This window comes from Paucibacter sp. PLA-PC-4 (assembly GCF_026241155.1).
In the GTDB taxonomy this organism is placed as follows: Bacteria; Pseudomonadota; Gammaproteobacteria; order Burkholderiales; family Burkholderiaceae_C; genus Roseateles_E.
In genome coordinates this window covers 1-223915 of record NZ_JAPFGP010000004.1, presented here as the reverse complement: position 1 = coordinate 223915, position 223915 = coordinate 1, and the positions used below count along the sequence as shown (strand labels likewise).

216 protein-coding genes, 6 tRNA genes, 1 pseudogene and 4 riboswitches (1 of these 227 cut by a window edge) are annotated in these 223915 nt (G+C 65.3%); of the genes and pseudogenes, 99 read left to right on the top strand and 124 right to left on the bottom strand.

Features of this window, described 5'->3' with window-relative positions; translation table 11 throughout:
* Positions 1–535: the 5' portion of a helix-turn-helix domain-containing protein gene (locus OOZ63_RS08145; RefSeq protein WP_266004937.1), read on the bottom strand. It extends 47 nt beyond the left edge of the window; the window shows 535 of its 582 coding nt (coding positions 1–535); it begins with the start codon at positions 533–535; its stop codon lies beyond the left edge, outside the window.
* Between the two features lie 95 nt (positions 536–630).
* On the opposite strand from OOZ63_RS08145, the gene kbl reads away from it, so the two are divergent.
* Both kbl and OOZ63_RS08135 read left to right on the top strand, forming a co-directional pair.
* Positions 631–1836, top strand: coding sequence for a glycine C-acetyltransferase (gene kbl / locus OOZ63_RS08140; protein ID WP_266004936.1), 1206 nt, complete (start codon positions 631–633; stop codon positions 1834–1836).
* 12 nt (positions 1837–1848) lie between these two features.
* A complete protein-coding gene (locus tag OOZ63_RS08135) occupies positions 1849–2796 on the top strand; it encodes an NAD-dependent epimerase/dehydratase family protein (RefSeq protein ID WP_266004935.1) in 948 nt (315 codons plus the stop codon).
* Here the strand turns inward: OOZ63_RS08135 and OOZ63_RS08130 are convergent, their stop codons facing one another.
* Genes OOZ63_RS08130 through OOZ63_RS08120 form a run of 3 tightly spaced genes read right to left on the bottom strand, consistent with a single transcriptional unit; the run spans position 2797 to position 5292 of the window.
* Positions 2797–3117 carry an Mpo1-like protein gene (locus OOZ63_RS08130; RefSeq protein ID WP_266004934.1) on the bottom strand — a complete coding sequence of 107 codons (321 nt, stop codon included), beginning with the start codon at positions 3115–3117 and terminating at the stop codon, positions 2797–2799.
* A gap of 13 nt (positions 3118–3130) precedes the next feature.
* Positions 3131–3931 carry an alpha/beta fold hydrolase gene (locus OOZ63_RS08125; RefSeq protein ID WP_266004933.1) on the bottom strand — a complete coding sequence of 267 codons (801 nt, stop codon included), beginning with the start codon at positions 3929–3931 and terminating at the stop codon, positions 3131–3133.
* On the bottom strand, positions 3928–5292 hold the full coding sequence (locus tag OOZ63_RS08120) for an O-acetylhomoserine aminocarboxypropyltransferase (RefSeq protein ID WP_266004932.1): 1365 nt from the start codon (positions 5290–5292) through the stop codon (positions 3928–3930). The genes OOZ63_RS08125 and OOZ63_RS08120 overlap by 4 nt, the downstream gene beginning before the upstream one ends.
* A 95-nt stretch (positions 5293–5387) precedes the next feature.
* On the opposite strand from OOZ63_RS08120, the gene OOZ63_RS08115 reads away from it, so the two are divergent.
* Positions 5388–5858, top strand: coding sequence for a CBS domain-containing protein (locus OOZ63_RS08115; RefSeq protein ID WP_266004931.1), 471 nt, complete (start codon positions 5388–5390; stop codon positions 5856–5858).
* Positions 5859–5907: 49 nt separating this feature from the next.
* Here the strand turns inward: OOZ63_RS08115 and selD are convergent, their stop codons facing one another.
* The 6 genes from selD to OOZ63_RS08085 form a co-directional block, all read right to left on the bottom strand.
* The gene (gene selD, locus OOZ63_RS08110) at positions 5908–6966 is read right to left on the bottom strand and encodes a selenide, water dikinase SelD (protein WP_266004930.1); all 1059 of its coding nucleotides are present in this window, start codon (positions 6964–6966) and stop codon (positions 5908–5910) included.
* 40 nt (positions 6967–7006) lie between these two features.
* Positions 7007–8161 (bottom strand): sigma-54-dependent Fis family transcriptional regulator, encoded by a 1155-nt coding sequence (locus tag OOZ63_RS08105; RefSeq protein WP_266004929.1) that lies wholly within the window; start codon positions 8159–8161, stop codon positions 7007–7009.
* A gap of 95 nt (positions 8162–8256) precedes the next feature.
* The gene (locus tag OOZ63_RS08100) at positions 8257–10110 is read right to left on the bottom strand and encodes a GspE/PulE family protein (protein ID WP_266005108.1); all 1854 of its coding nucleotides are present in this window, start codon (positions 10108–10110) and stop codon (positions 8257–8259) included.
* A 786-nt stretch (positions 10111–10896) separates the two neighbouring features.
* Positions 10897–12201: a TRAP transporter large permease gene (locus tag OOZ63_RS08095; RefSeq protein ID WP_266004928.1), complete on the bottom strand. Its 1305-nt coding sequence runs from the start codon at positions 12199–12201 to the stop codon at positions 10897–10899.
* A gap of 4 nt (positions 12202–12205) precedes the next feature.
* The gene (locus OOZ63_RS08090) at positions 12206–12718 is read right to left on the bottom strand and encodes a TRAP transporter small permease (protein WP_266004927.1); all 513 of its coding nucleotides are present in this window, start codon (positions 12716–12718) and stop codon (positions 12206–12208) included.
* 30 nt (positions 12719–12748) lie between these two features.
* Entirely contained in the window at positions 12749–13723 is a 975-nt protein-coding gene (locus OOZ63_RS08085) for a TRAP transporter substrate-binding protein (RefSeq protein ID WP_416234704.1), read from the bottom strand.
* Positions 13724–13845: 122 nt separating this feature from the next.
* Between OOZ63_RS08085 and pcp the strand changes: the two genes are divergently transcribed.
* On the top strand, positions 13846–14484 hold the full coding sequence (gene pcp, locus OOZ63_RS08080; protein ID WP_266004926.1) for a pyroglutamyl-peptidase I: 639 nt from the start codon (positions 13846–13848) through the stop codon (positions 14482–14484).
* 9 nt (positions 14485–14493) lie between these two features.
* Here pcp and OOZ63_RS08075 read toward each other — a convergent pair whose 3' ends face one another.
* Positions 14494–14688 carry a zf-HC2 domain-containing protein gene (locus OOZ63_RS08075; RefSeq protein ID WP_266004925.1) on the bottom strand — a complete coding sequence of 65 codons (195 nt, stop codon included), beginning with the start codon at positions 14686–14688 and terminating at the stop codon, positions 14494–14496.
* A gap of 5 nt (positions 14689–14693) precedes the next feature.
* The gene (locus OOZ63_RS08070) at positions 14694–15257 is read right to left on the bottom strand and encodes a sigma-70 family RNA polymerase sigma factor (RefSeq protein WP_266004924.1); all 564 of its coding nucleotides are present in this window, start codon (positions 15255–15257) and stop codon (positions 14694–14696) included.
* 122 nt (positions 15258–15379) lie between these two features.
* On the opposite strand from OOZ63_RS08070, the gene OOZ63_RS08065 reads away from it, so the two are divergent.
* The 4 genes from OOZ63_RS08065 to OOZ63_RS08050 are packed head-to-tail and all read left to right on the top strand — an operon-like array spanning position 15380 to position 17808.
* On the top strand, positions 15380–15658 hold the full coding sequence (locus tag OOZ63_RS08065) for a DUF2282 domain-containing protein (RefSeq protein WP_137943499.1): 279 nt from the start codon (positions 15380–15382) through the stop codon (positions 15656–15658).
* Positions 15659–15677: 19 nt separating this feature from the next.
* Positions 15678–16550, top strand: a complete 873-nt coding sequence (locus tag OOZ63_RS08060) for a DUF692 domain-containing protein (protein ID WP_266004923.1) — start codon at positions 15678–15680, stop codon at positions 16548–16550.
* Positions 16547–17311: a DNA-binding domain-containing protein gene (locus OOZ63_RS08055; RefSeq protein ID WP_266004922.1), complete on the top strand. Its 765-nt coding sequence runs from the start codon at positions 16547–16549 to the stop codon at positions 17309–17311. Before OOZ63_RS08060 ends, OOZ63_RS08055 begins: the two co-directional genes overlap by 4 nt.
* Complete coding sequence (locus tag OOZ63_RS08050; RefSeq protein ID WP_323055732.1) at positions 17308–17808, top strand: DoxX family protein; 501 nt, start codon at positions 17308–17310, stop codon at positions 17806–17808. The genes OOZ63_RS08055 and OOZ63_RS08050 overlap by 4 nt, the downstream gene beginning before the upstream one ends.
* Here OOZ63_RS08050 and tolA read toward each other — a convergent pair.
* The 13 genes from tolA to OOZ63_RS07985 form a co-directional block, all read right to left on the bottom strand.
* Positions 17786–18691: a cell envelope integrity protein TolA gene (tolA, locus tag OOZ63_RS08045; protein ID WP_266004921.1), complete on the bottom strand. Its 906-nt coding sequence runs from the start codon at positions 18689–18691 to the stop codon at positions 17786–17788. The two genes, OOZ63_RS08050 and tolA, sit on opposite strands and share 23 nt — an antisense overlap.
* Before the next feature lie 13 nt (positions 18692–18704).
* A complete protein-coding gene (gene tolR / locus OOZ63_RS08040; protein ID WP_266004920.1) occupies positions 18705–19139 on the bottom strand; it encodes a protein TolR in 435 nt (144 codons plus the stop codon).
* Position 19140: 1 nt separating this feature from the next.
* Entirely contained in the window at positions 19141–19836 is a 696-nt protein-coding gene (tolQ, locus tag OOZ63_RS08035; protein ID WP_266004919.1) for a protein TolQ, read from the bottom strand.
* On the bottom strand, positions 19833–20243 hold the full coding sequence (gene ybgC, locus OOZ63_RS08030; RefSeq protein ID WP_266004918.1) for a tol-pal system-associated acyl-CoA thioesterase: 411 nt from the start codon (positions 20241–20243) through the stop codon (positions 19833–19835). The genes tolQ and ybgC overlap by 4 nt, the downstream gene beginning before the upstream one ends.
* Positions 20240–21427, bottom strand: a complete 1188-nt coding sequence (locus OOZ63_RS08025) for a pyridoxal phosphate-dependent aminotransferase (RefSeq protein ID WP_266004917.1) — start codon at positions 21425–21427, stop codon at positions 20240–20242. Before OOZ63_RS08025 ends, ybgC begins: the two co-directional genes overlap by 4 nt.
* A gap of 18 nt (positions 21428–21445) precedes the next feature.
* Complete coding sequence (gene nusB, locus OOZ63_RS08020; protein ID WP_266004916.1) at positions 21446–21943, bottom strand: transcription antitermination factor NusB; 498 nt, start codon at positions 21941–21943, stop codon at positions 21446–21448.
* Entirely contained in the window at positions 21943–22407 is a 465-nt protein-coding gene (ribH, locus tag OOZ63_RS08015; protein WP_266004915.1) for a 6,7-dimethyl-8-ribityllumazine synthase, read from the bottom strand. The genes nusB and ribH overlap by 1 nt, the downstream gene beginning before the upstream one ends.
* Positions 22408–22428: 21 nt before the next feature.
* Positions 22429–23520: a bifunctional 3,4-dihydroxy-2-butanone-4-phosphate synthase/GTP cyclohydrolase II gene (gene ribBA / locus OOZ63_RS08010; RefSeq protein ID WP_266004914.1), complete on the bottom strand. Its 1092-nt coding sequence runs from the start codon at positions 23518–23520 to the stop codon at positions 22429–22431.
* Positions 23521–23568: 48 nt separating this feature from the next.
* Entirely contained in the window at positions 23569–24684 is a 1116-nt protein-coding gene (ribD, locus tag OOZ63_RS08005; RefSeq protein ID WP_266004913.1) for a bifunctional diaminohydroxyphosphoribosylaminopyrimidine deaminase/5-amino-6-(5-phosphoribosylamino)uracil reductase RibD, read from the bottom strand.
* An 866-nt stretch (positions 24685–25550) separates the two neighbouring features.
* Complete coding sequence (locus OOZ63_RS08000) at positions 25551–25673, bottom strand: hypothetical protein (protein WP_266004912.1); 123 nt, start codon at positions 25671–25673, stop codon at positions 25551–25553.
* A 106-nt stretch (positions 25674–25779) separates the two neighbouring features.
* Complete coding sequence (gene nrdR / locus OOZ63_RS07995) at positions 25780–26223, bottom strand: transcriptional regulator NrdR (RefSeq protein WP_137943482.1); 444 nt, start codon at positions 26221–26223, stop codon at positions 25780–25782.
* Positions 26224–26237: 14 nt separating this feature from the next.
* A complete protein-coding gene (glyA, locus tag OOZ63_RS07990) occupies positions 26238–27488 on the bottom strand; it encodes a serine hydroxymethyltransferase (RefSeq protein WP_266004911.1) in 1251 nt (416 codons plus the stop codon).
* A 63-nt stretch (positions 27489–27551) separates the two neighbouring features.
* A riboswitch (ZMP/ZTP riboswitch) is annotated at positions 27552–27674 on the bottom strand.
* A gap of 45 nt (positions 27675–27719) precedes the next feature.
* Complete coding sequence (locus OOZ63_RS07985) at positions 27720–28577, bottom strand: lytic transglycosylase domain-containing protein (RefSeq protein ID WP_266004910.1); 858 nt, start codon at positions 28575–28577, stop codon at positions 27720–27722.
* Between the two features lie 274 nt (positions 28578–28851).
* On the opposite strand from OOZ63_RS07985, the gene OOZ63_RS07980 reads away from it, so the two are divergent.
* Positions 28852–30405: a UbiD family decarboxylase gene (locus tag OOZ63_RS07980; RefSeq protein ID WP_266004909.1), complete on the top strand. Its 1554-nt coding sequence runs from the start codon at positions 28852–28854 to the stop codon at positions 30403–30405.
* A gap of 224 nt (positions 30406–30629) precedes the next feature.
* On the opposite strand, the gene OOZ63_RS07975 is transcribed toward OOZ63_RS07980, so the two are convergent.
* Positions 30630–31430: a YdcF family protein gene (locus OOZ63_RS07975; RefSeq protein WP_266004908.1), complete on the bottom strand. Its 801-nt coding sequence runs from the start codon at positions 31428–31430 to the stop codon at positions 30630–30632.
* 63 nt (positions 31431–31493) lie between these two features.
* On the opposite strand from OOZ63_RS07975, the gene OOZ63_RS07970 reads away from it, so the two are divergent.
* The 6 genes from OOZ63_RS07970 to OOZ63_RS07945 are packed head-to-tail and all read left to right on the top strand — an operon-like array spanning position 31494 to position 38424.
* Entirely contained in the window at positions 31494–35129 is a 3636-nt protein-coding gene (locus OOZ63_RS07970; RefSeq protein ID WP_266004907.1) for a DUF748 domain-containing protein, read from the top strand.
* 53 nt (positions 35130–35182) lie between these two features.
* Positions 35183–35734, top strand: a complete 552-nt coding sequence (gene msrA, locus OOZ63_RS07965; RefSeq protein ID WP_266004906.1) for a peptide-methionine (S)-S-oxide reductase MsrA — start codon at positions 35183–35185, stop codon at positions 35732–35734.
* Positions 35735–35744: 10 nt separating this feature from the next.
* On the top strand, positions 35745–36413 hold the full coding sequence (locus OOZ63_RS07960) for an ABC transporter ATP-binding protein (protein ID WP_266004905.1): 669 nt from the start codon (positions 35745–35747) through the stop codon (positions 36411–36413).
* Complete coding sequence (locus tag OOZ63_RS07955; protein ID WP_266004904.1) at positions 36410–37618, top strand: ABC transporter permease; 1209 nt, start codon at positions 36410–36412, stop codon at positions 37616–37618. Before OOZ63_RS07960 ends, OOZ63_RS07955 begins: the two co-directional genes overlap by 4 nt.
* 22 nt (positions 37619–37640) lie before the next feature.
* Positions 37641–37916, top strand: coding sequence for a hypothetical protein (locus OOZ63_RS07950; protein ID WP_266004903.1), 276 nt, complete (start codon positions 37641–37643; stop codon positions 37914–37916).
* Positions 37906–38424 carry a DUF3299 domain-containing protein gene (locus OOZ63_RS07945; RefSeq protein WP_266004902.1) on the top strand — a complete coding sequence of 173 codons (519 nt, stop codon included), beginning with the start codon at positions 37906–37908 and terminating at the stop codon, positions 38422–38424. Before OOZ63_RS07950 ends, OOZ63_RS07945 begins: the two co-directional genes overlap by 11 nt.
* 19 nt (positions 38425–38443) lie before the next feature.
* Here the strand turns inward: OOZ63_RS07945 and pdxH are convergent, their stop codons facing one another.
* Positions 38444–39082, bottom strand: a complete 639-nt coding sequence (gene pdxH / locus OOZ63_RS07940) for a pyridoxamine 5'-phosphate oxidase (RefSeq protein ID WP_266005105.1) — start codon at positions 39080–39082, stop codon at positions 38444–38446.
* A gap of 152 nt (positions 39083–39234) precedes the next feature.
* Here pdxH and OOZ63_RS07935 point away from each other — a divergent pair, with 152 nt between their 5' ends.
* A complete protein-coding gene (locus OOZ63_RS07935; protein ID WP_323055731.1) occupies positions 39235–39855 on the top strand; it encodes a nucleotidyltransferase family protein in 621 nt (206 codons plus the stop codon).
* Here OOZ63_RS07935 and OOZ63_RS07930 read toward each other — a convergent pair.
* On the bottom strand, positions 39832–40482 hold the full coding sequence (locus OOZ63_RS07930) for a gamma-glutamylcyclotransferase (protein WP_266004901.1): 651 nt from the start codon (positions 40480–40482) through the stop codon (positions 39832–39834). The genes OOZ63_RS07935 and OOZ63_RS07930 overlap by 24 nt on opposite strands.
* Positions 40483–40534: 52 nt before the next feature.
* Here OOZ63_RS07930 and OOZ63_RS07925 point away from each other — a divergent pair, with 52 nt between their 5' ends.
* Complete coding sequence (locus tag OOZ63_RS07925) at positions 40535–41455, top strand: acyltransferase (RefSeq protein WP_266004900.1); 921 nt, start codon at positions 40535–40537, stop codon at positions 41453–41455.
* Positions 41456–41461: 6 nt separating this feature from the next.
* Here OOZ63_RS07925 and OOZ63_RS07920 read toward each other — a convergent pair whose 3' ends face one another.
* Complete coding sequence (locus OOZ63_RS07920; RefSeq protein WP_266004899.1) at positions 41462–41917, bottom strand: methyl-accepting chemotaxis protein; 456 nt, start codon at positions 41915–41917, stop codon at positions 41462–41464.
* A 325-nt stretch (positions 41918–42242) separates the two neighbouring features.
* The gene (locus OOZ63_RS07915) at positions 42243–42992 is read right to left on the bottom strand and encodes an MCP four helix bundle domain-containing protein (RefSeq protein ID WP_266004898.1); all 750 of its coding nucleotides are present in this window, start codon (positions 42990–42992) and stop codon (positions 42243–42245) included.
* Positions 42993–43203: 211 nt separating this feature from the next.
* On the opposite strand from OOZ63_RS07915, the gene edd reads away from it, so the two are divergent.
* Positions 43204–45024 (top strand): phosphogluconate dehydratase, encoded by a 1821-nt coding sequence (gene edd / locus OOZ63_RS07910; RefSeq protein ID WP_266004897.1) that lies wholly within the window; start codon positions 43204–43206, stop codon positions 45022–45024.
* Positions 45025–45035: 11 nt separating this feature from the next.
* A complete protein-coding gene (eda, locus tag OOZ63_RS07905; protein WP_416234711.1) occupies positions 45036–45662 on the top strand; it encodes a bifunctional 4-hydroxy-2-oxoglutarate aldolase/2-dehydro-3-deoxy-phosphogluconate aldolase in 627 nt (208 codons plus the stop codon).
* Here eda and OOZ63_RS07900 read toward each other — a convergent pair.
* Both OOZ63_RS07900 and OOZ63_RS07895 read right to left on the bottom strand, forming a co-directional pair.
* Positions 45651–46193 (bottom strand): PaaI family thioesterase, encoded by a 543-nt coding sequence (locus OOZ63_RS07900; protein ID WP_266004895.1) that lies wholly within the window; start codon positions 46191–46193, stop codon positions 45651–45653. The two genes, eda and OOZ63_RS07900, sit on opposite strands and share 12 nt — an antisense overlap.
* Positions 46194–46265: 72 nt before the next feature.
* Positions 46266–47888 carry a PAS domain-containing methyl-accepting chemotaxis protein gene (locus OOZ63_RS07895; RefSeq protein ID WP_266004894.1) on the bottom strand — a complete coding sequence of 541 codons (1623 nt, stop codon included), beginning with the start codon at positions 47886–47888 and terminating at the stop codon, positions 46266–46268.
* A 137-nt stretch (positions 47889–48025) separates the two neighbouring features.
* On the opposite strand from OOZ63_RS07895, the gene OOZ63_RS07890 reads away from it, so the two are divergent.
* Positions 48026–48655, top strand: a complete 630-nt coding sequence (locus OOZ63_RS07890; RefSeq protein WP_266004893.1) for a CatA-like O-acetyltransferase — start codon at positions 48026–48028, stop codon at positions 48653–48655.
* A gap of 3 nt (positions 48656–48658) precedes the next feature.
* Here the strand turns inward: OOZ63_RS07890 and xth are convergent, their stop codons facing one another.
* Positions 48659–49426: an exodeoxyribonuclease III gene (xth, locus tag OOZ63_RS07885; RefSeq protein ID WP_266004892.1), complete on the bottom strand. Its 768-nt coding sequence runs from the start codon at positions 49424–49426 to the stop codon at positions 48659–48661.
* 761 nt (positions 49427–50187) lie between these two features.
* Here xth and OOZ63_RS07880 point away from each other — a divergent pair.
* Positions 50188–50562 (top strand): DUF427 domain-containing protein, encoded by a 375-nt coding sequence (locus OOZ63_RS07880; protein ID WP_266004891.1) that lies wholly within the window; start codon positions 50188–50190, stop codon positions 50560–50562.
* A gap of 139 nt (positions 50563–50701) precedes the next feature.
* Here the strand turns inward: OOZ63_RS07880 and OOZ63_RS07875 are convergent, their stop codons facing one another.
* On the bottom strand, positions 50702–51784 hold the full coding sequence (locus tag OOZ63_RS07875) for a catalase family peroxidase (protein WP_266004890.1): 1083 nt from the start codon (positions 51782–51784) through the stop codon (positions 50702–50704).
* A gap of 795 nt (positions 51785–52579) precedes the next feature.
* On the opposite strand from OOZ63_RS07875, the gene arsA reads away from it, so the two are divergent.
* Both arsA and OOZ63_RS07865 read left to right on the top strand, forming a co-directional pair.
* Positions 52580–54598 carry an arsenical pump-driving ATPase gene (gene arsA / locus OOZ63_RS07870; RefSeq protein ID WP_266004889.1) on the top strand — a complete coding sequence of 673 codons (2019 nt, stop codon included), beginning with the start codon at positions 52580–52582 and terminating at the stop codon, positions 54596–54598.
* Between the two features lie 45 nt (positions 54599–54643).
* Positions 54644–54811, top strand: coding sequence for a DUF302 domain-containing protein (locus OOZ63_RS07865; RefSeq protein ID WP_323055730.1), 168 nt, complete (start codon positions 54644–54646; stop codon positions 54809–54811).
* A 323-nt stretch (positions 54812–55134) separates the two neighbouring features.
* Here OOZ63_RS07865 and OOZ63_RS07860 read toward each other — a convergent pair whose 3' ends face one another.
* Positions 55135–55926, bottom strand: coding sequence for an IclR family transcriptional regulator (locus OOZ63_RS07860; protein ID WP_266004888.1), 792 nt, complete (start codon positions 55924–55926; stop codon positions 55135–55137).
* Positions 55927–56076: 150 nt separating this feature from the next.
* On the opposite strand from OOZ63_RS07860, the gene OOZ63_RS07855 reads away from it, so the two are divergent.
* The 9 genes from OOZ63_RS07855 (at position 56077) to OOZ63_RS07815 (ending at position 67705) form a co-directional block, all read left to right on the top strand.
* Entirely contained in the window at positions 56077–57054 is a 978-nt protein-coding gene (locus OOZ63_RS07855; RefSeq protein ID WP_416234703.1) for a tripartite tricarboxylate transporter substrate binding protein, read from the top strand.
* Between the two features lie 34 nt (positions 57055–57088).
* Complete coding sequence (locus OOZ63_RS07850; RefSeq protein ID WP_266004887.1) at positions 57089–57880, top strand: enoyl-CoA hydratase/isomerase family protein; 792 nt, start codon at positions 57089–57091, stop codon at positions 57878–57880.
* A gap of 4 nt (positions 57881–57884) precedes the next feature.
* Positions 57885–59981 (top strand): acetate--CoA ligase family protein, encoded by a 2097-nt coding sequence (locus OOZ63_RS07845; RefSeq protein WP_266004885.1) that lies wholly within the window; start codon positions 57885–57887, stop codon positions 59979–59981.
* Complete coding sequence (locus OOZ63_RS07840) at positions 59978–60838, top strand: alpha/beta fold hydrolase (RefSeq protein WP_266004884.1); 861 nt, start codon at positions 59978–59980, stop codon at positions 60836–60838. The genes OOZ63_RS07845 and OOZ63_RS07840 overlap by 4 nt, the downstream gene beginning before the upstream one ends.
* A 10-nt stretch (positions 60839–60848) precedes the next feature.
* The gene (locus OOZ63_RS07835; RefSeq protein ID WP_323055729.1) at positions 60849–62915 is read left to right on the top strand and encodes a 3-hydroxyacyl-CoA dehydrogenase NAD-binding domain-containing protein; all 2067 of its coding nucleotides are present in this window, start codon (positions 60849–60851) and stop codon (positions 62913–62915) included.
* A 5-nt stretch (positions 62916–62920) separates the two neighbouring features.
* Complete coding sequence (locus OOZ63_RS07830) at positions 62921–64246, top strand: MmgE/PrpD family protein (RefSeq protein WP_266004883.1); 1326 nt, start codon at positions 62921–62923, stop codon at positions 64244–64246.
* Positions 64243–65448 carry a 3-oxoadipyl-CoA thiolase gene (pcaF, locus tag OOZ63_RS07825; RefSeq protein ID WP_266004882.1) on the top strand — a complete coding sequence of 402 codons (1206 nt, stop codon included), beginning with the start codon at positions 64243–64245 and terminating at the stop codon, positions 65446–65448. Before OOZ63_RS07830 ends, pcaF begins: the two co-directional genes overlap by 4 nt.
* Positions 65449–65548: 100 nt before the next feature.
* Positions 65549–66541: a Bug family tripartite tricarboxylate transporter substrate binding protein gene (locus OOZ63_RS07820; RefSeq protein WP_266004881.1), complete on the top strand. Its 993-nt coding sequence runs from the start codon at positions 65549–65551 to the stop codon at positions 66539–66541.
* Positions 66542–66631: 90 nt separating this feature from the next.
* The gene (locus tag OOZ63_RS07815; RefSeq protein WP_266004880.1) at positions 66632–67705 is read left to right on the top strand and encodes a porin; all 1074 of its coding nucleotides are present in this window, start codon (positions 66632–66634) and stop codon (positions 67703–67705) included.
* Between the two features lie 266 nt (positions 67706–67971).
* On the opposite strand, the gene OOZ63_RS07810 is transcribed toward OOZ63_RS07815, so the two are convergent.
* Positions 67972–70896: a two-component regulator propeller domain-containing protein gene (locus tag OOZ63_RS07810; protein ID WP_266004879.1), complete on the bottom strand. Its 2925-nt coding sequence runs from the start codon at positions 70894–70896 to the stop codon at positions 67972–67974.
* 199 nt (positions 70897–71095) lie between these two features.
* Between OOZ63_RS07810 and OOZ63_RS07805 the strand changes: the two genes are divergently transcribed.
* Entirely contained in the window at positions 71096–71584 is a 489-nt protein-coding gene (locus OOZ63_RS07805; RefSeq protein ID WP_266004878.1) for a LapA family protein, read from the top strand.
* Positions 71585–71588: 4 nt separating this feature from the next.
* Here the strand turns inward: OOZ63_RS07805 and OOZ63_RS07800 are convergent, their stop codons facing one another.
* From OOZ63_RS07800 to OOZ63_RS07780, 5 genes are all read right to left on the bottom strand, one after another.
* The gene (locus OOZ63_RS07800) at positions 71589–72128 is read right to left on the bottom strand and encodes an OmpA family protein (protein ID WP_266004877.1); all 540 of its coding nucleotides are present in this window, start codon (positions 72126–72128) and stop codon (positions 71589–71591) included.
* Between the two features lie 5 nt (positions 72129–72133).
* Positions 72134–73372: a sensor domain-containing diguanylate cyclase gene (locus OOZ63_RS07795; protein WP_266004876.1), complete on the bottom strand. Its 1239-nt coding sequence runs from the start codon at positions 73370–73372 to the stop codon at positions 72134–72136.
* A complete protein-coding gene (locus OOZ63_RS07790) occupies positions 73369–73941 on the bottom strand; it encodes a YfiR family protein (RefSeq protein ID WP_266004875.1) in 573 nt (190 codons plus the stop codon). Before OOZ63_RS07790 ends, OOZ63_RS07795 begins: the two co-directional genes overlap by 4 nt.
* A gap of 153 nt (positions 73942–74094) precedes the next feature.
* Positions 74095–74523: a hypothetical protein gene (locus OOZ63_RS07785; protein ID WP_266004874.1), complete on the bottom strand. Its 429-nt coding sequence runs from the start codon at positions 74521–74523 to the stop codon at positions 74095–74097.
* Between the two features lie 14 nt (positions 74524–74537).
* Positions 74538–75602, bottom strand: coding sequence for a glycine zipper 2TM domain-containing protein (locus OOZ63_RS07780; RefSeq protein WP_266004873.1), 1065 nt, complete (start codon positions 75600–75602; stop codon positions 74538–74540).
* Between the two features lie 219 nt (positions 75603–75821).
* Between OOZ63_RS07780 and OOZ63_RS07775 the strand changes: the two genes are divergently transcribed.
* Positions 75822–76538 carry a GDSL-type esterase/lipase family protein gene (locus tag OOZ63_RS07775; protein WP_266004872.1) on the top strand — a complete coding sequence of 239 codons (717 nt, stop codon included), beginning with the start codon at positions 75822–75824 and terminating at the stop codon, positions 76536–76538.
* Here the strand turns inward: OOZ63_RS07775 and OOZ63_RS07770 are convergent.
* The 10 genes from OOZ63_RS07770 to gcvT all read right to left on the bottom strand — a co-directional run bounded on the left by OOZ63_RS07770 (position 76535) and on the right by gcvT (position 88740).
* Positions 76535–78826, bottom strand: a complete 2292-nt coding sequence (locus OOZ63_RS07770; protein WP_266004871.1) for an ATP-dependent DNA helicase — start codon at positions 78824–78826, stop codon at positions 76535–76537. The two genes, OOZ63_RS07775 and OOZ63_RS07770, sit on opposite strands and share 4 nt — an antisense overlap.
* A complete protein-coding gene (locus OOZ63_RS07765; RefSeq protein ID WP_266004870.1) occupies positions 78823–79617 on the bottom strand; it encodes a hypothetical protein in 795 nt (264 codons plus the stop codon). The genes OOZ63_RS07770 and OOZ63_RS07765 overlap by 4 nt, the downstream gene beginning before the upstream one ends.
* A gap of 61 nt (positions 79618–79678) precedes the next feature.
* Positions 79679–80464, bottom strand: coding sequence for a metallophosphoesterase family protein (locus tag OOZ63_RS07760; protein ID WP_266004869.1), 786 nt, complete (start codon positions 80462–80464; stop codon positions 79679–79681).
* Complete coding sequence (locus OOZ63_RS07755; protein WP_266004867.1) at positions 80461–81432, bottom strand: diacylglycerol/lipid kinase family protein; 972 nt, start codon at positions 81430–81432, stop codon at positions 80461–80463. Before OOZ63_RS07755 ends, OOZ63_RS07760 begins: the two co-directional genes overlap by 4 nt.
* 19 nt (positions 81433–81451) lie before the next feature.
* The gene (locus OOZ63_RS07750) at positions 81452–82009 is read right to left on the bottom strand and encodes a dihydrofolate reductase (protein ID WP_266004865.1); all 558 of its coding nucleotides are present in this window, start codon (positions 82007–82009) and stop codon (positions 81452–81454) included.
* Positions 82006–82815, bottom strand: coding sequence for a thymidylate synthase (locus OOZ63_RS07745; protein ID WP_266004864.1), 810 nt, complete (start codon positions 82813–82815; stop codon positions 82006–82008). Before OOZ63_RS07745 ends, OOZ63_RS07750 begins: the two co-directional genes overlap by 4 nt.
* A 25-nt stretch (positions 82816–82840) precedes the next feature.
* Positions 82841–84229 (bottom strand): L-serine ammonia-lyase, encoded by a 1389-nt coding sequence (locus OOZ63_RS07740; protein WP_266004863.1) that lies wholly within the window; start codon positions 84227–84229, stop codon positions 82841–82843.
* Between the two features lie 15 nt (positions 84230–84244).
* Positions 84245–87139: an aminomethyl-transferring glycine dehydrogenase gene (gcvP, locus tag OOZ63_RS07735; protein ID WP_266004862.1), complete on the bottom strand. Its 2895-nt coding sequence runs from the start codon at positions 87137–87139 to the stop codon at positions 84245–84247.
* 71 nt (positions 87140–87210) lie between these two features.
* The gene (gcvH, locus tag OOZ63_RS07730; RefSeq protein ID WP_266004861.1) at positions 87211–87588 is read right to left on the bottom strand and encodes a glycine cleavage system protein GcvH; all 378 of its coding nucleotides are present in this window, start codon (positions 87586–87588) and stop codon (positions 87211–87213) included.
* A 33-nt stretch (positions 87589–87621) separates the two neighbouring features.
* Entirely contained in the window at positions 87622–88740 is a 1119-nt protein-coding gene (gene gcvT, locus OOZ63_RS07725) for a glycine cleavage system aminomethyltransferase GcvT (RefSeq protein ID WP_266004860.1), read from the bottom strand.
* 53 nt (positions 88741–88793) lie between these two features.
* Positions 88794–88902: riboswitch (glycine riboswitch) on the bottom strand.
* A 9-nt stretch (positions 88903–88911) separates the two neighbouring features.
* A riboswitch (glycine riboswitch) is annotated at positions 88912–89015 on the bottom strand.
* Between the two features lie 138 nt (positions 89016–89153).
* Here gcvT and OOZ63_RS07720 point away from each other — a divergent pair.
* From OOZ63_RS07720 to OOZ63_RS07690, 7 genes are all read left to right on the top strand, one after another.
* Positions 89154–89993 (top strand): MipA/OmpV family protein, encoded by an 840-nt coding sequence (locus OOZ63_RS07720; RefSeq protein ID WP_266004859.1) that lies wholly within the window; start codon positions 89154–89156, stop codon positions 89991–89993.
* Between the two features lie 61 nt (positions 89994–90054).
* A complete protein-coding gene (locus OOZ63_RS07715) occupies positions 90055–90714 on the top strand; it encodes a response regulator (RefSeq protein ID WP_266004858.1) in 660 nt (219 codons plus the stop codon).
* Positions 90711–92024, top strand: a complete 1314-nt coding sequence (locus OOZ63_RS07710) for an ATP-binding protein (RefSeq protein ID WP_266004857.1) — start codon at positions 90711–90713, stop codon at positions 92022–92024. Before OOZ63_RS07715 ends, OOZ63_RS07710 begins: the two co-directional genes overlap by 4 nt.
* 72 nt (positions 92025–92096) lie before the next feature.
* On the top strand, positions 92097–93623 hold the full coding sequence (locus tag OOZ63_RS07705) for a DegQ family serine endoprotease (RefSeq protein ID WP_266004856.1): 1527 nt from the start codon (positions 92097–92099) through the stop codon (positions 93621–93623).
* A 182-nt stretch (positions 93624–93805) separates the two neighbouring features.
* Positions 93806–94648 (top strand): flagellin, encoded by an 843-nt coding sequence (locus OOZ63_RS07700; protein ID WP_266004855.1) that lies wholly within the window; start codon positions 93806–93808, stop codon positions 94646–94648.
* 261 nt (positions 94649–94909) lie between these two features.
* Positions 94910–95749, top strand: a complete 840-nt coding sequence (locus OOZ63_RS07695; RefSeq protein WP_266004854.1) for a flagellin — start codon at positions 94910–94912, stop codon at positions 95747–95749.
* A gap of 104 nt (positions 95750–95853) precedes the next feature.
* Complete coding sequence (locus OOZ63_RS07690; RefSeq protein ID WP_266004853.1) at positions 95854–96846, top strand: hypothetical protein; 993 nt, start codon at positions 95854–95856, stop codon at positions 96844–96846.
* Between the two features lie 23 nt (positions 96847–96869).
* Here OOZ63_RS07690 and fliB read toward each other — a convergent pair whose 3' ends face one another.
* Genes fliB through OOZ63_RS07650 form a run of 8 tightly spaced genes read right to left on the bottom strand, consistent with a single transcriptional unit; the run spans position 96870 to position 104398 of the window.
* Positions 96870–98114, bottom strand: coding sequence for a flagellin lysine-N-methylase (gene fliB, locus OOZ63_RS07685; protein ID WP_266004852.1), 1245 nt, complete (start codon positions 98112–98114; stop codon positions 96870–96872).
* Between the two features lie 53 nt (positions 98115–98167).
* On the bottom strand, positions 98168–100255 hold the full coding sequence (locus OOZ63_RS07680; RefSeq protein WP_266004851.1) for a flagellar biosynthesis protein FlhA: 2088 nt from the start codon (positions 100253–100255) through the stop codon (positions 98168–98170).
* Positions 100252–101385, bottom strand: a complete 1134-nt coding sequence (gene flhB / locus OOZ63_RS07675) for a flagellar type III secretion system protein FlhB (RefSeq protein WP_266004850.1) — start codon at positions 101383–101385, stop codon at positions 100252–100254. The genes OOZ63_RS07680 and flhB overlap by 4 nt, the downstream gene beginning before the upstream one ends.
* Positions 101378–102166 (bottom strand): flagellar biosynthetic protein FliR, encoded by a 789-nt coding sequence (gene fliR / locus OOZ63_RS07670; RefSeq protein ID WP_266004849.1) that lies wholly within the window; start codon positions 102164–102166, stop codon positions 101378–101380. Before fliR ends, flhB begins: the two co-directional genes overlap by 8 nt.
* Positions 102167–102175: 9 nt before the next feature.
* Complete coding sequence (fliQ, locus tag OOZ63_RS07665) at positions 102176–102445, bottom strand: flagellar biosynthesis protein FliQ (RefSeq protein ID WP_266004848.1); 270 nt, start codon at positions 102443–102445, stop codon at positions 102176–102178.
* Entirely contained in the window at positions 102442–103197 is a 756-nt protein-coding gene (gene fliP, locus OOZ63_RS07660; RefSeq protein ID WP_266004847.1) for a flagellar type III secretion system pore protein FliP, read from the bottom strand. The genes fliQ and fliP overlap by 4 nt, the downstream gene beginning before the upstream one ends.
* Positions 103194–103556 (bottom strand): flagellar motor switch protein FliN, encoded by a 363-nt coding sequence (fliN, locus tag OOZ63_RS07655; RefSeq protein WP_266004846.1) that lies wholly within the window; start codon positions 103554–103556, stop codon positions 103194–103196. The genes fliP and fliN overlap by 4 nt, the downstream gene beginning before the upstream one ends.
* Positions 103553–104398: a FliM/FliN family flagellar motor C-terminal domain-containing protein gene (locus tag OOZ63_RS07650; RefSeq protein WP_266004845.1), complete on the bottom strand. Its 846-nt coding sequence runs from the start codon at positions 104396–104398 to the stop codon at positions 103553–103555. Before OOZ63_RS07650 ends, fliN begins: the two co-directional genes overlap by 4 nt.
* Positions 104399–104834: 436 nt before the next feature.
* Positions 104835–104935: riboswitch (cyclic di-GMP riboswitch) on the top strand.
* A gap of 600 nt (positions 104936–105535) precedes the next feature.
* Here OOZ63_RS07650 and OOZ63_RS07645 point away from each other — a divergent pair.
* From OOZ63_RS07645 to flgJ, 17 genes are all read left to right on the top strand, one after another.
* The gene (locus OOZ63_RS07645; RefSeq protein ID WP_266004844.1) at positions 105536–105865 is read left to right on the top strand and encodes a flagellar hook-basal body complex protein FliE; all 330 of its coding nucleotides are present in this window, start codon (positions 105536–105538) and stop codon (positions 105863–105865) included.
* Between the two features lie 49 nt (positions 105866–105914).
* Positions 105915–107609 (top strand): flagellar basal-body MS-ring/collar protein FliF, encoded by a 1695-nt coding sequence (gene fliF, locus OOZ63_RS07640; protein ID WP_266004843.1) that lies wholly within the window; start codon positions 105915–105917, stop codon positions 107607–107609.
* Positions 107602–108621 carry a FliG C-terminal domain-containing protein gene (locus tag OOZ63_RS07635; protein WP_266004842.1) on the top strand — a complete coding sequence of 340 codons (1020 nt, stop codon included), beginning with the start codon at positions 107602–107604 and terminating at the stop codon, positions 108619–108621. The genes fliF and OOZ63_RS07635 overlap by 8 nt, the downstream gene beginning before the upstream one ends.
* A complete protein-coding gene (gene fliH / locus OOZ63_RS07630) occupies positions 108618–109304 on the top strand; it encodes a flagellar assembly protein FliH (RefSeq protein WP_266004841.1) in 687 nt (228 codons plus the stop codon). The genes OOZ63_RS07635 and fliH overlap by 4 nt, the downstream gene beginning before the upstream one ends.
* Positions 109301–110611, top strand: coding sequence for a flagellar protein export ATPase FliI (gene fliI, locus OOZ63_RS07625; protein WP_266004840.1), 1311 nt, complete (start codon positions 109301–109303; stop codon positions 110609–110611). Before fliH ends, fliI begins: the two co-directional genes overlap by 4 nt.
* A complete protein-coding gene (locus tag OOZ63_RS07620; RefSeq protein WP_266004839.1) occupies positions 110608–111042 on the top strand; it encodes a flagellar FliJ family protein in 435 nt (144 codons plus the stop codon). Before fliI ends, OOZ63_RS07620 begins: the two co-directional genes overlap by 4 nt.
* A gap of 84 nt (positions 111043–111126) precedes the next feature.
* Positions 111127–112506 (top strand): flagellar filament capping protein FliD, encoded by a 1380-nt coding sequence (fliD, locus tag OOZ63_RS07615; protein WP_266004838.1) that lies wholly within the window; start codon positions 111127–111129, stop codon positions 112504–112506.
* 3 nt (positions 112507–112509) lie between these two features.
* Positions 112510–112899 carry a flagellar export chaperone FliS gene (gene fliS, locus OOZ63_RS07610; protein WP_266004837.1) on the top strand — a complete coding sequence of 130 codons (390 nt, stop codon included), beginning with the start codon at positions 112510–112512 and terminating at the stop codon, positions 112897–112899.
* 4 nt (positions 112900–112903) lie between these two features.
* Positions 112904–113224 (top strand): hypothetical protein, encoded by a 321-nt coding sequence (locus OOZ63_RS07605; protein WP_266004836.1) that lies wholly within the window; start codon positions 112904–112906, stop codon positions 113222–113224.
* Entirely contained in the window at positions 113221–114402 is a 1182-nt protein-coding gene (locus tag OOZ63_RS07600) for a flagellar hook-length control protein FliK (RefSeq protein WP_266004835.1), read from the top strand. The genes OOZ63_RS07605 and OOZ63_RS07600 overlap by 4 nt, the downstream gene beginning before the upstream one ends.
* Before the next feature lie 16 nt (positions 114403–114418).
* Positions 114419–114892, top strand: coding sequence for a flagellar basal body-associated FliL family protein (locus tag OOZ63_RS07595; protein WP_266004834.1), 474 nt, complete (start codon positions 114419–114421; stop codon positions 114890–114892).
* A gap of 17 nt (positions 114893–114909) precedes the next feature.
* The gene (locus OOZ63_RS07590) at positions 114910–115635 is read left to right on the top strand and encodes a FliA/WhiG family RNA polymerase sigma factor (RefSeq protein ID WP_266004833.1); all 726 of its coding nucleotides are present in this window, start codon (positions 114910–114912) and stop codon (positions 115633–115635) included.
* Positions 115636–115656: 21 nt separating this feature from the next.
* A complete protein-coding gene (gene motA / locus OOZ63_RS07585; protein WP_266004832.1) occupies positions 115657–116586 on the top strand; it encodes a flagellar motor stator protein MotA in 930 nt (309 codons plus the stop codon).
* On the top strand, positions 116576–117544 hold the full coding sequence (locus OOZ63_RS07580; protein ID WP_266004831.1) for a flagellar motor protein MotB: 969 nt from the start codon (positions 116576–116578) through the stop codon (positions 117542–117544). Before motA ends, OOZ63_RS07580 begins: the two co-directional genes overlap by 11 nt.
* A 36-nt stretch (positions 117545–117580) precedes the next feature.
* Entirely contained in the window at positions 117581–117868 is a 288-nt protein-coding gene (gene flgM / locus OOZ63_RS07575) for a flagellar biosynthesis anti-sigma factor FlgM (protein ID WP_266004830.1), read from the top strand.
* On the top strand, positions 117865–118293 hold the full coding sequence (flgN, locus tag OOZ63_RS07570) for a flagellar export chaperone FlgN (RefSeq protein WP_266004829.1): 429 nt from the start codon (positions 117865–117867) through the stop codon (positions 118291–118293). Before flgM ends, flgN begins: the two co-directional genes overlap by 4 nt.
* A complete protein-coding gene (gene flgJ / locus OOZ63_RS07565; RefSeq protein ID WP_266004828.1) occupies positions 118280–118996 on the top strand; it encodes a flagellar assembly peptidoglycan hydrolase FlgJ in 717 nt (238 codons plus the stop codon). The genes flgN and flgJ overlap by 14 nt, the downstream gene beginning before the upstream one ends.
* 8 nt (positions 118997–119004) lie before the next feature.
* On the opposite strand, the gene flgA is transcribed toward flgJ, so the two are convergent.
* Positions 119005–119715, bottom strand: a complete 711-nt coding sequence (gene flgA / locus OOZ63_RS07560) for a flagellar basal body P-ring formation chaperone FlgA (RefSeq protein ID WP_266004827.1) — start codon at positions 119713–119715, stop codon at positions 119005–119007.
* Here flgA and flgB point away from each other — a divergent pair.
* The 12 genes from flgB to OOZ63_RS07500 are packed head-to-tail and all read left to right on the top strand — an operon-like array spanning position 119714 to position 129458.
* The gene (gene flgB / locus OOZ63_RS07555; RefSeq protein WP_266004826.1) at positions 119714–120079 is read left to right on the top strand and encodes a flagellar basal body rod protein FlgB; all 366 of its coding nucleotides are present in this window, start codon (positions 119714–119716) and stop codon (positions 120077–120079) included. The genes flgA and flgB overlap by 2 nt on opposite strands.
* 9 nt (positions 120080–120088) lie before the next feature.
* The gene (gene flgC, locus OOZ63_RS07550) at positions 120089–120517 is read left to right on the top strand and encodes a flagellar basal body rod protein FlgC (RefSeq protein WP_266004825.1); all 429 of its coding nucleotides are present in this window, start codon (positions 120089–120091) and stop codon (positions 120515–120517) included.
* Entirely contained in the window at positions 120514–121170 is a 657-nt protein-coding gene (locus tag OOZ63_RS07545) for a flagellar hook capping FlgD N-terminal domain-containing protein (RefSeq protein WP_266004824.1), read from the top strand. Before flgC ends, OOZ63_RS07545 begins: the two co-directional genes overlap by 4 nt.
* A gap of 20 nt (positions 121171–121190) precedes the next feature.
* Positions 121191–122414 carry a flagellar hook protein FlgE gene (locus OOZ63_RS07540; RefSeq protein WP_266004822.1) on the top strand — a complete coding sequence of 408 codons (1224 nt, stop codon included), beginning with the start codon at positions 121191–121193 and terminating at the stop codon, positions 122412–122414.
* A gap of 2 nt (positions 122415–122416) precedes the next feature.
* A complete protein-coding gene (locus OOZ63_RS07535; RefSeq protein WP_266004821.1) occupies positions 122417–123142 on the top strand; it encodes a flagellar basal body rod protein FlgF in 726 nt (241 codons plus the stop codon).
* An 18-nt stretch (positions 123143–123160) separates the two neighbouring features.
* Positions 123161–123946 (top strand): flagellar basal-body rod protein FlgG, encoded by a 786-nt coding sequence (gene flgG, locus OOZ63_RS07530; protein WP_266004820.1) that lies wholly within the window; start codon positions 123161–123163, stop codon positions 123944–123946.
* On the top strand, positions 123946–124596 hold the full coding sequence (gene flgH, locus OOZ63_RS07525; protein WP_266004819.1) for a flagellar basal body L-ring protein FlgH: 651 nt from the start codon (positions 123946–123948) through the stop codon (positions 124594–124596). Before flgG ends, flgH begins: the two co-directional genes overlap by 1 nt.
* A gap of 13 nt (positions 124597–124609) precedes the next feature.
* Positions 124610–125713 (top strand): flagellar basal body P-ring protein FlgI, encoded by a 1104-nt coding sequence (locus OOZ63_RS07520; RefSeq protein ID WP_266004818.1) that lies wholly within the window; start codon positions 124610–124612, stop codon positions 125711–125713.
* Positions 125714–125715: 2 nt separating this feature from the next.
* On the top strand, positions 125716–126090 hold the full coding sequence (locus tag OOZ63_RS07515; protein ID WP_266004817.1) for a rod-binding protein: 375 nt from the start codon (positions 125716–125718) through the stop codon (positions 126088–126090).
* Positions 126087–127436 carry a flagellar hook-associated protein FlgK gene (gene flgK, locus OOZ63_RS07510; RefSeq protein WP_266004816.1) on the top strand — a complete coding sequence of 450 codons (1350 nt, stop codon included), beginning with the start codon at positions 126087–126089 and terminating at the stop codon, positions 127434–127436. Before OOZ63_RS07515 ends, flgK begins: the two co-directional genes overlap by 4 nt.
* A gap of 20 nt (positions 127437–127456) precedes the next feature.
* Complete coding sequence (gene flgL / locus OOZ63_RS07505; RefSeq protein ID WP_266004815.1) at positions 127457–128359, top strand: flagellar hook-associated protein FlgL; 903 nt, start codon at positions 127457–127459, stop codon at positions 128357–128359.
* 13 nt (positions 128360–128372) lie between these two features.
* Entirely contained in the window at positions 128373–129458 is a 1086-nt protein-coding gene (locus OOZ63_RS07500; protein ID WP_266004814.1) for a hypothetical protein, read from the top strand.
* A 55-nt stretch (positions 129459–129513) separates the two neighbouring features.
* On the opposite strand, the gene OOZ63_RS07495 is transcribed toward OOZ63_RS07500, so the two are convergent.
* From OOZ63_RS07495 to ligA, 3 genes are all read right to left on the bottom strand, one after another.
* A complete protein-coding gene (locus OOZ63_RS07495) occupies positions 129514–129873 on the bottom strand; it encodes a hypothetical protein (RefSeq protein WP_266004813.1) in 360 nt (119 codons plus the stop codon).
* A gap of 133 nt (positions 129874–130006) precedes the next feature.
* A complete protein-coding gene (locus tag OOZ63_RS07490) occupies positions 130007–130522 on the bottom strand; it encodes a hypothetical protein (RefSeq protein WP_266004812.1) in 516 nt (171 codons plus the stop codon).
* Between the two features lie 62 nt (positions 130523–130584).
* Positions 130585–132633, bottom strand: coding sequence for an NAD-dependent DNA ligase LigA (ligA, locus tag OOZ63_RS07485; protein ID WP_266004811.1), 2049 nt, complete (start codon positions 132631–132633; stop codon positions 130585–130587).
* Between the two features lie 94 nt (positions 132634–132727).
* Here ligA and OOZ63_RS07480 point away from each other — a divergent pair, with 94 nt between their 5' ends.
* On the top strand, positions 132728–133933 hold the full coding sequence (locus tag OOZ63_RS07480; RefSeq protein ID WP_266004810.1) for a multidrug effflux MFS transporter: 1206 nt from the start codon (positions 132728–132730) through the stop codon (positions 133931–133933).
* Here OOZ63_RS07480 and OOZ63_RS07475 read toward each other — a convergent pair whose 3' ends face one another.
* Positions 133934–134845, bottom strand: a complete 912-nt coding sequence (locus OOZ63_RS07475; RefSeq protein WP_266004809.1) for a LysR family transcriptional regulator — start codon at positions 134843–134845, stop codon at positions 133934–133936.
* A gap of 104 nt (positions 134846–134949) precedes the next feature.
* Between OOZ63_RS07475 and OOZ63_RS07470 the strand changes: the two genes are divergently transcribed.
* Positions 134950–135720, top strand: a complete 771-nt coding sequence (locus tag OOZ63_RS07470; protein WP_266004808.1) for an SDR family NAD(P)-dependent oxidoreductase — start codon at positions 134950–134952, stop codon at positions 135718–135720.
* A gap of 7 nt (positions 135721–135727) precedes the next feature.
* Here the strand turns inward: OOZ63_RS07470 and OOZ63_RS07465 are convergent, their stop codons facing one another.
* The 3 genes from OOZ63_RS07465 to smc are packed head-to-tail and all read right to left on the bottom strand — an operon-like array spanning position 135728 to position 141664.
* Complete coding sequence (locus OOZ63_RS07465; protein ID WP_266004807.1) at positions 135728–137035, bottom strand: hemolysin family protein; 1308 nt, start codon at positions 137033–137035, stop codon at positions 135728–135730.
* A 28-nt stretch (positions 137036–137063) separates the two neighbouring features.
* On the bottom strand, positions 137064–138152 hold the full coding sequence (locus tag OOZ63_RS07460; protein ID WP_266004806.1) for a cell division protein ZipA C-terminal FtsZ-binding domain-containing protein: 1089 nt from the start codon (positions 138150–138152) through the stop codon (positions 137064–137066).
* Positions 138149–141664, bottom strand: a complete 3516-nt coding sequence (smc, locus tag OOZ63_RS07455) for a chromosome segregation protein SMC (RefSeq protein WP_266004805.1) — start codon at positions 141662–141664, stop codon at positions 138149–138151. Before smc ends, OOZ63_RS07460 begins: the two co-directional genes overlap by 4 nt.
* Before the next feature lie 221 nt (positions 141665–141885).
* Between smc and queF the strand changes: the two genes are divergently transcribed.
* The 8 genes from queF to OOZ63_RS07415 are packed head-to-tail and all read left to right on the top strand — an operon-like array spanning position 141886 to position 149976.
* A complete protein-coding gene (gene queF / locus OOZ63_RS07450) occupies positions 141886–142317 on the top strand; it encodes a preQ(1) synthase (protein WP_266005100.1) in 432 nt (143 codons plus the stop codon).
* A 10-nt stretch (positions 142318–142327) separates the two neighbouring features.
* The gene (locus tag OOZ63_RS07445) at positions 142328–142753 is read left to right on the top strand and encodes an SET domain-containing protein (protein ID WP_266004804.1); all 426 of its coding nucleotides are present in this window, start codon (positions 142328–142330) and stop codon (positions 142751–142753) included.
* An 11-nt stretch (positions 142754–142764) separates the two neighbouring features.
* Entirely contained in the window at positions 142765–143970 is a 1206-nt protein-coding gene (dapC, locus tag OOZ63_RS07440; RefSeq protein WP_266004803.1) for a succinyldiaminopimelate transaminase, read from the top strand.
* A gap of 5 nt (positions 143971–143975) precedes the next feature.
* Entirely contained in the window at positions 143976–144794 is an 819-nt protein-coding gene (gene dapD / locus OOZ63_RS07435; protein WP_266004802.1) for a 2,3,4,5-tetrahydropyridine-2,6-dicarboxylate N-succinyltransferase, read from the top strand.
* Between the two features lie 25 nt (positions 144795–144819).
* Positions 144820–145977 carry a PilT/PilU family type 4a pilus ATPase gene (locus OOZ63_RS07430; protein ID WP_266004801.1) on the top strand — a complete coding sequence of 386 codons (1158 nt, stop codon included), beginning with the start codon at positions 144820–144822 and terminating at the stop codon, positions 145975–145977.
* The gene (gene dapE, locus OOZ63_RS07425; RefSeq protein ID WP_266004800.1) at positions 145974–147122 is read left to right on the top strand and encodes a succinyl-diaminopimelate desuccinylase; all 1149 of its coding nucleotides are present in this window, start codon (positions 145974–145976) and stop codon (positions 147120–147122) included. Before OOZ63_RS07430 ends, dapE begins: the two co-directional genes overlap by 4 nt.
* Positions 147119–147997, top strand: a complete 879-nt coding sequence (gene prmB, locus OOZ63_RS07420) for a 50S ribosomal protein L3 N(5)-glutamine methyltransferase (protein ID WP_266004799.1) — start codon at positions 147119–147121, stop codon at positions 147995–147997. Before dapE ends, prmB begins: the two co-directional genes overlap by 4 nt.
* Complete coding sequence (locus tag OOZ63_RS07415; protein ID WP_266004798.1) at positions 147994–149976, top strand: ABC-F family ATP-binding cassette domain-containing protein; 1983 nt, start codon at positions 147994–147996, stop codon at positions 149974–149976. Before prmB ends, OOZ63_RS07415 begins: the two co-directional genes overlap by 4 nt.
* A gap of 13 nt (positions 149977–149989) precedes the next feature.
* Here the strand turns inward: OOZ63_RS07415 and OOZ63_RS07410 are convergent, their stop codons facing one another.
* Positions 149990–150343 carry a DUF1304 domain-containing protein gene (locus tag OOZ63_RS07410; RefSeq protein ID WP_266004797.1) on the bottom strand — a complete coding sequence of 118 codons (354 nt, stop codon included), beginning with the start codon at positions 150341–150343 and terminating at the stop codon, positions 149990–149992.
* A 67-nt stretch (positions 150344–150410) separates the two neighbouring features.
* Between OOZ63_RS07410 and OOZ63_RS07405 the strand changes: the two genes are divergently transcribed.
* Together OOZ63_RS07405 and OOZ63_RS07400 are read left to right on the top strand one after the other, a co-directional pair.
* On the top strand, positions 150411–150908 hold the full coding sequence (locus OOZ63_RS07405) for a MarR family winged helix-turn-helix transcriptional regulator (RefSeq protein WP_266004796.1): 498 nt from the start codon (positions 150411–150413) through the stop codon (positions 150906–150908).
* 11 nt (positions 150909–150919) lie between these two features.
* Positions 150920–151345 (top strand): organic hydroperoxide resistance protein, encoded by a 426-nt coding sequence (locus OOZ63_RS07400; RefSeq protein ID WP_137940555.1) that lies wholly within the window; start codon positions 150920–150922, stop codon positions 151343–151345.
* Between the two features lie 46 nt (positions 151346–151391).
* Here OOZ63_RS07400 and OOZ63_RS07395 read toward each other — a convergent pair whose 3' ends face one another.
* Positions 151392–152330 (bottom strand): asparaginase, encoded by a 939-nt coding sequence (locus OOZ63_RS07395; protein WP_266004795.1) that lies wholly within the window; start codon positions 152328–152330, stop codon positions 151392–151394.
* 76 nt (positions 152331–152406) lie between these two features.
* Here OOZ63_RS07395 and lexA point away from each other — a divergent pair, with 76 nt between their 5' ends.
* A complete protein-coding gene (gene lexA, locus OOZ63_RS07390) occupies positions 152407–153117 on the top strand; it encodes a transcriptional repressor LexA (protein WP_266004794.1) in 711 nt (236 codons plus the stop codon).
* Positions 153118–153226: 109 nt separating this feature from the next.
* Here lexA and OOZ63_RS07385 read toward each other — a convergent pair.
* The 23 genes from OOZ63_RS07385 to OOZ63_RS07275 form a co-directional block, all read right to left on the bottom strand.
* Positions 153227–153303, bottom strand: a tRNA-Asp gene (locus OOZ63_RS07385).
* A gap of 79 nt (positions 153304–153382) precedes the next feature.
* A tRNA-Glu gene (locus OOZ63_RS07380) sits at positions 153383–153458 on the bottom strand.
* A gap of 67 nt (positions 153459–153525) precedes the next feature.
* Positions 153526–153601, bottom strand: a tRNA-Ala gene (locus tag OOZ63_RS07375).
* Between the two features lie 94 nt (positions 153602–153695).
* Positions 153696–153772: transfer RNA gene (locus OOZ63_RS07370), tRNA-Asp, on the bottom strand.
* Positions 153773–153842: 70 nt separating this feature from the next.
* Positions 153843–153918: transfer RNA gene (locus OOZ63_RS07365), tRNA-Glu, on the bottom strand.
* 70 nt (positions 153919–153988) lie between these two features.
* A tRNA-Ala gene (locus OOZ63_RS07360) sits at positions 153989–154064 on the bottom strand.
* Positions 154065–154157: 93 nt separating this feature from the next.
* Positions 154158–155549 carry a glutamate--tRNA ligase gene (gene gltX / locus OOZ63_RS07355; protein ID WP_266005099.1) on the bottom strand — a complete coding sequence of 464 codons (1392 nt, stop codon included), beginning with the start codon at positions 155547–155549 and terminating at the stop codon, positions 154158–154160.
* Positions 155550–155600: 51 nt separating this feature from the next.
* Positions 155601–157115, bottom strand: coding sequence for an amidophosphoribosyltransferase (gene purF, locus OOZ63_RS07350; RefSeq protein ID WP_266004793.1), 1515 nt, complete (start codon positions 157113–157115; stop codon positions 155601–155603).
* A 39-nt stretch (positions 157116–157154) separates the two neighbouring features.
* Positions 157155–157643 carry a CvpA family protein gene (locus tag OOZ63_RS07345; protein ID WP_266004792.1) on the bottom strand — a complete coding sequence of 163 codons (489 nt, stop codon included), beginning with the start codon at positions 157641–157643 and terminating at the stop codon, positions 157155–157157.
* Between the two features lie 6 nt (positions 157644–157649).
* Positions 157650–158381, bottom strand: a complete 732-nt coding sequence (locus tag OOZ63_RS07340) for an SPOR domain-containing protein (protein ID WP_266004791.1) — start codon at positions 158379–158381, stop codon at positions 157650–157652.
* 38 nt (positions 158382–158419) lie between these two features.
* Positions 158420–159736 (bottom strand): bifunctional tetrahydrofolate synthase/dihydrofolate synthase, encoded by a 1317-nt coding sequence (gene folC, locus OOZ63_RS07335; protein ID WP_266004788.1) that lies wholly within the window; start codon positions 159734–159736, stop codon positions 158420–158422.
* Positions 159737–159803: 67 nt separating this feature from the next.
* Positions 159804–160676 carry an acetyl-CoA carboxylase, carboxyltransferase subunit beta gene (accD, locus tag OOZ63_RS07330; protein ID WP_266004787.1) on the bottom strand — a complete coding sequence of 291 codons (873 nt, stop codon included), beginning with the start codon at positions 160674–160676 and terminating at the stop codon, positions 159804–159806.
* 21 nt (positions 160677–160697) lie between these two features.
* Entirely contained in the window at positions 160698–161501 is an 804-nt protein-coding gene (trpA, locus tag OOZ63_RS07325; RefSeq protein WP_266004786.1) for a tryptophan synthase subunit alpha, read from the bottom strand.
* On the bottom strand, positions 161498–162745 hold the full coding sequence (gene trpB, locus OOZ63_RS07320) for a tryptophan synthase subunit beta (protein WP_266004785.1): 1248 nt from the start codon (positions 162743–162745) through the stop codon (positions 161498–161500). Before trpB ends, trpA begins: the two co-directional genes overlap by 4 nt.
* 13 nt (positions 162746–162758) lie before the next feature.
* Entirely contained in the window at positions 162759–163403 is a 645-nt protein-coding gene (locus tag OOZ63_RS07315; protein ID WP_266004784.1) for a phosphoribosylanthranilate isomerase, read from the bottom strand.
* A 15-nt stretch (positions 163404–163418) separates the two neighbouring features.
* Positions 163419–164207, bottom strand: a complete 789-nt coding sequence (gene truA / locus OOZ63_RS07310; RefSeq protein ID WP_266004783.1) for a tRNA pseudouridine(38-40) synthase TruA — start codon at positions 164205–164207, stop codon at positions 163419–163421.
* 63 nt (positions 164208–164270) lie between these two features.
* Complete coding sequence (locus OOZ63_RS07305; protein ID WP_266004782.1) at positions 164271–166937, bottom strand: FimV/HubP family polar landmark protein; 2667 nt, start codon at positions 166935–166937, stop codon at positions 164271–164273.
* 250 nt (positions 166938–167187) lie between these two features.
* Positions 167188–168318, bottom strand: coding sequence for an aspartate-semialdehyde dehydrogenase (gene asd / locus OOZ63_RS07300; RefSeq protein ID WP_266004781.1), 1131 nt, complete (start codon positions 168316–168318; stop codon positions 167188–167190).
* Positions 168319–168413: 95 nt separating this feature from the next.
* Positions 168414–169508 (bottom strand): 3-isopropylmalate dehydrogenase, encoded by a 1095-nt coding sequence (leuB, locus tag OOZ63_RS07295; protein WP_266004780.1) that lies wholly within the window; start codon positions 169506–169508, stop codon positions 168414–168416.
* A gap of 2 nt (positions 169509–169510) precedes the next feature.
* Entirely contained in the window at positions 169511–170161 is a 651-nt protein-coding gene (gene leuD / locus OOZ63_RS07290) for a 3-isopropylmalate dehydratase small subunit (RefSeq protein WP_266004779.1), read from the bottom strand.
* Complete coding sequence (leuC, locus tag OOZ63_RS07285; protein WP_266004778.1) at positions 170161–171579, bottom strand: 3-isopropylmalate dehydratase large subunit; 1419 nt, start codon at positions 171577–171579, stop codon at positions 170161–170163. Before leuC ends, leuD begins: the two co-directional genes overlap by 1 nt.
* On the bottom strand, positions 171576–172487 hold the full coding sequence (locus OOZ63_RS07280) for a LysR family transcriptional regulator (RefSeq protein WP_266004777.1): 912 nt from the start codon (positions 172485–172487) through the stop codon (positions 171576–171578). The genes leuC and OOZ63_RS07280 overlap by 4 nt, the downstream gene beginning before the upstream one ends.
* Before the next feature lie 18 nt (positions 172488–172505).
* The gene (locus OOZ63_RS07275) at positions 172506–173516 is read right to left on the bottom strand and encodes a Bug family tripartite tricarboxylate transporter substrate binding protein (RefSeq protein ID WP_266004776.1); all 1011 of its coding nucleotides are present in this window, start codon (positions 173514–173516) and stop codon (positions 172506–172508) included.
* A gap of 280 nt (positions 173517–173796) precedes the next feature.
* Between OOZ63_RS07275 and OOZ63_RS07270 the strand changes: the two genes are divergently transcribed.
* The 5 genes from OOZ63_RS07270 (at position 173797) to OOZ63_RS07250 (ending at position 178970) form a co-directional block, all read left to right on the top strand.
* Complete coding sequence (locus OOZ63_RS07270; RefSeq protein WP_323055728.1) at positions 173797–174327, top strand: molybdopterin-dependent oxidoreductase; 531 nt, start codon at positions 173797–173799, stop codon at positions 174325–174327.
* A 14-nt stretch (positions 174328–174341) separates the two neighbouring features.
* Entirely contained in the window at positions 174342–176930 is a 2589-nt protein-coding gene (locus OOZ63_RS07265) for a response regulator (RefSeq protein ID WP_266004775.1), read from the top strand.
* The gene (locus OOZ63_RS07260) at positions 176930–178054 is read left to right on the top strand and encodes an HD-GYP domain-containing protein (protein ID WP_266004774.1); all 1125 of its coding nucleotides are present in this window, start codon (positions 176930–176932) and stop codon (positions 178052–178054) included. The genes OOZ63_RS07265 and OOZ63_RS07260 overlap by 1 nt, the downstream gene beginning before the upstream one ends.
* 153 nt (positions 178055–178207) lie before the next feature.
* The gene (locus OOZ63_RS07255; protein WP_266004773.1) at positions 178208–178492 is read left to right on the top strand and encodes a hypothetical protein; all 285 of its coding nucleotides are present in this window, start codon (positions 178208–178210) and stop codon (positions 178490–178492) included.
* 19 nt (positions 178493–178511) lie between these two features.
* Complete coding sequence (locus OOZ63_RS07250) at positions 178512–178970, top strand: response regulator (protein WP_266004772.1); 459 nt, start codon at positions 178512–178514, stop codon at positions 178968–178970.
* Here OOZ63_RS07250 and OOZ63_RS07245 read toward each other — a convergent pair.
* The 6 genes from OOZ63_RS07245 to scpA are packed head-to-tail and all read right to left on the bottom strand — an operon-like array spanning position 178962 to position 186627.
* Positions 178962–179426: a VOC family protein gene (locus OOZ63_RS07245; RefSeq protein WP_266004771.1), complete on the bottom strand. Its 465-nt coding sequence runs from the start codon at positions 179424–179426 to the stop codon at positions 178962–178964. The two genes, OOZ63_RS07250 and OOZ63_RS07245, sit on opposite strands and share 9 nt — an antisense overlap.
* Positions 179426–181471, bottom strand: coding sequence for an acetyl-CoA carboxylase biotin carboxylase subunit (gene accC, locus OOZ63_RS07240; RefSeq protein ID WP_266004770.1), 2046 nt, complete (start codon positions 181469–181471; stop codon positions 179426–179428). The genes OOZ63_RS07245 and accC overlap by 1 nt, the downstream gene beginning before the upstream one ends.
* 21 nt (positions 181472–181492) lie before the next feature.
* The gene (locus OOZ63_RS07235; protein WP_266004769.1) at positions 181493–183025 is read right to left on the bottom strand and encodes an acyl-CoA carboxylase subunit beta; all 1533 of its coding nucleotides are present in this window, start codon (positions 183023–183025) and stop codon (positions 181493–181495) included.
* Positions 183018–184031, bottom strand: a complete 1014-nt coding sequence (meaB, locus tag OOZ63_RS07230) for a methylmalonyl Co-A mutase-associated GTPase MeaB (RefSeq protein WP_266004768.1) — start codon at positions 184029–184031, stop codon at positions 183018–183020. The genes OOZ63_RS07235 and meaB overlap by 8 nt, the downstream gene beginning before the upstream one ends.
* Positions 184028–184459, bottom strand: a complete 432-nt coding sequence (locus OOZ63_RS07225; protein ID WP_266004767.1) for a GNAT family N-acetyltransferase — start codon at positions 184457–184459, stop codon at positions 184028–184030. The genes meaB and OOZ63_RS07225 overlap by 4 nt, the downstream gene beginning before the upstream one ends.
* Positions 184459–186627 carry a methylmalonyl-CoA mutase gene (gene scpA / locus OOZ63_RS07220; protein WP_266004766.1) on the bottom strand — a complete coding sequence of 723 codons (2169 nt, stop codon included), beginning with the start codon at positions 186625–186627 and terminating at the stop codon, positions 184459–184461. Before scpA ends, OOZ63_RS07225 begins: the two co-directional genes overlap by 1 nt.
* Positions 186628–186710: 83 nt before the next feature.
* Here scpA and OOZ63_RS07215 point away from each other — a divergent pair, with 83 nt between their 5' ends.
* The gene (locus OOZ63_RS07215) at positions 186711–187358 is read left to right on the top strand and encodes a GntR family transcriptional regulator (RefSeq protein WP_266004765.1); all 648 of its coding nucleotides are present in this window, start codon (positions 186711–186713) and stop codon (positions 187356–187358) included.
* 5 nt (positions 187359–187363) lie between these two features.
* Here the strand turns inward: OOZ63_RS07215 and OOZ63_RS07210 are convergent, their stop codons facing one another.
* The 7 genes from OOZ63_RS07210 to OOZ63_RS07180 form a co-directional block, all read right to left on the bottom strand.
* Complete coding sequence (locus OOZ63_RS07210) at positions 187364–188122, bottom strand: substrate-binding periplasmic protein (protein ID WP_266004763.1); 759 nt, start codon at positions 188120–188122, stop codon at positions 187364–187366.
* 21 nt (positions 188123–188143) lie between these two features.
* Complete coding sequence (locus OOZ63_RS07205; protein WP_266004762.1) at positions 188144–188824, bottom strand: RES family NAD+ phosphorylase; 681 nt, start codon at positions 188822–188824, stop codon at positions 188144–188146.
* Positions 188825–188832: 8 nt separating this feature from the next.
* Positions 188833–189255 (bottom strand): MbcA/ParS/Xre antitoxin family protein, encoded by a 423-nt coding sequence (locus OOZ63_RS07200; RefSeq protein ID WP_266004761.1) that lies wholly within the window; start codon positions 189253–189255, stop codon positions 188833–188835.
* Between the two features lie 81 nt (positions 189256–189336).
* The gene (locus OOZ63_RS07195; RefSeq protein ID WP_266004760.1) at positions 189337–190353 is read right to left on the bottom strand and encodes a TRAP transporter substrate-binding protein; all 1017 of its coding nucleotides are present in this window, start codon (positions 190351–190353) and stop codon (positions 189337–189339) included.
* A 36-nt stretch (positions 190354–190389) separates the two neighbouring features.
* The gene (locus OOZ63_RS07190; RefSeq protein WP_266004759.1) at positions 190390–191682 is read right to left on the bottom strand and encodes a TRAP transporter large permease; all 1293 of its coding nucleotides are present in this window, start codon (positions 191680–191682) and stop codon (positions 190390–190392) included.
* Between the two features lie 5 nt (positions 191683–191687).
* Positions 191688–192203 (bottom strand): TRAP transporter small permease subunit, encoded by a 516-nt coding sequence (locus OOZ63_RS07185; protein ID WP_266004758.1) that lies wholly within the window; start codon positions 192201–192203, stop codon positions 191688–191690.
* Positions 192200–192700 carry a gluconokinase gene (locus OOZ63_RS07180; RefSeq protein ID WP_266004757.1) on the bottom strand — a complete coding sequence of 167 codons (501 nt, stop codon included), beginning with the start codon at positions 192698–192700 and terminating at the stop codon, positions 192200–192202. The genes OOZ63_RS07185 and OOZ63_RS07180 overlap by 4 nt, the downstream gene beginning before the upstream one ends.
* Before the next feature lie 170 nt (positions 192701–192870).
* Between OOZ63_RS07180 and OOZ63_RS07175 the strand changes: the two genes are divergently transcribed.
* On the top strand, positions 192871–193911 hold the full coding sequence (locus tag OOZ63_RS07175) for a LacI family DNA-binding transcriptional regulator (RefSeq protein WP_266004756.1): 1041 nt from the start codon (positions 192871–192873) through the stop codon (positions 193909–193911).
* Positions 193912–193918: 7 nt separating this feature from the next.
* Here the strand turns inward: OOZ63_RS07175 and OOZ63_RS07170 are convergent, their stop codons facing one another.
* From OOZ63_RS07170 to OOZ63_RS07135, 8 genes are all read right to left on the bottom strand, one after another.
* Complete coding sequence (locus OOZ63_RS07170) at positions 193919–197119, bottom strand: efflux RND transporter permease subunit (RefSeq protein WP_266004755.1); 3201 nt, start codon at positions 197117–197119, stop codon at positions 193919–193921.
* A 26-nt stretch (positions 197120–197145) separates the two neighbouring features.
* Positions 197146–198303, bottom strand: a complete 1158-nt coding sequence (locus OOZ63_RS07165; protein ID WP_266004754.1) for an efflux RND transporter periplasmic adaptor subunit — start codon at positions 198301–198303, stop codon at positions 197146–197148.
* A gap of 92 nt (positions 198304–198395) precedes the next feature.
* The gene (locus OOZ63_RS07160) at positions 198396–199604 is read right to left on the bottom strand and encodes an MFS transporter (protein ID WP_266004753.1); all 1209 of its coding nucleotides are present in this window, start codon (positions 199602–199604) and stop codon (positions 198396–198398) included.
* Between the two features lie 2 nt (positions 199605–199606).
* Positions 199607–200704 (bottom strand): chorismate synthase, encoded by a 1098-nt coding sequence (gene aroC / locus OOZ63_RS07155; protein WP_266004752.1) that lies wholly within the window; start codon positions 200702–200704, stop codon positions 199607–199609.
* Positions 200705–200760: 56 nt separating this feature from the next.
* Positions 200761–201261 carry a cupin domain-containing protein gene (locus OOZ63_RS07150; protein ID WP_266004751.1) on the bottom strand — a complete coding sequence of 167 codons (501 nt, stop codon included), beginning with the start codon at positions 201259–201261 and terminating at the stop codon, positions 200761–200763.
* A complete protein-coding gene (locus OOZ63_RS07145) occupies positions 201248–202042 on the bottom strand; it encodes an alpha/beta fold hydrolase (RefSeq protein ID WP_266004750.1) in 795 nt (264 codons plus the stop codon). The genes OOZ63_RS07150 and OOZ63_RS07145 overlap by 14 nt, the downstream gene beginning before the upstream one ends.
* Before the next feature lie 14 nt (positions 202043–202056).
* Positions 202057–203358: a 3-deoxy-D-manno-octulosonic acid transferase gene (locus tag OOZ63_RS07140; protein WP_266004749.1), complete on the bottom strand. Its 1302-nt coding sequence runs from the start codon at positions 203356–203358 to the stop codon at positions 202057–202059.
* Entirely contained in the window at positions 203355–204752 is a 1398-nt protein-coding gene (locus OOZ63_RS07135; protein WP_266004748.1) for a phosphomannomutase/phosphoglucomutase, read from the bottom strand. The genes OOZ63_RS07140 and OOZ63_RS07135 overlap by 4 nt, the downstream gene beginning before the upstream one ends.
* A 192-nt stretch (positions 204753–204944) precedes the next feature.
* On the opposite strand from OOZ63_RS07135, the gene OOZ63_RS07130 reads away from it, so the two are divergent.
* The 3 genes from OOZ63_RS07130 to OOZ63_RS07120 are packed head-to-tail and all read left to right on the top strand — an operon-like array spanning position 204945 to position 207202.
* The gene (locus OOZ63_RS07130; RefSeq protein WP_266004747.1) at positions 204945–206081 is read left to right on the top strand and encodes a sensor histidine kinase; all 1137 of its coding nucleotides are present in this window, start codon (positions 204945–204947) and stop codon (positions 206079–206081) included.
* A complete protein-coding gene (locus tag OOZ63_RS07125) occupies positions 206078–206842 on the top strand; it encodes a LytR/AlgR family response regulator transcription factor (RefSeq protein WP_266004746.1) in 765 nt (254 codons plus the stop codon). Before OOZ63_RS07130 ends, OOZ63_RS07125 begins: the two co-directional genes overlap by 4 nt.
* 42 nt (positions 206843–206884) lie before the next feature.
* On the top strand, positions 206885–207202 hold the full coding sequence (locus OOZ63_RS07120; protein ID WP_266005097.1) for a DMT family transporter: 318 nt from the start codon (positions 206885–206887) through the stop codon (positions 207200–207202).
* Positions 207203–207220: 18 nt separating this feature from the next.
* Here the strand turns inward: OOZ63_RS07120 and OOZ63_RS07115 are convergent, their stop codons facing one another.
* The gene (locus tag OOZ63_RS07115) at positions 207221–208051 is read right to left on the bottom strand and encodes a PEP-CTERM sorting domain-containing protein (RefSeq protein WP_266004745.1); all 831 of its coding nucleotides are present in this window, start codon (positions 208049–208051) and stop codon (positions 207221–207223) included.
* A gap of 171 nt (positions 208052–208222) precedes the next feature.
* Between OOZ63_RS07115 and OOZ63_RS07110 the strand changes: the two genes are divergently transcribed.
* From OOZ63_RS07110 to OOZ63_RS07100, 3 genes are read left to right on the top strand one after another with little or no spacing between them, the layout of a single operon-like run.
* Positions 208223–209758: a DNA-3-methyladenine glycosylase 2 family protein gene (locus tag OOZ63_RS07110; RefSeq protein ID WP_266004744.1), complete on the top strand. Its 1536-nt coding sequence runs from the start codon at positions 208223–208225 to the stop codon at positions 209756–209758.
* On the top strand, positions 209755–210267 hold the full coding sequence (locus OOZ63_RS07105; protein ID WP_266004743.1) for a methylated-DNA--[protein]-cysteine S-methyltransferase: 513 nt from the start codon (positions 209755–209757) through the stop codon (positions 210265–210267). Before OOZ63_RS07110 ends, OOZ63_RS07105 begins: the two co-directional genes overlap by 4 nt.
* A 7-nt stretch (positions 210268–210274) precedes the next feature.
* Entirely contained in the window at positions 210275–211150 is an 876-nt protein-coding gene (locus tag OOZ63_RS07100; RefSeq protein WP_266004742.1) for a DMT family transporter, read from the top strand.
* Positions 211151–211155: 5 nt separating this feature from the next.
* Here the strand turns inward: OOZ63_RS07100 and OOZ63_RS07095 are convergent, their stop codons facing one another.
* The 7 genes from OOZ63_RS07095 to mltG all read right to left on the bottom strand — a co-directional run bounded on the left by OOZ63_RS07095 (position 211156) and on the right by mltG (position 215981).
* Positions 211156–211377, bottom strand: a complete 222-nt coding sequence (locus tag OOZ63_RS07095; protein WP_266004741.1) for a hypothetical protein — start codon at positions 211375–211377, stop codon at positions 211156–211158.
* A gap of 108 nt (positions 211378–211485) precedes the next feature.
* Entirely contained in the window at positions 211486–212139 is a 654-nt protein-coding gene (locus OOZ63_RS07090) for an ankyrin repeat domain-containing protein (RefSeq protein ID WP_266004740.1), read from the bottom strand.
* On the bottom strand, positions 212136–212927 hold the full coding sequence (locus OOZ63_RS07085) for a TatD family hydrolase (RefSeq protein WP_266004739.1): 792 nt from the start codon (positions 212925–212927) through the stop codon (positions 212136–212138). The genes OOZ63_RS07090 and OOZ63_RS07085 overlap by 4 nt, the downstream gene beginning before the upstream one ends.
* Positions 212928–213317, bottom strand: a complete 390-nt coding sequence (locus OOZ63_RS07080; protein ID WP_266004738.1) for a PilZ domain-containing protein — start codon at positions 213315–213317, stop codon at positions 212928–212930.
* Positions 213318–213344: 27 nt separating this feature from the next.
* The gene (locus OOZ63_RS07075; protein ID WP_266004737.1) at positions 213345–214361 is read right to left on the bottom strand and encodes a DNA polymerase III subunit delta'; all 1017 of its coding nucleotides are present in this window, start codon (positions 214359–214361) and stop codon (positions 213345–213347) included.
* Positions 214355–214984: a dTMP kinase gene (gene tmk, locus OOZ63_RS07070; RefSeq protein WP_266004736.1), complete on the bottom strand. Its 630-nt coding sequence runs from the start codon at positions 214982–214984 to the stop codon at positions 214355–214357. Before tmk ends, OOZ63_RS07075 begins: the two co-directional genes overlap by 7 nt.
* 4 nt (positions 214985–214988) lie before the next feature.
* Positions 214989–215981 carry an endolytic transglycosylase MltG gene (gene mltG / locus OOZ63_RS07065; protein WP_266004735.1) on the bottom strand — a complete coding sequence of 331 codons (993 nt, stop codon included), beginning with the start codon at positions 215979–215981 and terminating at the stop codon, positions 214989–214991.
* Positions 215982–216077: 96 nt separating this feature from the next.
* Between mltG and OOZ63_RS07060 the strand changes: the two genes are divergently transcribed.
* The gene (locus tag OOZ63_RS07060) at positions 216078–217031 is read left to right on the top strand and encodes a YgfZ/GcvT domain-containing protein (protein ID WP_266004734.1); all 954 of its coding nucleotides are present in this window, start codon (positions 216078–216080) and stop codon (positions 217029–217031) included.
* Complete coding sequence (locus OOZ63_RS07055; RefSeq protein ID WP_266004733.1) at positions 217028–217315, top strand: DUF4936 family protein; 288 nt, start codon at positions 217028–217030, stop codon at positions 217313–217315. The genes OOZ63_RS07060 and OOZ63_RS07055 overlap by 4 nt, the downstream gene beginning before the upstream one ends.
* On the opposite strand, the gene OOZ63_RS07050 is transcribed toward OOZ63_RS07055, so the two are convergent.
* From OOZ63_RS07050 to OOZ63_RS07040, 3 genes are read right to left on the bottom strand one after another with little or no spacing between them, the layout of a single operon-like run.
* The gene (locus tag OOZ63_RS07050) at positions 217296–218645 is read right to left on the bottom strand and encodes a bifunctional glycosyltransferase/class I SAM-dependent methyltransferase (protein WP_266004732.1); all 1350 of its coding nucleotides are present in this window, start codon (positions 218643–218645) and stop codon (positions 217296–217298) included. The two genes, OOZ63_RS07055 and OOZ63_RS07050, sit on opposite strands and share 20 nt — an antisense overlap.
* Position 218646: 1 nt before the next feature.
* Positions 218647–219321, bottom strand: a complete 675-nt coding sequence (locus tag OOZ63_RS07045; protein WP_266004731.1) for an acyltransferase — start codon at positions 219319–219321, stop codon at positions 218647–218649.
* On the bottom strand, positions 219311–220267 hold the full coding sequence (locus tag OOZ63_RS07040) for a glycosyltransferase family 2 protein (protein WP_266004730.1): 957 nt from the start codon (positions 220265–220267) through the stop codon (positions 219311–219313). Before OOZ63_RS07040 ends, OOZ63_RS07045 begins: the two co-directional genes overlap by 11 nt.
* 455 nt (positions 220268–220722) lie before the next feature.
* On the opposite strand from OOZ63_RS07040, the pseudogene OOZ63_RS07035 reads away from it, so the two are divergent.
* A pseudogene (locus tag OOZ63_RS07035) lies at positions 220723–223915 on the top strand (hypothetical protein); the annotation flags it as partial.

Here is a 223915-nt window from a genome sequence, read left to right as displayed (position 1 = left end):
GATTGCGTATCGCGTGCGGGCCGTCGACGGCGTAGCGCGCCGTCTCGCCGACCTTCAGTGCCTGACTGATCGCGCCGGCACTGACCTCCATCTCGCCGCCCAGCACCGACAGATGCTCACGCGAGCCCGGCTCGTGGGCCGCCGATTCGAGCGCGCCGCCGGGCTGCACCGTCAGCTCGTACCACTCAAACTGGCCGGCCAGATCAATAGGCCCGAGGATGCGCAGCACGCACAGGCCGTCCGGGCTGGCCAGGCTGGGCGTTGCATGCGAGGCCACGGTCTCGATCGCCGGCGCGGCCGGCTTTGTCGCACCACTGAGAAGTTCGGATAGTTCAACCCGCAAGGCGTTAGCCAGGCGCCACACCACGGCCACGGTCGGATTCGCCTGGTTGCGTTCGATCTGCGACAGCATCGACTTCGAGACACCGGCGCGGCGCGACAACTCGTCCAGCGAAAGGCCCTGCGCCTGGCGCAGAGACTGCAGGGTGGCGCCGACGCGGGGCGGCTCCAAAGACTCGGACAGGTTGGCGGACATGGCTTGACCTTGAAAAGCTAATCTCAGATACTGCACAGCAATTCGATATATCGAACTCTGTTCTGTTTAGTGGATTGTGCATCAGGAGAGCTTTGATGAGCACACGCGACGATTTCTACGCCCATCTTCGGGCCGAGCTGGCCGGCATCCGCGAGGCCGGGCTGTACAAGAGCGAGCGCATCATCACGACGCCACAGGGGGCGGTGGTGCAGACGGCCGATGGCCGCGAGGTGATCAATCTCTGCGCCAACAACTATCTAGGCCTGTCCTCGCATCCCGCCGTCATCGAGGCCGCGCATGAGGCCTTGCGAACCCACGGTTACGGGCTGTCATCGGTGCGTTTCATCTGCGGCACGCAGGACATCCACAAGACCCTCGAAGCCCGGCTGGCCAAGTTCCTCGGCACCGAGGACACTATCCTCTACGCGGCCGCGTTCGACGCCAATGGCGGTCTGTTCGAGCCGCTGCTGGGCGAGCAGGACGCCATCATTAGCGACGAGCTCAACCACGCCTCCATCATCGACGGCATCCGGCTGTGCAAGGCCAAGCGTTATCGCTACAAGCACAACGATATGGCCGATCTGGAGGCCAAGCTAGAAGAGGCCAAGGCGGCCGGCGCGCGCTTCACCCTGGTGTTCACCGACGGTGTGTTCTCGATGGACGGGACCATCGCCCAGCTCGACAAGATCTGCACGATCACAGAGCGCTTCGGCGCGTTGCTGGGCATCGACGAATGCCATGCCAGCGGCTTTCTCGGCAAGACCGGTCGCGGCACGCATGAGTATCGCGATGTCTTCGGCCGGGTCGACATCATCACCGGCACGCTGGGCAAGGCCTTGGGCGGCGCCTCGGGCGGCTTCACGACCGGCCGCAAGGAGGTGATCGAGCTCCTGCGCCAGCGCTCGCGGCCCTATCTGTTCTCCAACACCGTAGCGCCGTCCATCGTTGGCGCCTCCCTGGCGGTGCTGGACCTGCTGGAGGGCTCGACCGCGCTGCGTGACAAGCTGGAGGCCAATACCACCTACTTCCGCGAGGCGATCCAGGCGGCCGGCTTCGAAATCAAGCCCGGCAGCCATCCCATCGTGCCCATCATGGTCCACGACGCGGTGGTCGCGCAAAAGCTCAGTGCCCGCATCCTGGAGCTGGGCATCTACGCGGTGGGCTTCTTCTTTCCGGTCGTTCCCAAGGGCCAGGCCCGCATCCGTGTGCAGATCTCGGCCGTGCACGAGCGCGAGCATCTGGAAAAGGCGGTGGCAGCCTTCACCCAGGCCGGCAAAGAGCTCGGCCTGATCAAGTCCTGACCTCCTTACAGCATGACTACTAAGATTCTGATCATCGGCGCCAACGGCCAGATCGGCACCGAGTTGGCCCAGGCGCTGGCGCTTCGCCATGGCAATGCAGCCGTCATCACCAGCGACTTGGCACCCGAGGGCCGGGTGCCGGCGCTGACCCATGAGATGCTGGACGTCACCGACGCTGCCGCGCTGGCGGCCGTGGTCAAGCGCCATGGCGTGAGCCAGATCTACCACCTGGCCGCCGCCCTGTCGGCCACCGGCGAGCAGCATCCGATGTGGGCCTGGGACCTGAATATGAAGGGTCTGCTCAATGTGCTGGAGCTGGCGCGGGTGCAGAAACTCGACAAGATCTTCTGGCCCAGCTCGATTGCCGCCTTCGGCCCGAACACGCCGGCCCTGGACACGCCGCAGACCACGGTAATGGACCCGACCACCATCTACGGCATCTCGAAGCTGGCCGGCGAGCGTTGGTGCGCCTGGTACCACGCCAAGCATGGCGTCGATGTGCGCAGCTTGCGTTACCCTGGCCTGATCAGCTGGAAGACCCCGCCCGGCGGTGGTACCACCGACTATGCGATCGACATCTTTCACGCCGCGCTAAAGACCGGCCGCTACAGCTGCTTCCTCGAAGAGGCTCAGGCCTTGCCGATGATGTATATGCCCGATGCGCTTCGCGCCACTATCGAGCTGATGGAGGCGCCGGGCGAGCAGATCAAGCAGCGCGGCAGCTACAACCTAGCCGGCGTCAGCTTCACGCCACGCGAGATCGCCGCCGAGATCCGCAAGCACATCCCCGGCTTCGAGATCAGCTATGCGCCCGACTTCCGTCAGGCGATTGCAGCCAGCTGGCCCCAGCGCATCGACGACAGCGCGGCGCGGGCCGACTGGGGCTGGCAGCTCGACTACGAGCTGAGCCAGATGGCGCATGACATGCTGAACAATCTCCGACCGCTGCTGGCCGCCTGATCAGAGCTTGATGCGCCCAGTCCAGATGTCTTTGTACATCACCCAGTCGCCCATGAAGCTGTAGAGCGGGCGCTTGAACGAAGCCGGGCGGTTCTTCTCGAAGCAGAAGTGGCCGACCCAGGCGAAGCCATAGCCGCACAGCAGCGCGAACAACACAAAGCGCAACTGGCCGGTGTACAGCGCGGCGGCCAGGCAAAGTAAGCTCAGGGTTGAGCCGACGAAGTGCAGGCGCCGGCAGGTTCGGTTGCCGTGTTCGCTCAGATAGAAGGGGTAGAACTCCGCGAAGCTCTGAAAATTCTTGACCGAATTGGTGCTGCTCATGGCCTGGGTCCTTTCACGTCAGCAGTTGCCGCAAGGCGTCCAAGACCTGATCGGGAACCTCCGCCATCAGTGAGTGCCCGGCCGGCACGCTCAGCACACGCGCCTTCAGGGCTTGAGCCAGGCCCTGGGTCTGCTTTGGAGATGTCATCTGGTCGCGCTCGCCCAGCAGCAGGCCGGCCGGGCAGCTGACCTTGGCAGCAGCCTCCAGTCCGCCCGCATAGCGGTCGCATACGCCGAAGTCATGCGCGAACAGATTGACCGCCGTCTGCCGGCCTTGCAGCCGCCGCTTCAGCGCGATCTCGCCGCCTTGCAGCCAGGCTCCGGGGCCGGGGTAAGACGGTTTGGCCGCCAGGCCGGCAAAGGAGTAGCTGTTGACCATCTGGATGGCTTTCAGCGGGGCTTCGCCGGCCATCCTCAGCAGGAGCTCGGAGACCTTCATCGGATAGGCAGTCGCCACCATCACCAGATGGCTGGTGCGCTCGGGCTGGCGCGCGGCCGCATCCAGCGCAATCAGCGAGCCCATGCTGTGGCCTACCAGCGCGGCCCGCTGCACGCCGGCGGCATTGAGCAGATCCCAGATCCAGTCGGCCATCGCCTCCACATCGGGTAGTGCCGGCCCGCCGCTGCGCCCATGGCCGGGCAGGTCTACTGCCAGCACGCTGTGGCCATGGTGCGCGAACCACCGCGCCAGCAGGGTCCAGACGCTGTGGTCGTTCAGAGCTCCGTGGATGAATACGATGCAGGGCAGGGCGGGGTCGAAGGGCTTGCCGCCTGTATAGGCATAGGCCTCGTGGGAGTTGACGCTGAGCTTCATGCTTTGCTGGCGGCCTTGAGCGCGCGCTTGAGATCGTCGATCAGGTCGTCGGCATCTTCCAGGCCGATGGACAGTCGTATCGTGCCGGGCGTGATGCCGGCTTGGGCCAGCGCCGCATCGTTCATGCGGAAATGGGTGGTTGAGGCCGGGTGGATGACCAGCGAGCGGCAGTCGCCGACATTGGCGAGATGGGAGAAGATTTTCAGCGCCTCGATGAAGCGCTTGCCCTGTTCGCGGCTGCCCTTCAGGTCAAAACTGAACACCGAGCCGCAACCGCGCGGCAAAAGCTTCTGCGCCAGTCCATGGTCGGGGTGGCTGCTCAGGCCCGGATAGCCGACCCGCGCCACCAACTCATGGCCGGCCAGGAACTCGGCCACCCCCTGTGCATTCTGCACATGGCGCTGCATGCGCAGCGACAAGGTCTCGATGCCTTGCAGTATCAGCCAGGCGGTGTGCGGACTCATGCAAGCGCCGAAGTCGCGCAGGCCCTCGCGACGCGCGCGCAGCAAGAAGGCACCGACCGTGCTTTCCTCGGCGAACACCATGCCGTGGAAGCCGTCATAGGGCTCGCACAACTCGGCGAAGCGGGCGGCGGGAGGTTTGACGCCGCTTGCGGCGTCAAACCCATCCGCGCGCAGTGTGTTGGCGCTGCGCTCGTGCGCGGCCTGCCAGTCGAAATTGCCGCTGTCGACCAACACGCCACCGACCACCGTGCCGTGGCCCGACAGGAATTTCGTGGCCGAGTGGTAGACCAGATCGGCGCCATGCTCGAAAGGCTTGAGCAAATAGGGCGTGGTCAAGGTCGAGTCGAGCAACAACGGCAGGCCGGCCTCGTGGGCGATCGCCGCGATCGTCGGGATATCCAGCACGTCCATGCCGGGGTTGCCCAGGGTCTCGCCGAATAGCAGCTTGGTGTTCGGCCGGATCGCTGCGCGCCAGCCGTCGATGTCTCCGGGCTTGACGAAGCTGGTTTCAATGCCGAAGCGCGCCAGCGTGTAGTGCAGCAGATTGTGCGAGCCGCCATAGAGCGCGGCGGAGGCGACGATGTGAGAGCCGGCGCCGGCCAGTGTCGCGATGGCCAGGTGCAGAGCTGCCTGGCCGCTGGCGGTGGCAATCGCGCCGACGCCGCCTTCGAGTGCGGCGACCCTCTCCTCGAACACGGCCGTAGTCGGATTCGAGATGCGCGAGTAGACATGGCCTGCGCGCTCCATATTGAATAGCGCTGCAGCGTGCTCGGAGTTTTCGAACACGAAAGAGGTGCTCAGATGCAGCGGCGTCACGCGCGCGCCGGTGCTCGGGTCGGGCGCGGCGCCAGCATGTAGCGCCAGGGTGTCAAAGCCGGGGTCTGAGTAGCCGGACATGGTGTCTCCGAGATGTGTGATGCGCGGATTGTGTGCTATGTTGGGTACCAGTTTTAGCAGCTGCCGGGCAAGGCCCGGCATAAGAGGAGGCAGCCATGAAAGTCGTCGACATACTCCGCGTCAAGGGCGGCACCCTGTTCACCATCACGCCCGATCAGCCGATGGCCCAGGCCGTCACGACGATGGCGGAGATGGATGTCGGCTCGTTGGTCGTGATGGAACATGGCGACCTGGTCGGCATGCTGACCTTTCGCGAAGTGATTTCTGCTGTTGTCAAGAACGGCGGCAGCGTCGGCAGCTCGCTGGTGCGCAGCGTGATGGACGACCATCCGCTGACCTGCACGCCCGAGACCGAGATCGACGAGGTACGCCGCATGATGCTGGGCCGTCATGCCCGCTACATGCCGGTGCTCAACGGCCGCACTCTGATGGGCGTGATTTCGTTCTACGACGTGGCCAAGGCCGTGGTGGACGGCCAGGACTTCGAGAACCGCATGTTGAAGGCCTATATACGCGACTGGCCGGTCGAGGAAAATCCGGAAAGCGCCGGCGAATCCAAGTTCTGAGAGTCTGCACGGTGACAGCGACAAGGCGGCCTGCGGGCCGCCTTGTCATTCAGGCCCGGACGCTGACCTTCGGCGTGCCGGCCTCGACCCGGCCGACCACCGCTGCATGGCCGAAGCCATGGGCGGCAAAACGCTCCAGCACGGCGTCCAGCGCCTGCGGCGCGCAGGACACCAGTAGCCCGCCGCTGGTCTGCGGATCGCTCAACAGGGCCTTATCCTCGGCCGCAAAGCCCGAGGGCAGCTCGATCTGCGCGCCATAGCTATCCCAGTTGCGGCCCGAGGCGCCGGTGACAAAGCCCTGGGTGGCCAGCGCACGCGCGCCTTCGATCAAGGGCACCGCTGACCAGTCGATCACGACCCGGGCCTGGGCACCGCGCGCCAGTTCCAGGCTATGGCCGGCAAGGCCGAAGCCGGTCACGTCTGTCATTGCATGCACGCCGTCAAGCGCTGCCAGATCGGGGCCGGGTGTGTTCAGTTGGGTCGTGAACGCGATCATCTGCGCATAGCCGGCGGCATCGAGCTGCTCCTTCTTCAGTGCCGCCGACAACACGCCGACGCCCACCGGCTTGCCCAGCACCAGCAGATCGCCGACGCGGGCATCGGCATTGCGCTTGATGCGTTTCGGGTGGACCAGGCCAAGCGCGACCAGGCCGTAGATCGGCTCGACCGAATCGATGGTGTGGCCACCGGCAATCGGGATACCGGCCGAAGCGCAGACCGCCTGACCGCCGGCAAGTATGCGGCCTATCGTCTCGCTGGACAGGACCTTGATCGGCATGCCCACCAGGGCCAACGCCAAGATCGGCTGTCCGCCCATCGCATAGACATCGCTGATCGCATTGGTGGCGGCGATACGGCCGAAGTCAAACGGGTCGTCGACGATGGGCATGAAGAAATCGGTGGTCGCGACTAGCGCCTGTTCGTCATTGAGTTGGTAGACGGCGGCGTCATCAGCAGTCTCGATTCCCACCAGCAACTGCGGCGGCACGATGGCATTGGCGCCGCTGTGCTTCAGGATTTCCGACAGCAGGCCTGGCGCGATCTTGCAGCCGCAGCCGCCCCCGTGCGAGAGACTGCTGAGGCGGGGCTGGTTGGGGGTGTCGTTCATAGGTGCCGATGCGGGTGGGGTCGGCCGCCATGATACGAGCTCAGTTCATCTCCCGGAGTTTGCGGTACAGCGTGCTGCGACCTATGCCCAGCTGACGAGCGGCCTCCGAGAGATTGCCGCCGGCGGCCTGCACGGCCGCAGAGATGGCCTGCATCTCGGTCTGACGGAGATTGTGGCCGGCGCGCACGGGCAGCGGCACCGGGGCCGCAGACAGCGGCAGAGGTGTGGCGTCCAGCAGCCCGAGCTCCTCCCTGGTTTCTCGGCGCTGCTGGCCCAGCTCAGCCTGGGCCAGACTCAGCTTGGCGTAAAGCGCTTCTCCGCCGCGCTGCAGGGGCAGTCGCAGCTCTGCCTGTTGCCTGGCCTGCTGAGACAGCTGACCCAGGCTGCAGCCGAACAGGCTGACGAGGTTCTCGCGCCGCAGCGTCATCGCTCCCAGACCCAGCAGCTCCATTGCGCGCCGGTTCGCACCCAGCACCCGGCCGTCTTCGTCCAGCGCCAACTGGCCCTCGTGCAAAGTGCCCAGGCCCATTGCACTGGCGTGAAAGTGCAATCGAGTGGTGTGGCGGAAACGATCGGCAAACCACTGCCCCTCGATCAGCCGGGCCGACATGCTGGCCAGTGCCAGCGTGTGCGGATGGTAGGAACGGCGCTCGCCCGAGACATCGATGACGCCTAGCAGCGCGCCCTTGTGGTCGAAGATTGGTGCGGCCGAGCAGGTCAGAAACTGCATTGCGCGCAGAAAATGTTCCTGGCCGTGAACCAGGGTTGCGCCCTCGGTCATCAGCGCTGTGCCGACTGCATTGGTGCCCTTGTCGGCCTCGGCCCAGAGCGCGCCCGGCGCCAGCGCCACCTGGTTGGCTCGCTCCAGAAAGCCCGGGTCGCCCAGTGCGTGCAGCACGCAGCCGCTGGCATCTGTCAGCAGCACCATGCTTTGCGCATGCATCAGCTGCTCATAAAGCATGTCCATCACTGGCAGGGCTTGGGCACAAAGCCGCGCATTGCGCTGCTGCAACTCCTGCAAGCCTGCAGGCGGCATACGCCGCAAGTCGGGGGCGCTTTCTTGGCTCAGCCCGAACGCCAGGCAGCGCTCGTGCGAGCTCGATATGGCCTGCGAATGGCGGGCATCGACCAGCATGCGCGGGTGGCTGGCGAATGCGGGGCTCGCAAGGCTGGGGCTGAGCGGCTGCTGGGCCATAAAGGGACTCCGGACCTGAGGTGGTCCAATATGAATCACTTTGCCTGCCGCTGACAAGCGGGCTTGTCTGGAGTCGACGTCGGAGCCGTTGAGGGTCAGGTATTGCTGGTGGCCCTTACCTCGGCCAGGGTCGTGACGCCGGCCAACACCTTGACGATGCCGTCCTGGCGCAGGGTGCGCATGCCCTCAGCCAGCGCGCAATGCTGGATCTCCTCGGCCCTGGCCCCGGTCTGGATCAGGCGGCGCACGGTCTTGGTCACCGTCAGCAGCTCATGCAGGCCGGCACGGCCCTTGAAACCGGTGTTCTCGCACTTGGCGCAGCCAGGACTGGTGTATCGCAGTAGCCGGCCGTTTTCGCCGTAGCTGGTCTGCCATTCGCCCAGCAGGGCCAGGCGGTCGGGCTGCTGGCCGGCCGGGAAGCTGTGCAGGTAGTCGTCCAACCATTCCTGCAGCTCGGCCTCGGGCAGGGGCTCGCTCTTGCGGCAATGCGGGCACAGTCGCTTAACCAGTCGCTGGGCCAGCACGGCGAGCAGCGAGTCGGCGAAGTTGAAGGGGTCCATGCCCATGTCCAGCAGCCGAGTCACAGTCTCGGGCGCGCTGTTGGTGTGCAGGGTGGACAGCACCAAGTGGCCGGTCAGCGAGGCCTCCACCGCAATCTGGGCGGTCTCCTCGTCGCGGATCTCGCCCACCATGATCACGTCTGGATCGGCGCGCAAAAAAGCGCGCAAGGCCTTGGCAAACGTCCAGTCAATTTTAGGGTTGACCTGGACCTGGCGCAGACCGTTCTGAGTGATTTCGATCGGGTCTTCCGCGGTCCAGATCTTGCGCTCGGGCTGGTTGATGTGGCTGAGCGCCGAGTGCAGCGTGGTGGTCTTTCCCGAACCGGTCGGACCGACGCACAGCACCATGCCGTAGGGGCGGCTGACCGCCGCCTTCAGCTCACTGAGGTTGTGGGCTGACAGGCCCAGCTTCTCCAACGGGATGGGCTTGGCGGAAGATAGGATGCGCATCACCACATCCTCCAGGCCGTTATTGGTCGGTATGGTGGCGACGCGCAGCTCCAGCCTGTGCTGCGGCGAGAAGCGCGAGAAGTTGATCTTGCCGTCCTGCGGCTTGCGGCGCTCAGAGATGTCCAGATCGCACATGATCTTGATGCGCGCGATCATTGCGTTGCGGTAGGTGTAGGGCAGTTCCAGGTAGGGATGCAGCGAGCCGTCGCGGCGGAAGCGGATCTTCAGCTTCTCGCGCCCGGGGTAGGTCTCGATATGAATGTCGGAGACGCCCTGGCTGTGGGCCTCGATGATCATGCTGTTGATCAGACGCACCAGCGAGTTGTCCGACTGCTCGATCGGCGTGTCGTCCTCGCGGATGGACTTTTCCTGGCTGTCGCGCTCCAGGGTTTCGATCAGCTTGCCGGCGGTGTCAGGCTCGAAATCGAGGGTTAGCGCCGGCATGCGTAGATCGCTGGCCGAGGCCCCGCTATCCTTGCCGAAACGCTCGTACACGTTGGGCAGCGCGAATACCAGCGTGCCGACCTTGGTCAGGGTCGGCACCACCTTGAGCTGCGAGATGAACTCGACCTCGTCGATCGCGTCGCGCCGGGTGGGGTCTTCCATCGCGACGATCAACTTGCCGTCGCGCAGCACCAGCGGCAGCACCTCCAGACGCTTGGCCACCGAGTGCGGCAGCTTGCGCACCGCATCGGCCTCGATAGGGAAGTTCTCGACATCGACAAGCGGATAGCCCATTTTGCGAGCCAGCGCTGACTGCAACTGCTGGCGCGTCACGACACCCCTGCGAACGAGCAACTGGCCCAGTGGTACCGAGCGGTCGGAGCGCTGCTGCTCCAGTGCCTGATCGAGCTGCTCCTGCGTGACCAGGTCTAGGGCCAGCAAGGCCTCCCCGATGCGCACCATTGGCATCTTGGCCTGCTGCTCTATGGCCTGCATGAGTTGTTCGGCCGAGACCACCTGCTTGGCCACGAGGATATCGCCGACGCGGCGCGAACGCAGATCGTTCTGCTCCTGGACCACCGCTTCGACCTGCTCAGGGCTGACGCTCTGGTCGCGAAGCAACAAGGCGCCGATTCGCTCGCCGATTTCGAAGCCGGCCAGCACTTCGCGCGGCACGAAGACTCGCAGTACCGAATCGTCACTCGTCGAAACCGGTGGGAACAGATAGAGGCCCAGATCGTCCTGGTAGTGGCCGATGGTCGTGCCCTTGAGCTCGCCGCCGCCATGAAAAGCCAGCTTGAACTCGCTGCGCGGGCGCTGGTCCATCGCTAGCGGGTCGTCGATCGCGATCGCCTCGCGCGGCGCTGCAGGGATCGGGCGCAAGAGCTTGAGCGCACGGAACTGTGCGAACTTCAGCGGCATCGCGCTGCGCGCCGGCGGCACCGTGACCTGTGCGACCCGCTCTGTCGCGGCAATCAAGATCACATGGCCGGTGGTACGGCTGTTGTTGAGACCCAGTATCTCGCAGGGCTCGGGCGCGCTTTGCGGTTGCGGTTGCGGGTAGGCCGCATACGGCGGCGTCGGCCACTGGAAGTGCTGTTCATCGGCGGACTCACGCGCGACGGTCATGTCCTGGGCCTTGGCATAAGGCCAGTCGAGCGGCGCGGACGGATCGGGCATCGGGGTCTCCGGGTTGGGTATCTGAGGGCTGGTGCCCGGGGAGCATATGCGATTGTGAGCGCGCCTGCCGGCGGAACAGGGCGCACAGCGCCGGCCAGTTCCTCAGCCGCCACGCATGCGCCGTGGCAGGTAGGTGACGATGTCCGGCACAAGGTAGACCAGCGCCAGCGCGGCCAGCATCAGCAAGAAGAAGGGCATCGTGACACGGGCGATATAGCCGATCTCGCGTCGTGTCATGCCCTGCAGTACGAAGAGGTTGAAACCCACCGGCGGGGTAATCTGGGCCATCTCCACCACCAGCACGACAAAGATGCCAAACCACAGCGGGTCGATGCCGGCCTTCAGTACGGTGGGCAGGATCACGCCCATGGTCAGCACCACCATCGAGATTCCGTCCAGGAAACAGCCGAGCAGCACATAGAAAACGACCAGCGCCATCAGCAGCCCCCAGGCAGGCAAGCCCAGGCCGGCGATCCACTCGGCCAGATGGCGCGGCAGGCCCAAATAGCCCATCGCCAGGGTCAGGAAGGAGGCGCCGGCGAGTATCAAGGCGATCATGCAGTACAGCCGCGTGCCGCCCAGCAGCGCGTCCCTGAAACTCGTCCAGTTCAGCGAACCCTGGGCCGCCGAGAGTATCAGCGCGCCCAGCACGCCCACAGCGGCCGCCTCCGTGGCCGTGGCGACGCCCGCATAGATCGAGCCCAGCACCGCGCCGATCAGCAGCAGCACCGGGATCAGGCTACCCGAGGCCCTGAGCTTGGCGAACAGGCTCATGGGCGCATCGGCTGGCGGAACCAAGGCCGGGTGTCGCCAAGCCCAGAACATCAGATAACCGGAGAACAGTAGGGCCAGCATCACCCCCGGCAACACACCGGCGATGAAGAGCTCGGCAATGGATACATCGGCGCTAACGCCGTAGACGATCATGATGATGGACGGCGGGATCAACAGGCCCAGGGTGCCGGCTCCAGCCAGAGAACCGATCGCGATATCGTCCGGGTAGCCGCGGCGCCGCAGCTCGGGCAGGGTCATCTTGCCGATGGTGGCGCAGGTGGCGGCGCTGGAGCCAGAGACGGCCGCAAATATTGCGCAGCCGACCACATTGGTGTGCAGCAGCCGGCCGGGCAAGGCTTGCACCCAGGGAGACAGGCCTTTGAACATATCGCTGGACAGGCGGGTGCGGAACAGGATCTCACCCATCCAGATAAACAGCGGCAGCGCGGTCAGTGTCCAGCTTGAGGCCGAGCCCCATATCGTCACGGCCATCGCGTCGCCGGCCGGCCGGCTGCTGAAGAGCTGCATCGCCAGCCAAGCCGCGCCAGACAGCGCCAGCCCGATCCAGACCCCGCTGCCCAGGATGGCGAACAGGGCCAGTATCAGCAATGCGGTGATGCCCAGATCGTTCATCGGCTCACTCGTTGTACAAGGCATCGCCGGCGTCGATAGAGCCGCTGCGTTGGCCGCGCCATTCGAGCTGCAGCTCGTCGAGCAGGGCGATGGCCAGCACCGCGTTGCCGATTGCCATCGACAGCTGCGGCAGCCACAGCGGGGTGGCATCGTTGAGCGTGGAGATATCCTGGAAGCTCCAGGACTGCCAGACCAGGCGGGCGCTGTAGAAGGCCGCGATCAGCGCCAGCAGGCTGGCCACCATCAGCGCGGTCAGTTCTAGCGCGCGCCGATGGCGCCCCCGAAGTGCGTTGATCAGCAGGGTCACGCGGATGTGCTCGCCGCGTTTGAGCGTGTGGGCCAGGGCCAAGAAGCCGCAGGCCGCCATCAGATAGCCGGCATAGGCATCGCTGCCGGGCAGATAAAAACCCAGCTGCCGCCCGGCGACGCCACCCAGCACGATCAGCAGCAGGCCCACCATGCACAGTGCTGCCAGCGCGGCCGCAGCGTCGTAGAGCGCTTTGAGCAGGCGTCGCAAGGGGCTGCTGCCGGATGGAGGGGAGAGGGGTCAGGGCTTGCGGAAGGCGGCCAGCAAGGCCTGACCCTCGGTGCCGGCTTTCTTCTCCCAGTCTGCCAGCATGCTGGCTCCGACCTGGCTCATGTCCTGCATCAGCTTGGGCGAGGGCGGCATGATCTTCATGCCTTTCTCGGTCAAGGCCTTCTTGTACCAGTCGTTCTTCTCCTGGCTGATCTTCCATCCGCGCACTTCGGCCTCTGCGGCGGCCTTCAGCACTGCCTCCTGGCTGGACTTGTCCAGCGCATCGAAGGCCTTCTTATTGACGATCAGCGCATTCTTTGGCAACCAGGCCTGGGTGTCATAGAAGTACTTGATGCTCTCGTAGGTCTTGCTGTCGTAGCCGGTGGCGCCGGAGGACATATAGGACTCGACCACGCCGGTGGCCAGGGCCTGGCTCAGCTCGGCGGCTTGTATTGTGACCGGCTGGGCGCCGATCAGCTCTGCGATCTTGGCGGTGGCCGGGCTGTAGGCGCGCCACTTGATGCCGCGCATATCGGCCACCGAACCGATCTCCTTCTTGACGTAGATGCCCTGCGGTGGCCAGGCGACCGTATAGAGCAGCTGCATGCCCTGGGCCGCTAGGACTTTGTTCAGGTGCGGTTTCTGGGCCTGGGCCAGCTTGCGCGACTGGGCATAGCCGGTAGCTAGCATCGGCACGCCATCGGCGCCGAATATCGGGTTTTCGTTCTCGAAGATGCCCAACAAGATCTCGCCCATCTGGGCCTGGCCGCCTTGCACTGCTCGCTTGATCTCGTTGGCCTTGAACAGCGATGCATTGGCGTGCACGGTGATCTTGAGCTTGCCGGCAGTGGCCTTGTCGACATCGGCAGCAAACTGAATCAGATTCTCGGTGTGGAAGTTGCTTGCCGGGTAGGCTGAGGGCAAATCCCATTTGGTCTGGGCCGTAGCCGCAGTCGCCAGGGTCAGCAGGCCGGCGGCCAGCATCGATCGAGTCGTCATCAACATGCGAACACTCCTTCAGCGGGGCAACAGTGCGAGCATGGGGCGTGCCGGCACGCTTGCCGATTGGTAGTCACCCCGAGTTGGCGGGTTAGCATCCGGTTGACTAGACATACCGACATGAGTCCATGAACATTCTGCTGACTGGTTTTGAGCCCTTCGGGGGCGAGATCATCAACCCCGCCTGGGAAGTTGCCCGCGCGCTGGACGGCGAGATGCTAGGCCAGGCACGCATCGTGGCTCGCCAGCTGCCCTGCGTGTTCGGGCAGTCGCTGCGTGTGCTGGATGAGGCACTGGCCGAGCTGCGGCCGGGCCTGGTACTGGCCCTTGGCCAGGCGGGCGGGCGCAGCGATCTGTCGCTGGAGCGTGTCGCGATCAATGTCGACGACGCCCGCATCGCCGACAACGCCGGCGTCCAGCCCATCGATGAGCCGGTGTTGCACAGCGGGCCGGCGGCCTACTTCTCGACCCTGCCAATCAAGGCCATCGTCCACGGCTTGCGCGCGGCCGGTCTGCCGGCCTCGGTGTCGCAGAGTGCCGGCACCTTCGTCTGCAACCATCTGTTCTATGGCCTGCAGCACCGGTTGGCGGGCAGCGGCGTGCGCAGCGGATTCCTGCACATCCCCTATTTACCCGAGCAGGCCGCCCGCAGCATCGGCCAGCCCAGCATGGCGCTGGTCAGCATGATTGAGGGTGTGCGTCAGACTTTGGTGCTGACCCTTCAAACCGAGGGCGATCTGCGGCAGACCGGCGGCGCGATCGCCTAGGCGGCTGAGCTAGTCCTGCGACTCGGAGTACTGCCTCCAGCGCTTGCTGGCGCTGCGCATTAAGGCCAGCTGGTCGGCGAAGCGCGGGCACGCCTTGCACATCAGCATGTGCAGGCGCACGGCCAGACGGTCGCGCAGCGGCAGCGCGCGGTCCTCGGCCTGCAACACAAGATGGGTGACCTGTCGGCAGGAACGGCTCAGCATCATGATCATCGTGCGGACGCTGATGGGCCCGCGAACCAGTTGAGTTGAAGGCAATCACGCAGCCGCAACCGGGCGCGGTGCAGCATGACCCATAGATTGGTCGGCGTGATGGCCAAAGCCTTACAGATTTCGTCGCTGTCCAGTTCCAGCCATTCCCTCATCATGAACAGGCGGCCCTGCTGGCCGGGCAGCAGCTCGACGCAGGCCTCCAGCACCTTCATGAACTCCAGCTGGCGCAACGCCTGCTCAGGGTCGCCCCAGTCCTGCGGGTTCTCGCGCCAATGCCCGTCGGGATGGAAGAGCTCATCGTCGAGATCGACACCGTCTTCGGCGGTGGTCGACATCTCGCGGCAGTTGCGGCGGATCTGGTCAATCAGCTTGTGCTTGAGGATGCCGACCAACCAGGTCTTGAGCTGCGACTGACCGCCGAAGGCCTGCGGCTTCTCCAGCGCAGCGAGGATGGTCTCAGACACCGCGTCCTCGGCCCAGGCCGCATTGCGCAGTTGCAGCCGAGCGTACTTCAGCAACTGCGGACGCAGCGCTTCGATGGCCTTGGCGTAGTCGCTCATCAAGAGGGCTCAGAATTTTCGATGGGCGCAGTGTAAGGACTTCGCCGGCACTTGCGACACACAAGTGTCCAACGCATGATGCGTCGGCCTCGACCTCAACATTCACATCTCAAGGAGCTCCCATGAAAACATCTCAACTCGTTTCGTCCGCACTCGCCGCCGCTCTCTCGATGGGCGCGGTAGGCCAAGCCATGGCCCAGGACAAGGCCGCCAAGGAAAAATGCTACGGCGTTGCCAAGGCCGGGCAGAACGACTGCGCCAATCTCAGTGGTACCCATTCCTGCGCCGGCCAGTCCAAGGCCGACAACGCACCCGACGAATGGAAGTACGTGGCCAAAGGCGAATGCAAGGCCATGAAGGGCATGACCGCCGAGGAAGCCAAGGCCAAGGCGAAGAAGTAAACAACAGGGCACGGCCACCATGCATGAAGTTCGCGCCTCCTCTAGCGTCGGTATCGGCTGGCGCCAGCCGCATTACCAGGCGCTGATGCAGCAGCGGCCCGATCTGGGCTTTCTGCAGGTGCACTCGGAGAACTTCTTCGCGCCCGGAGGCGCTGCGCGCCAGGTCTTGCTGCGCGCACGCGAGCACTACGAGATCAGCCTGCATGGCGTCGGGCTTTCGCTGGGCTCGGCGGCCGGACTCGATCCCTGGCATCTGGATCAGTTGGCCCGCCTGGTCGAGGAACTGCAGCCGCTGCGCGTCTCCGACCATGCGAGCTTTGCCCGCGTGCCCGGCATCGGAAAAGGCCCGGCGTTGCATGTCAACGACTTGCTGCCGATCTCCTTCAATGCGAGCAGCCTGGACATCATGGTAGCCAACGTGCAGGCGGTTCAGGAGCGGCTGCGCCGCCCGTTGCTGGTCGAGAACCTCAGTGCATACCTGGCCTGGGAGGATGACCAGATCGCCGAGCCCGAGTTCTTTAATGCACTGGTGCGGCGAAGCGGCTGCGCTCTGCTGCTGGATGTCAACAATCTGGTGGTCAATGCGCTGAATCGGGGTGTCGATGATGCGGCGGCGGTGAGCGCTGCCTGCTCCTGGATCGACGCACTAAGCCCGGGTGTGGTCGGTGAGATCCATCTGGCCGGCTTTGCGCGGACGCACGGCATCGTCATTGACGATCACGGCAGCCGGGTTCATGCGCCGGTGTGGCTGGTCTACCGCCACGCGCTGCAGCGCATGGGCGTCGTGCCCAGCCTGATCGAGTGGGACACCGATGTGCCCGAGCTCGCCGTGCTGCTGGACGAGGCGGCGCTGATGCAGGACTGCCTGCGCGCAGCGGTGGCGCCACGATGAGTCGCGCGGCCGAGTTGCGCCGCCAGCATGCCCTCGTGCAGGCGCTGCTGCAAACACTTCCTCCCGCAGCGCCACCGCTCGGGCTGCAGGCCCTGGGTGGCGTGACGCCCACGCGCGGCCTTCAGGCCTATCGAGGCCATGCCAAGGCGCTGTCCGCCCAGACTCTGGCCTCGGTGTTCCATCGACTGCAGCAGGCACTCGGCGAGACCGACTTCGCCGCGATGGCATGGGCCTTCTGGCGTGCCTGCCCACCGCAGCGGGGCGATCTGGGCTGCTGGGGCCAGGCCTTGCCCGAGTTCCTGCGTGATCAGCCCGACATGCCGGCCTGGCTGCCCGATCTTGCTCGACTGGAATGGGCCGCCCATCAGGCCGAGCGGGCCCTGGACGCCGAGCTCGATGCCGCCTCGCTTCAATGGCTCGCCGAGCAGGACCCGACCCTGCTGAGCCTGCGGCTACGACCCGGGCTGCATGTGCTGTCGCTGGTTGGGGCGGCGGTGGCGCGGTGGCCGCTGGCCGTTTTCGGCAGCGACGACGAAGACCTCATCGTGCTGGTGTGGCGGTTGGGCTGGCGGGCTGAAGCCCGTCTTCTCGCTGCCGATCAGGCAATGTTCATGCAGGCGCTGCTCTTAGGCCACAGCCTGCAGCAGAGCATCGATCAAACCTTGGCCGTCCATCCCGGCTTCGACTTCGCCGCCTGGCTGCAGGCTGCCTTGTCCGAGGCCTGGCTTCAGGCGGTCATCCCGTTCAAGGAGCCCTCATGATGAATATTCCCGGTTTGCTGCTGCGCGCGGCCAGCGATCCTGGCCTGGAGCGGCCACTGGCCATGGCCGCGCCGCTTGCCGCGCTAACTCTCCAGTTGCGCTCGCTGGTGCTGCTGGCGGCGCGACTTTATGTGGCCCAGGTCTTCTTCTTATCCGGCCTGACCAAGATCCGCGACTGGTCGACGACGCTGTTGCTGTTTGAGGATGAGTACCGCGTGCCCCTGCTATCTCCCGAATTGGCAGCTTGGCTGGGCACCGGGGGTGAGCTAGTGCTGCCGGTGCTGCTGGCGCTGGGCCTGGGCGGGCGCCTGGCGGCGTTGGGGTTGAGTGTGGTCAATATCGTCGCCGTGCTAAGTCTCGCCGAGATTGCACCGGCGGCCCTGCTCGGCCATCAACTGTGGGGCACCTTGCTCTTGATGGTGGTCCTGTGGGGAGCGGGGCGCTGGTCGCTGGATGCGTTGGTGAATCGCAGCTTCAATCCTTCGGCTGGAAGGTGATCACCAGCACCGAGGGCACGCGGCCGTCGACATCGCGCGGCAGCATTTCGGTCTTGTCGATCGCGCGAAGCACCGCCTTGTCCCATTCGGCATCGCCACTGGACTTCAGCAGTTTGCTGCCGATGATCTGGCCACTGGCGGCGGCACGTACCTCAACCTCGGCGACCGGATTGCCGGCCCCGGAATCGCTGTAGATGATATTGGGCCGAATGCGCGCCTTGATGCGGCCGCCATAGCTCGGTGACGGGCCGCCGCTTTGCAAGGCTGTGCCGGTAGCCTGCGGGCCGCCGCTGGCGCCGGCCATGCCCTGGATGCGGCGCAGGTTTTCCTGACGCTGTGCCTCGGAACGCTTGTTGGCGGCATCGGCTGCCTTCTTGCTATCGAGTTTGGCCTTGTCGTCCTTGAGTTTTTGTTCCTTGGCCTTCTGCTCCTTCAGCGACTTGGCCTCGGCCAGCTCTCGCTCGCGTTCGCGCTGCTCCTGCTTTTTCTTGCGTTCTGCCTCTAGCTCGGCCAAACGCTTGGCCTGCAGTTGCTCCTCGCGCTTCTTCTCGCGCGCCTTGGCAATCGCGATCTCGGCATCGCGCTGAGCCTGCAGATCGGGCGGCGGTGGTTCTGGTTTGGGCGGCTCCGGCTTGACGACCGGCTCGGGCTCGGCCTCGGGCGTCGGGGCCTCTTCGCGCGGCGCCGCAGCCACCGGCACCGCGGCCCAAAGCTCGGCCTCGAAGGCCGGCTCGGTCTTTGAGCGCCATTGCACGCCGGCGGTCAACGCGATGACCAGCAAGCCATGGGCCAGCAAGGCCAATGCAAAGCCGCGGCCCAGGCCAGCCGAGGGCGGGGGGCGGCTCGCGTCGAAGCTGGCGGGCGCGAAGGTGCTGCTACTCATACCAGGCGATGTATCAGTTGCTAGCAGCGCCGCTCTTGACGGCCAAGCCGACTTTCTGGATGCCGGCGCTTTGCAGCACGTCCATGACCTTGACGACGGCTTCGTACTTGACGGCCTTGTCGGCCGAGATCACGACCGGACTGTTCTCTTTACCTGCCTGAGCCTGCTTGACGCGCTCGGCCAGGCGGTTCAGGGCGATGTCCTGCGGCTCGTCCTTGTCGATCTTGAGTTTGAGCTTCTCGTCGGCGCTGACGATCACATGGATAACCTGATCGGGCTGCTGACGGCTCTTGCCGACGCTGGGCAGATCGACGAGGCCGGTCGTGATCAGCGGCGCACTGACCATGAAGATGATCAGCAGCACCAGCATCACATCGATGAAGGGCACCATATTGATCTCGTTGATGGTGCGGCGGCGCGATCCGCTGCGCTGACCAATGGCTGCCATCTCAATCGGCTCCGTGGTGACCGGCGGGGGTGCCGGCATTGCGCTGCAGGATATTGGAGAACTCCTCGATGAAGGTCTCCAAGGTGATCGCGCTGCGGTCGATCTGGCGTGCGAATCGGTTGTAGGCCAGCACCGCAGGGATGGCAGCGAACAAGCCGATCGCGGTGGCCACCAGGGCCTCGGCAATACCCGGCGCCACGGTCGCCAGCGTCACCTGCTGCAGATTTGACAGACCCACGAAGGCATGCATGATGCCCCAGATGGTGCCGAACAAGCCAATATAGGGCGAGACCGAGCCGACCGAGGCGAGAAAGGACAGATGGCTTTCCATCGCGTCGAGTTCGCGCTGGTAGCTCGCGCGCATCGCGCGACGCGCGCCATCGAGCAGTGCGGTTGGTTCGGCGACACGGCGTTCGCGCAGCTTCAGGAACTCGCGCATGCCGGCCGCGAAGATGCGCTCAAGCGGTGCGCCGCCCTGGCGGCCGTTGACGCTGTTGTAGAGCTCGTTGAGGTTCTTGCCCGACCAGAATTCGGACTCGAAGCCCTCGTTGCCGGCCTTGATGCGTGAGAGCGCGAAGAACTTGTTGAAAATCACGCTCCAGCTGGCCAGCGACATCGCAAGCAGGCCGACGATCACCAGCTGCACGGGCAGGCTGGCGTGCATGATCAGGGCAACAATGGACAGGTCTTGGTTCATGGTGGGTTCAGAGAATCCAGCGCTTGTTGGATGACGGCCGGGATGCGGCTCGGTTTGAAATCTCGGGCGCCGACGCAGCCGATGCGGATCTCGCCTTCGGCCAGCAGCACGTCACCGCGCCGGGCCTGCTGATATAGCGTCATGCTGACACGGCCACGTTCGCGCAAGGCCACCGAGACATGTAAAAAATCGTCTAGCCGGGCCGGGCTCAGGTAGCGCAGCGAGGTGGCGCTGACGATGAACATCACGCCTTCTTCGTGGCGCATGCACTCCTGCTCGAAGCCCAGCGCCCGCAGCCACTCGGTGCGAGCGCGCTCGAAAAATTTCAGATAGTTGGCGTAGAACACTACGCCGCCAGCATCGGTGTCTTCCCAGTAGACCCTCAGCCCGTGCTCGAAATCGCTCATCTTGCTTTCACGACTCGGGTCAGCCGGGCGACGGCCTGCTGCAGATCGTCGAGGCTGCTAGCAAAGGACAGACGCACCCAGCGCTCGGCGCCAAGCTTGCCGAAGTCGCGGCCCGGGGTCAGCGCCACATGGGCTTGGGACATCACTTCGAAGCAGAAGTCCCAACTGCTGTCGGTGAAAGCCGAGCAGTCCATCCACACATAGAAAGCGCCATCGGGCAGCACTGGTACTTTGAAGCCGAGCTGCTGCAGCGCCGGCACGATGTAGTCGCGACGGGCTCGGAACTCGGCACGGCGACGCTCGAACTCGTCAATCACGGCCGGCTCGAAGCAAGCCAGCGCAGCATGCTGGGCCACACTGGACGCGCAGATGAAGAGGTTCTGCGCCAGCTTCTCGATCGGCGCCACCAGGGTCGGCGGCAGTACCAGCCAACCCAGACGCCAGCCGGTCATGCCGAAGTACTTTGAGAAGCTGTTGACCGAGATGAGGTCGTCGCCATAGGCCAGCACACTGTGGCCAAAGCGCTCGTCATAGCTGAGGCCCAGATAGATCTCGTCGACGATGCTGACGCCGCCGCGCGCGCGCACCGCCTGCACGATGGCCCGCATCTCTTCGGGCTCGATCGAGGTGCCGGTCGGGTTGCTGGGCGAGGCCAGCAGCACGCCGCGCGTGTGGGCGGTCCAGGCCCGCTCAATCTGCGCGGCGCTGAGCTGGAAGCGCTGCTCGGGACCGGCGGTCAACAGCACGGCCTCGGCATCCGCGGCCGCAACGAAATGTCGGTTGCACGGGTAGCAGGGGTCGGGCATCAGCACCTGATCGCCGTGCTCGAACAGGGCCAGGCAGGCCAACTGCAGCGCAGCCGAGGCGCCGGCGGTGATGACAATGCGCTCGGGCGCGATGTCCAGCGCGAAGCGCTTGCGATACCAGCGGCTCAGCGCCTCACGCAGTGCAGGCAGGCCGGTGGCCGGGGTGTACTGGGTGCGGCCGCTCTCCACACACGCACTCGCAGCCGCCTGCACGGCCGGCGGCGCGGTGAAGTCGGGCTCGCCAATATTCAGGTAGATCATCGGCCGGCCGCCCAGGGCCGGGTCGCAGGCCGGGCTGCGCGCGATCTCCGCGGCGGCCTTGGCGCATTCCATCACGTAAAACGGCTCGATATGGTCGAGCCGACCGGCCAGCTTCATACGCGCGTCGAGCCGGGTTCAGCGGCCGCCGCGACCGGCCTGCACCTCGGTGGGCCGCAGATCGCCGGCGGCGCGGTCGAGCACGCCGTTCACGTACTTGTGGCCATCGGTGCCGCCAAAGGACTTGGCGAGCTCGACCGCCTCATTGATCGCCACCTTGTAGGGAATGTCGACGCAGTGCTTGAGCTCATAGGCACCGATCATTAGCACACCATGCTCGATCGGCGACAGCTCGGTGGTCTTGCGGTCCACATGCCTGGCAAGCACGGCGTCCAGATCAGCCGCCTCCTGGATGCAGCCATGCAGCAGGGCCTCGAAATGCGGCTTGTCGAGCTTGCCGAAACCGTCCTGCTCACGCAGATGGGCCTCGATCACCGCGCCATCCTCGCCGGACACCAGCCACTGGTAGAGGCCTTGCAAAGCGGCCTCGCGCGAGCGACGGCGGGCCGACTTGGCGGGCGCCTTCTTCTTCACCGCAGGAGTGGTGACCGTCGGGGTCTTCTTGTCGTCGGACATCAGCGCAGTGCTTCCATCAAATTGGCCATCTCGACCGCGACGCGGGCGGCATCGCTGCCTTTTTCCTCGGCGCGGACCCAGGCCTGGGCCTCGTTCTCGACCGTCAAAATGGCATTCGCCACCGGTACTTGGTAGTCCAGCGAAACTCGGGTTACGCCAGCACCGCTCTCGTTGGCGACCAGTTCAAAGTGGTAGGTCTCACCTCGGATGATGCAGCCGATTGCGATCAGCGCGTCAAAGTCCTCGCTCTCGGCCATCGCATGCAGGGCCACCGGCACTTCCAGCGCACCGGGCACTGTCACGTGGCGAATGTGGTCCTCGGCCACGCCCAGGGCGAGCAACTCCGCCACACAAGTTTGAGCGAGCTTGGTGGTGATGGCATCGTTGAAACGGGCCTGCACCAGGCCGATACGCAGGTCGTGGCCGTCGAGCGAGGCCGCTTGGCCTTTGTCGGATGCTTGCATCTGTTTTTCTTTCTCTTGTTGTTATGTATTGGGTCCGACGAAGCTCGTCACTTCCAGCCCGTAGCCGGTCATGCTCGGCATGCGGCGCGGGCTGCCGAGCAGCTTCATCTTATGGATGCCGAGTTCGCGCAGAATTTGGGCCCCGACTCCATAGGTGCGCAGGTCCATCATGCGACGCGGTGGCGAGCTAGGGGCGTCCTGCAGGCGTTGCAGGAGACCGTCGCTGTCTTCGCCGCAGTTCAGCAGCACGGCCACGCCCTGGCCGCTGCGCTGGATCTCGGCCAGCGCGGCGGGCAGGGGCCAGGAGTGACTGCAAGGGCCGACCTCCAGCAGGTCCAGCACCGACAGCGGTTCGTGTACGCGCACCAGCACCTCGTCGTCGGGGGTCCAGCCGCCATGGGCCAGGGCCATGTGCACGGCGCCGGTGCGGTCGCTGAAAACATGGCAGGCGAACTCGCCCTGCGCAGTCTGCAGCCGGCGCTCGGTGACGCGCTTTACCAGCGACTCATTGCGGCTGCGGTACTCAATCAGGTCGGCGATGGTGCCGATCTTCAGACCGTGCTCTTGGGCGAAGAGCTCCAGGTCTGGCAGGCGCGCCATCGTGCCGTCGTCCTTCATGATCTCGCAGATCACCGCGCTTGGGCTCAGGCCGGCCATCTGCGATAGATCGCAGCCGGCCTCGGTATGTCCGGCGCGCATGAGTACGCCGCCGTCCTGGGCCTGCAGCGGAAAGATATGACCGGGCTGGACAAGGTCCTCGGCCTTGGCTTGACGGGCCACGGCGGCCTGCACCGTGCGGGCCCGGTCGGCGGCCGAAATGCCTGTGGTGACTCCGGTTGCAGCCTCGATCGAGACGGTGAAGGCCGTGCCGTGCTTGGTGCCGTTGCGGGTGGCCATCGGGGGCAACTGCAGGCGTTCGCAGCGCTCCTTGGTCAGGGTCAGGCAGATCAGGCCACGGCCGAACTTGGCCATGAAGTTGATCGCCTCGGGGCTAACATGGTCGGCCGCTAATACGAGGTCGCCCTCGTTTTCGCGGTCTTCTTCGTCGACCAGAATGACCATACGGCCGGCCGCCAGCTCGGCGACCAGCTCGGGAACAGGAGATATCGGCATGGCCGACATTGTAGGCGGGCGGGGCAGGGTTTTGCCCGGGTCGGGGCTCTACAGGATTTTGGGGCGCGCCAGTAGGCGCAGGTCGGGACCGATCTGGGAAACCCCGCGCCATTCCAGCTGTAGCGCCAGCTCCAGGCTGGCCAACGGTCCAAAGGCGGCGATCTCACGACCCTGGCCGAGCAGCTTGGGCGCCAGATAGATCAGTAACTCGTCGACCAGGCCGGCTCGCAGCAATGAGCCGTTGAGCTTGTGGCCGGCCTCAATATGGAGCTCGTTGATGCCGCGCTTGCCCAGATCGACCAGCAGTGCCTCCAGATCGACCTTGCCCTGGGCATCGGGCAGAAAGACGATCTCGGCACCGGCCGCCCGCAAGGCCGCCTCGCGCTTGTCATGAGCCTGGGCCGCGTAGATCAGCACCGGGCCGGGTGGTGGAAGCAGACGCGCAGCCGGCGAGATCTCCAGGCGGGAGTCAACGACCACGCGCAGCGGCTGCAGTGCGGTCTCGACAAGGCGCACATCGAGCCTCGGGTCGTCGTCGCGCACCGTGCCAATGCCGGTTAGCAGTGCGTTGGCACGGCGCCGCCAGGCGTGGCCGTCGCGGCGCGCCGCCTCGCCGGTGATCCATTGGCTCTGACCGTCGGGCAGGGCGGTGCGACCGTCTAGCGAGGCGGCGGCCTTCATTCGTACAAAGGGCCGGCCTCGCTGCATGCGCGAGAAGAAGCCGATATTCAGCTCGCGCGACGCCTCAGCCAGCAGGCCGATTTCCGTGGCAATGCCGGCGGCCTGCAGTCGGGCCATGCCCTGACCCGCCACCAGCGGGTTCGGGTCGCCGATGGCTACCACGACCCGCTTCAACCCTGCGGCGATCAAGGCATCGCAGCACGGAGGCGTGCGGCCATGGTGCGAGCAGGGCTCCAGCGTTACATAGGCGGTGCCGCCACGCAGATCGGCACCGCGCGCCTGGGCATCGCGCAGCGCCATCACTTCGGCATGGGCCTGACCGGCGGCCTGGGTATGTCCGCTGCCGAGCACCCGACCCTCGGTATCTGTGATGACGCAGCCAACGCGCGGATTGGGGTCGCTCAGGCCAATGGCATGCTCGGCCAGGACCAGGGCATGGCGCATGGCCGATTCGTCGCTGCGGTGAGGGGTGGTACTGTGCATGGCGGCAGTCTAGCCGGCATGGTCCCTGGGCTCAGAGCTTCTGGTGCATGACAGTCTTGCTGGCGTAGACCATTGCATCGGCTGGGTCGGGTGAGCGAGCCAGCGGGGACGGCTGGCTGCCGGCTGCGGGCTACGGGTTTTGCCGGGCTAGCGAGCTGTTGACGTCGACATAGACCAGCGCTTGTTCGACATTGCTGATCGTCTTGTCGCCGTTGTGGGCTCGCGGTCGCGGCAGATGCGCAAGCCGGCATTGCCGAGCTCGATGCCGCAAAGAATCAGCCGGTCTGTCCAGGCAATGCCGTCAAGATTGCGGTGGACCGCACAATGAAAAACTACACAGTCGGGCCGCTTGGCGGGCCAGCCGGCGGGGCATTGCTGAAGCATTCATGCAGCGATGGAGCGCGCGGCATGATCGTGCCGGCACACGATGGTGTGCAGGCCTCAGAAGGGGCAGGCGGACTGCTAGCTCCGAGTTGGCGGTGACGCCGCTCGAAAAGTGCGTTGCGCCACTGAGCTCATAGGTGTTCGAGACCGTGCTGACGAGTGGTCAGACAATTGGCGCCGCATATTGACGTGCAGCCCGACCAGTCCCGGCATACCGAAGGGCATGAGCAGCAGGGCCACTCTGACTTCGATCAGGGTCACGCTACTTTGTCGGGTACCGACGGGTCGGCCGGTGGGGCATTGGCTGCGCTTCATTTTGCGCTATCCGTTGAGCTGCCCGGCGGGTGGACAGCGCCGCTGCGCTGGTTGCGCAGCGCGTTGATCAGGTCCGCGTGACAGAAGATCTCGGCGGTGCGCTGGCGACCAGGTCGCCGAGGAAGGTGCCGATCAGCACGGCCAGCTATCCCCCGGACGCTGCTGTTTCAGGCGGTACCGGCGCGGGCATAGGTCAGCCCGGCCAGGATCGGGATCTGGAAGGCGATGTAAGCGGTGATCAGGCACAGGCCTCGGCCATGATGGGGGCAGGGGGCAGGGGTCCGGGGCATGGTTGGCTTCGGACTAAATTCATTGGGCATGAACCCAATCTAGGGGCCAGCCAGCGCATTAAGTCCCGCCAAGCGGGGTCTTGGCACCCCCCATTGGAGGGGCGGCTCAGATATCGCGAATGAGCTGCCGGAATTCGTCCACGTCCTCGAAGCTGCGGTAGACCGAGGCAAAGCGCACATAGGCGACCTTGTCGATGCGCTTGAGTTCGCGCATCACCAGCTCGCCCATCTTCGTCGATGGGAGTTCTCGGGCGCCGCTGGTGAGCAGCTTTTCCTCGATTCGGGCCAGCGCGGCATCGACCTGCTCAATGCTGACCGGTCGCTTGCGCAGCGCCAACTGCATCGAGGCGCGCAGTTTGGCCGGGTCGAAGTCCGCCCGGGTGCCGTCCTTCTTGACCACCACGGGCATTGCAATCTCGGCCCGTTCGTAGGTGGTGAAGCGCTTATCACAGCCCAGGCAGCGCCGCCGGCGCCGCACCACATCGCCTTCATCCGACTCCCGGGTTTCGACCACCTGGGTTTCGGCATGGGAGCAAAAGGGGCAGCGCATCGACGGGCGGCGACTTAGCGGTAGACCGGGAAGTCGCGCGTCAGTGCCGCGACCTTCTCGCGCACGGCGGCCAGATTCGCCTCGTCGTGCGGCTTGTCCAGCACATCGGCGATCAGTTGGGCGGTGATTCGCACCTGTTCTTCCTTGAAGCCGCGCGTGGTCATCGCCGGTGTGCCTAGGCGGATACCGCTGGTCACCATCGGCTTTTGCGGATCGTTCGGGATGCCGTTCTTGTTGCAGGTCATGTGGGCGGCGCCCAGAATGGCCTCGGCCTCCTTACCGGTCAGGCCCTTGGGGCGCAGATCCACCAGCATCACATGGCTCTCAGTGCCGCCCGAGACGATGCGAAGGCCGCGTTCGATCAACGTGTCGGCCAGCACCTTGGCGTTCTTGACTACCTGTTCTTGGTAGGTCTTGAATTCGGGTGTCAGCGCCTCTTTGAAGGCCACGGCCTTGCCGGCAATCACATGCATCAGCGGCCCGCCCTGAATGCCGGGGAATATCGCCGAGTTAATCTTCTTGGCGATCGTCTCGTCGTTCATCAGGATGATGCCGCCGCGCGGGCCGCGAAGGCTCTTGTGCGTAGTCGAGGTGACCACATCGGCATATGGCACCGGGTTCGGGTAGACGCCGGCGGCAATCAGGCCCGCATAGTGGGCCATGTCCACCATGAAGTAAGCGCCGATTTCCTTGGCGATCTTACCGAAGCGCTCGAAGTCGATGCGCAGGCTGTAGGCGGAGGCGCCGGCGATGATCAGCTTGGGCTTCTTCTCGCGCGCCAGCGCTTCCATCGCCTCGTAATCGATCTCTTCCTTGGCGTTCAGGCCATAGGAGATGACGTTGAACCACTTGCCGCTCATATTCAGCGGCATGCCGTGGGTCAGGTGGCCGCCTTCAGACAGGCTCATGCCCATGATGGTGTCGCCGGGCTGCAGTAGCGCGAAGAACACGCCCTGATTGGCCTGCGAACCGGAGTTGGGCTGGACGTTGGCAAAGTTAGCGCCAAACAGCTGTTTCAGCCGGTCGATGGCGAGTTGCTCGACCACGTCCACATACTCGCAACCGCCGTAGTAGCGCTTGCCGGGATAGCCTTCGGCGTATTTGTTGGTCAGCTGGCTGCCTTGCGCCTGCATCACGGCCGGCGAGGTGTAGTTCTCGGAAGCGATCAGCTCGATGTGATCTTCCTGGCGCTGGTTCTCTTGCTGGACGGCGGCCCACAGATCGGGGTCCACTTGGGCGAGGGTCGAGGTGTTGCGATCAAACATATTGGATGGTGGCAGTCTAGGGTTGGAGTCACGGCGCACGCCGACGCTAGAGCGACGGCACGGCGTGGCTGCCCAGGCGAACGGCTTATAGCGGCCGGGTTGTTCACCCTTGACCGTTCGCGCTCCCCGGTGGTCCACCACCTCGGGTCACGGCTGTGACCTTGATCGCCAGTCGCGCGAAGCCTGCAGTGTAGCGGAGGCTGCGCGCCCGGCGCCGAGCAAAGGGCTGTTTCAGTTCAGCAGCGCGATCTGGTCGGCTGCAGCGGGCGCCGCAGGTGTCGTCTCGGGCGTGCCATTGACCTCGCGGATCGGCTTGGGTGCCGGCACGTAGGGACGGCCAGCGATCACCGACTTCATTTGCTCATGCTCGGCCAGCACCTTGTGGGCATAGCCAGCGTCGTCGGGCAAATTGGCGGCGCCGACGTAGTAGCGCAGCCCTTCCTCGATGCCGCCGGCACGCTGGATGCACTCCTTGAGCACCTGAACGCCGACACGCAGATTGGTGATTGGGTCGAAGGCGGCCAGATTGCCGCCAAAGGCTTCGTACTTGTCGTCATGCACGCGGGTCAGGACCTGCATCAGACCCTGTGCCCCGACGGAACTCTGGGCAAAAGGGTTGAACCCCGACTCAATGGCCATGATGGCCAGGATCAGGGTCGGCTCCACGCGGGCGCGCTGCCCCACGGTCCAGGCCTCCTGTACCAGCCGGCTGATCGGCTCTGGAGCGACGCGGTAGCGGCGCGACAGCCACATCGCGACCGCCGCCTGCTGGCGCGACAGGTCCTTGGGGTCGGCGGCCGTGGCGCGGCTCAGCGCATCGGGTTCGCTGAAGCCGGTCAGGGTGTCTCCAGAGGCCTCGGCGCGGGCTTCCTGGCGGGCATTGAGCCAGCCAAACACCTCGGTCTCGAGCTTGTGGCGCAGGTCCGCCTGGCTGCTGAACATCAGCAAAACAGCCACCACAGCCAGGCCCACCAGGGCCAGAGTGTTGTGGCTGACAACCAGCAGGCCGTGGCCAATGTCCTTGATGAACAAGGATGTGGCTGCAGCGGTGCTGCGGGCGAGGGATAACAATTCACGACGCGCTGTCATGCGACTCCTTTTCTTCTCCGCCACATCTGGCCGACCGGTCCGCTAAGGGCAGGTCAGCCGCGCATGGCAGTGATAATGGGCCGGCATCCCTTGAATCCCTGCCGATCGCGTCTTGCGTGGCAGAACTCCGGGGCCGGGTCCATCGGCAGCGGGGTGTCTTCTCCGTCCCAAGGCGAAGACACGGGTTAACCCCGAGGTCATCAGGGCAGGCGGATTCTAAGGATCAAAAATAACCCGTCAAGCTTATGGGCCTCTTGCTAAATTACTATTGGTTATGAAGTACCGAGATCTCCGCGACTTTCTGCACGGTTTAGAGGGAATGGGGGAGCTGCGCCGCATCAGCGAGCCGGTATCCCCCCTACTTGAGGTGACGGCCCTCAGTGACAAAGTTTTACGCGCCGAAGGGCCGGCCCTGCTGTTCGAAAAGCCGGCCGGCTACCAGACCCCGGCACTGACCAATCTGTTCGGTACGACCCGCCGTGTGGCTCTGGGGATGGGCGCGCAAAGCCTTCAGGAGCTGCGTGACGTTGGTCATGTCTTGGCCAGTCTGAAGGAACCGGAGCCGCCCAAAGGGCTGAAGGACGCCGGCCGTATGCTGCAGATGCTGAAGTCCTTGTGGGACATGAAACCCAGCACAGTGCGACGCGCAGCGTGCCAGGAGCAAGAGTTTTTAGGTGGGGACGTCAATCTGAAGTCGCTGCCGATCCAGACCTGCTGGCCCGGCGACATTGGGCCGCTGATCACCTGGGGCTTGGTCGTGACCCGGGGGCCGCAGTCCATCGCCAACCCGCGCCTGCGCCAGAACCTGGGCATCTATCGCCAGCAGTTGATCGGCAGGCGCCAGCTGATCATGCGCTGGCTGGCCCATCGCGGCGGGGCGTTGGACTTCCGCGACTTTGCGCTGGCCAACCCGGGCCAGCCCTTCCCGATCGCGGTGGCTTTGGGGGCCGACCCGGCCACCATTCTCGGCGCTGTGACGCCGGTGCCGGATTCGCTGTCCGAGTACCAGTTCGCCGGTCTGCTGCGCGGCTCACGCACCGAGGTGGTGGACAGCGGTGTCGGAGAGGCGGGTCGCATGCTGCAGGTACCGGCCAGTGCCGAAATCGTGCTGGAGGGCCATATCCCAGTGGCGGCCGCCGGCTACACCGGCTTCAGCGAGGACGGTATCCCGCTGAAGGAAAAGGGCGGCTATTTGCATGCGCTGGAGGGCCCGTTCGGCGACCACACCGGCTACTACAACGAGCAGGACTGGTTCCCGGTCTTCGAAGTGCAGCGACTGACCCAGCGGCCCGAGCCGATCTACCACTCGACCTATACGGGCAAGCCGCCCGACGAACCGGCCATCCTCGGCGTTGCGCTCAACGAAGTCTTCGTGCCTATTCTGCAGAAGCAGTTCAGCGAGATCGTCGACTTCTATCTGCCGCCCGAGGGCTGCAGCTACCGCATGGCCGTGATCTCGATCAAGAAGGCTTATCCGGGCCATGCCAAGCGACTGATGTTCGGCCTGTGGAGCTTCTTGCGCCAATTCATGTATACGAAGTTCATCGTCGTGGTCGATGACGATGTCGATATCCGCGACTGGAAGGAAGTGATCTGGGCCATCACCACCCGGATGGATCCGGTGCGCGACACCACCTTGGTCGAGCAGACGCCGATCGACTATCTGGACTTCGCCTCGCCGGTCAGTGGCCTGGGCGGCAAGATGGGGCTGGACGCCACCAACAAATGGCCCGGAGAGACGAATCGCGAATGGGGCCGCAACATCACGATGACACCCGAAGTGGATCGCCGCATGAGCGAGCTCTACCAACGCTTGTTTACAGCCTAGGGTTCGTCCCAGGCTTGAAGCCCGGCCGTTGCTCGCCTACTGTTGTGAGGCCTGTCAAACAGGTACACCCTCTGGCGCAGTCTCTGCGCGCCAGGAGCCCTGCGGCAGATAGCTGCAGAGCCCCAAAGATGGCGTCAGCCATCCACCCCTCCCGGCCTCGTGCTTGGGGGGGGTCCGCTTTTACAAGGCCGCAAAATGCCTGCGACCTCCGATTCGCGGGTCTGTTATTTGCCGGCCAGCAGGCCTAGCCATTCGTAGACAACATAGCGCAGCCGCCTGAAGCCTTCGCTAGACGGGACCCATTCGCTGGGCAGGTAGGCGGTATCAGCGCGCACATCCACCGGTGCGAGCAGCAGCTCGATGCGTCCGCCCGCCGCCTCGCGGAAAGCCCGAGCGGCACGCGGCATGTGGTGGCCGTGTGTGACCAGCACCACGCGGGTGATGCCGGCCTGCTGCAACAGCGGCAGGCTGAACGCGGCGTTCTCGCGGGTGTCACGCGCGCGCCCTTCGGCCCAGCGCAGCGAGATCCCGAACTCGTCCCTGGCAACGGCTTGCACGACCGGCGCCTCGCCGACATCGCCCGCCCGGCCGCCCCAGCCCACGCCGCCGCTGAAGGCCAGCGGCAGGCCGCTGCGCCGCGCCAGCCAGGCACCGTAGCGCAAGCGCTCCAGGGTCAGTGGTTTGAGGGTCGGCCCGTCGTACTCGGGTGCGATCTGCAGCACACCGGCACCCAGCACCAGAATGGCGCTGTGCTGTGGTGCGCTTTGGCGCAGGCCATCGACTTGGGCCGCTGTCAACGCCGCCGGCACGCCCAACAGCCATTGCTGCAGTTGATCGGCCGCGACCTCGGTGAACGAGAACCACAGCCCCAGCAGCCCCAGCGCGAATACGCCGCGCCCCAGACGCCGGTGTCGACGCAACAGCGCCGCACCCAGAACTAGCACCAGCATCAGCGGCACCGGTGGCAGCAGCAGGACCTGGACTATGGGCTTGAGATCCTGCAGCGTTTGGAGCAAGGCATTCATGGTCGCGCATGATGCCGCAAACCGGCTGATGTCCTGCCGCGCCTGAGCCGATAATCTGGACACATGTCAACCCTCATTGCTCGCCCCTGGCAGCGGCGTCTGGCCTGCTCTGTCCTCGTCGTCACTCTCCTGCTGGGCCTTGCCTGGTGGGCCGTGCCCTGGTGGGTCGAGGGTGCGGGAATGCGGCTGGCCAGCCAGGCGCTCGGCCGCGAAGTCAGCGTGCAGAAGGTGCGTTTCCAGCCCTGGCGCCTGGGTCTCATACTCGACGGGGTTGAGGTGGCGGGTACTTCGCCCGGAGATGCGGCCTTGCTGGAGATTGCAAGCACCGAGGCGACGCTGTCGCTGCGCTCGCTCTGGCACCGCAGCCCGGTGCTCGACTCGCTGCACATCGAGCGCCCGCTGCTGCGCCTGAGCCGCGTGGCCGACGGCCGCTACGACGTGGACGACTTGCTGAAACGTTGGAGCCAGCCTGCGCAGAAGGCTGAGTCTGAAAGCGGGGCTAGCCTGGCGCTCTACAACCTCAGCCTCGCCGGGGGCCAGGTGATGCTGGACGACAAGCCGATGGGGCGCCGCCATGAGCTCAGCGATCTGCACATCGATCTGCCTTTTGTGTCCCTGCTCGATGCCCATGTCGAGGTCCATGTTGAGCCGCGGCTGTCGGGCCGGCTCAATGGCGTGGTCTTTGATTCCAGGGCCGAGGCTTTGCCGTTTGCGAAGACACGGCAGGCGCAGTTGGACTTCAGCCTGAAGGACTTCGATCTGGAGCCGTATTTGGCTTACTGGCCTCGGCAGCTCCCGCTGCGGCCCGAGCGCGGCCGGCTCAACGCCGAGCTGCAGCTGTTGTTTTCGCAGACAACGGGCGAGGCGCCCGAACTCAAGCTCGGTGGCCGGATCGATGCCGATGAGGTGAGTGTGGCCTTGGGCGGACACAAGTCCTGGCTAGTCTGGGATAGGCTCCAGCTGGCGCTGGGCGATGTGCAGCCGCTAAAAAAGCAGGTGATGCTCGACACGCTTGTCTGGACCGGGCCGAAGCTGGCCTTGCAGCGCGATGCCACCGGCCGGCTGCTGCTGCCGCAGTTCGCCGCAGCGCCGCCGGTCAAGCCTGTACCCGAAACAAGGCCCGACGTGACATCCCCATGGCGCTTCGCACTGCGGCAGTTCGAGCTGCGCCAGGCAGGCTTGACTTGGCGCGATGAATCCTTGCGGCCGGCAGCCGAGCTCGGCCTCAGCGAGCTGGGGCTGAAGCTCAACGCGCTGAGCTGGCCGCTGCGCGACAAGACTGGCGTGAGCTTCGAGGCCAAGCTAGACAGGCTCAAGGACGGCAAGCCGGCCATCGTGTCCGGCAGCGGCGAGCTGACCGCCGAGGCGCTGAGCCTCACGGGTCAATGGCAAGACCTGGCCCTCGAATGGTTCTCGCCCTATCTTCAGGCCGAATTGCCGCTGGCCGCGCAGGGCCGCTTGGCCGGCCAACTGCGGCTTGATCTTGCGCAGCCCCTGGTGACCGATGCCGGTCAGCGCGCCAAACTGGCGTTCAAGGACCTGCGGCTTGACGCGCTGCAGGTTCAGCAGCTGTCGGCCGCCGGGCGCCGGCAGGAGCTGCTCAGCTTGGCGGGGTTGAGTCTGGATGAACTGTTGGTAGAGCCGGCAGAGCGCCGCTTGTCCCTGGGCCGGTTGGGCCTGCGCGAACCTCGCCTGGCCCTGCAGCGTTCGGCCGATGGCGTCCTGAGCGTGCTGGCCCTGATGCCGGCAAAGTCCGCACAGCCGAGTGTGCCCTGGTCGGCCGAACTGGCGGAGTTGGCGATCGATGGCGGCGCGCTGCGATTCAGCGACGCGGCCGTGCAACCGCTGGCCGGCGTGCCCGGCCAGCCTCATCTGCTGGTGCTCGAACAGCTGCGGCTGCGGGCACAGCAGCTGGGTCGGGCGCGTTCGCCGCTGCAGCTCTCGGCGCAGCTGGGGCGGCCTGCCGGCGGCCAGCGCCGCAGGGGGGGAGCGACGACGGCCATGCTGGGCAAGCTGCAATGGCAGGGCGAGCTGGCGATGTCGCCGCAGCCCTCGGTGCGCGGCAGCCTGCGCGCCGAGCGATTGCCGCTACAACTGCTCGATCCTTATCTGGATCCGGCGCTGGGCCTGCATCTGCGCCGTGCTGAGGCGGGTTTTCGCGGTACGCTGGCGCTGGCGCAGGGCCCTCAGGGTCTGGTGGCGCAGGCGCAGGGCGATCTATTGCTGGCCGATCTGCGGCTGCTGCATACACGCACCGAGGGCGATGGCGCCCGTCGCATCGACGAAGAGCTGCTGAACTGGCAGGCCTTGAATCTGGCCGGCATTAAGCTGGACCTGCGGCCCGCCGGCCCGCTGAAGCTCGATATCGGCGAGGCCAGCCTCAGCGACTTCTACGCCCGGTTGATCATCGATGAGCAAGGGCGATTCAATCTGGGCGAACGCGCACCAAAGCCTACGGCCGACGCCACTGCCTCAACTGCTGCTGGGCCGGGGCTGCAGTTGCAGATCGGACAGACCCGGCTGGCTGGCGGCAGCGTGGATTTCAGCGACCGCTTCGTCAAGCCCAATTACAGCGCCAAGCTCAGCGAGCTGCGTGGCAGCCTCGGGGACTTCGCCAGTGACCAGGCGCAGATGGCGCCGCTGAACCTGAGCGGCAAGGTCGCAGGCACCGGACTGCTGGAGATAAAGGGTGAGCTGAACCCGGCCGGCACACCGCTGCTGATGGACATCCAGGCCAGCGCCACCGACATCGAGCTGGCGCCGCTCTCGCCCTATGCAGGCAAATACGCCGGCTATGCGATCGATCGCGGCAAGCTCTCTACCCGCGTGCACTACCGCATCGCGCCGGGCGGCGCCTTGCAGGCCGACAACCAGCTGGTGCTGAACCAGCTGACCTTCGGCGAACGCATCGACAGCCCAGAGGCCACCAAGCTGCCCGTGCTGCTTGCCGTGGCCTTGCTGAAGGACAGCAATGGCGTAATCGATCTGAACCTGCCGGTCAGTGGCTCGCTGGATGACCCAGAATTCAGCATCGGCGGCCTGATCTTCAGGCTGATCGTCAATCTGCTGGGCAAGGCCTTGACCTCGCCGTTTTCGCTGCTGGCCGGTGGCGGCTCGGCCGACCTGAGCCAGGCCGAGTTCCGGCCCGGCAGTAGCGGCCTGGCTGACAGTGCGCCGGCCAATCTGGACAAGCTGGCCAAGGCGCTTGCCGACCGGCCCAGCCTCAACCTCACACTGACCGGCTGGGCCGACCCGGCGGCCGAGCGCGCGGCGGTGCAGGCGGCGAAGGTGGAGCAATCGCTGCAGGCCGAACGCCGCCGCGAGCTGCGCCGCCAGCAGAACGCCAGCGGCCAGGCGGCCGCCGAGGCAGGCGCATTCCAACTCAGCGAGGCCGACCGCCTGCGCCTACTGCGCGTGGTCTACCAGGCCAGTAGCCTGCCGAACCGGCCGCGCAATCTGGTCGGCATGCTCAAGGATGTGCCGCCGTCCGAGATGCAGGCGATGCTGGCGGCCAGCCACGAGGTCAGCGAGGAAGCGCTGCGCCAACTGGCGCTGGAGCGCGCCGTCGTCGTACGCGACGCGCTGATCGCCAAGGGCGTGCCGAACGCCCGGCTGTTCCTGGCCTCGCCCAAGTTGCATGCGGCCGAGGCGGGCAAGACCTGGACCCCGCATGTGGAGCTGGCGCTGGCGACGCAGTGAGCAACTCTGGGCTATGCTGGCGACCCCAGACCAGCCCCCCATTCGATGACACCATGAGTGAACCCGATACCCGCGCCATCATCGACACAATCACCCTGGGCGGCGGCTGCTTCTGGTGCCTGGAAGCCGTTTACGAGCGCGTGCGCGGCGTCACGGCGGTGGAGTCCGGCTATTGCAACGGCCATCTCGACCGACCCAGCTACGAGCAGGTCTGCTCGGGCCGGACCGGCCATGCCGAAGTGGTGCGGGTTACCTTCGATGCGCAGCTGATTTCACTGCGCGAGATTCTCGAGATCTTCTTCACCATCCACGACCCGACGACCTTGAACGCGCAGGGTGCCGATGTCGGCACCCAGTACCGCTCGGGTGTTTACTACCGCAGCCCCGAGCAGCTGGCCGTGGCGCGCGAGGTGCTGGATGAGATCCAGGCGTTTCACCAAGGCAGGGTCGTCACCGAGCTGCTGCCCGAGCGCAACTACAGCACCGCCGAGGCCTATCACCAGCATTACTACGCCCGCAACCCCGAGCAGGGCTATTGCGCCTTCGTCGTCGCAGGCAAGGTGGACAAATTTCTGGCGAGCTTTGCGCGCCATGTGCGTGGGTGATTGAGCGACCATGATCGAGCTGCAGGGCCTGCGCTACCGCTATGCGCAGGGACCGGAGATTGCCTTTGCCGACCTCAGTCTGCCGCGCGGCCAGGGTTTGCTGCTGCGCGGCGCCTCGGGCAGCGGCAAATCAACCCTGCTGGCCCTGATGGCCGGCCTGCTCAGCGCCAGCGCCGGCCGACTGGTAATGGCCGGCTCCGAGCTGGGGCGTTTGGGCCCGCGCGAGCGCGACGCCTGGCGCGGCGCCTGCCTCGGTTTCGTGCCGCAGCGTCTACACCTGAGCGCGGCGCTGACGGTTCGCGACAACGTGGCCTTGCCTTATCTGAGTGCAGGCTTGCCCCTGGATCAAGCCCGCATCGACGAGCTGCTCCAGCGCCTGGATCTGCAGACCCTGGCGCAGCGCCGGCCGCATCAACTGAGCCTGGGCCAGGCCCAGCGTGTGGCACTGGCGCGCGCGCTGCTGCGTCGCCCCAAGCTGCTGCTGGCCGATGAACCCACCGCCAATCTCGACGACGAGAGCGCCGCCACCGCTTTGGACTTGCTGAGTCAGGCCGCACGGGAACAGGGCGCAACCCTGGTGCTGGCCACCCACGACAGCCGGGTGGCTCAGGCGCTCGGCGGCGAGCTGTACGACATGTGGCTGCCCAAGCTTGTGAGCACGAGCGAGGCCGCGCAATGAGAAGTCTGGCAAGTCTGGCCTGGCGCTATCTATGGGCGCGGCCGCTGGTGTCGGCGCTGAATCTGCTGCTCTTGAGCCTGGGCTTGGCGGCGATCACGTTTGTATTGTTGGTCAGCGAGCAGATCGAGGGCGGTGTGCGGCGTGATTTGGCCGGCATCGACCTGGTGGTCGGAGCCAAGGGCAGCCCAATGCAGATCATGCTGGCCGGTGTGTTCCATCTCGATGTGCCGACCGGCAATATCCCGCTGGCCATGCTCGACGAGCTGCGCGCCCAGCCACTGGTGGCACGTGCAGTGCCGATCTCGCTAGGCGACAGCCTGCGAGGCTTTCGCATCGTCGGTACTACCCCCGACTATCTCGATCTCTACCAGGCTCGGCTGGCGGCAGGTCGGCTCTGGCAGCAACCGCTACAGGCGGTGCTCGGTGCCGAGGTGGCCCGGAGCACTGGGCTGAAGTTGGGCGACCGCTTTGCCGGCAGCCATGGCCTGGGCGAGCAGGGCCACGAGCACGGCGAGCATCGCTACACCGTCGTCGGGCTGCTGGCAGAGACCGGCGGGGTCCTGGACCGGTTGGTACTGACCGATCTGGCCTCGGTCTGGCAGGTGCACGAGGACATGCATGCGGTCGATGCCGAGGACCGGGCGGCACTGGAGGCCGAGCGCGAGATTACGATGGCTCTGATCAGCTACCGCAGTCCGCTGGCCGCGATCGCGCTGCCCCGCTGGGTCAATGCCCAGGACGGCCTGCAGGCGGCCGCGCCGGCGCTGGAGACCGCGCGGCTGCTGCGCATGGTAGGCGCCGGCACCGAGGTGTTGCGCGGCTTTGGCGCTGTGCTGCTGCTGGCAGCGGCGCTGTCGGTCTTTGTGGCCCTGCTGCACGCGGTACGCGAGCGCCAGGGCGATATGGCGATGTTGCGCATGTTGGGCGCGCCGGCGTGGCGGGTCGCAGCACTGGTCAGCCTGGAGGGCCTGTGGCTTGCTCTGCTGGCCAGCTTGGTGGGTCTGGCCCTAGGGCATGGCTTGACAGCTTTGCTAGGCTGGGTGCTGGCTGCGCAACAGTCGCTGCGCATCAGTGGCAATTGGTGGTCGGTCTGGGAGGCCCTGGTGCCGGCGATGGCCCTCCTGCTGGCCTTGGCCAGCGCGGCCTGGCCGGCCTGGCGGGCTTACAAGCTGGATGTCACCGAGCTGCTGCAAGCCCCTTATTGAATCGAGCAACGAAAGGAACGCGATGAACAACAAGCACCTCGTCCTGGCTGCCTTCTGGCTGGCGGCCGGATTCAGCAACGCGGTCCAGGCACAATCGAAACCGGCGCCGGCCAAGCCCGCGCTCAGCGAGCACGCGAAGAAGGACATCGAACGCCACCGCGCGATGTCCAAGGCCCACGAGGATGCGGCGCGCTGCCTGGAATCGGGCGAGACCGAGGAGCGCTGCCAGAAGACGCTGCTGGCCGCATGCCGCGGTCTGGCCATCGGCAAGTACTGTGGGTTGAAACATGAACACTGAACGACTGCTCCGTGCCTCCTTGCCGCTGCTGGCGGCCTGCCTGAGCCTGAGCGCGCAAGCCCAGCAGGCTTCGAGCAATGCCGCCACGGCCCTGGGCCAGGGCCCCGGTTATCACGACCCCCGCAGCCCCATCAAGCCCTTGCAAGAGCGCGAGGGCGTGGTGTCTTGGCCGCTGCTGTCATCGGTCACTGTCAAGGCTGACAAGAAGCGGTTGGTGCCCAGCTTCCCGGCCGGTGTGCAGGCGCTGGACAAGCAGAAGGTCAAGGTGCAGGGCTTCATGATGCCGCTGGAGCCGGGCGACAAACAGCGCCATTTCTTGCTGTCTTCTGTGCCTACCAGCTGCTCCTTCTGCGTGCCGGCTGGTCCCGAAGGCCTGATCGAGGTGCGCAGCAAGACCCCCGTGCGCTACACCCTGGAGCCGGTCACGGTCGAAGGCCAGATGGCGGTGCTCAGCAACGACCCCTACGGCCTGTTCTACCGCGTGTTGGACGCGCAGCCGGCCGAGTAAGTCTGGGTCAGAGCCGCGCTCAGGGTGCCAGCCGCTCGCGCAGCCACTGACCGGTGTCGCCGAGCCTGTAGCTGATGCGGTCATGCAGGCGTGATTTGCGGCCCTGCCAGAACTCCCAGCGCTCGGGCACCAGGCGATAGCCTCCCCAGTGTGGCGGGCGTTCCGGGTTCAGGCCATGCTGAACCGCGGCCTTGGCCGCATTGGCCACCAGCACCGCCCGCGAGCTGATCACCTGGCTTTGCGGCGAGGCCCAGGCGCCCAGGCGCGAATCGAGCGGGCGGGAGCGGTAGTACGTATCGGACTGAGCCGCGTCGACCCGCTCGACCCGACCCTCGATGCGCACCACCCGCTCCAGCTCTACCCAGTGGAACTGCAGCGCGGCGAAAGGGTGGGCGGCCAGTTCGCGGCCCTTGCGGCTGTCGTAGTTCGTGTACCAGACGATGCCGTGCTCGTCACAGTCCTTGATCAGCACGATTCGGGTCGACGGCCGACCGTCGGCGCCGACCGTGGCCAGCGTCATCGCGTTCGGCTCAGGCAACTCGGCCGCCAGCGCCTGCTCCAGCCACAGCTTGAACTGGGCCAGCGGGCGGTCCGCCACTTGGGTCTCGTCGAGCTCTCCGAGCTCGTAGCTTTTTCGTAGGTCCGATAGTTTGCTCATGCGGGCAGTATGCCCCGAGAGCGTAGAAAGCCTTAGGTAAACGCCCCACTGGTAGGGCTCCAGGGCGGTGGGCATGCTGTCGTCAGTAGTCAGTGGCGAGTCGGCAAAAGACCGGTCAGCGCCTTGGGAGAATTTGTGAAGGATCAGGGCGAATGATGAAACGACGGCCAGTAGTCGTCGTGCTGGCGGCAGGACGGGGCATGCGCTTTCGTGGCCAAGGGCACAAGCTCGAGCAGGCGCTGGGGCCGGAGACCTTGTTGTCTCAAACCCTGAAAAATGCCGTTCAGACCGGCTTGCGGGTGGTGGTGGTGACCAGTGAAAACCTGGCTGGGGCGGTGCGCGACACGGTGGCCGTGCGCGACATCATCGTGATGCCCGAGCTCGACGAGAAGGGCCGCCCCAGCCCGGTCGGCATGGGGCACTCGATTGCGGCCGGCGTGGCCGCGACCGGCGACGCCGAAGGCTGGCTGATCGTGCCGGCCGATATGCCTATGCTGCGCGCCAGCAGCATCCTGAGAGTGGCCGAGGGGCTGGAGCAGTACCCGATCAGTTTTGCTCAGTACAAGGGCCGGCGCGGCCATCCGGTGGGCTTTAATGCCGAGCTGTTCTCCGAGTTGGTCGGGCTGCAGGGCGACGAGGGCGCGCGCCGGCTGATTGCGCGCTACCCCTCGCAAGGTCTGGAGGTAGACGATCCCGGCGTGCTGCTGGACATCGACACGACCGAGGACCTGGCGCGGCTGCGCGCGTCCTCATCTCCCGCATCGACCGACTGAGTCGCGCAGCGGCTCGCACAGCCCATGGCTGGCAGCCAGATGGTATTGGCGCTCCAGCTCGCGGTCGCGGATGCCGTGGCCGCGCAGGCTCAGCACGGTGCGCTGCAGATAGTCCAGCGTGCTGCCGTAGCGACCCTGGGCATGGCGGAACACCTGCAAGAGCTGGCCCTCGTCGAGCCTGCCGGTCAGATGGCTGCTGCGGCGCGACAGGGTGAAGGCCAGCGCGCGTTGCTCGCCGAGCGCGCTATGGCAGCGCAGCCAGCGCGGCTCATACACCCCGGTCACCATCTCGCGCGCCCACAACTGGCGCAGCGCGGCCTCGGCCTGCGAAGCCGCCACCCGATACAGCAGGCCGCGGCAGCTGCCGCCTGACAGCAGGGCCAGCACCAGACCGGGCTGCTCGGGTGTGCCGCGATATAGCCGTGACTGCATGCGCAGCGCTCGGTGATAGCCGCGCACCTGCGCCAGTTGCTGCTCGGCCACCTCGATCTCGGGCCGCCAGATCAACGAACCATAGGCGAACAACCACAGGTCCTGGGGCCGGCCCCCGGCGCCCAGCCGGGCCAGGTGCTGTGCCAGCAACTGGGGACGTTGCAGGATTTCATCATCTGGACATGAATCAGACATCGCGACATGATGCCAAAGAAGATAGTCCCAGGCTTGCGCTACATTGCGGGCCATGCTGAAGCTGATACCCGCTCCCTTGCTTGGCGCCTTGACCGGCCTGCTGCTCGCCCTGAACACGGTCACCGGCGTGGCCCTGATGATGCCGCCGGCCCTGCTCAAGCTCTTGCTGCCGCTGCCGGCCGTGCGCCGGCTGTGCAACGAGCTGCTCAACGGCATCGCAGCCGGCTGGGTGGCGGTCAACAACGGCTGGATCGCCCTGGTCAACCCGCAAGGCTGGGATGTGCAGGGGCTGGATGGCCTGAACCGGCGCGGTTGGTACCTGGTGTCGCCGAACCACCAAACTTGGGTGGACATCCTGGTGCTGCAGCGTATCTTCCACGGCCGCATCCCCTTTTTGAAGTTCTTTCTGAAGCGCGAGCTGATGTGGGTGCCGGTGATCGGCCTGGCCTGGTGGGCGCTGGACTTCCCCTTCATGAAGCGCGGCCGCAACGCTGCCTCCCAGGCTGCCGACCTCGCGACCACGCGCAAGGCCTGCGAGAAGTTCAAGACCATGCCGACGACGGTGATCAACTTCGTAGAGGGCACGCGCTTCACGGCCGCCAAGCATGCAGAGCAGAACGGCCCCTATCGCCACCTGCTCAAGCCCCGCGTCGGCGCGCTGGCAATGGCGCTAGCGACCATGGGCGAGCAGTTCGAGGCTATGCTCGATGTCACTCTGATCTACCCAGAGGGCGCGCCCAGCTTCTGGCAACTGCTCAGTGGCCGCTGCGGCCAGGTGATCGTGCGGGTGCAGCAGCGAGCAATACCGGCCGAGCTGGTGGGCGGCAATCCGATGGAGGACAAGCGCCAGCTGGTGCGGATCTCCAACTGGATCAAGGGCCAATGGAGCGACAAGGATGCGTTGATCGATGCCGTGCTGCCGGCCAAGGCCGGCGCTGCGGCCGCAACGACGGCGGCGGCGCCGGCCGACTGAGCGCGCTCAGACGCTGAAGACCTGCACCGCCTGAGCGAGCCTGACTGCTTGGTCCTTCAGCTGCTCGCTTGACGCCGCCATCTCCTCGACCAGGGCCGCGTTCTGCTGAGCTACCCGATCGAGTTCCTGTACCTGCAGTTGCAACTCGCTGATGTCCTGGCTGTCCTGGCCGGAGCTCTGGTCCAGGCGCAGCATCAGGCCGCTGAGTTGCTGGATCTCGGAGGCCATCTGCTGCAGGGTCTGTCCGGTCTCGCGCACCTGACGAGAGCCTGAGTCGGTACGCGTGATGGTGTCGCTGATCAGGGTTTTGATCTCGCGCGCGGCCTCGCCTGCGCGCAGCGCCAGGGCCCGCACCTCGGACGCCACCACCGCAAAACCGCGCCCCGCCTCGCCTGCGCACGCGGCCTCCACCGCCGCATTCAGCGCCAGTATGTTGGTCTGGAAGGCGATGCCGTCGATCACGCAGTGATGTCGTCGATGCGATCGCCTGGCCCATCTGGCCGCCGGCGCGCTGCGCCACAGCCCGGGTACCGTCTGCCAGCGCGCGGGCCTCGCCGGCGCTGGCGAAGCGTATGCGCAGGCGCTGCATCACTTCGTCGAGCCGGGCGCTGGCGCGCTGGGTGGTGGCGGCCGCCTCCTCGGTGCGGCCGGACAGGTCGACGTTGCCCTGCGCAATCTGGCCTGAGTCGGCGTGCAGCTCGTCGACATTGGCGCGCACCTTGCGCACCATGCCGGCTAGCCCGCGCTGCATGGCTTGCATATGTGCCATCAAGCTGCTGCGGTCGTCCTACGCCACGAGCAGCGGTTGGTTCAGCGCGCCATGGGCGATGCCCTGAGCCACCTGACGCACATCGCTGGGCTCGGCGCCCAGCGAGCGCATGATGCGGCTGCTGATCAATCCGGCGGTGACCGCACCCATCAGGCAGGCCCAGCCAGGCTGCCCATCGCGCCTGAGCATAACGCTCGCGCCCCAGCTCGTACTCGTGCCTGGCGACGTCCAGCTGCACCGCCACCAGCGCGTTGAGCTGATTGCTGAGCGGGCCGACCAACTGGTAGAGCTGCTGGCCGGCCAGGCGGGCGAGGGCGCTGTCGTCGCCCGCCGCCAGCGCGGCCAGAAGCGCGCGGCCAGAAGCGCGCGGCGCAAGCGTTCGGCCTCGACCATCAGCGGCGTGACGCGGGCTACAAGGGCCTTCTCCTCGGGTACCAAGTATGTTTGACTGTAAGCACTCCACTGCCGGCGTATCAGCTCGCCGGCCACCTCGATCTGGCGGGGCGCAGCGGCCGCATCGAGCTGTCCCAATCGCACCTTGTGCGTGCTGTCGACCATGGTGACGGCATAGGCATCGGCTACCGCCTTGATCTGCTGCTGCGGCACGACCCGATCGTCGTACACCGTACGCAACGATTCGTGGGAACGGGCCGTCAGTGTCATGCCTGCCAGTGCGAGTCCCGACATCAGCAGACACAGCACGGCGGTCAGCAGGGTCAGGCGGGCGCGCACGCTGGGGATGCGCGCAAACAAGGCGTCGAGAAGCATGGTCTTCACTCCCTGAGTGGGCGTCCGAAGCCCGGGCCTGCATCTGAGGCAGGCTTCGTTCCGGCGGGCGCTTGCTGACTAAATCGATCGTTGGTGACGGCCGCTAGCGCCCGCCGGCCGCGTCTTGTTACCCTGATGTAACCTGTAGTCGGTCGGTATCTTGTAATATGGTTACCAACATTCAACCTGCCGAGTTACATCGGCCGACGGCATGAACAACACCCTCAAAGTAGTCACGGCACGCATCCGCGAACGCAGTGCCGCCACGCGCGGCCGCTATCTCGATGGCCTGGACAAACTGGCGGGCCGCAAGCGGGGTATCGAGCGCATGGGTTGCGCCAATGTCGCCCACGCGGTGGCCGCGATGCCGGCCAATGACAAGTTGCGCATCGTCGCCGAGAAGGCGCCGCACCTGGGCGTGGTGACCGCCTACAACGACATGTTGTCGGCCCACCAGCCCTACGAGGTGTATCCGGCCCTGATACGCGAAGCCGCCCATACCTTGGGTGCCACGGTGCAGGTGGCCGGCGGTGTGCCGGCCATGTGTGACGGCGTCACCCAGGGCCTGCCCGGCATGGAGCTGAGCCTGTTCTCGCGCGACAGTATCGCGATGTCGACCGCGATAGCGCTGTCCCATGATGTCTTTGATGCGGCCCTGCTGCTGGGCATCTGCGACAAGATCGTGCCGGGTCTGCTGATCGGGGCGTTGCACTTCGGCCATCTGCCCTGCGTCTTTGTGCCGGCCGGGCCGATGAGCTCGGGCCTGTCAAACAACGACAAGGCGAAGGTGCGCGAGCAGTTCGCCCAGGGCAAGGTCGGCCGCGACGAGCTCTTGAAGGCTGAGTCGGCCGCCTATCACGGCGCAGGCACTTGCACCTTCTACGGTACGGCCAACAGCAACCAGATGCTGCTGGAGGCCATGGGCCTGCATGTGCCCGGCGCGGCCTTTGTCCATCCGCACGATGAGCTGCGCGAGGCGCTGACCCGTGAGGCGGTGCGCAGCGCGCTGAGCATTACCGCCAAGCAGCGTTACACGCCGATTGGCAAATTGGTCGACGAGCGCTGCATCGTCAATGCGATGGCGGCCCTGCTGGCCACCGGCGGCTCGACCAATCACTTGATCCACTGGGTGGCTGTGGCCCGTTCGGCCGGCATCCTGATCGACTGGAGCGACTTCTCCGAGTTGTCGGGCGTGGTGCCGCTGCTGTCGAGGGTCTATCCGAACGGAGCGGCCGATGTGAACCAGTTCCAGGCGGCTGGCGGTCCTGGCTTCGTGATCCGCGAGCTGCTCGATGCCGGGCTGATGCATGAGGACGTGCTGAGCGTGGCCGGCACGTCGTTGCGCCCCTATGCCGCAGTGCCGACCTTGGCCGCCGAGGGTGCCAAGGTGGTCTGGCATGCGCTGCCACCGGACAGCGGCGACGAGTCGGTGGTTCGCCGCGCCGCCGCGCCCTTCAGCGCCACCGGCGGTCTGAAGCTGCTGCAGGGTAATCTGGGCAGATCAGTGATCAAGGTGTCGGCGGTGCCCGAGGATCGTCACATCGTCGAGGCACCGGCGCGCATCTTCAGCGACCAGGATTCGATGCTGGCCGCCTTCAAGGCAGGCGAGCTCGAGCGCGATGTCGTCGTGGTCGTGCGCTTCCAGGGGCCGCAGGCCAATGGCATGCCTGAGCTGCACAAGCTGACCCCACCGCTGGCCGTCCTGCAGGGCAAGGGCTTCAAGGTGGCCCTGGTCACCGACGGCCGCATGAGCGGTGCCTCCGGCAAGATCCCGGCCGCCATCCATGTCTCGCCCGAGGCCCTGGCCGGCGGGCCCTTGGGCAAGCTGCGCGATGGCGACCTGGTCCGCCTGGACGCCGTCAGCGGCGAGCTGCAGGCCCTGGTACCCGTTGCCGAATGGGCGGCCCGCGAGCAGGCCGCGATCACGCGCGAGCAACGCGACGACAACGGCCACGGCCTAGGCCGTGAGTTGTTTGCCGGGATGCGGCGCAATGTTTTGAGCGCCGAAGAGGGCGCTATCACCTGGTTGTGACAAATCCAATGATGAACACCGATACCCTCAGCCTGGCCAGCCACGGCCCCGTCATTCCCGTCATCGTCATCCAGCGTCTGCAGGACGCCGTGCCGCTGGCCAAAGCCCTGGTGGCCGGCGGCGTCAAGGTGCTGGAGGTGACGCTGCGCACTCCGGTGGCCTTGCAAGCGATGGAGGCGATGGCACGCGCCGTGCCCGAGGCTATTGTGGGCGCTGGCACACTGCGCACCGTTGCCGATGTCAATGCCGCCCGCGACGCCGGCTGCCAGTTCGGCGTGAGCCCCGGTTACACCGATGCGATCGGCGCGGCCTGCCGTGAGCAGGGCCTGCCGCTGCTGCCGGGTGTGTCAACAGCCAGCGAGGTGATGCTGGCCAATGCGGCCGGCTACGGCTTTCTAAAGCTGTTCCCGGCGGTGGCCGTGGGCGGTGTCAATCTGCTGAAAGCGCTGGCTGGTCCGTTTCCCGATGTGGCGTTCTGCCCCACCGGCGGCATCTCGCTGGAGACCGCGCCGCAGTTCCTAAGCCTGGCCAATGTCAAGGTCTGCGGCGGCTCCTGGCTGACCCCGCAGGACGCGGTTGACGCCGGCGACTGGGCCCGCATCACGCGGCTTGCCGCCGAGACCCACTCACTGCGGTAAGTCGAAGACCAGGCAGGTCGTGCTCGCATGTGCGTAGAGCTTGCCGTCATGGCCGACCAGGCGCGCCTCCGAGGTCGCGACCTGTCGCCCGCTGTGGGTCACGGTGCCGATCGCACGCACCAGCGGCACTTTCTCGCTCAGCGCGCGCACCAGGTTTACCTTGAACTCCAGCGTGGTGTAACCACGTCCGGGTTCCATCTTGGTGTGCACCGCGCAGCCTAGCGCCGAGTCAAGGAGGGTGGCGAACCAGCCGCCGTGCACCGAGCCCAGCGGGTTGTAATGACGCAGCATCGGCCGGCCCTGGAACACCGCCTCGCCGTCGGCCACCGAGATCAGCGTGAAGTCCAGGGTCTTGGCGATATGCGGCGGCGGCAGCTCGCCGTCCAGCATCGCTCGCATTACCTGCAGGCCGGTACGGCCTTTGATCTGATCGGGCCGTGCCAGCCCCGGCTCAGCCAGCCGCGCACGCACGGCTGCCTCTTCATCGATCCATTGCTGCAAGAGCGCCTCGGGGTTGTTCTGATGTTGCATTGCCGACTCCGTTGATGGTGTCGGAGATTATTGCGAGAGTGTGCATTCCTTGCCGGGGCGCGGACCGTGCTTTCAGGCCGCTCGGGCCTTTGCTTCGCGCCGCAGCGCCACCGCATCGGACAGGGCGCCGGCGGATCTGCGGTCCAGCCTGAATACCTGCAGCGCGGCCGCGACCTCGCCGGCCTGCTCCTGCAACTGGGTGCCGGCCCGAGCCAGTTGTTCCACCAGGCTGGAGTTTTGCTGGGTGATGTCGTCCAGCTGCTGGACCGCCTCATGGATCTGCGAGATGCCCGTCAGTTGCTCGCGGGCGCCGTTGTCGATGCCGTTGATCAACTGGGTGAAATGCTCGACCGAGGCCAGGGTCTCGTCAATGCTCTCACGCGCCTGGCGGGTCTGGCGCTCACCGGCCTGGACCTTGGTCGAGGAGTCGTCGATCAGCTGCTTGATCTCGCGCGCCGCTGTACTGCTGCGTTGGGCCAGCGCTCGCACTTCGGAGGCGACCACCGCGAAACCACGGCCATGCTCGCCGGCCCGGGCCGACTCGACGGCGGCATTGAGGGCCAGGATGTTGGTCTGGAAGGCAATACTGTCGATCACCTGGATGATCTCGCCAATGCGCTTGGACGAGCTCGAGATTCCGCCCATCGTGTCGGTGACCGAGTGCACCACGCCGGCACTGCGGCGCGACACCTGGCTCAGCTGTTGGGCCACGCCGCTGGCCTGCTGGGCAGAGTCGGAGCTGTGGCGCACAGTGGCGGTGATCTCCTCCATGCTGGCAGCCGTCTGCTCCAGGCTGGCCGCCTGCGACTCAGTGCGCTGGGCCAGATCGTGGTTGCCCTGCGCGATTTCTGCGCTGACGACTCTCATTTGCTCTAACTCGCGGCGGGTGTCCGACACCAGGGCCCGCATATTGACGGCCAGCTGACGCAGCGCTGCCTCCAGACCGGCCGCTTGGGCGTGCCGGCCACGCTCCAAGGTCTGGCTCAGGTCGCCGGCGGCCAGGCGATTCGCATAGGCCGTCGCATGAACCAGCGCGGCGCGGCCCTGGGCGTTGGCCAGCATGGCGGCAGTGATGGCCGCCAGGGCAAGCAGCGGCAGCGCGATCGCCAGGGTGATGCCCAGATTCAAGCCTTGTCCCAACGCCAGTCCTAGGCCGCCGATCAGCGCATAGCCGGTGGCCCAGCGCATTGCGGGCGCGAGGCGGCCGAGTCGGCGCAAGCGGCCGGCCAGGTCTTGCCGCAAGACCTGGCCCCGCTGCAGCACATGCAGCAGGACTCCAGCCTGCTTCTCGGCGCGCATCGTCGCGTACAGGGCCTCGGCGGCGGCGATCTGCTCGCGGCTGGCCTCGGAGCGCACCGACATGTAGGCGATCGGCTGATCGCCTTCCAGCAAGGGTGTGACATTGGCCTGTACCCAGTAGAAGTCGCCGTCCTTGCGGCGGTTTTTAACCAGGCCCGACCAGGGCAGACCGGCACCTATCGTGGCCCACATATCGCGGAAGGCCTCTTCGGGCATGTCTGGGTGGCGTATCAGGTTGTGGGGCTGGCCCAGCAGTTCCGAGCGCTCAAAGCCGCTGACGATGACGAAGGCCGCGTTGCAATGCAGGATGCGCCCCTTCAGGTCGGTGGTCGACACCAGGCTTTGCCCGCTCGGGAAGGGATATTCGCGCGAGGTGACAGGAAGATTGTTACGCATCAAAAGCTCTCCGAGGCTGCGCCCGTAAAATCGGCTGCCTGACAAGAATGTCAGGGTTATTACGGCCTCGGCTTGATGCAGCTCAAGTCGCGGTGGGCTCGCATCGACGACATCGCCACTGCCGGTAGGATGTCACAATGCCCAGCTATCTTGATCTTGACAATTGGCCCCGTCGTGCGGCATTCGCGCACTTTGCGAACCTGAGTCAGCCTTTTTTCAGCCTGTGTGGCCGCGTTGATGTGAGCGCCCTGCAGGCACGGGTGGCAGAGTATCGGGGCGCGACCCTATTCCTCGCCTATCACCATGCAGCCTTGTGCGCAGCCAACGAGGTCGAAGCCTTTCGCTACCGCCTCGACAAGGGGCGGGTCAGGGTGCTTGAGCAGGTGGACGGCAGCACCACGGTCCTGCGCTCTGACGAGACCATTGCCTTCGCGAGCCTGCCTTTCGAGCGCGACTTCGGGCGCTTTGTCGAGCGTGCGCTGCCGTTGCTCGCCAGAGCCAAGGCGGATGGCAACGCACCACTGGAAGAAGCCGACGCCCAGGCGACGATCCATATGACCACCATCCCCTGGCTGGCCTTCACGAGCTTCAGCCATGCTCGCGGGCCGGCAGTGCTGGACTCGGTGCCCAAGCTGGCCTTCGGAAAGTTCACCGAAGAGGGGGGGCGGCTCTGGATGCCGGTGGCGGTGGAGGTGCACCATGCGCTGATGGACGGCCTTCATGTGGGCCGTTTCTATGAATCCATGCAGCGGGCACTGCAGCCTTGACGATCAGGCCTCGATCTCGACGATCACCGGCGCATGGTCGCTGGGGCGCTCGTTCTTGCGCATCTGCCGGTCGATCACGGATGACTTGACCCCCGCTCGCAGCGCCTCGCTGACCAGGATGTGGTCGATTCGTAGGCCCTGGTTCTTGCGGAAGGCGAGATTGCGGTAGTCCCACCAGCTGTAGCTCTTGGGTGCCTGCTCGAATAGGCGGTAGCTGTCGACCAGGCCCAGGTCCAGCAGAGCCTGGAAGTGGGCGCGCTCCTGCGGCGAGCAGTGGGTTTGACCGACAAACGCGGCCGGGTCGTAGCAATCACGGTCCTCGGGGGCGATATTGAAGTCGCCCATCAGCACCAGCTTCGGGTGAGCCTTCAGTTCGCTGCTCAGCCAGTTCCGCAAGGCCTCCAGCCAGGCCATCTTGTAGACGAACTTGTCGCTGTCCAGCGCCTGGCCGTTCGGGAAATAACCGCCGATCACGCGCACGCCCGCCACCGTGCCGGCGATCAGCCGGGCCTGCTCATCGGCATATCCGACGATGTTCTTGACCACATCCTGGGCCGGCTCGCGACTCAGCAGCGCAACGCCGTTATAGGTCTTCTGCCCGAACCACTGCACCTGGTAGCCGGCCGCGCCGATCTCCAGCGTCGGGAACTTATCATCGGTCAGTTTGGTTTCCTGCAGGACGAGCGCATCGACCGGGTTGGCCGCCAGCCAGTCCAGTAACTGCGGCAGGCGCACGGCCAGGGAATTGACGTTCCATGTTGCAAATTTCATCTGCATCTTCAGTAGTTGACTTTGCTTGTTCTATGCTTCTTTTCTGCTCGTGTGCCAGACATACTCCTTCGAAAGTTGGCTGGGGAGCACGCCGACGACCTTGGATCGCAATCTCACTTGCCATCCTACATGGGCCTCGATTGGACGAATCTTCATGCCCGCCCAGAGTACCTGCATCGGTGTTGGTTGAACTGAGTTCCGACTGGGCTCAAAAGCCAAGCCAAGCCAAGCCAAGCAAAGCAAAGCAAAGCAAAGCCAGCTCAATCGCCTCCAGGCCGCGTAGGCCCACGTCGTGCTGCAGCGCTTGATGCATGCCGAAGTGGGACCGTACCATGCCCACTCGGTGACGCCGGCCAGGGAGTTGGTAGCGGCGGGGCATATGACATTGAGCGATCAAGCGATGCAGATTGTGATCGCATTGACGGGGCATGATGCGAGTTGATCCCCGCTGATCGACGACCTTCATCGGCCGAGCTCGACCCTGCCCATCACACTCTTGCAAGAGCGGATGCTCGGCAAAGGAGCTGCGAATGCAAGCTCCAGCCCAACGAGTCGGCTTGGTCGGTTAATCTCGCGCCATCATGAGCAGTGATCCCGATCGGCTGTTGCTCGCTCGCGAGCAGTGGTGCTGGCGCGGAAATTCCAGGCCACCTTTCGCCACAGTTCCCGCGCCGGGGCAGGTATCCGTCTGGGATTTCCCGCGCCCGCCGCAACTCGTGCGCGAAGCGCGTGAAGTCGTCGTGCTTTAGGGCGAAATTGAAGTGGCGCGAACGCGCGGCGCCTGGGCCGTGCGAGAGACGGCGCACCCACCCAGTTTCTACCTGCCGCTGGCCGACGTTCATCGAGGGCTACTGCGTCGCGCCGGCGGTGGTTCGTTCTGCGAGTGGAAGGGGCCGGCCCGCTACTGGGATCTGGTCAACGGTGCCGACTGCCTTGAGCAGGTCGCTTGGAGCTACCCCGAGCCTCTGCCTGGCGCCGAGCCATTGGCTGACTGCGTGGCCTTCTATGCGCGCCACCTTGACTGCAGTGTGGGAGGAGCGAAAGTCGAGCCGCAACCAGGCGCTTTCTATGGCGGCTGGATCACGCCCGACCTGGCCGGGCCATTCAAGGGCGAACCCGGGAGCACGGATTGGTAGCTTTGGGTGTGCCGCAGAAGCTTGCTACGTCGGGACCCGCATCACCAGGGACCGGATCCGCTGTACGGATTGCGAGAGCCCGGTGTCGTTGCCACTCGGGCGGACCTCAGCAAGTACGCCGTGCAGATAATTACTCTGGTTACTGCTTTGCTCCCTCGGTCAAGCGACGACCGAGCCCGATTGCATAAGGCGCTGCTCGGGCAGCAATCATCGGATCGGCGGACGGCTCCACGCCCTTCGGAAGAACCATAGGGTTGTAGGTGATCGTCAAGCAGGCGCCGCCGCCATCCTCTGCAACTGAGGTGACTTTGAGCAGGCCCAGATTGACCTTCTTGCGGCCCTCCGGCAGTGGTACGGTCGCACTGTCGATCTTGTCGCCGGGCTGAGCGAGCTCCAGGTTGAAGTTGAAGCCGACCTGGCCGTCCTTGACTCTTTGTCGGAGCTCATCAAACAAGAAGCTCGGCCCCTTGGTCTTGGCTTCCTCGTCACTCAAACCTTGCACGCCGCCCACCGGCTCGAAGACCCACTTGCCGAACTGTTTCGTGCCGGCGGCACTGACGAAGCCAAAGGCACTGACGCCCCAGTAGTTGATGCTGCCGAAGCTGGCCGGCACCGGCTGCGAAGCATAGTACTTCCCCTGCAGCAGCACCTCAGGGTTGGCATCGGTGAAGGCCTTGACCTTTGCCGGGTCGGGCATCTTGGTGCTCGGGTCGGGCTGAAGGGAAGCCAGCCGCCCGAGGAATTGCTGAGGTGTCGAAGCCCCGAACACGGGCGCCGAGATATTGCCCAGCTGCCACTGTTCGCCATCCGGCAGGTTGAACTGCAAGGCCATATTGCGCTGGGACCTGGCGTTGTCGGGTGCCTTGGGGTTGGCACCGCCCACCGAGAAACGTATCACCACCGGAACCGGCCTGCCGCTGAAGGCCGTAGCCGTCGAAAGGGTTCGCGCTTCCGCCGTACCTACGAACTCTCCCATCGCGCAGATGCCCTTGGCGCCGGAGCGGCGGTAGCCGTCGAACTTGCCGAATGTGGACTCGAACTGATTCAAGAATGTATTCGGGTCAACTGGCGCGGCCGACGGGGACTGGGCAACGGCGATCGAGGTCAACGAGGTGGTCGCAGCGGCGACACCCACGGCAGAAAGAAGCAGCTTTGGCATGGACGAAGCTCCTGAGGCTAAGAGGATTGGACGACGAGACGAGACGAGCTGGCAGCCGTGCAAGGCTTCAGCAATGTCTGATCAAGTGGTCGAGCCAGGTGCGCTGAACTTACACAGTTCACGGAAAGTGTCCAACGCTGCCCGGACTCTGGACCCATTTCCATCAGGTCAAGAGTGGCTCTGTGGGTGATGTCCCCGCGCGTGGTGTAAGTACCCAGCCCGGAGAGACTGAGATGCGCGGGGTACTCAGCTTCGTGCGCGTAGTGCGGTACCTTCATCGACTGCCATTAAAGGTACAAACCGGCGTCATTCGCATCGCCCCAGTCACCAGTTCTCGCGGGGGTCTGATGGTTGTGCGGAGCTGACGACGTCGTGTGGACCTGTGGCGCACCAAGCCGCTGCCGAGAAGCTGTGTATTGGGGCAGCGTCGTCGAGTTCAGCGCCGCAACATAGTCTTGCCGGACATCCTGATGCAGGCAAAGCGTGTGGTCGTCGTCTCTCATGAGCCTTCCATGGCCTTGATGCGTGTCAACCCGTGTCGCTGAAAAGGGTGCAATCTACAAGGCAGTAAGAAGATCAGATTGCTGTTTGACTTGGTACTACCGGGCATTCCCGACGAACGGGAATCCTGCCTCCAGCGTCTGGCCGAGCTGCTGGCGGCCCAGGGGCTGGAGAAGATCTATTTCGTCCAGCAAGGCGCCCACAACCAGTTCAGCCCGCACTGCGACCTTGCCCGCTTCACCATGCGGCAGGTGCACGGTATGGCAAAACAGGTTGGCGCAGGTTTGGTCAAACGCTTCTGGGCTACAGCCTGTGCGAATCCGCCGTCATCATTGATTGAAGAAGCAGGGAAGCGAAATGGAAGTCAAAGTCCTGGGTTCGGGGTGCAGCAAATGCCGCGCCACCATCGCAATGATCGAGCGGGTGGCCAAGGAGCAGGGCACCGAGATCGAGATTGTCAAAGTTCAAGATCAAGACGCAATCTGGAACCATGGCGTCAGGGCGACGCCGGCGGTCATCATCAACGGCCAGATCATGCACAGCGGTGGACTACCCTCTAGTGCCGAAGTGCAGGGCTGGCTAAGGCCTATGCAGGCGCCGCCGCAAGCGATGGGATTCCTGACCCAGGCCACGCGGCACCTGTTCTTTACCGGCAAGGGCGGCGTTGGCAAAACATCGCTCTCGACTGCTGCTGCCCTGACCTTGGCCGACGCTGGCAGGAAGGTCCTGCTGGTCAGCACCGACGCGGCGTCCAATCTCGATGAGATGTTGGGCGTTGAGCTGCGCAATGTTGCGACCCCTGTGCCGGGCGCACCGGGGCTGTCCGTACTGAACATCGACCCCGACACGGCGGCCGAGTCCTACCGGCAGCGGGTGCTGGCGCAGATGGGCGTTGGCGCGAGCGACGCCGAGCTCTCCACCGTCCGGGAGCAGTTGTCTGGCGCATGTACGACTGAGATTGCCTCCTTCGACGAGTTCGCTTCGCTGCTGTCCGACCACGACAGCCGCTTCGATCACATCGTCTTCGACACGGCACCCACCGGCCACACTCTGCGGCTCCTGAGCCTTCCCAAGGCCTGGAGCGGCTTCCTGGAGGGCAATGACCGGGGCGCCTCCTGCCTTGGGCCGCATTCGGGGCTGAAGATGCAAGAGGTGCGCTTCAAGGCCGCACTGGACGCACTGAGCGATCCAGCCCAGACCACCGTGGTGCTGGTGACACGGCCCGACAAGGGCGCGATCGGTGAAGCGGCACGCACGTCGGAAGAGCTGCATCAGCTGGGCCTGCACAACCAACGCTTGGCGATCAACGGCGTGTTCCATGCCCACGAACGCACGGACGCCGTGGCGATGGCCATCGAGGCCTTGGGGCAACAAGCGCTTGACGAGATGCCAGCTTCGCTGAAAGCCTTGCCTCAGGACTCGGTGCCGCTGCGAGCCTTCGACACAGTGGGCTTGCCGGCCCTGCGTGCGCTGCTGGTCTCATCGACGGCGGTGGCGACCGCATGCAAGCCAGTCGCCTTGGAGCCCATCGAGCGCGGACATAACTTGGCTGCCTTGGCCGACGAGCTGGCCGCCGCCGGGCACGGTCTGATCATGGTGATGGGCAAGGGCGGCGTGGGCAAAACCACGGTGGCGGCTGCGCTGGCGCTGGGCTTGGTGCAACGCGGCAAGACCGTGCATCTGAGCACCACCGACCCCGCCGCACACCTGACCGGCACTCTGGGCGGCGAGGTTCAGGGCCTGCGTGTGGACCGCATTGACCCCGAGGTTGAGACGCAGCGCTATATCGACAAGATCATGGCTGCAAGGTCGCAGAAACTCGATGCGCAGGAGCAGGCCTTGCTGCTGGAAGACTTGCGCTCGCCCTGCACAGAGGAGGTGGCCGTTTTCCATGCCTTCTCGCGCATCGTCAGTGAGGCACGCAGTGCCTTCGTCGTGCTCGATACCGCACCCACCGGCCATTCGCTGCTGCTGATGGATGCCACCGGCGCCTATCACCGCCAGATGATGCGTGAGTTCGAAGGGCAGGGCACTGCCCGTGTTGTGACACCCTTGATGCGGCTGCAGGACGGCACGTACACCAAGATTATCCTAGTTACCCTGCCCGAGGTGACCCCGGTGTCGCAGGCAGCAGCGCTGCAGGACGATCTGCGCCGCGCCAACATCGAGCCCTATGCTTGGGTGCTCAACAAAAGCGTCCTGGCGGCCGGCACGCAAGACCCCTTGCTGGCTGCCCGGCTGGACGGTGAGCGCAAGCAAATGCAACGATTGGCGGATGGACTGACCAAGCGCAGCTTCATTGTTCCCTTGCTGACCCGTCCACCAATAGGTATTGCCGAGTTGTCTGCGCTCGTGAGCCTGGGGCAGCTTTCCTGATCTTCCTCGGAAGCTCCCTAGTCTGGATTCATCACAACAATTGGCGTGCCAAGCGACATCAAAGTGCAGTCTGCGATGAAGGAAAAACCGTGGGCAAAGACGCCCGCGCACCACATCCTTGGGGCCTGCAATCCGCCACTGGAGCACCAAGCGTTCCAACCGGTGCCCGACATCGGCCTGCGGCTTCCCTGCAAGGTAATTACGAGTTGCTAGCGCCATCGAACCTGCGCCGACCTCATCTGAGAATCTCTTTGCAAGCGTCGACCTCGGCGCAATTTCTGCCATGGCCCGACATCGCCCACCCCTCCGGTGACGAAGCTTCAAGCCTGTTCCAGGCCAACCTCGGTACGATCACTTTCAGCGGTGGATAGTCGGCTGGCTGTACTGGAAGCCGGTGAGCTTGCTCAGCGACAAGCTATGCCGTAAGAGATCTCTATTCCGTCAGAGTGGTCAGTGCCTTGCGTGGTGCACCAAGCGCCAAGGACTGCTCGCCGACATACGTTCCAAGTCCTGTTGCCGGTGACGTCCCGGCTCACTCAGAGGCTAGCAACAGATCCCTGAATTCGCTGCGCCAGGTTCAGCAGGGGGTCTCGCAGGCTTTCGACCACCTGCTGAGGGGGCGTGTCTCCGGCGACGCTCATGTTCAGCACATATACCGGGTGGTCGGGCACGATGATAGGGGTGGCCAGTGCGACCACTTGTGGCTGCCAGGCGGCCCAGCAGTAGCCCAGCGTTCGCACGCTGTCTATCCCAGCCGCAATCTCTCTTGATAGCTCTCGCCAGCCGGGATGGCGCCTTTCGCGAAACCGCATCAGCAGACGTTGACGTTCTTCGTGGCTCGCCGCAGCCAGCCAGGCCCTGCCCAGAGAGGTCAGCTCCATCGGCACGCGTTGGCCGGCGACGACGTTGCGCCAGGCGACCCGTCGGCTGAAGCGCACAGATTCCAGGTAGACCATATCCTCGCGGTCGGCGACCGCCAGACCAATATTGATCTTTCGCTTCTCGGCTTCGCTGCGCATCAGCGGACCGACCAGCTGAAGAACCGGGGAGCCTGAGCGCATGGCATGAGCCAGGCTCAGCACCGGCGCGGCCAGCCTATAGGCCCGGTGACGACGGTCGTGCTCCAGCATGCCGCAATCCACCAGGGTCTGCGCGAGCCGGCTGACAGTGGCTCTGGACAGACCGCTGCGTTCCGCCAATTCCCCATTGCCCAGCAGGTCGGCGCCCGGCCTGAAGGCTCGCAGTATTTCGATGCCACGCTCCAGTGAGCGATTGCGGTCTGTGCGCGAGGTTTCGGCTGAGAGCGAAGGCAACTTGTCCTGGTCCATTACGGTCACCTGTGGTTACTTCATTTCCACCTGGTGGAAATTGACGGATGTCTTCCGAGAGTAAGCGCCCTAAGCTTGTGGCGTCAATGGCGAATAGACAAACGTCCTTGCGCAATAAGGCTCAGAGCCAATTCCCACAGGAGACAAACCATGCAGACTTCCTTCCGCGCCATGCTCGCTCGGATGAGTGCCTTGATCGGCACGACGGCACTGGCGGCAACGACCGCTTTCGCGGCCTTCCCTGACAAGCCTGTCCGCCTGGTTGTACCGTTCGCGCCGGGCGGCGGCACAGATTTGATCGCGCGCACCCTGGGCGCGGGTATGTCACAGGCGCTGGGGCAGCCCGTCATTGTGGAAAACAAGCCCGGCGCTGGCACCATCATCGGCACTGATGCCGTCGCCAAAAGCGCACCGGATGGTTACACGATGATCATCGCTTCCTTCGCGCATGCGGTGAACCCCAGCCTGGCACCGAAGCTGCCGTTCGACACCAGCAAGGCGTTCGCGCCGGTCGTGCTCGTGGGCCGAGGGCCTAATGTGCTGGTGGTCAGGGCGGACAGTCCCTTCAAGAGCGTCAAGGATGTGATTGCCGCCGCCAAGGGCAAGCCGGGTGCGCTGACCTACGCTTCACAGGGCAACGGCACATCGGCCCACATGGCCGGCGAGATGTTCACCAACCTGGCCAAGGTCGAGATGGTGCATGTGCCGTACCGGGGGGCGGGTCCGGCGATGACTGATCTGTTGGGAGGTCAGGTCGACATGATCTTTGGCACGGCGGCGGCAGTTTCACTGTTTGTCGACAGCGGAAAAATGCGCGCGCTTGCTGTGACCACACCGCAGCCATCGACTGCATTCAAGGGTGTTCCGGCGCTTGCCGAAGCCTTGCCCGGCTATCAGGTTGAAAGCTGGTATGGCCTCTATGTTCCTGCGGGCACCCCGGCGGACGTGATCGCCAAACTCAACGCAGCGGCGGCCAAGGCCACCCAGAACCCCGACTTTGTGAAGAAGGTCGAGCACGAAGGGCTTGTCGTCAACGCTGGCCCGCCGGCGGAACTCGATGCCTATGTCCGGGCGGAAGAGGCACGCTGGCGCAAGATCGTCAAAGAAAACAACATCAAGTCCGACTGAGTTGATCCAGTTATCCATCTCCGGAGTTCCCAACATGACCTTATCGTTGATCGATCTACAGCTGCAAGCTGGCATTGCCACCATCACCTTCAACCGCCCCGACAAGCGCAACGCGATGAGCAATGAGATGCGCAGCGAGTTCATCGACGCGCTGGAGCACGTTGCGGCCGACAAGACCATCCGCGCCCTGGTGCTGACCGGCGCTGGCAAGGGCTTCTGTGCCGGTGGCGATATCGCAGGCATGGAGCGCCGCATGCAGGCACCGGCGGGCGAGGTGGGCTTCAACGGCTGGCACCGTCAGCAGCGGGTGCATCACACCCAGGCCCTGCTGCACACCATGCCCAAGCCTGTGATTGCCGCGGTCAACGGCGCGGCCTCGGGTCTCGGTGCCGATACCGCGCTGGCCTGCGACTTCATCATGGCCAGCGAGTGGGCCAGCTTCAGCTGGTCCTATATCCATCGCGGCATCATTCCCGATGGCGGCGGTATGTACTTTCTGCCGCGCCGTGTCGGCTTGCCCAAGGCCAAGGAGCTGATTTTTACCGGCCGTAAGGTTGACGCTCAGGAGGCGCTGGCGCTGGGCCTGATTGATCGCAAGACCTCGGCCGACACGCTGGTGGCGGATGCCCAGGCTTGGGCTGCCGAGCTGAGCCAGGGCTCGGCCACCGCGCTGGCGCTGGGCAAGACCATCCTGAATCAGAGCTTCGAGCTGTCGGCCCAGCAGATCTTTGCCCAAGGCAGCCAGGCCCAGGGCATCTGCTACACGAGCACCGAGCACCGCGAGTCGGTGCTTGCCTTTCTGGCCAAGTCTGCCGCGAAGGAGTGAGGTCATGGATGCAATTTCCCGGCTCCTGAAACCCCGCAGTGTTGCCATCATTGGCGCCTCCGCCGATGCTGCCAAGACGGCCGGCCGCCCCGTTTCTTATCTGGTCAAGCATGGCTTTGCCGGCGACATCTACCCGGTCAACCCCAAGGTCAATCGCATCGGTGAGTTGACCTGCTATCCCGATATCGCCTCGTTGCCAGCGGTGCCCGATGTGGGCATCGTGCTGCTGGGCGCCGAGCGCGCGCATTTGGCGGTGCGTGATCTTGCGGCGCGCGGCACGGCCGCCGCCATCGTGCTGGCCAGCGGCTACACAGAGACCGGCGAGGAGGGCGCGCGTCGCCAGCAGCAACTGATCGAGGCGGCTGGCAGCATGCGCCTGCTCGGCCCCAACACCATCGGTCTTGTCAATCTCACCGACAACATTGTGTTGTCCGCCACGGGCGCGCTCGAGATGGACCACTTCCCGGTCGGCTCGATTGGCGTGGTGTCGCAAAGCGGCGGCATTCTGGGATCGCTGCTGTCGCGCGCCGCTGCCCGGGGCATCGGCCTGTCCAAGCTGATCTCGACCAGCAATGAAGTGGATCTTGAGCTGGCCGACTTCATCGATCATCTTGCCGACGATGAGGCCACCAAGGTGATCGCTCTGTATGTCGAGACGGTTCGCAACCCCGAGAAGTTCCGCATTGCCGCACTGAAAGCCGCAAGGGCCGGCAAGCCGGTGGTGGCCTTCAAGATCGGTCGCTCAGAGGCCGGCGCCAAGGCCGCCGTGTCTCACACAGGCGCGCTGGCCGGCGCCGACAGCATGTATGACGCGCTGTTTCGCCAGACCGGCGTGATCCGCGCCCAGACCTTCGCCGATTTGTTGGATATCCCAGCCGCGCTGTCCACCGGCCGCGTGCTGCGCGGCAACCGGGTCGCGATCCTGACCTCCACCGGCGGCGCCGGCACACTGGTATCCGATAGCCTGGGCGTCAACGGCTTCGAGACCCCCGCGCCTGACCCGCAGACGGCCGAGGCCCTGCGCGCACTCCAGACCGGTGATCATGCAGCGCTGGACCGCAACCCAATCGATGTCACGCTGGCGGGCCTGCAGCCCGATCTGCTGCGCGGCGCGATCAAGACCCTGCTGGCCAGCCCCAGCTACGACGCGCTGACCATCATCATCGGCTCCTCCAGCCTTGCCATGCCCGAGCTGATGGCTGGCGCGATCCAGGACTGTCTGGTCCTGTCGGACAAGCCAGTGATCGCCTATGTCAGCCCGCACGCGCCGGATGTGGGAGCCTTGCTGACGCAGCGCGGCGTGCCCGCTTTCGCGGCAGCCGAGAGTTGCACAGCCGCACTGGCCGGCATGTTGCAGGCCGGCCGTTGGAAGCCGCCTGCGGAGCCGGGGGCATCACCCGTAGCGGTGGCGGTGGATGATTTTGCGGCCGGTTCGCTGGACGAGGCGCAGGCCAAGCAGTTGTTCGCCCGCTTCGGTGTGCCCTGCGCCCGTGAACTGGTCGTGCATACACCGAACGAAGCCGAGCAGGCCGCGCGCGAGCTTGGCGGGCGCACGGTGCTGAAGATCCTGTCCGGCGCGATCACGCACAAGAGCGATGTCGGTGGCGTGGCCGTTAACCTGCTGCCCGAGCAGATCGCACAGCGCGTTGTCGTGATGGCCGACGAGGTCGAACGCAAGGCCGGTGTGCGTCCTGATCGCTTTGTGGTCCAGGAGATGGTGGGCGGCGGCACCGAGCTGATCCTCGGGATGTACCGCGACCCGCTGGGCACGGCCATCTTGCTGGGTATGGGTGGCATCACGGCCGAGCTGTTCAAGGACACCACGATGCGCCTGCTGCCGCCCAGCGGCGGTCTCAGCCGCGAGCAGGCGCTGGAGATGGCGCGGGAGCTCAAGACCTGGCCTTTGCTGGACGGCTTCCGTGGCCGGCCTAAGGCCGATATCGATGCCCTGGTCGGGACCATCGTGGCCTTTTCGAACATGGCTGCGCAGCTCGGCGAGCGCCTGGTTGAAGCGGAGATCAACCCGGTCTTCGTGCTGCCGCAGGGGCAGGGCGTGCGCGCAGCCGATGGCGTGGTCGTGCTGGGCGACTCAAGACGATGAATGCCAATGACACCGCCATCGGCACTGAGGCCTTGATCGGGACGCTGGAAGCCTCAGCGCAGCGGCATCAGGTGCCGTTCGAAGGCGGCCATGTTGCTTGGCGATGTTTCGGCACAGGGCCAGCGCTGGTCTTGCTGCATGGTGGCCATGGCAGTTGGTTGCACTGGGCCCGGAACATCCCGGCTTTGGCAGCCAGGCACACTGTCTGGGTGCCCGACCTGCCGGGCTTTGGCGCGTCGAGCCGGCCCTCGGCAACTTCGCTGGAGGGACTGGTCGAGGCAATAGTCATGACGCTTGATGCCTTGATCGGCGGCCGAGCGCCCGTGATGCTGGTCGGTTTTTCGTTCGGTGGCCTGGTGGCGGCAGCAGCCGCGGCGCGTCGGGGTGCCGTTTCGAAACTGGCCTTGCTAGGGCCAGCCGGGCATGGCGGTGTTAGACGCCCTCGGGGCGAGCTGCGTTCCTGGCGTGAAGCGGCCGAGCGCAGGGACGACGCTGCACTCGACGATGTCATGCGGCACAACCTGACGATGCATATGCTGCACGAGCCGGCTGACGCGCTCGCCGTTCGCATTCACCGCCAGAGCTGCCTGGCGACGCGCTTTCGCAGCAAGGCGATCTCACGCGCAGCTGGCCTGAACGGGTGGCTCGCGCATTGCGCCGGGCCATTGCTGCTGGTCTGGGGCGAGCACGATGTGACTGCCGTGCCGGCACAGGCAGGCTGCGCGGTGGTCGAGGCCTGCGCGCCACAGCGATCCTGTCAGGTGCAGGTCATTGCCGGGGCGGGCCATTGGGTCCAGTACGAGCGGGCCGAGACGGTGAATTCTCTGCTGCTGGCTTGGCTCGCAGACAGCAAGTGACGGACAAGCAATGGATCAGATGACTCAGGTGCATATGGAGCGGGACGGCGAGGTGGCCGTCATCGTGATCGATAACCCCCCGATCAACGCCGGCTCGGCTGCGGTGCGCAGCGGACTGCTGTCGGCCATCGGCCAGTTCAAGGAAGACGCCGTGCTGACAGCGGCGGTGATCATCGGCGCCGGCAAGGCCTTTGTGGCCGGCTCGGACCTGCGTGAGTTTGGCCTGCCGCTGGCCGAGCCGCAATTGCCCAGTGTGATCGCCGCTATCGAGGCCTGCGGCAAGCCGGTCGTCGCCGCGCTGCATGGTGCGGCCCTGGGCGGCGGCTTCGAGTTGGCGCTGGGCTGCGATGCCCGTGTGGCCAGCGCCGACTTGGTGGTTGGTCTGCCCGAGGTGACGCTTGGCATCATTCCCGGCGCCGGCGGCACCCAGCGTCTTCCGCGTCTGGTCGGCATTGCGCGGGCGATCCGCATGATCTGCAGCGGCGAAAGGGTGGACAGTGAAGCGGCCCTGTCCCTGGGTCTGGTCGACCAGATCGCCAGCGGCGATCTGCGTGCCGCCGCCATCGCTTACGCACGCCGTCTGCAGGGCACAAAGTCCCGTCTGAGCGAGCGGGCCGTGCCCGCTGTTGACGAGGCCGGTGTCGCCGCTGCGATTGCAGCCGCCCGGCGGGCCGGTGGCCGCAACCCAGCCGTGCAGGCGGCCATCGATGCCGTCCGCTCGGCGGCGGTGCTTGCATTCGATCAGGCACTGTCTGAGGAGCGCGAGGTCTTCCAGCAGCTGCGTCTGTCGGCGCAGGCAAGGGCCTTGCGCCATCTGTTCTTTGCCGAGCGTGAGGCTGCCAGGCCTTTGGCGGATGCCGCTGCGGTGACTGGAGCCGTGCAGCGAGTGGCCGTGATCGGCGCTGGCACCATGGGCTGCGGCATTGCAATCTCTGCGCTGGATGCCGGCTGTGACGTCCGTCTGCTGGAGCAGCAGGCCGAGGCACTGGAGCGCGGTACTGCGCGCATCCAAGATTACTATGCCAGCCGCGTGGCAGCTGGAAAGCTCAAGGCCGTCGAGGCTGCTGCTCGAGAAGCGCGGCTGCAGCCGACGCTGGACTGGTCACTGCTGGCCGAGGCTGATCTGGTGATCGAGGCGGTCTTCGAGGACCTGGCGGTCAAGCAGGCCGTGTTCCGGCGCATCGACGGGCTCGCGCGTCCCGGCGCGGTGCTGGCCAGCAATACCTCCTACCTGGATCTGGACGCCATCGCGGCGGCGACCCGCCGCCCGCAGGACGTGCTGGGCCTGCACTTCTTCAGCCCCGCCCAGGTGATGCGCCTGCTGGAGATCGTGCGTGGCGCACAGACCTCGCCGCAGGTGCTGGCAACCGGCCTGGCCCTGGCCCAGCGCATGAAGAAGCAGCCGGTCGTGACGGGCAGTGCTTTCGGCTTTGTCGGCAACCGCATCTATTCGGCCTACCGCCGCCAGTGCGAGTTCATGATCGAGGAGGGCGCGCTGCCGCAGCAGGTCGACGCGGCGCTGGAGGCCTTCGGTTTCGCGATGGGCCCGTTCGCAGTGGCCGATCTGTCGGGGCTGGACATTGCCTGGCGCATGCGCCAGGCCCAGGCCGGCCAGCGCGATCTGCAGGCCCGCTATGTGGACATCCCGGACCTGCTGTGCGATGCCGGCCGCCTGGGCCGCAAGACCGGGGCCGGCTACTACGCCTACGAAAACAGCGATGGCAAGACGCATCGTCGGTCCGACCCGCAGGTCGAGGCCCTGATCCTCGCTGCAAGTGCGGCCAAGGGCATGCTGCGGCGCAGCCTGGGCGACGAGGAAATCGTGCGGCGCGCCTTGCTGTCCATGGTCAACGAGGCCAGCCTGCTGCTGGCAGAAGGCGTGGCGCAGCGTGCCAGTGATGTCGATGTGGTGCTGGTCAATGGTTACGGCTTTCCTCGCCTGCAGGGCGGGCCAGTGTTCTGGGCGCGTGAGCGCGGCGAGCCGGCCCTGACGGCCGGGCTGGACGAGCTGGTCGGGCTGAGCGGCCCCGGTTTCGTGCGTTGCGAACTGCGTCATGTCTTGAATCAGGAAGGATGAAGAAGATGTTCGTCACCGAAGTCTTTGCGCGTTATGCGATGGCCTATCGTGAGCAGCCGCTCAGCGAGGCGGTGCTCCACCATGCCAAACGGGCGGTGATCGACTGGTATGCATCTCTGTTTCCTGGCCTTTCCACTGAGTCCGTCCGTGTGCTGGAACGCACGCTGGCCGAAGACCTGGACCATGGCCTGGCCAGGTTGGCGCTGGGGCGCCCGGCGACGGCACGGGCTGCGGCGCTGATCAATGGCACGGCGGCCCATGCGGCCGAGGTTGACGACAGCTTCCGCGAGGCGATGTATCACCCGGGGGCCGCCACGGTCGCCGCCGCCCTGGCCGCCGCCCAACTGGTGCGGGCCGACGGCCTGCAGTTTCTGCGCGCCGTCGTGCTCGGCTATGAGGTGTCGACCCGTATCGGTGTGGCGATGGGACGGGCGCACTACAAGTTCTGGCACAGCACCGGCACGGTGGGCACCTTCGGCGCCACCGCCGCCGCGGCCAGCCTGCTGCAGCTCGACGAGATCCAGTTCGCCCATGCCCTGGCAACCGCGGGCACTTTCGCTGCAGGCTTGCAGCAGGCCTTCCGCAAAGAAACCACGTCCAAGCCGCTGCATGCCGGCCGTGCCGCCGAGGCCGGCTTGCTGGCCGCGCAACTGGCCTGCAATGGCATGCGCAGCACGCTTGATGTGTTCGAGGCCGAGGCCGGCCTCGGCCAGGCAATGAGTACCGGGCCAGACTGGTCGCAGATCGGAGCGACCTTGGGGCTTGACTTCCACATCACCCGGCTGACCTTCAAGAACCACATCGGTTGCGGCCATACCTTCCCTGCTATCGACGGCGCGCTGGAACTGCAGCGCCTGCATGATTTCGGTCATCAGGACATCGAGCAGGTCCATGTGTCCACCTACAAGCCCGCGCTGGATATCGCCAGCCATGTGCAGCCAAGCACGGCCGACGAGGCCCGCTTCAGTCTGAACTACGTCGTGGCTACGGCGCTGGTGCACGGCAGCGTGCGCCTGTCTGCCTATGAGCGCGATCGCCTGGAGGACCCGGCGACGCTGGACCTGATGCGCCGGGTCGAGGCCGTCGTCGACCCGCTGCTGGACGCGGCCTTCCCCGGCCGGCGCTCGGCCCGCGTCGAGATCGTGCTGCGTGATGGGCGGCGCCTGACGCATCTGCAGCCGGACCGCAAGGGTGACCCTGAGTTGCCCCTCTCGGACGAGGAGCTGGGCAGCAAGCTGATCGAGCTGGCGGCGCCGACCCTCGGCGCCCCGGCTGCGCAGGCCCTGCTGGCACGGCTCTGGAGCCTGGACACCCTGGAGACCCTGCCGTGAGCCGCCATGCCTTCATCTGCGACGCCGTGCGCACCCCCTTCGGCCGCTATGGCGGCGCGCTGGCATCGGTGCGCGCCGACGACCTCGGGGCCATCCCGCTGGCCGCCTTGATGGCCCGCAATGCCGGCGTCGACTGGCAGGCCGTCAGCGATGTGATCTACGGCTGCGCCAATCAGGCTGGCGAAGACAACCGCAACGTCGCCCGCATGAGCGCCTTGCTGGCCGGGCTGCCGCTGGAGCTGCCGGGATCGACTGTCAACCGCCTGTGCGGTTCCGGCCTTGATGCGCTGGGCACAGCGGCGCGCGCGATCAAGTCCGGCGAAGCGGCCCTGATGATTGCCGGCGGTGTGGAGAGCATGAGCCGGGCGCCATTCGTTAGCCCGAAGGCCGAGTCGGCCTTCTCTCGGTCCAACTCGGTGCAGGACACCACGATCGGCTGGCGTTTCGTCAACCGCCTGATGAGGGAGCGCTACGGCGTGGACTCGATGCCCGAGACGGCCGAGAACGTGGCCGTCGAATTCGGCATCGAGCGCGAGGCCCAGGACTGCATGGCCCTGGCTTCGCAGCAGCGCGCGCTGGCGGCACAGCGGGACGGCGTCTTCGACAGCGAGATCGTGCCGGTGCGCATTCCGCAGAAGAAGGGCGAGGCCCTGATGGTGGATCGAGATGAACACCCGCGAGAGACCAGCCTGGAAGCCCTGGCCAGGCTGAAGGGCGTGGTGCGCGCCGACGGCACGGTGACGGCCGGGAACGCCTCGGGCGTCAACGATGGCGCATGTGCGCTGCTGCTGGCCGACGAGACCTCGGCCGCGCGCCACGGGCTGACGCCTCGGGCCCGCGTGGTGGCGATGGCGACGGCCGGCGTGCCGCCGCGGATCATGGGCATCGGCCCGGCACCGGCGACACGCAAGGTGCTGGCTCTGGCCGGCCTTAGCCTGGCCGATATGGATGTGATCGAGCTGAACGAGGCCTTTGCGGCCCAGGGACTGGCCGTGTTGCGGCAACTGGGGCTGGCGGATGACGACGCCCGGGTCAATGCGAACGGTGGTGCCATTGCACTCGGTCATCCGCTCGGTGCCTCGGGCGCGCGCTTGGCCACCACGGCGGTGAACCAGCTGCATCGCATCCAGGGCCGCTACGCACTTTGCACGATGTGCATCGGCGTCGGCCAGGGCATCGCCGTGATTATTGAAAGGGTCTGAGCGACCGAATCTTCATCACCTCGCCCATGGCGGGCCGGCTTTGCTCAGGCCGATCCGCCCGGTCAACGACCATCACAAATCAAACCAACGGAGACAGAGCATGAAGACTTCTATCATCAGCAGACGTCAGGTGTTTGCCCTGGGGCTGGCGCTGAGCGCGGTCATGACCAGCCTCGCACCGCAGACCTCGCACGCCGCCTTCCCCGAGCGGGCGATCAAGATCATCGTCCCCTACCCGGCAGGCGGTGGGACCGATGCAATCGCCCGCAGTTTGGCAGAAGCGCTGTCGAAAGACCTGGGCCAAACGGTTCTGGTCGACAACAAGCCAGGCGCAGGCACGGTGCTGGGCAACGACTTCGTCAGCAAGAGCCCAGCGGACGGCTACACCCTGCTGATCAATACCAGCTCCTTCTCCATCGTGCCGAGCCTGGTGAACAAACTGCCATACGCTGGAGAAGCCGCGTTCGCGCCGGTGGCCCAACTCGGGCGGGCACCAAACATGTTGTTGGTCAGCGCAAACAGCCGCTTCAAAACCGCCAAGGACCTGGTGGCCTTCCTGAAGGCCAACCCCGGCAAGCTGACTTATGGCTCGGCGGGCAATGGCACCACGACCCATCTGGCTGCCGAGTCGCTGAAGAATGTGGGCAAATTGGACATGTTGCATGTCCCGTACAAGGGCGCAAGTCCGATGATCACCGATCTGGTCGGCAGTCAGATCGACATGGGCTTCGCGACACAGCCCAGCGCGGTCGGTGCGATGGCCAGCGGCAAGCTGCGTCTGCTGGCCGTTACATCGGGTGCACGTTCACCCGCCTGGCCTGACGCGCCGACCCTGGCCGAGTCCGGCGTGCCTGGCTACGACGCCGAAGTCTGGTACGGCATTTTCGCGCCGGCCGGCACGCCGCCTGCGGTGGTCAAGCGGCTCAACGATGCGCTGCGCAAGGCCGCGGAGGTCGAGTCGGTCCGCCGCCAGATCTCCAACGAAGGACTGACGCTGTCGATCAGCACGCCAGAGGAATTGGGCCGACTGGCGCGCGCCGAAGAGGCGCGGTGGAAGAAGCTCGTGAAAGAGCAAGGCATTTCGAGCGACTAGGCGGCGTGCATGGTTGCCTGACGCCCCATGCAAAACGGCGCAACGAGTTATTCGACGCCGGTGATTGAATCGATAACAACCGGAGACCTCATGAACAAGACCCTCTTCGCCATCTCCCTGTGCGCAATGGCCGCCGGCGGCGCTGCCGCGCAAAACGTGACCCTGGGCGGCATCGCCGACGCGGCCGTGCGCCATGTCAGCAACCAAGGCCGTGGTGGCGTCAGTTCCCTGGTCAGCGGCGGCAATTCGACCAGCCGCATCATCATCCGCGGCAGCGAAGACCTGGGCGGCGGCCTCGCGGCCGGCTTCCATCTGGAGCACGGCATCTTGCTGGACAGCGGCACCCAAGCCAACGCCACGATGTTCTGGGACCGCAGATCCACCGTCAGCCTGATCAGCAAGCAGTGGGGCGAGCTGCGCGCCGGCCGAGACTTCGTGCCAAGTTACAGCAACTGGAGTCGCTACGACCCCTTCAGCTATGTCGGTGTCGCGGGTTCCAATAACTTCGTATCGGCCTCGCCGGTCGGCCCGCTGCGCTCGGCCTTTGGCTCGGGTGCCAACACCACGGTTCGGTCCAGCAACGCTCTCCAGTACCTACTGCCCGGCGGTCTGGGCGGCTGGGAGGGTGGATTGATGGCGGCCGCCGGTGAGGGCGGCACGGCGGCTGCCGGCCAGCACAAGGTCCTCGGCGCGCGTTTGGGCTACGCAACCAAGACCTTCAACATCGCCGCCGCGCTGACCCGCAGCGAGAACAATCTGACCGGCTCGAACCAGCTCGACGATCTGGCCCTGGGCGGCAGCTATGACTTGGGCATCATCAAGTTGTCGGCCGCCTGGCGCCGTTTCGAGATCGGCGATGCGCGCCAGACCCACACCCTGCTGGGTGCCTGGCTGCCGGTGGGCACGAACGGGCAGTTCAAGCTGAGCTGGAACCAGGTGGATCTGGCCGGCCGTGTCGGCAGCACCGCAATCGGCGCCAATGGGGCCAGCCAGCTGGGCCTGGGCTATGTGCACGAGCTGTCCAAGCGCAGTGTGCTCTACGGCACGGTTTCACGCGTCGACAACAAGGGGGCGTCAACCTATGTGATTCCCGGCGGTGCCAGCGGCCTCGCCGGAGGGCGTAACTCGGGGGGCGTCGAGATGGGCATGCGCCACAGCTTTTGACAGGGGCAGCCGAGCGCCCTGCGTAAGTCCGCGAGTGATGGGGTCAACAGGTGGGCTTGGGCAGGGCGTCCCACTCGATTGGGGATAGAGACTCTCCCATTCGGCAGCACCCAAGTCGACCTCGTTTCACTTGCCTGCGTTGACTTCGCCTTTCCGACGGGCTGTCACAACGACAAGCAGCATCGCGATTCGTGTCTGCTCGCGAATGTGGTGCCGACGGCATCCGGTTCGCGCAAGAACGCGCCCAGCATTGCTGGCAACAGTGCTCAGCACACCCGGTTTCGTCCTTGTTGCTTGGCCTGGTAGAGCGCGGCGTCGGCCGCCGCGACCAGCGATTCGATCGATTGAGTGTCCGACGGAACGCAGGATGCCACCCCAAGGCTGAGTGTGATGAAGGGCACGACCGGCGATCCCGGGTGCGGGATCGCCAGCGATTCACAGGCCCCGCGTATGCTCTCAGCCACCGCAATCGCCGCCGCATGGTCCGCGCCAGGGAGCAGTACGACGAACTCCTCGCCGCCATAGCGCGCGGCAAGATCGCCGGCACGGCTCACCGCCTGCCGGAAGACATCGGCCACCGCGACCAGGCAGCGGTCGCCCTGCGGATGTCCGAGCAGGTCGTTGTAGAGCTTGAAGCCGTCGATGTCGGCGATCACCACGGCCAGCGGGCTGTGCCCGCGCCGTGCGCGGCGCCATTCATCGGCCAGCATTTCGTCGAAGCGACGTCGATTCGCCAGCCCGGTCAGCGAGTCGATGAAGGACAGGCGGGACAAATGTTCATTGGCCTGCCGCAGCTCATCGGTGCGCTGTGCCACGAGGCGTTCCATCTCCAGCTGCCGGGCCCGCAGATGGCGGGTGCGCAGGCGAAACAGCACCACCACGGCCGCCACCGCAGCCAGCACAGCCAGCGCCAGGAACCAGAAGGTCTGATAGACATGCGGCCTGACCCTGATCGCCAGCGCGGGTTCGAGCTCGCTCCAGCGCTGGCCGTCGATGCTGGCCGCGACCCGGAAGCGATAACTGCCATGAGGAAGGGCCGGGAATGCCGCCTCGCGGCCCTGCCCAGCATCGACCCACCCCTGGCCGACGCCATCCATCCGGTAGCGAAAACGAACCCGGTCGGCGTTCTGCAAGGTCATCGCCGTGTAGCGGATGCGCAGCGGCACCGAACCCGGCGGTAATACGATCTCGCCCGAGAGCGGCCCGTTGGCGTCGCCCACGCGCACTTGTTCCAGGCGCACGCGGGGCGGCGCGTCCATGCCCGGCAGCCGGGCCGGGTCGACGATGACCAGGCCCTTGGCCGAGGGCAGCCACAGATGGCCTTTTGCATCGATCGCGCCGGCCGGTTGCAGACCGCCGGCGAAGGTCGTGCTGCGCAGCGCATCACCGGGGCCGAAACCTGCCGAGCGGACCCGGGCCAGCCGCCCCTCGGCAAAGGCATCGAGATCGGCCAGGGCGACGCGATAAAAACCGCGGTTGCAGCTCATCCATAGATAGCCGAGGCGGTCTTCCAGAATCGTTTGCGACAGGCCGTCCCAGAGACCGTCGCTTGTGCGTATGCCGACCAGCTTGCCGTCGCGCAGGCGATTCATGCCCTCGCCATTGGTACCGATCCAGAGGCTGGAAGCCGCGTCCTCATGCAGGGCCATGATCCAGTTCGAGACCAGGCCGTCGGTCTTGGTCAGCGTGTGGAAGACGCCATCGCGCAAGCGCACCAGGCCCTGGCCGGTGGTGCCGAACCAAAGCGTGCCCGCGCGGTCCTCCAAAATGGCCGCCACGCCCTCCTGCGGCAGGCCATCTGCCTGTACGGCGCTGAATCCTTGGCCGTCGAAGCGCGCCAGGCCGGAGCGGGTGCCTGCCCACAGCACGCCGCGGCTGTCCTGGTAGAGTGCGCGCACCTCGGCATTAGGCAGGCCCTGGGCGAGGCCATAGATGCTGACGCGGCCATCGGCGGCCAGGCGGGTGACGCCGGCCGTGTAGGTGCCTATCCACAGCGCGCCGTCGCGATCCTCATGAATGCTGGAAATCTCATCAGTGGGCAGGCCCTCAGCCATGCCAAACCGGGTGATTCGACCGGCTTCGATGCGGTTGAGCCCACCGCCGGCCGTCGATACCCAGCTGACCCCGTTGCGGGCGTGCAGTACGGCGCGAACGTTGTCGTGCGATAGCCCCTCGGGCGCGCCGAACACCCCGAACGGGCGTATGCGCAGGCGGTTGAGACCGCCGACCCAGGTACCTACCCATACGCTGCCCTCGCGATCGACCTGCATCGACCAGATCTGGTCGCCGGCCAGCCCGCCGGCGCTCGAGATCGAGCTGAAGCGGCCCCCGCTCATGCGAACGAGGCCGGCACCCCAGCTGCCTATCCACAGATTGCCTTGCGGGTCGCGAGCCAGCGCGGTCAGGTGGTCGGTGGGCAGGCCGTCGGCAACGGTGTAATTCCTGATGCCGGCCTTACCGACATGAACCAGACCGGCACCTGCCGTCGCGGCCCAGACACCGCCGTCCGGGTCAGCCAGCACCGAGCGCACCTGCAGATGCGGGAAGCCGTTCGAGGGGTCGAAGACCCGGAAACGTCCTTCGCTCATCGATACCAGACCGCCGCCGGATGTGGCGATCCACAGCACGCCGTCGCGGTCGAAACTCAGACTGCGCAGGCGGTCGGTGGGCAGGCCATCTGCCTGCTGGTAGAGCCGGGTGCTGCCCTTGTCCCAGCGCAGCAGGCCATTCTCAGTGGCCGCCCACACGGCACCGTCGCGTGCCTGGGCAAAGGCCCAGACCCTTCGGCCGCCGGTCAGCTCGCTGGACATCGCGCTGCGAAACTTGCCGCTCTGGTAGATCGCCGCCCCCTTGGCATGGCCGATCCAGAGCCGCTGCTGGGCATCCTCCATGAAGCCGAAGATCGGCTGGGCGGCCAGTTCCGGCGTCTGGCTCGCATCGAAGCTGGTGAAGTGCGCGCCATCGAAACGGGCCAGGCCACCGGCCGTGCCAACCCACAGATAGCCATCGCTGCTCTGCAACAGCGCCTGGACGGTGTTCAGCGGCAGGCCCTGCTCGGTCTGCCAGCCGTCGATCTTGTATTGGCTTAGCGACCTCGGCAGCTCGTCGAGTGCCAGCGCCGGCACGGTGGCCAGTATCCAGCCCAGGGTGAGAGCGCCGCAAAGCCGGGCCAGCAGTCTTGCAAGCGTCATCGGGAGCAGGTGGGCCTGGGTAGGTCAAACAGTGGCGGGGACGGGCTAAGCTTTGCAGTGGCGAACGTGGTCAACATGGCTGCCACCAGACAAGCTCAGGTATTTTACGAGACCGGGCGAATAGGCCCGTTGGCGGGCGATGGTGTTAGGGTGGGGTCATGCGCGGTGACTTCTCACCGCCGGCCTGTCAGGAGAAGCGATGATGAACTTGCGTGCGGTGGCCATAGCCCTGGTACTGGCCTTGCTGGCTATCTTTGCGATGCTGAACTGGGTGCCGTTCACGACGCCGACGCCGCTGACGCTTGGTTTCACCGATGTGAACGCGCCACTCGGCCTGATCATGCTGGTAGTCACCGGCGGGCTCAGCGCCTTGTTCCTGATTTACATTCTGTTCCAGCAGGCCGGCGTGATCATGGAGTCACGCCGCTTTGCCAAGGAGCTGAAGGCCCAGCGTGAGCTGGCCGATCAGGCCGAGGCCTCGCGCTTTACCGAGCTGCGCGGCTTTCTGGAAGCCGAGCTGCGCCGCATCGAGGCACAGAGCTCCGCGCTCGGTCGCGAGACGTCGGCCCGGGTCGAGCAACTGGAGCAGCGGCTGCTGCAGCAGTTGGGCGAGTCAACCCGCAGCCTTTCGGCCTATGTCGGCGAGGTCGACGACAAACTGGATCGCGCCTTCCCGCGGACGAGCTGATCGCTCAGGACGAGGGCGCAATCAGCGCCACGCGCCGGTTTTGCGCGCGGCCGGTCTCGCTGGCGTTGTCGGCGATCGGCTTGTCCATGCCGAAGCCGCGTACCACCAGGCGATCGGGCCGCATGCCGGCGCCGGCCAACACCTGGGCAACGACGGCGGCGCGGCGCTGTGACAGGCGCCGGTTGTAGTCAGCCTCGCCGACATTGTCGCTATGGCCCTCAATGCGCAGTCCGTCGATGCCCACGGCGCTGAGCGCGCGCGCGATGCGCTGCAGATTAGCGCGTTGCTGCAGGTCCAGTTGCTCCGAATTGAACTCGAACAACAGGCTGGCCGCCAGGCTCAGCTCCCAGCCATCGCCGTGGGCCACGAATCCCAAATCGCGGAAGGCCTGGGCCTGCTGCACGGTCCAGATAGACGCCGATGGTGCGGCGGGCACCGATGGCGGCGCATGCTGACAAGCCTGCAGCGCCAGACCGGCCAGAGCGGCCAGCAGCAGGCGTAGCGGAGCGGGAAAGACTCCATTGGAGGAGAGGGTACTGCTCATGGCGATCAACTCTGTAATGGTGAACTGTGTGAAAAGGTGGCGTGCTTGCTGCGATACATCGCCGCATCAGCCGCCCGAAACAGTGCCTCGGCGCTGTCGCCGTCATCGGGAAACACGGCCACGCCGACGCTGATACCGGGCACAACGCTGCCATTGCCATGCAGAGACACTGGCACCGACACGGCCGAGCGGATCTGCTGCACCACGCTCTGGGCATCGCTGGAATGGCGCAACGGCTCGATAAGCACGACGAACTCGTCGCCGCCGAGCCGGCCGACCAGGTCGTTCTCGCGCACCGCGCTGCGCAGGCGTTGCGCCACCGCGGTCAGCACCAGATCGCCGGCCTCATGGCCATGATGGTCGTTGATCTGCTTGAACTTGTCGGCATCGACGAACAGCAAGCCTAGGCTGGTGCCTGCGCGGCGGGCGCGCGCTATGGCCTGGGCCAGGCTTTGCTCAAAATGGGCACGGCTGGCCGCGCCGGTCAGACTGTCGTGCCGCGACTGAAACGACAGCGCCTCGTGGTCGGACTGCAGCGCCTGGTGTCGGCGCAGCAGCTCGGCCTCGCGGGCCTGCACCTCGGCCAGCAGTGCATTGAAGTCGGCGCTAAGCTCATCGATCTCCAGCACCTTGGCCGGCGGTGCGCGCCGTGCGAAGGCGCGCTCGTTGCGGATCGCACGGGTGTGGGCGGCCAGCGCGCGTAGCGGGTCGACCAGCAGATGTTCGAGCCGGCGCGATACCAGGGCCACGGCCACGCCGGTCAGCGCCATGCCCAGCAGCACGCCGGCCAGAGACCAAAGCAAGGCGGTCAACAACAGACGGCTGTCGCCGCGCAAATGTACGGTGGCCGACGTGCCGCGGCGGCCGTCGCTGATCGGCGCGCTGGCCTCGACCGGCAATAACCAGCGGGCGAGCGTCCGGTTTAGCAGGCTCTCGCCACCACGCTGGTAGGTGCTTAGTGCCTCGCCCGAAGCCAGCGTGATGCGGGCGCTGGCGATGCCCTCGCTTTCGGCCACGGCGGCCAGCAGCTCGCGCGACGCCTCGGCATCGCGGAACACGACGGCAGCCTCGGCCGAGTAGGCGATCGAGCGCGCCACCAACTCGAGGTTGTGCTGCTGCGACAAGCGCAGCGACAGCATCAGGCCCAGGGTCAGCACCGAGCCCACCGCCAGCAGCGCCACCAGCGCCACGCGCAGATGACCACGCCGCAGAATGGCGCCCAGACTGGCGCGCTTGTCGCTCATGACGAACTGGCCGCGCGCGGGCGGGCCAGGCGCAGCACCAGCGGGTTGACGCGCAGGCCGCTGCGCGCCACCGCGTCCAGATTGACCTCGAAGCGCAGGCCGTTGGCGGCCGGCTCGAGGCAGAACAGGCCGCCATCGCTGCAGAAGTCTGGGCCCCGACCCAGAGTCAGCACCGGCTTGGCGGCCAGGCTGCGCAGGGCAGCGCGCTGGGCCTCCAGCTCCCAACCGTCGAAATAGACCGCATCGCAATCGGCCGGTAGCGGCAGCAGCGTCTCGACGGCACGCGCCCGCAGCGGCCGTCCCGATTTGGCCTGCTCCAAGTGGGCGAGGATGGCGGCCGCTTCGGTGGCCTGGCGGCTGATGCAGACCTGGAGCAGCCGGGATTCGCCGGGCCAGGCCGTGTAGTTCAGAATGCCAACCAGGATGGCGCCGGCACTTAGTGCCGAGTCGGCGACTGTCAGGCCGCGTGGCGGTATAGCGTCCTCGGCAGCGCTGGCGCGCCCGGCCAGCAAGAGTCCCGCAAGCACTGCCCAGATCAAGGGGCGCATCAGCAGAGGCAGAAAACTCATGGGCAGGCAGATCGTTCGGGCGGTCGTGCCGCATGCGGCCGGCGAACCCACCCAGTCAATAGAGCTTCAGTCTACTTGGCCCGGCCCCTACTGCCCATCCCGTGACTGGGCGTCAGCCTGGGCTTGCCTGGAATCTGCCCCGAATCTGCCTGTTCATGGCGCCGAAGCGGCGCTGGCCGCCGGTACGACCGATTTACTGATGATTTTCCGCACGATCGCCCCCTCGGCGACACTGCCGCTGCTGCTGCCCTGGCCGCGCACCAAACGCTCGCAGTCGACCCGTTCGACCGCTGGCACGCGCTCGCAGCGCGCCAGCGCGTTGGCCAGATAGTCGGGCTGGGCTTGCGCGCCCGGTTTGGCGCGGCGCGCCTCGGCCAGTGCCGCACCGGCCTCCTTCAAGCAGGTCTCGCGGGTCTGGCTGCTGCGGCCCTGCAGGCAGGCGGCCCGCTCCGCGCGGTACCGGGACTGCGCACTATCGGCGGGCGTGCTGGTGGCACTGGCTTGGGCGGCGCCAGCCGCCGCAGCGGTCAGGAGCAGGCTCAGACCTGTGGTCAGCGAGAAGATGCTTTTGTTGTGTTTCATGGGGGACTCCGGCTTCAGGTTTGTGGGCTGAGCTGCCCGTCGCGCAGTCGGACCTTGTCGCCGGCCTTGAAATCGGGCGGGTTGTCGAAGCTGAGCATCTGCTGGCTGCCATCCTGCATGCGCAGCTGCACCTCGTAGACCTGCTTCTTGTCGCCGCGCTTTTGGATCTCCCGACCCAGCACAGCGCCGCCCACCGTGCCGACAACCTGGGCGGCGGTGCGTCCGCTGCCCTTGCCGACCTGGCTGCCCAGCACCGCGCCCAGCAGTCCGCCGGCGACCGTGCCGCCGACATAGCTGCCGTCACCCTCGACCTCGACCCGGTTCACCGCCAGCACGGTGGCGCAGTCGGAGCAGGCGACGGCGGGCCGCAGGCTGCTCAGCCGTTTGGCATCGAGCGCGTTCTCCAGCGTGGTGCTGATCGTGCGGTCACCGACCTTCAAGCGGGCCACGATGGGGTTGCTGGGGTTGAGGCGATCGCTGTCGCGGATCGTGTAGACGCCGTCGTATTGGCCGGGCCTGCCCTCGACGAGGCGGAAACGCTCCTGGGCACCGATCAGGCGCACCACGGCGCGCCCACCTGGCGTGCCGCGCAGCGTGAAGTGCAGCTGGTTGCCGGCCTTGCGATCGCCGCCGTGGCGTACCTCAAAGCGTTCGATCACTGGAGCACCGTCGGCCTCTGGCGCTGCGCTGGTCTGCCAGCCACTTTGAAGCACCTCGTCGAGCACGGCCGAGCCGACCTTGTTGCCGTTGCGCAGATTGGCGCTGACCTGCGCATTGGGCTGCAGGCGGTCACGCTGGCTAATGGTGTAGACGCCTTTGTAGACGCCGGGTCCTGTCTCGATCAGGCTCAGCGGCCGCTGCGCGCCGTCGATCTGCAAGGACGCCTGGGCGCCGGGCGTGCCCCAGACCGTGAAACCGAGTTCGGTGCCCGGGCTCAGCTGCGGCACCTGCTCGACATCAAAACCGGTGATGCGCGGTGCAGTGGCGACGGCGCGATAAGGCGTGGTCTGGGCCAGCGCGGCGGGCATCTGGGTCAGGGCGATGGCGCAGGCCATGGCCAGTGTTGTGAGTTTTTTCATTGTGATTCTCCTGTGTCTGAGGCTTGGGCTGACTGTGCCGCTTGCCGGCTCCGCAATCGATCAGGCGATCCCATCGCCGCCTGTAGGACAAGGCCTTGTGTTCGTACGGTCGCTGCGACTACAGACGAGGACAGGCTCGCCCGACAGGGGCGCGCCAGGGCAGGGCCTATGGTGTCGACCATGTCAACCCACTGCCTCGCAACGCTGGCAACAAAAATGATGAAACGAAGACGAGTCCTGCATCCGACCCTGGTGGGTTTTTTGGTGTCGCTGGCCGGGCTGACCGAACTCACCGTCGCAGCCGAGCCCGTCCCGGGGACGGTTGTGCTCGAAGGTTTCCAGGCCAACCCGGCCCGTCCACGCCAGCGCTTGCTGGTGGTGGGGGACAGTACAGCGGTCGGCACAGGCGCCAGCGCGCCGGCGCAGAGCCTGGTAGGCCTGATCGGGCGCGCGCACCCAGATTGGATGATCCGCAATCTGGCGCTCGATGGCGCGAAGCTAGAGGACATCGCCGCGCAGCTGCGCGTCGGTGCCGAGTCTTATGACCGCCTATTGATTCTGGGCGGCGGCAATGATGTGATACGGCTGAGCTCTCTGCCGCAAATGCGCGAGCAGCTCAACACCATTCTTTCCCTGGCCAAGCAGCGCTCGTCCACGGTGGTGCTGATGCCAGCAGGCAATGTCGGCAATGCGCCGTTCTTCTTCTGGCCGCTGTCGCGCTGGATGACGCAGCGCTCGCGCGAGCTGCATGCGCTGGCGGCCCAGCTGGCCGCGGTGCACGAGGTAAGCTATGTACGACTCTTCAAGGAGCGCGCCGAGGACCCCTTTGTGGCCCAGGCTAAGCTGCTGCATGCCGACGACGGCATCCACCCCAGCGATGCCGGCTATGCGCTGTGGCTGCGCGAGCTGCAGGCCCAGGCGCCTGGCCTGTTCTAGCCGCTACCCAGTGCCCACCAGGGCGGCAACAGGCGCTTCACCTGAGGCTGTGCGAAGCGGTCATCGATCAGATGCAGTACGCCCCGGTCGCTGGGCGTGCGTATCACCCGGCCGGCCGCCTGCACGACCTTCTGCAGGCCGGGGAACAGATAGGTGTAGTCGTAGCCGGTGCCGAACATGGTCTGCATGCGCTGCCGGATCTGCTCGTTGACAGCGTTAATCTGCGGCAACCCCAAGGTCGCGACAAAGGCACCGATCAGGCGCCGGCCCGGCAGGTCTATGCCTTCGGAGAAAGCACCGCCCAGCACCGCGAAGCCGATGCCGGCGCCCTCCTCGGCAAAGCGGGCCAGGAACTGCTGGCGCTCGGCCTCAAGCATGCGACGCGACTGGATCCAGATCGGCAACTGCGGCTGCTCGCTCGCCAGCCGCTCGGCCACCTGCTGCAAGTAGTCGTAGCTGCTGAAAAAGGCCAGGTAGTTGCCGGGCTGCTGAGCGTACTGCCGGGCAATCAGTGCAGCGATCGGGGCCAGCGAGGCTCGGCGATCAGGGTAGCGGGTCGAGATCGTGCGGCTGATGTGAACCTGTAGCTGGGCCGCTTCAAATGGCGAGCCGACCTGCAGCGTTGCATGGGTCTCGGGCAGGCCCAGCAGGTCGGCGTAGTAGTCGCGCGGCTGCAGGGTCGCCGAGAACAGCGTGCTGGTGTGAGCCGCCTCTAGTCGGGGGCGCAAGAAGGGCGCGGGCACGATGTTGCGGATGCACAGGGTCGAGTTCCCGGCCACCGCTGCCGCGGCAGGCCGGCTCAGATCGACCAGCGAATGGCTGTCCAGCAGCTCGGCCATACGGCCCCAGTGCAGGGCCTCGAAGTAGAAGGTCTGCAGGGCCGCATCGGACTCAGCCGGATGTTCGCTGAAATGCTCGGTGATGGCGCCGCTACAGGCCTGCAGCGCGTTCAGCAGGGGCTCGGGTATGGCCTCGTAGACGCGGTAGGGTTCGGTCTGGGCCTTGTCGAGCGTGCGCCAGGCGCGGGCCAGCTTGTCCAGCGCCTTCTTCAGCGCCGGGTGGGCGCGCGCAGCCGGCGAGCGGCGCGCCTGCGCCAGGCTGTCGGGCAGCAGCTCGGCGGTGTACATCTTGCGACCGCGCTCGACCAGGTTGTGGGCCTCGTCCACCAGCAGGCCGACCCGCCACTGGTTGGCCTGGGCCAAGCCGTGCAGCAGGGCACTGAGATCGAAGTAGTAGTTGTAGTCGCCGACCACGACATCGGCCCAGCGCGCGAGTTCCTGGCTCAGGTAGTAGGGGCAGACCTCGTGCTGCAGCGCCAGCTCGCGCACCCGGGCCTGGTCCAGCGCTCCCGCTTGTGCCACGGCAGCCGCGCGGGCCCCCGGCAGGCGGTCGTAAAAGCCCAGCGCCAGCGGGCAGGAATCGCCGTGGCAGGCCTTGTCCGGGTGCTCGCAGGCCTTGTCGCGCGCCACCATCTCGAGCCGGCGCAGTCCCGTGGCGTCCAGGGCCTCAAGCGCGTCCAGCGCGAGCTGGCGGCCAGAAGTTTTGGCTGCCAGGAAGAAGATCTTGTCCAGGCGTTGGGCCGGTGCGGCCTTCAGCAACGGGAACAAGGTGCCGGCGGTCTTGCCGATGCCAGTTGGCGCCTCCGCCAGCAGGCAGCGACCGACCTGGGCCGCGCGGTAGACGGCCTCGGCCAGCTGGCGCTGGCCGGCGCGGAACTCGCCGAAGGGGAACTGCAGCGCCTGCAGCGCGGCGTCGCGGGACCGGCGGTGCGCCACCTCCTGCTCGGCCCAGGCAAGGAAGCGCTTGCAGTGCTGCTCGAAATGCAGCCGCAGTTCGGCTGCGGGGCAGCGTTCGCTGAGCAGGGTTTCCTGCTGGCTACCGACATGGAAGTAAACAAGGGCCACCTCCAGCTCGTCCAGCCCCTCCTGCTGGCACAGCAGCCAGCCGTAAATCTTGGCCTGGGCCCAGTGCAGCCGGCGGTGCGAATCGGGCTGGTCCTGCAGCCGGCCCTTGTAGGTTTTGATCTCCTCCAGGCGCTGCAGCTCGGGCTGATAGCCGTCGGCCCGGCCGCGCACGTGCAGGCTTTGATAGTCGCCGCTCAGGCTTAGCTCGGCGCGGTAGCCTTCGCCACGGCGGTCTGCGACCAGGGCATGGCCGGCCATGCCCTCCAGCGCGGTCGGTGCCGGTGTGAAGCGCAGGTCCAGACTGCCCTGCTTGGCGGTGAACTCGCAAAGCTCCCGCACCGCGACTCGGTAGCGGGGGGCGGCCGAGGGTGGCGTTTCGTTCACGGCAGCTGCGGCGCGGCGCCATCCTCGCCCAGCCGGGCCTGCAGGCCCTCGCGCTGGCTGTGCAGCGGCGTCGCCTTGGCCAGCGCCAGCCAGACTGCGAATGGCAGGCTGCGGCTGCAATGCCGGGCCGGTCGCAACAGCTCGAAACGGCCGTCGGCCAGGCTGCCCTGCAGCACCCAGATGCCGAACTGCTCGGGGATCTCGTTGGGCTGGGCCACGCCGGCCGGAAACACATAGAAGCACTCGCAGCACAGCCATTCATAGGCCTGTCGCTTGGCCGCATGGCGCAGGTCGGACAGCAGGTCGGCGCGGCTGAACTTGATCTCATGCACCTGGGGGCGCAGATAGGCCTCGACCGAAGTGTTGCGCACCGAGAACAGGTCGGGGCGGGCCATGCGCCAGTTGTTCTTCAGTTGAGTCGGCGGTGGCTCGGCCTCGTCCCACAGCGGCGGCTTGTCGTCTGCTGCGACCGGCTCGCTGGCGATCAGCGCGCGCAGCGACAGCTCATGCCAGACGATGCGGCCCTCGGCCAGAAGTTCCTCGGCGAAGCGCTGGGCCAGCCGGTCATGGGCGCTGAGCGGGCGTTGCTGCTGCTGGCGCTGCTGGGCCAGCCAGGCGATGCCGGCCTCCGTGAGCCGCAGCGTTTCGCGGCCCTCGGCACAGAGCTGCTGCGCCAGCATGCCGGCAGCCAGCAAATCGAGCTCGATGCCGTCCTTACATGGCCAGCCCGCCGAGCGCCAGATCTGGGTCAGACGGCTGCGGTGAGAGCGGTTCAGGACAAGCTCGACCATGGCGGCGGCGGAGGAAGTGATGTAAATACTGATTATAAATACAGCATTTCACTGAGATTGCTCAGCCGACCGCATCGATGCGGACCTGCTCGAAGCGCAGAGCGCCCTCATCGAAGTCCCAGCGCTCGACGACCCTCTGCGGCAGCCGGACCACGTTGACCGAGTTGCCCGCGCCGGGCCGCAGTCGGGCACTGACCGCGGTACCGGCCTGCACGGCCCATAGCGGCCTGGATGACCCCGTGTGCGTGAGGCCTAGCGGCAACACAAAGGGCAGGTGAATATGGCCGCCGACAATCAGGTCCAGCCCTGCCTCGGCCCAGCGCCACAGCGCCTCCTGGTGACCGCGCAGCCGGTTGTTCAGGTCGCAGGCCTGGGTGACGGCCAGCGGCTGGTGCACCATCACAATGCGGCACTGCTCGGGCGAGGCGGTCTGTAGCCGATGTGCGACGCGCTCGATCTGCTTGGTGCAGAGCTCGCCGTGCTTGTGCCGCCACCAGCGCGTCGTGTTGAGTGCCAGCACCAACACCTCGGCGTTTTCGAACTCAGGCTCCAGCTCGGCGCCGAAGGCTTGGCTGTAGCGCCGGTAAGGCCAGAGCAGCCGCGCTAGCGGGTTGAACAGCGAGATGTCGTGGTTGCCTGGGATGGCCAGCACATTCGGCAGCCGCAGCCGCTCAACAAAGGCGCGGGCGGCGCTGAACTGGGCCGGTGTGGCGCGTTGCGTGATGTCGCCGCTGAGCAGCAGTACATCGGGGCGCAGGTCCTGAGCAAGCCGCTCTAGCGCGGCGATGACCGTTGGGCGCTCGGTGCCGAAATGGGTGTCGGAGATCTGCAGCAGCAGCGTGCTCATCGCGCCTCCGGCTCGGTAGCCCTTTCGGCGGCCGGCCCTGCCGGGCGTATAAGCAGCAGAGGCTCGGGCGCGACGCGGAACTGCAGCGGCAGTTTCATCCAGACAATCTCGCCATCAGTGGCCAGCTTGATGCGCCCCAGGCCGAAGCGCCGGGAGGCCTGCACGGTCAGGCATGCAAACGAGAAGTTGAACAGCTGCGATGCCTCGCCGAGCCGGCCCAGCGCGCCGCGCAGCAGTAGGCCCAGCAAGGCCCAGCGGCCCAGCGGCCGCAAGGTGATGCCGGCGAGCTGGCCGGCATCAATGGCATGGGCCTCGGGCAGGCCGATCTGCTCCATCTGCAGCGCGTTGTTGCCGACGAACAACGTCGGGGTGCGGATCTGGCGGATCGCGTGGGTCTCTCCGCGCAGCTCGATGCTCAATCGCAGATTGCTGTGGCCCTGCATCAGGGTCAGCAAGCCGGCGAGAAAGGCCACCGGCCGGCTGCGGCCCAGCTGTTTCTTCCAGTATTCGCGGTCCTCCAGCAGTTTTGGATACAGGCCGAGGCTCGCATTGACCAGAAAGACCCGGTCGTTCACCAGGCCCACCTGCACTGGCTGCGGGCTCTCATGCAGCAGTACTTGCAGCGCGGCACCGAGCTCGGCTGGGATGCCATGGGTGCGGCTGAAATAGTTGAAGGTGCCGCGGGGCAGTACACCGAAGGCACAGCCGCTGCCCAGCACCGCCTGGGCCACCGCATTGATCGTGCCGTCCCCGCCGGCAGCGACGACGATGCCACGCACCTTCTGCGCCCGCTGCACCGTCTCGCGGGCGATGCGGTGGATCTGGCGCGGGTCGTCGATGCCCTGCAGATGCAGCTCGCGACCGGCTTCCCGGCAGGCCGTCTCGATGGCGGATTGCAGCTCGGCCGCCTCGCCATGACCCGAGCCCCGGTTGAAAATGACGAAAAGGGCAGGGGCGGCGGTCGTCATCGGCGGCGGCTCGTGGGGCTCAGGGCGCGCTGGACGGTCGGCGTCGGTAACTGGCGAAATCGTAGGCCAGGCCCTGGGCACTGCGCTGCGACTTTCGGGCCAGGCAGTCGAATTGCCCGGCGTCCCAGGCGGGGAAGAAAGCATCGGCGCCGTCAAAGTGCGCGGAGATTTCGGTCAGCTCCAGCCGCGTGGCTCGGGGCAGGGCCAGCGCATAAATCTCCGCACCGCCCATCACGAAAACCTGGTCCGTGCCAACGCAGGCTGCCAGCGCAGCGTCAAGCGAGGCGTGGACCTCGGCGCCGTTCAGGTTCAGATCTGGCTGGCGGCTCAGCACCAGATTGCGTCGGCCGACCAGCGGCCGAAAACGCGGAGGGATTGACTCCCAGGTCTTGCGTCCCATGATGACCGGATGCCCCATCGTCAAGGCCTTGAAACGGGCCATGTCCTCGGGCAGACGCGCCAGCAACTCGTTGTTTCTGCCGATGGCCCCGCCATCGGCCACGGCGGCGATAAGGACCAGCTCGCTCAGCCCCCCGGGGGTGGCGTTCGGATACTCGCGGACGGAGGGCATGTTCATACCGCCACAGGCGCCTTGATGGCCGGATGGTGCTGATAGCCCAGCAGTTCGAAATCATCGAACTCGTAGTCGAAGATCGAGTCCGGGCGGCGCTTGATGTGCATCTGCGGGTAGGGGAAAGGCGCGCGCTCCAGCTGGGTGCGCACCTGTTCCTCGTGATTGCTGTAGATGTGGCAATCGCCCCCGGTCCAGACAAAGTCGCCCAGCGCCAAGTCGCATTGCTGGGCCAGCATCTGCGTCAGCAGCGCATAGCTGGCGATATTGAAGGGCACGCCGAGGAAAATGTCGGCGCTGCGTTGGTAGAGCTGGCAGGACAGCTTGCCTTCGGCGACATAGAACTGGAAGAAGGCGTGGCAGGGCATCAAAGCCATCTTGCCGAGGTCGGCCACATTCCAGGCGCTGACGATGATACGGCGCGAATCGGGATTGCTTTTGAGCTGTTTGACGACCTCCGCGATCTGGTCGATGTGACCACCGTCCGGGGTCGGCCAGCTGCGCCACTGCACGCCGTAGACGGGCCCCAGGTCGCCATCCTCGCGCGCCCATTCGTCCCAGATTGTGCAGCCGCGCTCCTGCAGCCATTTGACATTGGAATCGCCGCGCAGAAACCACAGCAGCTCCAGGATGATGGACTTCAGATGCACCTTCTTGGTCGTCACCAGCGGGAAGCCCTTGCTCAGATCGAAGCGCATCTGGTGGCCAAACACGCTGCGCGTACCGGTGCCGGTGCGGTCGGTCTTGTGCACGCCATGCTCATGGACATGGCGCATGAAGTCTTCAAACTGGGAGCTGTTGGACGTGGTCATGTCAACATTCTAGGGGCCGTCCCCGTCAGCATTCGACGATGTTGACCGCGAGACCGCCTCGCGCCGTTTCCTTGTACTTGGTCATCATGTCGGCGCCGGTGTCGCGCATGGTCTTGATGACCTTGTCGAGGCTAACGAAGTGGGTGCCGTCGCCGCGCAGCGCCATGCGGGCCGCATTGATGGCCTTGACCGAGGCAATCGCGTTGCGCTCGATGCAGGGGATCTGCACCAGGCCACCGACTGGATCGCAGGTCAGACCCAGATGGTGCTCCATGCCGATTTCGGCGGCATTCTCGACCTGCTCTGGCGTGCCGCCCATCACCTGGCACAGCGCACCGGCGGCCATCGAGCAGGCCACGCCGACCTCGCCCTGGCAGCCGACTTCGGCGCCCGAGATCGAGGCGTTTTCCTTGTAGAGGATGCCGATGGCCGCAGCCGTCAGCAAGAAGTCGACGATGCCGTCCTCGCTGGCGTGGTGGACGAAGCGGGCGTAGTAGTGCAGCACCGCCGGCACGATGCCGGCCGCGCCATTGGTCGGTGCGGTGACGACACGGCCGCCGGCGGCGTTCTCCTCGTTGACGGCCAGCGCATAGAGATTGACCCAGTCCATCACCTGCAGCGGATCGCGCAGCGCGGCCTCCGGATTGGCGGTCAGGTCGCGGTGCAGCTGGGCTGCGCGGCGCTTGACTTTGAATCCGCCCGGCAGGATGCCCTCGGTCTTGCAACCGCGCGTGACGCAGTCCTGCATCACCTGCCAGATCTTCAATAGGCCGGCGCGGGTCTCCTCATCGCTGCGCCAGTGACGCTCGTTGCGGCGCATGATCTCCGCGATGCTGATGCCGTGCTGCTTGCTCAGCGCCAGCAAGTCATCGCCGCTGTGGAAGGGGTGGGGCAGCACGGCGGCATCGGGCGCGATGACTTTTTGCTTGCTGCCGTCGGCCGCCACCTCGTCGCTAACGACAAAGCCGCCGCCGACCGAGTAGTAGACGCGGCTGGCGATCTCGGTGCCCAGGGCATCGAAGGCCAGGCAGCGCATGCCGTTGGCATGGAACGGCAGGGATTCTCGGCGCTTGAAGACCAGGTCCTTGGCTTCGTCGAAGCCGATTGCCTGCTCGCCGATCAGGTTCAACGAGCCGCCTCGAATGCCTGCTAGCAGATCGGGGATGGCCTCGATGTCCACCGTGTCGGGTTCATGGCCAGCCAGGCCAAGCAGCACGGCCTTGTCGCTGCCATGGCCCTTGCCGGTGGCACCCAGGCTGCCGTAGAGCATCACCTGGACACGGGCACAGCGCTCGAGCAGACCCTCGTGCTTGAGTCGCAGGCCGAACAGCCGCGCCGCCCGCATCGGGCCGACAGTATGCGAGCTCGATGGCCCTATACCGATCTTGAAGAGGTCAAAAACGGAAACGGCCATCGTGGCTTCCTTGCCTTATTGCTGCTCGTACTCGGAGAGAGGCACGCAGCTGCAGAACAGATTGCGGTCGCCGTAGACGTTGTCGACCCGGCCCACTGGCACCCAGTACTTCTGGCGCCGCAGCGTGGCGACCGGGTAGGCCGCCTCCTCGCGGGTGTAGCCATGGGTCCAGTCGGCCTTGAGCAGGCTCTCGGCCGTGTGCGGCGCGTTGACCAGCGGGTTGTCCTCGCGTGACCAGCTTCCAGCTTCCACCTTGGCAATCTCGGCACGGATCGCCAGCATCGCGTCGCAGAAGCGGTCCAGTTCTGCCTTGGACTCGCTCTCGGTCGGCTCCACCATCAAGGTGCCAGCGACCGGGAAGGATAGCGTGGGTGCGTGGAATCCGTAGTCGATCAAGCGCTTGGCCACGTCTTCGGCGGACACACCCGAGCTTTCCTTGAGCGGGCGCAGATCCAAGATGCACTCATGGGCAACGCCGCCGCCCTTGACGCCTGCGATATTCCCGCTGAAGTGGATGTCATAGGCGTCGGCCAGGCGGGCGGCTACATAGTTGGCCGACAGGATGGCAGTTTCGGTCGCCGCAGTCAGGCCGTCGGCCCCCATCATGCGCACATACATCCACGAGATTGGCAGCACGGCCGCATTGCCCAGCGGGGCTGCGGAGACGGCGCCGATATTGGTCTCGCTGCCGAGGCCCGCGCTGCGGTGTGCAGGCAGGAAGGGCACCAGATCCGCGACCACGCAGACCGGACCGACGCCCGGGCCGCCGCCGCCGTGTGGGATGCAAAATGTCTTATGCAGGTTCAGGTGCGAGACATCGCCGCCGAACTCGCCCGGTGCGGCCACGCCGACCAGGGCATTCATGTTTGCGCCGTCCACATAGACGCGGCCTCCATGGCTCTTGACCAGCGCGCAGATCTCCTTGACATGGGTGTCGAACACGCCATAGGTCGAGGGATAGGTGATCATGATGGCGGCCAGGTTCGCGCTGTGCTGCTCGCACTTGGCCTTCAGATCGGCCAGATCGATATTGCCTTCGGCGTCGCACTTGGTCACGACCACGCTCATGCCCACCATTTGGGCCGAGGCCGGGTTGGTGCCGTGGGCCGACTCGGGGATCAGGCAGATCTTGCGATGGCCTTCGTTGCGGGACTCATGCCAGGCCTTGATGGCCAAGAGGCCAGCGTACTCGCCCTGCGAGCCGGCATTGGGCTGCAGACTGATGCCTGCATAACCGGTGGCCTGGCACAGCCAGGCGGTCAACTGCTCGTTGAGCAGCGCATAGCCGGTCAGCTGGTCCTGCGGCGCGAAGGGGTGCACGCCCGCGAACTCCGGCCAGGTGATCGGAATCATCTCGCTGGTTGCATTGAGCTTCATCGTGCAGGAGCCCAGCGGGATCATGCTGCGGTCCAGCGCCAGGTCCTTGTCGGCCAGAGCGCGCAGATAGCGCAGCATCTCGGTTTCCGAGTGGTGGGTATTGAAGACCGGGTGGGTCAGATAGGCGCTGGCGCGCACCAGCTCGGCCGGGATCAACGTGGCGATACCCTTCTCGGCGGAATCGAAGTCGGTGACTCCCGCGCCGAAGACCGCGAGGATGGCGGCCAGATCGCCGCGTGTCGTTGTCTCGTCCAGCGAGATCGACAGGCTGCTGGCCGAGGCGCGGCGGAAGTTCATGCCGGCGGCGACAGCGCCGGCCAGCAGCGCGGCCGTCTTGTCCCCGCTGAGGACCTGCAGCGTGTCGAATGCGCCTGCATTGGCGATTTCATAGCCGAGGCCCTTCAGGGCCTTGGCCAACAGCGCGGTGTAGCTGGCGACGCGCTGCGCGATGCGCTTCAGGCCGTCCGGGCCATGATAGACCGCATACATGCTGGCTACGACGGCCGGCAGCACCTGGGCCGTGCAGATGTTCGAGGTGGCCTTCTCGCGTCGGATGTGTTGCTCGCGGGTCTGCAGCGCCAGGCGGTAGGCCTTGTTGCCATGGGCGTCGATGCTGACGCCGACAAGGCGGCCCGGCAGACTTCGCTTGAACTCGTCCTTGCAGGCCATATAGGCAGCATGAGGGCCGCCTGCGCCCATCGGCATGCCCAGGCGCTGGGTCGTGCCGATTGCGATGTCGGCGCCTTGCTCGCCGGGGGCTTTTAGCAGCGTCAAGGCCAGCAGATCGGCCGCGGCGATCAGCAGCGCGCCCTGCGCATGCAGCGCGTCGGCGGCTGCCTGCAGGCTGCGGATCTCGCCGTTGACGCCGGGGTACTGCAGCAGCGCGGCAAAGCAGGCGCTCTTGCCTGCCTCGGCGGCCGGGCCGACCTGCACCGTGATGCCCAGCGGCGCGGCACGGGTCTCGATCACTTCCAGGCTTTGCGGCAGCACATCGTCGGCGACGAAGAAGACCTGGCTCTTGCTCTTGCCCACGCGGGCGGCCAGGGTCATCGCTTCGGCTGCGGCGGTGGCCTCATCGAGCATCGAGGCATTGGCGATGGCCATGCCGGTGAGGTCGGTGACCATGGTCTGGAAATTGACCAGAGCCTCCATGCGGCCTTGCGAGATCTCGGCCTGGTAAGGCGTGTAGGCGGTGTACCAGGCGGGGTTCTCCAGGATGTTGCGCAGGATGACGCCGGGGGTCAGCGTGCCGTAATAGCCCTGGCCGATATAGCTCTTGAGCACCCGGTTCTTGGCGGCAACCGCCTTTAGCTCGGCCAGGGCCTGGGCCTCGCTAGCGGCGGCGGGCAGGTCCATGCCCACGGCGCGCTTGATGCTGGCGGGCACGATGGCCTCGATCAGCGCGCGGCGCGAGGCCGCGCCGATCACCGACAGCATGCCGGCCTCGTCGGCCGCATCGGGACCAATATGGCGGGCGTGGAATTCGGCGGCGTTCTCGAGCTCACCCAGGGGCTTCAGAGCAGACATCAACATGGCAACAATCCTTGCGGGGTACAACAACGGGCACCGGAGTGCCCGTTCTCATCGATTCAGGTCAGCAGCAATCAGCTGTTCTTGACGAGTTCGTCATAGGCCGTGCTGTCCATCAGCGCGTCCAGCTCGGCTGGGTTGCTGAGCTTGACTTTGAAGAACCAGCCGGCCTTCAGCGGGTCGCTGTTGGCCAGCGAGGGATCATCGCGCAGAGATTCGTTGACTTCGGTAATCTCGCCTGACACGGGCATATAGACATCGGCGGCCGCCTTGACCGACTCAACCACGCCTGCCACATCCTTCTCGGCGAAACTGGCACCCACGGCGGGCAGATCGACAAAGACCACATCGCCCAGTGCGTCCTGCGCGTGGACCGTGATGCCCACGGTGGCCGTGCCGTCGGCTTCGATCTGGACCCACTCGTGGTCGGCGGTGTATTTAATAGTGCTCATGGGGTGCTCCGTGAAGTGGGGTGGTGCGACTGATCAGCCGCGGTAGTAACCGTTGGGGGTGAAAGGGGTAGGGCTGACGGTCATCGGCGTGCGCTTGTCTCGCACGATGGCCCAGACCTGAGTGCCCTGGGCCGCATGACTGCTGTTCAGATATGCCAGGGCCACGGGTTTGTTGACCGTCGGCCCCAAGGTGCCGCTGGTGACGACGCCGACCTCGTTGCCGGCCTCGTCGACCAGCTTGGCACCTTCGCGCACCGGCATGCGTTCGCTGCCGACCAGGCCGACGCGCTTGCGTGCGGCACCCCCGGCCAGCTGTGCTTCGACCATGGCCGCGCCCGGATAGCCGCCGGCGCGCGCACCGCCAGCGCGGCGCACCTTCTGGATCGCCCAGGTCAGCGAAGCCTCGACGGGCGTGGTGCTGGTGTCGATGTCATGGCCGTACAAGCACAAGCCGGCCTCCAGGCGCAGCGAGTCGCGCGCGCCCAGGCCGATGGGCTTGACCTCGGCCTGTGCCAGCAGCTTGCGCGCCAGGGCTTCGGCCTGCGTGCCGGCCACCGAAATCTCGAAACCGTCCTCGCCGGTGTAGCCGGAGCGTGTCAAAAAGGTTGGGATGCCGTCTAGCTCAAAGAAGCCGCCGGTCATGAAGGTCAGCTTGGCGACCTCTGGATTCAGGCGCGCGAGCACGGTCACGGCCTGTGGTCCCTGCAGCGCCAGCAACGCCTGCTCGGGCATGGGGATCACCTCGCACTTAGTGCCGATGGTGGCTTGCAGATGGGCGATGTCTTGGACCTTGCAGCCGGCATTGACGACGACGAACAGATCGTCGGGGCGGCGGCAGATCATCAGGTCGTCGAGGATGCCGCCCTGCTCGTTGGTGAAGAGGGCGTATCGCTGTTTGAAAACGCCCAGGTCGATCACATCGACCGGCACGACGGTTTCAAGCGCGGCGGCGGCGGCGGCGCCCACCAGGCGCAGCTGGCCCATGTGCGAGACATCGAACAGGCCGGCCGCGGCACGGGTGTGCTTGTGCTCGGCCATCACGCCCGCCGGATATTGCACCGGCATGTTATAGCCGCCGAAGGGCACCATCTTGGCGCCGAGTTCGAGATGCAGGGCGTGCAGGGGGGTCTTGAGGAGAGCGTCGGCGGACATCTGAAAAACTCCGAGGGCATTCAAACTGCCCACGCCCATTGTGGGCGCGGGGGGATGCCCTCGCTGTCCGGCTTACCTGAGAGATTGACCGCCGGCGTATCGCCAACAGCTTGCCCCTTCGGTGGACGGACTCGAGGCCCGCCTCTCTCCAGTGAGGAACGCCCGGTTCTGGGCGTTTTGTCAGTCCTTTTGCCTGAGCGTTCGCAGCTTGGGATCACCATCGCCACTGCGCCTTCGGCGGCTTTCGCTAGAAAGCTCTCTCCTGACCGCCGGCATTGTAGCCATGGTTTGCCCCAGCAAAAGCCGCTTCAGCGAGTCTTCATCATCGCCCCAGGCAATCTTCAGTTCCCTTGTCGACACTGCCCGCTCATCCTCCTTGCGTCTGCAGCCAACCCTGGACAACGAGCACCTTCATGAACCAAGCCGCCATCTTCGCCGCCGCACCCCTCACCGCCCTTGCCGCTACCCTGCTGCTGGGTCTGTCCGAGGCCCGGGCCCAATCCGAGCCTGCGGGGGGCAACACCTTGGCGCTGGGCATCGGGGCGGGCTTCGATGCCAAGTACGCTGGTGCCAAGAAAGTTGATGCCGGGGTGCTGCCGGTGCTGGACTATCAGATGAGCAACGGTTTCTTCGCCAGCAGTCTGCGCGGCATCGGCTGGGGCGGCAGCAGTGGCCCCATGGGCTACAGCGCGTCGCTGGGGCTGCGCGGCGGCCGCGACGACGAGGACAAGAAGGGCATCTCCGGCGGCTCCAAGGAGCTCAAGGGCATGGGCGAGATCAAGGCCATCGGCACACTCAATCTGGGCCTGAACTACCGCCTGACGGATACCTTGCAGTTCAGCGCGGGAGTGGAACTGCCGCTCAGCAAGGGCAAGGACAAGGACATCACCGAGCTCAAGGACGCCCGTCACGGCAGGGTATTCAGGCTCGGCGCCGAGGCCGGCGTCTGGTCCGACGATCGCCACGAGCTGTCCATCGGGCTCAGCGCCAGTGCCGGTGACAAAAAGTACGTGCAGGCCTTTTTCGGTGTCACCCCGGCCCAGGCCGTCGCGAGCAAGTACGCTGTTTATGCGCCCAAGTCCGGCTTCCATTCGCTGGATGCCAGTGTCAGCTGGAAGTACAAGATCGACTCGAAATGGGGCGTGATGAGCTCGCTGGGCGCGACGCGCCTGCTCGGCGACGCGGCCAAGAGTCCGATCGTGCAGCGCAAGGCCAGCCCGACGGGCATGGTGATGCTGACCTATCTTTACTGAGCCCGGCCCGACCTTAAGCCTGGCCTAAGTCAGGCCCGGCACAGCTGTGGACAATACCCGCATGCGTTTATTGCTGGTGGAAGACGATCAGATGATTGGCGAGCAGCTACTGGACCTGCTGCGCGCCGAGGGCTATGCGGTCGACTGGGTGCGGGACGGCGAGCAGGCAGACACGGCCTTACAGGCCCAGGACTACGATCTGCTGCTGCTCGACCTGGGCCTGCCCCGGCGCGACGGCATGAGCGTGCTGCGTGCCTTGCGCGCGCGCAAGCAGCGCCTGCCGGTGCTGATCGCCACCGCCCGGGATGCGCTGTCGCAGCGGGTCGAGGGGCTTGACGCCGGCGCCGACGACTATGTGCTCAAGCCCTTCGAGCTCGACGAGCTTCTGGCCCGCATCCGGGCGCTGCTGCGCCGCGCCAGCGGACGCGCCGAGCCGGTCTACGAGCATCTGGGCGTCAGCCTGAATCCCGCCACCCATGAGGCCACGGTCGGCGGCCAGTCTGTCGCGCTGTCGGCGCGCGAATGGGCGGTGCTGGAGCCGCTGCTGGCGCGGCCGGGCCTTGTGCTGTCGCGCCAGCAGCTGGAGGAAAAGCTCTACAGCTGGAAGGACGAAGTCAGCAGCAACGCGGTTGAGGTCTATATCCACGGCCTGCGCAAGAAGCTCGGGTCCGGCCTGATCCAGAACGTGCGCGGCCTAGGCTATATGGTGCCCAAGCAATGACGAAGGCAAGACTTGCTCCGTCGCTGCGGCGCCGGCTGATGCTGTTCCTGTTTGGAGCGGTAAGCCTGGCGGCGCTGCTGCAGGCGTGGAGCGCCTACCGCACGGCCTTGCAGGAGGCCGATGCAATTTTTGACTACCAGATGCAGCAGATGGCGTTGTCCATTGGTGGCGCCGCGCCACCGCGCCACCTGCCCGAGGAGCTGGAATTGATCATCCAGGCCTGGACCGACGACGGCCTGCAGCTGTTCGCGCCGGCGCCGCGGGCGCGGCTGCCGCAGCGGGCGGTGCTGGGTTTCACCAATGTCGAGTCCGAGGGCAAGCAGTACCGCGTGTTGTCGATGCAGACCGGCGGCCGGGTGGTGCAAGTGGCCCAGGAACTGGCGGTGCGCCAGCGCTTGGCCGGGCGACTTGCCTGGCGCACGATCACGCCCATCGCCATCGTGCTGCCGCTGCTGATGGCGGTGGTGGGTTGGGTGGTGAGCCGCTCGCTGGCGCCGGTCGAGCGTGTGCGCAAGCAGCTGGCGGCGCGGGCAGCCGAGGATTTGTCGCCGGTGGGCGAGGGCGGCCTGCCGGCCGAGATTCAGCCCATGGTGCAGGAGCTGAACTCTCTGCTGGCGCGCATGCGCCAGGCCTTCGACGCGCAACAGCATTTCGTCGCCGACGCCGCCCATGAGCTGCGCTCGCCGCTGACCGCGCTGAAGCTACAGCTGCAGGCCTTGCAGCGCAGCGGCGGGGAGCCCGAGCGCGCGCTGATCCAGCAGCGGCTTGGCGCCGGCATCGAGCGGGCCGGGCATCTGGTCGAGCAGCTGCTGTTGCTGGCCCGCCAGCAGGCGGCGGGTAGCGTCGATATGCGGCCGGTCGCGCTGGAGCCGCTAACCCGCAAGCTCATGGGCGAGCTGGCCGCCAGCGCGCAGCTGCGGCATATCGACCTGGGCCTGCTGCGGGCCGACGCGGTCAGCGTCCCCGGCCAGGCTGATGCACTTGCCGTGCTGCTGCGCAATCTGCTGGACAACGCTCTCAAGTACACGCCTGAGGGCGGGCGGGTCGACGTGTTGCTGCTGGACGAGGGCGGCGCGGCGCGGCTGCGCATCGAGGACAGTGGCCCCGGCATCGCACCCGAGGAGCGCGAGCGTGTGTTCGATCGCTTCTATCGCAGCAGCGAACAGCAGGCCCAGGCCAGCGGCTCCGGCCTGGGCCTGGCCATCGTCAAGTCGATTGCCGAGCGCCACGGCGCCGGGATCACGCTGGAGCGCTCCGAGGCGCTAGGGGGGCTGCGGGTGGATGTGCTGTTCGATAAGAGCTTGCCTTAAGTACTGCCTAAGTCTTGCTTGTCATAGTGAGCCCATCGTCAATCGACGCTCACTTTCTCAGCAGGAGGCTATATGGCAACAGCAGAAACGATGATCCCGGCCAAGCGTTTGGTATGGGCCCTAGCGACCGCGGGACTGATAGGCGTTGGCGGCGGCGCGATCGGCGCTGCGGCCTTGCAGAAGACGGCCGCGCCGACGGCCGCCAGCGCGCAGCCCGACCAGCCCGCGCCGGCCGCAGCTGTCGTGGCGATGGCGCCCAGCGCAGCGCCTGCTGCAACGCCCATTGCGGCCACGGTGCTGCCCGATTTTGCCCAGATCACCCAGCAAAACGGCGCCGCTGTGGTCAATATCAGCGTCACCGGCAGCGTCAAGACCAGTCGCCGGAGCGCTGCGCCCCAGCTAGATCCAGATGATCCCTTTTATCAGTTCTTCCGGCGCTTTCAGGTGCCCGGCCAACCCAGCCAGGCGCGCGAGATGCCCACGCGCGGCCAGGGCTCGGGCTTCATCGTCAGCGCCGACGGGCTGATCCTGACCAATGCCCATGTTGTGCGCGACGCCCAGGAGGTGATGGTCAAGCTGACCGACCGGCGCGAGTTCCCGGCCAAGGTGCTGGGCAGTGATCCCAAGACCGATGTGGCGGTGCTCAAGATCGAGGCCAAGAATCTGCCCGCTTTGAAGCTGGGCAGCAGCAAGGACCTGCGCGTGGGCGAATGGGTGCTGGCGATCGGCTCGCCCTTCGGTTTCGAGAACAGCGTCAGCGCCGGCGTAGTCAGTGCCAAGGGCCGGGCCCTGCCCGACGAGACCTTTGTGCCCTTCATCCAGACCGATGTGGCGGTCAACCCCGGCAATTCGGGCGGCCCTCTGTTCAACGCCCGCGGTGAGGTGGTCGGCATCAACTCGCAGATCTACAGCCAGTCCGGTGGCTATCAGGGCATCTCGTTTGCGATCCCGATCGAGGTGGCGACCCGGGTGCAGCAGCAGATCCAGGGCGGCGGCAAGGCCCGCCATGCGCGCCTGGGCGTGACCATCCAGGATGTGAATCAGAGCTTCGCCGATTCCTTCAAACTGGAGCGCCCGGCTGGCGCCCTGGTGGCCGGCGTCGAGGCCGCTGGCCCGGCGGCCAAAGCCGGCCTTCGCTCCGGCGATGTGGTGCTGAAGTTCAACGGGCAGCCCATCGTCGCCTCCAGCGATCTGCCGGCCCTGTTGGGCCAGGCCTCGCCGGGTGAGACCGCAACGCTGGAAATCTGGCGCCAGGGCAAGCGTGAGCAACTCAAGGCCAAGCTCGGCGAAGCCGGCGAGCCACAGCAGGCCAAGGCCGAGGACGAGCAGGCCACGCCGGCCGGCAAGCTGGGGCTGGCGCTGCGGCCGCTGCACGAGGGCGAGCGCCGTGGTGCCGAGGGCGGCCTGGTGGTGCAGGACGCCGGTGGCGCGGCGGCGCGCGCGGGCGTGCGGCCCGGCGATGTGCTGCTGGCGATCAACGGCACGCCGGTCAGCTCGGTCGAGCAGGTGCGCGAGGTGGTGGCCGCGGCCGATAAATCGGTGGCCCTGCTGGTACAGCGCGGGCCGGAGAAGATCTTCGTGCCGGTGCGCATCGGCTGATTCCTGATGCCCATGGGCGGCTTTGTGTGAACAAAGTCGCGCAGCCAAGCCCGCCTCGGCGGGTTTGGCTATTTTTGCTTCAGGGATTTAAGTCCGCTGGCGTGGCTGCCGCCTTGTACCGGTGAAGGCAGAAGTTCCTGCCTGCCAACGAAGACAAACCCTTCTTCTGGAGTGAAAACATCATGTTGAGCCTGCACACCAACGCCGCCGCCCTGTCCACCCAAGGTTCGTTGGGCAAGACCCAGAACGCCCTGTCGACCTCGATGACCCGTCTGGGCACCGGCCTGCGGGTCAACTCCGCGATGGATGACGCCGCCGGCCTGCAGATCGCCACGCGCCTGAATGCCCAGACCCGCGGCATGGCCGTGGCCCAGCGCAACGCGCAGAACGGCATCTCGATGCTGCAGACCGCTGAAGGGGCGCTCGATGAAGTGAGCAACATCGTGCTGCGCATGAAGGATCTGGCCACCGAAGGCGCCAGCGGCACGGCGACGGCCAAGGATCTCACGGCCATGAAAGCCGAGTTCGATGACCTGGGCAATGAGTTGACCAATATCCTGACCAACACCAAGTTTGGTGGCGAGGCGCTGCTGGCTGTCGGCGGCAAGCTGGAGTTGGCCGCGGGTGTGACGTTCCAGATTGGTTCGGACAAAGCGGAAACTTACAAGTTCGACGCCAGCACGCAAGTCAAGGCCGTGGCCACGGATGTAGGCTTGCTGAAGGCTAACACCTTCGCCGACAGCACCACAGCCAACGCCGCGATTGATCTGGCCAACACGGTGCTGGACTCTGTGGGTGCCGCACGGGCAAAGCTGGGTGCCGGCGCCAATCGCCTGGACCACGTCAACAACAACCTGCAGAACATGGTTACGAATGTCACACAGGCCAAGGGTCGCATCATGGATACAGACTATGCCAAGGAGACGTCGAACATGACGACCAAGCAGATGCTGATGCAGGCCTCGTCGTCGATGCTCAAGCAGAGCAACAGCATGTCCGGCATGGTCATGTCGCTGCTGCAGTAACCGATGTGAAGGACGGCGCCAAGTGCGCCGCTACCCGGAGAAAGAGGAAGCCAGGCCCTGTGCCTGGCTTCGTGCCGTTGGGCTCTGCATTCACAACACCAATACGCAGGTCTGCCGGTTTGCCCGATCCGGGGTTCTGGCGATTTTTTGGGGTCGGCATTTAAGTCTCCCCCAGGTCTGGCCGCCTTGTATTGCTGAGGGCAGACAAGAAGTTGCCCAACACCGCAGATCCTGCAAACCCTATTTTCGGAGTGACCCATCATGTTGAGCCTGCACACCAATGCCGCTGCCCTGTCGACCCAAGGTTCCCTGGGCAAGACCCAGAACGCCTTGTCGACCTCGATGACCCGCTTGGGCACGGGCCTGCGGGTCAACTCCGCAATGGATGACGCCGCCGGCCTGCAGATCGCCACCCGCCTGAATGCCCAGACCCGCGGCATGGCCGTGGCTCAGCGCAACGCGCAGAACGGCATATCGATGCTGCAGACTGCTGAAGGCGCACTGGATGAAGTGAGCAACATCACGTTGCGCATGAAGGACCTGGCTACCGAAGGCGCCAACGGCACGGCAACGACCAAGGACATCACGGCCATGAAGGCCGAGTTCGACGATCTGGCCGCCGAGCTCGAGAACATCCTGACCAACACCAAGTTCGGCGGCGAAGCCCTTCTGGGCGCCGCCGGTAAGCTCGGTGCAGGTTCCGTGACATTCCAGATCGGCTCCGACAAGGCGGAGACTTACGAGTTCAAGGCCAACACCGAAGTCGCTAAAGTTTCCACTGACGTCACTGCATTGAAGGGCGGCACGTTCGCCACCAGCGTCGACGCCAACAAGGCCATCGACCTGGCCAACACGGTGCTGGACTCAGTGGGCGCCGCACGCGCCAAGCTGGGCGCAGGCGCGAACCGCCTGGACCACGTCAATAACAACCTGCAGAACATGGTCACGAATGTCACACAGGCCAAGGGCCGCATCATGGACACGGACTATGCCAAGGAGACGTCGAACATGACGACCAAGCAGATGTTGATGCAGGCCTCGTCGTCGATGCTCAAGCAGAGCAACAGCATGTCGGGTCTGGTGATGTCGCTGCTGCAGTAAGTCAGCAAACCTCGAACCGGCGGCCCTGGCTGCTCGGTTCTCTTACCAGGAAAAGCCAGGCCCCAGGTCCTGGCTTTTCTGTTTATCCCTGCCCGCCATCCCCGATGTCCGCCATCCCTTCGCTCAGCCCCGTCAGCGCCGTCGCTGCGGTGCCCGCCCTGCCCAGCTCGGCGGGCGGCAATGCGATGCCGCGCCCGGGCGAGCTGCTGCATCTGCTGCTGATGCGGCAGGATCCACCTCGCTATGGGGACTGGCTGGCCGATGGGCCGAATGGGTTGACCCTGCGCTTGCCGGTCGGTGTGGGACAGGCGGGGGACATGCTGGTGATGCGGGTGTTGCCCAATCCGACCGCACTGGCGCAGCAGCTCCAGCTGCAACTGGTGGCCAGGCAGTCATCCGCTGCCATCACCGCGAACATTGAAGCGGCGCCTCTACCGACGGCTAGCGATAGCCCGGCGATGCGGGACGACCAGGCCTGGTTGCAGAAGCTGCAGGCGCAGCCCGCCATGCACCTGCCGGCCAGCCTGGCCGCGCAATGGCGTGCCCGGGTGCTGGCTGAGGTACTGCGCGGCTCTGAGCATACCGGGCTGGACGCACCGATGGACTCCCGGCGCACCGAACCGCAGCCGCTGCTGCTGCCCCTGTCTTTTCACCTGCAGGGGTGGCATGCCCAGGCCCTGCTGCTGCGCCTGGTCATGCCGCAGGGCCGTATCTGGCATGGGCTGGACGGTGATGTGTTGGACGATCAGGCCAAGGAAGCGGGCGCTGTCGAGCAGACGACGGGGCTGTGCCTGTGCCTAGACCTCAGCATGGAAGGCTACTGGCTGCAGGTGATGCTGCAGTGGCTGGATGGCCTGCTGCTGCAGTTTTCCGCCGACAAGCCAGACGCCTTGCGCGCCCTGCGCGAGCGGCTGCCGGGTATCGGCCGTGCGCTGGCCAGTGTGCCGCTGCGCTTGCGCCATTGCCAGCTGAGCCTGAAGCCACCAGCGGCCGTACCGGCAAAGCTGGCCGAGCAGTCCCAGGGGCTGGCCCACAGCAGCAGCGCTGCGTTGTTCCGGGCGGCTGCCGAGATCGTCAAAGTGTTGCAGCAGGGGTAGAGCCGCCATGCCCTGGCGCTCACTCACAGCACTAACGTCGCCAGCACATCAAGCCGGAGCGCGTCCCGCGCGGCAAGATCATCCATGACTGCGGTCATGAAGCTGTTGTTGTGTTCGATGTTGCGAACCACGACATAGACGACTCTGACCACGTCGTCGATACCGAAGTCTGGCCCACGCAATGCCGCCAGCCCCAAGAGGTAAAACTTGATCAGCGCAAAGCGCAGAGCCAGATCCATGAACTCGCGCTCGATGCCCAGAATGTCCTGGCGAGGAAACAAGGACTTGGTCAGATCGTTCAGCAAGTAGTTCTTCAGCAATTGCGGGTGTTGTGCCTCCAATGGCGACCAGCGCTGATGCAGTGCCGCATCCAGGTTCGCAACGGCTGATTCCAGGCCCTGCTCCAGCTTCAGTCCGGCCTGAACATCGTTGATGAGTGCCACGAAGGACGGGCGACCGCCGTGCTTGCTGAGGTAGCGCTGGGTGGTCTCGAATAGCATCGAAAGTTGTGCGGTACGTTGGACCGGCAGGTTGTTCATCAGTGTCGGGACGTTGGCAAGATGTTGCGGCGCTAGATAGTGCTCGATGGTTCGGGCGAGCTCCAAAGTGCCGGCTTGCCCCCGCGCTTCAATTCGCGCAAGGCGGCGCAGCATGAGGCCTGCCTGCACCAGCGACTGCGCCGCGTTCAACGTCGGCAAGCGCACCAGTCCGTCGACGGCATGCGCGATCAGCTTTGCATGGACGAGTACCGGGTCGCCCTGATCATCGGCGGGCTTCATTCGCTTGTAGCTAAGTGGAACCAGCTGAGCATTGGCGAAAGGCAGCAGCAGCGTGATCGGATCCAATGCTGTGTGTTCGGTCAGAGCCAGTCTTGCGGACTCGGGGCAGCTCAGCGTTGCCGAGGCAATGTGCCTGTCATCATCAATGCCGTAAATTCGCGGGTAGTTGCTGCAGGTACGCGAGAGGGCCTTCTCGCCAAGTTCACTGTGAATGCGACAGAGCTTTTGCTCGTCTAGCAGAGGGCACGAACTGTCCTGACCCAGCCGGATGCGCGCGTAGTTCCTGCCTGTCCCGTCGGGAATGCGCTGCACACTTTCCCGCACAAGAGTCGCCAGTGGCTCTATCTTGACCTGGCGGTACTGCTGATAGCTCGCCTTGTCGATTGACACGGTCCAACCGGTGCAACAACTCTCCGGGCAAGCAGAACCAATACAGCGGAACTGCTCCAAGTAGCGTGGCGCCAGCGCGTCGGGGCGGTGTTTACCCATGGTCTTTCTCCGGTGAAACTGATTGGTGTGGCGATCTTGGCTGGTGGGTGTCGTCACCCCAGCGACCCGATCACCGCGATCTCGCGCTGCTCGGGCACTTCGTTATAGGACAGCACGGCCAGGCCCGGCGCGAACAGCTTGGCATAGCGCGCCAGCAGCGGGCGGATCTGCGGCATCACCAGCAGCACCGGGGCGGCGCCCTGGCCTTTCATCTGGTCGCGCGCCATCGGCATGTGCTGCTGCAGCTGGCCTAGCAACTGCGGGTCGACCGGATAGCTGTCGAGCTGGACCTTGGCGCCGCCCTGGCGTGCCTGGTTCAGCGCACCCAGCAGCAGGTTCTCGAGCTCGGCGCCGATATTAAAGACGCGCATGGCCCCGACCGGGCCGCACAGCTGGGCAACGATCTGGCGCTTCAGCGCGCAGCGCACCTCGGCTGCCAGAAGGATCGGATCCTTGGTGGCCTCGGCGTTCTCGACCAAGGTGCTGGCGATGCTGACGATGTCCTTGATCGACACGCTCTCGGCCAGCAGCAGGCGAAGGATCTTCAGCAGCAGGCTGTGGCCGTAGGCCTTGTCCAGCGCGGCGGCCAGCTTCGGGCTCAGCGCGGTCAGACGCTCCAGCAGCGCCGAGACATCGTCGAAGCGCAGCAGCTCGGGCAGTTGCTCGCGCACGAGCTTGGAGAGGTGGGTGGCGATGGTGCTGGGCACGTCGACCACCTGGTAGCCCAGGCCCAGCGCATGGGCCTTGTGCTGAGGCTCGATCCAGGTTACCGGCAGGCCGTAGGCCGGATCGGCGCCGGGTACGCCGTCAAGCTCGCCGTAGACCTGGGCCGATGCGATCGCCATCAGACGGTCGGGATGGACCTCGGCCTGGGCGATCACGCTGCCGCCCAGCAGCACCGCGTACTGGCTGGGCTTGAGCGACAGATCGTCTCGCACCGAGATTGGCGGCAGCAGCAGGCCTAGTGTTTCGCTGAGACTTTGGCGCATGCCTTTGACGCGCTGCTGCAGCGGGGCGCCGTTCTCGGGGTTGATCAGGGTGACCAGCTTGTAGCCCAGGCTGACCGACAGCGGCTCGACCACCGGCAGTGCGCGCCAGTCCAGCTCGGGTGGCGCGCCTGTCAGCAGCGCTGCCTCGATGGGTGCGCCCGGCTTGATCGCCTCGCCGGCGCGTTTGGCCATGCGCCAACCCACATAGGCCAGTGCGGCTGCAAAGCTCAGGAAGGCGAAGGTGGGCATGCCGGGGATGACGGCAAGCGCCACCATCACCGCGGCCGCGCTGTAGAGCACGGTTGGCGAAGCCAACAGCTGCTCGCCGATCTGGTTTTCCATGTCGCCGGCGTCACTGACGCGGGTGACAATGATGGCCGCCGCGGCCGACAGCAGGAGGGCCGGGATCTGCGAGACCAGACCGTCACCGATGGTCAGCAGTGCATAGGTGCGGAAGGCATCACCCAGACTCAGATCGTGCATGAAGGCGCCGATCGCGACGCCGCCGACCATATTGATGATCAGGATCAAGATCGACGCGATCGCGTCGCCGCGGACAAACTTGCTGGCGCCGTCCATCGCGCCATAGAAGTCAGCCTCGGAGCCGACATCCTTGCGGCGCTTCTGTGCCTGCTCCTGGTTGATCAGTCCTGCATTCAGGTCAGCGTCGATCGCCATCTGCTTGCCGGGTAGCGCGTCCAGGGTGAAGCGGGCCGACACCTCGGAAATTCGCTCGGCGCCCTTGGTGACGACGATGAAGTTCACCACCATCAGGATCACGAAGACGACGATACCGACGACGAAGTTCCCACCGATCACGACATTGCCGAAGCTCTCGATGACCTGGCCTGCAGCATGCGTGCCTTCGTGGCCATGCAGCAGCACGACGCGAGTCGAGGCCACGTTCAATGAAAGCCGCATCAGCGTTGTCGCCAGGATGATGCTGGGGAAGACAGCGAAGTCCAGCGGGCGCTTGCTGTTGACGCTGACCAAGATCACAACAATGGCCAGCACGATGTTGAAGGTGAACAGCACGTCAAGCAGCACCGGCGGCAGCGGCAGTATCACCATGGCCAGGATGGCCATCAGGAACAGCGGCGCGGCGACGCGGTACTCGCGCATCAGGGCGGTCAGGCGTTGCATGGGATTCATGTCGGGTCAGACAAATGAGTGGGCACCACCAGATCGGCGGGCAAATGGGGGGCGCTCTTTCGTGTGCCCGACCTGAAGGCCTTGAGCTGCATCACGTAGCTCAGCACCTGGGCGACGGCCTGGTACAGCGAGGCGGGAATCTGCTGCTGTACTTGGGAGCTGTTGTAGATCGCGCGGGCCAGCGGCGGCAAGGTCAGTATCTGCACCTGATGCTGCTTGGCAATCTCGCGGATGTAGAAGGCCATTTCGTCGACGCCCTTTGCGAGCAGGAAGGGTGCCTCGGCACGCTTGTCGTCGTAGCGCAGCGCAACCGCGTAGTGCTCGGGGTTGACGATCACGACATCGGCCTCGGGCACGGCCTGGCGTATGCCGCGCCGTGCCAGCTGCTGCTGCAACTGGCGAATGCGCTGGCGTACCTCGGGCCGGCCCTCGTTCTGCTTGTGCTCTTCTTTCAGGTCCTGCTTGGTCATGCGCTGGCCCTTCAAGAAGAAGAAGAGTTGCAGCGGCGCGTCCAGCAGCGCGAAAATGGCCAGTAGGGCAGCCATCACCATCAGGCTGTCCATGCTCAGCTCGGCGCCATGAATCAGCGCCTGATCCAGGCTCTGGCCCTGCAACGCAACATAGGCGCCGGACAAGCTGCGACTCAGGTAGACCAGGGCGCTGAGTAGGCAGATCACCTTCAGTATCGAGATGCCCAGATCGCTGTAGTGCTTGGCGCTAAACAGCCTGCCCAGATTGCTGATCGGGCTGAGCCGGCTCAGCTTGGGCGCCCAGTTGGAGGTGGCGAAGATCAGGCCGCCGGGCATCAGCGAAGCCAGCATCAGCGTCAGCGGCAGCAGCAACAGCGGCGCCACCATCTTCAGCAGCAGCAGCAAGCAGGCGCCGAAGGCGGCCGACCAGACATTGTCCTGCGCGCCGTCCAGGTCCAGCGGCGCGAAAGCCAGCTTGAACAGCATATCGAAATCAACCAGATACATGGGCATGCAAAGCAGCAGCAGCTTGAAGCTCAACAGAATTCCAACCGCCATCGGCAGATCCTTGGAGCGCGCGACCTGGCCCTGTTCGCGTGCCTTTTTCAGCTTCTGCTCTGAGGGCTTTTCGCTCTTGTCGGCGCTGCTGGACTCAGACATGGCCGGCCCCCGACTTCAGGCCGCGGTCAATCATGTCGAGTACCTGCTGGGTCATGCGCAGATAGTGGGCCGGCACATGGGCCAGGATCTGACTCAGCATGAAGAGGCCGAACAAGGTCACCAGGGAGAAGCCCAGCGAAAAAAGGTTCAGGCTGGGCGCGACGCGGTTTAGCAAGCCCAGACCCATCTGAACCACCAGGGTCGAGAAGATCACCGGCAGCGCCAGCAGCAGTGCCGCGGAAAACACCCAGGCCAGGTTGTAGGCCACCGTGTCCATATTGAGCCCAGCGATGCCGGCACCTACCGGCCATACCTTGAAACTGCTGCCCAGCACCTGGACAAAGAGCAGGTGACCGTCAACGGTGAAGAACACGAGCATGCACAACATGCTCAGCAGCGAGGTGATCACATCGGAGGACGAGCCGTTCATCGGGTCGTTCATCACAGCCATCGACAGACCCAGTTGCGATGACAGCAAGAAGCCCAGCACAGTGATCACCGCCATCGCCAGATGGAAGGCCAGGCCCAGCACAAAACCCAGTAGCGCCTGCTCTGCGGCAGCCAGCACGCCGGCCATCGACCAGGGATCGACCGTCAGCGCGGTGGCCTGTGAGATCGGCATGAGCACGACGGCCAGTGCCAGCGACAGGAGCACCCGCGCGCTGATCGGTACCATGGCCTCACCAATCATGGGTGCCGCGCTGAGCATGGCCATGACCCGGCAGAACGGCCACCACAGTGCGCTCAGCAGGGCTACAAGCTGGGCGAACTCAAGCTCCATGGGCCACCCTCAGCTCACCAAGGTGGCCGCGCGCTCGAATATCGAGACGCAGAAGTCCATCAGATAGCCCACCATCCAGCGCCCGGCCAGGCCGATCACCAGCAGAGTCACCAACATCTTGGGCAGAAAGCTCAAGGTCTGCTCGTTGATCTGTGTGGCGGCCTGGAACAGGCTGACCAGCAGGCCTACGACCAGACTGGGCACCACCGTCAGCGCGACGAGAAGCATCACCATGTTCAGGCATTCGTTGAGCAGGTCAACTGCGACTTCCGGTGTCATCCGACAGCCCTCACGCTCGTCACCAACGTATTGACGGTCAGGGTCCAGCCGTCCACCAGCACGAACAGCAAGAGCTTCAGCGGCAGCGAGATCACCAGCGGACTCAGCATCATCATGCCCATCGCCATCAGCACTGAAGCCACGACCAAGTCGATCACCAGAAAGGGGATGAAGAGCATGCAGCCGATCTGGAAGGCAGTCTTCAGCTCGGACAGCACAAAGGCCGCCAGCTTGACGGTGAAGCCGTGGTCCTCGGGCTTCGCAACGCCTTCCTCGCCTGCTAGCTTGGCGATCTGGGACAGCGAACTCTTGTTGGTCTGCGCCAGCATGAAGCGCGACAGCGGCGCCTCGGCGATATTCAGCGCCTGCATCAAAGTGATCTTCTCGGCGTCATAAGGCACAAGCGCCTTCTCCCAGATCTGCTCGCCGACTGGGCGCATCACCAGAATGGTCAGGATCAGCGCAACGCCGGTGATCAGACGGTTGGGTAAGCCCTGCTGCAGACCCAGGGCCTGTCGCAGCAGCGACAGCACAATGATGAATCGGGTGAAGCTGGTCATCATCAGCACCAGCACGGGCAGCAGCCCGAGCAGGGTCATGATGATCAAGACCTGGGTCTTGACGGTGAACTCGTTGGCCGCCCCGCCGGGCGCGGCGCCAGTGATCTTCAGTGTCTGCGCCAGCGCCGGGTGGTGCAGCAGGGCCAGACCCGAGCCCAGGGCCGAGGCGGCCAAGCCGCGCATCAGCGTCATGAGCCGAGCTGGTCCAGATCCAGGCCGGCGATCTCGATGATCTTCAGCCCGTAGTTCTCGCCCGACACCACCACCTCGGCGCGGCCGATAGCGGTGCCATTGACCTTAATGGTCAGCGGCTCGCCGGCAAGTGTGTTCAGCTCGACCACGCTGTCGGCCTGCAGATTGGCAAGGTCATGCAAAGAGAGCTTGGCTTCGCCGACCTCCAGGGTCAGCGTCACCGGAATCTTGCGCATCAGCTTGGGCAGATCCCGCGCCGGGCGGGCCGGCTCCGCCGGCACCTCGTTGGGAAGGGCCAGGTCTTGCTCGGGGAAGTCGTTCAGCAAGGCGTCGATAGCTTGGTTGTCATTCATGGTCATTCCGCGTCAACGAAAGAAGTCAGGCACAGCTTGCCCTGGTGTTCGGCCACCGAGGCCGTGAAGAGGAGGGCACCGTCGACCAGCACATCGGTGGTCTTCAGCCGCACCGGGATCAGGTCGCCGGGGCGCAGGTCCAGCAGCTCGCCCAGCGGCAGGGTCTGCTCCAGCAGCCGAGCCTCGAGCTTGAGCTTGAGTTGCTTGGCAAGCTGTTGCGTGTCGGGCCTGCAGGGCTGCGACAAGGCCTGGCCCAGCCGCTTCAACAGCTTGCCGATGTAGAGCGGGTCAAGCGCCAGCAGCAGTTGGCTCTGCAGCCCCTGGCCGAGTTCGCGCACATTGATTTGGATGAGCCAGGAGCCGGCTTTGAGCTGAGGCTGCAGGCTCGGCTGCAACTGCAAGGCCGGGGCAGCGGCGTCGACGTGCTCGCCAATCAGCCGCAGCGCGCACTGCAGCGACTGCAGGCTCAGCCAACTCAGCATGCGCTCTTCGGTAGCGGTCTCGGCGGGTGGCTCGTTGTTGTTGGCATCGGCACCGGCATTGCCGTAGCGATGCGCCATCAGATTGAGCACCAGGGAGCGCTCGGCCAGACAGGCGACGCGGCCATGCTCGGCCTCACCCACCATCCAGCGCCCGGCGACCGCCTCGGGGCCCATCGGCTTGATGCTGATCGCACCAATCTCGTACTGAGCGCGGTAGCGGCGGTTGTGGCCGAGAAACAGCTCCCCCAGTGCCTCGCCCAACTGCTCGGCAAAGCGCGGCAGCAGGTGCACGGGGCGGCCCAGCGTGCGCGGGTCCAGCGGCTGGGGGCCGGAGCGCGGCGTGGCGCGCGGGGGTTGAGGATTCATCGCTTGGACTTTGTTTTGGGGTGAGCAACAGGGTGGCTGCGGCGCGCGTGTCTGAGCCGACGAAAGGCTATGAGGCTCGGTCTGTGTAACTGCTGGCCAGATTCTATTGAAACTGCTTGCATGCAGCGCTTTGCAAGTATGTCAAGAGCGCATCTCGCGCCAAGAATTCACGAGGTCGACGCGGTATTTGAGTTTGTCATGGCTGTGGTCGCCTGAATCCGAAGCACCGCTAGAAAACATGACGGGAGCGTGACAGATTCGCCGCACTCAACATACTAGTGCTGCGACGCAGCATTGGTATTTTCGGCGCCACGGCTTCGTTCTTGAGTCGGCGAGCTTCGTGCGCCTTGCGTGCACTTTGTCACGTGCCTTGCGCCGGCCTTGCGTCGACCCTCACAAAACCCTTGTGGGCGGGTTGCTTGCCGGGATACAGTTTGTCTCATCAGGGCACACCCGAGCGAAAGCCGGGGTCGCAAAGCCTCCGGTCTACCACCCAAGGGTTCTCGAATCCAGGGAAACGATAGCGGGGTTGCCAGACCTGAGTCTGCTCGCCCACGCGCTGTGTGGGCCGCTCCATGCGCTGCATGGGGCAGGGCGTGACTTCATGCCTGCCGGGCTGCCACCACAGCCTGTTGTGACCTCGATGGCTTTCGCCAAGGCTTGCCTGCTAGACCTTCACAGGACGATGCAACCATGAGCAAGCGACACACCTCTTCTCCCCAGCTGCAGTACCAGGCATGCCTTTGCAGTGCCGGCTCGGCCGTGGTGCGAGTATTTGCTCCTGCATTCGCACAAATCATCGTTGGTTATCAATGCATAACCAGATGATGATGGCATCCGATGAAAACGCCGGCACGTCGACCCTTTATTTTCGGGTCACACCGCCGATATCAAACTAAGATTCCGCTCCATAACAGGCAAGCCGATATGAATAACGGAAAGTGCCGAGCGAATGCTAATTCAGGGGGTATCAAAATTGTTTCATCTGAATCCTGACTGAGGTCTAGCCGATTTCGGCATGCCGGACTGATCCGGTCACTCAGTAATACCCGAATATTTTCTGCCTTGGTTTTCGAGGCATGGCCTGAACACGTCGGTAAGCGTCGCGCGCTTATTGCATTGCCCAAGGATCAATCGATGTCTGTCACTTCAAGCGCCGCCAGCAGTCTGGGTTCGCTGCAGTCCGAACTGGCCCGCATCGAGCAAGACGCCCTGCGTCTGGCTTCGGGCCCGGGCGAGGCGGACAGCCAGGGCTTTGGTCGCAGCATGGAACTTGCGCTGCGCCAGGTCGACACCAAGGACCAGGACGCCGCGGCCCGCATGACAGCAGTGGAGAACGGTGAGAGCGATGACCTGGTCGGCGCAATGCTGGCCAGCCAGAACGCCAGCCTGTCCTTCTCAATGCTGATGCAGGTCCGCAACAAGGTGGTCGGCGCGGTCGACGAGCTGATCAAGCTGCAGCTCTGAACAGGCAGACCGCCACCGCCACCTGCCAAGAACAAATACGCACACCACCATGCTCAAACCCCTGATGGCCCGCCTGGGCCCGGCCTGGAACTCACGCCCCGCCTTGCCTGCTGGCCTGGCCAAGGGCTTGGCGCCCGTGCTGGCCCTGGCCGTGGCCGGTACCGCATTGGCGCTGATGCTGATGTGGCGAGATCAGGCCTCGTACAAGCCGGTGTTTGGCCAGCGCGAGCGCGTCGCCACCGCCGAGATGCTGGCGGTGCTGGACGCCGAGCAGATCGCCTACCGCCTGCATCCCGACACCGGCCAGGTGCTGGTGCCCGACAGCGCGCTGGGCCGGGTTCGCATGCTGCTGGCCGCCAAGGGCGTGGTCGCCAAGCTGCCGGCCGGCCTGGAACTGATGGACCGCAACGACCCGCTGGGGGTCAGCCAGTTCGTGCAGGACGTGCGCTTTCGCCGCGGCCTCGAAGGCGAGCTGGCGCAAAGCATGATGACACTGGACGGAGTCGACAGCGCGCGCGTGCATCTGTCGATTGCCAAGTCCTCCTCTTTTGTGCTGAGCGATGGCCAGAAGAGCTCGGCCTCGGTGGTGCTGGCTCTCAGGCCTGGCCGCACGTTGAGCAACGAACAGATCGCCGCCGTCATTAATATGGTGTCGGGCAGCGTCGCCAGCCTGGACCCGGCGCGTGTCAGTCTGGTCGACCAGGCTGGCAATCTACTGTCGGCCCGTGTCGATCTGAGTGAAGGCTTCGAGGCCAACCAGGGCAACGAGGCGTCCAAGCGGTACCAGGACGAGGTGCGCCGCAATGTGCGCGATCTTCTGGCGCCGGTGCTCGGCGAAGAAAATTACCGCCTCTCGGTTACCGCCGAGGTCGACAACGATCGCATCCAAGAAACCCGCGAGCAGTATGGCGATGCGCCGAAACTGACCAACGAGGCGATGCGCGAGGAACAGGACCGCGAGCGGATCGCTCTGGGCATTCCCGGCTCACTGAGCAACCGACCCGTCAACGCGGCGGATCCGGCCGCCTCGGAGCCCGAGACCAATGTCGGCACCGCGCGCAAGAACGCCGCCACCCGCCAGTACGCCTACGACCGCAACATCACCCAGATCAAGCGCAGCCGAGGCCGTCTGGCTCGACTGAATGTGGCGGTTGTGCTGAACAACGCGGCCGCACCCGGCCCGGCCAGTGCGGGCAAAACTTGGACCCCGGACGAGATCGCCAAGGTCGAAAAGCTGCTGGTCAGCGGCCTGGGCGTGAACACCGAGCGCGGCGACAAGCTGACCGTCTCGCCGATGAGTTTCCCGGCCCCGCTGGTGCCGGAACCCTGGTACCAGCAGCGCGACACGATTCTGGATTTCAGCGGTTGGCTCGCATACGCACTGGCCGCGTTGCTGGGCTACTTACTGCTGGCGCGCCCGCTGCTACGCCTGGCCCAGGCGCGGCTGGCGCCGGCTACCGCTGCACCAAGCGGCACGACGTCACTGACCCCTCTGGAGCCCGCTGCCCTGGCAGCCGGCGAGACGATCGAGCGCGGCGCATTGCCTGCTCCGGCCGCCGATACCGCTGCCGAGCCCAAGACCATGTCGGTCGTGCCGCTGCTGGAGAACTATGAATTGCCGCCCCCCGGCTCGCCGGTGGATGTGCTGGTGGACCACCTGAAGGTGCTGGCGGCCAAGGAGCCGGAGCGCGTGGCCGAGGTGGTGAAGCAATGGGTGCAAAAGAAGAATGTCCGCAATGACTGATTTCATCCCCGCCACCACGGCCGCCGGCCTGACTCCGGTCGAGCAAGCCGCCATCGTTTTGCTGAGCATGGGCGAGGAGCCCGCCTCAGCCGTGCTGCGCTGCCTGTCTCGCGAAGAGCTGCTAGACGTCACCCAGGTCATGTCGCGAATGAGTGGCATCAAGGTCGACTGGGTCAAAACCGCGATCCAGCATTTCTTCGATGACTACCGCGAGCAAAGTGGTGTGCATGGCGCTTCGCGCAGCTATCTGAAGCGATCGCTCGACCTGGCGCTGGGCGGCGATATTGCCACCAGCGTGCTCAATAGCATCTACGGCGAGGCGATTCGGCCCAAGATGCAACGTCTGCAATGGGCCTCTCCGAAGTGGCTGGCCGATCATATAGCCCGCGAGCATGTGCGCATGCAGGCCGTGTTTCTGGCTTTTTTACCCTCCACCCAGGCCAGCGACGTGATCGCCGCCCTGCCCGAGCAGGGACGCGATCTGGTGCTGCTGAATGTGGCACGCCTGTCCGAGGTAGATGCCGAGTTGCTGGGCGAGCTCGAAGAGCTGGTCGAGCGGTGCCTGATGGGCCTGGGCCAGCAAGGCGCCAGCGTTGAGGGCGTCAAGCAGGCGGCCGAGATACTGAACCGTCTGCCGAGCGAACGCCAGCAGATGGTCGAGCTCTTGCGCGCCCATGACCCCGAGGTGGTCAACGAAATCGAGGTCAGCATGTATGACTTCTTCATCCTGTCGCGTCAGAGCGAGACGGTGCTGACCCGCGTGATCGAGGAAGTTCCGCTGGAGCTGTGGGCAGTGGCGCTGAAGGGGGCCGAGGCGGCCGTACGCGACGCCATCCTGGCTGCGATGCCGCGGCGCCAGGCCCAAAGCTTCGAGGATCTGATACGCCGAAGCGGCCCGGTGCCGCGCTCGCGCGCCGAAGCCGCCCGCAATGAAGTGATGGCCCAGGTCAAAGCCCTTGTCGACGCCGGAGAGATCCAGGTCCAGCTGTTTGCCGAGGCTACAGTCGAATGAAGCCCGTGCTACGCCCGCACCGCTTTCCGCCGCTGGCCCAGTTGCATGCGCGGCGCGAGGTCGAGCAGAGCTCGCCGGCACAGCTGCAGGCCGCGCTGGCGGAGGGCTTCCAGGAGGGGCTCTCCAAGGGCTATGAAGAAGGCTATGCCAGCGGTTTGCAGGCCGGCAGTGAAGAGGCGCAGACCCAGGGCCGCGAGCAGGGTCTGACCCTGGGGCGACGCGAGATGACCGAACGTTTCGAACATCTGGCTGCACCGGTCGATGCCTTGTTCAGCGAGTTAAAGGCGCTGCAGCTTGAGCTGCAGGCGGCCGCCCGCAAGGAAGTTGTCGAGCTGGTCGAGAAGGTGGCCCGCCAGGTCATCCGCGCCGAACTTACCTTGCAGCCCTCCCAACTGCTGGCCCTGGTCGACGAAACCCTGGCTAGCATGCCGATCGCCCGCGACGGGGTCGAAGTGTTCCTTAACCCTGAAGACTTGCGCCGCATCAGCGAGCTGGCTCCCGAACGCGCCCAGGCTTGGAGCCTGCTGCCCGACCCAAAGTTGGAGAGCGGCGAATGCCGTTTGCACGCAGGTGGACGCGAGGCCGATGCCGGCTGTCGCCAGCGCCTGGCCGCCTGCATGGAGCAGGTCAAGGCGCAGATGATCGAGCAGCCGCATGACGAGGTACCGGAGCAGCGCGCATGATCGCCGCCGCACTGCGTCGCGTTGAACTGGGCATCGTGCCGGTGGCCACGCCCACCGGTCGCTTGGTCGGCGCCTCGGGTCTGCTGCTGGAGAGCTCGGGCTGTGCGCTGCGCACTGGCCAACGCTGCATGATCGAAGGCGCAGATGGCGAATGGATCGCAGCCCAGGTGGTAGGTTTTCGCGACCAGGTCTCCTATCTGATGCCGTTCAAGAAGCCCGATGGGCTCTCCACCGGCGCCCGCGTGCTGCCGGCGCCCGAGAGCCGCAGCTTGATGATCGGTCCTTCGTGGCTGGGTCGCATCGTGAATGGCCTCGGTGAACCGATCGACGGCCTCGGCCGGCTCGGCGGCGAACATCCGTTGCCGGCGCAGCCACCCAAGGTCAATCCGCTGAAGAAAACGCCGGTGCATGAGCCGCTGGATGTCGGCGTGCGGGCTATCAATAGCATGCTGACTCTTGGTCGTGGCCAGCGGGTCGGGCTTATGGCCGGCTCCGGCGTCGGCAAGAGCGTGCTGCTGGGCCTGATCACGCGCCAGACCGTTGCCGATGTGGTGGTGGTGGGCCTGATCGGTGAGCGCGGCCGCGAGGTGCGCGAGTTCATCGATATGAGCCTGGGCCCCGCCGGTCTGGCGCGTGCCGTGGTGGTTGTGGCACCGGCCGACGAGTCGCCGCTGATGCGGCTGCGCGCCACGGAGCTGTGCCACACGATTGCCGCCCATTACCGCGATCAGGGCCAGCATGTGCTGCTACTGGTCGACTCGCTGACCCGTTATGCGATGGCCCGCCGCGAGGTGGCGCTGGCGCTGGGCGAGCCACCGGCCACGCGTGGTTATCCGCCATCGGTCTTCAGCCTGCTGCCCGAGCTGGTCGAGAGCGCCGGCAATGGCGAGCATGACCGCGGCAGCATGAGCGCGATCTACACGGTGCTGGCCGAGGGCGATGACCAGCAGGACCCGGTGGTCGACACGGCCCGCGCCATTCTCGACGGCCACATCGTGCTGTCGCGTGCGCTCGCCGAGCGCGGCCACTACCCGGCCATCGACATCTCGCAGTCGATCAGCCGCTGCATGGCTCTGGTGGCGGCCAAGCCGCACCAGCAGGCCGCCCGCTTGCTCAAGCAGCTGGCCTCCCGCTACGAGCAGGTGCGCGAGCTGATGCCGCTGGGCGCCTATGTGCCCGGCGCCGACCCGTTGACCGACCGGGCGGTGACGCTGTTCCCGCGCATCGAGGCCTTTCTGCATCAGGGTGTCAACGAGGCGGCACCGCTGGCCGAGACCCTGCAGCAGCTCGAGGAGTTGCTGGCATGAGCAAGGCTCCGATGCAGAGCAGCCTGAGCCGCCTGATCGAGCTGCGCGAGCGCGAGCTGGAGCAGCACCAGGCGAAACTGGCCGCCAAGCAGCAGCTGCGCGACCGCCAGGCGGCGATGGTGACGCGGCTGGAACAGCTGAGCCAGCAGATCGGCCCGACCGGCACGGCCGTGCCCAGCCTCGCGGCCAACAGCGCCGCCTACAAGCAGGCGGTGCTGCAATGGGCCGAACAGCAGCGCCAGGATCTGGCCCTGCACGAGGCCGATATCGCGGTGCAGCGCCAGGCCATGCTGGCCGTGGCGCGCAAGCAGGAGGCCTATGGCCAGCTGCTGGGCCGCGTCGTCTCGCGGGCTCAGCAGGCCGAGGAACGCCAGCAGCAGAAGTTCCAGGACGATCTGGCCAGCCAGGTCTGGCAGCGGGGGCTGGCATGACAAACCCTCAGCAATTTAAGTGCCAGGGCAAAGGAGTCGCCCTGAAGCAAGGTAGTCCTACTCAACACCTTGCAGGAGCACGTCATGGCTAATTTCGACCCGTCCACCCTGGCCACCCAGCTGGCGACCGCCTACACCCAGCAGACCCAGAGCCTGCTGACGGCGCAGAACAAGACCAGCCAGGCCAAATCGACCGCGCTGAGCAAGCTTCAAAGCTCCCTGCAAGGCTTCGACACGGCGATGAAGGCTCTGACCACCGGCAAGAACGGCCTTGCCCAGCTCAGCGCCGGGTTTGCCAACACCGCCAGCGGCACGGCCAAGGCAGATTCAACTGCGCTGCCGGGCAGCTACCAGATCTTTGTCGAAAAGCTGGCCACCTCGCATCAGCTGGCTTTCAAGGACGTGCCGGCCCAGGATGTGTCGGCCTGGCCCGCGGGGCCGCTGAATATGTCGGTGAATCTGGCCAACGGCAGCAATTTCGTCGTCAATCTCGCCAATGCCGATGCTGACAACGATGGCAGCCTGTCCCAGATCGAGCTGGCGCGCGCGATCAACCAGGCCAGCGGCAATGCCGGCTCGGTGACGGCCCAGGTGATCACGGCCGGCGGCCAGTCGCAGATGAGCCTGAGCTCGGGTGTAAGCGGCGAGGGCGGCGCGATCAGTCTGGACACCAGCAGCATCCCGGCCGGAGCACTGCGCAGTGCGCTGGAAGACCCGGCCAAGAAGCTGCAGCTGACGGCAGCCCAGGATGCGGTGGTCTGGATGGGGGCGCAGGGCTCGGGCATCCAGATCAAGCAGGGCAGCAATGAGCTGACGGCCATTCCCGGCGTCAGCGTCACGCTGAAGGCCTTGAGCAGCGGCGCACCCGATGTGCTGACCGTGACCAAGGACGAGAGCGCGACGACGGCCAAGGTGAAGAGCTTTGTCGATGCCTACAACGCGCTGGAGAAAAGCCTCAGCGAGCTGACCGCCGCAGGCAAGGACGGCGCCGCCTCTGCCGCTTTTGCCTCCGATGCCGGCGTGCGCTCGCTGCGCAGCCGCTTGAACAACATCCTGCGCCAGGATTTCGGCGGCCTGGCCCTGCGTGACCTTGGCATCAGCGCCGACCGCAACGGCCAGCTGAGCCTGGACAGCACCAAGCTCAACAAGACGCTGGCGACCAAGCCCGATGCGCTCGACCAGGTGTTCGGCAAGTCCTCGCTGACCTCGGGCAGCGGGGTGCTGGGGGCTTTCAGTGTCGCAGTCGACCAGTGGACCAACAGCGTCTCCGGCCAGATCGCGCAGCGCAAGAGCTCGGTGCAGTCGCAGCAGAAGGCCATCGGCGAACGCCAGACCCGGCTCGACAACCAGTACGAGCAGTCCTACCAACGCTATCTGAAGCAGTTCACCGCCTTGCAGCAGGTGCAGGCGCAGATGGCGGATACCACAAGCCTGTTCAGCTCGCTGAGCTTACCGACCTCATAAACGATGACTTACGACGCCTACCAAAGCTACCAAGCCGTCAATCTCAAGGCCCAGACCGCCCAGGCTTCGCCGGTGCAACTGGTGCTGGTCTTAATGGACGGCCTGATCGATGAACTGGCCCGCGCGCGAGGCCATATCGAGGCCCGCCGCTACGAGCTCAAGGCCAGCAGCCTGGAAAAGTGCGTCAGCATCATCAACGGCCTGTCCAGCGCGCTGGACATGGACGCCGGCAGCGAGGTGGTACACAACCTCGCCCGTCTCTACGATTACTGCGCCGAGCGCCTGTATCGCGCCGGCGTCGAGCTCAATGTCGCAATCGTCGACGAAGTGAGCGGCCTGCTGGCCAATATCCGTAGCGGCTGGCAAGGCGTGCAGGCGAACAGCCATGGTTGAGCGCATGCCACTGATCGAACGCCTGGGTCGCGGCCTGAAGCAGGCCAGCGGCGCACGCGACTGGCAGGCCCTGGCTCGCTTAGATCGCGAGCTGTCCCTTGCGCTGCGGGACTGGGCCGATGTGGCCAGTTGGAGCGTGGCCGAACGCGGCGCGCTGCAGGCTTTGCACCGACGCCACCAGGAGGCCCGCCTGCACTGCGCGGCTGAACTGCAGAACCTGGCCCAGACCCTGGAGCAGATGCGTGCCGGCCAAGGCCGCTGGCAGGCCTATGCCGAGAGCAGCAACTGGTCCGACAGCGCTCAGGACGAGGAGGCCCGCGCATGAACAGCAACACTCTTCTTCTCAACACCGGCGCCAGTTCCGTGCTGTTGCCTGGCGTGAACGGCGGCGCGCTGCTCAACGCGGCCCCGCCCCTCGGCCAGAACATCGGTCAGATTGGTTTCGCCAACACGCTGGCGCTGCAGCAGGAGGTTGCGTTGGCGCAGCAGCAGACGGCAGCGCTGCCGACCACTGCACAGCCAGCGACTCAGCCCACCGACGTCGCAGACAGCGCTGCGCTCGCGGCGGGAGATGAACCAACGGCCGAAGCAGGGCAGGAGCCCGAGGCTGACCTGAGTCTGGCAGAGCCGGTTCTGGAGGCGCAGTCCAGTCATGCGCTGGCGGCCCTGGGCCTGTGGCAGTCGCTCAATGTGGCGGCGGTGGCGGCTGCGACGCTGCCGGTGCCCGGCACGCCGGGCTTGCAGGCTGCAGCTCTGCCTCTGACCGGCACCCCGGCAGCGCCGACCGGAGCAGCGGCGCCCGACAATCTGCCCGCAACAGCGATCGGGTCGACACCGTTGACCGCGCTCCCGACCTTCCCCATCGGCGCCAAGGCCGGCAGCACGGCCGAAGGTGCTCCGTTGACCGGCTTCGAAGCAGCGCTCACAGTGTCTGTGCCAAGCGGCATCAGCGGCCTGGACAGCGTCCGGCCAGCGCCGGTCGTCGCTGCGGCGGCGCTGTCGAGCGGAGAAGCCGGCCCGGCGCTGGGGCCTGACCTGGTGCTCAAAGGCGAGCCCACCCAGTGGCGGCAGCCGCTGCTGCTGGCCCTAGGTGACCGACTGCAGTTGCAAATCGCCGCCCGCAGCGAGCAGGCCGTGATCAAGCTTGACCCGCCAATGTTGGGTCAGGTCGAGATTGCGATCCGCCAGCAGGCCGGCGAGCTGCAGGTTCGCATGAGCGCCAGCCATGGCGAAGTGGCGCGCCAGCTGCATCAGGTCAGTGACAGCCTGCGCCAGGACCTGGTGCAGCGCCATAGCGGCGATGTGACGGTGCAAGTGACGCAGACCGCACGCGGCGGTGACGACGCGCGCCAGGCAGGCCGCGATGCGCAGCAGCAGCCCTCCCAGCAGCAAGCCCAGGATCAGCACGATCAACAGCGGCGCCCGGGCCGAGGTCTGCATGAGGACGAGGCTTCCGCTCGCGGTTTCGCGAGCTCGCTGATCGCCGCCGACATCCCGGCCTGAACCGACGGACAAGTCCATGAAAAATATCAAACTGATTCTGATCGTTGCCCTGGTGGGCCTGCTGGCGGCGGCCGGCGCCGGCGCTGCCGTCTGGTGGAGCATGGCCAACAAAGCGCCGAGCACCGACAAGGCCGGCAAGCCGGTCGCCGAGGCGCCCGCTAAACCTGCGCCCGACTACAAATATGTGACCCTGGACAAGGTGTTGATCATGCTGCGCGGCCGTGCCGGCGAGACTGTCTCGCACTACATGGCCATCGATGTCGTATTCAAGGCGCTGCCCGAGCAGGAGAAGCGCGCCAAGGAGCATCTACCGCTGCTGCGCACGATCGCGGTCAAGGCGTTGTCGGAGTACACGGTGGAGACGGCGCAGGGCATGACAGTGGCGCAGTTCGCCGATGAGCTCAATAAGGCCTATCAGGCCAACTATGCGGCCGAGCAGCGCGAGCCGCCTTTTGCCGAAGCCCTGATCGGCAAGCTGATCATCGAGTAAGAGCAGCCGAGCGCGCTATGCAAGTCACCGCCTACGCCGAGCTCAACCAGGCCGCCCATGCCGCGCATGCCGGCTTGGGGCCTGACTTCGAGCAACGCCAGCTGCGCGCGTATGCCCCACTGGTCAAGCGTATCGCGCGCCAACTCAATGCGCAGGCCAGCGCGGTGATGGACCGCGAGGACATGGAGCAGATCGGTTTAATGGGCCTGCTAGAAGCCCTGCGCCGCTATGGCGAGCCCGATGAGGCTTTCGGCGCGTTTGCCGCGCTGCGCGTGCGCGGCGCCATCCTTGACGAGCTGCGGCGCCAGGACTGGCGGCCGCGATCGGTGCGCCAGGACAGCCACAAGGTTCGTGACGCGCTGCGCGCGCTGACGCGCAAGCTCGGTCACGAGCCCAGCGAGGCCGAGATCCTTGCGAATCTGAAGTTGACGCCGCAGGCCTGGTCCGCCTATCAGCAAGCCGAGGTGGCGGAGGAGCTGGCCAGCTTTGACGAGCTGGTCCAGGAACTCAGCAATCTGCCCAGCGAGAGTCGCACGCCCGAGGCCCAGCTGATGATCAGCCGCAGCATCGAGCAGGCGCTGACCAGCCTGGACGAGCGTGAGCAGAAGGTTATCCAGCTTTACTACGAATTCGACGCCAGCCTGAAGGAAATCGCCGCGGTGCTGGACCTTACCGAGGCGCGCGTCTCGCAGATCAACAAGGGTGCGTTGCGGAAGATGAAAACCTTCCTGCAGCAAGCCTGACTCAAGAAAGAAGCAACAACCATGCAGCCGTTCATTGGAATCGTCATCGTGCTGGGCTGTGTCTTCGGCGGCTTCATGCTGCACGGCGGCAGCTTCAAGGTGATCTGGCAGCCCGTCGAGCTGCTGATCATCCTGGGCGCCGGCCTGGGTGCCATCGTCCTGGGCAATCCCAAGCATGTGCTGTCTGAGATGGTGCTGCAGCTCAAGAAGGTGATGATGCCGCGCAAGGCCGGCGAGGAGTTTCAGCGCCAGTTGCTGCTGCTGATGTATGAGCTGCTGCAGACGGCGGCCGGTGGCCTGAAGGCGTTGGACGCCCACGTCGAGGCGCCGCACGAGAGCGCGCTGTTCAAGCGCTATCCGCTGATACTGGACGAGCCCAAGCTGCTGCACTTCATCGTCGACAACTTCCGCCTGATGGCCATGGGCAAGATCAATGCGCACGAGCTCGAGGGCGTGCTGGAGCAGGAGCTCGAGGCCATCCATGACGAGTTGGCCCAGCCCTCCAAGTCGCTGCACAAGATCGGCGAGGCGATGCCGGGCTTCGGCATCCTGGCCGCCGTGCTGGGTATCGTGATGGCGATGAGCTCGGTGGCCGAGGGCGCCGATACCGGCCAGATCGCGCTGATGGTGGCGGCGGCCATGGTCGGCACCTTCATCGGCATCTTCTTCTGCTACGCGGTACTGGACCCGCTGAGCAATATGATGAAGCAGCAGGTCCACGAAGAGATGGCGGCGATGGAATCGGTCAAGGTCGTGCTGGTCACCCATGTCTCGGGCAAGCCGCCGCTGCTGGCCATCGACGCCGGTCGCCGCCTGGTGCAGCTGAACATCAAGCCCAGCTTCGCGGTGCTGGAGGGCTGGATCGACAAGATGCAGGACGCCGGCGATGCCGAAGCGACACCGCGCCGCCGCGCCACCGACCGCATGCCGGGAGAGCGCCGTGCAGCCTAGTAGCAAGGTCGGTGCCAAGGCCGACCACCACCAGACCATCGTCAAGCGCTCGGCGCGCAAGCATGACGACGAGGCCCACGGTGGCGCCTGGAAGGTCGCCTTCGCCGACTTCTGCCTGGCCCTGCTGTGCCTGTTCCTGGTGCTGTGGCTGCTGGCCTCGCGCGAGACCGAGGCGATGCAGCAGGTGCTGCAAAGCAATGGCAGCAAGATGCTGGGCGAGGGCAGTGGCACCAGCAATGCGATCGCTGCCGGCATGAAGGGCAGCCTGATCGAGCGTCACCCGGTGCCGGCGCGTGAGCAGGAACTGATGCGCGGCCGCAGCGAGAACCTCGACGACCCGCAGGCCGTCAAGCATTACGAGAGCCCGGCCGAGTTCCGTGATCTGGCGCGCCTGATAGAGCGTGCCAGCGCCGAGGAGGGCCTGCAAGGCAATCTGCAGACCGCGATCACGCCGCAAGGCCTGCGCCTGATGCTGCACGACACCGATGCCGAGGGCATGTTCGACCGTGGCAGCGCGATGCCCAACCAGCGCTTTCGCGCGCTGCTGCGCAAGCTCGGTGCGGTGTTCGCGAAGGTCGACAACCCGCTGCTGATCGTCGGCCATACCGACGCCTCGCAATACCGCGGCCGCAGCATCGGTGCCTTCTCCAACACCGCGCTGTCCAGCCACCGCGCGATGGCGGCGCGCTTTCATCTGCTCGAAGGCGGCATGGCCGAGCGCAGCGTGATGCAGGTCAGCGGCATGGCCGACGCCGCTCCGCTGGACGAGCGCGATCCGAACGCGGCCATCAACCGCCGCATTGAGCTGATAGTACTGACCCACCGCCAGTCGCAGCTGATGGCCTCGATGTTCGGCGCGCCGCGCCAGAGTCTGCCCGTTGCCGACGGCCTGAGCGCCGAAACCCCCGAGGCCATGCGCGAGCTGCGCCGGGTCCTGCAAAGCCCGCCGGCGAACTGAGGACCGGCCATGCGTACCAAAGCAAGAGGTGATCGTATGAGAGTCACAGGACAGAATGGCCAGGCAGTAGATAAGCTGGCCGAGAAGAGCGACATCGGCAAGATTCGCGAGGCCGCACCGGCCGTGCTGGGCGCGGCCACAGCCATCGACGCGGCGCTGGAGTCCAGCACGCTGCAGCCGGCCAAGGCCGTGCTCGCCGAGATGCCCGAGATCGACCAGGCCAAGGTGGACATGCTGCGCGAGGCCCTGGCCCGCGGCGAGATCACCTTTGACGCCGGACGCCTGGCCAAGCTGATCCAGCGCTTCCACGGGGGGCGGGGATGAGCAAGGTCGCCGAGGTGCTGGCGCGCCTGCTGCGCGATCTGCATGCGGATCGTTCGGCCTATGCGCGCCTGCGCGAGCTGCTCGAAGAGCAGTTCCAGGCCGCGCTGCGCCACCGCAGCGAGCAGCTCAGCGCACTTGCCGCCGACATCGTGGCGCTGGTCGAGCAGCTCGACCAGCGCCGTGCGGTGCGCAGCGAGCTGCTGCTGGCGCTGCTGGGCCGCAACAGCAAGCCCAGTGTCGAGGCCTTGCTGCAGCGTCTGTCGGGCGCCAGCGCCCAGACGCTGGCAGCCGCCTGGCAAGGCCTGGAGCAGCAAGTCACCGAATGCAAGGCCCTGAACCTTCGCAACTGCCAGCTGATCACCGACCAGCATGCGCTGATGCTGCGGGTGCTGGGCGTCGAGGAGGTCACCTATGCTGAATACTGATTTCAAGATCGGCGCCGGTTTTCTGGCCTTGCCAGCCGGCGCAACGACACGTGCCGGCGGCGAGTTCTCGAGCCTGTACCGGCAGTTGCATGGCGAGGTCAACCAGTTCATCGAGAACGGCAGCGGGAGCACGGCGACCACGGCGCTGCCGCGCGCCGCTGCGCTGAGTCCCGAGGGTCTATGGCATCAGCTGCAGGCCAGCGGAGAGCCCGTCGAGAACCAAGCTGCCGCACCCAGCCCGACACAGCAGGAGTTTCTACGCGAGATTGCGCCGCTGGCCGAGCAGGCCGGCCAACGCCTGGGCGTCGCGCCCGAGGTGCTGGCAGCGCATGCGGCGCTGGAGTCGGGCTGGGGGCAGAAGCCGATACGCCGCAGCGATGGCAGCGACAGCCACAATCTGTTCGCCCTCAAGGCAGGCGCGAGCTGGCGCGGAGAGGTCGCCGAGGTGATGACCACCGAGTACGAGCAGGGCGCGCCGAGCAAGCGCCGCGAGGGTTTTCGCAGCTATGCAGGCCCGGCTCATGCCTTCAACGACTTTGCCCAGCTGCTGCTGAACAGCCCGCGCTACCAAGCTGCGCTGCAGACCGGTTCCGACGCCCAGGCCTACGGCCGGGCGCTGCAGCAAGGCGGCTATGCGACGGACCCGGCCTATGCCGACAAGCTGGCCGCAACTGCCCAGCGCATCAAAGCGGGTGGCCAATGAAGCAGGCTTCAGCGCAGGGCCGGTTCGACCTGACTCTCGTCCAGCACGCGCGCACTGATGACGCGGCCGCTGGCAAGATTTCGCACACGGATCTGTGCGCCCAGCGCGCCTGCGTCGAGCGCCTCGCCAGCCGCCTGTACCTCGATGCCGCTGTTGCGCGCCACGATGCTCACCTTCTGGCCTCGCTTGATCAGCAGCGCCGCCTGCAACTGGCGTTTGAGCAGCAGCTGACCCGGCCGCAGGCTCGTGCGCGGGCTCTGGCCCAGCACCGTATCGAACTGCGACAGCGCCTCGGGAGCGTTCGTGATGTCACGCCGCTCCAGCAGCACATCGCTCTCGGTAATCACTTGGCCGGGGCGCAGCGCATGGGCAGCCACCAGTACCTCGGCGCTGAGCTGACCGCGCAGCAGAAGAACCTGGTTGGGGGCCGCCGCACGGTCCGGGCAATGGGCGGAGAAGCGCAACCGGCTCAAATAGCGGGTGTCCAGTGCCTCTACCTGCCAGCCACCCGGGCAGGGCGGCGCGCTGCCTGGCTTGGTCGTCGACGTCAGCCGCAACTGCGGCTCCAGCAAGCCCTGGCGCTGAGCTTGCTCCAAGACGTGCCGCTCGGCGAATTCGTTCACGCTGTCGCTGAGCCCGCGTGTCACGGCGGCGCCGACATCGCCGATAGTCACGGCCAGCAAGCTGGCCAGTATCAGATTTCTTGGGGAACAAAGCATGAGTATTGATTTCAGCAAGGCGATGGGCCAGCATGCCGACGCGCTCCGTGTGCGCGCCGAGCGCACCAAGGTGCTGGCCTCCAACATCGCCAATGAGAGCACACCCGGCTATCAGGCGCGAGACATTGATTTTGCAGCCACTCTGCGCCAGGCCCATCAGGACAACCGCGACGGCCTACTGCTCGATACCGAGGGCGAGGACCTGCAGTATCGCGTGCCCTTCCATGCGGCCCAGGATGGCAATACGGTGGAGTTGGGCGTCGAGCAGGCGGCGTTCTCGCAAAACGCCTCGGACTTCCAGACCAGCCTGACCTTTCTGAACATGAAACTCAGAGGCCTGGCCAAGGCCATCAACGGACAGTAAGGAGCAGCGATGTCTTTTAAGCAGATCAGCCAGATCGCGGGCTCGGCCATGTCGGCCCAGACCACGCGTCTTAACACCATCGCCAGCAACCTGGCCAATGCGCAATCGGCCTCAGGTTCAGAGGCAAACACCTACCGGGCACGCAAGCCGGTGTTCGCTGCGCTGGCCGCGCGTGAGGGCCTGGGCGAGCAGCAGCTTGCCGGCAGCCGTGTCCAGGTGCTGGACGTGGTCGAGAGCGGCGAGCCCTTGCGCAAGGTCTACGAGCCCGAGCATCCGCTGGCCAATGAGGCCGGCGAGGTGTTTTATCCGAACGTCAATCCGGTAGCCGAGATGACCGACATGATGTCGGCCTCACGTGCCTTCGAGACCAATGTGGAGGTGATGGGCCGTGTCAAGGCGATGCAGCAGTCGTTGTTGCGCCTGGGAGAGGGCCAATGAGCGCGGTAACGAACGACACCAGCAGCAGCGCCGGCGCCGCCAGCAAGGCCGTCGGCAGCAATGGCGAGGTGTCGCAGCTGTTCACCACCTTGCTGGTGGCCCAGATCAAGAATCAGAACCCGCTGGAGCCGACCGACCCCAGCGAGTTCGTCAACCAGTTGACCCAGTTGAGCCAGATGGAGACCTTGCAGCAGCTAACCGCCCAGGGCGCCAGCAACGCCGGCATGCTGTCGAGCCTGCAGATGCTGACCCTTGGTGCCCAGGTCGGCTCCACCGTGCAAGCGCGGGTCGAGCAGCTCAAGCTCGACAAGCAGCCGGTCGACACCCACTTCACGCTGGACAGCAATGCGAGCCCGGCCACGCTGGTGCTCAAGGGCGCCGATGGAGTTGAGAAGCGCGTCGACCTAGGCCCGCGCGCCGCCGGCGCCAACAGCTACAAGCTGGACCCGGCCGCGCTGGGCCTGGCTAGCGGTAGCTATGAGGTGCGCATTGAGAATGAATCCAAACAGGCTACAGCGGTCGAGGTGGTTGCCGAGCTGCGCAGTGTGCGTCTGACCGGTGACGGCGGTGCCTTGCTGCAACTGGGTGCGCTGGGCGAGATTACGCCGGCCGCCATCACCCAATTCAAAGGCCGCGCCGCGGCCAATTCCTAAATTCACGCGAAGGGCACATCATGAGTTTCGAAATCGCACGCTCGGGCATCAACGCGGTCAGCGGCAGCCTGGAAGCCATCAGCAACAACATCGCCAACTCCGGTACCTACGGCTTCAAGTCCAGCCGCGCCAATTTCTCGGCCATGTACTCGGGCACGCAGATGAACGGCGCCGAGCTCAGCTCGATGTCGCAAAGCATCGAGAAGAGCGGCGGCCTGTTCAACACCGGTCGTGGCATGGACGCGATGATCCAGGGCCGCGGCTTCTTCGCCGTCAGGGACGATTCCGGCCAGCAGGTCTTCACCCGCGTGGGCATCTTTAATGTCGACAAGGACGGCTTCGTCGTCGACGCCAACGGCCGCAAGGCCCAGGGCTATGGCGTGGTGGTCGATGCCACCGGCAAGCCGATTCCGGGTGCGGGCCTGGGGGCGCTCGGCGACCTGAAGGTGCAGACCGGCCAGATCGGCGCCGAAGCCAGCACCAAGCTGGCATTCAACGGCAATCTGTCGGCCGATTGGACCGTGCCTGGCGCACCAGGCCCGTTGCCGGCCTTCGATGCCACTGACCCGACTACCTTCAATAGCTCGATCACCTCGGTAGTGCATGACTCGCTGGGTAGCGTGCACAAAGTGACCCAGTACTTTGTCAAAACCGCCGCCAATGCGGTGACGGTGCGCTACAGCTTCGACGGTGCGGTGCAGCCGGCCACCCAGGCGCTTGGCTTCGACGGCAACGGCAAGCTGACCGGCCCGCTCGCACCGGTGACCTTCGGCCCGGTGGCTATCGCTGGCGGCGCCGCGCCGCTGAGCTTCGACATCGACTACAAGGGCACGACCCAGTACGCCGGTGATACGACGACGCTGACCAACACCGCCGATGGCTACACCGCCGGCACGCTGACCGGGACCGCGATCACGGACGACGGCAGCATTGTCGCGAGCTATAGCAACGGCAAGAAGCAGATCGTCGGCACCTTGGCACTGGCAACTTTTGCCAACGAGAACGCACTGCAGGCGGTCAATGACACGAGCTGGGAGGCCAATGACGCCACTGGCGCCGCGCTGTTCTCGCGCCCCGGATCGGCCACGGCCTCCAAGCTGACCGTCGCTGCGATCGAGCAGTCCAACGTCGACATGACTGGCGAGCTGGTCAATCTGATGTCGGCCCAGCGCAACTACCAGGCCAACACCAAGGTCATCTCGGCTGAGAACGAGATGATGCAGAACCTGATGCAGGCCGTCTGACGATGGATGCGCTGATCTACACCGTAATGAGCGGCGCAGAGCGCGTGCAGCGCGCTCAGCAGGTGCATGCCAACAATCTGGCCAATCTGGAGACGCCGGGCTTTCGCGCCAATATCGAGCAGTCCAATGCCCGTCAGGTCGAGGGCTACGGCTATGCGGCCAGGCATCTGAACGAGCTGGTCAGCGATGTGGTCAGCGCCCGCGAGGGCACGCAGCGCGAAACCGGGCGCGAGCTCGATGTCGCGTTGCAGGGCCAGGGCCTGTTCGCAGTGCAGTACGGCAACGGCGAGGCCTATACCCGCGCCGGCAACTTCACGCTGGATGCCGATGGCAATCTGCTGCTGGGCAAACACCCGGTGCTGGGCGAGGGCGGGCCGATCAACTTGCCGCCTCATAGCAAGGTCGAGATCGGCGCCGACGGCACGATCGCGATCCAAACGCCCGGCACCGCCGAACTGCAGCCGGTCGACAAGCTCAAGCTCGTCAAGCCCGAGTTCGCGCAGCTGATCAAGAACGAGGCTGGCTTGCTGGTCGGCCGCGACGGCGCAGCGCTGGCGGTCGACGAGACGGTGCGCGTCGGCAGCGGCCGGCTCGAGTCCAGCAATGTCTCGGCCGTCGAGGAGATGGTCACGACCATGAGCCTGGCACGCGACTTTGAGCTGCAGATGAAATTGTTCAAGGCCGCTGACAGCATGGCCGACGCAGGCAACCGCCTGGTGCGTGAGTAAGAAACACAGGAGTACACGATGAACCCAGCAATGTGGATCAGCAAGACCGGCGTGCAGGCGCAAGACGCCAAGCTGCAGGCCATCGCCAACAACCTGGCCAATGTCAACACGGTCGGCTTCAAGCGCGACCGGGTGATGTTCGAGGATCTGTTCTATCAGGTCGAGCGTCAGCCCGGCGCCCAGGGCGAGGACGGCGCGGCCGCGCCGGCCGGTGTGCAGCTGGGCAATGGCACGCGCATGGTCGGCACGCAGAAGGTGTTCACCGACGGCAGCCTGCAAACTACCGGTCAGAGCCGCGACATCGCCATCATCGGTCAGGGCTTTTTGCAGGTCGATGGACCCAACGGCCGCCCCGCCTACACCCGCGCTGGCCAGCTGCAAGTCAATGCAGAAGGTCGTCTGACGAATGCCCAGGGTCTGCGGATCCTCCCGGAGATCACCGTGCCGGCCGGTGCGACCCTGACGATTTCTGAGAACGGCACGGTCACGGCAACGGTTCCAGGCAACGCGGCGCCTACTGAACTGGGTCAGCTGCGTCTGACCAACTTCACCAACCCGACCGGCCTGCTGGCGCTGGGCGACAACCTCTACCAGGAAACCACGGCCAGCGGCGCGCCTGCCGAAGGCGTACCTGGCGCCGACGGCATGGGCAAGATCAAGCAGGGTGCACTGGAAGGCTCGAACGTGCAGGTGGTCGAGGAGATGGTCGACATGATCGCCGCCCAGCGCACCTATGAGATGAACACCAAGGTGCTGTCGGCGGCCGACAATATGCTGCAGTACCTGTCGCAGGCGGTGCGCTGATGCGCGCGGTCGGCTCGCTCCTCATCGTCGCGGCCCTGCTGGGCGGCTGCGCCAGCCTGCAGCCGCCAGCGCTGCCCGAGGCCGAGCCGGCCCCGCTGCCGGCGCTGGCCCAGGTCTCGACCAAGGCACGCGCCGGCGGCGTTTTTGTCGCCGGCCGCAACGCTAGCCTTACCGCCGACACGCGCGCCTTCCGCGCCGGCGATGTGCTGACCGTGGTGCTGATGGAAACCACCCAGGCCAGCAAGAGCGCCGGCACCCAGCTGGGCAAGAACAGCAGCGCCGGCTTCTCGGCCAGCCTGCGTGACAAATCCTCGGACGGCTCGCTGGAGGCGCAGCGCGACTTCAACGGCCGCTCCTCGAGCAGCCAGCAGAACACCTTGCAGGGCGCGATCACCGTGGTTGTCCACGAGGTGCTGCCCAACGGCCTGCTGAAGGTGCAGGGCGAGAAAAGCGTCTACCTGAACCAGGGCGAGGAGCTGATACGGCTGGGCGGCTATGTGCGCGCCGCCGATGTCGACAATGACAACCGCGTCTCCTCGCAGCGCGTCGCCAATGCCCGCATCAGCTACAGCGGCACCGGCCATATGGCCGAGGCCAACACCCCCGGCTGGCTGACGCGCTGGTTTGTCAGCGCGCTGATGCCGTTCTGAAGAAAGACAAGCGATGAAGAGCATCTGCATCCTGGCCCTGAGCCTGGCCGCTGGCCTGCTGAGCCTGCCCAGCCATGCCGCTCAGGCGCTGGGCCAACTGGTCAGCATCGAGGGCGTGCGAGACAACCAGCTGCTCGGCTACGGCCTGGTGGTCGGCCTGAACGGCAGCGGCGACAGCACCCAGGTCAAGTTCTCGGGCCAGTCGATCAATAATCTGCTCAAGCAGTTCGGCGTCAAGCAACCCGAGCGCACCGAGGCCAAGAGCAAGAACGTCGCCACCGTGATGGTCAGCGCCACCTTCCCGAGCGGCTACCGGCGCGGCCAGCCCATCGATGTGACCGTGTCCTCGCTGGGCGATGCCAAGAGCCTGCGCGGCGGCGTGCTGCTCTTGACCCAGCTGCATGCGGCCGACGGCGAGGTCTATGCGCTGGCCCAGGGCAATCTGGTGGTCGGCGGCCTCAATGCGCAGGGCCAGAGCGGCTCCAGCGTCACCGTCAACACCCCGACCACCGGCCGGATCCCGAACGGGGCGACGGTGGAGCGCGAGATCGAGAGCGATTTCGACAGCCGGCCCAGCGTGCAGTTGAGCCTGAAGCGTCCCAACTTCCAGACCGCCACCTCCATCGTCGAGACCATCAACCGCCGCTACGGCGAGATTGCCAGCACCCGCGATGCCACCAGTGTGGAGGTGCAGGCCCCCTCCAACCCGACCCAGCGCGTTGCCTTTATGGCGGGGTTGCAGGCGATCAAGGTCGAGGTCGGCGCCGAGCTGCCCAAGGTCATCTTCAACTCGCGCACTGGCACCGTCGTGATCGCCGAGGGCGTGCGCGTCAAGCCGGCGGCGGTCTCGCATGGCTCGCTGAAGGTGGTGATCAGCGAGCGGCCCCAGGTCAGCCAGCCCCAGCCCTTCAGCCAAGGCCAGACCCAAGTGACACCGCAGTCCCGCGTCGCGGTCGACCAAGGCAATGGCCGCATGCTGCGCTGGCCGGCCGGTGCCAGCCTGCAGGCCATAGTCGACACGATCAACAGCATTGGTGCGAACCCGGACGATCTGATGGCTATCTTGCAGGCACTGGACCAGGCCGGCGCGATCGAGGGCGAATTGCAGGTGATCTGATCATGAAACTCGACACGCAACTCAATCCCGCCGCGCCGGGTGCCACCCCTGGTGCCGATGCCGACGCGGTCCGCCTGCAGACGCGTGCCGCCGAAGCGGCCGAGAAGTTCGAGGCATTCTTCATCAAGCAGATGATGAGCCAGATGCGCTCGGCCACCCGCGCGCTGGCCGACGACGACAGCCCGCTAAAGAACAAGGTCAACGAGGACATGATGGACATGGCCGACGGCCTGGTGGCTGATGCGATGGCGGGCCAACGTGCATTCGGCATCGCCGACCTGATGCTCAAACAGATCCTGCCTCCAGCCGGTTTAAGTCCGGCTGCAGTTCGGTCGCCTTCCCAGCATGACGAGTCCAAGCAGGGCAGCAAACCATGAGCATGATCTTCAACGCACTGTCCGGCGCGATCGCTGCGCAGGCGGCACTGAACACCAACAGCCAGAACATTGCCAACGCGATGACGCCAGGTTACACCCGCCAGGGCGTGCTGCTGGGCTCAGTCCAGCCGGGCAGCAGCGGCAGCAACGCGGCCGGCGCTGGCGTGGCTGTCTCGGGCCTGCTGCGCTTCAATGACGGTTACAAATCGCTGCAGATGTGGCAAGCGGCCTCGAACCTCGGCCAGTACAAGGCCGGTCAGCCCTATCTGAACCAGTTGGAGCAAGTGATGTCGGACGACACCTCCAACATCAACCAGGGGCTCGATGCGTTCTTCGCCGCGCTCAATGCCGCCAGCGTGCAGCCCGATTCAGGCCCCTTGCGCGAACAAGTGATTACGGCGGCCGACGGCCTGGTCAAGCGCGTGGGCAGCCTTCAAAGCCTGCTGAGTGGGCAGCAGACCGCGCTGCTAGCGCAGCGCGGCGCGGCCATCAACCAGGTCAACAGCCATACCCAGAGCATCGCACTGCTGAACAAGCAGATCGCCGCGGCCCAGGCCACCGGCATCAACACCTCTGGCTTGCTCGACGCGCGCGACCAACAGGTCGATGCGCTGTCCTCGCTTGCCGGTCTGCAGGTCGTCAACCAGCCGGACGGCAGCATCAGCGTCTCCTTGAAGAACGGCCAGCCGCTGGTGCTAGGCAGCGAATCGGCGGTGATGAGCCAGAACGCCGGCGACTTGGAGCTGAGCTTCGCCAACAGCACGTTCAAGGTGCTGGGCCAGAACCTAGGCGGTCAGCTCGGCGGGCTACAGGACTTCGAGACTCAGGTACTCAAGCCGATGCAAAGCTCGATCGGCGAGCTGGCCCAAGGCATTTCGACGACCTTCAACACCCAGCTTGCCGCAGGCGCCGCACCGCCGGTCGCAGGGCCCGGTCAGCCGCTGTTCGACTACAGCGGCGGCAAGCTCAAGCTGACCGGCCTAACCGCCGCCCAACTGGCCTTTGCTGCTCCGGGTGGCGCGGTCGGCGACAGCAGCAATCTGAAGGCCTTGATCGGGCTGAAGAGCCAGACCATCAGTGTCGACGGCAAGCTGACGGTGATGGGCGATGTCTACACCCAGCTGGTCGGCAAGCTGGGTGTGCAGAGCCAGCAGAATATCGCCGCGCAAAAAACGGCGATCACGGTGCGCGACCAGGCCGAGGAGAGCTGGAAGTCCACCAGCGGTGTCAACAACGACGAAGAGGCCATCAATCTGATGCAGTACAAGCAGATGTACGAGGCCAATATGAAGGTCGTAGCAGTGGCCAATGCCTTGTTTGACAGCACGTTGGCAATGATCCGCTGACAGCCTCAGGAAGCCAGACCATGCGTATCGCCAGCAACCAATACCACGCCACGATGAACAGCGCGCTGCAGGCGGCCAACAGCGGCCTGAGCCGCGTGATGCAGCAGATGGCCTCGGGCAACCGCGTCATGCTGCCCTCGGATGACACCATCGCGACGGTGCGGCTGGCCCGGCTGTCCCGCGAGGAGGCGGCGCTGGATCAGTACCGCAGTAATGCCGGTGCGCTGAAAACCCGGCTGCAGGCCAACGAAGTCACGCTGGACTCGATGAAAAACGATCTGATGATGGCCCGCGATCTGCTGGTCTGGGCCGCCGACGGCGCCAACACGCCAGCTGATGTTGCCGCGATGGCCACCTCGTTGGAAGCGCTGCGCGACAGCCTGTTCTTCGTCGCCAACACCCGCAATGCCGAGGGCAAGTACCTGTTCTCGGGCACCGCAACCGATGTCGCCACGGTGACCGACACCGGCGCCGCGCCGCCGGCCCGCTATGCCCAGAATGCCGCGGTCAACGGCCTCACGCAGGATGTCGCGGTGGGCGACGGCGTCACCTTGGCCGCCAATATCTCGTTGGGCAGCCTGAGCTTCGCCGACTTCCTGAACAAGCTCGATACGGCAGCCAGTGCCTTCAAGACCGGCAGCTACACCGGCACCACCGCGCGCGACCAGCTGGTCGAGACCGACCTGATGTTGGACGGCATCAGCGGCCAGATCAGCGTGCTGGGCGGGCGACAGAACGTGCTGCAAACAATGGCCGACAACCAGGCTGCGATCAGCCTGGCCAACAAGCAGGCGTATATCGACCTGGCTCAGCTTGACTATGGCGAGGCCTCGGTGCGCCTGAACAGCCACACGCTTGCAGTGCAGGCCACGCAAAAGGCCTATGCCAAGGTCAGCCAGCTGAGCCTGTTCAACGCTTTCTGAATCGGGCCGGCTCTTGCAGATTCCCGTCGTCCATAGCCCCCAGCGCGCCAGCGAAGTGCTGCAGCGCAGCGGTGCCAACAACCCCAGCGTAGACATTGCGCTGGATACTTTGCCGGCACTGCGCCGTGTCGCGCGGCACGACCTGGCCCCCTCCAGCGCTGCTGCGCGGGGCCCGACTAGCAGCGCGGCCAGGTACCAAACCGGCCTGTTTCGCGAGCCCGGACAGCAGCAGCGCCTGGGCGAGCTTCAGCAAGGCCTCGCTTATGCCGATCGATTGGGCCAGGCCCTGCAAGAACTAAAGAGCGGGCTCAGCCGCGCGTTGGCCCAGCCACAGCTCGCGGGCAGGCAGGCCTTGCAGGCCAAGCTGGAGGCGGTGCAGCAAGTCTGGCAGGCGCGCGTCGGCGAGAGTGGTGGCCAGCTCGACGCCCGATTGCAGCCGGTAGCCGAGGGTGAACGGCCGCGTCAGCTGTTTCGCGTGCGCGGCCTTGATGTCCAGGCGCTCAGCAGCGCAGGCGCCGAGACCCTTCGGCTGGCCATTCCCGGCCAGCCGCGCGCGACCCTGGTGCCGCTCGACGGCCAGGGCCTGCAGCGCAGCCTGCAAATCCTGCAACGTGCGCTGGCAGCGACCGATATGCGTACCCACAGCCAGGGCGGCGAGCTGCTGTTCAGCGTGGCCGAATCGCACTGGCCGGCGCTGCGCGACGGCCTGAGCCTGCGCGGCGACGGCAAGCGTTTTCCCAGCGGCCAGATGGTACGGGCTTTGTTGGATCCGCAGCCCGATGCGATCAGTCCATCACGTTGGAAGCTTGACGACAGCCTGGCACAGCGCCACAGCCTGGTGCAAGTGTTGGACGCCCAGGCAAAGTTGGACCGCGCCCAACAGCAGCTGAGCGTGCGCATGGACGGCGCCGCCGCATTGACGGCCCAGGCCAACACCGCCACCTCGGCCGCGCAGCAAGCCGACTTTGCCGCGGGCTTTCGTGCCAAGGCCAGCGAGCAGGTCTTCAACTTCGAGCGACTGAGCGTGCTGGCACCGGCTCTGCTGGGCCTGCATCGCAATCAGGTTCAACAGCTATTGCTGCCACCGGACCAGCTCTGAAAACTGCGCGGATAAATCTTCGGCCGGGCAGGGCGCTGATCAGCGAGGGAGAGGTTTATGACTGCTTTTTGTCTTGTCCGACCAACCGCGCCCAACGAAGCAGTTCCGCGTCATCCGCTCCTAGCGCCCGCGTTGCAGCCGCGCCAGGGTGCGTGCGGATCTTCTGCAGCACGGTGTGTTCGTCCAGGCTAGCGATGTAGGCACCAATTTGCTGTTCGGACGGAATGAAGCCCTTGTTGGCCAAGCTGTAGCTGTGGGTCATGATGGCCTCGATGACGCCGGCCATCTGCTTGTCGATGAATCGTTGGTCGGGATTCGGTACGGGATAGTTACTGCTCATGTCGGCATTGTGACCTGGCAAGCAAACAACCGTCGGGCGAATACGGTTGCCAAAAGTTTCAGGAATGCGATGCATCAGTTAACATAATATACATTGTCGATCTATTGCATGGACTCATCCGAGCAATCGCCATTCGAGCAACAGCCCCTGTAAGTGTTCTTTTCTTGGCCCATCCAAGCCGATAAGCGCTTTCGCAGCCCCAGCCCATTCAAAGCTTGCCAGCGTCATAGCGCTCTTGAAACGCTCTTTTCGCCCTGATGTATTCATTGGCGCAATCAACCGTCCATGAACCGCCTAGAGCCTCGTCGCAGCGCGGAGGCTTTCGATAAAAGCGCTCCCAGGCCTTTTCCTTGCGATTGCGGGCATCCAGCTCCGAGCGCTTCCAGTTTTCAACCTTGCGTTGCTGGTTGGCAATCGCTTGCCGACGCTCTCTTGCAACGGCCTCTCGTTGAGCGTTTGCCCGTGCCGCCGCTTCGGCCTGGGCCGCCTGCCGGCGTTGCTGCTCGGTCGCCAATTGCTGGAAAACACGCGCCGCTTCCTCGGCTGCAGCGCGCGTTCGCCATTCATTGAAAGCGAGAACCACCGCCGCCGCAAAGACAATCCCCGCTGCGACGCCCATCGCGATCTGCACCGGAAAGCTCTTGAAAAAGCTCCGCTTCGGCTGAATATAGCCACTGGCCGCCGTTGCTCGCCGCCAATACCAATCCCGATCCTGCACGCCCATTTTTGTGGCCTCCCGCCCGGATGTTATCGGCTGAGGCACATGGCAGAGTTACCAGGCTGCGGTCATTTGGCGGCATCCGCAAGCAGGCTCAGCAGGCCTGCCTCATCCAGCACCGCCACACCCAGCTCGCGGGCCTTGTCCAGCTTGGAGCCGGCTTCTTCGCCGGCGATCACGTAATGGGTTTTCTTGGATACCGAGCCGCTGACCTTGCCGCCGGCGGCTTCGATCATGTCTTTGGCGGCGTCGCGGCTCAGGGTCGGCAAGGTGCCGGTTAGCACCAGTGTCTTGCCCAGCAGCGGCCGCGGGCCATGGTCGGCGGAGGCGCCGTCGCCCTCGGGCCAGTGCACGCCGGCGGCGCGCAGCAGTTCGACCACCTCGCGGTTATGTGGCTGCTGGAAAAAGGTGTGGATGCTTTGCGCGACGATGGGTCCTACATCGCGCACCTCCAGAAGCTCCTCCGGCCTTGAGTCCATTAGCCGGTCCATCGAGCCAAAATGCCGGGCCAGGTCCTTGGCAGTGGTCTCGCCGACCTGCCGGATGCCCAGGGCAAAGAGAAAACGCGCCAACGTCGTGCTTTTGCTCTTCTCCAGCGCATCGACGAGGTTCTGGGCGCTCTTGTCGGCCATGCGCTCAAGCGCGGCCAGCTTGGCCACTCCCAGCGTGTACAGCCCCGGCAGACTCAGCACCAGGCCAGCGTCGACCAGTTGATCTACCAGCTTATCGCCCAGTCCTTCGATGTCCATCGCACGGCGGCCGGCGAAATGCAGCATGGCCTGCTTGCGCTGGGCCGGACAGAACAGGCCACCGCTGCAGCGGTGATCGATGCCGCCGCGCTCGCGCTGCACCGCGCTGCCGCAGATCGGGCAGGTCTTGGGCATGCGGAAATTCGGCACATAGGCCGCACGCACCGCGTCGACCTTGCCGACGATCTCCGGAATCACATCGCCGGCGCGCCGCACGATCACCTGGTCCCCGATGCGCACGCCCTTGCGGCGCAGCTCGAAGACATTGTGCAGAGTTGCATTGCTGACCGTGGTGCCGCCGACGAAGACCGGCTCCAGCTTGGCGACCGGCGTCAGCTTGCCCGTGCGTCCGACCTGGATGTCGATCGCGTTGAGCCGGGTCACTTGCTCCTGGGCCGGGTACTTGTGCGCCACGGCCCAGCGAGGCTCGCGGGTCTTAAAGCCGAGCTGGCGCTGTAGCGCCAGACTGTTGACCTTGTAGACGATACCGTCGATGTCAAACGGCAACTGGTCGCGCTTGGCCCCCATGGCCTGGTGGAACTCAACCAGGCCATGCGCGCCCTGCACCACCGCACGGTCGGCGCAGACCGGCAGGCCCATGTCCGCCAGCGCGTCCAGCATCGCGTTGTGCGTGGCCGGCAGGTCCCAGCCCTTCACTTCGCCCAAGCCGTAGGCGAAAAAACTCAACGGCCGCTGCTTGGCCAGCGCCGGATCGAGCTGGCGCACCGCGCCTGCTGCCGTATTGCGCGGGTTGACGAAGGTCTTCTCGTTGGCGGCGCGCTGACGCTCGTTGAGGGCCTCGAAATCATCGCGCCGCATATAGACTTCGCCGCGCACCTCCAGCACAGGCGCACTCACGCCCCTGAGGCGCAGCGGAATCTGGCCGATCGTCCGGATGTTCTGCGTCACGTCCTCGCCGGTTTCGCCGTTACCGCGGGTGGCCGCCTGGGTCAGCACACCCTGCTCATAGCGCAGATTGATGGCCAGGCCGTCGAACTTCAGCTCAGCGGCGTACTCGATGGCTGGCGCATCCTCGGCCAGACCCAGCTCGCGCCGCACCCGGCCGTCAAAGTTCATGGCGCCCGTCGGTTCGGTATCGGTCTCGGTCTGGATGCTCAGCATCGGCACCGCATGGCGCACCGGCGTGAAGCCGGCCAGCACCTTTCCGATCACCCGCTGGGTCGGGGAATCGGGGCTCAACAGCTCGGGATGGGCGGCCTCCAGGCCTTGCAACTCCTGGAAGAGCTTGTCGTACTCGGCATCGGGCAAGACCGGCGCATCGAGCACGTAGTACAGATGGGCGTGATGGTTCAGGGTCGTGCGCAGCTCGGCGGCGCGCTGCGAAATTTCTTCGATTCGGAAGCTCATGCCCCGGATTGTGGCCGAGCCGGCTGGGCGCTCCGTGCAGCGAGCGCGTCCTTCGGTCCTAGGGTTTCTGCTAGGTCCGGCGACAATAGGCCCGATGATGAATTCGCGCTTTTTCAAGATCGCCCTGGTGCTGGGCCTGTTGTCGGCCATCGGGCCCTTTGCGATCGATATGTATCTGCCGGCTCTGCCGGCCATCGGCCAGAGCCTGGGGGCCGAGATCGGTGGCGTACAGATGAGCCTGACGGCCTTCTTCATCACCCTGGGCCTGGGCCAACTGCTGTACGGCCCGGTGTCCGATATGGTGGGGCGCAAGCCGCCGCTGTATTTCGGTCTTGGCCTGTTTGCCGCCGCCAGCGTCGGCTGCGCGCTGGCCACCGATATCGAGACCTTGGTCGTGCTGCGCGCCCTGCAAGGGCTGGGTGCGGCGGCCGGCATGGCGGTGCCACGTGCGGTCGTGCGCGATCTGCACACCGGCACCGACGCGGCGCGGCTGATGTCGCTGCTGATGTTGGTATTCAGCGTCTCGCCGATCCTGGCGCCGCTGGTGGGCAGCGCGGTGATCGCGCTGGCGGGCTGGCGCGGCGTGTTCTGGGCGGTGACGCTTGCGGCGCTGGCTGGCTTGGCGATGATTGCCAGCTTTCTGCAGGAGACGCGGCCGGCTGATGAGCGGGTCGAGAGTAGCCTGGGCAGCGCCTGGCGGGCCTATGCCCTGCTGCTGAGGGACGGCCACTTCATGGGCCTGAGCCTGATCGGCAGCTTCGCGATGGGGGGCTTCTTCGTCTATCTGTCCAACTCGCCGTTTGTGATGATCGATCACTACGGCCTGTCGCCGACCATGTACAGCCTGACCTTCTCGCTGAATGCGATCTCCTTCATCGGCGCCTCGCAGCTGACCGCCAGCCTGGGCGAGCGCTACGGCCTGGCCCAGGTTGTGCGGGTGGCGGCGGCGGCGGCCACCGTCGTGATGCTGGTCATGCTGGCCTACTACCTGGCCGGTGGTGACCGCCTGCCGGTGCTGATCGTGCTGTACCTCATCTCCAGTGCCTTCATGGGCCTAGTGATCCCGACCACCTCGGTGCTGGCGCTGGAGGCGCATGGCGCGATCGCCGGCACAGCCTCGGCCCTGCTGGGTACGCTGCAGATGCTGACCGGCGCGGTGATGATGGGACTGGCAGGCCTGTTTACCGACGGCCGGCCGCTGCCCATGGTGATCGGCATGACGGCCGGACCGCTGATCGCGCTGGTGCTGACCTGGGGTACCCTGGGCCTGCGCCCTGCCCGGCCTTGCCCGGCCGCCTGATCACTCAGCAGCTTGCAGATGGGGGCCGAGAATCTCGACCAGCCAGTTCATCACGACCCGCACCCGGGTCGACAGATGGCGCCGGTTCGCATAGACCAAATTCAGCGGCATTGGCGGCGCCGGGTAGTCAGGCATCACCTCGACCAGCCGACCGCTGGCCAGCAGCTCGCCCATCACCAGGGCCGGCACCTGGATCAGGCCCAGGCCGGCCAGGCAGGCGGCCTGGTAGGCATCGGCATTATTGACGGTCACCGCACCGGCCATCGCAAGCTGGTGCGTCCGGCCGTCCTGCAGGTACTCGAATCCGCCCGACTTGGCGCCCAGGGTGTTGACGTAATGCACCAGCCGGTGGCCGGAAAGATCGGCCGGCGTCTGCGGCTCGCCATGGGCTTGCAAATAGGCCGGGCTGGCGCAGTTGACCATGCGTAGCAGGCCTAGCGGCCGCGCGACCAGGCTGTTGTCCAGCACCGCGCCGACCCGCAGCACGCAGTCAAAACCCTCCCGCACTAGATCAACTCGGCGCTCGGTGCTGCTGAACTCGATCTCCAGCATCGGATGCTTATCTAGCAACTCGGGCAGGCGCGGGATCACCAGGTCGCGCGCCATGCCCGTGGTCATGTCCAACCGCACCCGCCCGCTCAAGCCTTTGGCACCTTGCAGCTGGAACATCGATTCCAGTTCCTCCACATCGGCCAGTACATCCTTGCTGCGCCCATAGAAGGCCTGACCATCTTGGGTCAGCTGCACACGCCGCGTGGTCCGGTGGAGCAGACGCACGCCAAGCTGGGCTTCCAGCTGCTGGACAGCCGTCGAAGCCGTGGCCTTGGGCAAGCCCAGGCTTTCGGCGGCCTGGGTGAAGCTGGCCAGCTCAGCGACGCGATGGAAGATCTGCATCCGTTCGATTGGGCTCATTGTTCAATTATTAGCGAACAGACAAATCCATTGGTGCCAATTTATCCGGCGAATCTCCGTCAATAGACTTCCGTTCATCCCTTCCACCTCTGACGGAGAACACCATGAACCAACAGTCCACCACCCCCATCACTCTGATCACCGGCGGCAGCCGCGGCCTAGGCAAGAGCGCCGCCCTGCATCTGGGCGTCCAGGGTAGCGACATCATCCTGACCTATCGCAGCCAACGCGCTGAGGCGGAGGCCACCGTAGCCGCGATCCAGACACTGGGCCGCCGCGCGGTGGCACTGCCGCTGGACGTCGGCAACAGTGCCAGCTTCGCCGGTTTCGCGGCCCAGGTTCGTCAGGCGCTGGCCGAGGTCTGGCAGCGCGAGCGCTTCGATAATCTGGTCAACAATGCCGGAACCGGCGTCCACGCCAGCCTGATGGAAACAACCGAGGCTCAGTTCGACGAACTGGTCAATGTGCATTTCAAGGGCGTGTTCTTCCTGACCCAGCAACTGCTGCCGCTGCTCAATGATGGCGGCCGAATCGTCAACATCTCTAGCGGCCTGGCCCGCTTCGCCCTGCCAGGCTATGGGGCCTATGCAGCGATGAAGGGAGCGATCGAGGTCTTGAGCCGCTACATGGCCAAGGAACTGGGGCCGCGCGGCATTGCGGTCAATGTCGTGGCGCCCGGCGCCATCGAAACCGATTTCGGCGGCGGCACGGTGCGCGACAACCCCGAGGTCAACCGCTTCATCGCCGCGCAGACAGCGCTGGGCCGGGTGGGCCAGCCCGAGGATATCGGCGGCGTGATCGCCTCCCTGCTGGCGCCGGCGAACCGCTGGATCAATGCTCAGCGCATCGAGGCTTCCGGCGGCATGTTCCTCTAAAGCAAGCTCAGGCGTCCCCCTCGGGCTCGCTGGCCGCCACCCGGGCGATCATCACTTGGTCGACCCGGTGGCTGTCTACGTCCACCACCTCGAAGCGCCAGCCCTCCCAGACCACCTGGTCGGTGCGCTTGGGGATGCGGCGCAGCATCACCATCAGAAAACCGGCCAGCGTGTCGTACTGGCCCGAGTGCGGCAGCGCCTCCAGCCCTAGCGCGCGCTGCACATCGGGGATTGGCGTGATGCCATCGGCCAGGAAACTGCCGTCCTCGCGTCGCACGATCTGCTCCTCGTCATGGCTGGCCACCAGGCTGCCCATCACCGTACTCATCACATCGTTGAGCGTGATCACGCCAACCACCAGACTGTACTCATTGACGATCACGGCGAAGTCTTCCAGCGCCTGGCGGAACTGGGTCAGTACCTCCGACAGAGTCAGCCGGTCCGGTACGATCAGCACCTTCTTGACCAGGCCAACACAGGTGCGCAGGCTGATAGGCTCGTCACGCAGCACGCGCTGGAACAGATCGGTAGCGTCAACATAGCCGACCACCTGGTCGATCTCGCCATCGCAGACCAGATAGGTCGAGTGCGGGTCGTCTGCGATGCGGGTGCGAATCAGCGCGTCGTCGTCATCCAGCGAAAAGAACACGATGCGCTCGCGTGTCGTCATCGCGCTTTCGACCCGGCGAGTGTCGAGCTCGAAAATGTTCTCGATGGCCTGCTGCTCGGCGTCGGCCACCACGCCAGCCTGGTTGCCGGCCTCGGTCATCGCCAGGATGTCGTGATGCGTGATCGTGTTGTCGCGCTGCACCGGCCGGCCCGACAGGCGCAGCAGTCCCTCCGTGATCAGGCTGAAGATCCACGCCAGCGGCTTTAGCAGGGTCACCAGACCCAGCATCGGGCCGATCAGTGCCAGCGCAATGCGCTCGGGCTCGTTCATCGACCAGCGCTTGGGCACCAGGTCGGCCAGCACGATGAACAAGGTCGTGATCGTGATGAAGGACAGCGCGAAGCCCAGGGTCTCAGCTCGCTCAGGCGCGACCAGATAGCCCAGCGCGGCCTGGAAATGTGGCGTGAACGCGCCCTCACCGACGATGCCGCCGAGAATGGCCACGGTGTTGACGCCGATCTGCACGACGGTGAAATAGTGGCCCGGATGTTCTTGCACGGCCAGCACCCGCGCGGCCCTTGCGTCGCCCTCCTCAGCCAGTTGCTGCAACTTCAGGCGGCGCGAGGCCGCCAGCGACAGCTCGGCCATCGAGAAAAATGCGCTGGCCGCGATCAAGGCGGCGATCAACAGCAGGCTGGTGCTCAAGAGAAATCCCGGTTGTTCAAGCGAAAGCCTAACTGAACAAACGCCGCGCCGCCAAGCTACCGGCCGCCAGATCGCGCGAGGCCAGGGCCTTATAGAGAGTGGACAGCTCCTCACCGATGGCGGCGAAGGCATGCAGATTCAAGACCTGACCCCGGTCGTCGCAGATATCGGCCTCGATGTCGCGAGACAGTCCCCGGGCTGCCTCCTGCCAGGCGGCGAAGGGCTCCAAGCCCTCGGGCGTCTGCGGCACATCCAGCGCCAGGGTCAGCTCGCGCAGCGAGCTCTGCTGCGGATCGTCGGCCAGCGCTGCCTGCGATTCGAAGCTCAGCACCAGCAGCGGTGGCGCGCCGCGCTCAGCGGCCGACATCACCAGCCGGCCGGGCATCGCCCCGGGCACGAAGCCATGGCGCTGGGCCATCTGCTGCACAAAGCCCAGTGTCCAGGCGGCGCTACGGGCGCGCAGCACGATGGCCAGCTGCGCGTCGTGCTCGCTGGCGAATTGGTCCAGCTCGCGGGCCCGGCCGACCACGTCCAGCATGTCGGGGAACTGCACGAAAGCGCCCATGCCATCGGCAAAGGCCTGCAGCTTCTGCACGAACTCGGAATACTCGATCTCGTTGAGCGCACCGCTGCGATTGGCCATCTGCACGCCGGCTTGGAACTCACCATAGCGCTGGCCCGGCGCCGGCAGCTCCCAGTCGCCGGTCTCGGCGTTCAGGCCTTCGATATGAAAAGGCTTGGTGCCAGCGCGGCGGCTGGGCGGCAGATGTGACAACGCCATCTCGCCGCTGACCGGGGCTTCGAGCGTGACAGTGGCGATCGCGTCGATCAAGGCGTCGATGCGGGCGGACGGTTTGCGCGGCTGGCGCGCAACGGCGGGCACCGTCTCGTCCAGCGGCACGTTGGGCTCGAACGCATCGCTGAGACCGGACCGGATCTCGTCAAGACTGGGTTCCTGGCGCACGGCGCCACCTTCTGCCATCACCGGCTCGTTCTGCCGGTCTACGGTCGGTAGCGCGCGGCGCGGGCCGGCCTTGCGCGCGGTCCAGGCGCCGTGGGCAATGATGGCGGCCAGGATCAGGCCTCCAAGGATGGCGAGCATCGTGGTCAGCGTCATACCGCCTCCGCCATCGAGAGCGCCTTGTCCATGTCCACCGCGACGATGCGCGAGACGCCCTGCTCCTGCATCGTCACCCCAATCAGTTGTTCAGCCATTTCCATTGCAATCTTGTTGTGCGAGATGAAGAGGAACTGGGTTCCGCTGCTCATCTGGGCCACCAGCTTGGCATAGCGTTCAGTATTGGCATCGTCCAGCGGCGCATCGACCTCGTCGAGCAGGCAAAACGGTGCCGGGTTGAGCTGGAAGATCGCGAACACGAGCGCGATTGCGGTCAGCGCCTTCTCGCCGCCCGACAGCAGGTGGATGGTCGAGTTTTTCTTGCCCGGCGGCTGCGCCATCACCTGGATGCCGGCGTCGAGGATCTCGTCGCCGGTCATTACGAGTCGCGCCTGGCCGCCGCCGAACAACACCGGAAACATGCGGCCGAAGTGCTCGTTGACCTGCGCAAAGGTCGCGCCGAGCAAATCACGGGTTTCCAGGTCGATCTTGTGGATCGCGTCTTCCAAGGTCTTCATCGCCGACATCAGGTCGGCGTTCTGCGCGTCGAGGAAGGTCTTGCGCTCGCGAGCCGCCGTCAGCTCGTCCAGTGCGGCCAGATTGACAGCACCCAGCGCCGCGATATCGCGGTTGATCCGGTCGATCTCGCCTTGGAGGCCGTAGAGCTTGACCTGCCCCTCCTCGATGCTGCGGGCCAGCGCCTCCAGATCCACAGCCGCCGCAAGCAACTGCTCCATGTACTGCGCCCCGCCCAGCGCCGCCGCCTGCTCTTCGAGCTGCAGCTTGGTCAGTCGCTCGCGCAAGGGATCGAGGCTGCGCTCGAATTCCAGTCGCTGCTCGTCGGCGCGCTTCAGGCGCTGGGTCAGGTCGTCGTAGCCGCTGCGTACAGCGGCCAACTCCTTCTCCCGCTCGAGCTTGATCGCCAGCGCGTCCTGCAGACCGGCCTGGGCGGCCGCGTCGTTGAGCGTGTCCAGCTCACCTTGCAAGCTGGCGGCAGACTGGGTGTTGACGAGCACCTGCTGCTGCGCCGTCTCAATGCTGCGCTGCAGCTCGCCGCGGCGTGAAGCCAGGGTGCGGGCGCTGAACTGTGCTTCCTGGGCACGGCGCTCAAGGCCGCGCAGTTGCTCGCGAGCCTCGGCGAGCTTGCGTTCTGCGGTAATGACGGCATCGTCGAGCTCGGCATGGCGTTCTTGCGTGGTCGCCAGCTGCATATCCAGCTCCTCGAAGCGGGCCTCGCCGGTGATGCGGCGTTCCTGCAGCTCCTCGGACTGAGCGTCGATCTCGGACAGCTCGTCTTCCAGTTGGCTGCGCCGGCTGCTGGCGGCCTCGGCCTGCTGCGACAGACGCAGCAGCTCGACATGTAGCTGGTGAGCGCGTGTCTGGGTTTCGCTGGCCTCGCGGCGCAGCCCGAGCAGGCGCTGGGAGGCCTCGGTATAGCCGGCCTCGGCTCGCACCAATTGGCTCTTCGATTCCTCTGCGATCAGCTGTTGTGCGCGAAGTTCCAGCACCAGATGCTCGATCTCCTGTGCCCGCGCTAGCATGCCGGCCTGTTCGGAATCTGGCGCGTAGAAGCTGACCGCGAACTGGCTGACCGCATGGCCGGCTGCCGTCATGATGACCTCCCCGTGGGCCAGCCTGTCGCGCTTGGTCAGGGCCTCGTCTAGCGAGTCGGCGATATACACGCCTTCGAGCCAGTCATTCAACAACGCTTTCAGCCCCACATCGTCGAGCCGCAACAGATCGCTGAGGCGTGCCAGCGTTTCATGCGTGTTGACGATGCTTGCGGTGGGCGGGGAATAAAAAGCCAGCCGGGCCGGCGGCGCATCGGCCGCGAAGGCACGTACCATCTCCAGGCGGCCCACCGAGAGGGCGCCCAGGCGTTCGCGCAGCGCCGCTTCGAGCGCGTTTTCCCAGCCGGGCTTGATGTGCAGCCGGGTCCACAGGCCTTGCAGGCCGTCTAGCCCGTGCCGAGCCAGCCAGGGCTTGAGCTTGCCCTCAGTCTGGACCTTTTCCTGCAACGCCCGCAAGGCATCGAGACGGGCCGACAGGTCGGACTGGCGCGACTGCTGGGCATTGGCATCGGCCTGGGCCTGGCTGCGCAGCTCGTCCAGACGAGGTGCCTGATCCTGCAGCTCATGCAAGCGTGCATCGGCCAGGTCGCGGGCCTCGTCGGCAGCTTCGCTCTGACGCTTTAGATCGGCGAGCGCTTGAGCGTCAGGCGCGGCCAGACCTTGGCGCTCGGTGGCCAAGCGCTCGCGGCGGCCGCGCAACTGGCGCGACTGCTCGTCAATGCTGCGGCTCTCCGCCGCTAGCACCTGGATCTGCTGCTGCACCTGGACAACGATCGTGCGTTGTTCATTGGCCTTGACTTGCGCCGAGCGCACCGCGTCCTCGGCGTTGGGCAGATTGCCGCCCTGCTCCTCGGCCTGGGCGGTCAGGATCTCGCTCTGTTCCTCGGCCGCCGCGATCTGCTCGGCGATCGTCTCGAGCTCGGCTTGGGCCTGCTCGGAGCGCTCCTGCCATTGTTGGTTTTGCGCCTGCAGCTCGGCCAAGCGCGACTCGACGCGCGTGCGGCCTTCAACAACATAGCGGATGCGCTCCTCCAGCCGGCTGACCTCCAATTGAGCTTCGGCCATCCGTCCCTGCGAGGCATGCAGCTCGTCGCCGGCCGCGTAGTGGGCCTGGCGTACCGTCTCCAGCTCGGCCTCGACCTGGCGCAGCTCGGCGACACGCGACTCCAGCGCATTGACAGCTTCCAAATGCTCGGTCTTGACACGGGCCTGCTCGCCGGTGGCGTCACGGTGCTTCAGAAACCAGAGCTGGTGCAACTTCAGTGTGCCGCTGTCCTGCAGGCCGCGATAGCTGGCGGCGACCTCAGCCTGTTTTTCCAGCTTGTCAAGATTGTTGTTGAGCTCCCGCAGGATGTCATCGACCCGGGTCAGGTTCTCGCGCGTGTCCTTGAGCCGGTTCTCGGTTTCGCGGCGACGTTCCTTGTACTTGGAGACGCCTGCGGCTTCCTCCAGGAACATGCGCATCTCTTCGGGCTTGCTCTCGATGATGCGGGAGATCGTGCCTTGGCCGATGATGGCGTAGGCGCGCGGCCCTAAGCCGGTGCCGAGGAACACGTCCTGCACATCGCGGCGGCGCACCGGCTGGTTGTTAATGAAGTAGCTGCTGGTCCCGTCGCGCGTCAGCACGCGCTTGACAGCGATCTCGGCGAACTGGTTCCACTGGCCGCCCGCGCGCGCATCCTCGTTGCTGAACACCAGTTCGACGCTGGCGCGGCTGGCGGGCTTGCGATTTCCCGAGCCATTGAAGATCACATCCTGCATCGACTCGCCGCGCAGCTCGCTGGCTTTGCTCTCGCCCAGCACCCAGCGCACGGCATCCATGATGTTGGACTTGCCGCAGCCGTTAGGTCCGACCACGCCTACCAGCTGGCCGGGCAACTGGAAGACGGTCGGCTCTGCAAAGGACTTAAAGCCCGAGAGCTTGATCGAATTCAGGCGCATGGATGCGGGGCTAAACCATTGATTTATTTACAGAAAAGCCCCTTCGTCGGGGCTTCTGGCAGGGTCGGATGATACCATTCGCCCCTTCCTCTTTTCACTGCGTTCCTGGGCCTCGGCCCGGGCACGCTGCATCGATTCATTCCATGGCCAAGACCACCACCGCCGCCGCCAAGCCGGCCCGCAAGACTGCCGTCAAGACTGCCGCGCCCAAGCAGCGTGCGATGCCGCCGAACCCGCCCTCGGCCCCCAGCAAGGAACTGCATGTGTTCCCGAACCCGGCGCCGCAGCGCGACTACGTGATCCAGTTTCAGGTGCCGGAGTTCACCTGCCACTGCCCGCTGACTGGCCAGCCCGACTTTGCGCACTTCACGATCGATATGATCGCCGACAAGCTCTGCGTCGAGTTGAAGAGCCTCAAGATGTACTTTTGGAGCTACCGCCACGAAGGCGCGTTCCACGAGAAGGTGACGAACACCATCATGGAGGACATCATCAAGGTCACTGACCCGCGCTTCATTCGCATCACGGCCAAGTGGTACGTGCGCGGCGGCATCTACACCAATGTGGTTACTGAGCACCGCAAAAAGGGCTGGAAGCCGGCGCCCCGCGTCGACCTGCCCGCACACGGCTTCGAGTCCGGCCTGCTGCGCTGAGTCTGTCTGCTTGAGCTTCGCGACCAGCTCGGCCAATCTATCCGTCGCTGTGACGGTGCGGCGCAGCCGCATTGACGGCTATGGTGTGTTCGCCACCGATGCGGTGTTGGCGGCCGTGCGCATCGGTGCGCTGACCGGCGAGCCTGTCACAGTGGCCGAGGGCCGGCGCCGGGTGGTCGGGCGGCAACGCATCATGCTGGTGGAGATCAGCGACAGCCGTGCGATCGACGCGACCCGGTCCGAAGACGCGCTGCGCTTCACCAACCATAGCTGCCGCCCGAACGCCCAGATCAGTCTGGCGCAAGGCAGCATCGAGTTCGTGGCGCTTCGCGATATCGCCCCCGGCGAAGAGATCACCGTTGACTACGGCGCCACCCATCACGAAGGCCGGCTGGCCTGCCGCTGCGCCCAGAGCGGCTGCCTGGGCTGGCTATGATCCGCACCAACATGCACAACCCTTTGCTGGACAAGCTCCATCCCTACCCCTTCGAGCGCCTGCGTGCGCTGATGAAGGGCATCACGCCCAACCCGGCCTACCGCGCCATCAGCCTGGGCATCGGTGAGCCCAAGCACCCGGCCCCAAAACTGATCGAGGAGGCCTTGATGGCCAGCCTCAAGGGCCTGTCCGGCTACCCGGCTACCGCTGGCGAGCCGGCGCTGCGCGAAGCCCTTTGTGCCTGGATCCGGCGCCGCTACGCGCTGAGCCTGGATCCGGCCAGCCAGGTGCTGCCGGTCAACGGTTCGCGCGAGGCCCTGTTTGCGCTGGCGCAGACCGTGATCGACCCGACGCGCCCCGGTGCCACCGTCGTGTGCCCGAATCCCTTCTATCAGATCTACGAGGGCGCGGCGCTGTTGGCCGGCGCGCAGACCGCCTTCGCAAATAGCGACCCGGCCCGAAATTTCGCCGCCAGCTGGGCCGAGATCGACGCTGCGACTTGGGCCCGTACCCAGCTGCTCTATGTCTGCTCGCCTGGTAATCCTACCGGTGCGGTGATGCCGCTGGACGAGTGGCGTATGCTGTTCGAGCTGAGCGACAAGCACGGCTTTGTGATTGCGTCCGACGAGTGCTATTCAGAGATCTATTTCCGTGATGAGGCGCCGCTCGGCGGCCTGGAGGCAGCGGTCAAGCTGGGTCGCAGCGACTTCCGCAATCTGATCGCCTTCACCAGCCTGTCCAAGCGCTCAAACGTCCCGGGAATGCGCTCGGGCTTCGTGGCCGGCGACGCCGCCATCATCAAGAAGTTTCTGCTCTATCGCACCTATCACGGCAGCGCGATGAGCCCCATCGTCCAGGCCGCCAGCATCGCTGCCTGGAACGACGAGGCCCATGTGGTCGCGAACCGTGAGCAGTACCGCGCCAAGTTCGCGCAGGTGACGACCATCCTGTCGGCCGTGCTGGACGTGGCCCTGCCTGACGCAGGCTTTTATCTGTGGGCGGCCGTCCCTGGCGGTGACGACATCGGATTCGCCCAGCAACTGCTGGCTCAATACAATGTTGCGGTGCTGCCCGGCAGCTTGCTGGCCCGCGAGGCCCACGGTGTCAATCCCGGCGCTGGCCGCATCCGCATGGCCCTGGTGGCCGAAGTATCAGAATGCGTTGAAGCCGCTCAGCGCATCGCCGAATTCACATCTCTCTTCAAGCAATCGCTCTGAACAAAATGACGCAACTGCAGACCACCATCGAACAGGCCTGGGAAGACCGCGCCTCCCTGAACACCGGCAGCACTGGCGCTGTGCGCGAGGCCGTCGAACATGTGATCGCCGAACTGGACGCGGGTCGCCTGCGCGTGGCCGAGCGCCAGGCCGTGGGCCAGTGGACTGTGCACCAGTGGGTCAAGAAAGCCGTGCTGCTGTCCTTCCGTCTGAACGATAACCAGCTGATGGGTGATGGCGCCCTGACCTTCTTCGACAAGGTACCCAGCAAATACGGCCAGATGGACGAGGCCGCCATCCGTGCCACGGGTGTGCGCGTCGTGCCACCGGCCGTCGCGCGCCGCGGCAGCTTCCAGGCTAAGAATGTGATCCTGATGCCCAGCTACGTGAACATCGGCGCTTATGTCGATGAAGGCACGATGGTGGATACCTGGGCCACCGTCGGCTCCTGCGCCCAGATCGGCAAGAACGTGCACCTGAGCGGCGGCGTCGGCATCGGCGGCGTGCTGGAGCCGTTGCAGGCCAATCCGACCATCATTGAGGACAACTGCTTCATCGGCGCCCGCTCTGAGGTGGTCGAGGGCGTGATCGTCGAGGAGAACTCGGTGATCTCGATGGGCGTCTACATCGGCCAGAGCACACCGATCTATGACCGCGAGACCGATACGGTGTCCTATGGTCGTGTGCCGGCCGGCTCGGTCGTGATCAGCGGCTCGCTGCCAAAGAATGACGGCAAGTACAGCCTGTACGCCGCCATCATCGTTAAGAAGGTCGACGCCGGCACCCGCGCCAAGACCAGCATCAACGATCTGCTGCGCGCCTGATCGGGCGACTACGGGGAGCACCGGCATGAGTGGAAACATGGAACGCATCCTCAGGCTGATGGCCGAGAAGGGTGCGTCCGACGCCTATCTCTCGGCCAATATGCCGGTGCTGATCCGCATTAACGGCCAGATATTGCAGCTGTCCGACCAGCTGCTGACGCCCTCGCAGCCGCGCCAGCTGATTGCCGAGGTGGTGGACGCGAACCAGCTCGGCGAGCTCGACGCCACCGGTGAGCTGAATATGGCGGTGGCGATCTCCAAAGTTGGTAGCTTCCGACTCTCCGGCTTTCGCCAGCGTGGCTCGATCGCGGCGGTGTTTCGTCACATCCCGCACGATATCCCCACCCTGGACAGTCTGAACCTGCCGCCCATTCTCGGCAAGCTCATCCAGGAAAAACGCGGTCTCATCCTGATGGTGGGCGCCACCGGCACTGGCAAGAGCACCACGCTGGCTGCGATGCTGGAACAGCGCAACCAGAACATGTCCGGCCATATTCTCACCATCGAGGACCCGCTGGAGTATTTGTTCACCAACAAGCGCTCCGTGGTCAATCAGCGCGAGGTTGGTCGCGACACCGCCTCGCTACAGATCGCGCTGAAGAACGCGCTGCGCCAGTCGCCTGACTGCATCCTTATCGGCGAGATTCGTGACCGCGAAACGATGACGGCGGCGATCTCCTATGCGCTGTCCGGCCATCTGGTGGTGGCGACTCTGCACGGCAACAACAGCTATCACGCGCTAAACCGCATCCTGTCCTTCTATACGCCGGAGTCACGTCCGGCCCTGCTGAACGATTTGGGTGCTGGTCTGAAGGCCGTGGTCTCGCAGCGCTTGGTGCGCGCGGCGGCTGGCGGCCGGGTGCCGGTGACCGAGATTTTGCTGAACACCAAGCTGATCGCAGAGCTGATCGAGCAAGGTGATTTCGGTGCCGTCAAGGAGGCGATGGAAAAGTCCATCGCCGAAGGCTCGCAGACCTTCGAGGAGCATTTCGCCAAGCTGATCAAGGAGGGCACGATCACTCGCGAGGAAGGCCTGGCCTTCGCTGACTCGCCGACCAATCTGCTGTGGCGGCTGCAAAACGATGCCGCCCCTGCCAGCGGCCAGAACGGCAACAAGAAAGAGGAGCCGGCCAGTGACCACGCCAGCTTCACAGAAATCACCCTGGATGTGCGTACCGAATGAGCTCCACACTTGCCCTTCTTGAGGCCCTGATCGCCCGGCCCTCGGTCACTCCCGCTGATGCGGGTTGCCAGGCGCTGATCGCCGAACGCCTGAGCGCCTGCGGCTTCGAGATCGAACGCATGGACAGCGGGCCAGACAACGCGCGGGTCAGTAATTTGTGGGCGCTGCGGCGCGGCGCGGCCGCGGACGGTCCGGTCCTGATGTTTGCCGGCCATACGGATGTGGTGCCGCCCGGATCGCTGGCCGCCTGGACCAGCGACCCCTTCGTTCCCAGCTACCGCGAGGGCCGCATTTATGGCCGCGGCGCAGCCGATATGAAGGGCTCTGTGGCGGCTATGGTGGTGGCGGCCGAAGAGTTTGTCGCGGCGCATGCCGGTCACCAGGGCAGCGTCGCCTTCTTGTTGACTAGCGACGAAGAAGGACCGGCGACCGATGGCACGGTGGTCTGCTGCGAGTTGCTGAAAGCGCGGGGCCAGAGACTGGACTATTGCATCGTCGGCGAGCCGACCTCGGTCGAGACCCTGGGCGACATGATCAAGAACGGCCGCCGTGGCACGCTCAGCGGCAAGCTCAAGGTCAAGGGCGTGCAAGGCCATGTGGCCTACCCCCATCTGGCCCGCAACCCGGTGCACCAGGCTGCGCCTGCGCTGGCCGAACTGGCGGCCACCGAATGGGATCGCGGCAACGCCTATTTCCCGGCCACCACCTTCCAAATCTCGAACATCAACGCAGGCACCGGCGCAACCAATGTGATCCCGGGCGAACTGGTGATTGACTTCAATTTTCGGTTCTCCACCGAGTCGACTCCCGAGGGTCTGAAGTCCAAGGTACACGCCCTGCTGGACCGTCATGGGCTGGAGTATTCGCTGAGCTGGACTTTGGGCGGCGAGCCCTTTTTGACGCCGGTGGGCAATCTCAGCGAGGCGCTGCGTGCGGCCATCCGCAGCGAGACCGGTCTGGAGCCGCAGCTATCCACCACCGGCGGTACCTCTGACGGGCGCTTCATCGCCAAGATCTGCCCCCAGGTGCTGGAGTTCGGCCCCATCAACGCGAGCATCCACAAGATCGACGAGTATGTGCCGGCCGATTGTGTTGAGCCGCTGAAGAATGTCTACCGACGCACGCTGGAGAACCTGCTGCTGTGAACCTGATCGCCTGTATCGAGGCCCAAGCCGCCCGCCTGACCGAGGCGGGCGTTTCTTTTGGGCATGGCACAAACAATGCCTTTGACGAAGCCGCCTGGCTGTGCCTGTGGCGCCTGAGCCTTCCGCTGGACTCTTTGGACGAGCACGCCGAGCAAGACCTGAGCCCGGCGCAGCTCGGCGAGATCGAAACCCTGGTGACCGAGCGCATCGCCAGCCGCCAGCCGGCCGCCTACCTGACCCGCGAAGCCTGGCTGCAGGGCGTACCTTTCTACGTTGACGAGCGTGCAATCGTGCCGCGCAGCTTTATCGCTGAGCTGATCGCTGATGCCAGCATCGATGCCTGGCTGTCGGACCGGACGACGCGAGTGCTGGACCTGTGCACCGGCAACGGCAGCCTGGCGGTGCTGGCCGCGATGGCCTGGCCGGAGGTGAGCGTGGATGCGATCGATCTGAGCAACGAGGCGCTGGAAGTTGCCCGCATCAACGTCGATAGGCACGGCTTGCAGGAGCGCATCCGATTGCTGCAGGGCGATGGTTTGAAACCGGCCGATGGCGTCTACGACCTGATCCTGTGTAACCCGCCTTACGTCAACAGCGCCTCGATGGCCAAGCTGCCCGCCGAGTACCGTGCCGAGCCCGCGCTGGCGCTGGCGGGCGGCGCCGACGGCATGGACTTTGTGCGTCAGCTGCTGGCTGATGCCTGTGGCCACCTGAGCAAGCACGGCGTGCTGGTGCTGGAGATCGGCAACGAGCGCGAGTTTTTTGAAGCGGCATTCCCGCAACTGGAAGTGGCCTGGATGGAGACATCGGCCGGAGAAGAGCAAGTGTTGTTGATTACCCAAGAAGCATTGACCCAAGGCCTGTCCGCATCATGATCACGCTGCGTAACATCACGCTGCGTCGCGGCACCAAGATCGTTCTCGATGACGCCAGCGTCACCCTGCAGCCGGGCGAAAAAATCGGCCTGGTCGGCCGCAACGGCGCCGGCAAGTCCAGCCTGTTTGCGCTGCTGACCGACCGCCTGCAAAGCGACAAGGGCGAGGTCGACATTCCGCGCCAATGGGCCGTCGGCGAGGTCGCCCAGAACATGCCCGAGACCGAGATGCCGGCCACCGACTATGTGCTGGAAGGCGACATCCGCCTGATGGCGGCACGCCAGGCTTTGGCCGAAGCGGAAGCGGCCGAGGACGGCCACGCGATGGCCGATGCCCATGCCTTGCTGATGGATGCCGGTGCTTTCGATGCCAAGCCGCGCGCGCAAGCCCTGTTGATGGGCCTGGGCTTCAAGGGCGAACAGGTCGACGCGCCTGTCAACAGCTTCTCGGGCGGCTGGCGCATGCGCTTGCAGCTGGCGCGGGCGCTGATGTGCCCTGCCGATCTGATGCTGCTGGATGAGCCGACCAACCACCTGGATCTGGACGCACTGGTCTGGCTGGAGGCCTGGTTGCAGCGCTACGAAGGCACGCTGATCATCATCAGCCATGACCGCGAGTTCCTAGATGCTATTACCAAGGTGACCCTGCATCTGGATGAGGCCAAGCTGATGCGTTACGGCGGCAACTACACGGCCTTCGAGTCGATGCGGGCTGAGCGTATGGTTTTGCAGCAGGCCGCTTTCGGCAAGCAGCAGGACCGCATCGCACACCTGCAGAAGTTCATCGACCGCTTCAAAGCCAAGGCCAGCAAGGCCAAGCAGGCGCAAAGCCGGGTTAAGGCGCTGGAGCGCATGGAGAAGCTGGCGCCGGTGCTGGCTTCGGCCGATTTCAGCTTCGAGTTCCGCGAGCCGGTCAGTCTGCCCAACCCGATGCTGATGTTCGACGAGGTGGCCTGTGGTTACGAGGTTGAGGGCGTCGAGAACATTATCGTGCGCGGCATCAACCGCTCCGTGCTGGCCGGCCAGCGCATAGGCATTCTGGGAGCCAACGGCCAGGGCAAGTCCACGGTGGTGAAGACGGTGGCGCGCATGCAGCGTGCGATGGGCGGCAAGATCACCGAGGGCAAGGGCCTGTCGATCGGCTACTTCGCGCAGCAGGAAATGGACGTGTTGCGGCCCGAAGAGGGTCCGCTGTCGCACATGATCCGCTTGGCCAAGGAGGTGAGTCCCGGCGCGCGTGAGCAAGAGCTGCGTGACTTCCTGGGCCAGTTCCGCTTTGTCGGCGAAATGGTCAACCAACAGGTCGGCAGCCTGTCAGGCGGTGAGAAGGCGCGGCTGGTGCTCGCCATGCTGGTCTGGCAGCGCCCAAACTTGCTACTGCTGGACGAGCCAACCAACCATCTGGACCTGAACACCCGCGAGGCGCTGTCGATGGCGCTCAACGAGTTCGAGGGCACGGTGATGCTGGTCAGCCATGACCGCGCCCTGCTGCGCGAGGTCTGCGACGAGTTCTGGCTCGTCAGCAAGGGCGTGGTCGGCCCGTTTGACGGTGACTTGGACGACTACCAGAAGTGGCTGCTGGATCAGTCCAAAGAGGCCGCCAAAGCTGCCAAAGAGGCCGCCAAGAAGGCCGCAAAGCTGCCCGCTGCCGCAGCGCCTGCTCCGGTGGTCACGGCTGCCCCCGCGCCCGCGAGCGTCGCTGCTCGCGAGGACCGCAAGGCCAGTGGCCAGGCTCGCCAGCGCCTGGCCGAGCAGACCAAACCAATGCGCAAGGAAATGGAAGGCATCGACGCCAAGCTCAATCAACTGGCCGATGAGCGCAGTGCGCTGGAAGCCCAGCTGGCTGCCGGCAGCTCCACGCCGGTCCAGATCGCCGAACTAGGCAAGCGGTTGAAAGCCATCCATGATGAATTGGAGGCTGCGGAGCTGCGCTGGCTGGAACTGAGCGCGCAGGTCGACGCGATTCAGGCCGCCGCTTGAGTCTTCTACCCTGTCAGCGCGCAACCAGTACGGCCGCGATCGCCAGCGCCGCCGGCAAGGCCTGCACGAAAAGGATCTTCTTGCCGACGGTGGCCGCGCCATAGACGCCCGCAACCACGACGCAGCCCAGGAAGAAGAGCTGGTTCGCGGTGTTGCCGCTCGCCAGACCCCAGAGCAGGCCCGCACTCAGAAAGCCGTTGTAGAGACCCTGGTTGGCGGCCAGGGTCTTGCTCGCCTCAGCGAATTCGGGTGTCAGTCTGAAGACCTTGCGGCCCAGCGGTTTGGTCCAGTAGAACATCTCCAGCACCAGAAAATACAGATGCAGGGCGGCCACCAGGGCCACTAGCAGGTTCGCTATCAACGTCATCTCGTCTCCCTAACTTGAATAACCATTTAAGTTGTGTGCAATTTAATTGCAGAATACATTATCACCCATGCCACGCAACAAGACCACCGCAGCACCGAGCAAGGCCGAGCAATGGCTGCAGCTGGACCAGCAGCTGTGCTTCGCGCTGTACGCCAGCTCGCTGGCCATGACCAAGCTCTACAAGCCCCTGCTGGAGCCCTTGGGCCTGACCTACCCCCAATACCTGGTGATGTTGGTGCTTTGGGAAGCGGACGGCATCAGCGTTTCCACCCTGGGCCAGCGGCTCTCGTTGGACTCCGGCACCCTGACTCCCTTGCTCAAACGTCTAGAGGCCGGCGCATTGATCAACCGCCGCCGCGCCCAGGACGACGAGCGCCGCGTCGATATCTTCCTCAGCGATGCCGGCCGCGCACTGAAAGCCCAGGCCGTGGGCATTCCGCCCCAGCTCGCCTGCGCCAGCGCCTGCTCGCTCGATGAGCTCGTCTCCCTGACCCGACGCCTGCATGAGCTGCGCAAGCAGCTCTCCGGCGCCAACCTTTCTTCGCTCAACCACCACTCCTTATAGGAACACGCACCATGGCACTCGATAAAGTTCTCTACACCGCCACCGCCACCGCCACCGGCGGTCGTGAAGGCAAGGCTTCCTCGTCCGACGGCGCACTGAGCGTTACGCTGAGCACGCCGAAGGAACTGGGCGGCGCCGGCGGTTCGGGCACCAACCCTGAACAGATGTTCGCTGCCGGCTACTCGGCCTGTTTCATCGGCGCGATGAAGGCCGTGGCCGGCAAGATCAAGATCGCTGTGCCGGCCGATGTGTCCATCACCTCTGAAGTGGGCATTGGCCCAATTCCCGCCGGCTTCGGCATCCAGGTCGCCATGAAGATCAGCCTGCCGGGTCTGGAGCGCAGCCAGGCCGAAGCCTTGGTGGCCGCCGCCCACCAGGTCTGCCCATACTCCAATGCAACGCGCGGCAACATCGACGTGAGCCTGACCATCGTCTAATCACCTTGTTCGTTTCAAGCGGGGGCCACGGCCCCCGTTGCCGTTCTCAGGCGAGCAATTCAAGCAAAAGCTCGATACGCGCCTTGACCGGGCTCAGCGCGCCGGCGCTGGGCAGGGACGCAGCCGCTGGCGTGACTGGACCAGCATCGCAGCGGGTACTGCGCACAATCTTGACTCCCTGCTGCTGGGCGCTTCGCAAGCTCTGCTCCAGCGCGACCGATAGCGTGCCATTGCCGGTGCCGGCCACCACCAGACCATCGACGCCCTGGGCCAGCAAGGCCTGCACGACAGCAGCATCGGCGCCCACGTGGTTCAGGACGATCTGCACGCGTGGCCAGGCCGCAGGGGGCTTGCCAATACGCGACAAACCGACGCCACCCTGCGCATCCGGCCACGCGCCTAAGGGCCGCAGCACCCCCTCTTCCACGACAGCGACCAAGCCCCCGTCGCTCGAAGCAAAGGCATCGACCTTGTAGCTGTGTACCTTGCGGATTTGCTCGGCCCCATGAACGCCACCCGCAAACACGGTGAGTACGCCTTGCGAGCGTTCATCACTTGCAACGCTGACGGCATCGAGCAGGTTCTGCGGCCCATCCGTCTGCAGGGCCGTTGCCGGTCGCATCGCAGCCGTCAACACCACGGGTTTGCGCGGCGCCAGCACGCGGTGGAGGAAATATGCCGTCTCTTCCAACGTATCGGTGCCATGGGTGATCACGATCCCGGCCACATCGTCACGCGCGAGATGGTGGGCCACGCGCTCGGCCAGCCGCTGCCAGGTGGTGAAATCCATGTCCTTGCTGTCGATCTGGGCCACTTGCTCGGCCTCTAGTGCCCGCTGCGCCAGCGGCGGCACCGCCAACACCAGATCTTCTACGCCCAGTTGGGCGGCTTTGTAGCCGACGTTGTCGGAGGCCGTGCCAGCCTGGCCAGCAATCGTGCCGCCGGTGCCCAGGATCACGATAAGAGGCTTGTTCTTGCTAACCACAGTCACTTCCTGGATGAATGAACAGTTACTGGATATATACTCAGGCGCATCTTTCCCAGATGTCTGCGAGCCCAGCATGGACGATATCAGCCCCAGTCTTTCCACCGTTAAATTAACGGCACGCCAGCAGCAGATCCTTGACTTAGTGCGTCAGGCTATCGAGCAGACCGGTGCGCCGCCGACCCGTGCCGAGATCGCCAACGAGCTGGGTTTCCGCTCAGCCAATGCTGCCGAGGAGCATCTGCAGGCATTGGCGCGTAAGGGCGTGATCGAGTTGGTCGGAGGAACCTCGCGCGGCATCCGACTGAAGTCGGACACCTTGAAAGCCTTGCACCAGGAGCGCCGCGCACGTGAGGACTTCCAGTTTTCGCTGCCCATTCCGAATCTGTCTCAACTCACCCTCCCCCTTGTCGGGCGCGTCGCGGCCGGCCACCCCATCCTTGCGCAGGAGCATATCGAACAGAGCTACACCGTCGAGAGCAGCATGTTCGCGCGCCGCCCCGATTTCCTTCTGAAGGTGCGCGGCATGAGCATGAAGGACATTGGCATCATGGACGGGGATCTACTGGCGGTGCAAAAGGCCAGTGAAGCCAAGAATGGCCAGATTGTCGTCGCGCGACTGGGTGATGAGGTCACGGTCAAACGCTTCAAACGCAGCCGCAGCGGTGGCATTGAGTTGCTGGCGGAAAACCCAGACTTCGAACCCATCTTGGTCGCAGCCGGGGATGAGAGTTTCGCACTGGAAGGTTTGGCCGTAGGTTTGATCCGCGGGCAGATAGCCTTCTGATACTTCGCGCGCGATGGAGTTTGCAGGGACGATGACTCTGCAAACAGTTGGTATATCTCAGCGAACAAGAAAAAACCCTGGAGGCTTACGCTTCCAGGGTTTCAAATGTTGGCGGAGTGGACGGGACTCGAACCCGCGACCCCCGGCGTGACAGGCCGGTATTCTAACCAACTGAACTACCACTCCAGATAATCTTGCGACTATCGAATAAGTTCTGTAGTTGCTTGCAGCAAACGCTGTAAGAACTACCAAGCCTTATTAAACTTGGCGTCCCCTAGGGGATTCGAACCCCTGTAGTCACCGTGAAAGGGTGGTGTCCTAGGCCTCTAGACGAAGGGGACTAAACCTTCTAATTACTTCTTCTACTTCGCTGCCCGAGTCGCGCGCCACCGCCACACTAAGGTGACTTGGTGGAGGTAAGCGGGATCGAACCGCTGACCTCTTGCATGCCATGCAAGCGCTCTCCCAGCTGAGCTATACCCCCAAAATCCGGGCGACGCGCTCATCGAGCAGTAATCTCTCTCAAAATACAAGCGGCCAACTTAATGGCCGCTTACCGATAAAAATCGGGCAAACCTTGGCGGAGTGGACGGGACTCGAACCCGCGACCCCCGGCGTGACAGGCCGGTATTCTAACCAACTGAACTACCACTCCGCAGTGGGATAATTTCACAACTGCTGCATTATACATTATATATCGCAGCAGCTATCAAGTTTATCAAACTTGGCGTCCCCTAGGGGATTCGAACCCCTGTAGTCACCGTGAAAGGGTGGTGTCCTAGGCCTCTAGACGAAGGGGACTAAACCTTCTTAATACTACTTCCTCATACTTGAACTGCGCGCCAACCAAATACCCAGATGCCTGAACATTTGGTGGAGGTAAGCGGGATCGAACCGCTGACCTCTTGCATGCCATGCAAGCGCTCTCCCAGCTGAGCTATACCCCCTCAGATCATGCAAACGGCTTCGATTACTCTTCGCTGCTTGCTGTTCTTTGTGTATCGCGCTGTTCAAGCGAGACATAGAGTATAGAACGATTTTTATGCGCAGCGCAAGCGTTCGACCACATTTTCTTTATCGAACAGTTCCAGCACGGCGTCGAGTGACGGAGTTTGTGCACGACCACACACCAGCACGCGAACCGGTATCGCCAATTGCGGCATCTTCAGGCTGTGGGCCGTGATGGTTTCCTTGATCGCAGCCTGGATGCCAGTCTTGTTCCACTCGGCATCGACGAGCTTGGCGGCTAATGTTGCGAGCGCGGGCTTCACCGCGTCGCTGACATGGCCGGCCAGATCCTCGGCAGTGGGCTGCGCCGGCGCAAAATACATGGCTAGCCAATCCGCCAGCACCACAGTGGTCGCGCAGCGATCCTTGAACAGCGCGCACATGGCCGGCAGCCGGCCGAGATCGGCGCTGATCCCGCGCTTGGCAAGTTGCGCCGCGACGAGGGCCGACAGACGCGTGTCGTCAGCCTGCTTGATGTAGTGGCTGTTGACCCACTCCAGTTTCGCCGGATCCCATTGCGCCGGGCTCTTGGAGAGGTGCGAACCGTCGAACCAGCTGACGAGCTGTTCGCGCGAGAACAGCTCGTCATCGCCGTGGCTCCAGCCCAGGCGCGACAGATAGTTCAGCATCGCCTCGGGCAGATAGCCGTTCTCTTCATAGGCGGTGACGCTGACTGCACCGCGGCGCTTGCTCAGCTTCTGGCCATCGTCGCCAAGGATCACCGGCACATGACCAAAGGCAGGCAGCGGCGCGCCCAGCGCGTTGAAGATATTGATCTGCCAGGGCGTGTTGTTGACATGCTCGTCGCCACGGAACACATGGCTGATCTTCATGTCCCAGTCGTCGATGACCACGGCGAAGTTGTAGGTCGGCACGCCATCCGTGCGCTGAATGATCAGATCGTCGATCTCACGGTTGTTGATCGTGATCGTGCCCTTGCACAAATCAACCCAACTCACGTCTCCGTCGATAGGGTTCTTGAAACGCACAACCGGCTTGACGCCCTCGGGAACGGCGGGTAAAACTTTCCCGGCTTCCGGACGCCAGGTGCCGTCGTAGCGGCGCTTCTCGCCGCGCGCTTCCTGCCCGGCCTTCATCGCATCTAGCTCCTGGGGCGTGCAGTAGCAGCGGTAGGCGGTGCCGGCGGCGATCATCTGCTCAATCACCTCGTTGTAGCGCGCCAGGCGCTGCATCTGGTAGATCGGGCCCTCGTCATATTCGAGCCCCAGCCACTGCATCGCGGCCAGAATCTGGTCCACCGAATCCTGGGTCGAGCGCGCGACATCGGTGTCTTCGATGCGCAGCACGAACTGGCCCCCGTGGTGACGGGCATAGGCCCAGGAGAACAGCGCCGTGCGGGCGGTACCCAGGTGCAGAAAGCCGGTCGGCGAAGGAGCAATTCGCGTACGTACAGGGGTGGTAATTGGTGTCATGTCGAGATCAGGTGTCCATCGTCTTCGGGATCGGTACTCAGCTCAGCTCTGCTCCGTGCCGCTTTGCAAGGCCAGCCGGGTGCGGGCCGGGCCGTCCTCTTCCTCGCCCTGCGACTTGCGCTGCTCCTGCATCGTCGCGAAGTCCTCCGGCGAGACATCGCCGGTGATGTAGCTGCCGTCAAAGCAGGAAGCTTCGAAACCGTTCAAACCTGGCCGCAGTGCCGCGACCACGCGCTTCATTGCATCGACGTCCTGGTAGATCAGTGCATCGGCGCCGATGTACTGGCGGATTTCCTCGATCGATCGGTTGTGCGCGATCAGCTCTTCGCTGGTGGGCATATCGATGCCGTAGACATTCGGGTAGCGCACTGGCGGAGCGGCCGAGGCAAGGTAGACCTTGCGGGCGCCGGCCTCGCGGGCCATCTGGACGATCTCCTTGGAGGTAGTGCCACGCACGATAGAGTCATCGACCAGCAGCACGTTGCGGTTCTTGAACTCCAAGCCAATCGCATTGAGCTTCTGGCGCACCGACTTCTTGCGCGCGCCCTGCCCCGGCATGATAAAGGTGCGGCCGACATAGCGGTTCTTCACAAAGCCCTCGCGATAGGGCTTGCCGATGCGGTGCGCCAGTTGCATCGCCGAAGGCCGGCTCGACTCGGGAATTGGGATCACGACATCGATATCGCTGGGCGGCATCGTGGAGATCAGCCGCTGAGCCAGGGTCTCGCCCATATTCAGCCGGGCCTGGTAGACCGAGATGCCGTCCATCACCGAGTCCGGGCGCGCCAGATAGACGAACTCGAACATGCAAGGGTTCAGGGTCGGGCTGTCGGCACACTGCTGCGTGTGCATCTGGCCGTTCATGTCGATGAAGATCGCCTCGCCCGGCGCCACGTCGCGGATCAATTGGTGGCCGGTGCCCTCCAGCGCGACGCTTTCGCTGGCCACCATGATCTCGCCGTCGGCCGCCTGGCCGAAGCACAAGGGGCGGATCCCGTAGGGGTCACGGAAAGCCAGCAGGCCGTGGCCGGCGATCAGCGCGATCACCGCATACGAACCCTTGATGCGCTTGTGCACCGCCCGCACCGCCTTAAACACTTCCTCGGGCGTCACCGGTAGGTCCCGCGCAGCAAGCTCCAGCTCGTGGGCGACGACGTTGATCAGCACCTCGGTGTCACTCTCGGTGTTGATGTGGCGGCGGTCGATGTCGAACAGTTCCTTCTTCAGCGCGTGCGCATTGGTCAGATTGCCGTTGTGCACCAAAACCAGGCCGAACGGCGCGTTCACATAAAAGGGCTGGGCCTCTTCTTCGCTGTAGGCATTGCCTGCGGTCGGGTAGCGTACCTGGCCCAGGCCGATGGAACCCGGCAACGCCCGCATATTGCGGGTGCGGAACACATCACGCACCATGCCGCGCGCCTTGTGCATGAAGCACTTGTTGCCTTGCATGGTGACGATGCCGGCAGCATCCTGGCCGCGGTGCTGCAGCAGCAGCAAGGCGTCATAGATCAGCTGATTGACCGGCGAGCGAGAAATCACTCCGACGATGCCACACATGGGACTACTTCCTTGTCGTGATAGATCTGAAGCCGCGGCTCAGACCGGGATGAACTTGAGCACTTCGTCCGGCAGCACCGGCGTGAATAGATGCAAAGCGGCCTGCAGCCAGGGCGCCACCTGAGAATCCTGCCAGGGCGCGGAGCGCGCGGCTGGCGTCATGCTGACCAGCACCACCGCCAGCATGCCGATCAGCACGCCGCGCAGCACGCCGAAGCCTCCGCCCAGCACCCGGTCGATGATGCTCAGCGGCGTCGCGTGGATCAGGGCCCGCAGCAGCCGCGCCGACAGCCCCCACAACAGCAGTATCAGCATGAAGGCGAGCACCAGGCTCAGGGCATACAACAAATTCGGAGCCAGCTTGTCTTGCGGCAGCCAGTTCGCAATGAAAGGAGCGAAATATGGGCAGGCGAAGTAGGCCACCACCCAACCCAGGATCGACAGGACTTCGAATACCAGTCCGCGCCACAGGCCTAGCAGCACCGAAACAACCAAGATACCCAGCAGGACCAGATCGACCCAACCCATGGTGCATCAAAGCGTCAACACGGCCGTCGACAAGCCGCCGCCGCGAACCTTGGCTGCTACCTTGTCGGCCTCCTCGCGGCTGCCGAAGGGGCCGACCCGAACCCGGATGCGTTTGCCATCCGCCGTCTCCACGGCCTGCGTATATGTCTTCAAACCCATACGCTCGACTTTCATGCGCGCCTCCTGGGCGGCCTTGCCATCGGCATAGGCACCGACTTGGACGATGAAACGCCCGTCCGTCTTGGTGTCAGTTTTCTTCTCGGCCGGTTTACCTTCCAGCAAGGCCTGCACACGTGCCGACTCCTGCGACTTCGGCTGAGCCGTCTCGACGGGCTTCTTTTCGACAGGTTTCTCAAGCGGCTTGGGCTTGTCTGCCGGCTTTTCGATAGTTCTTTCCACCGGGTCGGGCCTGGGCTCAGTAATCACAGTCGGTGCCTCTGAGGGCGCCTGGGCCACAGGCGTTTCTGCCGCGGCCGGCAAGGACGCAGGCAATGCCGGGGGAATCACCACGGCCGGCATGGCTTCCTTGCGAGGAATATCAATCGGCAGATCGACTGGGATGGGGCGCGGCTGGGTCTCGAAGATCAGCGGGAAGCCAATCACGCCAACGCCCACCAGCAGCGCTGCGCCAATCAGGCGTCGGCGTGCCCTCACCCGCAGCTGCTGCACCACAGTGTCCGAGACCGGTTTTGCCGCGGCTTGATCGGGCGAGCGTTTGAAAAAAGACAGCAAACCCATGAGCTGGAGAGTCGGACAGTGCGTGTTGGAGAGAGTACTCAGGCGCCAGCGGCTGGCTTGCCGGCGGCCAATCGAGGGATACCGTGCTTGAGCACGCCGCCCACGGTGAAGAAGGAACCGAAGACCAGAATTCTATCAGCGGGGTCTGACTCGGCCGCAGCCGCGCTCAGTGCTTGCATGGGGTCCGCATGCCGATGCACGACCACTGCGGCCGGGGTCTTGATGGTGCCGGCGGCGCGCATGGCCTCGAACTGCTTGGCCAGGGCCTCAGCCTTGGCCGCACGCGGCAGGTCCAGGTCTGTGAAATGCCAGACATCGACCAGGTGCGAGATGCGCCCGATGATCTGCGCCAGGTCCTTGTCAGCCATCGCGCCGAATACCACCCGGGTGCAGGGGAAGAAGCCCATCTGATCGAGGTTCTGCGCCAGCGCCGCCACCGCGTGCGGGTTATGCGCGACATCCAGCACCAGTGCCGGCTGGCCCGGCAACACCTGAAAGCGCCCCGGCAGCTCGACCAGGGCCAGGCCAGTGCGCACCGCCTGCGCGCTGATTGGCAGCCGCTCGTACAAGGCCTCGAACACCGCCAGCACGCCGGCCGCATTCAGCAGCTGGTTGACACCGCGTAGCGAGGGGTAGGCCAGGCCGCTGAAGCGGCGCTCGCGGCCCACCCACTGCCATTGCTGGCGGTCGCCGTTGTAGCTGAAGTCCTGTCCCAGCTGGCGCAAGTCGGCGCCAATCTTGCTCGCGTAAGCCGCCACAGAGGCCGGCGGGACCGGATCGCTGACCACCACAGGCCGACCAGCTCGCATGATGTGAGCCTTCTCATGCCCGACCGACTCCCGGTCGGGGCCCAGAAACTCGGTGTGATCCAGGTCGATGCTGGTGATCACGCTGCAATCGGCATCGACGCAGTTGACGGCGTCAAGCCGTCCGCCCAAGCCCACCTCCAGAATCACCAGATCCAGCGGCTCGGCCGCCATCCGGCTCATGATGGCAAGGGTCGTGAACTCAAAATAGGTCAGCGCCAGATCACCTCGCGCCTTTTCGACGGCCTCGAAGTGCGGCAGCAGGGAATCGGCCTCCACTGGCGCGCCGGCCACACGACAGCGCTCCTGGAAATGCACCAGATGCGGCTTGATATACAGCCCAACCCGGTAGCCGGCCTGCAAGGCAATCGACTCCAGCATCGCGCAGGTCGAGCCCTTGCCGTTTGTGCCGGCAACCATCACGACCGGCGCCTCGAACTGCAGCCCCATGGCTTCACGCAGGCGCTGCACCCGCGCCAGCGTCATGTCGATCTCCTTGGGGTGCAATCGCTCGCAGTGGGCCAGCCAGTCGTCCAGATTCTTCTTCATGCCATGTCCAAATGAAGACGGCCAGGCTGTCCAGCCTGGCCGCTGCGTCTACAGGGATTGACGGCGTTCAGGCCACCGCGTCGGTGCTCTGCCGCTGCAGCATCGCCAACTGGCGTGCAATGGTCTCGCGCAGCTCCCGGCGGTCGACGATCATGTCCACCGCGCCCTTTTCCATCAGAAACTCGGCGCGCTGGAAGCCCGGCGGCAGCTTTTCGCGCACCGTGTTCTCGATCACTCGCGGGCCCGCAAAGCCGATCAGGGCTTTGGGCTCGGCAATCACGATATCGCCGACGAAGGCGAAGCTGGCCGACACCCCCCCCATCGTGGGATCGGTCAGCACGCTGATATAGGGCAATTTTGCCTTGGCCAGACGGGTCAGCGCCGCATTGCTTTTGGCCATTTGCATCAGGCTCAGCAAACCCTCCTGCATCCGCGCGCCGCCGGTGGCGGTGAAGCAGATGAAGGGGGTCTTCTGCTCGATGGCCGTCTCGACGCCGCGCGCAAAACGCTCGCCGACCACCGAGCCCATCGAGCCTCCCATGAAGTCGAACTCGAAGCAGGCCACAACAACAGGCACGCTCATCACGGCACCGCCCATCACGATCAGCGCATCGGTCTCGCCGGTGTTCTCCAGTGCTTCCTTGAGACGGTCGGGATATTTCTTGCTGTCCTTGAACTTCAGCGCGTCGACTGGCAGCACCTCTTGGCCCACCTCATAGCGACCTTCGCCGTCGAGAAAGGCGTTCAGGCGTGCTCGCGCGCCGATGCGGTGATGATGGCTGCACTTGGGGCAGACATTGACATTCTGCTCCAGATCGGTCTTGTAGAGCACCGTCTCGCAGGACGGGCACTTGATCCACAGCCCCTCGGGCACCGTGCGGCGCTCATTCGGGTCGGTCTGCTGCATCTTGGGCGGCAGAAGTTTCTCAAGCCAACTCATGGTTGCAGGCTCCTTTATCAGTCAGTGGGGCGCGTCGAGCGCCTGGCGGATATCCCGGATGAACTGGGCGCCGGTTGCGGCGACATTATCGCGCGGCTGGACCTCCAGCAATTCGACCAGGCGCGAACCAATCACGACCGCATCGGAATGGTCGGCCACGGCCCTCGCTGTGACCCCGTCGCGGATGCCGAAGCCCACCCCCACCGGCACCGTCACATGGCGGCGGATGCGCGGAATCATCTCGGCCACAGCCGCCGTGTTCAGATGGCCGGCCCCGGTCACGCCCTTCAGCGAGACATAGTAGACATAGCCGCTGGCCAACTGGCCGATGCGGGCCATGCGTTCCTCGGTGGAGGTCGGCGCCAGCAGAAATATCGGGTCCAGGTCTTGCGCGCGCAGCGCGGCCGCGAAGATTTCGCACTCCTCGGGCGGGTAGTCGACGATCAACACGCCGTCCACGCCCGCAGCCTTGGCATCGCTGACGAAAGGCTCGACGCCATAGCGCTCGACCGGATTGGCATAGCCCATGAGCACCACGGGCGTTGTGTTGTTGTGCGCGCGGAAGCCGCGCACATAGTCCAGCACTTGAGGCAGGCCGATGCTGTGCTTGAGCGCCCGCTCGCCGGCGCGCTGGATCACCGGACCATCGGCCATCGGATCGGAAAACGGCACACCCAGCTCAATCACATCGGCACCGGCCTCGGCCATCGCCAGCATCAGCTCGACGGTCGCGTCGGGATAAGGATCACCGGCAGTGACAAAAGGGATCAGCGCCTTGCGGCCCTGGGCCTGCAAAGCCGTGAAGGCGGTCGCGATGCGGCTCATTGCACACCACCCTTCACGCTGTGGCCGGCCATCGAGGGCCGGTCAAAGTACTCCGCCCCCGACAAGTCGGCCACGGTGCCGATGTCCTTGTCGCCGCGGCCAGACAGGTTCACCAGCAAGGTCTTGTCCGGCGACAAGGTCGGCGCCAGCTTCATCGCATAGGCCAGTGCGTGGCTGGACTCCAGAGCCGGGATGATGCCCTCGGTGCGGCACAGGCGATGGAAGGCTTGCAGCGCCTCCTTGTCGGTGATGCCGACATACTCGGCCCGGCCAATGTCCTTGAGATAGGCGTGCTCGGGGCCGACGCCCGGATAGTCCAGGCCGGCGGAAATCGAGTGCGTCTCGGTGATTTGGCCGTTCGCGTCCTGCAGCAGATAGGTGCGGTTGCCATGCAGCACGCCAGGACTGCCTGCCGACAGCGTTGCCGCATGCTTGCCGCTGTCCACCCCCTCCCCGGCCGCCTCGACACCGATCAGGCGCACGCCCTCATAGGGGATGTAGGGGTAGAAGATGCCGATGGCGTTCGAGCCTCCGCCGACGCAGGCGATCACTGCATCAGGCTGGTGGCCAATCATCTCAGGCATCTGGGTCAGGCATTCATCGCCGATCACGCGCTGGAAGTCGCGCACCATCATCGGATAGGGATGCGGGCCGGCCACGGTGCCGATGATGTAGAAGGTCGATTCGATATTGGTAACCCAATCACGCATCGCTTCGTTGAGTGCGTCCTTCAGGGTCTTGCTGCCGGACTCGACCGGCACGACCCGCGCACCCAGCAGATTCATCCGGTAGACATTGGGCGATTGGCGTTTGACGTCCTCGCTGCCCATATAGACAACGCACTCCATGCCGTAGCGGGCGCAGATCGTCGCAGTGGCCACACCGTGCTGGCCGGCACCGGTCTCGGCGATCACGCGCTTTTTGCCCATCCGCTTGGCCAACAGCGCCTGGCCGATGGTGTTGTTGACCTTGTGCGCGCCAGTGTGGTTTAAGTCCTCGCGTTTCAGGTAGATCTGCGCGCCGCCAAGTTCGCGGCTCAGACGGTCGGCGTAATAGATCGGGCTAGGGCGACCAACGAAATGGGTCAGTTCCTTCTTGTACTCGGCGACGAACTCGGGATCTTTGCTGTAGTGGGCATAGGCCTCGCTCAGCTCGTCGAGGGCATGAACCAGGGTCTCGGCGACGAAGCGCCCACCATAGGGGCCGAAATGCCCGCGGGCATCGGGTTGGTCATAGGTCTTCATGTCGGTTTTCTCTTCAGGTTTGCTGCAGTTCGATCTGTCTATCCGCAGCGCGGACGACGGCACAGAACTGCTGGATCATGTCGACGTCCTTCAGGCCCTTGGCCTGCTCGACGCCGGAACTCACGTCAACGGCCCACGGCCGTACCTGAAGAACGCCGGTCAGCACATTTCCGGCATGCAACCCACCAGACAAAACGACTGGAGAGGGCACGTTTTTTGGAATGAGTGACCAATCGAAAACCTTTCCACCGCCGCCATAGCCGTCGACATGCGCGTCGAGCAGAATGGCCTGGGCACCTGAGTACTGATGGGCGAAGTCTAGCAAATCAAAGCCGGAGTGCATGCGCGCGGCGCGCAGCCAGGGTCGCCCTGCCCGCTCGCAGTCTTGCGGGCTCTCGTCGCCATGGAACTGCAAGAGCATGTTTGGCAGCGCGGCCAGCCCCGCCGCCAGTTGCTCGTCGCTGGCGTTGACGAACAGCCCCACCGGTGTCACGAAGGGGGGCAGCCGCTGTGCCAGCTCGGCCGCACGGTCGGGCGTCACATACCGCGGGCTCTTTTCGTAGAACACAAAGCCGATGGCATCGGCACCGGCCTGGACGGCAGCGTCGATATCGGCCCCGCGGGTCAGGCCGCAGATCTTGATACGGGTTCGGCTCATGCGTTTGTTTTTTACTCAGGGCAGCCAGTCCAGCGCCGCCACATGCTCGGGGAGTTGCAGCTCGGCATCGTAGTACGGGCCGATGAAGTACAGGCCGTCGGGGGCAAAGGTCGGCGCTGCCACCTTGCGGTCGCGCGCCGCCAGAACCCCAGCCAGCCATTCAACTGAGCGCGTGCCGCTGCCGATTGCCAGCAGACAGCCCATGATGTTGCGCACCATATGGTGCAAAAAGGCCGAGGCATCGAACTCGAAGCGCCAGTAGGCGCCGCGCTTGCTGATCTGGATCCCGCGAAGGGTTTTGATCGGCGACTTGGCCTGGCAGTCAACCGAGCGGAAGGAGCTGAAGTCGTGCTCGCCCAGCAGCACCTCGACGGCCGCGCGCATTGCGTCGCCATTGAGTGGACGGAATACCCACCCCGCCGAGCCGCTCTCAATTGCCGGCCGCACCGCCGACTCCAGCAGCAAATAGGCATAGCGCCGGCCCCGCGCATGGTTGCGGGCATGGAAGTCGGCGCCGGGGAAAACACACCACTGGATTGCGATATCGGGTGGCAGATAGCGATTGGTGCCACGTATCCATGAGAAAGGGTCGCGATCCACCTGGGCATCGAAATGCACAACCTGGTTGAGTCCATGCACGCCGGCATCGGTGCGGCCGGCGCAGATCGTGCGGATTGGATGCGCGGCAAACTGGGCCAGGGCTTTTTCCAGCTCATCCTGCACGGTGCCACCGCCCGGCTGGCTTTGCCAGCCCTTGTAGCGGCTGCCGCGGTAGCTGACGCCCAGCGCCACCCTTGATGTCATTCCTGCTCCAGCAATGAAAAAGGCGCCCGGCCTGGCCGGGCGCCTTGGATTGTGCATGCGTGTTCAGCGCAGCTCGTTAAGCATGGCCTGCGCCTTGTCTCGCAGCGGGCCGCTGGCCCGGGCCATCAGTTCCTGCAGCACATCGCGTGCGCCTTCGGTATCGCCTATCTGGCGGAACTCGTCGGCCAGCTCCAACTGCCGCTGCAGCGGGTCCCCACCATCGTCGTCCAGCGCGTCGAAGGCCTGAGACAGCGGATCGCTCCGGGAATCGTCTTGCAAGATGCTCTCGAACTCGGCCGGCAGACCACCATCGATGGCTTGGGCGGAGGCAGTCGGGATCACCTCCTCTTTCCGGGCAGGCTCGGGCAGGTCCAGATCGATGGATGACAGATCGAAGTCCAGCGACGGGGGCTCCTCGGGAAGCTCGGACTGCAGGGTTGCAGCCTGGGTGACCTCCGGCGGTACGTCCAGATTACCGAGGTCGAAGGCCAGCTCCTTGGGGTCGAGCTCGCCGGGTTGCGTCGTCGGCGGGCCATCGAGATCGAAGTCCATCGCAAGCGGCGCCTGCTCCACTGTGGTGGACAGAGCTTGCGTGGCATCCATCGCAAACGGCGAGACCGAGGGCGGTGAGCCCAGGTCCAGGTCGAGGTCCAGATCCAGACCGCTGGGCGGGCCGGCGTCGCGGGCACGGCCCAACGGCTCAGTGGCCATCAGGGCGGCAGCGCCGAGCGTACTGTGCTGCGCTGTCTGCGGCAGCGTGCTGGCATTCATCGGCTCGGGATGGCGGTCATGGCTGCCATCGTCAGGCAGCAGCTCAGGCGAGCCACCCGGCTGGTACAGCGGATTGTCGGCGTCGATCTGACGGCCCAGCTCTTGGGCCTTGGCCCAGTCTTCGCCTTGCCCGTGGGTCTCGGCATAGAGCTGCACGGCCAGTTGCTCGAAGCCCTTGGTGTCGCGGCGCTTGGCGTAAACCTCCAGCAGCTTGAGCCGGATCGCCAGCCGCTCGGGATTGGACCGCAGTGCTTCCTTGAGAATTTCCTCGGCCTGCAGATCGCGACCATAGGCAAGATAGACATCCGCCTCGGCAACGGGATCAACATCACCGATGGCGTCAAGCTGACTCAGCGAGTAGCTCATCGAGGATGCGGGGCCATTGGCGTCGCGGGTGTCAACGCGCTGGCCGCCGGTGTTGCCGAAGAAGGAATCGGGCTGCAGCCGGCTTTCATGAAAGCCGGTATCGGCCTTGGGTTTGCCACCCTTGCCGCGCAGCCGCATCAGACCCAGTCCCCCCAGCAAGAGCACCAGCACGCCGGCGATCGGCAGTACCAAGGGACTCTCCATCAGTTCGGCCATCAGGCCGGGGCCTTCGGGTTCGGCTGCGGGGGGCGGAACCGGTGTGGGGGCAGGCTTGGCAGCAACAGGGCTCGCCGCCGGAGCAGCAGCAGGCACGGGCGCTGGCGCCGATGCAACCGGCGCTGGCAGCGCGAGCGCGGGCGGCGCCGATGCCGCGGCTGATGTCGTACTCCCTTCGGGCGCGCTCGCCGTCGGCTTGGCCGCGCTGGAGAGCTTCTTGAGCTCCTCCACATTGCGGGTCAGTTCGGCCACACGGGCGGCATCCGCCTTCTTCTCGGTGTCTTTCGATACCTTGGCCTCAGCGGCCGCGCTCGCGGCTGCGGCCTTGCTGAGCGTCAGCTTGTCGGGGCTGGGTGCTGCGGCCGGCTTGCGGTCTTCGACTGCTGCCTGTACCTTCCCCGTGACTTGGCGCTGGCTTTCATCGAGCTTGAGTTCGGGGGCTGCGCCGGCCAGACGTTGCCGATAGCTGTTGAAATCGGCACTCTGCGCCTGTATGACTTCGCGGGCCTCAGCCGGAGCGATCGCAGCGAGGCTGTCGCTGCCGGGCACTTGCAAGACCACACCCGACTTCAGCCGGTTCATGTTCTCGCCGATGAACGCATCGGGATTGCTGCGAAACAGGCCGACGAGCATTTGATCCAGCGAGATTTCCCGGGGCTTGGTGCGGCCCGCAATTCGCGACAGCGAATCGCCCGCCTTGACCTTGTATTCAGATGCGGGGCTTGGGCTTGGGCTCGGCGCAGGCACGGGCGCCGGCCGTGGCGCACGCGCCGGCTCGGCCGGCGCAGCTTCGGCACGCGGCCGAGGCGCGGGCGCCGAGGCCAAGGGAGCGGAGGCCAAGGGAGCGGAGGCCGGCGGCCGCGGGGTCGGCACAACCCGGGTTTCGGCCGGCGCGGTCGCAAAGGACGGGGCCGTCGTGACGGCCGGTGGCGGGCTCGGACGGGCCAAACTCGGCGGATCGAACAGCAGCGTGTACTCGCGCACCAGACGGCCGCTGGACCAAGTCAGCTCCAGGATCACGTCAACAAATGGCTCTTGGACGGCCCGGTCGCTGTTGATGCGCAGCACCGGTCGGCCATCGCTGCGCCGCTCCAACTGCACCTGGGTGCCGGTCAGCACGGGGTTGTACTCGACGCCGGTGGCGCGGTAGGAATCGGGAGGGGCGATGCGCACCTTGAGCGTGCCCGCCTCTTCGGCGGTCAGCGAGCTGACGTCGATCTCGGCCTTGAGCGTCTCGCCCAAAGCCGATTGCACGGTCAGTTTGCCCAGTCCTAGGCTCCAGGCCGAGCCGCTGCTAGCAACAGCAAATGCCGCCATCGCCATATGGGCCAACGGGGTCAGGGCAAAGCGCCCCAAAGCGCTACGTTTTTGTTTCAAGGCGTCCCCCAAAGCAACAAGGCGGACACCGTCAGGTACCCGCCTGTTTCGACGATCTTTGTTCTCTTCTCAACAGCGCTAGGCGATGCTGTCCTCATGGCTCTTGCGATCCGAAATCACAACAGCATCAAGCATATACGCTGCAACCCTCATGCAAAGGCTGAATACGCCCCTGGACACCTGCCTGATTCACCGCCCGTTACAGGCTTGTCGTTTGCCGGCAACGGGCCGGGCTCGAATACTGGGGAAATTACCGAGCCAGCAGAATGCGCAACATGCGGCGCAGCGGCTCGGCCGCACCCCACAGGAGCTGGTCACCAATTGTGAACGCGCCGACATATTCCGGGCCCATGGCAAGTTTGCGGATGCGGCCGACGGGGATAGTCATGGTGCCGGTGACCGCAACCGGGGTCAGATCTTGAATCGTTGCCTCGCGGGTATTGGGCACGACCTTCACCCACTCGTTATCGGCGGCGATCATTGCCTCGATGTCAGCCAGCGGTACGTCCTTCTTCAGCTTGAAGGTCAGGGCCTGGCTGTGGCAGCGCATTGCGCCGACTCGCACGCAGAAGCCGTCCACCGGGATCGGCACCGAGCCAAAGCCCTCGCCCAGACCGAGGATCTTGTTCGTCTCGGCCATGCCCTTCCATTCTTCCTTGGACATGCCATTGCCCAGGTCCTTGTCGATCCAAGGGATCAGCGAGCCGCCAAGCGGCACGCCGAAATTGGCGGTTTCGGCAGCAGACAGCGAACGCTGCGTGGCGATCACCTGGCGGTCGATCTCGAGAATGGCACTCTTCGGGTCGTCCAGCAAGGCGCGAACCGAAGCATTCAGAGTGCCGTACTGCGTCAGAAGCTCACGCATATGTTGTGCGCCGCCGCCTGAAGCCGCCTGGTAGGTCTGGGTACTCATCCACTCGACCAGGCCGGCCTTGTAGAGTGCACCCACGCCCATCAGCATGCAGGAGACGGTGCAGTTTCCGCCAACCCAGTTCTTGCCGCCCTTGCTCAGCGCGTCCTTGATGACGGGCATGTTCACCGGATCCAGCACGATGACCGCATCGCCGTTCATGCGCAGGGAGGACGCGGCGTCAATCCAGTGGCCAGTCCAGCCGGCAGCGCGCAGCTTGGGGAAGACTTCATTGGTGTAGTCGCCGCCCTGGGCCGTGATGATGATCTCGCAGCGCTTGAGCTGTTCGATATCGAAGGCGCTTTGCAGCTTGGTTTCGTTCTTCGCCTGCGCGGGGGCGGCGCCGCCTGCGTTCGAGGTGCTGAAGAACAGCGGCTCGATCAGATCGAAATCACGCTCGGCCACCATGCGGTCCATCAGCACGGAGCCCACCATGCCGCGCCAGCCTACCAGTCCAACCAATGTCGTCATCTTGCTTACCTCTATCGCCCTAAAAAGAAAGTGTGAGAACTCTTCTTTCCCCGGCTCGTCGCCGGGGTGTAGGGGCGAGACGAACCGGAGCTGAACTAGCCCTTAATGGTTTTGGTCGTGGTGACGATGGCCTTGACGACCGCATCACCCATCTCGCGCGTGCCCACCTTCTGGGTGCCCTCGCTCCAAATGTCCGCCGTGCGCAGACCTTGGGACAACACAGCACCCACAGCCGCTTCGATACGAGCGGCAGCTTCCGGCTGGTTGAGGGTGAATTTGAGCATCATGGCAGCAGACAGGATTGTAGCCAAAGGATTGGAGATTCCCTTGCCCGCGATGTCCGGTGCGCTGCCATGGCTGGGTTCGTACAGGCCTTTGTTGTGCTTGTCCAACGAGGCCGAGGGCAGCATGCCGATCGAGCCGGTCAGCATCGCTGCCTCGTCTGACAGGATGTCGCCGAACATATTGCCGGTGACGACCACATCGAACTTCTTCGGCGCCTTGACCAGCTGCATCGCCGCGTTATCCACGTACATATGGTCCAGCTCGACATCCGGGTACTCGGCGCCAACCTCGATCATCACGTCCTTCCAAAATTGGAAGGTCTCCAGCACATTGGCCTTGTCCACCGAGGTGACCCGCTTGCCACGCTTGCGTGCCGCCTGGAAGGCCACATGGGCGATGCGCTCGATCTCAGGACGCGAGTAGCGCATGGTGTCAAAGGCCTCTTCGGCGCCGGGGAAATGGCCGTCAGTGGCGGTGCGGCGGCCGCGCGGCTGGCCGAAATAGATGTCGCCGGTCAGCTCGCGGATGATCAGGATGTCAAGGCCGGCCACCAGCTCGGGTTTCAGGCTGGACGCATGCGTCAGCTGTTCATAGCAAATGGCCGGGCGGAAATTGGCGAACAGGCCCAGATGCTTGCGCAGGCCAAGAATAGCTTGCTCTGGGCGAAGCGGGCGGTCCAGCTTGTCGTACTTCCAGTCGCCGACGGCGCCGAACAAGATTGCGTCTGCGTCCTTGGCGAGCTGCAGCGTCGATTCTGGCAGCGGGTGGCCGGCGACCTCATAGGCGGCGCCGCCCACCGGGGCGGTTTCCAGCGTCAGCGGCAGGTCCAGCACCTTCAGGACCTTGACGGCCTCGGCGACGATTTCGGTCCCGATGCCATCACCGGGTAGCACTGCAATATTCATGGTCATCCGATCAGACGGTTGTTGAGCCAGGGCTTGCTGGCGATGCGTTCGGCCTCGAAGGCCTTGATCTTGTCGGCATGTTGCAAGGTCAGGCCGATGTCATCGAAACCGTTGAGCAGGCAGAACTTGCGAAAGGGCTGGACCTCGAACGCCAGCTCCGACCCGTCGGCCTTGATGACGACCTGGCGCGCAAGATCGATGGTTAGCTGATAGCCCGGAAAAGCAAAAACCTCATCGAACAACTGGGCCACCTGGGCCTCAGGCAGCACGATGGGTAGCACGCCATTCTTGAAGCAGTTGTTGAAGAAGATGTCGGCAAAGCTCGGCGCAATCAGCGCACGAAAGCCGTACTGCTCAAGTGCCCAGGGCGCGTGCTCGCGGCTGGAGCCGCAGCCAAAATTGCTGCGCGCGATCAGCACCGAGGCGCCTTGGTAGCGTGGCTGGTTCAACACGAAGTCTGGGTTGGGCTTGCGGCTGGCCGGATCTTGGCCGGGCTCGCCCGCATCCAGATAGCGCCATTCATCGAACAGGTTCGGGCCGAAGCCGCTGCGCTTAATCGACTTCAAAAACTGCTTGGGGATGATCGCGTCGGTGTCGACGTTGTCGCGATCCATCGGTGCAACAAGGCCCTTATGAACGGTGAACTTTTCCATTACGAAATCCTTCGAACATCAACGAAATGACCCTGCATCGCGGCTGCTGCGGCCATCGCCGGGCTGACCAGATGGGTGCGGCCGCCAGCGCCCTGGCGTCCCTCAAAATTGCGATTGCTGGTCGAGGCGCAGCGCTCGCCAGGCTCCAAGCGGTCGGCATTCATCGCCAGGCACATCGAGCAACCCGGCTCGCGCCACTCAAAACCGGCCGCTTTAAAGACCTGGTCCAGGCCTTCGCGCTCGGCTTGCTCCTTGACCAGGCCCGAGCCCGGCACCACCATTGCCAGCTTCACATTGGCCGCGATCTTGCCGCCGACTCGACGGACGACAGCAGCAGCCTCGCGCATGTCCTCGATGCGACTGTTGGTGCAGGAGCCGATGAAGACCTTGTCGATCAGGATATCGTTGATAGCCTTGTTCGGCTCCAGATTCATGTACTGCAGCGCCCGCTCGATCGCTCCGCGCTTCACGGCATCCTTCTCCTTGTCCGGATCGGGCACGCGGTCCTCGATCGACAAGACCATCTCGGGACTGGTACCCCAAGTGACCTGCGGGCGGATCTGCGCGGCGTCGAGTTCGACCACCTTGTCGAAGTTTGCGCCTGGTTCCGAGTGCAGGGTGCGCCAGTAAGCCACCGCCTGCTCCCACTCGACACCGCTGGGCGAAAATGGCCGGCCTTTGCAATAGCTGATCGTCGTGTCATCAACTGCGATTAGGCCGGCGCGTGCACCCGCTTCGATGGCCATATTGCAAACTGTCATCCGTCCTTCCATGCTCAGCGCGCGGATCGCCGAGCCGCCGAACTCGATCGTGTAGCCGGTGCCACCGGCCGTACCGATCTTGCCGATGATGGCCAGCACGATGTCCTTGGCGCCGACGCCTTTGGCGACCTGGCCCTCGACCTTGATCAGCAGGTTCTTGGCCTTCTTGGCCAGCAAGGTTTGGGTGGCCAAAACATGCTCGACCTCAGACGTGCCGATGCCATGGGCCAGCGCGCCGAAAGCGCCGTGAGTCGATGTGTGGCTGTCACCGCAGACCACGGTCATACCTGGCAGGGTCGCACCCTGCTCCGGGCCGATCACATGGACGATACCCTGGCGCTTGTCGCTCATCTTGAACTGGGTGATGCCAAAGCGGTCGCAGTTTTGGTCCAAGGTGTCGACCTGAAGCTTGGAGATCGGGTCGGCTATTCCGTGGCTGCGGTCCGTAGTCGGCACATTGTGGTCGCTGACGGCCAGATTGGCCGACAGGCGCCAGACCTTGCGGCCGGCAAGATCCAGCCCTTCGAAGGCCTGCGGGCTTGTCACTTCATGGACCAGATGGCGGTCAATATAGAGGGTGGCCGTGCCATCCTCCTCGGTATGGACGACATGCTCGTCCCAGAGCTTGTCGTAAAGCGTGCGAGCTGCAGTGGTCATGGCTGGCTTTCTACTGGAATGTTGGGGAGAGGGCAGAGGGCATCGACAAATCGTTGCACCACGGTGGGCAGGCGCTCCTGACGCTGCACACCCAGACAATAGTCGCGCGCGGCCCAGGCTTCATCGAGCATGAGATGACTGACCGCGAACACACGCGAAAAGCGTTCGGCCGGCACCGAGGGCAGCACCGCCACGCCAAGGCCGGCCTCGACCAGCTGCGCAATCGCATCAAAGCCGCGCACCTGAAGCCTTGCGTTCAGCGTGCGGCCACGCGAGAGCGCCTGTTCGCGCATCAGTTGCTGGGCACTGGCACCGGCATGCAGGCCGATCAGGTCGTAATCCAGCAGGTCAGAGAAGCTGACCGACTGCTGTCGCGCCAGCCCATGGTCTTTGGGTACCAGTACGGCCAGTCGGCTCTGTGCATAGACCCAGGCTTGAACCCGGTTGTCCAGCAGCGGAGGCGTGAACACGCCAATATCGGCACGGCCTTCGGCCACCGCCGCCTGTACCTCGGCGCTGGTCTGGTCTTCCAGGCTGATGCGGATCTGCGGATGAGCCTGACTGAAGGCGGCCAGATCGGCCGGCAAGCATTCGGCGATGGCGCCGCTGTTGGCGGCGATGCGCAGATGACCCTTGATCCCGCGCGCGAACTCGACGACCTCGCTCTCCAGCGCATGCAGCGAGGCATGCAGCGAGCGAATATGGCGCACCAACGCGCGGCAGGCCTCGGTCGGCTCAACGCCGCGGGCACGGCGCTCGAACAGTTGCACACCCAGCCTTGCTTCCAGGTCGGAAACGCGCTTGCTGGCTGCCGCAAGCGCCAGGTGCTCGCGCGCCGCCCCCGCGGTGATCGAGCGGGTCTGCTCGATCGCCAGTACGAGGTTCAGCGTGGTCAGATCCAGACGCATGGCGAAGGCTGCAACTTCTTACTCGGCGTTGATGCCGGCGGCCTGCACGGCCTTGGCCCACTTGAGCGTCTCCTTGGCCGCGAACAGTCCCAGCTCGGACGGCGTGCTGGGCGTCAGCTCGAAGCCCGACAGCGCAAGCTTGGCCTGCACGCCCTTGTCATTGAGCGCCGCACGCACCCACTGATTCATCTTTGCGAGCACCGGCTCGGGCGTGCCTGCCGGCGCATACATTGCAAACCAGGCAGTCATCTCGAAACCGGGAACGACGCTCTTGGTCATCGTGGGCACGCCCGGCAGCATCGGATGCTCCTTGCCCGAGGTGACCGCCAGCGCGCGCAGCTTGCCGGCCTTGACCTGGGGCACGCCAGAGGCGAGATCGCCGAATACCAGCTGTATCGTGCCGCCCATCGTGTCCGTCATCGCTGGCTGCACGCCTTTGTAGGGTATGTGGGCCATCACCAGCCTGTTGGCGTGTACCAGCGCATGGCCGGGGATCAAGCTGCCACTGGAGCCCGAGCCCCAGGCCAGCTTGTCGGGATTGGCTTTCGCATAAGCCACGAACTTTTCGGCCGTGTCAGCTGGCACCGCCGGATTGACCAGCATGATGAAGGGAATCTCGGCCAGGCGGCTGACCGGCGTGAAGTCCTTAATCGGGTCATAGGGCAGCTTGCGGTACAGCGAGGCATTGGCCGCGTGCGTGGTGCTGGTGGCGATCAGGAAGTTGTAGCCATCTGGGGCGGCCTTGGCGGCCGCTCCCGTACCCAAGGTGCCGTTAGCGCCGGGCTTGTTATCGACGACGACCGCGTGGCCGGCGGCCTTGCCCACATGTTCGGCCAGCACGCGGGCCAGCTGATCGGTGGCGCTGCCGGCCGGGAACGGAACGATCCAGTTGAGGCCGCGCTGCGGATAGCTGGCCGGCAGCTCGCTCTTGGGTGCAGCCAGCAGCGTCGTGCTCGCCGCGAGCAAGCCCAGGCAGACGACAACGCGCCGGCGAGCAGCGGATAGGCTGGAAATCTTCGACACAGGCATGGCAGTCTCCGTTTTGATAGATGACATCGACCCGTCGCCAGGTCGACAGCTCTGACGATAGCCTTCGCAGCTGCGCTTGATCTACTCAAGCCGCCAAACAAGACTTCGCGCAAGACGAAGTCTCGCAGATTCTTGGCCCCTGCAGCAATGCCCGGATTTGGGCGCCCCGGAGTGGCTTGTTCGAGTCGCCAGCCGCGGCGCGCCATGCCATGATTGCTGCAAATTACTGCGCCGCACAGCGGCAATTACGCGCCGCAGGCTCGCAATCGGGGAGTATCGAATGAACACCACGGAGAGTTTGCTGCGGCGGCGTCGATGCTTGCTTGGCGCGGGCCTGGGGCTGCTGGCCCCCTGGATGCAGGCCAGGGCGCTGGATAAGCCGCAAGGCCGGGTCGTGCTGACCCTGGCAGGCAGGCTAGGTGCCGTTAACCAGGGCGATGGCAAGGCCGCATTCGATATGAAGATGCTGGAGCAGCTGCCGCAAAAGAGCTTCAGCACGCAGACGCCCTGGTATCCGGCGCCGATCAGCTTCACCGGCCCGCTGCTGCGCGATGTGCTGGCCGCCGCCGGCGCCAAGCCGGGCGGCAAGATCATACTGACCGCGTTGAACGGCTACAAGGCCGAGATGCCCTTCGATGACGTGCTGCGCTTTGATGTCATCGTCGCGCGGCTGATGAACGAGCGACCAATGCCGGTGCGCGAGAAAGGTCCACTGTTCGTGGTCTACCCCTTCGACAGCCGGCCAGAGCTGAAGGCCGACCTGTACTACGGACGCTCGATCTGGCAGCTGCGCTCGCTGGACATCCAGTAAGACCGGACGCTTGCATGATCATCTCCGGCAAGCGGCTGCTGAGCCTAATCGTTGTTGCGCTGGTGATGGCCTATCTGGCCATTGCCGCCCTGCTCTACCAGCAGCACCGCAGCATGAGCGCTGCCACGCAGCGCGGCGATATCAATGCGCTGTGGTACTTCCTGCAGCTTAATGTCGAGTACGAGCGCTTCGACCATGCGCTGCACCAGCAGCTGCTCCTGCCCCAGCAGCTCGACATGGAAGAGCTGCAGCTGCGCTACGACCTGTTCCTGAGCCGCTTCAGCACCATCGAGAGCGGCACGGCACGCAGTTTGATGGCCGACGCGCCGCTGTACGCCGATGCGATGCAGAAGATGCAGCACTTCGTCGAGGCCGGCGATCGGCTGATGGGCCTGGCGGCGGATACGCGTCAGGCGAGCGTGCATCTGCAGCGTCTGCGCGAGGAGCTGCAAGCGCTGAGCACGCCGCTGACCGATCTGTCGCTTGCCGCCTCGCGCCTGTCCGGCGAGGTCAGCGACCAGCGCCACGCCAGCCTCGGTCATCAGGCCCAGCTGACCAGCGCGCTGACCGCTTTTCAGGCCTTGCTGACCTTCTGTCTGGCTGTGGCGATGAGCCGCCAGTTCCTTAAGCGCGAAAAGGCCAGCGCGCTGGCGGTCGCAGCCAAGACAGAGCTGGTCGAATCCCTCAAGCGCAATGAGGAGTTGCTGGCCGAGCGCATCGCCCAGCGCACCGCCGAGTTGCGTGAGGCCAATGAGGCGCTGCGTGCGCAGGGCGAGGAACTGGAGCATGCGCGCGAGCGCGCCGAGGAGGCCTCGCAGCTGAAGTCCGATTTTCTGGCAAATATGAGCCACGAGATACGCACGCCGATGAATGCGGTAATCGGCATGAGCCATTTAGCGCTGGGCACCGAGCTGAACTCCAAGCAGCGGGCCTATATCGAGAACATTCAGCGCAGCGGTCGCCATCTACTGGGCCTGATCAACGACATCCTTGACTTCAGCAAGATCGAGGCCGGCAAGCTGGAGGTCGAGATCATCGACTTCGAGCTGCAGCGTGTGCTCGACGATCTGCAGCTGCTGCTGGAAGAGAAATGTGCGACCAAGGGGCTGACCCTCGCCATCGAGCGCTTGCCAGGCCTGCCCGACTGGCTGCGCGGCGACCCGCTGCGCATCGGCCAGATTCTGATCAACTATGCCAACAACGCCGTCAAGTTCACCGAGCGCGGCGGGGTGCACGTGCGGGTGAGCGAGCGTGCGCGCGTAGGGAATCGCCTGCTGCTGCGCTTTGAGGTAAAGGACAGCGGCATTGGGCTGACGGCCGAGCAGCAAGGCCGGCTGTTTCGCTCCTTCGAGCAGGCCGACAGCTCGACCACGCGCAAGTACGGCGGTACCGGGCTGGGGCTGGCTATCAGCAAGAGCCTGGCCGAGCTGATGGGCGGCGCTGTGGGCGTGAGCAGCGATCCGGGCCACGGTAGCTGTTTCTGGGCCGAGCTGTGGCTGGAGATCGGCCAGCCCGGCGGCGCCCAGATGCGGCGTCTCGGCCCGCTGCCGTCCGAACTGTTGGCGCTGCGCGGCGCCCGAGTGCTCCTGGTCGACGACAATGACCTGAATCGGGAGATGGCGGCCGAGCTGCTAGAGGGTCAAGGCCTGGTCGTAGCGTTGGCCGAAGACGGTCAGCAGGCGCTGGACAAGCTGGATCAGGCGCCGTTCGACATCGTCTTGATGGACATGCAGATGCCGGTGCTGGACGGACTGGAAGCGACTCGTCGCCTGCGCGCGCGGCCCGAATGGGCGACCCTGCCGGTGCTCGCGATGACAGCCAATGCGATGCGCAGTGACCGCGAGCGCTGCCTGGCAGCTGGTATGAACGACCATATCGCCAAGCCGATAGAGCCCGACGAGCTACTCGCCCAGCTCTTGCACTGGCTGCCGGCGCGGGCGGGCTCCGCATCTTCCGAGCCATCCTCAGCCGGCGCGGCAGCCGGCGTCTCGCTGCCGGAAGCTCTATCTGAGGCGCTATCCGCCGTGCCGGGGCTGGACGCTGCGGCGGGCCTGCGCCGGGTGCTGGGAAGGCCGCAGGCTTATCTGAAGCTGTTACGCCGCTTCGTCGCGGGTCAGGCCGACGCTGTGGCGCGCGCCCGTGCCGAACTTGCCGCCGCGCGGCCGTCCGAGGCGCAGCGCCTGCTGCACACGCTCAAGGGCACGGCCGCGACGATTGGCGCGGTCGAGCTGGCGGCGCAGGCCGGCGTGGCTGAGCTGGCGCTGGACCAGGGGCGTGTGCCGGAGCTCGAACCCGTCGAGCAGGCCTGCGCGGCCTTGATCCTGTCCTTGCAAGTCGCCTTGCCGGCGGACGAGCCGGCCGCGACCGCCAGCACTATCGACTGGGCCGGCCTGCGGCAGCATTGGGCGCGGCTGGAGGCCCTGCTGGCCGATGACGATGCCGAGGCCGTCGCGCTGTTCCAGCAGTTGCGTCCGCAACTGGCAGCCGCACTCGGTGCGGCGCTGGCACCGCTGGAACAGGCTTTGGCGGCCTACGACCTGGCCCAGGGCCTGAGCGCCTTGAGCGCCGCATATCCCTTGTTGATCGAGCCGGAGCAAACGTGATGAACGACCCGCTGGCCCTAGCGGCCGATACGCATCTGGTGCTGGTGGTGGACGACACGCCGAGCGATCTGGAACTCATCAGCACGGTGCTGCGCGGCGAATGCCGCCTCAAGCTCGCCGCTGGCGGCGAGCGTGCGCTGCATATCGCGGCCGGCAGCCCGGCACCAGATCTGATCCTGCTGGACATCATGATGCCCGGCCTCAATGGCTACGAGGTGCTGCGGCGGCTGCGCGCTGCGCCCGCCACTCGGGCCATTCCGGTGATTTTCCTGACCGCGATGAGTGCGGCCGAGAACGAGCGCGAGGGGCTGGAGCTCGGCGCGGTGGACTACATCACCAAGCCCGTGAATCCCGACATCGCACGGGCCCGGGTGCGCAACCATCTGCAGCTGAAGCTGGCGCGCGATCTGCTGGAGCGGCACAACCAACATCTAGAGGCGCTGGTGGCCCAGCGCACCCGCGAGGTCGAGGCGCTGCAGGATGTGACCATACGGGCGATGGCCTCGCTGGCTGAGACACGCGACAACGAAACCGGCAACCATATCCGCCGCACCCAGCACTATGTGCAGTGCTTGGCCCAGGCGCTGCGGCCGCATCCGCGCTTTGCCGACAGCCTGGGCGATGCGGCGTTGGCCCTGCTGTTCAAGTCCGCGCCACTGCACGATATCGGCAAGGTCGGCATTCCCGACCGCATTCTGCTCAAGCCCGGCCCGCTGACGAACGAGGAATTCGAGCTGATGAAGACCCACACCACCCTGGGCCGCGATGCGATCCTGCGGGCCGAGCGGGAGTTGGGCATGGACAACGCCTTTCTGAACTATGCCAAAGAGATCGCCTATAGCCACCAAGAGAAATGGGATGGTAGTGGCTACCCGCTGGGCCTGAAGGGCGAGCAGATCCCGCTGTCGGCCCGGCTGATGGCGCTGGCTGATGTCTACGACGCGCTGATCTCCAAGCGTGTTTACAAGCCGGCCTTCCCGCACGAGATGGCCTGCAACATCATCAGGCAAGGCATGGGCAGCCATTTTGACCCAGACATCGTCGCGGCCTTCGAGCTCGTCAGCGCGGAGTTCCAGGCCATCGCGACGCGCTTTGCCGATGAGGAGTGGGGACGGCCAGCATGAACAATAACAAGACCCATGTGCTGGTCGCCGACGCGAACGCGGCGATCCGTCGCTATCTGGCCAACCAGCTTGGCGAGGCCGGCTTCGACACGGTGTTGGAGGTCTCTGACGGCAACAAGGCCTTGCAACAGTTACGCGCCGGCGCAACTGCTGTTGACCGAGCTGCAATTGCCCGGCATGGACGTGTTGAGCCTGCTGCAGGCGATGCGAGCCGACGCCGGGCTGAGCAGCCTGCCGGTGCTACTGATGTTCAGTGGCCTCTACAAGACTCTGGCCGCGCAGGTGATACGGCTAGGCGTGGCCGATCTGCTGAGCAAACCCTTCACCAGTAAACGCTTGCTGGAGCGATTCGAGCGCGCACTGCCGCGCCAGACCCGGCTACCGATCACCGGCCGCCAGCGCCCCGCCCGTCACGCCACCCAAGACGCCCACTGTTAGCGAGCGTGCCACCATCCTCGTGGTTGATGACACGCCGGAAGATCTACAACTGGTGTCCGGCCTGTTCCAGGATCGCTTCAAGGTCAAGCTCGCCACCCATGGCGAGAAGGCCATCGCGATATGCCAGTCCGATGCCCCTCCCGACCTGGTGCTACTTGACGTGATGATGCCGGGCATGGACGGATTCGAGGTGGCCTCGCGGCTGCGCCAGCACCCCGCCTCCTCGCTGACGCCCATCATCTTCATCACCGCGCTGACCGATGAAACCGCACGCAAGTGCGGTCTGGGCCTGGGCGCGATCGACTATGTGTTCAAGCCCATAGACCCCGAGCTGCTGCAGTCGCGCGTGGCCAATCTGATGCATTTCGCGATGCAGCAGAAACAGCTGCAGAGAGATTTCGACCGCATGACCGAGATTGCGCTGCTGCGCGCCGAGATCGAGCGGCTGGGCGGGACATTGCCGGCAGGGCTAAGCTAGAGCCGCGATCACCTCGGCGGGCGCCTGCACCAGCTCGATCAGCACGCCCTCCCCGCCAATCGGGAACTCGGCGCTGCTCTTGGGGTGGATGAAGCAGATATCGAACCCGGCCGCACCTTTGCGGATACCACCCGGGGCGAAGCGCACACCGTTGGCCGTCATCCACTCGACCGCCGTCGCCAGATCATCGACCCACAGGCCTACATGGTTCAACGGCGTGGTATGAACGGCCGGCTTCTTGTCAGGGTCCAGCGGCTGCATCAGATCGACCTCGACCTTGTGCGGACCGCTGCCGATCGCGCAGATCTCCTCGTCGACGTTCTCACGCTCAGAGACGAAGTTGCCGGTTACCGTCAGGCCCAGGACATCGACCCAGAGCTTGTGCAGGGCCGCCTTGTCCATGCCGCCGATGGCGATCTGCTGGATGCCGAGGATCTTGTAGGGCTTCTTGTCCATTACTCAAACCTCAGAATGGGCTGATCGACCGACAGGCTCTCGCCGGTCTTTGCCAGCACCTCGGCGATCTTGACATCGCGCTCGGCGACCAGGATGTTCTCCATCTTCATCGCCTCGATCACGGCCAGTCGCTCACCGGCCTGCACAGTCTGGCCGGGCGCTGCTGCGATCTGCACCAAAAGCCCCGGCATCGGCGAGAGCAGGAACTTGCTGGTGTCGGGCGGAGCCTTGAAGGGCATCAGCGCATGCAGCTCGGCGGCGCGCGGCGACAGCACGGTCACCTCGATGGCCAACCCGTTGTGCTGGATGCGGTAGGCCAGTGGATTCTTGGCCGTGCCGCGCTCGGCCTGGGCCGTGAAGGGCCGGCCGTTGACCGTGCCGGCAATGCGGATGTCGTTCAGGCGCGAGGTGCTGACGATGCGGTAGCTGTTGCCGCCAACCCGCACATGGGCCTCGCCCAGATTGCCGACGAACTCGTCTATGTGCAAGGCATGGCGCTGGTGCCGGCCGGCACCTTCGTTGACCAGGGCCACATAGTCATGCTCTATCTTCACCTCATGGCCGGGCAGTTGTCCGGTGATGCCGGCTTCGCGCTCGCGCGCCTTGCGGCGGATGAAGCCGGCCAGCGCGACAAGAAAGCCCGGATCCTCATGCACCACATCCTCGGCCTTGAATCCGCCACCGTAGTGCTGAGCGATAAAGCCGGTGTTGAAGTTGCCGCTGCCGAAATCGGGGTGGGCCAGCAGAGCCGACTGAAAGGGGATGTTGCTGCTGATGCCTCGGATCACAAAGCCGTTCAAGGCCTCGCGCATCTTTGCGATGGCCTCGGCCCGGTCCTGGCCGTGCACGATCAGCTTGGCAATCATCGAGTCATAGAACATCGGGATCTCGCCGCCCTCATAGACGCCGGTGTCCACCCGCACACCAAAACGCTCCGACGCAGCCTGCTCCATACTGGTCTCTGGCGGCTGGTATTTCACCAGGCGTCCGGTCGAAGGTAGGAAGTTGCGGAAGGGGTCCTCGGCATTGATGCGGCACTCGATGGCCCAGCCCTCGCGCTTGATCTCTTCTTGCTTGAAGGGCAGCGACTCCCCAGCGGCCACGCGAATCATCTGCTCGACCAGATCGACGCCGGTAATGCATTCGGTCACCGGATGCTCGACCTGCAGCCGGGTGTTCATTTCCAGAAAGTAAAAACTCTGGTCCTTGCCGACGACGAACTCGACGGTGCCGGCACTTTGATACTTCACCGCCTTGGCCAGCGCCACAGCCTGCTCGCCCATCGCCTTGCGCGTCGCTTGACTGATGAAGGGGCTTGGCGCCTCCTCGATCACCTTCTGGTGGCGACGCTGGATCGAGCACTCGCGCTCATGCAGGTAGACGACATTGCCCTGGCTGTCGCCCAGCACCTGGATCTCGATGTGACGCGGCTCCTCGACGAACTTCTCCATGAAGACCCGGTCGTCACCGAAGCTGTTGCGCGCCTCGTTGCGGCAACTGGTGAAGCCCTCAAAGCAGTCCTTATCGTTGAAGGCCACACGCAGGCCCTTGCCACCGCCGCCGGCGCTGGCCTTGATCATCACCGGGTAGCCGATGCCCTTGGCAATCTCTACGGCCGACTCGGGGGACAGGATGGGCTCGTTGTAGCCGGGGATCGTGTTGACGTTCGCCTCCTTGGCCAACTTCTTAGACGCGATCTTGTCGCCCATCGCGGCGATCGAGTAATGCTTGGGACCGATGAAGGTGATGCCCTCTTCCTCGACCCGGCGCGCGAAGTCTTCGTTCTCGCTGAGGAAACCGTAGCCGGGGTGGATGGCCTGGGCACCGGTGGCCTTGGCGGCCGCGATGATCTTGTCGGCCACCAGATAGGACTCGCGCGAGGGGGCTGGGCCGAGCAGCACCGCTTCATCGGCCAGCTCGACATGGCGGGCATCCTTGTCGGCCTCCGAATAGACAGCGACCGTACTGATGCCCAGTTTCTGCGCAGTCTTGATCACTCGGCAGGCGATCTCGCCACGATTTGCTATCAGGATCTTGGTGAACATTGGTTTTCTCCTAGGACCTGATCACAGTGGGATATTGCCGTGCTTGCGCCACGGGTTCTCAAGTTTCTTGTCTTTGAGCATGGTCAGCGAGCGGCAGATGCGCTTGCGAGTCTCGTGCGGCTGGATCACGTCGTCGATGAAGCCGCGCGCGCCGGCCACGAAGGGGTTGGCAAAGCGAGCCTTGTACTCGGCCTCCTTGGCCGCCAGCTTCTCGGGGTCGCCCTTGTCCTCGCGGAAGATGATCTCAACCGCGCCCTTGGCGCCCATCACCGCAATCTCGGCGTTCGGCCAGGCGAAGTTGACATCGCCGCGCAGATGCTTAGAACTCATCACATCGTAGGCGCCGCCATAGGCCTTGCGGGTGATCACGGTGACTTTGGGTACCGTGCACTCGGCGTAGGCATAGAGCAGCTTGGCGCCGTGCTTGATGATGCCGCCGTACTCTTGAGAAGTGCCGGGCATGAAGCCGGGCACGTCCACAAAGGTGATCACTGGGATGTTGAAGGCATCGCAAAAGCGCACAAAACGTGCGGCCTTGATGCTGCTCTTGATGTCCAGGCAACCGGCCAGCACCAGCGGCTGGTTGGCCACGATGCCGACGGTCTGCCCCTCCATCCGCGCAAAGCCGGTCAGGATGTTTTTCGCATAGTCGGCCTGCAACTCAAAGAAGTCGCCATCGTCGACGACCTTCAGGATCAACTCCTTCATGTCGTAAGGCTTGTTCGGGTTGTCCGGCACCAGGGTGTCGAGAGAGAGGTCCAGGCGCTGGCCGGGGTCTCCGCTGGGCCGAGTCGGGGCCTTCTCGCGGTTATTCAGCGGCAGGTAGTTGAAGAAACGCCGCAGCATCAAGATAGCTTCGACATCGTTGTCGAAGCTCAGATCGGCCACACCGCTCTTGCTGGTGTGCGTGCCGGCGCCACCCAGTTCCTCCGCCGTCACCTCCTCATGGGTCACGGTCTTCACGACATCGGGGCCGGTGACGAACATATAGCTGGAATCCTTCACCATGAAGATGAAGTCCGTCATTGCTGGCGAATAGACCGCGCCACCGGCGCAGGGCCCCATGATCATGCTGATCTGCGGGATCACGCCCGAGGCCATCACGTTGCGTTGGAACACATCGGCATAGCCGCCCAGCGAGGCCACCCCCTCCTGGATACGTGCGCCGCCCGAGTCGTTCAGGCCGATCACCGGAGCGCCGACTTTCATCGCCTGATCCATCACTTTGCAGATCTTCTCGGCGTGCGCCTCGGACAGCGCGCCGCCGAAGACTGTGAAATCCTGGCTGAAACTGAAGGCCAGCCGGCCATTGATCATGCCGTAGCCGGTGACGACGCCATCGCCGGGTATCTTGTTGTCCTGCATGCCGAAATCGACGCAGCGGTGCTCGACGAACATATCCCATTCCTCGAACGTGCCTTCGTCGAAGAGCAGTTCCAGCCGCTCGCGCGCAGTCAGCTTGCCCTTGCTGTGCTGGGCCGCGATGCGTTTATCGCCCCCGCCCAGGCGCGCCTTGGCGCGCTTTTCTTCCAGCCTTTGTTGGATGTCATGCATGGTGATCGTCTCCAGAAAACTTGTTCAATAGCTGGCGAGCGGCCGTCGAGGCGGCGAGCTTGCCGTTCAAGACTTGGGCGGTGGTGTCGGCCAGTGCCGCGCGCACGGCGCTGGCCTGCGCGAACTGCTGGCGCAGCCCCGCCTGGATGCGCTCCCACATCCAAGCCAGGGCCTGCTGGCGCCGCTTCTCGGCCAGCATGCCGTTGGTGCTCTGCAGTTCGCGGTACTCGCTGACCGCCTCCCAGAAACGGTCCAGCCCGTCACTCTTCAGCGCGCTGAGCTGCAACACCTGAGGGTGCCAGGTCTTGACATCGTGATGAGCATGGTCCGGATGGCCGTGCATGCCGTACAGGCGCAGGCTGGAGACGATCTGTGCCCGCGCCCGCGTCGCCGCAGCCTCGTCCAGATCGGCCTTGTTAATCACAACCAAATCGGCCAGCTCCATAACGCCTTTCTTGATCGCCTGCAGATCGTCGCCGGCATTGGGCAGCTGCAAGAGGCAGTACATATCGGTCATGCCCGCAACGGCCGTCTCGCTCTGGCCGACGCCGACGGTCTCTACGATGACGATGTCGTAACCCGCCGCCTCGCAGACCAGCATCGCCTCGCGCGTCTTCTCGGCAACGCCGCCCAGCGTGCCGCTGCTGGGGCTGGGACGGATGTAGGCCCGCTCGTCCATGGACAGCCGCTCCATGCGCGTCTTGTCGCCGAGGATGGAGCCGCCCGAGACGCTGCTAGATGGGTCGACGGTCAGCACCGCGACACGATGCCCCTGTTCGATCAGCATCAGGCCCAGAGCCTCGATGAAGGTACTTTTACCCACGCCGGGCACGCCGGAGATGCCCAGGCGGAAGGAGCTGCCGGTGTGCGGCAGCAGTGTGGTCAGCAAGGCGTCGGCCTGTGCCCGGTGGTCACTGCGCGTCGATTCAAGCAGCGTGATGGCCTTGGCGATGGCCCGTCGCTGTGCGGGGCCAGGCCCGGCCAGCAGGGCGGGGGCCCAGTTCATTGCGGGGCCTTCCAGTGATATTCGATCTCCAACTCGTTCTCGCCGACCGGCTCGAAGCCATGGCGCCGGTAGAAGCGGTTGGAATCGCTGAGCTTCAGGGCGCTCAGGGTCACGTCTTGCCCATGCGACTTGACCCAATCCAGCACCCATGCGCCCGCGCCGCTGCCCTGCGCGCCGGGGCGGATGAACAGCTGTTCGAGATGCAGATGATCGCCAGCCGGCTTCAGCAATACAAAGCCGATGCGCTCGCCATCGCGCAGGATGTACTGGGTGCGCTGGGCGTCGAACTGGCTGGTGAAGCGATCGCGACTGCGCTGGACATCGCCAAGACCGAGCCGATCCAAGCTCTCGCGCATCGCGGCCATACGCAACGCAAACAAGGCCTCGAAGTCCTCGGCCGCGATCGACTCCAACGACAGGCTGGCCATCAGGCAGCCACCGCCTGACGGATCTGCTCCAGCACGTCCTTGGCACTGGCCGGGATCGGCGTGCCGGGGCCGTAAATGCCCTTGACGCCCGCCTCATAGAGCATCTCGTAATCCTGTGCCGGGATCACCCCGCCGACAAAGACGATGATGTCGTCGGCGCCCTGAGCCTTCAGCGCCCTCAGGATGGCCGGCACCAGAGTCTTGTGGCCGGCGGCCAGTGTGCTGACGCCTACAGCATGGACATCGTTCTCGATCGCCTGGCGCGCGCACTCCTCCGGGGTCTGGAACAGCGGGCCCATGTCGACGTCGAAGCCCAGATCGGCATAGGCGGTGGCCACGACCTTGGCGCCACGGTCATGGCCGTCCTGGCCGAGCTTGGCGATCATCACGCGCGGGCGGCGGCCCTGTTCCTCGGCAAAGGCCTGGATCTCTTCCTGCAACTTGGCCCAGCCTTCGGCAGAGTCGTAGGCGGCGGCATAGACACCGCTGACCTTCTGCGTGTCGGCGCGGTGACGGCCGAACACAGCCTCCAACGCGTCGGAGATTTCGCCGACAGTGGCGCGCAGCCGGCAGGCCTTGATCGCCAGGTCCAGCAGATTGCCCTGGCCCGAGCGGGCAGCCTCGGTCAGCGCCGCCAGCGCTGCCTGTACACCAGCCGCGTCGCGCGAGGCCTTGATGGCCTTCAGCCGCTCGATCTGGCCGTCGCGGACCTTGACGTTGTCCACGTCCAGGATCTCGATCGGGTCCTGCTTCGCGAGCTTGTATTTATTCACGCCGACGATCACATCGCGGCCCGAGTCGATGGCCGCCTGCTTCTCAGCCGCGCTGGCCTCGATCTTCAGTTTCGCCCATCCGCTGTCCACTGCCTTGACCATGCCGCCCATGGCCTCGACCTCCTCGATGATGGACCAGGCCTTGTCGGCCATGTCCTGGGTCAGCGTCTCCATCATGTAGCTGCCAGCCCAGGGGTCGATCACACTGGTGATGTGGGTCTCTTCCTGGATGATCAGCTGCGTGTTGCGGGCGATACGGGCGCTGAACTCGGTGGGTAGCGCGATCGCCTCGTCCAGCGAGTTGGTGTGCAGCGATTGCGTCCCACCGAACACCGCCGCCATCGCCTCGATGGTGGTGCGTACGACGTTGTTGTAGGGGTCCTGCTCGGTCAGGCTCCAGCCCGAGGTCTGGCAGTGGGTACGCAGCATCAGGCTTTTCGGGCTTTTGGCCTCGAAGCCCTTCATGATGCGGCACCACAGCAGACGGGCGGCCCGCATTTTGGCGATCTCCAGATAGAAATTCATGCCCACGGCCCAAAAAAACGACAGGCGTGGCGCAAAGTCGTCGACATCCATGCCCTTGGCCATGGCGGTCTTCACATACTCCTTGCCGTCGGCCAAGGTGAAGGCCAACTCCAGCGCCTGGTTGGCTCCGGCCTCCTGCATGTGATAGCCGCTGATGCTGATCGAGTTGAACTTGGGCATGTGGGCTGCCGTGTACTCGATGATGTCACCGATGATCTTCATCGACGGCTCGGGCGGGTAGATATAGGTGTTGCGGACCATGAACTCCTTGAGGATGTCGTTCTGGATGGTGCCGCTGAGCTTGTCCTGCGAGACGCCCTGCTCCTCGGCCGCCACTACATAGCCGGCCAGCACCGGCAGCACCGCGCCGTTCATCGTCATCGACACCGAGACCTTGTCCAGCGGGATGCCGTCGAACAGGATCTTCATGTCCTCTACAGAATCGATTGCCACGCCGGCCTTGCCGACATCCCCGGTCACGCGTGGGTGGTCGCTGTCATACCCGCGGTGGGTGGCCAGATCGAAAGCCACCGATACGCCCTGCCCGCCGGCGGCCAGGGCCTTGCGGTAGAAGGCATTGCTCTCCTCGGCGGTCGAGAAGCCGGCGTACTGGCGGATGGTCCACGGCCTCACCGCGTACATGGTCGCCTGCGGGCCGCGCAAAAAGGGCTCGAAACCGGGCAAGGTGTCGGCATAGGGCAGCTCGGCCGTGTCCGCCGCCGTGTACAGCGGCTTCACCGTCAGCCCTTCGGGCGTGATCCAGTTCAGTGCCTCGACGTTGCCGCTTGGCGCCGACTTGGCGGCGGCCTGGTGCCATTGCGCCAGACTGGCGGCGGCGAACTCTGACGGGGTGGGACGGGATTCAGACATTGACGGCTCCTACGAACGCGGCATCATAGCGCTCTCGTTATTCATAATTATAAATTCGGAACTGACTAGAATCTGAAGCCACGATGACCACCACCACCCTGCTCGCCCCCCGCGCCCTCTATCAGGAAGTGGCGGAGCGCCTGCGCCTGCAGATCTTCGGCCGCGAGCTGGAACCAGGCGCCTGGATCGACGAACTGAAGCTCTGTAGTGAGATGGGCATCAGCCGCACGCCGCTTCGCGAAGCGCTGAAGGTACTGGCGGCCGAGGGTCTCGTGACGATGAAGGTGCGGCGCGGCGCCTATGTGACCGAGATGAGCGAGCGCGATGTACGCGAGGCCTATCAGCTGCTGGCCTTGCTGGAGAGCGATGCGGCGGCGCGGGTAGCCGAGAGTGCCGCGGCGGCCGAGCTAGGCGAGCTGCAGGCGCTGCACGAGCTGCTCGAGCGCAAGGTTGGCCAGCGCGATGCCTTCTTCGCCGCCAATGAGCGCTTTCATCTGCGCCTGCTGGAGATCGAAGGCAATCGCTGGCGCCAGCAGATCGTCACCGATCTGCGCCGCGTGATGAAACTCAATCGACATCACTCGCTGTTCAAGCAAGGCCGCCTGACCGAGTCGCTGCAAGAGCACCGGGCACTGGTGGCCGCCATCGTGCGGCGCGACGCGACGGCAGCGGCACAGCTCATGCGCCGGCACTTCGAGAACGGGCTCAGCGCGGCGCGGCCGCAGGCCTGAGTGTCTCAGCCGGGTGGGCTGTCAGCGGGCAGCCAGCGCTTGTAGATGGTCTGGAAACTGCCGTCGCGCTTCATGCGGTCGAGCTGCTGCTGCCACGCTCTGACCACCGCATCGGGCGTCCCGCGCGAAAAGGCGATATAGCCATCGGCGCTGGCATAGCTGTACACGATCTCCAGCGCATCCTCGGCCAGCCCCGCCTGGGACAAAGTCTGGGGCATCGAGATACGCTCGGTCGCAAACAGCGGCGCACGGCGGGCCAGCAGCATCCGTATGCCCTGTGTCGGATCACTGACCCTGACCAGATTCGTGAAGCCTAGAGCGCTCAAATGCTCACTGACATACCAGTCGCGCACGACCAGCACGCCCGCTGCCTTCTTGGCGTCATCCAGGCTGCGCAAGCGCACGCCGCCACCGGCAGGTGCATAGATGGCGCTGTAGAACACAACGATTGGGCCTACCCATTTGAACTGGCGCTCGCGCTCAGGCGTGCGCGCCATCGCGAACAGCGCGGCCGGCGCCGGTCGCTGCAGATCGCGGAAAGCTCGCGCCCAGGGCAGGAACTCGATGGCCTGCTTCTGACCCAGCCGGCGCTGGATCTCGCGCACCATGTCTACCGCCAACCCCTGGGCCTCGCCATCTTGGCTGAAGTTGATCGGCGGGAATTCCTCGCTCATCAGGCGCAGCGCCGGTGCCTGGGCATGAGCATGGACAGTGCCCAGCAGCAGCACCATGATCAAACCCACACATCGGCTGAGATAGACCATTGCGGTGACTCCAGAACTTGGCTAGAGCCGATGCAGCTCCGACTTCAGATACCACTCGGCCATGCGTTCGCCATTCCAGCGCAGTGTTACATGTTCGGCCTGGCGCGCCGGTGGCAGGGTCGCGCGTGGGGTGAAGAGCGCCACGCATTGGCCACCAGCATGGCGCACGCTGTCATAAGCGATGCCGGCCAAGCCTTGCTCGCGCAGGCGGCGGCCGAAGGCCTGCGAGGCGCCATAGCTGTCAGGGTCATGCAGCGCGGCGCTGTCGGCGCGGCGCCCGTCGCGCAGCTCGACCAAGGCCGCGCTGATGGTCACTCGGTAGCAGCGCAGATCCAGGTCGATCGGCGGCTCCTGCGTGCGCTGCAAAAAGATCGAGCGGTGGTGGCTAACCTCCGCTACCGCCGTCTCCAGTTGGGCGGCCGCGTAGTAGACGCCGTAGCTGCCGTCGCTGAAGCGCGAGCCTTCAGGGTTCAGATGCGTGAAGGCCGCCATGATGGGGCTGCAACCGGGGCCGCTGATGCGCTGCTCAGCGGGCACCAGGCTCAGCTCGCCGACGGCATCGCGCAGCCTCGGGTTGCCCAGCGCTTCAATCGCGAACACCACCTCCAGATCGGCCGGGTCTGCCACCGCATCGAACAGCAGTACCGGCGGAAAACGACTGGGTATCAGGCGGCAGCTGTCCGGCCACAGCAATTGGACCAAGCCGTCGCTCAAGACCAGCCACCGCGCTGGGCATCCAGATACTGGCGCACGACGAACAGATCGGCCACCTGACCGCCAAGCATACGCTCCAATGCCGAGCGTCCGCCGAACAGGGCTGCGCTATTGGGTCTCTTGATCCAGGCGTCGGCGCGCTCCGAAACCGGCAGCAGAATATGCAGCGCGGCATAAATCCCGAACAGATGGGACAGGCGCTCCAGGGTGGCGCCGTCCAGCCCGGTCTTGATGCGACCAGCCTTCCAGTCGTAGAAACTGGTGCGGCCGCAACCCAAGAGGCGCTGCTGCTCCTCATTGCTCAGGCCCCAGGCCTGAGCAATATTGAAGAAGCTGCGCAGCGCCGCCGCGGCGGCGGCCGGCGAATGCAGATCAGTGGCTGCGGGCGCCGCTTCGCGCCTTGGGGGACCTGGGACCATGACGTACCTCGGGCTGGATTGCCTGGTCGTCAGTATGAGTTCGAATACGGACTAAAGTCAATCGTTAGTCCTGAATTGAACTTACTTGCTGCCGCGGATCTTGGCCAGTTCGGCCTGGGTCTCGTTCCACAGCTCCATGCCCACCTGGGTGGCGATGCCGGCATTGACCTTGGTGAGCTTGTCGCGCATACGGCCGCTCTCGGCCGGGCTCAGCTCGGTGACCTGCATGCCTTTGGCCTTCAGATCGGCCAGGGCCTTGGCGGCCTCGGCGCGGGTGTCCTTGCGCTCGAAGTCACGGCTGATCACCGCGGCTTTCTGCAGCACGGCACGTTCATCCTTGGACAGGCCGTCCCAGTACTTCTTGCTGACCAACACGATCCAGGGTGCGTAGACGTGGTTGGTCACTGTCAGGTACTTCTGCACCTCGTAGAACTTGGCCGACAGGATGGTGTTGTAGGGGTTCTCCTGGCCGTCGACCGCCTTGGTCTCTAGCGCGGTGAACAGCTCGGAGTACGGCAGCGGCACGGCATTGGCGCCCAGGGTCTTGAAGCTGTCCAAGTAGACGTTGTTCTGCATCACGCGGAGCTTGATGCCGTCCAGGTCTTCGAGTTTGGCGACCGGCTTCTTGTTGTTGGTCAGGTTGCGGAAGCCGTTTTCCCAATAGACCAAGCCGACCAGCCCCTTCTCTTCGAGCTTTGCCATCACCTTCTGGCCGATCGGGCCGTCCAGCAGCGCGTCGGCTTCCTTGGTGTTGTTGATCAGGAAGGGCGTGTCCCACAACGCCATTTCCTTGGTGATGCCCACCAGCGTCGCGGTCGATCCGACCATCATTTCCTGCGCGCCGCCGATCAAGGCCTGCTGCATCTGCGTATCAGGACCCAGGGCCGCTGCGCCGATGGCGCGCAGCTTCATCTTGCCGCCGGACAGTTTCTCGACGTTCTCGGCCAGCACCTTGGCGGCGCGACCCTGGTTGCTGGCCTCGGCCAGGCCGTAGCCGAAACGGATCAGGCGCGGCTTGATGTCCTGGGCCTGGGCCAGCGGAGCGAGGCAGGCCAGCGCAACGGCGGCCAGCACGGTACGGCGAAGGGTGTTTTTCACGGAAGTCTCCTTATGGATGATAAATCAATCTATCAATCAGCGCATCCACGCCACAGGCGCGATCACGATCTGGGGGAACAACACAAACAGGATCAGGATCAGGGTGTAAGTGATCAGGAAAGGGTTCACGCCCTTGATCACCTGATGCATCGACAGCCGCCCGACGCCGGCCACCACATTGAGCACCGTGCCCACCGGCGGCGTGATCAGGCCGATCGCGCCGTTGAGCACGAACATCAGGCCGAAATACACCGGGTCGATGCCGGCCTTGACCGCGATCGGCAGCATCACCGGCGCGAAGATCAGAATGGTGGGTGTCAGGTCCAGCGCGGTGCCGATGACCACCAGCGTGATCATCATCACCGCCATCAAGAGGCGAGGCGACTCGATCAGCCCGCCCAGCCAGCCGCTCAAGGTGCCCGGCAGATCGGCCAAGGTGATCATGTAGCTCGCCACCTGGGCACCCGCACACAAGAACATCACGATTGCCGTGGTCTTGGCGGCGCGCACCAGCACCAGGTGCAGCTCGCCCATGCTGAGCTCGCGGTGGATAAAGAAGGCGATCACCAGCGCATAGAAGGCAGCCACCACCGCGGCTTCAGTGGGTGTGAACACGCCCGTCTTCATTCCGCCGATGATGATGATAGGCATCAGGATGGCCCAGAAGGCCTTGGCCGTCGCGCGCAAGCGCTCGGCCATCGGCAAAGCGACGCCGCCGGGCAGGTCGATCTTGCGCAGTTGCAGTTTCCAAGCCACCAGCAGGCCCGCACCCATGATCAACCCCGGCACGATGCCCGACAAAAAGAGCTGTGAGATCGAGGTATTGGTCGTCACGCCATAGATCACGAAGGGCATGGACGGCGGGATGATGGGCGCGATGATGCCGCCCGAGGCGATGAGGCCGGCCGACGTGTGCATCGGGTATCCATGGGCCCGCATCATCGGGAGCAGGATGGTGGCAAGCGCCGCGGTGTCGGCCAACGCCGAGCCGCTCATGCTGGCCATCAGCACCGAGGCGCCAATCGCGACAAAGCCCAAGCCGCCGCGGATGTGTCCGACCCAAGCTTGCGCCATCGTGATGATGCGCCGGCTGATGCCGCCGGCATTCATCAGCTCGCCGGCCAAGATGAAGAAGGGCACGGCCAGCAGAGGGAAACTGTCGATGCCAGCCACCAGGTTCTGCGCCAGTAGCTGTGTGTCCCAAAAGTCCAGCACCCAGGCCATGCCTGCGCCAGTCAGCACCAGGGCAAAGGCCATTGGCATGCCGATGCCCATCAGCACTAGCATGCCGGCAGAGAAAACGACAAAGGCGAGTGCCTCGTTACTCATGACACTCACTCCACGTCAGCACCATGGCCCAGATCGAGCGGGCTGCCACGCAGCAGCTGGACCAGGGCCATCAGACCAATGAAAATCGCACTCAGCAGCCCGGGCAGCGGCAGCAGGGCCGTCGGATAGCCCATCACCACCGAGTGGCTGTCCATGCCCACCACCACCTGTTGCCAAGCCCCCCAGCCCAGCAGCACGCAGGCCAGCACGACAGCAGCGCGAATCAGCGCAGCAAAAGCCTTCAGCACCGGCGGCCGCTTACGCAGCGGCAGCAGCAGGCTGGTGAAGGCCATGTGCTCGCCGCGCGGATAGGCGGCCGTCGCGCCGATGAAGACCATCCAGACAAAGAGCAGGCGCGACAGCTCCTCGCTGGCGGCGATGCCGCTGCCGAAACCGTAGCGCAGCACCACATTGATGAAGACTGCGATGGCCATGACGGCCAGGCAGGCGGCCATCAGACCGTCGCTGAGGCGCTGCCACAGCGGCACTGGCCCGGCTTCGGGGGTCGGCGATTCACTCATGTGCCCTCTCCTTGCAGCCAGGCCAGGGCCTCGCTCAGTTGTTGCTCGGGTGTCGCGGCGGCCGCGACGCGAAGCACGCCGGCCTCGCTCAGCGGCGATTCCAATGCCGCGAACTGGCTGTCCACCAGACTGGCCGGGAACAGATGTTCGGCCGCGCGCGCCGTCACTCGCTGCAGCGACAGCTCGCGGCTGATGTCCAGAAACACGAAGCGCAACCCTGGCACCGCCGCACGCAGGCGTTCGCGATAGCTCAGCTTCAGTGCCGAACACGCCAGCACCGTGCCGCCGTGCTGGGCAGCCAGCTCGCGGCCCAGCAGGTCCAGCCAGCCCTCTCGGTCAGCATCGGTCAGCGCAATACCGGCACGCATCTTGGCCACCGAGGCCGGCGAATGATGGGCATCACCCTCTATGTATGCCCAGCCCCGAGCCGCAGCAATGGCCTGGCCCAGGCTGGACTTGCCGCAACCGGCCACCCCCATCACGACTGCTTTTGACATTGGATAGCGCTATCCCATTGCATCAAACAAAAGGTGGCAGCGTCTGCGCTTACCACCACAAGATCGCTCCAGCCTGCGCAGATTTCGGGTATGCACGAACCCAGCGAAGGATTGGATAGCGCTATCCTACGCCTGAGTTCATCGCACCGTATCAGGGATAACACGCACCCATGTCAGGCACAACGCCCCCAACCAAGGCACGCCGGCGCCGCTCCAGCGGCCGCGCCACACTGCAGGATGTAGCCCAGGCAGCCGGGGTCAGCCCCATCACCGTGTCACGCGCGCTGCGTGGCGAACGTGCCGTGACGCCGGAGCTGGTTGCCCGTGTGCAGGAGGCTGCAGCACAGTTGGGATACGTGCCCGACCCAGCCGCCCGCGCGCTGGCTTCGAGCCGCAGTTCCCAGGTCGCGGTGCTGATTCCGCTGCTCAGCAACGCCTTGTTCGTCGATCTGCTGGACGCCGCCCAACGCGCCCTGCTGGCGGCCGGCTACCAGACCCTGATCGGCGTAACCCACTACGAGCCGAGCGAAGAGGAAGCCTTACTGCGCAGCTATCTGCTGCATCGGCCGGCCGGCCTGATCGTCACAGGCTTTGACCGCACAGACGAGGCACGTCGCCTGATCGAGGGCAGCGGGGTGCCCTGCGTGCATGTGATGGAGACGGTAGCGGCGTCAGGCACCTATAGCGTCGGCTTCTCGCAAGCCGATGCCGGCCGGGCCATGACCGAGGCCTTGCTGGCGCGCGGCCGGACGCAGATCGCGTTTGCCGCCGCCCAGCTCGATCCGCGCACGCTGCAGCGCAGCGAGGGCTATCGGCGGGCACTGCAAGCGGCCGGCCGCTACCGGCCGGAGCTGGAGTTCATGAACCCCGAGCGCTCCTCGCTGGCGCTGGGCGGCGAGTTGTTGGAGCAGGTTTTGCGCGAGGCCCCCGAGGTCGATGCGATCTTTTTCAATAACGACGACCTGGCCCAAGGCGCCCTGCTGGCTGCGCTGCGGCTGGGCATCAAGGTGCCCGAGCGGCTCGCGATCGCCGGCTTCAACGACCTAACCGGCAGCGAGCAGATGCTGCCGCCGCTGTCCACCGTGCGCACCCCGCGCAGCGAAATCGGTGCCGAAGCGGCAGCCATGCTGATCAAATTGATGCGCGGTGAAAGGGTGGCCGCGCCGCAGCTGGACCTGGGTTACCAGGTGCTGCTGCGCGGCAGCTGCTGAAGCAGCCCTACTCGGCCGGCACCGCCAGCGGGGCCGGATCGACACTCGGCGCCTGCCGGGGCTTGCGGTCCCGCACCAGATACGAGTACAGCACCGGCACGACCACCAGGGTCAAGAGAGTCGAGGTAATGACACCGCCGATGATGGCCCGGCCCATAGGGGCTTGGATCTCGCCGCCATCGTTCAGTGCGATGGCCATAGGCAGCATGCCGAACACCATCGCGGCGGTCGTCATGATGATGGGCCGCATCCTGATCAGGCCGGCCTGCAGCAAGGCTTCGGCCACCGTGGCCCCAGCCTTGCGCGCGTGGTTGGCGAAGTCCACCAGCAGGATCGCGTTCTTAGTCACCAGGCCCATCAGCATCACCAGGCCGATCATCGAGAACACGTTCAGCGTGGTGTTGGTCAGTAGCAGGGCTAGCATCACACCGATCAGCGACAGCGGCAGAGAGGCCATGATGGCGATCGGCTGCACAAAGCTGCCGAACTGGCTGGCCAGCACGATATAGATGAAGATCACCGCCAGCGCCATTGCGCCCATCAGGCCGCCGAAGGCTTCGGCCTGCTCTTTACCGGCGCCGTCGACCATGAAGCTGGTGCCAGGCGGCAGTTGGGTCTGTTTCAGCAGCTTCTGGACATCGGCATTGACATCGCCCGAGGGCCGACCCTGCACGCCCGCGTAGACGGCCTCGCGGCGCTGAAGATTTTGGCGCCGAATCACCTCGGGATTGAACACCTGCTCGATATCGGCCACCTGATCCAGCGCGATCGGCGAGCCGTCGCGAGCAAAGGCGACCGGAAGCTTGGCCATCTGTTCGACCCGCTCGCGCTGCTCACGTGGTAGACGCAGTAGCACCTCGACCTGATTGCCGTCAGGCGTGCTCCAGTGGGTCGCGACATCGCCGTTGACATAGGCACGAAGCGAGGCTGCGACCTGGGGTGCTGTGAGACCCAGCTCGCGGATCGCCGAGTCTTTGAGCCGTACCGCGAACGCCGGCAGGCCGGGCTTAACGGTGGTCTCCACATCTACCGCGCCGGGCACCTGCTTGATCGCTTCGACCAGGTCCTTGGCCGCCTGGGTCAGCACCTCGGGGTCATTGCCGAGGATGGTGATCCAGATCGGTCGGTCAAAGCCGACGCTGACCTCGATGCCGGGGATCTTGGCGATGTCGGCGCGGATCGCGTCCTCGATCTCCTTTTGCGTTCGGTGACGGTCCTTACGATCCTTGAGCGTGATGTTCAGCACCGCCTGGTTGCGGCCTGTGGCCATTCCCTCGCCGGTGCTGCCGACCACAGTGGAGACCGTCTTTATATCCGCATAGCCCATCAGGATCTCCTCGACCTGCTGCACCTTGGCCGAGCCACGTTCCAGACTGGTCGCGACCGGCATGCGCAGATTGATCGCGGTGAAGCCCTCATCGGTCTGCGGAATGAACTCGCTGCCCACCAGCGGCGTCAGGCCGAGCGCCAGCACAAAGCTCAAGACCCCACCGCCCATCACCAGGCCGCGTGGTGTGATCGTTGCCATGCGCAGGCGGCGCGGCTGGCCGCGGTCGCGTCGGCCCTCGGAATCGAACGGCCGCGCGAACACTGGCAGCCAGGCGCGGTAACGCCGCGCCGAGAAGGCCCAGCGGATCAGGCGTTCGTATGCCCCGTGCAGCCAGTCCATGCCGCGGTCGGTTCCGTTGATCAGCTGGCGCAACACGGGAAGCTTCTTCAGACGGTTGCTGGGCGGATCGGGCCAGATGCTGGACAGCATCGGGTCGAGCGTGAAGCTGACGAACAGCGACACCAGTACGGCCACCACCACGGTGATGCCGAAGGGATAAAAGAACTTGCCGATGATGCCGCCCATGAAGGCCACCGGTACGAACACCGCGCAGATCGCGAAAGTGGTCGCCATCACGGCCAGGCCGATCTCGTTGGTGCCGTCCTCGGCCGCTCGGTGGTGGTCCTTGCCCATGCCGACATGCCGCACGATGTTCTCGCGCACCACAATTGCGTCATCGATCAGCAAGCCGATGCATAGGCTTAAGGCCATCATCGTCATGAAGTTCAAGGTGAAGCCGAAGGCGTGGACCGCGATGAAGCTGGAGATCACTGCGATCGGGAGCGTCAGGCCAGTGATGATGGTCGAGCGCCAGCTGTGGAGGAACAGGAAGACGATGGCCACGGTCAAGAGCGCGCCCTCGATCAGTGTGTGCTGCAAGCCCTTCAGCGAACCCTTGACGAAGTCGCTGCTGGCGTAGATCAGGCTCAGCTCCACGTCCTTGGGCAGGGTCTTGCGCAGCTCTTCGGCCGCTTCTTTGACCGCATCGCCGGTCTTGACAATATTGGCGTCCTGCTGCTTGAAGACATTGAAGCTAACCGCGGGGACGCCGTTGATGCGGGCCACGCTGTCGGGCTCGCGCTCACGCTCAACCAAGGTGCCGAGATCGGCCAGCGTCAGCACCAGAGCGCCACGGCGTGCCACGACGATCTGCGCAAACTGCTTCGGATCCTTGACCCGGCCCTCGACGCGCAGGATGGCGTCCGAGCGGCCGTCCGACAGCAGGCCCACCGGCTGGTCGGTATTGGCGTCGGCCAGAGCCTTGGCTATTTCTGCCGGCGTCACGCCATAGGCGCGTAGGCGCAGCGGGTCCAAATCGATGCGCACCTCGCGCGACACCAGGCCGCCGACATCCACCTTGGCGACGCCCTCGACACGGCCCAGGCGCTTGGCCACGGTCAGCTCGCCAAGCATCGACAGCTCGCGCGCCGGCCGGGTCTTGCTCATCAGCGCCAGCACCACCACCGGCTCGGCGTTCTCGCCCTGGAAACGCGAGACTGCGGGCGGCTTCACATCCTCGGGAAACACCGCCTGGGCCAGCGCGACGCGGTCGCGCAGGTCCTGCATAGCCCGGCTCATATCGGTGTCGAGCGTGAACTCGGCACTGAGTTGGGCCCGGCCCTCGAAGCTGCGCGACTGGATACGCTTGACACCGGCGATCGTGTTGATCGTCTCCTCCAGCGGCTTGGCGACCTCGCGCTCCACCGCTTCGGGGCTGGCGCCTGGATAGCGCACATCGATCCAAGCTCCTGGCAGGCTGATGTCGGGAGTCTGCTCTACGCCCAGCTTGGCATAGGAAAACAGGCCCAACACGCACAGGGCAACCATCACCATGGTCGCGAAGACCGGGTTCTGGATCGAGATTCGGGTCATCCACATGGCCGACTCCTCTTTCTTTTTGTGTTTTATTGAGCGGCTGTGCCGCTGGCGGCGCTGGCGACCTTGTTGGCCTTGCTCGCGACGATGCTGGCCTTGGCCCCCTCGCGCAGATTGTCAAAACGCGCCGCCAGCACCTGGGCCTCGGGCGCCAGGCCTTGCAGGATTTCAACCCGGCCTTCGCGTGCGTCCTTGCGGCCGGTCGTCACGATGCGCCGCACCAGCGCACCCTGCTCGATCATCCAGACCTGCTCCTGCCCGGAGTTGCTGCTGATCGCACCCTGCGGCACCGTCAGGCGCCGGGTCTCGTCGGGCAGCTCGACCCGCGCTACCGCATACTGCCCGGCGCGGAACAGCTCCTTAGGATTGGCCAGTTCCAGCGTCACGATGATGGAACGTGTGCCCGGCTCGGCGGCCGGCGCGATACGCGTGATCTGGGCCTCGACGGTCTCGTCCACGCCCTCGACCCGCACCTGCACTGTCATGCCATGCTTGAGCCGGCTGACCTCGTGCGTGCCGACCAGGCCAGCCAGTTCCAGCTTGCTCAGATCGACGATCGACAGAATCTGCTGTTCTTCCGCGAGCTTCTCGCCTGGCAGCGCATGCCGCTTGGACACCAGGCCGTTGATCGGCGCGATCAGCGCCGCCTGGCGCAGCAGCACCTGGCTGGTGTCGAGCTGGGCCTTGGCGGCCAAGGTCTGAGCGCGCGCGGCTTCGAGTGCGGCGCGCGAGGTTTCCAGCGCGGTCGGGGCGATGAAGTTCTGCGCCGCCAGTCCCTCGTTGGCCAGGTGCTGCCGCTCAGCCTGAGCCTGCTGGGCGCGCGCCGATTCCACCGTGGCGCTGCGCTCGGCCACGCGCAGCCTTTGTTCTTCCAGATCCACCTGGCCCAGCACCTGGCCGGCGCGGACACGGCTGCCCTCACCCACCGACAGGCTCAGCAAGGTGCCGCTGGCCTTGCTGCGCACGATTACGGTGCCCGGCGCCACCAGCGGACCCGAAAACTCGATCAGCCCGGGCATGGCCGCGAGGCTGGGTTTGACCACCTCGGAGGGCACGAACTCCAGCGCCACCGGAGCGTTCTTATCCTCGCCCTTCTTGTCATCCCCTTTGGATGCCCAGACCGCCACGCCTGCGCCGCCAGCCAGTATCGCGGCCGCCAATCCCCCAAAAAGCCATTGCTTGCGCATGGTCTACCCCACTTCTGTCTCTAGCCGAAAGTGGCCGCAGTGTAGGGAGATGATTCTGAACTTAAAGAGGCGCTGCGACGAACTGCAGATTGTTATGCACGACTTGCGTTGGACACAGACAGGTCCAGTTGCTCGTACCGGTGGCTGAGCCAGCAGCACCAGGCGCCACCGAGTGCGGCGACGCTGGCGGCCCAGAACACCGCCGCATAGCCCCAGCGCGCCGCCAGCCAAGCCCCGCCCAGGCCGCCGATAACGCCCGAGAAGCCATAGCCCAGCACCGAATACAGGGCCTGGCCGCGGCCGCGCAGCCGGCCCGGAAAGTAGCGCGTGATCAGGCTGATGCAGACCGTGTGCTGGGCCGCAAAAGTGATCGCATGCAGGCATTGCGCCAGCACCAGCACCCACAGGCTGGCACCGAAACCGGCCGTCAGCGCAAAGCGCAGCGCGCTTAGCAGCGCCGCCGCCAGCAGCCAGCGGTGCGGCGCCGCGCGGTCCAGCAGCCGCCCCTGGAAGCCGAACCAGGCAATCTCGGCCAGCACCGAGGCCGCCCACAGCAGTCCCACCCATTGCTTGCCGTAGCCCAGCGCGTCCAGATAGAGGCTGAAGAAGGCATAGAGCGCGGCATGGGCCAGCACGGTCAGGAACACGCCGGCAAAGAACCAACGCACCGCCGGGCGACGCAACACAGTGCCAATGGGCTCACCGACCTCCTGCGCATGTACGGCCGCGGGCTGCTGCGGCAGCCGCCAGGCCGTCAGCACGATCAAGCCCAGCAGCACCAGCGTGGTGGCCGCGAATGCGCGCAGGCCGATCTGCTGGTACCACCAGCCCGCCAGCACCACGCTGGCCAGAAAACCCACCGAGCCCCAGACCCGCACCCGGCCGTAGCGGCGCACATCCATCGCCCCGTCGGCGCGCATCAGCTGGGCCGCGACCACGGTCTCTGTCAGCGGGACGATGGCTGCATTGAAGCTGAACATCAGAAAGACCGATGCCGCCAGCAGCGCGAAATGCGGCGGCAGCACAAAGCCGATTGCGGCCACAAAACTTGCCAGCGCGGCCCAGCGGATGATGGCCACCCGCTGGCCGGTACGGTCGGCCAGCGCACCCCACAGATAGGGTGCGAACAGGCGCGTCCAACTTTGCAGCGAGACCAGCAGGCCAATCGCAAACACCGACAGCCCCAGCTCCTTGTACCAGAGCGGCGCATAGGGATTGAAGCCGCCGATGGCCGCGAAATAGGCGCAGGACAGCGCCGCGCTGGCCGCCAGGGTGCGGCGCGAGGCCGCTGCCTCGGCCATGCTCAGCGGCTGGCGGGAATGGGCGGGACCGGCAGCGTCACATCGCCGCACTGAGCGCGGTGACGCAGTGCATGATCCATCAATACCAGGGCCAACATGGCCTCGGCGATCGGCGTCGCGCGTATGCCCACACAGGGATCGTGGCGGCCGAAGGTCTCAACCTGGGTCGGCTTGCCGGCCCGGTCGATCGAGGCCTTGGGTGTGCGGATCGAGCTGGTCGGCTTGATCGCGATCGAGGCCCATATGTCCTGGCCGGTCGATATGCCGCCCACCATGCCGCCGCTGTGATTGCTGGCAAAGCCGGCCGGGCTCAACTCATCGCCGTGGTGGCTGCCACGCTGGCCCACCACCGCGAAGCCATCGCCGATCTCGACGCCGCGCACTGCATTGATGCCCATGAGTGCGTAGGCGATCTCTGCATCGAGCTTGTCAAATAGCGGCTCGCCCAGGCCCACCGGCACGCCGGTGGCCTCGACGCGGATACGCGCGCCGACCGAGTCGCCGTCGCGGCGCAGCGCGTCCATATAGGCCTCGAGCTCGGAAATCTTGCTGCTATTGGCCGCGAAGAAGGGGTTGTTGCCCACATGCTCCCAACCCTCGAACGGGATCTCCAGTTCGCCCAGCTGCGTCATGCAGCCGCGGAACTCGGTGCCGAACTTTTCCTTCAGCCATTTGCGCGCCACCGCACCGGCACCGACCATCGGTGCGGTCAGTCGCGCTGAGGCACGGCCGCCGCCGCGTGGGTCACGCAGCCCGTACTTGCGCCAGTAGCTGTAGTCGGCATGGCCGGGGCGGAAGGTGTCGAGGATATTGCCGTAGTCCTTGCTGCGCTGATCGGTGTTGCGAATCAGCAGGCAGATCGGTGTGCCAGTGGTCTGCCCCTCGTAAACGCCTGACAGGATCTCGACCGCGTCGGGCTCGTTACGTTGAGTCACATGGCGGCTGGTGCCGGGTCGGCGGCGGTCCAGCTCAGGTTGGATGTCGGCCTCGCTCAGGGGCATTCCGGGCGGGCAGCCATCGATCACGCAACCAATCGCGGGCCCATGGCTTTCGCCGAAATTGGTGACGCGGAACAACTCGCCGAAGGTGCTGCCTGACATGGATTGCGTGCCTAGATCTCGATGCGGGAGGCGTCGATTCTACGGGGGCCTGTTCTTCAGTAAGGGCGACCGTCCTTGTGAGTGAATAGATTACCTTGGTCCGAGACAGTCACGGCGAGATCGTCATCGGGATAGCTGGCCTGGTCGCCCGGGCTGCGGTCACCGACTTCCAGATACCAGACATCCTCGGCCGTGCCATTGCGTAGCTGGTGAGCGTCGCCATTGCCCGCTCGGAAGCCAGCGCACATGCCCGGCGCTAGCGCCGTAGCGCCCGCATCGGTCCATAAGGTGGGTCGACCCTGCAGGATGTAGACAAACTCATCCTGGCGCGTATGGCTATGGCGGGCCGATGAAACAGCACCGGGTCTCAGCCGCGTCAGATTGACGCCGAAATTACTCAAGCCGAACGCATCGCCCAGACGGCGCTTCTCACGGCCGCTGACCCAGCCGGCAAAGGGTTCGGGATAGTGAGTCTGTTTGCTGTGCAGCGGCACATCGAGCGCGACAACGGCGACCTGGCTTGCGGCATCGGATGCCGACGGCTCATCGGATTGCATACTGAACTCCCTGAATCGATGGGACGCCTATCGACAGAACCTGCGTTACGGCCTCGATCACCAACGATGGCTCCGACATCTGCGGGAAATGCCCGCTGCGCTTGGCGAGTAACTGGGCCCCTTGCGGTGACAGCGCCAACAGGCCTTGCTGGTTGCGTCGGCGCTGTTCCATCGCGGCGGCCGAGGTCATCCAGCCGGGCATGGTCTTGGTGCCGGTGATCACCCGCAGCGGCACGGCAGGGAACGGCGGCGCGGCGGCAATCTGGGCGACGGTCTGCTGCTCATGGCTGACTTCGTCATTCGGGTCCGGACGCGAGAACAGATTCAGCAGCCGATTGACGGTCCGCTGCGCTGCCGACTGATACTGGCGCATTGAACCGACATCGGACGGTGCGGTGGCTTCCAGCAGCACGACACCGGACACCTCCTCGGGGTGCAGGCGCGCAAACAGATTCGCATGAAGGCCGCCAAAGGAATGGCCCAACAGCAGATAAGGGCCGGGCAGCGCCAGCGCGCCGAGCAGGCCGCGCAGCAGAGCCACCGCGGCCGCAGCGGTCTGCGGGGAAGTCGGTTTGGCGCTGCCGCCGACACCGGGGCGGTCATAGGCCAACACCCGGCTGCCCAGTTGAGCGATGCGCGGATAAAGCTTGTACCAGGCCTCCAGCGGACCGCCCGAGCCGTTGATCAGCACGATGACCGGCCCCGCGCCCTCACCCGTCAGCGTGTAGCACAGGCGCTGGTCGGCGATCGTCAAATCTTGCTTGCTCGGCAGATGTTTCATGGCCGGGCTTGTGATCAACCCGCCCGCGTCAATGCGAGTACCTCTGCCGCCATTCGGGTTGCCGCCCCGCCGTGCTGGGCGGCGAAGGCCTGCGCCTGGGCGCTGGCTTCGGCGCGGCGCGCCGGCAGCAGGGCCAGATGCAGGGCCTGCACCAAGGCCTGCGGCATGTCGGCCACACGACGCGCCGCGCCGGCCGCCTCGGCCAGCTCGGCCGCCTCAGCGAAGTTGAAGGTGCTGGGGCCCATCATGAGCGGGCAGCCGCAGGCAGCCGCCTCGATCAGGTTCTGGCCACCCAGTGGCGCGAAACTGCCGCCCAGCAGGGCCACATCGGCAAGGCCGTAATAAAGCGCCATCTCGCGCATGGTGTCGCCAAGCCAGGCATCGGCCTGAAGGGCATCTTGCGGGGGTAGGTCTTGCCAGGTGCTGCGCCGCACAAGGGTCAGGTTTTGTCCGGTGATTAGCGCGGCCACCTCGTCAAAACGCTGCGGATGGCGCGGCACGATCAGCAGCAGGGGCCGGTCAGCGCCGCGCACCGCGCGCCAGGCTTGCAGCAGCAGCGCTTCCTCGCCCTCGCGGCTGACGGCCAGCAGCAGCACCGGCCGGCCCAGCGCGGCGCGCCAGTCGCGGCCGCGCTGCAGCAGCGCGGCATCGGGCTGCAGATCGAACTTCAGATTTCCGCAGACCTCGATGCGCTGCGCGCCGCTGGCGCGCAGGCGCTGCGCATCGGCCTCCGTCTGGGCCAGCACCAAGGCCAGACGCCGCGCCGCTGGGTGCAGCAACCAGGCCAGGCGCCGCCCGCTGCGCTCGCTCTTGGCCGAGAGCCGGGCATTGGCCAGCACCATCGGAAGCCCGATGCGAGTGGCCTCGTGCACCAGCACCGGCCAGATCTCAGTCTCCATCAGCACGCCCGCTGCAGGCCGCCAATGGCGCAAAAAGCGACTTACCGCGCCCGGTGTGTCATAGGGCAGCCAGCTCTGGGCATCGCCGGCTTGCAACAGCTTGGCACCGGCCGCCAGACCGGTGGCCGTGCTGTGGGTCAGCAACAGCCGCAGGCCAGGGCGTTGCTCACGTAAGGCAGCCAGCAGCGCCGCGGCGGCCAGCGTCTCGCCCAGGGACACCGCATGGATCCACAAACGCCCGGCCTCGCCGCGCTGCTCCTCGAAGAAACCCAACCGCTCGACCAGACGTTGCCGATAGGCCGGCTCGGCGCCACCGCGCCGCCACAGGCGCAGCAGGTACAGCGGCGTCAGCAGGCGCAGCAGGGTCGCATAGACCCAGCGCGCCAGGGTCTCGCGTGGACGTTCCCGAGCGATCAATGGCCGGCCGCGAACACCGCGTCGGGCTTGATGCGCTTGAGCTGGGCCAACACATCGTGCTGAATGCGCTCCAGCGCCTCGGGCGTGTGGCCCTCGAAGCGCAACACCAGCACCGGCGTGGTGTTGGACGGGCGGATCAGGCCGAAGCCGTCCTCGTACTCCACGCGCAACCCGTCGATCGTGACCAGTTCCCTGGCGCCCGGGAAGTCGGCCAGCGTGGCCAGGGCCTTGAGCTTGGTGACCACCTCATGGTGCTCGCCCTCGGCGCAAGGCACATTGATCTCGGGGGTGTTGAAGCTGTTGGGCAGAGCTTTGAGCACCGCGCTTGTATCGGGCGAGCGCGACAGAATCTCCAACAGGCGGCCGGCGGTGTACATCGCATCATCGAAGCCGTACCAACGCTCGGCGAAAAAGATGTGGCCGCTGAGCTCGCCGGCCAGCGGCGCGCCGGTTTCCTTCAGCTTGGCCTTGGCCAGCGAATGGCCGGTCATCCACATCAGCGGACGGCCTCCATGTTCGCGGATCCACGGAGCCAGGCGCTGGGTGCACTTGACGTCAAAGATAATCTCGGCGCCGGGCTTGCGTGTCAAGATGTCGGCCGCGAACAGCATGATCTGGCGGTCCGGCATGATCATCTCGCCGTCCTTGGTGACCACGCCAAGGCGGTCGCCGTCGCCGTCGAAGGCCAGGCCCAGCTCGGCGTCGCACGCATGGACGATGCGCTTGAGGTCTTCCAGGTTCTCGGGGCGCGAGGGATCGGGGTGGTGATTGGGAAAGTCGCCATCAACCTTGGAGTAGATGTCGATCACCTCGCAGCCCAGCGCGCGCAGGATGGCCGGGGCGCTGGCGCCGGGGATGCCGTTGCCGCTGTCGACGACGATCTTCATCGGACGCTTGAGCTTGCAATCATTGGCGATGCGGTGAGCGTACTCAGCCACGATGTCCATCTTGCCCGCGCGACCGGTGCCGCTGGCGTAGTCCTCAGCCTCGATGCGGCGACGCAGGCCCTGGATCTGCTCGCCATAGACAGCTGCGCCGGCTAGCACCATCTTGAAGCCGTTGTAGTCCTTTGGGTTGTGACTGCCGGTCACCATGATGCCGGACTTGCAACCATGCTTGGCGCGGGTGGCAGCCACGTAGTAGAGCATCGGGGTCGTGACCGCGCCGAGGTCCACCACGTCCAGGCCAGTCGACTGCAGGCCGCGAATCAGCGCCGCCACCAAGCCGGGGCCGGACAGCCGGCCGTCACGGCCGACGGCCACCGCCTTCTCGCCGACGGCCTTGGCCTCGGTGCCGAAGGCACGGCCCAGGTGCTCGGCCAGCTCTTCGTTCAAGGTCTGACCGACCACACCGCGGATGTCATAGGCCTTGAAGATGGAGGCGTGTACTTGCATGAGTTCCCTTTGTTGCGTTGCTTGTGATCGTTTTGCCCTGTGCGGGCTCGGGCGGATTGTAGGCAAGCCCCGTGCCAGTTCTTTGCGGCGGCCATTACAAACAAGGGACGCCTGCCGTCGACTCGTCGCCGCCACTGTCCAGTCGTCGCCAGAGGGCCGCCGCGGCAGCGCCGCGCTTTCTACACTCGCGACATGACAATTCAACAAGAACTCGCCACCGCCTGGCGTCAACAATGGCGGCTGAGCAAGCTTCGCCACGAGGCGTTGTGGGCACGTCTGCTGATCACCAGCTTGCTGGCGCTGGGTTTTGCCCTGGCGGTCACCGGCCTGGCGCTGCTGCTCAATGCCCGGGTCATGCAGTCCGGCGCCTGGCTTCATGTGCTGCAGGAAAACCTGATCATCTCCGGCTGCGTCAGCTTCACCATCATGGCCGGCTATCGGCTGCTGGAGCTGACGCTGAGCGAGGCTTTGCTGGCCCGCATCAATGCCGACCGTGGCGGGCTGTCGGTGCTGGTGCATGCCGGTTGGGTCATCGTCTGCATGCTGCTCGGTGGTGCTTTGGGTCTGACTCTGCTGGGCTGGATGCTGCAGCTCGACAGTTGGGCCTTCATCGCGCGACGGCCGCAGACGGTGCTGGAGTTCGTCGTCATCGGCCTGGTGATCTCGCTGATCTCCAGTCTGTTTTGGCAATGGCGGCTGCGCGCCCAGGCCCGCCAGCTGCGCGCCACCGAAGCCCAGCTGAAGCTGTTACAGGCGCAGATCGAACCGCATTTTCTGTTCAACACCCTGGCCACCGTGCACAGCCTGATGGACCACGACGCGCCCCGCGCCAAACGGATGCTGGAATCCTTCACCGACTATCTGCGCGCCAGTCTGGGCCAGTTGCGCAGCGCCGATGCGACGCTCGCGACCGAGCTGGCGATGGCCGACAGCTACCTGCAGCTGATGCAAACCCGAATGGACGAGCGACTGCGCTTTGCCATCAGCGCTGAGCCGACCGCCCGCGAGGCCTTGCTGCCGCCGCTGCTGCTGCAGCCGCTGATCGAGAACGCCATCCATCACGGGCTCGAGCCCAAGCTGGATGGCGGTCAAGTCAGGGTCAGCGCCACCCTCGCCGATGGCCGGTTGCGTATCGAGATTGCCGATGACGGGCTCGGTTTGAACGCAGCACCGCGCGTCCGGCGCGGTGGGCACGGCCTGGCGCTCGAGAATATCCGCGCCCGCCTGCGGGCTCGCCATGGCGACGCAGCCGGCTTGCAGCTACAGGAAGCCGGCGGCGGCGGCACCCTGGCCATCCTGACTCTGCCCTTCATCACCAAGACGACATGAACACAGTCCGCGCCCTGATCGCCGATGACGAACCCCATCTGGCCCAGTACCTGAAGACCCAGCTGACCCAGCTCTGGCCCGAGCTGGACATCGTCGCGGTGGTGAAGAACGGCGTCGAAGCTGCCGCACAGATCGCCGCGCTGGCACCCGACATCGCCTTTCTGGACATTCAGATGCCCGGCCTGAGTGGCCTGGAGGTGGCCCAGGGCATCGAGGGGGCGACTCGGGTGGTCTTCGTGACCGCCTATGACGAGTACGCGGTCGAGGCCTTCGAGCAGGCTGCACTCGACTATGTCTGCAAACCGGTCAAGACAGAGCGTCTGCTCAGGACGATCGAGCGCGTCAAGGCCGCCCTGCGGGCCGCGCCGCCCGAGCCTGACGGCGCACTGGCCGCGACGCTCCAGCGCCTGCTGCAAGAACAGCAGCCCGCCCCGCCCCGCCTGCGTTATGTGCGAGCCAGCCAGGGTGAGCTGATGCACCAGATCGATCTGGCCGAAGTGCTGTTCTTCCATGCCGACGAGAAGTACACCGTCGTGCAGACCCAGAATGCCGAATACCTGATACGCACCGCCATCATCGAGCTGATGCCCCAGCTCGACCCCGAGCAGTTCTGCCAGATCCACCGCTCCACCCTCATCAATCTGGCCCATCTGGCCGGAACCCGCCGCGACGAGGCCAGCCGCCTGTTCGTGCGCATCAAAAACCACGCCCGCGAGCTGCCGGTCAGCCGCGCCTATGTCCACCTATTCAAGGCCATGTGATCCATGACTAGCCTGCAAACCCTTTTCAAGAACCCCGTCACCTTGGCCTGGGCGGCCCTGCTGCTGGCCGGCTTGCTGGAGATCGTCTGGGCCACCGCGATGAAGGCCTCCGACGGCTTCACCCGCTTTGGCATGGCGGCACTGTGCTTCGCCGCTGCCTCGGCTAGCTTTGCGTTGCTGGGCCTGGCGATGAAGCAGCTGCCACTGGGCACCGCCTACGCCGTCTGGACCGGCATCGGCGCCGTTGGCACCGCCCTGCTGGGCATCCTGTTGTTCAAGGAGCCGGCCACCCTGGCTCGTATCGCGTGCATTGCGATGATTCTGGGGGGCATCATGGGGCTCAAGGTGCTGGGTCGCTGAGTTGGGGACGTCTGCGGCTTACCTCAGCTGGCCGACGCCAGAGCTGGCTTGCTTGCGAACGCGCACCAAACCCAGAACGGCGACCAACCCAAGTCCAGTCAAGAGCACGGCATTCGGTTCCGGGACTGCTGATGCGAGTGGGTAGAGCGTACCGGACGCGGTGCTGAGTACGGCACCTGTTGGCGCAGTCACTCCGAAGTGGGCCGAGCCGTAGAAGTCGGCACTGCCGACTCCCCAGGTTTCGACCCCGAAGTAGCTGGCGATGTAGACAGGCCTGTCGTAGTTGAAGGCCAGCTTGGCCGTCAGCACCGTTTGCCCCGAAGCAGGCAATGTCATCGGGATCAGCGCCTCGCTGTTGGCTGGCGGAAAGGGAATGCAGTCCTGTCGTTGCGGCCTGCAGTCCAGCCAGGCCTTCAAGACCTCGTATCTGAAGGGCTGTTGACTGACGTACAGCGCATAGTTGGCGCGGCCCTCGCCGGCCAGCACGCCACTCACACTCACCGCGATCGTCAACTCCCCGGCGCCTGCGCCAGCTGCCACTGTGAACGAATCAGCCCACCAAGTTTCTCCGAAGGCCCATCGATTTGGATCGACACCGTCGGTCACCGCATAAGCGCCACTGTTGCCGAAACCGGCCCTGGCCTTGGCATACCAACCGGACTCGCCAGCACTGGCGAACTCTTCGCCGTGGTTTTGCTCCACCACGGCCCCCTGCTCTTCTGGACCGGCAATCTCGGTCTGCGCCCTGACCAGCGTGAACGCCGAGGCCGCGGCATGGCGAACACCGATGCCACTGACCGATAGCAAGCCTGCACACAGCAGCTGCAGTTGGATAGAAGGTTGCAACATTGAATGTGTCCCTGCAGTTGATCCGCGCATCAAGCACGTGTTGTAACCGTGCGCTGCGGAACCTGACATCCCCAAACCGCAGGTTGAGCCACTTCGCCCGGCCTGTGCAGCGTGCATGCAGATGTCCGTTTTCGGCTAGCTAGCGCCGAACAGCTGCCTATCATCGCGGCCATGGATACCACGCCTTCCCTCCTCGCCGCCGATCTAGACCCAGCCCATTGCTACCCCGCCCTGCTGGCCCGCGACGCGCGCTTTGACGGGCACTGGTTTGTCGGGGTCACCTCGACGGGCATCTACTGCCGCCCGGTCTGCCGGGTGCGCGCGCCCAAGCGCGAGAACTGTCGCTTCTATGCCTCGGCGGCCCAGGCGGAGGCCGCCAGCTTTCGGCCATGCATGAAATGTCGGCCCGAGCTGGCGCCGGCCGCCGGTGGGCTGACTTGGAGCGTGATGGACGCGTCGCGCACTCTCGCCCGAGCGGCGGCACGCTGGTTGGACGACTGCTGCGATGAGCAGGCCTCGATGGAAGACCTTGCCGCCCATCTGGGCATCACGAGTCGCCATCTGCGCCGGATCTTCGCGGCGGAGCACGGAGTCACCCCACTGCAGTATCTCCAGACGCGCCGTCTGCTGCTGGCCAAGCATCTGCTCAGCGACACCACGCTGCCGATCACCGAGGTAGCCCATGCGGCCGGCTTTGCCAGTCTGCGGCGTTTCAACGCCGCCTTTATCGAGCACTACCGGCTGCAGCCCGGCGCGCTGCGCAAGCAAACCAGCGCCGCCGACACCGGCGACGGCGCTGCCGGCACGCTGCTGCGCCTGGGCTACCGCCCGCCCTATGCGGTGGACGCGCTGCTGGGCTTTCTGGCGGCGCGTTCGGTCGGCGGGGTCGAGCATGTAGACCCGCTCAAGCGCCGCATCGAACGCACATTGAGCCTGATGCACCGGGGCCGGCTGCACAGCGGCTGGCTCAGTGTCGGCTTTGACACGCAGCGCCATCAGGCCCTGGTCAGCCTGGCGCCGGGTCTGTGGCCGGCCGTCGCGAGCCTGCTTCCGCTGCTGCGGCGCTGGCTGGATCTGGATGCTGAGCCCGGTCGCATCGATGAGGCGCTGAAGCCAGCGCTGGGCGAGCCAGGCGCCGAGGAAATGGGCCTGCGCCTGCCAGGCTGCCTGGACCGCTACGAGTTGGCTGTGCGCGCCGTGCTGGGCCAGCAAGTCACGGTGGCGGCAGCCCGTACCCTGGCGGCCCGTTTGGTGGCCCGTTTCGGCACGCCACTGGCCGGCGCGCCCGACGAGCGCATTGCTCGCCTTTTCCCCAGCCCGGAACGCATGGCCGGGGCCGAGGTCGCTGAAATTGCTGAGCTGGGCATCATTCGCCGCCGTGCCGAGACCCTGATTACGCTGGCCCAGGCCTGGCCGGGCCTGGCCTATGCGCGCCAGCAGGGCACCGTAGACGAGGTACTTGCCGAGCTCTGCGCCCTGCCCGGCATTGGCCCCTGGACCGCTCACTACATGCTGATGCGCGGTTGGAGTTGGCCCGATGCCTTCCCGCCGGGCGATGTGGTGCTGCAAAAAGCTCTGAGCCCAGATCCCGAAAGGCTGCTGAGCCCGACCGCCTGTGCGCAGGCCGCGCTTGCCTTCCAGCCTTATCGAAGCTATGCGGTGTTGCGGTTGTGGCGAGCTGCCGCAATCAAGGACAGGAAACCATGAGCCTTCGCCTCACTCACCATGTTCTGCAATGCCGCCTCGCTACGCCTTTGGGCGCGATGACGGCCACGCGCAGCGTGCGTGGACTGTCGGGGCTGTGGTTCGATGCGCAGAAGCATCATCCTGGCGCGCTGGATCTACCGAGCGCATCGGATGATGCGGTGTTCGCACAGCTGAGGGCCGCACTGCGGGCCTATTTCGAGGGCCAGGGCCTGCCGCAAGATCTTGCGCTGGATCCGCAAGGCACGCCCTTCCAGCAGCAGGTCTGGCAGGCCCTGCTAGCGATACCGGCCGGCGACAGCCGCAGCTATGGCCAGCTGGCGCGCCAGCTGGGCCGGCCTTTGGCGGTGCGGGCGCTGGGCGCGGCGGTGGGGCGTAATCCGCTCTCCATCCTGATACCCTGCCACCGCGCGCTTGGGGCCGGCGGGGCCCTGACTGGCTATGCCGGCGGCCTGGCGCGCAAGACCGCCTTGCTGCGACTGGAAGGTGCGTCCTTCAAAGAAGCCGACTGAGTCCTTGATGAAAACTTTCGATATCGCCGAACTGCTGCTGCTGGCCGCCATCTGGGGCGCGTCCTTTCTGTTCATGCGCCTGGGCGCGCATGAATTTGGCCCGATCGCGATGGCGGCGGTGCGCGTCGGTGGTGCCAGCCTGATGCTCCTGCCGCTGCTGGCGGCCCGCCAGGGATTGGGCGAGCTCAGGCGCGAATGGCGACCGCTGCTAGCCGTAGGCCTGCTCAATAGCGCCCTGCCTTTTGCACTGTTCAGCTTCGCCGCGCTGTCGATCACCGCCGGCCTGTCCAGCATCCTGAATGCGACCACGCCGCTTTGGGGCGCCATCGTTGCCTGGATCTGGCTTGCCCAACGCCTGAGCCTGTTGCGCTGCGTCGGACTGGCGCTAGGTTTTGCCGGCGTCTTGTTTCTGGCCTGGGATCAGGCCTCGTTCAAGCCCGGCGGCAGCGGCTGGGCCATCCTGGCCTGCCTGGGCGCTGCGCTGAGCTACGGCATCGCGGCCAACTACACCAAGCGATTCCTCTCGCATGTGAGCCCACTGAGTGTGGCCACTGGCAGCCAGGTCTTTGCAGCGCTGCTGCTGGCGCTACCGGCCATCTGGCTTTGGCCGACCCAGCCGCCGAGCCTGCAGGCCTGGGTCGGCGTGTTGCTGCTGGCCCTACTGTGCTCGGGCATCGCCTACATCCTGTTCTTTCGCCTGATGTCACGCATCGGCGCGACCAACACGATTGCCGTGACCTTTCTGATCCCGGTGTTCGCCGTGCTGTGGGGCTGGCTATTTCTGGCCGAGGCGTTCACCTCCCGCATGGCACTGGGCTGTGCCGTCGTGCTGCTGGGCACGGCACTGGCGATCGGCCTGCTCGGCAAGCCTAACAAGGCCTGAGCCGTTCAGAGCAGGTCGTCGGGTTCGGGCATCGCGTCGATCAGGCGGTCGAAGTCGGCCGCGTCGCCCGGCGCCTTGGCAATCAGAGGCTTGTCCAGCGGGCGGTAGATGCGGCTGTGCAGGCGGTTCAGGCGCTCCGAGCTTTCGACGGCGCGCGCGATCTGCTGCGGGTCCAGCATCATCGCGAAGGGGTTGGCGGCAGCGGTGATGTGAGAAGCAAGGCGCATAAGTAACTCCGGTTGGCAGGCTCGAAGGTGCAGCCTGGAAGTCACTGTAGGGCTGGGCCGCTGCGCGCGGCAGTGGGCCGGGCGCCAAAGCGCGTGTCAGGCAAAGTCCTAGGGCTTGTCAGCCTGAGCGCGCAGCAACTTGGCAAATCTGTCGCGCCCGGCGCGCTCGGCGAAGTCAGCCGCGCGCAGTCCCTGCTCGTTTTGCAGCTGGGTCTTGGCACCGGCCTTTAGCAGCAGCTCGGCCGTACTCAGTCCGCCGTAGCCGGCCGCCATCATCAGCGGCGTGCTGCCATTGGGCGAGCGCGCATCGATCTCGGCACCCTGGCTCAGCAGCCAGGCCGCCACCCCTTCGTCGGGGCCGCTGCAGGCATAGTGCAAGGGACTCCAGCCCTCGCGATTGATCTGCGCGCCTCGCTGCACGAGCAGCCGGGCGGTGTCGAGACGGCCGCGCAACGCCGCCAGCATCAGCGGTGTCTCGCCGGCGGCAGTGACCGCATTGACATCCAGCGCTGGATGGCTCAGCAGGCTGTTGACGGCCTTGTCGCCATCGTCCTTCAATGCGATGTGCAAGGGCGTCTGACCCTGCTCGTCACGCACATTGGGGTCGCCCCCGCGCATCAGCAGCACGCCGATACGGTAGCCGTCATTGCGCATCGCCGCGATCAACAGGTCCTCCGCTGGCCCGGCCGTGGCGGCCCCGGAAGCTGCGAAGCCGACGGCAGCCAGCAGCGCCAGCGTGACAAGGCGCGGGACGCTCTTCATGGGAGAGCGAACAAGCGCCGGCAATTGGCCGAGGTCTGAGCCGCGATCTCGTCGAGGCTAAGGGCGCGCAGCTCAGCCAGCTGCTTGGCCACATAGGGCACATAGGCCGGGCTGTTGGTCTTGCCTCGATAGGGCGCCGGCGCCAGATAAGGGCTGTCGGTCTCGATCAGGATTCGGTCCATCGGCAGCGCGGCGGCCACATCGCGCAGGTCCTGCGCGTTCTTGAACGTCAGGATGCCGGAGAAGGACACATAAAACCCCAGCTCTACTGCCGCCCAAGCCACCTCGGCGGTCTCGGTAAAGCAGTGAAACACGCCGGGCCGCTCGCCCAGCGAACCACCCAAGGCGACCTCCTCGCGCAGCAGGCGCAAGGTGTCTGCCGAGCTGCTTCGGGTGTGGATGACTAGCGGTTTGGCCGTGGCCCGCGCGGCTCGAATATGGGTGCGAAAACGCTCGCGCTGCCACTCCATCTCGTCGATGCTGCGACCGTTGAGGCGGTAGTAATCCAGCCCGGTCTCGCCTATTGCGACCACCTTGGGGTGCTGAGCCGCAGTGACCAGCTCCTCGACCGTCGGCTCGTGGACATCCTCATTGTCGGGATGCACGCCCACCGTGGCCCAAAGCTGGCTGTGAGCGGCTGCGATCTCGCTGACGGCGGGGAACTCCTCCATGGTCGTGCAGATACAGATGGCCTGATCAACCCGAGCGGTGGCCATTTCAGCCAGGACCTTCGGCAGATTGGCGCGCAGCTCGGGGAAACTCAGATGGCAGTGCGAATCGATGAACATCTAGATGGTCTGGGTCGGCTTGGCCGAGGAAATCGAGGTACCCAGCTGTTCCTCGATCCGGATCTTAATCAGCCGGTGCTTCTCGTCGCCAGGGAAGCGCACACCCACCCCCTGGGTGCGGCCGCCTGAGGCATTGGGCGGCGTTATCCAGGCCACCTTGCCGGCCACTGGATAGCGCTGAGCGTCGTCGGGCAGAGACAACAACAGGTAGATGTCTTCGCCGAGCTTGTAGTCGCGCGTAGTCGGCACGAACAGGCCGCCATCGGTAAACAACGGGATGTAGGCGGCGTAGAGCGCGCCCTTTTCCTTGAACACCAACTGGATCACGCTGGGCCGGGCGCCGGCAGCGGTTGGGGTCACGGGAGGTTTGGCGGGCGCGGCGTCACTCATAGTCAGCAGTGTAGCGAATGGCTTGCTTCAGGCCCGTACCGCGCGGCGGCGGCCCTGCAAGGCCGACTGCCCCTGCAACACCAGCGACTCCATCAAGAGTCCGGCATTGAGTGGATGGTCTTCATGGCGCGCGGCCTGCTGCAGCGTCTGGGCCCATTGCTGCAGCGGCGCTACCGGTCCCGGCGCCGGTAGCGCCTCCGGCGCGAAATACCGCGGGGGCGCGCCATGGCTGGTGCGCAGCAGATCATGGCACAGACGCTGCATCGCGTCGATCGCACGCGGCACCGGCCAGTCCGAGATTGCCGCGACTTCGCCGCGCGCCAGCCGCGCCGGCAGCTGCGCCCAGGCGGCCGCCTTCAGGCCCTCCTCGCTCCAGCGCAAGGCCTCCTGCGGTCGCCCGCCGGCCGCCGCCAGCAACACCTCGGCGCCGTCGACGCCCTGGGCGTGCAACCAGGCCAGCGCCGGCCCGGTATCCGGCAGACCCAGCGGCACCGGTTGGCAGCGGCTGCGGATGGTCGGCAGCAGGCTTTCTGGGGCGGCACTGGCCAGCGCGAAGCGCAGCACGCCGGCCGGCTCTTCCAGAGTCTTCAGCAATGCGTTGGCGGCTACTGTGTTCAGGGCCTCGGCCGGATAGACCACCACCACCTTGGCGCGGCCGCGTGCCGAGGTGGCCTGGGCGAAGCTCAGCATCTGGCGCACGGCCTCGACCTTGATCTCGCGGCTGGGCTTGGTCTTACTTTCTTTGGCGCTCTCGCCCTCGTCGCTCCCCCAGCCCAGCGGTTCGCGCAAGGCCTCGGGGATCAGCAGCTGGAAATCCGGGTGGGTACGCGACTGGAACAGCTTGCAACTGCCGCACTGGCCGCAGGCCCAGCCCGAGTCGGATACCGGCGTCTCGCACAGCCAAGCCTGAGCCAGCAGCAGGGCCAGATCGAACTGGCCAACACCGGACGGCCCCTGTATCAGCAGCGCATGCGAGCGCGCGCGTGCCAGCACCTGTGTCAGCGGCTCGGCCAACCAGGGCAAGGTTAGGTCGGCGCTCACCATCCACGGGCCTCCAGCACGGCAGTGATCTGCGCCGCGACGCTGGCGATCGAGCCGCTGGCATCGATGCGGGCAAAGCGTTCGGGCGCAGCCGCAGCGCGCGCCGCATAGCCGGCGCGCACCCGCTCGAAGAAGTCCAGGTCCTGTTGCTCGAAGCGATCCGCCTCGCGTGCGGCGGCGCGGCGCTGCGCGGCCATCTCGGCCGGCAGGTCGAACCACAGGGTCAAGTCTGGCTGGCGGCCCTGAAGCACCCACTGCTCCAGGCTGCTCAGCACGGCCAAGTCCATGCCGCGTCCATAGCCTTGATAGGCAAAGCTGGCGTCGGCAAAACGGTCGCACACGACGGTCTTGCCGACGGCCAGCGCCGGCTCGATGACCTTGACCAGATGGTCGCGGCGTCCGGCAAACACCAGCAGCGCCTCGGTCAGCTCATCCATGCCGCTGTGCAGGAACAGGCCGCGAAGAGTCTCGGCCAGCGGCGTACCGCCAGGCTCGCGGGTATTGACCAGCTCTGCGCCGCGCTCGCGCAGCCGCTGACTCAAGGTCTGGATATGGGTGGACTTACCGGCACCGTCGATGCCCTCGAAGCTGATGAAACGGGCGCTGCCGCTCAGGACACTGTTCACGAAACTATTGACCACGCTGGTATTTGTTGACCGCGCGATTATGCGCGGCCAGGTCCTCGCTAAACTCACTGCTGCCATCGCCGCGGGCGACGAAGTACAGCGCCTTGCTGGCCGGGGGATGCAGTGTCGCCCGCAGCGAGGCCACGCCGGGCATCGCGATCGGCGTCGGCGGCAGGCCGCCGCGGGTGTAAGTGTTAAAGGGGGTGTCGGTCTGCAGATCGCGGCGGCGCAGATTGCCGTCGAAAGCCTCGCCGAGGCCGTAAATCACTGTCGGGTCGGTTTGCAGTGGCATACCGATGCGCAAGCGGTTGATGAAGACTGAGGCGACCAGGCCACGGTCGGCCGCCGCGCCGGTCTCCTTCTCGACGATGGAAGCCAGGATCAGGGCCTCATCGAGGCTCTTTAGCGGCAGGCCGTCGGCGCGACCGTCCCAGGCCGAGGCCAGGCGGCGGGCCATCGCCGCATGGGCGCGCTTGAGCACGGTCAAGTCGCTGACGCCGCGGCTGTAGGCATAGGTGTCGGGGAAGAAGCGGCCCTCGGCCGGCATGCCGGGTGCGCCCAGCGCCGCCATGATCTGGTCCTCACTCATGTCCGCCGTGGTCGGTTTGAGCGCCGGCGCCTTGGCCAGTGCGGCACGGAACTGGCGGAAGGTCCAACCCTCGATCAGGCGCACGACCTCCAGCACCTCGTCACCGCGCACCATCTTGTTCAGCAGGTCGCGCGGCGTCGCACCCTGGTGGATTTCATAGCTGCCGGCGCGGATCTGGCGCGCCTGGCCCGACCAGCGGAACCACTGATACAGCAGCCGCGCATCGGTGGCGATGCCCGCCGCCACCCAGGCCTGAGCCACCTGCTGCGGCGAACTGCCGGGCTCCACGGACAGCTCCACTGCCGGCTTGTCCAACGTCAGCGGCTGGTCCAGCCACCACCAGGCCGCGCCGGCGCCCGCCCCGGCCAGCCCCAGGACCAGCAGTAGCAGGCCCAGTAGCCAGCTCACGGCGCCGAGACCAGTAGAGCGCTTTTTTCTGTTGCTATGGCGGGCCAAGACCTGAACTTTCCGAAGGTGATGTGGGCGCTGATGATAATCGGGCCCATGAGCGAAACCACCCACACCACCACCACTGTGATCACCGGCGGCGCGTTGCGCCTGGCCGACTGGGGCGTGATGCGCGCCAAGGGCGAGGAAGCCGCCAAGTTTCTGCACGGCCAGCTGACCCAGGACATCGCGCTGCAGACCCCCGAGCAGGCCCGGCTGGCTGGATACTGCTCGGCCAAGGGCCGGCTGCTGGCCACCTTGCTGGCCGTCAAGAACACTAGCGATGAGCTGCTGCTGGTCCTGCCGGCCGAATTGCTGGCGCCGACCCTGAAGCGACTCTCGATGTTTGTGCTGCGGGCTAGATGCAAGCTCAGCGACGCCAGTGCCGACTGGGCCATGTGGGGCCTGGCTGGCCCTGCCGCCAGTGCCTGGCTGGGCGCGGCTGCGCCGGCCGAGGTCTGGGGAGTGGCCCGCGTCGGCGAGGCTCTGGTCGTGAAACTGCCCGATGCCCTGGAAGCGGTCGCCCGCTACGCGTTGCTGCAGCCCACCCAGGCCCCGGCCCCCGCCCTGCCCGCACTGGTCGAGGCCGACTGGCAATGGCTGGAAGTGCAGGCCGGCCTGGCCTGGGTGCGCGGCGCGACGGTCGAACAGTTCGTGCCGCAGATGATCAATCTGGAGCTGCTAGGCGGCGTGAACTTCCAGAAGGGCTGCTATCCCGGCCAGGAGGTGGTGGCGCGCAGCCAGTACCGCGGCACCGTCAAGCGCCGCACCTTGATGTTTGCGGCCGAGGGCGCTGCCCAGGCGGTAGTCGGCCAGGAGCTGTTCCACAGCGCAGACCCGGCCCAGCCGGCCGGGCTGGTCGCAGCCGTGGCGCAGCGCGAAGGTCGGACATTGCTGCTGGCCGAGGTCAAACTGGCTGCTCTGGAGGGTGGCAGCCTGCATCTGGGCAGCGCCGAGGGCCCGGTCCTCTTCCCGCGCACGCTGCCGTACTCGGTAGGCGAGCCGCAATGAGCCCGATGGGGGAGGAGCTCTACGTCTACTACAAGCTGGAGCCCGCGCAGGCCAAGGCTGCACGCTCGGCCTTCGAGCAGGCCCGAGGCGCGGCGCCAGTGCGCCTACTGCAGCGCCATGAGCCCACTGCATTCTTGCTGACATGGATGGAGGTCTATGGCGCCGACGTGGAGCAGGCCGATGCCGTCGAGCGACGAGTGGCGTCAGCCATGGCCGGTCTGGTCAGCGGGTCGCGCCATCTCGAGCGCTTCGAATGCTTGCCCCTCAGCCCCGCACGGCCCTGACCACATACTGCAGCGGCAGCGCGTCGCGCACTGCCCCCTCTGGGTCACGACCCATCGCGGCCGCCATCTGGCGGATGGCGGCCAGCACCGGCTCGCGGCCTGGCTCCTCGAAGATGCGGGGCACGCCGGCCTCGATGCGCAGCCCGGCCGACTGGAACAGCTCGAACAGCGTGACGCGGGTGAACCAGCGCAGATGGGTGCGATCGAGCAGCCCTGTGCCCTCGTAGCGGAAATCGCCCACCGCCAGGCGCCCCTGCACGCTCCAGTGCTGCACATTGGGCACGCTGGCCACCACGCAGCCCCCCTCGGGCAACACCTTGCGGATCTGGCCGAGCACACGCCAGGGATCACGCAAGTGCTCCAGCACATCGCCGAAGATCCAGCAGTCACGGTCTGCATAGTCGCGATAGAGGGACTCGTCGGCACCTTCGATGTCCAGACTGACCATGCCATCGCAATGCTGTGCTGCGATCTCGGCGGCCTTGGGATCGAGTTCCAGTCCGAGATAATGAACCTCGGGGCGGTGGCGCTTCAGGGCATGGGCCAGAGAACCGGTGCTGCAGCCCACTTCGATGAGGGTCCTGGCCTGGGCCGGGATCAGGGCCAGCAGGTCCGGGTTGAAGCCCTGGGCCGGCGGCTGGACAGCCTTGGCGGCCTGGCGGGCCTGCACCTCGGCCATCCATTCCTCGAGGTGGTAGCCGCCGGTGGCCGTGCTCGTGCCCTTGCCGATATGGTCGACATAGACCTTTCTGGTGCCCATCAGCACATCGTTCTTGGCCCAGTCCAGATTGCGCAGCAGCTCGGAGCGTCCTGCATCGTGCAAGGCCAACATTGGCGCCACCATGGGCGCGCCATGCTTGATCGGCAGGGGCCACTGCCGCATCACCTCGATATTGCACAACATGCAGGGTGGATGCAGATAGGGGACGGCCCCGTAGCCGTAGGCGATGTCGAAGCCCTCGCGGTTGACATAGGCCACGCCGCCGACCCCGTAGTCGCCGGGTCGCAAAGCCTCGTTGAGCGCCTCCAGAAAGCCCTCGCGCAGCACAACGATATCGGTATCCAGGAACAGCACCCGGCCACTGAGATCCAGATTCTGGATGGCCCAGGCCATGCCCGGTCCGTGGTGGATGTTGTAGCCCATCGCATGCAGCTCGACTGCCTCAAAACCGGCCGCCACCGCCTGGATCGCCGGCAAGTGCGAGGCGTCGGAGCCGTCCACCACATGCACCCGATTCGGATAGAAGCGCCGTAGCGAGGCCAGCATGCCCTGCAGAAGTTCGGCCGAGTTGTAGGAAACGGCCACGATGGCGATATCTTGAATGCTCATATCAAACCTCTGATGTGGGTGCGGCGCTGCGCGCCCGGCCGACGATGACAGCCGGATTGCCGGCCAGAATGGACATGGGGGGCGCCTCGAAGCCAGGCTGGACGACCGCTCCGGCGCCGACGATGCAGCCGCGTCCCAACCGCACACCCTTGAGCAGGGTGACACGCGAGCCGATGAAGACCTCGTCGCCGATCTCGACGCCGGCCGGCCGCGGGTCGGGTTGGCGCCGCCGCTCCAGCACCAGGTCGTGCGAGTTGCTGTCCATCACATGCAGTTCCGGGCCGATCAGGCAGTTGGCGCCGAACCGGATGCTCGCGCCCTCGGAGATCAGCACGCAGCGGTTGTTGAACACCGTGCCCGGGCCGATATCGATCAGCGAGTCCGGCGTGCGCGCCTCGATATAGCTGGCGCCGTAGCTGCCCGGCGAGCGTGGCACGCCAAACACCGTGGTGGTGGCCAGCCGGATGCGGCCCTGGCCCTTGAAGTGGGTCGGCGTCAGCAGGTTCAGCAATTGCTGGCCCTCGCCATGGATCTCGATGCGCCGGCGGTCCGAGACATGGAAAAAGTACTGCACCAGCAGCATGCGGGTCCAGGCATCCAGATCCAGAGGCTTGCTGGCGGTGATCAGGCCTACCAGCCTTTGGTAGCGTCGCTGCATGCCGGTCTCAGAAGCCATGGCCACGCAGGTATTGGGCCCAGGCGAGCTCGAACTCGGTCTCGGCCTTGGTGTCGCCCTCGGCCATGCGGGCCAGCAAATCACAGAAGGGCTGCATGTCCTCTTGGCTGCCATAGCGCTGCAGCAGGGCGGGCGCGATGCCGCGGTAGCACAGCAGGGCCTGTTCCCTGCTGAGCTTGCCGATGCGCTCGCCTCCCAGGGCGAGTGCGGCATAGCCCAGATGGGCTGCTTTCATAAACTTGCCGAAAAACTGCGAGGAGTTGTTCTCGCCGCCAGTGCGGAAGCAACCGAGCCGGTCCTGGATGTAGGCGATCGGCGCCTGGATGCTGGCGGCTAGGAAAAAACCGAGGTCCCACAGGCCGGCGTAGGAGACGCCACCGAACTCCGGCTTGGCCAGCAAAGCTACGCTCTCGGCATTCATCACACAGTTGGAGAACTCGCCGAACCAGTTGCGACACCAGGGCACGGTGGTCATAAAGACCACATCGTCGCTCAGGGAGAGGATGCGCTCGCCTGAGCTCGCGACCGCCTTGGGCAAGGGCTGCCCGCCGACGGGCTGGCCGCTCTCGTTGGCGGTCCAGCGCCCGCTGATGCTGCAGGAGTAGCGGCCGCTGACATGGGCGGTCAGATGGCGCTCGTAGAACTCAGGGTAAAGCACATCGTCGTCGAGCAGCAGATGCACGAGCTCGGAGTCCGAGCCCCAGAGCCCGGCTAGGTGCTTGAAGTTCTCGTAAGCCCCATTGCGCGGCCCCTGGTGCACCTCGATGGGCAGGCCCTGGCGCAGACCGCGCAGCGGCGCGGACTCCAGCAAGGCCGAGAACTCGCCGCCGGGGCTGTCATCGGAGATCACAATGCGGCTGCTCGGCCGGGTCTGCACGCGCAAGGACGTCAGCAACTCGACAATGTACTTGGTCTTATAGGCAGGGATCAGGGTCGTGATTTTCATGCGCGCAGGCTCGCTCGGCCGATGTGGCCATGCTGCGCATTACATCGCCACAAGCCCGGCCTCATGGGCCAAATAGCCAAGCAATCCTCAAGTTGTTACGGCGATTGCCGATAGCCATGCCCGCCTAGCATCCATCCCGTATTGATGCGGCTTTGCGTTCCGTGGTCCGAGAGGGCCCGGGTCGTGGCAGTGCGCCGATCTCCCTCAAGTTGATGGGGTGCTGGTCGAAAACCCGAAGGAGTTGATGGCTTTCGTCCCGACCAGGGGTCAGCGGAATCCATCCAAGCGTGCTGATGTGCCGGATTTGGCGACCGATCCGGCCACAAGAAACGAGATCGCAAAGCCGGGCGGGATAACCTGCCAGGCATGTAACAACCTGTATGGCGGCCCGTGCCGCCAACCGATCCCGGGGCTTTGAGCTGCGGGGATCGAGCAATCAAACCAGTGAGTCAAAGATGGCATCTCTCATTACCAACCTGCCGACCCAGCAAATCGCTTTGTTGCCCACCGCAACCCTGGCCGGGCTGACGACCGAGGATTGGGCTGCCTTCAACTCCGACCAGATTGCCGCCCTCACCTCCGGTCAGGTCGCGACCTTGGGCACCTTCGCCATCAATTCGCTGTCCAGCCAGCAGCTGTCCTTCTTTGAAACCGACGACTTGCGGGCTCTGAGCACGCTGGCTGTGCGTGCCCTGAGCACCGACCAGCTGGGCGCCCTGAACTCCGACCAGATCGGCGGTCTGCGCACGCAGCAGGTTGCGGCGCTGAACACCAGTCAGCTGCGCGGCCTGGACAGCGACGACCTCAATGCGCTGAGCACCGATCAGTTCAAGGCCCTGAACACCGGCCATATCGCAGCGCTGACCACCAGCCAGGTGGCGACCCTGGAGAGCGACGATCTGCGCGCGCTGTCCTCAGCCCAGCTGCGCTCGCTGAACTCCGACCAGATTGCCGCCCTGTCCACGGACAATATCCAGGCTCTGCGCTCCGATCAGATCGGCGCCCTGAGCACCCAGCAAGTCCGCGGCTTGAGTACCGACCAGGCGGCAGCGCTGGAGACCGACGACTTGCGGGCCCTGGGCACCGCCCAGATCCGCGCCCTGGACTCCGACCAGCTCGGTGCGCTGAACTCCGACCAGATCGGCGCTCTGCGCACCCAGCAGGTGGCCGCCCTGACTACCGCCCAGGTCCGCGACCTCGGCAGCGATGACCTCAACGCCTTGGGCACCGACCAGTTCAAGGCCCTCAACAGCGCCCATATCGCCGCGCTGGGCACTTCCCAGGTCTCCACCCTGGAGAGTGACGATCTGCGCGCCCTGGGCAGCGCCCAGCTTCGCGCCCTGAACTCCGACCAGCTCGGCGCCCTGTCCACCGACAACATCCAGGCGTTGAAGTCCGACCAGGTCGCTGCCTTGGGAACGCAACAGGTCCGCGGCTTGAGCACCGACCAGATCGGTGCACTGGAGACCGACGATCTGCGCGCTCTGGGCACCGCCAGTCTGCGCGCTCTGGACTCCGATCAACTCGGTGCGCTGAACTCCGACCAGATCGGCGCGCTACGCACCAGCCAGGTCGCCGCGCTGACCACTACCCAGGTCCGCGACCTAGGTAGTGATGACCTCAACGCGCTGAGCACCGACCAGTTCAAGGCCCTGGGCAGCGCGCATATCGCCGCGCTCGGCACCTCCCAGGTTTCCACGCTGGAGAGCGATGATCTGCGCGCCCTGGGCAGCGCCCAACTGCGTGCGCTGAACTCCGACCAGCTCGGTGCGCTCTCCACCGACAGCATCCAGGCACTGAAGTCTGACCAGGTCGCTGCGCTGAGCACGCAACAGGTCCGCGGCCTGAGTACCAACCAGATCGGTGCGCTGGAGACCGATGATCTGCGTGCCCTTGGCACAGCGAGCCTGCGCGCCCTGGACTCCGATCAGCTCGGCGCGCTGAACTCAGACCAGATCGGCGCGCTGCGCACCCAGCAGGTGGCCGCCCTGACTACCGCCCAAGTTCGCGACCTCGGCAGCGATGATCTCAACGCCCTGGGAACCGACCAGTTCAAGGCCCTCAACAGCGCTCATATCGCCGCGCTGGGCACCTCCCAGGTCTCCACGCTGGAAAGCGACGATCTGCGGGCCCTCAGCAGCGCCCAGCTGCGCGCGCTGAACACCGACCAGATCGGCGCCCTGTCCACCGACAATATCCAGGCCTTGAAGTCCGAGCAGCTTGGTGCGCTGACCACCCTGCAAGTGCGTGGCCTGAGCACCGACCAGATGGCCGCGCTGGAAACCGACGATTTGCGTGCGCTGGGCAGCGCCCAGGTCCGTGCGCTGAGCTCCGATCAGTTGCAGGCGCTCAGCTCCGACCAAATCGCGGCCCTGGGCTCGCAGCAGATTCTTGCGCTGAGTTCCGCGCAGATCGGCGGCTTGAGCAGCGATGCGCTGAACGCATTGACCACCGACCAGTTCAAGACCCTGAGCTCGGCCCAGATTGGCGGGCTCAGCACCAGCCAACTGTCGACGCTGGAGAGCGACGATCTGCGTGCGCTGGGCAGTGCCCAGCTCAGAGCCCTCAACTCGGACCAGATCGCCGCGCTGTCCACAGACAACATCCAAGCCCTGCGCTCCGAGCAGGTCGGCGCGCTGAGCACGGCCCAGGTCCGTGGCCTGAGTACCGATCAGATGGCGGCGATGGAGACCGACGATCTGCGGGCCCTCGGATCGGCCAGCCTGCGCGCCCTCAGCACGGACCAGGTCGGCGCGCTGAACTCCGACCAGATCGGCGCCTTGCGTACCGATCAGGTTGCCGCCCTGACTTCCTCGCCCCAACTCGCAGGCCTGGACAGCGATGACCTCAATGCGCTGACCACCGATCAGTTCAAGGCCCTGACCACGGCCCAGATCGGTGCCATCGGCACGTCCCAGATCGCGACGCTGGAGAGCGACGACTTGCGAGCACTCAGCAGCGCACAGCTCAGGGCGCTCAACACGGCCCAGATCTCGGCGCTGTCCACTGACAGCATCCAGGCGCTGCGCTCGGAACAAGTGGCTGCGCTCAGCACGGCCCAGGTCCGGGGCCTCAGCACCGACCAGATGGCGGCCCTGGAGACCGATGACCTGAGGGCGATGTCCTCCGCCGCCCTGCGCAGCCTGTCGACAGATCAGCTCGCCGCGCTGGGATCCGACCAATTCGGCGCCCTGCGCAGCGAGCAAGTGGCCGCGCTGACCACGCTGCAGCTACGCAGCCTGGGCAGCGAAGACCTGAACGCCCTGGGGACCGACCAGTTCAAGGGCCTGACCACATCGCAGATTGCGGCGCTGAGCACCACCCAGGTGTCCACGCTGGAAAGCGATGACTTGCGCACGCTCAGTAGCGCGCAGGTTCGCTCGCTGGGCTCCGACCAGATCGGCGCCTTGTCCACCGACAATATCCAAGCCTTGCGTTCCGAGCAGGCCGGCGCACTCAGCACCTCGCAGATCGGCGGCCTGAGTACCGACCAGATCAAGGCACTGGAGAGTGACGATCTTCGCGCCCTGGGCAGCGCCCAGCTTCGCGCCCTGAACTCCGACCAGCTCGGCGCCCTGTCCACCGACAACATCCAGGCGCTGAAGTCTGAACAGGTCGGTGCGTTGAGCACCCAGCAGGTCCGCGGCC

Coding starts and splice junctions, on each gene's coding strand:
- kbl (WP_266004936.1), top strand. CDS start 631: ATGAGCACACGCGACGATTTCTACGCCCATCTTCGGGCCGAGCTGGCC.
- OOZ63_RS08135 (WP_266004935.1), top strand. CDS start 1,849: ATGACTACTAAGATTCTGATCATCGGCGCCAACGGCCAGATCGGCACC.
- OOZ63_RS08130 (WP_266004934.1), bottom strand. CDS start 3,117: ATGAGCAGCACCAATTCGGTCAAGAATTTTCAGAGCTTCGCGGAGTTC.
- OOZ63_RS08125 (WP_266004933.1), bottom strand. CDS start 3,931: ATGAAGCTCAGCGTCAACTCCCACGAGGCCTATGCCTATACAGGCGGC.
- OOZ63_RS08120 (WP_266004932.1), bottom strand. CDS start 5,292: ATGTCCGGCTACTCAGACCCCGGCTTTGACACCCTGGCGCTACATGCT.
- OOZ63_RS08115 (WP_266004931.1), top strand. CDS start 5,388: ATGAAAGTCGTCGACATACTCCGCGTCAAGGGCGGCACCCTGTTCACC.
- selD (WP_266004930.1), bottom strand. CDS start 6,966: ATGAACGACACCCCCAACCAGCCCCGCCTCAGCAGTCTCTCGCACGGG.
- OOZ63_RS08105 (WP_266004929.1), bottom strand. CDS start 8,161: ATGGCCCAGCAGCCGCTCAGCCCCAGCCTTGCGAGCCCCGCATTCGCC.
- OOZ63_RS08100 (WP_266005108.1), bottom strand. CDS start 10,110: ATGCAGGCCATAGAGCAGCAGGCCAAGATGCCAATGGTGCGCATCGGG.
- OOZ63_RS08095 (WP_266004928.1), bottom strand. CDS start 12,201: ATGAACGATCTGGGCATCACCGCATTGCTGATACTGGCCCTGTTCGCC.
- OOZ63_RS08085 (WP_416234704.1), bottom strand. CDS start 13,723: ATGTTGATGACGACTCGATCGATGCTGGCCGCCGGCCTGCTGACCCTG.
- pcp (WP_266004926.1), top strand. CDS start 13,846: ATGAACATTCTGCTGACTGGTTTTGAGCCCTTCGGGGGCGAGATCATC.
- OOZ63_RS08075 (WP_266004925.1), bottom strand. CDS start 14,688: ATGCTGAGCCGTTCCTGCCGACAGGTCACCCATCTTGTGTTGCAGGCC.
- OOZ63_RS08070 (WP_266004924.1), bottom strand. CDS start 15,257: ATGAGCGACTACGCCAAGGCCATCGAAGCGCTGCGTCCGCAGTTGCTG.
- OOZ63_RS08065 (WP_137943499.1), top strand. CDS start 15,380: ATGAAAACATCTCAACTCGTTTCGTCCGCACTCGCCGCCGCTCTCTCG.
- OOZ63_RS08060 (WP_266004923.1), top strand. CDS start 15,678: ATGCATGAAGTTCGCGCCTCCTCTAGCGTCGGTATCGGCTGGCGCCAG.
- OOZ63_RS08055 (WP_266004922.1), top strand. CDS start 16,547: ATGAGTCGCGCGGCCGAGTTGCGCCGCCAGCATGCCCTCGTGCAGGCG.
- OOZ63_RS08050 (WP_323055732.1), top strand. CDS start 17,308: ATGATGAATATTCCCGGTTTGCTGCTGCGCGCGGCCAGCGATCCTGGC.
- tolA (WP_266004921.1), bottom strand. CDS start 18,691: ATGAGTAGCAGCACCTTCGCGCCCGCCAGCTTCGACGCGAGCCGCCCC.
- tolR (WP_266004920.1), bottom strand. CDS start 19,139: ATGGCAGCCATTGGTCAGCGCAGCGGATCGCGCCGCCGCACCATCAAC.
- tolQ (WP_266004919.1), bottom strand. CDS start 19,836: ATGAACCAAGACCTGTCCATTGTTGCCCTGATCATGCACGCCAGCCTG.
- ybgC (WP_266004918.1), bottom strand. CDS start 20,243: ATGAGCGATTTCGAGCACGGGCTGAGGGTCTACTGGGAAGACACCGAT.
- OOZ63_RS08025 (WP_266004917.1), bottom strand. CDS start 21,427: ATGAAGCTGGCCGGTCGGCTCGACCATATCGAGCCGTTTTACGTGATG.
- nusB (WP_266004916.1), bottom strand. CDS start 21,943: ATGTCCGACGACAAGAAGACCCCGACGGTCACCACTCCTGCGGTGAAG.
- ribH (WP_266004915.1), bottom strand. CDS start 22,407: ATGCAAGCATCCGACAAAGGCCAAGCGGCCTCGCTCGACGGCCACGAC.
- ribBA (WP_266004914.1), bottom strand. CDS start 23,520: ATGCCGATATCTCCTGTTCCCGAGCTGGTCGCCGAGCTGGCGGCCGGC.
- ribD (WP_266004913.1), bottom strand. CDS start 24,684: ATGCACAGTACCACCCCTCACCGCAGCGACGAATCGGCCATGCGCCAT.
- OOZ63_RS08000 (WP_266004912.1), bottom strand. CDS start 25,673: ATGCCCCGGACCCCTGCCCCCTGCCCCCATCATGGCCGAGGCCTGTGC.
- nrdR (WP_137943482.1), bottom strand. CDS start 26,223: ATGCGCTGCCCCTTTTGCTCCCATGCCGAAACCCAGGTGGTCGAAACC.
- glyA (WP_266004911.1), bottom strand. CDS start 27,488: ATGTTTGATCGCAACACCTCGACCCTCGCCCAAGTGGACCCCGATCTG.
- OOZ63_RS07985 (WP_266004910.1), bottom strand. CDS start 28,577: ATGACAGCGCGTCGTGAATTGTTATCCCTCGCCCGCAGCACCGCTGCA.
- OOZ63_RS07980 (WP_266004909.1), top strand. CDS start 28,852: ATGAAGTACCGAGATCTCCGCGACTTTCTGCACGGTTTAGAGGGAATG.
- OOZ63_RS07975 (WP_266004908.1), bottom strand. CDS start 31,430: ATGAATGCCTTGCTCCAAACGCTGCAGGATCTCAAGCCCATAGTCCAG.
- OOZ63_RS07970 (WP_266004907.1), top strand. CDS start 31,494: ATGTCAACCCTCATTGCTCGCCCCTGGCAGCGGCGTCTGGCCTGCTCT.
- msrA (WP_266004906.1), top strand. CDS start 35,183: ATGAGTGAACCCGATACCCGCGCCATCATCGACACAATCACCCTGGGC.
- OOZ63_RS07960 (WP_266004905.1), top strand. CDS start 35,745: ATGATCGAGCTGCAGGGCCTGCGCTACCGCTATGCGCAGGGACCGGAG.
- OOZ63_RS07955 (WP_266004904.1), top strand. CDS start 36,410: ATGAGAAGTCTGGCAAGTCTGGCCTGGCGCTATCTATGGGCGCGGCCG.
- OOZ63_RS07950 (WP_266004903.1), top strand. CDS start 37,641: ATGAACAACAAGCACCTCGTCCTGGCTGCCTTCTGGCTGGCGGCCGGA.
- OOZ63_RS07945 (WP_266004902.1), top strand. CDS start 37,906: ATGAACACTGAACGACTGCTCCGTGCCTCCTTGCCGCTGCTGGCGGCC.
- pdxH (WP_266005105.1), bottom strand. CDS start 39,082: ATGAGCAAACTATCGGACCTACGAAAAAGCTACGAGCTCGGAGAGCTC.
- OOZ63_RS07935 (WP_323055731.1), top strand. CDS start 39,235: ATGATGAAACGACGGCCAGTAGTCGTCGTGCTGGCGGCAGGACGGGGC.
- OOZ63_RS07930 (WP_266004901.1), bottom strand. CDS start 40,482: ATGTCTGATTCATGTCCAGATGATGAAATCCTGCAACGTCCCCAGTTG.
- OOZ63_RS07925 (WP_266004900.1), top strand. CDS start 40,535: ATGCTGAAGCTGATACCCGCTCCCTTGCTTGGCGCCTTGACCGGCCTG.
- OOZ63_RS07915 (WP_266004898.1), bottom strand. CDS start 42,992: ATGCTTCTCGACGCCTTGTTTGCGCGCATCCCCAGCGTGCGCGCCCGC.
- edd (WP_266004897.1), top strand. CDS start 43,204: ATGAACAACACCCTCAAAGTAGTCACGGCACGCATCCGCGAACGCAGT.
- eda (WP_416234711.1), top strand. CDS start 45,036: ATGAACACCGATACCCTCAGCCTGGCCAGCCACGGCCCCGTCATTCCC.
- OOZ63_RS07900 (WP_266004895.1), bottom strand. CDS start 46,193: ATGCAACATCAGAACAACCCCGAGGCGCTCTTGCAGCAATGGATCGAT.
- OOZ63_RS07895 (WP_266004894.1), bottom strand. CDS start 47,888: ATGCGTAACAATCTTCCTGTCACCTCGCGCGAATATCCCTTCCCGAGC.
- OOZ63_RS07890 (WP_266004893.1), top strand. CDS start 48,026: ATGCCCAGCTATCTTGATCTTGACAATTGGCCCCGTCGTGCGGCATTC.
- xth (WP_266004892.1), bottom strand. CDS start 49,426: ATGAAATTTGCAACATGGAACGTCAATTCCCTGGCCGTGCGCCTGCCG.
- arsA (WP_266004889.1), top strand. CDS start 52,580: ATGGAAGTCAAAGTCCTGGGTTCGGGGTGCAGCAAATGCCGCGCCACC.
- OOZ63_RS07860 (WP_266004888.1), bottom strand. CDS start 55,926: ATGGACCAGGACAAGTTGCCTTCGCTCTCAGCCGAAACCTCGCGCACA.
- OOZ63_RS07855 (WP_416234703.1), top strand. CDS start 56,077: ATGCAGACTTCCTTCCGCGCCATGCTCGCTCGGATGAGTGCCTTGATC.
- OOZ63_RS07850 (WP_266004887.1), top strand. CDS start 57,089: ATGACCTTATCGTTGATCGATCTACAGCTGCAAGCTGGCATTGCCACC.
- OOZ63_RS07845 (WP_266004885.1), top strand. CDS start 57,885: ATGGATGCAATTTCCCGGCTCCTGAAACCCCGCAGTGTTGCCATCATT.
- OOZ63_RS07840 (WP_266004884.1), top strand. CDS start 59,978: ATGAATGCCAATGACACCGCCATCGGCACTGAGGCCTTGATCGGGACG.
- OOZ63_RS07835 (WP_323055729.1), top strand. CDS start 60,849: ATGGATCAGATGACTCAGGTGCATATGGAGCGGGACGGCGAGGTGGCC.
- OOZ63_RS07830 (WP_266004883.1), top strand. CDS start 62,921: ATGTTCGTCACCGAAGTCTTTGCGCGTTATGCGATGGCCTATCGTGAG.
- OOZ63_RS07820 (WP_266004881.1), top strand. CDS start 65,549: ATGAAGACTTCTATCATCAGCAGACGTCAGGTGTTTGCCCTGGGGCTG.
- OOZ63_RS07815 (WP_266004880.1), top strand. CDS start 66,632: ATGAACAAGACCCTCTTCGCCATCTCCCTGTGCGCAATGGCCGCCGGC.
- OOZ63_RS07810 (WP_266004879.1), bottom strand. CDS start 70,896: ATGACGCTTGCAAGACTGCTGGCCCGGCTTTGCGGCGCTCTCACCCTG.
- OOZ63_RS07805 (WP_266004878.1), top strand. CDS start 71,096: ATGATGAACTTGCGTGCGGTGGCCATAGCCCTGGTACTGGCCTTGCTG.
- OOZ63_RS07800 (WP_266004877.1), bottom strand. CDS start 72,128: ATGAGCAGTACCCTCTCCTCCAATGGAGTCTTTCCCGCTCCGCTACGC.
- OOZ63_RS07795 (WP_266004876.1), bottom strand. CDS start 73,372: ATGAGCGACAAGCGCGCCAGTCTGGGCGCCATTCTGCGGCGTGGTCAT.
- OOZ63_RS07790 (WP_266004875.1), bottom strand. CDS start 73,941: ATGAGTTTTCTGCCTCTGCTGATGCGCCCCTTGATCTGGGCAGTGCTT.
- OOZ63_RS07785 (WP_266004874.1), bottom strand. CDS start 74,523: ATGAAACACAACAAAAGCATCTTCTCGCTGACCACAGGTCTGAGCCTG.
- OOZ63_RS07780 (WP_266004873.1), bottom strand. CDS start 75,602: ATGAAAAAACTCACAACACTGGCCATGGCCTGCGCCATCGCCCTGACC.
- OOZ63_RS07775 (WP_266004872.1), top strand. CDS start 75,822: ATGAAACGAAGACGAGTCCTGCATCCGACCCTGGTGGGTTTTTTGGTG.
- OOZ63_RS07765 (WP_266004870.1), bottom strand. CDS start 79,617: ATGGTCGAGCTTGTCCTGAACCGCTCTCACCGCAGCCGTCTGACCCAG.
- OOZ63_RS07760 (WP_266004869.1), bottom strand. CDS start 80,464: ATGAGCACGCTGCTGCTGCAGATCTCCGACACCCATTTCGGCACCGAG.
- OOZ63_RS07755 (WP_266004867.1), bottom strand. CDS start 81,432: ATGACGACCGCCGCCCCTGCCCTTTTCGTCATTTTCAACCGGGGCTCG.
- OOZ63_RS07750 (WP_266004865.1), bottom strand. CDS start 82,009: ATGAACATGCCCTCCGTCCGCGAGTATCCGAACGCCACCCCCGGGGGG.
- OOZ63_RS07745 (WP_266004864.1), bottom strand. CDS start 82,815: ATGACCACGTCCAACAGCTCCCAGTTTGAAGACTTCATGCGCCATGTC.
- OOZ63_RS07740 (WP_266004863.1), bottom strand. CDS start 84,229: ATGGCCGTTTCCGTTTTTGACCTCTTCAAGATCGGTATAGGGCCATCG.
- gcvP (WP_266004862.1), bottom strand. CDS start 87,139: ATGTTGATGTCTGCTCTGAAGCCCCTGGGTGAGCTCGAGAACGCCGCC.
- gcvH (WP_266004861.1), bottom strand. CDS start 87,588: ATGAGCACTATTAAATACACCGCCGACCACGAGTGGGTCCAGATCGAA.
- gcvT (WP_266004860.1), bottom strand. CDS start 88,740: ATGTCCGCCGACGCTCTCCTCAAGACCCCCCTGCACGCCCTGCATCTC.
- OOZ63_RS07720 (WP_266004859.1), top strand. CDS start 89,154: ATGAACCAAGCCGCCATCTTCGCCGCCGCACCCCTCACCGCCCTTGCC.
- OOZ63_RS07715 (WP_266004858.1), top strand. CDS start 90,055: ATGCGTTTATTGCTGGTGGAAGACGATCAGATGATTGGCGAGCAGCTA.
- OOZ63_RS07710 (WP_266004857.1), top strand. CDS start 90,711: ATGACGAAGGCAAGACTTGCTCCGTCGCTGCGGCGCCGGCTGATGCTG.
- OOZ63_RS07705 (WP_266004856.1), top strand. CDS start 92,097: ATGGCAACAGCAGAAACGATGATCCCGGCCAAGCGTTTGGTATGGGCC.
- OOZ63_RS07700 (WP_266004855.1), top strand. CDS start 93,806: ATGTTGAGCCTGCACACCAACGCCGCCGCCCTGTCCACCCAAGGTTCG.
- OOZ63_RS07695 (WP_266004854.1), top strand. CDS start 94,910: ATGTTGAGCCTGCACACCAATGCCGCTGCCCTGTCGACCCAAGGTTCC.
- OOZ63_RS07690 (WP_266004853.1), top strand. CDS start 95,854: ATGTCCGCCATCCCTTCGCTCAGCCCCGTCAGCGCCGTCGCTGCGGTG.
- fliB (WP_266004852.1), bottom strand. CDS start 98,114: ATGGGTAAACACCGCCCCGACGCGCTGGCGCCACGCTACTTGGAGCAG.
- OOZ63_RS07680 (WP_266004851.1), bottom strand. CDS start 100,255: ATGAATCCCATGCAACGCCTGACCGCCCTGATGCGCGAGTACCGCGTC.
- flhB (WP_266004850.1), bottom strand. CDS start 101,385: ATGTCTGAGTCCAGCAGCGCCGACAAGAGCGAAAAGCCCTCAGAGCAG.
- fliR (WP_266004849.1), bottom strand. CDS start 102,166: ATGGAGCTTGAGTTCGCCCAGCTTGTAGCCCTGCTGAGCGCACTGTGG.
- fliQ (WP_266004848.1), bottom strand. CDS start 102,445: ATGACACCGGAAGTCGCAGTTGACCTGCTCAACGAATGCCTGAACATG.
- fliP (WP_266004847.1), bottom strand. CDS start 103,197: ATGACGCTGATGCGCGGCTTGGCCGCCTCGGCCCTGGGCTCGGGTCTG.
- fliN (WP_266004846.1), bottom strand. CDS start 103,556: ATGACCATGAATGACAACCAAGCTATCGACGCCTTGCTGAACGACTTC.
- OOZ63_RS07650 (WP_266004845.1), bottom strand. CDS start 104,398: ATGAATCCTCAACCCCCGCGCGCCACGCCGCGCTCCGGCCCCCAGCCG.
- OOZ63_RS07645 (WP_266004844.1), top strand. CDS start 105,536: ATGTCTGTCACTTCAAGCGCCGCCAGCAGTCTGGGTTCGCTGCAGTCC.
- fliF (WP_266004843.1), top strand. CDS start 105,915: ATGCTCAAACCCCTGATGGCCCGCCTGGGCCCGGCCTGGAACTCACGC.
- OOZ63_RS07635 (WP_266004842.1), top strand. CDS start 107,602: ATGACTGATTTCATCCCCGCCACCACGGCCGCCGGCCTGACTCCGGTC.
- fliH (WP_266004841.1), top strand. CDS start 108,618: ATGAAGCCCGTGCTACGCCCGCACCGCTTTCCGCCGCTGGCCCAGTTG.
- fliI (WP_266004840.1), top strand. CDS start 109,301: ATGATCGCCGCCGCACTGCGTCGCGTTGAACTGGGCATCGTGCCGGTG.
- OOZ63_RS07620 (WP_266004839.1), top strand. CDS start 110,608: ATGAGCAAGGCTCCGATGCAGAGCAGCCTGAGCCGCCTGATCGAGCTG.
- fliD (WP_266004838.1), top strand. CDS start 111,127: ATGGCTAATTTCGACCCGTCCACCCTGGCCACCCAGCTGGCGACCGCC.
- fliS (WP_266004837.1), top strand. CDS start 112,510: ATGACTTACGACGCCTACCAAAGCTACCAAGCCGTCAATCTCAAGGCC.
- OOZ63_RS07605 (WP_266004836.1), top strand. CDS start 112,904: ATGCCACTGATCGAACGCCTGGGTCGCGGCCTGAAGCAGGCCAGCGGC.
- OOZ63_RS07600 (WP_266004835.1), top strand. CDS start 113,221: ATGAACAGCAACACTCTTCTTCTCAACACCGGCGCCAGTTCCGTGCTG.
- OOZ63_RS07595 (WP_266004834.1), top strand. CDS start 114,419: ATGAAAAATATCAAACTGATTCTGATCGTTGCCCTGGTGGGCCTGCTG.
- OOZ63_RS07590 (WP_266004833.1), top strand. CDS start 114,910: ATGCAAGTCACCGCCTACGCCGAGCTCAACCAGGCCGCCCATGCCGCG.
- motA (WP_266004832.1), top strand. CDS start 115,657: ATGCAGCCGTTCATTGGAATCGTCATCGTGCTGGGCTGTGTCTTCGGC.
- flgM (WP_266004830.1), top strand. CDS start 117,581: ATGAGAGTCACAGGACAGAATGGCCAGGCAGTAGATAAGCTGGCCGAG.
- flgN (WP_266004829.1), top strand. CDS start 117,865: ATGAGCAAGGTCGCCGAGGTGCTGGCGCGCCTGCTGCGCGATCTGCAT.
- flgJ (WP_266004828.1), top strand. CDS start 118,280: ATGCTGAATACTGATTTCAAGATCGGCGCCGGTTTTCTGGCCTTGCCA.
- flgB (WP_266004826.1), top strand. CDS start 119,714: ATGAGTATTGATTTCAGCAAGGCGATGGGCCAGCATGCCGACGCGCTC.
- flgA (WP_266004827.1), bottom strand. CDS start 119,715: ATGCTTTGTTCCCCAAGAAATCTGATACTGGCCAGCTTGCTGGCCGTG.
- flgC (WP_266004825.1), top strand. CDS start 120,089: ATGTCTTTTAAGCAGATCAGCCAGATCGCGGGCTCGGCCATGTCGGCC.
- OOZ63_RS07545 (WP_266004824.1), top strand. CDS start 120,514: ATGAGCGCGGTAACGAACGACACCAGCAGCAGCGCCGGCGCCGCCAGC.
- OOZ63_RS07540 (WP_266004822.1), top strand. CDS start 121,191: ATGAGTTTCGAAATCGCACGCTCGGGCATCAACGCGGTCAGCGGCAGC.
- OOZ63_RS07535 (WP_266004821.1), top strand. CDS start 122,417: ATGGATGCGCTGATCTACACCGTAATGAGCGGCGCAGAGCGCGTGCAG.
- flgG (WP_266004820.1), top strand. CDS start 123,161: ATGAACCCAGCAATGTGGATCAGCAAGACCGGCGTGCAGGCGCAAGAC.
- flgH (WP_266004819.1), top strand. CDS start 123,946: ATGCGCGCGGTCGGCTCGCTCCTCATCGTCGCGGCCCTGCTGGGCGGC.
- OOZ63_RS07520 (WP_266004818.1), top strand. CDS start 124,610: ATGAAGAGCATCTGCATCCTGGCCCTGAGCCTGGCCGCTGGCCTGCTG.
- OOZ63_RS07515 (WP_266004817.1), top strand. CDS start 125,716: ATGAAACTCGACACGCAACTCAATCCCGCCGCGCCGGGTGCCACCCCT.
- flgK (WP_266004816.1), top strand. CDS start 126,087: ATGAGCATGATCTTCAACGCACTGTCCGGCGCGATCGCTGCGCAGGCG.
- flgL (WP_266004815.1), top strand. CDS start 127,457: ATGCGTATCGCCAGCAACCAATACCACGCCACGATGAACAGCGCGCTG.
- OOZ63_RS07495 (WP_266004813.1), bottom strand. CDS start 129,873: ATGCATCGCATTCCTGAAACTTTTGGCAACCGTATTCGCCCGACGGTT.
- OOZ63_RS07490 (WP_266004812.1), bottom strand. CDS start 130,522: ATGGGCGTGCAGGATCGGGATTGGTATTGGCGGCGAGCAACGGCGGCC.
- ligA (WP_266004811.1), bottom strand. CDS start 132,633: ATGAGCTTCCGAATCGAAGAAATTTCGCAGCGCGCCGCCGAGCTGCGC.
- OOZ63_RS07480 (WP_266004810.1), top strand. CDS start 132,728: ATGATGAATTCGCGCTTTTTCAAGATCGCCCTGGTGCTGGGCCTGTTG.
- OOZ63_RS07475 (WP_266004809.1), bottom strand. CDS start 134,845: ATGAGCCCAATCGAACGGATGCAGATCTTCCATCGCGTCGCTGAGCTG.
- OOZ63_RS07470 (WP_266004808.1), top strand. CDS start 134,950: ATGAACCAACAGTCCACCACCCCCATCACTCTGATCACCGGCGGCAGC.
- OOZ63_RS07460 (WP_266004806.1), bottom strand. CDS start 138,152: ATGACGCTGACCACGATGCTCGCCATCCTTGGAGGCCTGATCCTGGCC.
- smc (WP_266004805.1), bottom strand. CDS start 141,664: ATGCGCCTGAATTCGATCAAGCTCTCGGGCTTTAAGTCCTTTGCAGAG.
- queF (WP_266005100.1), top strand. CDS start 141,886: ATGCCGCCGAACCCGCCCTCGGCCCCCAGCAAGGAACTGCATGTGTTC.
- dapC (WP_266004803.1), top strand. CDS start 142,765: ATGCACAACCCTTTGCTGGACAAGCTCCATCCCTACCCCTTCGAGCGC.
- dapD (WP_266004802.1), top strand. CDS start 143,976: ATGACGCAACTGCAGACCACCATCGAACAGGCCTGGGAAGACCGCGCC.
- OOZ63_RS07430 (WP_266004801.1), top strand. CDS start 144,820: ATGAGTGGAAACATGGAACGCATCCTCAGGCTGATGGCCGAGAAGGGT.
- dapE (WP_266004800.1), top strand. CDS start 145,974: ATGAGCTCCACACTTGCCCTTCTTGAGGCCCTGATCGCCCGGCCCTCG.
- OOZ63_RS07415 (WP_266004798.1), top strand. CDS start 147,994: ATGATCACGCTGCGTAACATCACGCTGCGTCGCGGCACCAAGATCGTT.
- OOZ63_RS07410 (WP_266004797.1), bottom strand. CDS start 150,343: ATGACGTTGATAGCGAACCTGCTAGTGGCCCTGGTGGCCGCCCTGCAT.
- OOZ63_RS07405 (WP_266004796.1), top strand. CDS start 150,411: ATGCCACGCAACAAGACCACCGCAGCACCGAGCAAGGCCGAGCAATGG.
- OOZ63_RS07400 (WP_137940555.1), top strand. CDS start 150,920: ATGGCACTCGATAAAGTTCTCTACACCGCCACCGCCACCGCCACCGGC.
- lexA (WP_266004794.1), top strand. CDS start 152,407: ATGGACGATATCAGCCCCAGTCTTTCCACCGTTAAATTAACGGCACGC.
- purF (WP_266004793.1), bottom strand. CDS start 157,115: ATGTGTGGCATCGTCGGAGTGATTTCTCGCTCGCCGGTCAATCAGCTG.
- OOZ63_RS07345 (WP_266004792.1), bottom strand. CDS start 157,643: ATGGGTTGGGTCGATCTGGTCCTGCTGGGTATCTTGGTTGTTTCGGTG.
- OOZ63_RS07340 (WP_266004791.1), bottom strand. CDS start 158,381: ATGGGTTTGCTGTCTTTTTTCAAACGCTCGCCCGATCAAGCCGCGGCA.
- folC (WP_266004788.1), bottom strand. CDS start 159,736: ATGAAGAAGAATCTGGACGACTGGCTGGCCCACTGCGAGCGATTGCAC.
- accD (WP_266004787.1), bottom strand. CDS start 160,676: ATGAGTTGGCTTGAGAAACTTCTGCCGCCCAAGATGCAGCAGACCGAC.
- trpA (WP_266004786.1), bottom strand. CDS start 161,501: ATGAGCCGCATCGCGACCGCCTTCACGGCTTTGCAGGCCCAGGGCCGC.
- trpB (WP_266004785.1), bottom strand. CDS start 162,745: ATGAAGACCTATGACCAACCCGATGCCCGCGGGCATTTCGGCCCCTAT.
- OOZ63_RS07315 (WP_266004784.1), bottom strand. CDS start 163,403: ATGAGCCGAACCCGTATCAAGATCTGCGGCCTGACCCGCGGGGCCGAT.
- truA (WP_266004783.1), bottom strand. CDS start 164,207: ATGACATCAAGGGTGGCGCTGGGCGTCAGCTACCGCGGCAGCCGCTAC.
- asd (WP_266004781.1), bottom strand. CDS start 168,318: ATGACGACATTGGTTGGACTGGTAGGCTGGCGCGGCATGGTGGGCTCC.
- leuB (WP_266004780.1), bottom strand. CDS start 169,508: ATGAATATTGCAGTGCTACCCGGTGATGGCATCGGGACCGAAATCGTC.
- leuD (WP_266004779.1), bottom strand. CDS start 170,161: ATGGAAAAGTTCACCGTTCATAAGGGCCTTGTTGCACCGATGGATCGC.
- leuC (WP_266004778.1), bottom strand. CDS start 171,579: ATGACCACTGCAGCTCGCACGCTTTACGACAAGCTCTGGGACGAGCAT.
- OOZ63_RS07280 (WP_266004777.1), bottom strand. CDS start 172,487: ATGCGTCTGGATCTGACCACGCTGAACCTCGTACTGGCGATCGAGCAG.
- OOZ63_RS07275 (WP_266004776.1), bottom strand. CDS start 173,516: ATGCCTGTGTCGAAGATTTCCAGCCTATCCGCTGCTCGCCGGCGCGTT.
- OOZ63_RS07270 (WP_323055728.1), top strand. CDS start 173,797: ATGAACACCACGGAGAGTTTGCTGCGGCGGCGTCGATGCTTGCTTGGC.
- OOZ63_RS07265 (WP_266004775.1), top strand. CDS start 174,342: ATGATCATCTCCGGCAAGCGGCTGCTGAGCCTAATCGTTGTTGCGCTG.
- OOZ63_RS07260 (WP_266004774.1), top strand. CDS start 176,930: ATGAACGACCCGCTGGCCCTAGCGGCCGATACGCATCTGGTGCTGGTG.
- OOZ63_RS07245 (WP_266004771.1), bottom strand. CDS start 179,426: ATGGACAAGAAGCCCTACAAGATCCTCGGCATCCAGCAGATCGCCATC.
- accC (WP_266004770.1), bottom strand. CDS start 181,471: ATGTTCACCAAGATCCTGATAGCAAATCGTGGCGAGATCGCCTGCCGA.
- OOZ63_RS07235 (WP_266004769.1), bottom strand. CDS start 183,025: ATGCATGACATCCAACAAAGGCTGGAAGAAAAGCGCGCCAAGGCGCGC.
- meaB (WP_266004768.1), bottom strand. CDS start 184,031: ATGAACTGGGCCCCCGCCCTGCTGGCCGGGCCTGGCCCCGCACAGCGA.
- OOZ63_RS07225 (WP_266004767.1), bottom strand. CDS start 184,459: ATGGCCAGCCTGTCGTTGGAGTCGATCGCGGCCGAGGACTTCGAGGCC.
- scpA (WP_266004766.1), bottom strand. CDS start 186,627: ATGTCTGAATCCCGTCCCACCCCGTCAGAGTTCGCCGCCGCCAGTCTG.
- OOZ63_RS07215 (WP_266004765.1), top strand. CDS start 186,711: ATGACCACCACCACCCTGCTCGCCCCCCGCGCCCTCTATCAGGAAGTG.
- OOZ63_RS07210 (WP_266004763.1), bottom strand. CDS start 188,122: ATGGTCTATCTCAGCCGATGTGTGGGTTTGATCATGGTGCTGCTGCTG.
- OOZ63_RS07200 (WP_266004761.1), bottom strand. CDS start 189,255: ATGGTCCCAGGTCCCCCAAGGCGCGAAGCGGCGCCCGCAGCCACTGAT.
- OOZ63_RS07190 (WP_266004759.1), bottom strand. CDS start 191,682: ATGAGTAACGAGGCACTCGCCTTTGTCGTTTTCTCTGCCGGCATGCTA.
- OOZ63_RS07185 (WP_266004758.1), bottom strand. CDS start 192,203: ATGAGTGAATCGCCGACCCCCGAAGCCGGGCCAGTGCCGCTGTGGCAG.
- OOZ63_RS07180 (WP_266004757.1), bottom strand. CDS start 192,700: ATGTCAAAAGCAGTCGTGATGGGGGTGGCCGGTTGCGGCAAGTCCAGC.
- OOZ63_RS07175 (WP_266004756.1), top strand. CDS start 192,871: ATGTCAGGCACAACGCCCCCAACCAAGGCACGCCGGCGCCGCTCCAGC.
- OOZ63_RS07170 (WP_266004755.1), bottom strand. CDS start 197,119: ATGTGGATGACCCGAATCTCGATCCAGAACCCGGTCTTCGCGACCATG.
- OOZ63_RS07165 (WP_266004754.1), bottom strand. CDS start 198,303: ATGCGCAAGCAATGGCTTTTTGGGGGATTGGCGGCCGCGATACTGGCT.
- OOZ63_RS07160 (WP_266004753.1), bottom strand. CDS start 199,604: ATGGCCGAGGCAGCGGCCTCGCGCCGCACCCTGGCGGCCAGCGCGGCG.
- aroC (WP_266004752.1), bottom strand. CDS start 200,704: ATGTCAGGCAGCACCTTCGGCGAGTTGTTCCGCGTCACCAATTTCGGC.
- OOZ63_RS07150 (WP_266004751.1), bottom strand. CDS start 201,261: ATGCAATCCGATGAGCCGTCGGCATCCGATGCCGCAAGCCAGGTCGCC.
- OOZ63_RS07145 (WP_266004750.1), bottom strand. CDS start 202,042: ATGAAACATCTGCCGAGCAAGCAAGATTTGACGATCGCCGACCAGCGC.
- OOZ63_RS07135 (WP_266004748.1), bottom strand. CDS start 204,752: ATGCAAGTACACGCCTCCATCTTCAAGGCCTATGACATCCGCGGTGTG.
- OOZ63_RS07130 (WP_266004747.1), top strand. CDS start 204,945: ATGACAATTCAACAAGAACTCGCCACCGCCTGGCGTCAACAATGGCGG.
- OOZ63_RS07125 (WP_266004746.1), top strand. CDS start 206,078: ATGAACACAGTCCGCGCCCTGATCGCCGATGACGAACCCCATCTGGCC.
- OOZ63_RS07115 (WP_266004745.1), bottom strand. CDS start 208,051: ATGTTGCAACCTTCTATCCAACTGCAGCTGCTGTGTGCAGGCTTGCTA.
- OOZ63_RS07110 (WP_266004744.1), top strand. CDS start 208,223: ATGGATACCACGCCTTCCCTCCTCGCCGCCGATCTAGACCCAGCCCAT.
- OOZ63_RS07105 (WP_266004743.1), top strand. CDS start 209,755: ATGAGCCTTCGCCTCACTCACCATGTTCTGCAATGCCGCCTCGCTACG.
- OOZ63_RS07100 (WP_266004742.1), top strand. CDS start 210,275: ATGAAAACTTTCGATATCGCCGAACTGCTGCTGCTGGCCGCCATCTGG.
- OOZ63_RS07095 (WP_266004741.1), bottom strand. CDS start 211,377: ATGCGCCTTGCTTCTCACATCACCGCTGCCGCCAACCCCTTCGCGATG.
- OOZ63_RS07090 (WP_266004740.1), bottom strand. CDS start 212,139: ATGAAGAGCGTCCCGCGCCTTGTCACGCTGGCGCTGCTGGCTGCCGTC.
- OOZ63_RS07085 (WP_266004739.1), bottom strand. CDS start 212,927: ATGTTCATCGATTCGCACTGCCATCTGAGTTTCCCCGAGCTGCGCGCC.
- OOZ63_RS07080 (WP_266004738.1), bottom strand. CDS start 213,317: ATGAGTGACGCCGCGCCCGCCAAACCTCCCGTGACCCCAACCGCTGCC.
- OOZ63_RS07075 (WP_266004737.1), bottom strand. CDS start 214,361: ATGGTGAGCGCCGACCTAACCTTGCCCTGGTTGGCCGAGCCGCTGACA.
- OOZ63_RS07060 (WP_266004734.1), top strand. CDS start 216,078: ATGAGCGAAACCACCCACACCACCACCACTGTGATCACCGGCGGCGCG.
- OOZ63_RS07055 (WP_266004733.1), top strand. CDS start 217,028: ATGAGCCCGATGGGGGAGGAGCTCTACGTCTACTACAAGCTGGAGCCC.
- OOZ63_RS07050 (WP_266004732.1), bottom strand. CDS start 218,645: ATGAGCATTCAAGATATCGCCATCGTGGCCGTTTCCTACAACTCGGCC.
- OOZ63_RS07045 (WP_266004731.1), bottom strand. CDS start 219,321: ATGGCTTCTGAGACCGGCATGCAGCGACGCTACCAAAGGCTGGTAGGC.
- OOZ63_RS07040 (WP_266004730.1), bottom strand. CDS start 220,267: ATGAAAATCACGACCCTGATCCCTGCCTATAAGACCAAGTACATTGTC.